Annotated in this window: 211 protein-coding genes, 2 tRNA genes and 6 pseudogenes (2 of these 219 running past the window's edge); 94 read left to right on the plus strand and 125 right to left on the minus strand. The window is 71.0% G+C overall.

The window, feature by feature from the left end:
- Positions 1–227, minus strand: partial view of a sensor histidine kinase gene (locus tag OG698_RS22385; protein WP_329571561.1) — the 5' portion only. Its footprint begins 976 nt before the window's first position; the window shows 227 of its 1,203 coding nt (coding positions 1–227); it begins with the start codon at positions 225–227; its stop codon lies beyond the left edge, outside the window.
- A gap of 219 nt (positions 228–446) precedes the next feature.
- Between OG698_RS22385 and OG698_RS22390 the strand changes: the two genes are divergently transcribed.
- On the plus strand, positions 447–1,472 hold the full coding sequence (locus tag OG698_RS22390; protein WP_406104960.1) for an SAM-dependent methyltransferase: 1,026 nt from the start codon (positions 447–449) through the stop codon (positions 1,470–1,472).
- Here OG698_RS22390 and OG698_RS22395 read toward each other — a convergent pair.
- Positions 1,437–2,588 (minus strand): NADH-quinone oxidoreductase subunit D, encoded by a 1,152-nt coding sequence (locus tag OG698_RS22395; RefSeq protein WP_399983417.1) that lies wholly within the window; start codon positions 2,586–2,588, stop codon positions 1,437–1,439. The two genes, OG698_RS22390 and OG698_RS22395, sit on opposite strands and share 36 nt — an antisense overlap.
- Before the next feature lie 31 nt (positions 2,589–2,619).
- On the opposite strand from OG698_RS22395, the gene OG698_RS22400 reads away from it, so the two are divergent.
- Both OG698_RS22400 and OG698_RS22405 read left to right on the plus strand, forming a co-directional pair.
- Positions 2,620–3,132, plus strand: a complete 513-nt coding sequence (locus tag OG698_RS22400) for a PH domain-containing protein (protein WP_406104962.1) — start codon at positions 2,620–2,622, stop codon at positions 3,130–3,132.
- Positions 3,129–4,475 (plus strand): PH domain-containing protein, encoded by a 1,347-nt coding sequence (locus tag OG698_RS22405; protein ID WP_406104963.1) that lies wholly within the window; start codon positions 3,129–3,131, stop codon positions 4,473–4,475. The genes OG698_RS22400 and OG698_RS22405 overlap by 4 nt, the downstream gene beginning before the upstream one ends.
- 126 nt (positions 4,476–4,601) lie before the next feature.
- On the opposite strand, the gene OG698_RS22410 is transcribed toward OG698_RS22405, so the two are convergent.
- The 4 genes from OG698_RS22410 to OG698_RS22425 all read right to left on the minus strand — a co-directional run bounded on the left by OG698_RS22410 (position 4,602) and on the right by OG698_RS22425 (position 8,336).
- Positions 4,602–5,651 carry a hypothetical protein gene (locus tag OG698_RS22410; protein ID WP_406104964.1) on the minus strand — a complete coding sequence of 350 codons (1,050 nt, stop codon included), beginning with the start codon at positions 5,649–5,651 and terminating at the stop codon, positions 4,602–4,604.
- Between the two features lie 130 nt (positions 5,652–5,781).
- Positions 5,782–6,759: an ABC transporter substrate-binding protein gene (locus OG698_RS22415; RefSeq protein WP_406104966.1), complete on the minus strand. Its 978-nt coding sequence runs from the start codon at positions 6,757–6,759 to the stop codon at positions 5,782–5,784.
- A 120-nt stretch (positions 6,760–6,879) separates the two neighbouring features.
- Positions 6,880–7,560: an ABC transporter permease gene (locus OG698_RS22420; RefSeq protein WP_406104968.1), complete on the minus strand. Its 681-nt coding sequence runs from the start codon at positions 7,558–7,560 to the stop codon at positions 6,880–6,882.
- Positions 7,557–8,336 carry an ABC transporter permease gene (locus tag OG698_RS22425; protein WP_406104970.1) on the minus strand — a complete coding sequence of 260 codons (780 nt, stop codon included), beginning with the start codon at positions 8,334–8,336 and terminating at the stop codon, positions 7,557–7,559. The genes OG698_RS22420 and OG698_RS22425 overlap by 4 nt, the downstream gene beginning before the upstream one ends.
- A gap of 184 nt (positions 8,337–8,520) precedes the next feature.
- On the opposite strand from OG698_RS22425, the gene OG698_RS22430 reads away from it, so the two are divergent.
- The gene (locus OG698_RS22430; protein WP_406104972.1) at positions 8,521–9,669 is read left to right on the plus strand and encodes an ABC transporter ATP-binding protein; all 1,149 of its coding nucleotides are present in this window, start codon (positions 8,521–8,523) and stop codon (positions 9,667–9,669) included.
- Between the two features lie 43 nt (positions 9,670–9,712).
- Here the strand turns inward: OG698_RS22430 and OG698_RS22435 are convergent, their stop codons facing one another.
- Positions 9,713–10,828: an alpha/beta hydrolase gene (locus OG698_RS22435; protein ID WP_406104974.1), complete on the minus strand. Its 1,116-nt coding sequence runs from the start codon at positions 10,826–10,828 to the stop codon at positions 9,713–9,715.
- Between the two features lie 186 nt (positions 10,829–11,014).
- Here OG698_RS22435 and OG698_RS22440 point away from each other — a divergent pair.
- The 6 genes and pseudogenes from OG698_RS22440 to OG698_RS22465 all read left to right on the plus strand — a co-directional run bounded on the left by OG698_RS22440 (position 11,015) and on the right by OG698_RS22465 (position 16,040).
- A pseudogene (locus OG698_RS22440) lies at positions 11,015–12,840 on the plus strand (phosphatidylglycerol lysyltransferase domain-containing protein).
- Between the two features lie 60 nt (positions 12,841–12,900).
- The gene (gene folP / locus OG698_RS22445; protein ID WP_406104976.1) at positions 12,901–13,764 is read left to right on the plus strand and encodes a dihydropteroate synthase; all 864 of its coding nucleotides are present in this window, start codon (positions 12,901–12,903) and stop codon (positions 13,762–13,764) included.
- Positions 13,761–14,312 carry a nuclear transport factor 2 family protein gene (locus tag OG698_RS22450; RefSeq protein ID WP_326774700.1) on the plus strand — a complete coding sequence of 184 codons (552 nt, stop codon included), beginning with the start codon at positions 13,761–13,763 and terminating at the stop codon, positions 14,310–14,312. Before folP ends, OG698_RS22450 begins: the two co-directional genes overlap by 4 nt.
- A gap of 213 nt (positions 14,313–14,525) precedes the next feature.
- Positions 14,526–14,885 (plus strand): dihydroneopterin aldolase, encoded by a 360-nt coding sequence (gene folB / locus OG698_RS22455; protein WP_116511517.1) that lies wholly within the window; start codon positions 14,526–14,528, stop codon positions 14,883–14,885.
- Positions 14,882–15,493: a 2-amino-4-hydroxy-6-hydroxymethyldihydropteridine diphosphokinase gene (folK, locus tag OG698_RS22460; protein WP_100597708.1), complete on the plus strand. Its 612-nt coding sequence runs from the start codon at positions 14,882–14,884 to the stop codon at positions 15,491–15,493. The genes folB and folK overlap by 4 nt, the downstream gene beginning before the upstream one ends.
- A gap of 58 nt (positions 15,494–15,551) precedes the next feature.
- A complete protein-coding gene (locus tag OG698_RS22465) occupies positions 15,552–16,040 on the plus strand; it encodes a DUF3180 domain-containing protein (RefSeq protein ID WP_100597707.1) in 489 nt (162 codons plus the stop codon).
- A 32-nt stretch (positions 16,041–16,072) separates the two neighbouring features.
- On the opposite strand, the gene folE is transcribed toward OG698_RS22465, so the two are convergent.
- The 6 genes from folE to dacB all read right to left on the minus strand — a co-directional run bounded on the left by folE (position 16,073) and on the right by dacB (position 23,532).
- On the minus strand, positions 16,073–16,678 hold the full coding sequence (gene folE, locus OG698_RS22470) for a GTP cyclohydrolase I FolE (RefSeq protein WP_406104978.1): 606 nt from the start codon (positions 16,676–16,678) through the stop codon (positions 16,073–16,075).
- 79 nt (positions 16,679–16,757) lie between these two features.
- Positions 16,758–18,767, minus strand: coding sequence for an ATP-dependent zinc metalloprotease FtsH (ftsH, locus tag OG698_RS22475; RefSeq protein WP_383095699.1), 2,010 nt, complete (start codon positions 18,765–18,767; stop codon positions 16,758–16,760).
- Positions 18,768–18,964: 197 nt separating this feature from the next.
- Positions 18,965–19,525 carry a hypoxanthine phosphoribosyltransferase gene (gene hpt, locus OG698_RS22480; RefSeq protein ID WP_100597704.1) on the minus strand — a complete coding sequence of 187 codons (561 nt, stop codon included), beginning with the start codon at positions 19,523–19,525 and terminating at the stop codon, positions 18,965–18,967.
- A 45-nt stretch (positions 19,526–19,570) separates the two neighbouring features.
- Positions 19,571–20,593 carry a tRNA lysidine(34) synthetase TilS gene (gene tilS / locus OG698_RS22485; protein ID WP_399968658.1) on the minus strand — a complete coding sequence of 341 codons (1,023 nt, stop codon included), beginning with the start codon at positions 20,591–20,593 and terminating at the stop codon, positions 19,571–19,573.
- A gap of 215 nt (positions 20,594–20,808) precedes the next feature.
- A complete protein-coding gene (locus tag OG698_RS22490; protein WP_399968660.1) occupies positions 20,809–21,951 on the minus strand; it encodes a zinc-dependent metalloprotease in 1,143 nt (380 codons plus the stop codon).
- A gap of 93 nt (positions 21,952–22,044) precedes the next feature.
- Positions 22,045–23,532 (minus strand): D-alanyl-D-alanine carboxypeptidase/D-alanyl-D-alanine-endopeptidase, encoded by a 1,488-nt coding sequence (gene dacB / locus OG698_RS22495; protein ID WP_399969410.1) that lies wholly within the window; start codon positions 23,530–23,532, stop codon positions 22,045–22,047.
- Positions 23,533–23,618: 86 nt separating this feature from the next.
- Between dacB and OG698_RS22500 the strand changes: the two genes are divergently transcribed.
- Positions 23,619–24,110: an inorganic diphosphatase gene (locus OG698_RS22500; protein ID WP_100597700.1), complete on the plus strand. Its 492-nt coding sequence runs from the start codon at positions 23,619–23,621 to the stop codon at positions 24,108–24,110.
- Between the two features lie 89 nt (positions 24,111–24,199).
- Positions 24,200–25,897, plus strand: coding sequence for a threonine/serine exporter family protein (locus tag OG698_RS22505; RefSeq protein ID WP_406104980.1), 1,698 nt, complete (start codon positions 24,200–24,202; stop codon positions 25,895–25,897).
- 59 nt (positions 25,898–25,956) lie between these two features.
- On the opposite strand, the pseudogene OG698_RS22510 reads toward OG698_RS22505, so the two are convergent.
- Positions 25,957–26,616 (minus strand): annotated as a pseudogene (locus OG698_RS22510) (DedA family protein); the annotation flags it as partial.
- A 131-nt stretch (positions 26,617–26,747) separates the two neighbouring features.
- Here OG698_RS22510 and OG698_RS22515 point away from each other — a divergent pair.
- Entirely contained in the window at positions 26,748–27,113 is a 366-nt protein-coding gene (locus tag OG698_RS22515; RefSeq protein ID WP_266672924.1) for a YbjQ family protein, read from the plus strand.
- 6 nt (positions 27,114–27,119) lie between these two features.
- On the opposite strand, the gene OG698_RS22520 is transcribed toward OG698_RS22515, so the two are convergent.
- Complete coding sequence (locus OG698_RS22520; protein ID WP_406104981.1) at positions 27,120–27,878, minus strand: MerR family transcriptional regulator; 759 nt, start codon at positions 27,876–27,878, stop codon at positions 27,120–27,122.
- A gap of 121 nt (positions 27,879–27,999) precedes the next feature.
- Between OG698_RS22520 and OG698_RS22525 the strand changes: the two genes are divergently transcribed.
- Entirely contained in the window at positions 28,000–29,277 is a 1,278-nt protein-coding gene (locus tag OG698_RS22525; protein ID WP_406104983.1) for an ion channel protein, read from the plus strand.
- 106 nt (positions 29,278–29,383) lie between these two features.
- Positions 29,384–30,796, plus strand: a complete 1,413-nt coding sequence (locus OG698_RS22530; RefSeq protein ID WP_406104985.1) for a glutamate decarboxylase — start codon at positions 29,384–29,386, stop codon at positions 30,794–30,796.
- 35 nt (positions 30,797–30,831) lie between these two features.
- Here the strand turns inward: OG698_RS22530 and OG698_RS22535 are convergent, their stop codons facing one another.
- From OG698_RS22535 to OG698_RS22550, 4 genes are all read right to left on the minus strand, one after another.
- Positions 30,832–31,602 carry an ABC transporter permease gene (locus tag OG698_RS22535; protein WP_406104987.1) on the minus strand — a complete coding sequence of 257 codons (771 nt, stop codon included), beginning with the start codon at positions 31,600–31,602 and terminating at the stop codon, positions 30,832–30,834.
- Positions 31,599–32,585: an ATP-binding cassette domain-containing protein gene (locus tag OG698_RS22540; RefSeq protein ID WP_406104989.1), complete on the minus strand. Its 987-nt coding sequence runs from the start codon at positions 32,583–32,585 to the stop codon at positions 31,599–31,601. Before OG698_RS22540 ends, OG698_RS22535 begins: the two co-directional genes overlap by 4 nt.
- A 131-nt stretch (positions 32,586–32,716) precedes the next feature.
- Positions 32,717–33,358 (minus strand): PadR family transcriptional regulator, encoded by a 642-nt coding sequence (locus OG698_RS22545; protein WP_406104991.1) that lies wholly within the window; start codon positions 33,356–33,358, stop codon positions 32,717–32,719.
- An 18-nt stretch (positions 33,359–33,376) separates the two neighbouring features.
- Positions 33,377–33,913 (minus strand): DinB family protein, encoded by a 537-nt coding sequence (locus OG698_RS22550; RefSeq protein WP_406104993.1) that lies wholly within the window; start codon positions 33,911–33,913, stop codon positions 33,377–33,379.
- Positions 33,914–34,080: 167 nt separating this feature from the next.
- Between OG698_RS22550 and OG698_RS22555 the strand changes: the two genes are divergently transcribed.
- The 4 genes from OG698_RS22555 (at position 34,081) to OG698_RS22570 (ending at position 35,659) form a co-directional block, all read left to right on the plus strand.
- Complete coding sequence (locus tag OG698_RS22555; protein WP_406104994.1) at positions 34,081–34,467, plus strand: glyoxalase superfamily protein; 387 nt, start codon at positions 34,081–34,083, stop codon at positions 34,465–34,467.
- A 5-nt stretch (positions 34,468–34,472) separates the two neighbouring features.
- Positions 34,473–34,829, plus strand: a complete 357-nt coding sequence (locus OG698_RS22560; RefSeq protein WP_406104996.1) for an ArsR/SmtB family transcription factor — start codon at positions 34,473–34,475, stop codon at positions 34,827–34,829.
- Positions 34,826–35,269 (plus strand): SRPBCC domain-containing protein, encoded by a 444-nt coding sequence (locus OG698_RS22565; RefSeq protein ID WP_406104998.1) that lies wholly within the window; start codon positions 34,826–34,828, stop codon positions 35,267–35,269. Before OG698_RS22560 ends, OG698_RS22565 begins: the two co-directional genes overlap by 4 nt.
- Positions 35,270–35,416: 147 nt before the next feature.
- Complete coding sequence (locus OG698_RS22570; protein ID WP_100597687.1) at positions 35,417–35,659, plus strand: DUF397 domain-containing protein; 243 nt, start codon at positions 35,417–35,419, stop codon at positions 35,657–35,659.
- 152 nt (positions 35,660–35,811) lie between these two features.
- Here the strand turns inward: OG698_RS22570 and OG698_RS22575 are convergent, their stop codons facing one another.
- Positions 35,812–36,294 carry an ATP-binding protein gene (locus OG698_RS22575; protein WP_399968682.1) on the minus strand — a complete coding sequence of 161 codons (483 nt, stop codon included), beginning with the start codon at positions 36,292–36,294 and terminating at the stop codon, positions 35,812–35,814.
- A 266-nt stretch (positions 36,295–36,560) separates the two neighbouring features.
- On the opposite strand from OG698_RS22575, the gene OG698_RS22580 reads away from it, so the two are divergent.
- The gene (locus tag OG698_RS22580; protein WP_406105000.1) at positions 36,561–37,427 is read left to right on the plus strand and encodes a helix-turn-helix domain-containing protein; all 867 of its coding nucleotides are present in this window, start codon (positions 36,561–36,563) and stop codon (positions 37,425–37,427) included.
- 158 nt (positions 37,428–37,585) lie between these two features.
- Positions 37,586–39,043, plus strand: a complete 1,458-nt coding sequence (locus OG698_RS22585) for an aldehyde dehydrogenase family protein (RefSeq protein WP_406105002.1) — start codon at positions 37,586–37,588, stop codon at positions 39,041–39,043.
- A gap of 13 nt (positions 39,044–39,056) precedes the next feature.
- Here OG698_RS22585 and rpsR read toward each other — a convergent pair whose 3' ends face one another.
- The 4 genes from rpsR to rpmG are packed head-to-tail and all read right to left on the minus strand — an operon-like array spanning position 39,057 to position 40,955.
- Positions 39,057–39,356, minus strand: coding sequence for a 30S ribosomal protein S18 (gene rpsR / locus OG698_RS22590; RefSeq protein WP_406105004.1), 300 nt, complete (start codon positions 39,354–39,356; stop codon positions 39,057–39,059).
- Entirely contained in the window at positions 39,357–40,535 is a 1,179-nt protein-coding gene (locus OG698_RS22595) for a CobW family GTP-binding protein (RefSeq protein ID WP_406105005.1), read from the minus strand. It lies immediately after the preceding gene.
- Positions 40,532–40,786 (minus strand): type B 50S ribosomal protein L31, encoded by a 255-nt coding sequence (locus OG698_RS22600; protein ID WP_406105006.1) that lies wholly within the window; start codon positions 40,784–40,786, stop codon positions 40,532–40,534. Before OG698_RS22600 ends, OG698_RS22595 begins: the two co-directional genes overlap by 4 nt.
- A gap of 4 nt (positions 40,787–40,790) precedes the next feature.
- Positions 40,791–40,955 (minus strand): 50S ribosomal protein L33, encoded by a 165-nt coding sequence (rpmG, locus tag OG698_RS22605; RefSeq protein ID WP_324770702.1) that lies wholly within the window; start codon positions 40,953–40,955, stop codon positions 40,791–40,793.
- A gap of 126 nt (positions 40,956–41,081) precedes the next feature.
- Between rpmG and rpmB the strand changes: the two genes are divergently transcribed.
- The 3 genes from rpmB (at position 41,082) to OG698_RS22620 (ending at position 42,190) form a co-directional block, all read left to right on the plus strand.
- A complete protein-coding gene (rpmB, locus tag OG698_RS22610; protein WP_406105009.1) occupies positions 41,082–41,318 on the plus strand; it encodes a 50S ribosomal protein L28 in 237 nt (78 codons plus the stop codon).
- Positions 41,318–41,623, plus strand: a complete 306-nt coding sequence (gene rpsN / locus OG698_RS22615; RefSeq protein ID WP_406105010.1) for a 30S ribosomal protein S14 — start codon at positions 41,318–41,320, stop codon at positions 41,621–41,623. Before rpmB ends, rpsN begins: the two co-directional genes overlap by 1 nt.
- Before the next feature lie 75 nt (positions 41,624–41,698).
- Complete coding sequence (locus OG698_RS22620) at positions 41,699–42,190, plus strand: hypothetical protein (protein ID WP_406105011.1); 492 nt, start codon at positions 41,699–41,701, stop codon at positions 42,188–42,190.
- Positions 42,191–42,242: 52 nt separating this feature from the next.
- Here OG698_RS22620 and OG698_RS22625 read toward each other — a convergent pair whose 3' ends face one another.
- Entirely contained in the window at positions 42,243–44,423 is a 2,181-nt protein-coding gene (locus tag OG698_RS22625; RefSeq protein WP_406105012.1) for an FUSC family protein, read from the minus strand.
- A 108-nt stretch (positions 44,424–44,531) separates the two neighbouring features.
- Positions 44,532–45,719 (minus strand): DUF2786 domain-containing protein, encoded by a 1,188-nt coding sequence (locus tag OG698_RS22630; RefSeq protein ID WP_406105014.1) that lies wholly within the window; start codon positions 45,717–45,719, stop codon positions 44,532–44,534.
- Between the two features lie 165 nt (positions 45,720–45,884).
- On the opposite strand from OG698_RS22630, the gene OG698_RS22635 reads away from it, so the two are divergent.
- Together OG698_RS22635 and OG698_RS22640 are read left to right on the plus strand one after the other, a co-directional pair.
- A complete protein-coding gene (locus tag OG698_RS22635; RefSeq protein ID WP_406105015.1) occupies positions 45,885–46,742 on the plus strand; it encodes an ABC transporter ATP-binding protein in 858 nt (285 codons plus the stop codon).
- The gene (locus tag OG698_RS22640; RefSeq protein WP_406105016.1) at positions 46,736–49,024 is read left to right on the plus strand and encodes an FtsX-like permease family protein; all 2,289 of its coding nucleotides are present in this window, start codon (positions 46,736–46,738) and stop codon (positions 49,022–49,024) included. Before OG698_RS22635 ends, OG698_RS22640 begins: the two co-directional genes overlap by 7 nt.
- A 68-nt stretch (positions 49,025–49,092) precedes the next feature.
- On the opposite strand, the gene OG698_RS22645 is transcribed toward OG698_RS22640, so the two are convergent.
- Positions 49,093–49,215 (minus strand): LuxR C-terminal-related transcriptional regulator, encoded by a 123-nt coding sequence (locus OG698_RS22645; protein ID WP_406105018.1) that lies wholly within the window; start codon positions 49,213–49,215, stop codon positions 49,093–49,095.
- Positions 49,212–49,502, minus strand: coding sequence for a hypothetical protein (locus tag OG698_RS22650; RefSeq protein WP_406105020.1), 291 nt, complete (start codon positions 49,500–49,502; stop codon positions 49,212–49,214). The genes OG698_RS22645 and OG698_RS22650 overlap by 4 nt, the downstream gene beginning before the upstream one ends.
- A 235-nt stretch (positions 49,503–49,737) precedes the next feature.
- On the opposite strand from OG698_RS22650, the gene OG698_RS22655 reads away from it, so the two are divergent.
- From OG698_RS22655 to OG698_RS22665, 3 genes are all read left to right on the plus strand, one after another.
- Positions 49,738–50,664, plus strand: coding sequence for an NADP-dependent oxidoreductase (locus OG698_RS22655; RefSeq protein WP_406105022.1), 927 nt, complete (start codon positions 49,738–49,740; stop codon positions 50,662–50,664).
- Between the two features lie 216 nt (positions 50,665–50,880).
- Positions 50,881–51,720 carry a nitrilase-related carbon-nitrogen hydrolase gene (locus tag OG698_RS22660; RefSeq protein ID WP_406105023.1) on the plus strand — a complete coding sequence of 280 codons (840 nt, stop codon included), beginning with the start codon at positions 50,881–50,883 and terminating at the stop codon, positions 51,718–51,720.
- A 123-nt stretch (positions 51,721–51,843) separates the two neighbouring features.
- Positions 51,844–53,535 carry a bifunctional 3'-5' exonuclease/DNA polymerase gene (locus OG698_RS22665; RefSeq protein WP_406105025.1) on the plus strand — a complete coding sequence of 564 codons (1,692 nt, stop codon included), beginning with the start codon at positions 51,844–51,846 and terminating at the stop codon, positions 53,533–53,535.
- Positions 53,536–53,710: 175 nt separating this feature from the next.
- Here OG698_RS22665 and OG698_RS22670 read toward each other — a convergent pair whose 3' ends face one another.
- The 3 genes from OG698_RS22670 to OG698_RS22680 all read right to left on the minus strand — a co-directional run bounded on the left by OG698_RS22670 (position 53,711) and on the right by OG698_RS22680 (position 56,298).
- Positions 53,711–54,946 (minus strand): hypothetical protein, encoded by a 1,236-nt coding sequence (locus OG698_RS22670; protein ID WP_406105027.1) that lies wholly within the window; start codon positions 54,944–54,946, stop codon positions 53,711–53,713.
- A gap of 79 nt (positions 54,947–55,025) precedes the next feature.
- Positions 55,026–55,532 carry a SigE family RNA polymerase sigma factor gene (locus OG698_RS22675; RefSeq protein ID WP_406105028.1) on the minus strand — a complete coding sequence of 169 codons (507 nt, stop codon included), beginning with the start codon at positions 55,530–55,532 and terminating at the stop codon, positions 55,026–55,028.
- 304 nt (positions 55,533–55,836) lie between these two features.
- The gene (locus OG698_RS22680) at positions 55,837–56,298 is read right to left on the minus strand and encodes a carboxymuconolactone decarboxylase family protein (RefSeq protein WP_406105030.1); all 462 of its coding nucleotides are present in this window, start codon (positions 56,296–56,298) and stop codon (positions 55,837–55,839) included.
- Between the two features lie 186 nt (positions 56,299–56,484).
- Here OG698_RS22680 and OG698_RS22685 point away from each other — a divergent pair, with 186 nt between their 5' ends.
- Entirely contained in the window at positions 56,485–58,092 is a 1,608-nt protein-coding gene (locus OG698_RS22685) for a hypothetical protein (protein ID WP_406105032.1), read from the plus strand.
- A 121-nt stretch (positions 58,093–58,213) separates the two neighbouring features.
- Here the strand turns inward: OG698_RS22685 and OG698_RS22690 are convergent.
- From OG698_RS22690 to bldG, 11 genes are all read right to left on the minus strand, one after another.
- Positions 58,214–58,287: transfer RNA gene (locus OG698_RS22690), tRNA-Thr, on the minus strand.
- A 129-nt stretch (positions 58,288–58,416) separates the two neighbouring features.
- Complete coding sequence (locus tag OG698_RS22695) at positions 58,417–59,991, minus strand: alpha/beta hydrolase (protein WP_406105033.1); 1,575 nt, start codon at positions 59,989–59,991, stop codon at positions 58,417–58,419.
- 87 nt (positions 59,992–60,078) lie between these two features.
- Positions 60,079–61,284, minus strand: a complete 1,206-nt coding sequence (locus tag OG698_RS22700) for a DNA polymerase III subunit delta' (RefSeq protein WP_406105035.1) — start codon at positions 61,282–61,284, stop codon at positions 60,079–60,081.
- Between the two features lie 145 nt (positions 61,285–61,429).
- On the minus strand, positions 61,430–64,681 hold the full coding sequence (gene tmk / locus OG698_RS22705; RefSeq protein ID WP_406105036.1) for a dTMP kinase: 3,252 nt from the start codon (positions 64,679–64,681) through the stop codon (positions 61,430–61,432).
- Between the two features lie 163 nt (positions 64,682–64,844).
- The gene (topA, locus tag OG698_RS22710) at positions 64,845–67,679 is read right to left on the minus strand and encodes a type I DNA topoisomerase (protein ID WP_406105038.1); all 2,835 of its coding nucleotides are present in this window, start codon (positions 67,677–67,679) and stop codon (positions 64,845–64,847) included.
- A 249-nt stretch (positions 67,680–67,928) separates the two neighbouring features.
- Positions 67,929–68,126: a hypothetical protein gene (locus tag OG698_RS22715; protein ID WP_329571660.1), complete on the minus strand. Its 198-nt coding sequence runs from the start codon at positions 68,124–68,126 to the stop codon at positions 67,929–67,931.
- Between the two features lie 232 nt (positions 68,127–68,358).
- Complete coding sequence (locus tag OG698_RS22720; RefSeq protein ID WP_406105039.1) at positions 68,359–69,882, minus strand: methyltransferase; 1,524 nt, start codon at positions 69,880–69,882, stop codon at positions 68,359–68,361.
- Between the two features lie 203 nt (positions 69,883–70,085).
- Positions 70,086–70,676: a small secreted protein gene (locus OG698_RS22725; RefSeq protein WP_406105040.1), complete on the minus strand. Its 591-nt coding sequence runs from the start codon at positions 70,674–70,676 to the stop codon at positions 70,086–70,088.
- A gap of 218 nt (positions 70,677–70,894) precedes the next feature.
- Positions 70,895–73,300 (minus strand): sodium-translocating pyrophosphatase, encoded by a 2,406-nt coding sequence (locus OG698_RS22730; RefSeq protein WP_406105042.1) that lies wholly within the window; start codon positions 73,298–73,300, stop codon positions 70,895–70,897.
- 331 nt (positions 73,301–73,631) lie between these two features.
- Complete coding sequence (locus OG698_RS22735; RefSeq protein WP_406105044.1) at positions 73,632–74,069, minus strand: ATP-binding protein; 438 nt, start codon at positions 74,067–74,069, stop codon at positions 73,632–73,634.
- Between the two features lie 97 nt (positions 74,070–74,166).
- Positions 74,167–74,508, minus strand: a complete 342-nt coding sequence (gene bldG / locus OG698_RS22740) for an anti-sigma factor antagonist BldG (protein ID WP_003975386.1) — start codon at positions 74,506–74,508, stop codon at positions 74,167–74,169.
- Between the two features lie 80 nt (positions 74,509–74,588).
- Between bldG and OG698_RS22745 the strand changes: the two genes are divergently transcribed.
- On the plus strand, positions 74,589–77,132 hold the full coding sequence (locus OG698_RS22745) for a DEAD/DEAH box helicase (RefSeq protein WP_406105046.1): 2,544 nt from the start codon (positions 74,589–74,591) through the stop codon (positions 77,130–77,132).
- An 18-nt stretch (positions 77,133–77,150) separates the two neighbouring features.
- Here the strand turns inward: OG698_RS22745 and OG698_RS22750 are convergent, their stop codons facing one another.
- The 7 genes from OG698_RS22750 to ssd all read right to left on the minus strand — a co-directional run bounded on the left by OG698_RS22750 (position 77,151) and on the right by ssd (position 82,525).
- Positions 77,151–77,564, minus strand: a complete 414-nt coding sequence (locus tag OG698_RS22750) for an Rv3654c family TadE-like protein (RefSeq protein ID WP_406105047.1) — start codon at positions 77,562–77,564, stop codon at positions 77,151–77,153.
- Positions 77,561–77,923 (minus strand): TadE family type IV pilus minor pilin, encoded by a 363-nt coding sequence (locus OG698_RS22755; RefSeq protein WP_406105048.1) that lies wholly within the window; start codon positions 77,921–77,923, stop codon positions 77,561–77,563. The genes OG698_RS22750 and OG698_RS22755 overlap by 4 nt, the downstream gene beginning before the upstream one ends.
- Before the next feature lie 70 nt (positions 77,924–77,993).
- On the minus strand, positions 77,994–78,197 hold the full coding sequence (locus OG698_RS22760) for a DUF4244 domain-containing protein (protein WP_406111220.1): 204 nt from the start codon (positions 78,195–78,197) through the stop codon (positions 77,994–77,996).
- A gap of 107 nt (positions 78,198–78,304) precedes the next feature.
- Positions 78,305–79,081, minus strand: coding sequence for a type II secretion system F family protein (locus OG698_RS22765; RefSeq protein ID WP_406105049.1), 777 nt, complete (start codon positions 79,079–79,081; stop codon positions 78,305–78,307).
- Complete coding sequence (locus OG698_RS22770) at positions 79,078–79,989, minus strand: type II secretion system F family protein (protein ID WP_406105051.1); 912 nt, start codon at positions 79,987–79,989, stop codon at positions 79,078–79,080. The genes OG698_RS22765 and OG698_RS22770 overlap by 4 nt, the downstream gene beginning before the upstream one ends.
- An 86-nt stretch (positions 79,990–80,075) precedes the next feature.
- Positions 80,076–81,221, minus strand: coding sequence for a TadA family conjugal transfer-associated ATPase (locus OG698_RS22775; RefSeq protein WP_406111222.1), 1,146 nt, complete (start codon positions 81,219–81,221; stop codon positions 80,076–80,078).
- 182 nt (positions 81,222–81,403) lie between these two features.
- Positions 81,404–82,525 (minus strand): septum site-determining protein Ssd, encoded by a 1,122-nt coding sequence (gene ssd, locus OG698_RS22780; protein ID WP_406105053.1) that lies wholly within the window; start codon positions 82,523–82,525, stop codon positions 81,404–81,406.
- A 588-nt stretch (positions 82,526–83,113) separates the two neighbouring features.
- Here ssd and OG698_RS22785 point away from each other — a divergent pair.
- A complete protein-coding gene (locus OG698_RS22785) occupies positions 83,114–83,959 on the plus strand; it encodes an HAD family hydrolase (RefSeq protein WP_406105054.1) in 846 nt (281 codons plus the stop codon).
- Positions 83,960–84,363: 404 nt separating this feature from the next.
- Here OG698_RS22785 and OG698_RS22790 read toward each other — a convergent pair whose 3' ends face one another.
- The gene (locus OG698_RS22790; RefSeq protein ID WP_406105055.1) at positions 84,364–85,188 is read right to left on the minus strand and encodes an oxidoreductase; all 825 of its coding nucleotides are present in this window, start codon (positions 85,186–85,188) and stop codon (positions 84,364–84,366) included.
- Positions 85,189–85,289: 101 nt separating this feature from the next.
- Here OG698_RS22790 and OG698_RS22795 point away from each other — a divergent pair, with 101 nt between their 5' ends.
- Positions 85,290–86,270 (plus strand): ATP-binding protein, encoded by a 981-nt coding sequence (locus OG698_RS22795; RefSeq protein ID WP_406105056.1) that lies wholly within the window; start codon positions 85,290–85,292, stop codon positions 86,268–86,270.
- Between the two features lie 29 nt (positions 86,271–86,299).
- Here OG698_RS22795 and OG698_RS22800 read toward each other — a convergent pair whose 3' ends face one another.
- A complete protein-coding gene (locus tag OG698_RS22800; RefSeq protein ID WP_406105057.1) occupies positions 86,300–87,559 on the minus strand; it encodes a hypothetical protein in 1,260 nt (419 codons plus the stop codon).
- A 346-nt stretch (positions 87,560–87,905) separates the two neighbouring features.
- Between OG698_RS22800 and OG698_RS22805 the strand changes: the two genes are divergently transcribed.
- The 6 genes from OG698_RS22805 to OG698_RS22830 all read left to right on the plus strand — a co-directional run bounded on the left by OG698_RS22805 (position 87,906) and on the right by OG698_RS22830 (position 95,848).
- Positions 87,906–90,290, plus strand: a complete 2,385-nt coding sequence (locus OG698_RS22805; protein WP_406105058.1) for a bifunctional SulP family inorganic anion transporter/carbonic anhydrase — start codon at positions 87,906–87,908, stop codon at positions 90,288–90,290.
- Between the two features lie 121 nt (positions 90,291–90,411).
- Complete coding sequence (gene acs, locus OG698_RS22810; protein WP_406105059.1) at positions 90,412–92,412, plus strand: acetate--CoA ligase; 2,001 nt, start codon at positions 90,412–90,414, stop codon at positions 92,410–92,412.
- A gap of 208 nt (positions 92,413–92,620) precedes the next feature.
- Entirely contained in the window at positions 92,621–94,021 is a 1,401-nt protein-coding gene (gene nhaA / locus OG698_RS22815) for a Na+/H+ antiporter NhaA (protein ID WP_406105060.1), read from the plus strand.
- 51 nt (positions 94,022–94,072) lie between these two features.
- The gene (locus OG698_RS22820; RefSeq protein ID WP_406105061.1) at positions 94,073–94,561 is read left to right on the plus strand and encodes a phage holin family protein; all 489 of its coding nucleotides are present in this window, start codon (positions 94,073–94,075) and stop codon (positions 94,559–94,561) included.
- On the plus strand, positions 94,558–95,508 hold the full coding sequence (locus tag OG698_RS22825) for an alpha/beta fold hydrolase (protein ID WP_100596323.1): 951 nt from the start codon (positions 94,558–94,560) through the stop codon (positions 95,506–95,508). Before OG698_RS22820 ends, OG698_RS22825 begins: the two co-directional genes overlap by 4 nt.
- A 151-nt stretch (positions 95,509–95,659) precedes the next feature.
- Positions 95,660–95,848, plus strand: a complete 189-nt coding sequence (locus OG698_RS22830; protein WP_100596324.1) for a hypothetical protein — start codon at positions 95,660–95,662, stop codon at positions 95,846–95,848.
- A 36-nt stretch (positions 95,849–95,884) separates the two neighbouring features.
- Here OG698_RS22830 and OG698_RS22835 read toward each other — a convergent pair whose 3' ends face one another.
- Genes OG698_RS22835 through nth form a run of 3 tightly spaced genes read right to left on the minus strand, consistent with a single transcriptional unit; the run spans position 95,885 to position 98,986 of the window.
- Positions 95,885–97,084: a MarP family serine protease gene (locus OG698_RS22835; protein ID WP_399968776.1), complete on the minus strand. Its 1,200-nt coding sequence runs from the start codon at positions 97,082–97,084 to the stop codon at positions 95,885–95,887.
- Between the two features lie 13 nt (positions 97,085–97,097).
- Positions 97,098–97,814 carry an NUDIX hydrolase gene (locus OG698_RS22840; protein ID WP_399968778.1) on the minus strand — a complete coding sequence of 239 codons (717 nt, stop codon included), beginning with the start codon at positions 97,812–97,814 and terminating at the stop codon, positions 97,098–97,100.
- 59 nt (positions 97,815–97,873) lie between these two features.
- The gene (nth, locus tag OG698_RS22845) at positions 97,874–98,986 is read right to left on the minus strand and encodes an endonuclease III (RefSeq protein WP_406105062.1); all 1,113 of its coding nucleotides are present in this window, start codon (positions 98,984–98,986) and stop codon (positions 97,874–97,876) included.
- Positions 98,987–99,184: 198 nt separating this feature from the next.
- Between nth and OG698_RS22850 the strand changes: the two genes are divergently transcribed.
- The 3 genes from OG698_RS22850 to OG698_RS22860 all read left to right on the plus strand — a co-directional run bounded on the left by OG698_RS22850 (position 99,185) and on the right by OG698_RS22860 (position 101,664).
- Positions 99,185–99,859, plus strand: a complete 675-nt coding sequence (locus OG698_RS22850) for a Crp/Fnr family transcriptional regulator (protein WP_100596519.1) — start codon at positions 99,185–99,187, stop codon at positions 99,857–99,859.
- 112 nt (positions 99,860–99,971) lie between these two features.
- Complete coding sequence (locus tag OG698_RS22855) at positions 99,972–100,772, plus strand: nucleotidyltransferase domain-containing protein (protein WP_406105064.1); 801 nt, start codon at positions 99,972–99,974, stop codon at positions 100,770–100,772.
- 19 nt (positions 100,773–100,791) lie between these two features.
- The gene (locus OG698_RS22860) at positions 100,792–101,664 is read left to right on the plus strand and encodes a sigma-70 family RNA polymerase sigma factor (protein WP_406105066.1); all 873 of its coding nucleotides are present in this window, start codon (positions 100,792–100,794) and stop codon (positions 101,662–101,664) included.
- A 12-nt stretch (positions 101,665–101,676) separates the two neighbouring features.
- Here OG698_RS22860 and OG698_RS22865 read toward each other — a convergent pair whose 3' ends face one another.
- From OG698_RS22865 to OG698_RS22880, 4 genes are all read right to left on the minus strand, one after another.
- Positions 101,677–102,507, minus strand: coding sequence for an MBL fold metallo-hydrolase (locus OG698_RS22865; protein WP_406105068.1), 831 nt, complete (start codon positions 102,505–102,507; stop codon positions 101,677–101,679).
- Positions 102,504–103,379, minus strand: coding sequence for an NUDIX hydrolase (locus OG698_RS22870; RefSeq protein WP_399968787.1), 876 nt, complete (start codon positions 103,377–103,379; stop codon positions 102,504–102,506). The genes OG698_RS22865 and OG698_RS22870 overlap by 4 nt, the downstream gene beginning before the upstream one ends.
- A 361-nt stretch (positions 103,380–103,740) precedes the next feature.
- Positions 103,741–104,211, minus strand: a complete 471-nt coding sequence (locus tag OG698_RS22875; RefSeq protein WP_406105069.1) for a RidA family protein — start codon at positions 104,209–104,211, stop codon at positions 103,741–103,743.
- On the minus strand, positions 104,208–104,366 hold the full coding sequence (locus OG698_RS22880) for a DUF4177 domain-containing protein (protein WP_020129281.1): 159 nt from the start codon (positions 104,364–104,366) through the stop codon (positions 104,208–104,210). Before OG698_RS22880 ends, OG698_RS22875 begins: the two co-directional genes overlap by 4 nt.
- Before the next feature lie 81 nt (positions 104,367–104,447).
- Between OG698_RS22880 and OG698_RS22885 the strand changes: the two genes are divergently transcribed.
- Positions 104,448–105,425, plus strand: a complete 978-nt coding sequence (locus OG698_RS22885) for an ArsA family ATPase (RefSeq protein ID WP_406105070.1) — start codon at positions 104,448–104,450, stop codon at positions 105,423–105,425.
- A gap of 6 nt (positions 105,426–105,431) precedes the next feature.
- Positions 105,432–106,844 (plus strand): ArsA family ATPase, encoded by a 1,413-nt coding sequence (locus OG698_RS22890; protein ID WP_406105071.1) that lies wholly within the window; start codon positions 105,432–105,434, stop codon positions 106,842–106,844.
- 79 nt (positions 106,845–106,923) lie between these two features.
- On the opposite strand, the gene OG698_RS22895 is transcribed toward OG698_RS22890, so the two are convergent.
- Positions 106,924–107,268: a WhiB family transcriptional regulator gene (locus OG698_RS22895; RefSeq protein ID WP_199841926.1), complete on the minus strand. Its 345-nt coding sequence runs from the start codon at positions 107,266–107,268 to the stop codon at positions 106,924–106,926.
- Positions 107,269–107,696: 428 nt separating this feature from the next.
- Between OG698_RS22895 and OG698_RS22900 the strand changes: the two genes are divergently transcribed.
- Positions 107,697–109,922 carry a transglycosylase domain-containing protein gene (locus OG698_RS22900; protein ID WP_406105074.1) on the plus strand — a complete coding sequence of 742 codons (2,226 nt, stop codon included), beginning with the start codon at positions 107,697–107,699 and terminating at the stop codon, positions 109,920–109,922.
- A gap of 180 nt (positions 109,923–110,102) precedes the next feature.
- On the opposite strand, the gene OG698_RS22905 is transcribed toward OG698_RS22900, so the two are convergent.
- Positions 110,103–110,567, minus strand: a complete 465-nt coding sequence (locus OG698_RS22905; protein ID WP_329571721.1) for a GatB/YqeY domain-containing protein — start codon at positions 110,565–110,567, stop codon at positions 110,103–110,105.
- A gap of 76 nt (positions 110,568–110,643) precedes the next feature.
- Here OG698_RS22905 and OG698_RS22910 point away from each other — a divergent pair, with 76 nt between their 5' ends.
- Positions 110,644–111,582 (plus strand): metallophosphoesterase, encoded by a 939-nt coding sequence (locus OG698_RS22910; protein WP_399968796.1) that lies wholly within the window; start codon positions 110,644–110,646, stop codon positions 111,580–111,582.
- A 91-nt stretch (positions 111,583–111,673) separates the two neighbouring features.
- Positions 111,674–111,747 (plus strand) — tRNA-Pro (locus OG698_RS22915).
- 320 nt (positions 111,748–112,067) lie between these two features.
- Here OG698_RS22915 and OG698_RS22920 read toward each other — a convergent pair.
- From OG698_RS22920 to OG698_RS22935, 4 genes and pseudogenes are all read right to left on the minus strand, one after another.
- Entirely contained in the window at positions 112,068–112,451 is a 384-nt protein-coding gene (locus OG698_RS22920) for a hypothetical protein (protein ID WP_406105075.1), read from the minus strand.
- A 321-nt stretch (positions 112,452–112,772) separates the two neighbouring features.
- Positions 112,773–113,060 (minus strand): hypothetical protein, encoded by a 288-nt coding sequence (locus tag OG698_RS22925; RefSeq protein WP_406105077.1) that lies wholly within the window; start codon positions 113,058–113,060, stop codon positions 112,773–112,775.
- A gap of 580 nt (positions 113,061–113,640) precedes the next feature.
- Positions 113,641–114,251: pseudogene (locus OG698_RS22930) on the minus strand (flavoprotein).
- 22 nt (positions 114,252–114,273) lie between these two features.
- Entirely contained in the window at positions 114,274–114,945 is a 672-nt protein-coding gene (locus tag OG698_RS22935; protein WP_406105078.1) for a methyltransferase domain-containing protein, read from the minus strand.
- A 23-nt stretch (positions 114,946–114,968) separates the two neighbouring features.
- On the opposite strand from OG698_RS22935, the gene OG698_RS22940 reads away from it, so the two are divergent.
- Positions 114,969–115,376 (plus strand): arsenate reductase ArsC, encoded by a 408-nt coding sequence (locus tag OG698_RS22940; protein WP_406105080.1) that lies wholly within the window; start codon positions 114,969–114,971, stop codon positions 115,374–115,376.
- A gap of 90 nt (positions 115,377–115,466) precedes the next feature.
- Here OG698_RS22940 and OG698_RS22945 read toward each other — a convergent pair whose 3' ends face one another.
- Positions 115,467–116,951 (minus strand): SulP family inorganic anion transporter, encoded by a 1,485-nt coding sequence (locus tag OG698_RS22945; RefSeq protein ID WP_406111224.1) that lies wholly within the window; start codon positions 116,949–116,951, stop codon positions 115,467–115,469.
- A 500-nt stretch (positions 116,952–117,451) separates the two neighbouring features.
- Positions 117,452–117,874, minus strand: coding sequence for a hypothetical protein (locus tag OG698_RS22950; protein WP_406105082.1), 423 nt, complete (start codon positions 117,872–117,874; stop codon positions 117,452–117,454).
- Between the two features lie 279 nt (positions 117,875–118,153).
- On the opposite strand from OG698_RS22950, the pseudogene OG698_RS22955 reads away from it, so the two are divergent.
- Positions 118,154–118,369, plus strand: a pseudogene (locus OG698_RS22955) (ATP-binding cassette domain-containing protein); the annotation flags it as partial.
- 272 nt (positions 118,370–118,641) lie between these two features.
- Positions 118,642–118,917: a hypothetical protein gene (locus OG698_RS22960; protein ID WP_383089249.1), complete on the plus strand. Its 276-nt coding sequence runs from the start codon at positions 118,642–118,644 to the stop codon at positions 118,915–118,917.
- A gap of 88 nt (positions 118,918–119,005) precedes the next feature.
- On the opposite strand, the gene OG698_RS22965 is transcribed toward OG698_RS22960, so the two are convergent.
- The 4 genes and pseudogenes from OG698_RS22965 to OG698_RS22980 all read right to left on the minus strand — a co-directional run.
- A complete protein-coding gene (locus OG698_RS22965; protein ID WP_406105083.1) occupies positions 119,006–119,413 on the minus strand; it encodes a rodlin in 408 nt (135 codons plus the stop codon).
- Between the two features lie 216 nt (positions 119,414–119,629).
- Positions 119,630–120,832, minus strand: a pseudogene (locus OG698_RS22970) (IS110 family transposase).
- 131 nt (positions 120,833–120,963) lie between these two features.
- The gene (locus OG698_RS22975; protein ID WP_406111756.1) at positions 120,964–121,443 is read right to left on the minus strand and encodes a hypothetical protein; all 480 of its coding nucleotides are present in this window, start codon (positions 121,441–121,443) and stop codon (positions 120,964–120,966) included.
- 28 nt (positions 121,444–121,471) lie between these two features.
- Positions 121,472–122,104 (minus strand): annotated as a pseudogene (locus OG698_RS22980) (LCP family protein); the annotation flags it as partial.
- Positions 122,105–122,290: 186 nt separating this feature from the next.
- Here OG698_RS22980 and OG698_RS22985 point away from each other — a divergent pair.
- Positions 122,291–122,530, plus strand: a complete 240-nt coding sequence (locus OG698_RS22985) for a hypothetical protein (RefSeq protein ID WP_406105084.1) — start codon at positions 122,291–122,293, stop codon at positions 122,528–122,530.
- Positions 122,531–122,539: 9 nt separating this feature from the next.
- Here OG698_RS22985 and OG698_RS22990 read toward each other — a convergent pair whose 3' ends face one another.
- Positions 122,540–122,950, minus strand: coding sequence for a rodlin (locus OG698_RS22990; protein WP_406105085.1), 411 nt, complete (start codon positions 122,948–122,950; stop codon positions 122,540–122,542).
- A 235-nt stretch (positions 122,951–123,185) separates the two neighbouring features.
- Here OG698_RS22990 and OG698_RS22995 point away from each other — a divergent pair, with 235 nt between their 5' ends.
- From OG698_RS22995 to OG698_RS23010, 4 genes are all read left to right on the plus strand, one after another.
- Positions 123,186–123,599, plus strand: a complete 414-nt coding sequence (locus OG698_RS22995; RefSeq protein ID WP_406105087.1) for a rodlin — start codon at positions 123,186–123,188, stop codon at positions 123,597–123,599.
- 226 nt (positions 123,600–123,825) lie between these two features.
- Complete coding sequence (locus tag OG698_RS23000) at positions 123,826–124,008, plus strand: chaplin (RefSeq protein WP_406111226.1); 183 nt, start codon at positions 123,826–123,828, stop codon at positions 124,006–124,008.
- A 94-nt stretch (positions 124,009–124,102) separates the two neighbouring features.
- Positions 124,103–124,879: a chaplin gene (locus OG698_RS23005; RefSeq protein WP_406105089.1), complete on the plus strand. Its 777-nt coding sequence runs from the start codon at positions 124,103–124,105 to the stop codon at positions 124,877–124,879.
- 790 nt (positions 124,880–125,669) lie between these two features.
- Positions 125,670–126,941, plus strand: coding sequence for a glycoside hydrolase family 26 protein (locus tag OG698_RS23010; protein ID WP_406105091.1), 1,272 nt, complete (start codon positions 125,670–125,672; stop codon positions 126,939–126,941).
- Between the two features lie 34 nt (positions 126,942–126,975).
- On the opposite strand, the gene OG698_RS23015 is transcribed toward OG698_RS23010, so the two are convergent.
- The 9 genes from OG698_RS23015 to OG698_RS23055 all read right to left on the minus strand — a co-directional run bounded on the left by OG698_RS23015 (position 126,976) and on the right by OG698_RS23055 (position 137,530).
- Positions 126,976–128,112 carry a GNAT family N-acetyltransferase gene (locus OG698_RS23015; protein WP_406105092.1) on the minus strand — a complete coding sequence of 379 codons (1,137 nt, stop codon included), beginning with the start codon at positions 128,110–128,112 and terminating at the stop codon, positions 126,976–126,978.
- Entirely contained in the window at positions 128,112–128,774 is a 663-nt protein-coding gene (locus OG698_RS23020) for a lipopolysaccharide biosynthesis protein (RefSeq protein ID WP_406105093.1), read from the minus strand. Before OG698_RS23020 ends, OG698_RS23015 begins: the two co-directional genes overlap by 1 nt.
- Before the next feature lie 7 nt (positions 128,775–128,781).
- Positions 128,782–129,924, minus strand: a complete 1,143-nt coding sequence (locus OG698_RS23025) for a glycosyltransferase (protein WP_406105094.1) — start codon at positions 129,922–129,924, stop codon at positions 128,782–128,784.
- Entirely contained in the window at positions 129,921–130,622 is a 702-nt protein-coding gene (locus OG698_RS23030; RefSeq protein ID WP_406111228.1) for a polysaccharide deacetylase family protein, read from the minus strand. The genes OG698_RS23025 and OG698_RS23030 overlap by 4 nt, the downstream gene beginning before the upstream one ends.
- Before the next feature lie 115 nt (positions 130,623–130,737).
- Positions 130,738–132,414, minus strand: a complete 1,677-nt coding sequence (gene murJ / locus OG698_RS23035) for a murein biosynthesis integral membrane protein MurJ (RefSeq protein ID WP_406105095.1) — start codon at positions 132,412–132,414, stop codon at positions 130,738–130,740.
- Entirely contained in the window at positions 132,411–133,664 is a 1,254-nt protein-coding gene (locus OG698_RS23040) for an O-antigen ligase family protein (protein ID WP_406111230.1), read from the minus strand. Before OG698_RS23040 ends, murJ begins: the two co-directional genes overlap by 4 nt.
- Before the next feature lie 130 nt (positions 133,665–133,794).
- Complete coding sequence (locus tag OG698_RS23045) at positions 133,795–135,267, minus strand: exopolysaccharide biosynthesis polyprenyl glycosylphosphotransferase (protein ID WP_406105097.1); 1,473 nt, start codon at positions 135,265–135,267, stop codon at positions 133,795–133,797.
- Positions 135,264–136,397 (minus strand): glycosyltransferase, encoded by a 1,134-nt coding sequence (locus OG698_RS23050; RefSeq protein WP_406105098.1) that lies wholly within the window; start codon positions 136,395–136,397, stop codon positions 135,264–135,266. The genes OG698_RS23045 and OG698_RS23050 overlap by 4 nt, the downstream gene beginning before the upstream one ends.
- 35 nt (positions 136,398–136,432) lie before the next feature.
- On the minus strand, positions 136,433–137,530 hold the full coding sequence (locus OG698_RS23055) for a DUF3344 domain-containing protein (protein WP_406105100.1): 1,098 nt from the start codon (positions 137,528–137,530) through the stop codon (positions 136,433–136,435).
- Between the two features lie 298 nt (positions 137,531–137,828).
- On the opposite strand from OG698_RS23055, the gene OG698_RS23060 reads away from it, so the two are divergent.
- The 9 genes from OG698_RS23060 (at position 137,829) to OG698_RS23100 (ending at position 143,253) form a co-directional block, all read left to right on the plus strand.
- Positions 137,829–138,068 (plus strand): chaplin, encoded by a 240-nt coding sequence (locus OG698_RS23060; protein WP_406105101.1) that lies wholly within the window; start codon positions 137,829–137,831, stop codon positions 138,066–138,068.
- 238 nt (positions 138,069–138,306) lie between these two features.
- Complete coding sequence (locus OG698_RS23065; RefSeq protein WP_406105103.1) at positions 138,307–138,984, plus strand: hypothetical protein; 678 nt, start codon at positions 138,307–138,309, stop codon at positions 138,982–138,984.
- A 268-nt stretch (positions 138,985–139,252) separates the two neighbouring features.
- Positions 139,253–139,537 carry a hypothetical protein gene (locus OG698_RS23070; RefSeq protein ID WP_406111232.1) on the plus strand — a complete coding sequence of 95 codons (285 nt, stop codon included), beginning with the start codon at positions 139,253–139,255 and terminating at the stop codon, positions 139,535–139,537.
- Positions 139,538–139,621: 84 nt separating this feature from the next.
- Positions 139,622–139,867, plus strand: coding sequence for a chaplin (locus OG698_RS23075; protein ID WP_326774789.1), 246 nt, complete (start codon positions 139,622–139,624; stop codon positions 139,865–139,867).
- Positions 139,868–140,060: 193 nt separating this feature from the next.
- The gene (locus OG698_RS23080; protein WP_406105105.1) at positions 140,061–140,561 is read left to right on the plus strand and encodes a DUF5949 family protein; all 501 of its coding nucleotides are present in this window, start codon (positions 140,061–140,063) and stop codon (positions 140,559–140,561) included.
- Positions 140,562–140,614: 53 nt separating this feature from the next.
- Positions 140,615–141,253 carry a vitamin K epoxide reductase family protein gene (locus OG698_RS23085; protein ID WP_406111234.1) on the plus strand — a complete coding sequence of 213 codons (639 nt, stop codon included), beginning with the start codon at positions 140,615–140,617 and terminating at the stop codon, positions 141,251–141,253.
- A gap of 116 nt (positions 141,254–141,369) precedes the next feature.
- On the plus strand, positions 141,370–141,876 hold the full coding sequence (locus OG698_RS23090) for a hypothetical protein (RefSeq protein WP_406105107.1): 507 nt from the start codon (positions 141,370–141,372) through the stop codon (positions 141,874–141,876).
- Positions 141,877–141,906: 30 nt separating this feature from the next.
- The gene (locus OG698_RS23095; RefSeq protein WP_406105108.1) at positions 141,907–142,356 is read left to right on the plus strand and encodes a tyrosinase family oxidase copper chaperone; all 450 of its coding nucleotides are present in this window, start codon (positions 141,907–141,909) and stop codon (positions 142,354–142,356) included.
- A gap of 39 nt (positions 142,357–142,395) precedes the next feature.
- Positions 142,396–143,253 (plus strand): tyrosinase family protein, encoded by an 858-nt coding sequence (locus tag OG698_RS23100; RefSeq protein ID WP_406105109.1) that lies wholly within the window; start codon positions 142,396–142,398, stop codon positions 143,251–143,253.
- A 60-nt stretch (positions 143,254–143,313) separates the two neighbouring features.
- On the opposite strand, the gene OG698_RS23105 is transcribed toward OG698_RS23100, so the two are convergent.
- From OG698_RS23105 to OG698_RS23120, 4 genes are all read right to left on the minus strand, one after another.
- Positions 143,314–143,592, minus strand: a complete 279-nt coding sequence (locus tag OG698_RS23105) for a chaplin (RefSeq protein WP_406105111.1) — start codon at positions 143,590–143,592, stop codon at positions 143,314–143,316.
- Positions 143,593–143,796: 204 nt separating this feature from the next.
- Entirely contained in the window at positions 143,797–143,973 is a 177-nt protein-coding gene (locus tag OG698_RS23110; RefSeq protein WP_406105112.1) for a hypothetical protein, read from the minus strand.
- Between the two features lie 37 nt (positions 143,974–144,010).
- Entirely contained in the window at positions 144,011–144,619 is a 609-nt protein-coding gene (locus OG698_RS23115) for a phosphatase PAP2 family protein (RefSeq protein ID WP_406105113.1), read from the minus strand.
- On the minus strand, positions 144,616–145,293 hold the full coding sequence (locus OG698_RS23120; RefSeq protein WP_406105114.1) for a DedA family protein: 678 nt from the start codon (positions 145,291–145,293) through the stop codon (positions 144,616–144,618). The genes OG698_RS23115 and OG698_RS23120 overlap by 4 nt, the downstream gene beginning before the upstream one ends.
- Positions 145,294–145,425: 132 nt before the next feature.
- Here OG698_RS23120 and OG698_RS23125 point away from each other — a divergent pair, with 132 nt between their 5' ends.
- Positions 145,426–145,857 carry a BlaI/MecI/CopY family transcriptional regulator gene (locus OG698_RS23125; RefSeq protein WP_406105115.1) on the plus strand — a complete coding sequence of 144 codons (432 nt, stop codon included), beginning with the start codon at positions 145,426–145,428 and terminating at the stop codon, positions 145,855–145,857.
- Entirely contained in the window at positions 145,854–146,792 is a 939-nt protein-coding gene (locus tag OG698_RS23130; protein ID WP_406105117.1) for a M56 family metallopeptidase, read from the plus strand. Before OG698_RS23125 ends, OG698_RS23130 begins: the two co-directional genes overlap by 4 nt.
- 27 nt (positions 146,793–146,819) lie before the next feature.
- Here OG698_RS23130 and OG698_RS23135 read toward each other — a convergent pair whose 3' ends face one another.
- Entirely contained in the window at positions 146,820–148,166 is a 1,347-nt protein-coding gene (locus OG698_RS23135; protein ID WP_406105118.1) for a M64 family metallopeptidase, read from the minus strand.
- A gap of 178 nt (positions 148,167–148,344) precedes the next feature.
- On the opposite strand from OG698_RS23135, the gene OG698_RS23140 reads away from it, so the two are divergent.
- From OG698_RS23140 to OG698_RS23150, 3 genes are all read left to right on the plus strand, one after another.
- The gene (locus tag OG698_RS23140; protein ID WP_406105120.1) at positions 148,345–149,799 is read left to right on the plus strand and encodes a helix-turn-helix domain-containing protein; all 1,455 of its coding nucleotides are present in this window, start codon (positions 148,345–148,347) and stop codon (positions 149,797–149,799) included.
- A gap of 86 nt (positions 149,800–149,885) precedes the next feature.
- Positions 149,886–151,700, plus strand: coding sequence for a prolyl oligopeptidase family serine peptidase (locus tag OG698_RS23145; protein WP_406105122.1), 1,815 nt, complete (start codon positions 149,886–149,888; stop codon positions 151,698–151,700).
- A gap of 80 nt (positions 151,701–151,780) precedes the next feature.
- Positions 151,781–152,617: an SURF1 family protein gene (locus tag OG698_RS23150; RefSeq protein ID WP_406105124.1), complete on the plus strand. Its 837-nt coding sequence runs from the start codon at positions 151,781–151,783 to the stop codon at positions 152,615–152,617.
- A 128-nt stretch (positions 152,618–152,745) separates the two neighbouring features.
- Here the strand turns inward: OG698_RS23150 and OG698_RS23155 are convergent, their stop codons facing one another.
- The 7 genes from OG698_RS23155 to OG698_RS23185 all read right to left on the minus strand — a co-directional run bounded on the left by OG698_RS23155 (position 152,746) and on the right by OG698_RS23185 (position 159,246).
- Positions 152,746–153,843, minus strand: coding sequence for a hypothetical protein (locus OG698_RS23155; RefSeq protein ID WP_406105125.1), 1,098 nt, complete (start codon positions 153,841–153,843; stop codon positions 152,746–152,748).
- Between the two features lie 65 nt (positions 153,844–153,908).
- The gene (locus OG698_RS23160) at positions 153,909–154,577 is read right to left on the minus strand and encodes a SigE family RNA polymerase sigma factor (RefSeq protein ID WP_383089181.1); all 669 of its coding nucleotides are present in this window, start codon (positions 154,575–154,577) and stop codon (positions 153,909–153,911) included.
- A 357-nt stretch (positions 154,578–154,934) separates the two neighbouring features.
- On the minus strand, positions 154,935–156,002 hold the full coding sequence (locus OG698_RS23165) for an aspartate-semialdehyde dehydrogenase (RefSeq protein WP_406105127.1): 1,068 nt from the start codon (positions 156,000–156,002) through the stop codon (positions 154,935–154,937).
- The gene (locus OG698_RS23170; RefSeq protein ID WP_399968871.1) at positions 156,002–157,282 is read right to left on the minus strand and encodes an aspartate kinase; all 1,281 of its coding nucleotides are present in this window, start codon (positions 157,280–157,282) and stop codon (positions 156,002–156,004) included. The genes OG698_RS23165 and OG698_RS23170 overlap by 1 nt, the downstream gene beginning before the upstream one ends.
- A gap of 280 nt (positions 157,283–157,562) precedes the next feature.
- Positions 157,563–158,222, minus strand: a complete 660-nt coding sequence (locus OG698_RS23175; protein WP_406105129.1) for a DUF5063 domain-containing protein — start codon at positions 158,220–158,222, stop codon at positions 157,563–157,565.
- A complete protein-coding gene (gene recR / locus OG698_RS23180; protein ID WP_116511760.1) occupies positions 158,215–158,814 on the minus strand; it encodes a recombination mediator RecR in 600 nt (199 codons plus the stop codon). Before recR ends, OG698_RS23175 begins: the two co-directional genes overlap by 8 nt.
- A 90-nt stretch (positions 158,815–158,904) precedes the next feature.
- Positions 158,905–159,246, minus strand: coding sequence for a YbaB/EbfC family nucleoid-associated protein (locus tag OG698_RS23185; protein ID WP_399968877.1), 342 nt, complete (start codon positions 159,244–159,246; stop codon positions 158,905–158,907).
- Between the two features lie 269 nt (positions 159,247–159,515).
- Here OG698_RS23185 and OG698_RS23190 point away from each other — a divergent pair, with 269 nt between their 5' ends.
- Positions 159,516–160,277, plus strand: coding sequence for an SLATT domain-containing protein (locus OG698_RS23190; protein WP_406105131.1), 762 nt, complete (start codon positions 159,516–159,518; stop codon positions 160,275–160,277).
- 15 nt (positions 160,278–160,292) lie between these two features.
- Here OG698_RS23190 and OG698_RS23195 read toward each other — a convergent pair whose 3' ends face one another.
- From OG698_RS23195 to OG698_RS23220, 6 genes are all read right to left on the minus strand, one after another.
- Entirely contained in the window at positions 160,293–160,802 is a 510-nt protein-coding gene (locus tag OG698_RS23195) for a GNAT family N-acetyltransferase (RefSeq protein WP_406105132.1), read from the minus strand.
- An 11-nt stretch (positions 160,803–160,813) separates the two neighbouring features.
- On the minus strand, positions 160,814–161,464 hold the full coding sequence (locus OG698_RS23200; protein WP_406105134.1) for a hypothetical protein: 651 nt from the start codon (positions 161,462–161,464) through the stop codon (positions 160,814–160,816).
- A gap of 68 nt (positions 161,465–161,532) precedes the next feature.
- On the minus strand, positions 161,533–164,022 hold the full coding sequence (locus OG698_RS23205) for a dolichyl-phosphate beta-glucosyltransferase (RefSeq protein ID WP_406105136.1): 2,490 nt from the start codon (positions 164,020–164,022) through the stop codon (positions 161,533–161,535).
- Positions 164,019–164,705: a GntR family transcriptional regulator gene (locus tag OG698_RS23210; protein WP_406105137.1), complete on the minus strand. Its 687-nt coding sequence runs from the start codon at positions 164,703–164,705 to the stop codon at positions 164,019–164,021. The genes OG698_RS23205 and OG698_RS23210 overlap by 4 nt, the downstream gene beginning before the upstream one ends.
- Positions 164,706–164,806: 101 nt before the next feature.
- Positions 164,807–166,162: an aspartate aminotransferase family protein gene (locus OG698_RS23215; RefSeq protein WP_406105138.1), complete on the minus strand. Its 1,356-nt coding sequence runs from the start codon at positions 166,160–166,162 to the stop codon at positions 164,807–164,809.
- 63 nt (positions 166,163–166,225) lie between these two features.
- Positions 166,226–167,068, minus strand: a complete 843-nt coding sequence (locus tag OG698_RS23220; protein ID WP_406105141.1) for a VTC domain-containing protein — start codon at positions 167,066–167,068, stop codon at positions 166,226–166,228.
- Between the two features lie 267 nt (positions 167,069–167,335).
- Between OG698_RS23220 and OG698_RS23225 the strand changes: the two genes are divergently transcribed.
- The 5 genes from OG698_RS23225 to OG698_RS23245 all read left to right on the plus strand — a co-directional run bounded on the left by OG698_RS23225 (position 167,336) and on the right by OG698_RS23245 (position 173,731).
- Complete coding sequence (locus tag OG698_RS23225; protein ID WP_406105143.1) at positions 167,336–167,953, plus strand: DJ-1/PfpI family protein; 618 nt, start codon at positions 167,336–167,338, stop codon at positions 167,951–167,953.
- On the plus strand, positions 167,950–168,447 hold the full coding sequence (locus OG698_RS23230) for a MarR family winged helix-turn-helix transcriptional regulator (protein ID WP_406105144.1): 498 nt from the start codon (positions 167,950–167,952) through the stop codon (positions 168,445–168,447). The genes OG698_RS23225 and OG698_RS23230 overlap by 4 nt, the downstream gene beginning before the upstream one ends.
- Positions 168,448–168,524: 77 nt before the next feature.
- The gene (locus tag OG698_RS23235) at positions 168,525–170,402 is read left to right on the plus strand and encodes a serine/threonine-protein kinase (protein WP_406105146.1); all 1,878 of its coding nucleotides are present in this window, start codon (positions 168,525–168,527) and stop codon (positions 170,400–170,402) included.
- 143 nt (positions 170,403–170,545) lie between these two features.
- Positions 170,546–172,099 carry a substrate-binding domain-containing protein gene (locus tag OG698_RS23240; protein ID WP_406105148.1) on the plus strand — a complete coding sequence of 518 codons (1,554 nt, stop codon included), beginning with the start codon at positions 170,546–170,548 and terminating at the stop codon, positions 172,097–172,099.
- 123 nt (positions 172,100–172,222) lie between these two features.
- Positions 172,223–173,731 carry an FG-GAP and VCBS repeat-containing protein gene (locus tag OG698_RS23245; protein ID WP_406105150.1) on the plus strand — a complete coding sequence of 503 codons (1,509 nt, stop codon included), beginning with the start codon at positions 172,223–172,225 and terminating at the stop codon, positions 173,729–173,731.
- A 68-nt stretch (positions 173,732–173,799) separates the two neighbouring features.
- On the opposite strand, the gene OG698_RS23250 is transcribed toward OG698_RS23245, so the two are convergent.
- Entirely contained in the window at positions 173,800–175,083 is a 1,284-nt protein-coding gene (locus OG698_RS23250) for an adenylosuccinate synthase (RefSeq protein WP_329571839.1), read from the minus strand.
- A 161-nt stretch (positions 175,084–175,244) separates the two neighbouring features.
- On the opposite strand from OG698_RS23250, the gene OG698_RS23255 reads away from it, so the two are divergent.
- Positions 175,245–176,066: a diacylglycerol kinase gene (locus OG698_RS23255; RefSeq protein ID WP_406105152.1), complete on the plus strand. Its 822-nt coding sequence runs from the start codon at positions 175,245–175,247 to the stop codon at positions 176,064–176,066.
- Between the two features lie 9 nt (positions 176,067–176,075).
- On the opposite strand, the gene OG698_RS23260 is transcribed toward OG698_RS23255, so the two are convergent.
- Together OG698_RS23260 and OG698_RS23265 are read right to left on the minus strand one after the other, a co-directional pair.
- On the minus strand, positions 176,076–177,719 hold the full coding sequence (locus OG698_RS23260; protein ID WP_406105153.1) for an ABC transporter permease: 1,644 nt from the start codon (positions 177,717–177,719) through the stop codon (positions 176,076–176,078).
- Positions 177,716–178,648, minus strand: coding sequence for an ATP-binding cassette domain-containing protein (locus tag OG698_RS23265; protein ID WP_406105155.1), 933 nt, complete (start codon positions 178,646–178,648; stop codon positions 177,716–177,718). Before OG698_RS23265 ends, OG698_RS23260 begins: the two co-directional genes overlap by 4 nt.
- A gap of 91 nt (positions 178,649–178,739) precedes the next feature.
- Here OG698_RS23265 and OG698_RS23270 point away from each other — a divergent pair, with 91 nt between their 5' ends.
- Entirely contained in the window at positions 178,740–179,267 is a 528-nt protein-coding gene (locus OG698_RS23270; protein WP_326774818.1) for a MarR family transcriptional regulator, read from the plus strand.
- 24 nt (positions 179,268–179,291) lie between these two features.
- On the opposite strand, the gene OG698_RS23275 is transcribed toward OG698_RS23270, so the two are convergent.
- From OG698_RS23275 to OG698_RS23285, 3 genes are all read right to left on the minus strand, one after another.
- Positions 179,292–179,960, minus strand: a complete 669-nt coding sequence (locus tag OG698_RS23275) for a response regulator transcription factor (protein WP_329571845.1) — start codon at positions 179,958–179,960, stop codon at positions 179,292–179,294.
- Entirely contained in the window at positions 179,957–181,336 is a 1,380-nt protein-coding gene (locus tag OG698_RS23280) for a sensor histidine kinase (protein ID WP_406105157.1), read from the minus strand. The genes OG698_RS23275 and OG698_RS23280 overlap by 4 nt, the downstream gene beginning before the upstream one ends.
- A gap of 104 nt (positions 181,337–181,440) precedes the next feature.
- Entirely contained in the window at positions 181,441–182,313 is an 873-nt protein-coding gene (locus tag OG698_RS23285) for an alpha/beta hydrolase (RefSeq protein WP_406105159.1), read from the minus strand.
- A gap of 122 nt (positions 182,314–182,435) precedes the next feature.
- On the opposite strand from OG698_RS23285, the gene OG698_RS23290 reads away from it, so the two are divergent.
- On the plus strand, positions 182,436–183,098 hold the full coding sequence (locus tag OG698_RS23290) for a TetR/AcrR family transcriptional regulator (protein ID WP_406105161.1): 663 nt from the start codon (positions 182,436–182,438) through the stop codon (positions 183,096–183,098).
- On the opposite strand, the gene kynU is transcribed toward OG698_RS23290, so the two are convergent.
- The 10 genes from kynU to OG698_RS23340 form a co-directional block, all read right to left on the minus strand.
- On the minus strand, positions 183,074–184,288 hold the full coding sequence (kynU, locus tag OG698_RS23295; RefSeq protein ID WP_406105162.1) for a kynureninase: 1,215 nt from the start codon (positions 184,286–184,288) through the stop codon (positions 183,074–183,076). The two genes, OG698_RS23290 and kynU, sit on opposite strands and share 25 nt — an antisense overlap.
- On the minus strand, positions 184,281–185,120 hold the full coding sequence (locus OG698_RS23300) for a tryptophan 2,3-dioxygenase family protein (RefSeq protein WP_100596403.1): 840 nt from the start codon (positions 185,118–185,120) through the stop codon (positions 184,281–184,283). The genes kynU and OG698_RS23300 overlap by 8 nt, the downstream gene beginning before the upstream one ends.
- Positions 185,121–185,278: 158 nt before the next feature.
- Complete coding sequence (locus OG698_RS23305) at positions 185,279–185,692, minus strand: DUF3151 domain-containing protein (RefSeq protein WP_100596404.1); 414 nt, start codon at positions 185,690–185,692, stop codon at positions 185,279–185,281.
- Complete coding sequence (locus tag OG698_RS23310; protein ID WP_406105165.1) at positions 185,689–186,891, minus strand: MalY/PatB family protein; 1,203 nt, start codon at positions 186,889–186,891, stop codon at positions 185,689–185,691. The genes OG698_RS23305 and OG698_RS23310 overlap by 4 nt, the downstream gene beginning before the upstream one ends.
- Positions 186,892–186,959: 68 nt before the next feature.
- Positions 186,960–187,991 carry a class II fructose-bisphosphate aldolase gene (gene fbaA, locus OG698_RS23315; RefSeq protein WP_389541405.1) on the minus strand — a complete coding sequence of 344 codons (1,032 nt, stop codon included), beginning with the start codon at positions 187,989–187,991 and terminating at the stop codon, positions 186,960–186,962.
- Between the two features lie 167 nt (positions 187,992–188,158).
- Complete coding sequence (pyrE, locus tag OG698_RS23320; protein ID WP_326774824.1) at positions 188,159–188,710, minus strand: orotate phosphoribosyltransferase; 552 nt, start codon at positions 188,708–188,710, stop codon at positions 188,159–188,161.
- A gap of 10 nt (positions 188,711–188,720) precedes the next feature.
- Positions 188,721–189,515 (minus strand): aldose 1-epimerase, encoded by a 795-nt coding sequence (locus OG698_RS23325; protein WP_406105168.1) that lies wholly within the window; start codon positions 189,513–189,515, stop codon positions 188,721–188,723.
- A gap of 20 nt (positions 189,516–189,535) precedes the next feature.
- Positions 189,536–190,387, minus strand: a complete 852-nt coding sequence (locus tag OG698_RS23330) for an SRPBCC domain-containing protein (protein WP_406105170.1) — start codon at positions 190,385–190,387, stop codon at positions 189,536–189,538.
- A gap of 53 nt (positions 190,388–190,440) precedes the next feature.
- A complete protein-coding gene (locus tag OG698_RS23335) occupies positions 190,441–192,102 on the minus strand; it encodes a polyamine aminopropyltransferase (RefSeq protein WP_406105172.1) in 1,662 nt (553 codons plus the stop codon).
- Positions 192,103–192,192: 90 nt separating this feature from the next.
- Positions 192,193–192,714, minus strand: coding sequence for a DUF2617 family protein (locus OG698_RS23340; protein ID WP_406105173.1), 522 nt, complete (start codon positions 192,712–192,714; stop codon positions 192,193–192,195).
- Positions 192,715–193,504: 790 nt separating this feature from the next.
- On the opposite strand from OG698_RS23340, the gene OG698_RS23345 reads away from it, so the two are divergent.
- The 4 genes from OG698_RS23345 to fxsT all read left to right on the plus strand — a co-directional run bounded on the left by OG698_RS23345 (position 193,505) and on the right by fxsT (position 201,883).
- A complete protein-coding gene (locus OG698_RS23345; protein ID WP_406105174.1) occupies positions 193,505–194,692 on the plus strand; it encodes a pyridoxal phosphate-dependent aminotransferase in 1,188 nt (395 codons plus the stop codon).
- Between the two features lie 228 nt (positions 194,693–194,920).
- On the plus strand, positions 194,921–196,423 hold the full coding sequence (locus tag OG698_RS23350; protein WP_406105176.1) for an effector-associated domain 2-containing protein: 1,503 nt from the start codon (positions 194,921–194,923) through the stop codon (positions 196,421–196,423).
- A 94-nt stretch (positions 196,424–196,517) separates the two neighbouring features.
- Positions 196,518–197,636: an AAA family ATPase gene (locus OG698_RS23355; protein ID WP_406105177.1), complete on the plus strand. Its 1,119-nt coding sequence runs from the start codon at positions 196,518–196,520 to the stop codon at positions 197,634–197,636.
- The gene (gene fxsT / locus OG698_RS23360; protein WP_406105179.1) at positions 197,633–201,883 is read left to right on the plus strand and encodes an FxSxx-COOH system tetratricopeptide repeat protein; all 4,251 of its coding nucleotides are present in this window, start codon (positions 197,633–197,635) and stop codon (positions 201,881–201,883) included. The genes OG698_RS23355 and fxsT overlap by 4 nt, the downstream gene beginning before the upstream one ends.
- 48 nt (positions 201,884–201,931) lie before the next feature.
- Here fxsT and OG698_RS23365 read toward each other — a convergent pair whose 3' ends face one another.
- Positions 201,932–203,833, minus strand: a complete 1,902-nt coding sequence (locus OG698_RS23365; protein ID WP_406105181.1) for an HEXXH motif domain-containing protein — start codon at positions 203,831–203,833, stop codon at positions 201,932–201,934.
- On the minus strand, positions 203,827–204,069 hold the full coding sequence (locus tag OG698_RS23370) for a hypothetical protein (RefSeq protein WP_406105182.1): 243 nt from the start codon (positions 204,067–204,069) through the stop codon (positions 203,827–203,829). Before OG698_RS23370 ends, OG698_RS23365 begins: the two co-directional genes overlap by 7 nt.
- Positions 204,070–204,542: 473 nt before the next feature.
- Here OG698_RS23370 and OG698_RS23375 point away from each other — a divergent pair, with 473 nt between their 5' ends.
- Complete coding sequence (locus OG698_RS23375) at positions 204,543–205,754, plus strand: hypothetical protein (protein WP_406105183.1); 1,212 nt, start codon at positions 204,543–204,545, stop codon at positions 205,752–205,754.
- 17 nt (positions 205,755–205,771) lie between these two features.
- On the opposite strand, the gene OG698_RS23380 is transcribed toward OG698_RS23375, so the two are convergent.
- Together OG698_RS23380 and clpB are read right to left on the minus strand one after the other, a co-directional pair.
- Positions 205,772–206,311 (minus strand): YbjN domain-containing protein, encoded by a 540-nt coding sequence (locus OG698_RS23380; protein WP_389479200.1) that lies wholly within the window; start codon positions 206,309–206,311, stop codon positions 205,772–205,774.
- A 126-nt stretch (positions 206,312–206,437) separates the two neighbouring features.
- Positions 206,438–209,038 (minus strand): ATP-dependent chaperone ClpB, encoded by a 2,601-nt coding sequence (gene clpB / locus OG698_RS23385; RefSeq protein WP_406105184.1) that lies wholly within the window; start codon positions 209,036–209,038, stop codon positions 206,438–206,440.
- Positions 209,039–209,179: 141 nt separating this feature from the next.
- On the opposite strand from clpB, the gene OG698_RS23390 reads away from it, so the two are divergent.
- The gene (locus tag OG698_RS23390; RefSeq protein WP_406105186.1) at positions 209,180–209,608 is read left to right on the plus strand and encodes a pyridoxamine 5'-phosphate oxidase family protein; all 429 of its coding nucleotides are present in this window, start codon (positions 209,180–209,182) and stop codon (positions 209,606–209,608) included.
- Between the two features lie 100 nt (positions 209,609–209,708).
- Here the strand turns inward: OG698_RS23390 and OG698_RS23395 are convergent, their stop codons facing one another.
- Positions 209,709–210,053: a hypothetical protein gene (locus OG698_RS23395; RefSeq protein WP_356276626.1), complete on the minus strand. Its 345-nt coding sequence runs from the start codon at positions 210,051–210,053 to the stop codon at positions 209,709–209,711.
- A 309-nt stretch (positions 210,054–210,362) separates the two neighbouring features.
- Between OG698_RS23395 and OG698_RS23400 the strand changes: the two genes are divergently transcribed.
- Genes OG698_RS23400 through OG698_RS23410 form a run of 3 tightly spaced genes read left to right on the plus strand, consistent with a single transcriptional unit; the run spans position 210,363 to position 212,720 of the window.
- Positions 210,363–211,346 carry a helix-turn-helix transcriptional regulator gene (locus OG698_RS23400; protein ID WP_406105188.1) on the plus strand — a complete coding sequence of 328 codons (984 nt, stop codon included), beginning with the start codon at positions 210,363–210,365 and terminating at the stop codon, positions 211,344–211,346.
- 23 nt (positions 211,347–211,369) lie between these two features.
- Entirely contained in the window at positions 211,370–212,347 is a 978-nt protein-coding gene (locus OG698_RS23405) for a helix-turn-helix transcriptional regulator (protein ID WP_406105190.1), read from the plus strand.
- Between the two features lie 58 nt (positions 212,348–212,405).
- Positions 212,406–212,720, plus strand: coding sequence for a hypothetical protein (locus tag OG698_RS23410; RefSeq protein WP_406105191.1), 315 nt, complete (start codon positions 212,406–212,408; stop codon positions 212,718–212,720).
- A 51-nt stretch (positions 212,721–212,771) separates the two neighbouring features.
- On the opposite strand, the gene OG698_RS23415 is transcribed toward OG698_RS23410, so the two are convergent.
- The 6 genes from OG698_RS23415 to OG698_RS23440 all read right to left on the minus strand — a co-directional run bounded on the left by OG698_RS23415 (position 212,772) and on the right by OG698_RS23440 (position 219,804).
- Positions 212,772–213,899, minus strand: coding sequence for a substrate-binding domain-containing protein (locus tag OG698_RS23415; RefSeq protein WP_406105192.1), 1,128 nt, complete (start codon positions 213,897–213,899; stop codon positions 212,772–212,774).
- A 475-nt stretch (positions 213,900–214,374) separates the two neighbouring features.
- Positions 214,375–214,842, minus strand: a complete 468-nt coding sequence (locus OG698_RS23420; RefSeq protein WP_383089088.1) for a heat shock protein transcriptional repressor HspR — start codon at positions 214,840–214,842, stop codon at positions 214,375–214,377.
- Between the two features lie 4 nt (positions 214,843–214,846).
- On the minus strand, positions 214,847–216,037 hold the full coding sequence (gene dnaJ, locus OG698_RS23425) for a molecular chaperone DnaJ (RefSeq protein ID WP_406105193.1): 1,191 nt from the start codon (positions 216,035–216,037) through the stop codon (positions 214,847–214,849).
- 33 nt (positions 216,038–216,070) lie between these two features.
- Complete coding sequence (gene grpE, locus OG698_RS23430) at positions 216,071–216,763, minus strand: nucleotide exchange factor GrpE (protein ID WP_329571932.1); 693 nt, start codon at positions 216,761–216,763, stop codon at positions 216,071–216,073.
- On the minus strand, positions 216,760–218,613 hold the full coding sequence (dnaK, locus tag OG698_RS23435) for a molecular chaperone DnaK (protein WP_100596430.1): 1,854 nt from the start codon (positions 218,611–218,613) through the stop codon (positions 216,760–216,762). Before dnaK ends, grpE begins: the two co-directional genes overlap by 4 nt.
- A gap of 159 nt (positions 218,614–218,772) precedes the next feature.
- Positions 218,773–219,804 (minus strand): MraY family glycosyltransferase, encoded by a 1,032-nt coding sequence (locus tag OG698_RS23440; RefSeq protein WP_406105195.1) that lies wholly within the window; start codon positions 219,802–219,804, stop codon positions 218,773–218,775.
- A 275-nt stretch (positions 219,805–220,079) separates the two neighbouring features.
- Here OG698_RS23440 and OG698_RS23445 point away from each other — a divergent pair, with 275 nt between their 5' ends.
- From OG698_RS23445 to OG698_RS23475, 7 genes are all read left to right on the plus strand, one after another.
- Positions 220,080–222,362 carry a (Fe-S)-binding protein gene (locus tag OG698_RS23445; RefSeq protein WP_399968939.1) on the plus strand — a complete coding sequence of 761 codons (2,283 nt, stop codon included), beginning with the start codon at positions 220,080–220,082 and terminating at the stop codon, positions 222,360–222,362.
- A 224-nt stretch (positions 222,363–222,586) separates the two neighbouring features.
- Entirely contained in the window at positions 222,587–223,879 is a 1,293-nt protein-coding gene (locus OG698_RS23450) for an FG-GAP repeat domain-containing protein (protein WP_406105197.1), read from the plus strand.
- A 167-nt stretch (positions 223,880–224,046) separates the two neighbouring features.
- Positions 224,047–225,423, plus strand: coding sequence for an FG-GAP repeat protein (locus OG698_RS23455; RefSeq protein ID WP_406111236.1), 1,377 nt, complete (start codon positions 224,047–224,049; stop codon positions 225,421–225,423).
- A 199-nt stretch (positions 225,424–225,622) separates the two neighbouring features.
- The gene (locus tag OG698_RS23460; protein ID WP_406105198.1) at positions 225,623–227,095 is read left to right on the plus strand and encodes an FG-GAP and VCBS repeat-containing protein; all 1,473 of its coding nucleotides are present in this window, start codon (positions 225,623–225,625) and stop codon (positions 227,093–227,095) included.
- A 75-nt stretch (positions 227,096–227,170) separates the two neighbouring features.
- Positions 227,171–228,574, plus strand: coding sequence for an FG-GAP and VCBS repeat-containing protein (locus tag OG698_RS23465; protein WP_406105200.1), 1,404 nt, complete (start codon positions 227,171–227,173; stop codon positions 228,572–228,574).
- Between the two features lie 22 nt (positions 228,575–228,596).
- Positions 228,597–230,045 carry an FG-GAP-like repeat-containing protein gene (locus tag OG698_RS23470; RefSeq protein ID WP_406105201.1) on the plus strand — a complete coding sequence of 483 codons (1,449 nt, stop codon included), beginning with the start codon at positions 228,597–228,599 and terminating at the stop codon, positions 230,043–230,045.
- A gap of 50 nt (positions 230,046–230,095) precedes the next feature.
- Positions 230,096–230,188: the 5' end (the start) of an FG-GAP-like repeat-containing protein gene (locus OG698_RS23475; protein ID WP_406105202.1), read on the plus strand. Its footprint extends 1,329 nt past the window's final position; 93 of the gene's 1,422 nt are visible here — the first part of the coding sequence; the start codon lies at positions 230,096–230,098; the stop codon falls past the right edge of the window.

A 230,188-nucleotide genomic window follows, 5' to 3' on the forward strand; every position in this document is an offset into this window, starting at 1 on the left:
ACGCCCACGACGGCGATGAGGATCAGCATCCGCTCGGGAACACGCCTGCGCAGGGCGACGGCCAGGCTCAGCGCCAGGACGACGGGGATGCCCAGGAGGCGGGCGTCGCCCTGCATGTCCTGCTGCCCCGCGACCAGACTCATGCCGGAGACCCCGAGGAGGACGACAGCCCAGAAGCTGTCGACCCACGTCGGGTGTCGGCGGAAGAAGTCGTAGAGGCGCTGCACGTAACCCAGCGTAAAGAAGGGTGCAGTGTGCAGGGGTCAACCGGAGGTTCGATCCGAGTGCCACCGGCGTACTCCCCAAGGTGGAGGCCGCCCCCTCCCCTGCGCCGAGGGCCTGTCCGGCGGACCTTGCCGGGAACACGGGGTCCGGCACGCCTGCACAGACCATTCACGGCCACCCGATTCCGGCCCGACCCGCCGGACAGGCCCTAGCCTTTCGGCGTGAGGAACGAGCAGTGGGGTGCGGGGCGTGGGTGGCGCGAGGCGACGGAGGAGGCGCTGTACGGGCCCTGCGGCTTCTATCGCAAGCCCGAGGGACCCGCGGGGCATTTCCGCACTTCGGTGCATGCGTCGCCGCTGTTCGCCGGGGCCGTCGCGCGGCTTCTGTGCCGGGTGGACGAGGCGCTCGGGGCCCCGCCGGAGCTCGCCTTCGTCGACATGGGCGCGGGCCGCGGCGAGCTGGTGACGGGCGTCCTGGGGGCGCTGCCCGCCGACGTGGCGGCCCGCACGCGCGCGTACGCGGTGGAGCGGGCGGAGCGTCCCGCCGGCCTCGACCACCGCATCGAGTGGTGCGCACACCCCCCGAAGGGGGTCACCGGACTCCTCTTCGCGAACGAGTGGCTCGACAACGTCCCCCTGGACGTCGTCGAGGCCGACGCCTCCGGAGAGCCGCGCCCCGTCCTCGTACACCAGGACGGGACCGAGGAGCTCGGGGAGCCCATGGGCGACGGTCCGGAGGCGGACTGGCTGGCCCGGTGGTGGCCGCTCGCCGGTGAACCGGGGCTCCGCGCGGAGATCGGCCTCCCCAGGGACGCCGCCTGGGCCACGGCCGCGGGGACGCTGGAGCGCGGCGTGGCGGTCGCCGTCGACTACGCGCACTCCCGGGATGCCCGGCCGCCCTTCGGGACGCTCACGGGCTTCCGTGAGGGCCGTGAGATCCCGCCGGTGCCGGACGGCTCGTGCGACATCACGGCCCATGTGGCGCTCGACGCGTGCGCGCTCCCGGGCGCCCTGCTCCTCACGCAGCGCGCGGCCCTGCACGCCCTCGGGGTGAGCGGCGGCCGTCCGCCGCTGTCGCTCGCCTCCAGCGATCCGACGGCCTACGTGCGGGCCCTCTCCGGAGCCGGCGAGGCCGCCGAACTGACCGCTGCGGGCGGGCTCGGCGACTTCGGGTGGCTGGTGCAGCCGGTGGGCGTACGGGCGCGGGACCTGCTACTTGTCGATGTCGCCGACGACGAAGAACAGTGACCCGAGGATCGCCACCATGTCCGAGACGAGCGTGCCGGGCAGCAGCTCGGTGAGCGCCTGGATGTTGTTGTAGGAGGCGGACCGCAGCTTGAGCCGGTACGGCGTCTTCTCGCCCTTGCTGACCAGGTAGTAGCCGTTGATCCCCAGCGGGTTCTCGGTCCACGCGTACGTGTGGCCCTCGGGCGCCTTGAGTACCTTCGGGAGGCGCTGGTTGACGGGGCCGGGCGGCAGCTCGGCGAGCCGGTCCAGGCAGGCGTCGGCGAGGTCCAGGGCATTGTGGGTCTGCTCCAGGAGGACCTCGAAGCGGGCCAGGCAGTCGCCCTCGTTGCGCGTGACGACCTTCAGGGTGTCCTGGAGCTCCCCGTACGCGAGGTACGGCTCGTCGCGGCGCAGGTCGAAGTCGACTCCGGAGGCCCGGGCGATCGGACCGCTCACTCCGTAGGAGTGCACCGCCTCCGGGGACAGCACACCCACGTCGCGCGTGCGGCCGCGGAAGATCTCGTTGCCGAGGACCAGGTCGTCGTACACGCCCATGCGCGAGCGGACCGAGGCGACCGCCTCACGCGCGCGGGTGGTCCAGCCGGCCGGGACGTCCTCCTTGAGGCCGCCGACGCGGTTGAACATGTAGTGCATGCGGCCGCCGGACATCTCCTCCATGACGTTCTGGAGTTCCTCGCGCTCCCGGAAGGCATAGAACACCGGAGTGATTCCGCCCAGTTCGAGCGGGTACGAACCAAGGAACATCAGGTGGTTGAGGACCCGGTTCAGCTCCGCGAGCAGGGTGCGCAGCCACACAGCGCGCTCAGGGACCTCCATGCCGAGCATCCGCTCGACGGCGAGGACGACCCCGAGTTCGCTCGAGAAGGCGGAGAGCCAGTCGTGGCGGTTGGCCAGCATCACGATCTGCCGGTAGTCGCGGGCCTCGAAGAGCTTCTCCGCGCCGCGGTGCATATAGCCGATGACCGGCTCGGCCTGCTGGATGCGCTCGCCGTCGAGGACGAGGCGCAGGCGCAGCACCCCGTGCGTGGACGGGTGCTGCGGGCCGATGTTGAGCACCATGTCGGTGGTCTCGGCGGCGCCGCCGATGCCGACCGTCGTCTCCGTCGTGGGCGTCATGGGAACAGTGTCTCGTACGTAGGGTGGGTGCATGGAAACGGGGACTGAGGGGACGGCGCCTCCGAAGGCGGGAGCCGGGGCGGAGCCGGTCTGGACCGGGCTTCCCAGGGGGCTGCTGAAGGTGCGCAGGCTGCTGCTCGTGCTGTGGCTGGTGCCGCTGACGGTGGCGGTGGGGGTGCTGCTCGGAGTGTTCGCCGGCGGCGTGTGGGCGGCGTTCGCGCTGCTGCCGCTCGCCGGGCTGCTGTGGGGATGGCCGATGCTCGGGCGCAACTGGCGTTCGTGGCGCTACGCCGAGCGCGCCGACGACCTGCTGATCAGCCGGGGCGTCCTGTGGCGTGAGGAAACGATCGTGCCGTACGGGCGCATGCAGCTCGTCGAGGTCACATCGGGTCCGCTCGAGCGGAAGTTCGGGCTCGCGAGCCTTCAGCTGCACACGGCGGCCGCGGCAACCGACGCCACGATCCCCGGCCTGACGCCCGCCGAGGCCGAGCGCCTGCGCGACCGGCTCACCGAACTCGGCGAGGCCCGATCGGCGGGACTGTGACGGCCCCGGACGTCCACGACGGCGTACGGGACCAGGACACGACCGCCGAGGCCCTGGAGCGGCGCCTGCACCCGGTCACTCCGCTGCGCCGCGCCTGGGCGCCCGTCGCGATCGTCCTCGGCTGGGCGGTCCACGACCTGAACGAGGCGCAGCGCCGGCTCGCCCAGCTCACCGCGACCACCCTTCTCATCGGCATCGCCATACTGATCCCGGCCGCCGCCCTCTACGGGTTCCTGACCTGGTGGTTCACGCACTTCTCCGTCACGGACACCGAACTGCGCATCCGTACGGGCCTGTTGTTCCGCCGCACCGCCCACATCCGGCTCGACCGGATCCAGGCCGTGGACGTCACCCAGCCGCTGCTCGCCCGCTTCGTGGGCGTCGCCAAGCTCAAACTGGACGTCGTCGGCACGGACAAGAAGGACGAACTCGCCTATCTCGGCGAGCGGGAGGCCCGCGAGCTGCGTGCCGAACTGCTCGCCCGCGCCGCCGGGTTCGCGCCCGAGACCGTGCGGGACGTCGGCGAGGCACCGGCGGAGCAGATCCTGCACGTGCCGCCCCGCATGCTCGCCGTCGCGCTCCTGCTCACCGGCGGGCCCTGGGCGATGCTGCTCGCCGCGTTCGTCGTGCCGACCCTGCTGTGGTTCGCCACCCACAACCTGTGGACGGTGCTCGCGGTGGCCATCCCGCTCGTGGGCGGCGCGGGCACGAACAGCGTGGGCCGCTTCATCAAGGAGTACGACTGGACGGTGGGCGAGTCGCCGGACGGCCTGCGCATCGACCACGGTCTCCTCGACCGCGACCACGAGACGGTGCCGCCGGGGCGGGTGCAGACCGTTCGGATCGTGGAGCCGCTGCTGTGGCGGCGGCGCGGCTGGGTGCGCGTGGAACTGGCCGTGGCCGGCTCGGCGAACTCCGTGCTCGTGCCGGTCGCGCCGCGCGAGATCGCCCAGGGCGTGGTGGAGCGGGTGCTTCCGGGGGTGACGGTGCCCGGTGCCGAGGCGTTCACCCGGCCGCCGAAGCGCTCGGCGTGGTGCATGCCCGTGTGGTGGCGGGGCAACGGGCTCTCGACCACCGACGCCGTGTTCGCGTCCCGGCACGGACTGGTGCGGCGGCGGCTCGCCCTGGTGCCGCACGCGAAGGTGCAGAGCGTGCGGCTCACACAAGGGCCCTGGGAGCGGTTCCGGGGCGTGGCCGACGTCCATGTGGACACGGGCGCCGACAAGACGGTGACGGCCCGCCTGCGGGACGCCGGGGAGGCGGCGGAACTCCTGCGCTCCCAGGCCGACCGCTCACGCACGGGACGGAAGGTGGCACGGCCGGACCGCTGGATGGCTTCGTGAGGGCGACGGCATGACGATGGGGGCGGGCCTCGGTGTGTGACACACCGAGGCCCGCCCCCATTTACGTCATTTACGTCATACGTGCTGACGTCTCCGCCGCCGGAACCACGTCCCCGCCGCCGGAACTCAGGCCCGCATCGCCGATCGCAGCTCCGCCACGTCGATCTGTTCCGTCTCGTCGTGCGCGGTCAGGTCGATGACCTGGCTGACGCCCTCACCCGTGGTCGTGGCGTCGGCCTGCTTGAACTCGGCCTCCGCGTCCGCCTTGTGGAGCGCGAGCGCCTCCTCGCCGACGACGTCCGCGAGGTCCGTGTTCTGCACGGCCTCCAGGGCCGCGGGCGCCACGCCCTTCGTACCGAAGAAGTCGAATCCGCCCTCGACCAGGGGCCGCCGCACCGCCGCGGGCGGCACGACCGCCGCCGCGGCCGGGACGGTGAAGTGACCGGGGACGCCGGACGGCAGGGCGGCCACGTGCTCGTGCTCCTGTGCGCGGGCCGCCTCGGGCTTCCCCTGCGGCTCACCGCCCTCGGGTACCTCGGCCTTCGGGCCCTCGCCCCGCGGGGGGTTCGCGGCGCGCGCCATGCGGTCGAGCGCGGCGTTGGCCCGCAGATAGAGCACCGGGGACGTCACCGGTGCGCCGGCCGACGTGGCGCGCTGCGCCGGGACCAGCTCGGCGCCGGGTGCCGGGGAGGCGGCCGCGGGCAGCGCACGCGCCGGGGCCGAGGCCTCTATCGCGAGCTGCCTGCGGCCCTCCAGGGCAGTGGCCCGCTCCGTCTCCGCGGTCGCGTAGCGCCGCAGCAGAGCCGCGTGCTCGTTGCGCAGGGCCGCCAGCTCCGTGCGCTTGCCGCGCAGCTTCGCCTCCATCTTGAAGCGCAGCTCGCGCGACTCCTCGAGGTCGGTCTCGAGTTCGGCGACCCGCTCGTCGTGGTGCCACTCGTCGCTCGCCCGCGCCCGGTTCAGCTCGGCGACGCGCTTGCCCGCGAGCCGGTCCCAGCGGCGCATGACGACCGCGCCCACCACGGCGGCGCAGGCGGCGGCACCGGCCAGACCGCGCAGCACGAGGGGCTCCGCGGTCAGCCAGGCGCCGGCCGCGCAGACGAGCGGGACGCCTGCGATCGCCGAGGGGGGAAGCAGCCTGTGCAGGGGTGGGGAATGGCGGTGACGTCCACGTGGCATGGCCAGAAACTTACCGCGCGTAGGCGAATCGTGGTGCCCCGGCAGCCAAAATCCCGTGGTCTTCTGTCCGGTCACTCCCATATCACCCCTGAACTCGGCGCCTTTGCCGATCAGCTCCTCCGCGGACCGTTCAGTTCTTCAGGAGGCCCTTCGACTGGAGATACTCCTTGGCCACATCGGCTTCCTTCTGGCGTTCCGCGTCGACCTTCCGGTTGAGCTCGACGAGATCGTCGGTCGTCAGCGTCTTGGTCAGCTTCCCGAGTGCGGCGGCTATCTCCTTGTCGCCCGCGTCCTTGGTGTTCACAACCGGAACGATGTTGTCCGCGTTCTGGAGCTTCTTGTCGTCCTCCAGGAGCACCAGGCCGAAGTTCTTCAGCGTGGCGTCCGTGGTGGTCGTCAGGACCAGCTGGTCCTCACCGTTCTTGACGGCCTGCTTGGCCTGCGTGGTGCCGACGCCCTTGGGGTCGATCCCGCTGATCTTGATGCCGTACGTCTTCTCGAGACCCGGGGCGCAGAAGGGCCGCTTCTCGCATTCGTCACCGGCCGCGATCTTGACCTTCTGGCCGGACTTGCCGAGGTCCGAAAGGGTCTTGAGGCTGTGCTGCTTCGCGTAATCCGCGCTCACCGCGAAGGCGTTCTGGTCGACGGCCTCTCCGGCGTCGAGCACGGTCAGCCCTTCGGGCCCGGCGAGTCCGCGCAGCGCGGTGACCGTCGCATCAAGATCACTTGAGGCGACGGGCTTGGCGTCCGCGCCGTTCTTCTTGAGATTGAGGAATTCCGCGAGCGTCGCCGCGTATTCGGGAACGACGTCGATCGCGCCCTTGGCGAGCTGAGGCTCGTAGATCTCGCGGTTCTCGACGGTCTTGACCGAGGCGGAGTATCCGGCGTCGGCGAGAACCTGCTTGTACAGCTCTGCCATCACCTTCGACTCGGTGAACCCGGCGGCGCCGACGACGACCGTGCCCTTCTTGCCGCCGCCGGCCGAGCCCGAGTCGGCCTTGTCGCTCTTGCCACCCTCCAGGCTGTCCCCGCCGCACGCGGTGAGCCCGGTGGTGAGCGCGCCGACGGCGACCGCCGCCACGGCGATCCGTCGCGTTCTGCTGTTCATCGTTGTCCACCCAATCGAAAGCCGGAATGATCGAAAAGCCGTAACGAGATATCAAGTTGGCGTCCCGCCTGCCGGGGCGCCCGCCGGGGTTCGGCCCCGCCGCACCGCACCCGCCGGGATTCAGCCCGCCGCGCCGGAGCGGCCCTTCATCGGATTCAGAACCCGCCCCGCACCGGCCAGGACGCCCTCCACGAGCAGTGCGAGCAACGCCACCAGGACCGCACCGGCGACCACCTGAGGGGTGTCCTGGAGGTTGAACCCGGCCGTGATGATCCGCCCGAGCCCGCCCTTGCCGGCCATCGCGGCGAGCGTCGCCGTGGCGATCACCTGCACCGCCGCCAGCCGGATCCCGGTCATGACCATCGGGTACGCCAGCGGGAGCTCGACGCGCCGGAACACCTGCCCCCCGCTCATCCCCATCCCCCGCGCCGCCTCCACGACGGCCCGGTCGACCTCGCGCATCCCGATGTAGGCGTTGGTCAGCAGCGGGGGCACCGCGAACAGCACGAGCGCGATGAACGTCGGCAGGTCCCCGTGCCGGCCCAGCGGCGTCAGCGTGAGCAGGACGAGCACCGCGAGCGTGGGCACCGCGCGGCCCGCGTTCGAGATGTTGACCGCGAGGCCGCCGCCCTTGCCGATGTGCCCGAGCCACAGCGCGAGCGGCAGGGCGATCAGGCAGGACACGGCCAGAGTGGCACCGCTGAAGTACAGATGCTCGGCCAGGCGGTGCCACACCCCCTTGTCGCCCTGCCAGTTGGACCCCGTCGTCAGCCAGTCGTAGGCCCCCGATATCGCACTCATGCCGCCTGCGCCGCCTTCTCCGTACGTCGCTCCGCATCGCCGGAGCCGCCACCCGCGCGGTCCGGACTGCCAGAGCGGTCCGTGCGTCTGCGTGTTCGGGACGTCCCTGACGCGACGCGGGTCCAGGGGGTCAGCCACCGCTGGAAGCCGAGCAGCAGCAGATCGGCGCCCACGGCGAGGAGCACGCACAGCACGGACGCCGTGAGCACCTGGGCCTTGAAGTCGCTGTCGAGACCGTCCATGATCAGCGTGCCCAGGCCGCCGTAGTCGACGATCGCGCCGACCGTCGTCAGCGCGACCGTGGAGACCGTGGCGATCCGCACGCCCGCGAGTATCGCCGGCAGCGCCAGCGGCAGTTCGACCTCCCACAGCAGCCGGACCGGCCCGTACCCCATGCCGCGGGCCGCTTCTCTCGCCTCGTCCGGCACGGCCTGGAGGCCCGCCAGGAAGTTCCGCACCAGGATCGTCAGCGTGTAGAGGACGAGTCCGGTGATCACGAGCGAGGCGGAGAGCCCGAACAGCGGGAGCAGCAGCGAGAACATGGCCAGCGACGGGATCGTGTAGAGCACCGTCGTCAGACCGAGCACCGGGCCCGCGAAGGCGCGCCGGCGCCGGGCGAGGAGGGCCAGCGGGAAGGCGATCAGCACGCCGATCACGACGGAAGCGGCCGTGATGCCGATGTGCTGGACGACCGCGTCGACCAGCTCCTGCCTGCGGGTGCGCAGATATTCCCCGCACACCCACTCATTGGCCACCATGCAATTGGGACTGCTCACCCGCCCCGCCTCCCCCGAATCCCCGTACATATGTCTTGAAACCGCTCGCGCGAGCGCCTGATTCCGACTGCCGACGACCCTAGCCCCCACCACTGACAATCGCCGAGACCCCTCGTCACGACGCAACATGGCCTTCACACGGCGGCCGCCCACAGGCGGCGGCTGCCCGGCACAATGGGGACCCATGATCCGGTTCGAGCACGTCACCAAGCGCTACGCCGACGGGACAACGGCCGTCGACGACCTGTCCTTCGAGGTGAACGAGGGGGAACTCGTCACGCTCGTCGGCCCGTCGGGCTGCGGCAAGACCACCACGATGAAGATGGTCAACCGGCTCATCGAACCGAGCGAGGGTCGGATATTCCTTGACGGCGACGACATATCCGGCATCGACCCGGTCCAACTCCGGCGCCGCATCGGCTATGTGATCCAGCAGGTCGGCCTCTTCCCGCACAAGACGGTCCTCGACAACACGGCGACCGTCCCGCACCTCCTCGGCGTCAAGCGCGCCAAGGCCCGCGAGCGCGCCGCCGAACTCCTCGACCTCGTCGGCCTCGACCCGCGCACCTTCGGTGACCGGTACCCCGACCAGCTCTCCGGCGGTCAGCGCCAACGCGTCGGTGTGGCAAGGGCGTTGGCGGCGGATCCGCCCGTACTCCTGATGGACGAGCCGTTCGGCGCGGTCGACCCCGTCGTGCGCGAACACCTGCAGAACGAGTTCCTGCGCCTGCAGCAGGCCGTGCGCAAGACGGTCCTGTTCGTCACGCACGACATCGAGGAGGCCGTCCGGCTCGGCGACCGGATCGCCGTGTACGGGCAGGGCCGGATCGAGCAGTTCGACACCCCGCCGACCGTCCTGGGCGCGCCCGCGAACGAGTACGTGGCCGACTTCGTCGGCGCGGACCGCGGACTCAAGCGCCTGTCCGTCACGCCCATCGAGGAGAGCGACCTGGAGCAGCCGCCGGTCGTGCATCTCGACGACCCGCTGCCGGCGAAGCTCGACGCCCCCTGGGCGGTGGTCCTCGACGGCGACAACAACCTGCACGGCTGGATCTCCGCGGAGCACGCGCGCGTGCAGAGCGGCACGGTCCGCGAGCACGCCCGCCGCATGGAGGCGTGGCTGCCCGTCGGCGCCTCCCTCAAGCAGGCGTTCGCCACGATGCTCCAGCACGACGCGGGCTGGATCGCCGTCATCGACGAACGCAGCGAGGGGCGCTTCCTCGGCGTCCTCACCCCGGCGCGGCTGCACGAGGCGCTGCGCCGCTCCACGGCGGCGGACGCCCGGGACATCCCGCGCGCGGAGGTCGAACTGGAGACGGTGACGGGGGCCTGAGGGCGCATGAGCCCCGAAGCGTGAGGCCCCGCCGTCGGCGCCCCTACGCCGTGATGCGCTCGCTCAGCCACACCAGCGTGGCCGGGATCTCGCGGCGCCAGGTGTTGAAGTTGTGGCCGCCGCCGTCCAGGACGATCGACGAGATCCCGGTGGGCGGCTTCACCACGCGGATGAACCTCATCGTGTTCCCGTAGTTGCTCTCGCCGTGCTTGCTCGTGGTGACCAGCAACGACGTGGCGGGCGGCTTCCCGTGTTCCAGGGTCCACATCAGGTCGGCGCGCCGCTCCAGCGCCTCGTCGCCGTGGAACAGGTCGCCCGTGGTGGGGTCGGTCGGCGACTTGTAGTACGCGGACAGGCCCGCCCCCGCGCCGTAGACACGGGGGTGGTGGACGGCGAGCTTCAGGGCGCAGTAGCCGCCCGTGGAGTCGCCGACGATGCCCCAGCCGCCCGGCCTCCTGTTGACCCTGTAGTGCGCCGAGATGACCCGGGGCAGGTCCCTGGCGAAGAACGTCTCCGTCTGCGGGCCGCCCGGCACGTCCACGCACTCCGTGTCCCTCGGGGGCGCCACGGTCGGGCGCATCATCACCAGGATCATCGGCCGCATGGCGCCCGCCCTGGCCTGCTCGTGGGCGGTGGCCGGGTAGTGCAGTCCCTTGATGAGCGCCTCGGCGGTGCCGGGGTAGCCGGTCAGGACGACCGAGGCGGGGAAAGTGCGGGTCTTGTGGCGGCCCTTGAAGTATTCGGGCGGCAGATAGACGTACGCGGAGGTGGCGATGTGCGAGCGCTTCCCGACGATGTCGACCTTCTGGATCTGGCCGCCGACTTCGGGCCGTGAGCCGCCCCGCACGTTCACGGCCCGCGTGCCGAGCACCTGCAGTGGCCCCCGGGTGCCGACCGCTCCGAGGTCGGCCACCACGCCCTGGCCCCGCTCCCGCCCGAGGAGGTCGTCCCACGAGGCGTAGGACCCGAAGGCATGGTTGACGGCCAGTCCGGCCGAGAGGAACAGCGCGAGTTGCATCGCGAACAGCAGGCCCACCCGCCCGGCGACGGATCCCCAGGTGCGGCGCGCCAGGCGCGGCCACAGCCAGACCGTCCCGGCGAAGAGGAGCACGGCCAGAAAGACCGCAAGCGCAAGGACCTTGCTGCTCGTGAGACCCATCGTGCTGTACCCGCCTGCACTTTCTGGCTTACTGAACCTTTTCCGCCGGTTTACCTGGCCGAGTGAACCCGCCTCCCACAAGTCCCGTCCTAGAGGGCGCAATGTGACCGGATGCCGGAAATGGCACCGGCTTCGAGCTCTCTCGCGGAACCACGGGATGCGATGTCTGTCAGGATAGATGCCGATATGTCAGGCGGGGTTCCGGGCAGAAGGCAGCATCTGCGCCGGATACTGCGGGGCCCCCGGCCCGAGGCCGTCCCCACCCTGATCGCCCGCGCCTGCGTCCTCGTCGGACTCCTCGACATCGCGGCGGGCGCCTTCCCGCGGTTCCGGCACAGCCGCATGCATGAGCCGGCCGAGGTCCTGCCCGGCGCCCTCGGCCCGTTCGCGACCGCGCTCGCCATCAGTACGGGTGTCCTGCTGCTCCTCCTCGCGCACGGGCTGCGCCGCCACAAGCGGCGGGCCTGGCGCGCGGCCGTGGTGCTCCTGCCGCTCGGCGCGCTCGCGCAGTTCGCGTACCGGTACTCCCTGTTCGGTGCGCTGATCCCGCTCGTGCTTCTCACTCTGCTGCTGCGCCACCGGAGTGAGTTCGCGGCGCTGCCCGACCCGCGCAGCCGCTGGCGGGCGCTCGCGAACTTCGTGCTCATGGGCGCCGGTTCCATCGTCATCGGCCTCGCCGTCGTCAGCGCCCACCCCAAGAAGCTGGTGGGCGACCCGAGCCTGTCCGACCGTCTGGAACACGTCCTGTACGGCCTGTTAGGCATGGACGGACCCGTCGACTACGCGGGCCGCACCTCCTGGACCGTGGCGTGCTCGCTCGGCGCGCTCGGCCTGCTCACCGCGCTGACGACCATCTATCTGGCGTTCCGCCCCGAACACCCGGCCGCACGCCTCACCGAGGACGACGAGGCACGGCTGCGCACCCTCCTGGACAAGCACGGCGCCCACGACTCCCTCGGCCGTCTCGCGCTCCGCCACGACAAGGGGGTCGTCTTCTCGCCCAGCGGCAAGGCGGCCGTCTGCTACCGCGTCGTGTCGGGCGTGATGCTCGCGAGCGGCGACCCCGTCGGGGACGTGGAGGCGTGGCCCGGAGCCATCGAACGGTTCATGGACGAGGCCAAGGCCCACTCATGGACCCCCGCCGTCATGGGCTGCTCCGAGACGGGCGGCGAGGTCTGGACCCGTGAGACCGGCCTCGACGCACTCGAACCGGGCGACGAGGCGGTGGTGGACACCGCGGATTTCTCCCTGGCCGGGCGTGCGGTGCGCAACGTACGCCAGATGGCCAAGAGGATCGAGCGCAATGGCTACGAGACCCGGGTGCGGCGCATCCGTGACCTCGGCGACCAGGAACTGGAGCGGATCCGCCGCGCCGCCGACGACTGGCGCGGCACCGACACCGAACGCGGCTTCTTCATGTGGCGCTCGGCCGCCTCGGCGGCACGGCGGACAGCGACTGCCTGGTCGCCACAGCCCACAAGGCCGCCGACCCGGCCGGCCCGCACTGCGACCTGAAGGCCGTACTCCGCTTCGTTCCCTGGGGCACCGACGGCGTCTCCCTCGACCAGATGCGCCGAGACCGCGCCGCCGACCCCGGCATGAACGAACTCCTCATCGTGGCCGCCCTCCGCCCCGAAGCTCGGCATCACGCGGATATCGCTGAACTTCGCGATGGTCCGCGCGGCCCTCACGCGCGGCGACGAGATCGGCGCGGGCCCGGTCCTGCGGGCCTGGCGCGGACTGCTCGTCTTCCTGTCCTACTGGTTCCAGATCGAGTCGGTTTCCCGGTCAACGCGAAGTTCCGGCCGCGCCGGGAACCCCGCTTCGTGGTCCACCGCTCCTCGCGCGACCTGCCCCGGATCGGCTTCGCCGGCATGCAGGCGGAGGGCTTCGCGAACCTGGCCGTGCCGCGCCTCCGGCGGCGGCGCAGGGCCGGGCCCCGGCCCTGCGCACACGACACCGGGCACGACAGCTGGCACGACGGAAGCCGGCGCGAGGTGCGGGCCGCCTGAGGCCCGTCCGCAGTCCGGCCGTGGCACGGCCACCGGGCCGCCGGGCCTAGGCTTGAAGGCATGAGCACGTCGCAGGGCCGTCGCGGCCACGTCACAGGCCTTCCCGAATGGGACCGCTGCGCGGTCATGGGAGTCGTCAATGTGACGCCCGATTCCTTCTCCGACGGCGGCCGCTGGTTCGACACGACGGCCGCCGTGAAACACGGCCTCGACCTGGTCGCACAGGGCGCCGACCTGATAGACGTCGGCGGTGAGTCGACCCGCCCCGGCGCCACCCGCGTCGACGAGGACGAGGAGCTCAAGCGTGTCATCCCCGTCGTGCGGGGCCTGTCCTCCGAGGGCGTCGCCGTGTCCGTGGACACGATGCGCGCCTCGGTCGCCGAGCGCTCCCTGGCGGCCGGTGCCTCTCTCGTCAACGACGTCAGCGGCGGCCTCGCCGACCCGGCGATGATCCCCGCCGTCGCGGCGGCGGGCGCCCCCTTCGTCGTCATGCACTGGCGCGGCTTCCTGGAGGGAGGCAACGTCAAGGGCACGTACGAGGACGTGGTCTCCGAAGTCGTCGCCGAGCTCCACGCGCGCGTGGAGGCCGTCATCGAGGGCGGCATCGCCCCCGAGCGCATCGTCGTCGACCCGGGCCTCGGCTTCTCCAAGGAGGCCTCCCACGACCTGAAGCTCCTGGCCCACCTGAAGGAGCTGCGCGCGCTCGGCCACCCCCTGCTGGTCGCCGCGTCCCGTAAGCGGTTCCTCGGCCATGTCCTGGCCGGCGAGCAGGGCGCCCCGCCCCCGGCGCGCGAGCGCGACGCCGCCACGGCCGCCGTCTCCGCTATCGCGGCCCACCAGGGCGCCTGGGCCGTCCGCGTCCACGAGGTCCGCGCGACGGCCGACGCGGTCCGTGTCGCCCGCGCCGTAGAAGGAGCCCAGTGACCCCACCGAGGGAGCCCGACGAGCCGCGCGGTGCGGCAGGCCGGCGCACCGACGCGGAGGCCGTGGACAGCGCCAACCGCGCCTTCTACGAGGCTCTGGAGCGAGCCGACTTCGAACTGCTGACGGCGCTCTGGCTCGCCCCCGAGGACGTCTCGTACAGCGAGGAGTCCGACGAGGCCGAGGACACGTCCATCAGCTGCGTGCACCCCGGCTGGCCCGTGCTCACCGGCCGCGGCGAGGTTCTGCGCTCGTACGCGCTGATCATGGCGAACACCGAGTACATCCAGTTCTTCCTCACGGATGTGCACATCAGCATCGTCGCCGACACCGCTCTGATCACCTGCACCGAGAACATCCTCAGCGGCGGCCCGGCCCCCGCGGAGGGCGACGAACTCGGCCCGCTCGTCGGCCAGCGCGTCGTCGCCACGAATGTGTTCCGTCGCACACGTGACGGCTGGAAACTGTGGTCGCACCACGCGTCGCCCGTACTCGCCGAGTCCGAGACCGAGGGCGACGACGGCGAAGAAAGCGACGAGACACCCTCCTGAGTGGCTCCTGACGGGGTAGGCGGGTCCACGTGGGGCCCACGGGATTGCCGGAGCGCGCTGGTGGGTAGGGGCGGCTACCAGCGGTGGGCCGCCCTGTCCATAGCCCCCGCGGGCGAGCGCTGTCGGTGCCCGCAGGTAGATTCGATCGAGGCTGGTGTGCCGACCGCACTCGGTACGAACCCGCCGCTACCGACGATTGCAGGAGTGATTCGCGTGGATCGTGTCGCGCTGCGCGGCCTCAAGGCCCGCGGGCACCATGGCGTCTTCCCCAAGGAGCGCGAGGAAGGCCAGACCTTCATCGTGGACCTGGTGCTCGGACTGGACACACGCGCGGCCGCGGCCGACGACGACCTGGCGAAGACCGTGCACTACGGCATCGTGGCGGAGGAGGTCGTGGCCGTCGTCGAAGGCGATCCGGTCGATCTCATCGAGACGCTCGCCGAGCGCATCGCCGGGACGTGCCTGAAGCACGAAGGAGTCCTGGAGGTCGAGGTCTGCGTCCACAAGCCGGACGCCCCGATCACCGTCCCCTTCGACGATGTGACCGTCACCATCACCCGGAGCCGAGTATGACTGCATCTTTCACCGAGGGCCCCAGCGACCCGACCGTACAGCCGGTGCCCGCCTCCGTGGTGGAACAGGTGGACGCGGCCGACACCACACTCTCCAACCCCAAAAACGCGGTGATCGCCCTCGGCTCGAATCTGGGGAACCGCCTCGAGACGATCCAGGGCGCCATCGACGCCCTGGAGGACACCCCCGGCGTCCGCGTCAAGGCCGTCTCGCCCGTCTACGAGACCGAGCCGTGGGGCGTCGAGCCGGGCAGCCAGCCCGCGTATTTCAACGCGGTGATCGTGCTCCGCACGACCCTGCCCCCGTCCTCCCTCCTGGAGCGGGCGCACGCCGTCGAGGAGGCCTTCCACCGCGTCCGTGACGAGCGCTGGGGTGCCCGCACGATCGACGTCGACATCGTCACGTACGCCGACGTCGTCTCCGACGACCCGGTCCTCACGCTCCCTCACCCCCGCGCGCACCAGCGGGCCTTCGTCCTCGCCCCCTGGTTCGACGTGGAGCCCGAGGCGCAACTGCCGGGCCACGGACCCGTGGCCGAGCTGCTCGCCGCGGTCACCCGCGAAGGCGTCGCGCCGCGCGCCGACCTGGAACTCCAGCTGCCCGAATAGTCGTTAGGGTCATGCGGGCACACGAAGACAGCGCGGGGACTGAGGGGCGACCACCGGAATGAAGCAACTGCGCATCAGGACGTTGGCCGGCCTCTTCCTGGTCGCCGGTGTACTGAGCTGGGCGGGCGCCCGCCTGTGGGACTCGATCGGCACACTGCCGCGGGTCCCGCTGGCGGCGCCGATCGTCCTCGCCGTGATCGCCGTCATCCTGCTGGCGACCGCGCTCTCCATCCGGGCCCGGCTGCGCGCCCAGCGCGAGCGGAGCCCCGGCGCCAAGGGAGTCGACCCGCTGATGGCGGCCCGCGCCCTCGTCTTCGGCCAGGCCAGCGCGCTGGTGGCCGCGCTGGTCGCGGGGATGTACGGCGGCACGGGCGCGTTCCTGCTCGAACACCTCGATGTCCCGGCCCGCCGCGACCAGGCCATCTACGCCGGCTTCTCGGTCCTCACCGGCATCGCCGTGATAGCGGCCGCCCTCTTCCTGGAGCGCGTCTGCAAGCTCCCGGAGGACGACGACGAGGACCACGGCGGGGCCGCGCCGGCGGCCTGACCAGCCGGGGCCGGCCGCGCGCCTGCCGGGGCTCAGCGCGCGATGATGAGGCTCATCGCCTCGTTGCGCGTCGCCGGGTCGCGCAGCTGGCCGCGCACCGCGGACGTGATGGTCTTCGCGCCCTGCTTGCGCACCCCGCGCATCGTCATGCACATGTGCTCGCACTCGACGACCACGATCACGCCGCGCGGCTCCAGGATCTGCATCAGGGAGTCGGCGATCTGCGTGGTCAGACGCTCCTGCACCTGCGGGCGCCGGGCGAAGACGTCCACGAGGCGGGCCAGCTTCGACAGGCCGGTGATCTTGCCGTCGCTCGACGGGATGTAGCCGACGTGGGCGACGCCGACGAACGGCACCAGATGGTGCTCACAGCTGCTCTGGACCTCGATGTCCTTCACCAGGACCATCTCGTCGTGACCGAGGTCGAACGTCGTCGTCAGAACGTCCTCGGGCTTCTGCCACAGCCCCCCGAATATCTCCTTGTACGCCCGCGCCACCCGCGCCGGCGTCTCCTTGAGGCCCTCGCGGTCCGGGTCCTCACCGACAGCGATGAGCAGCTCACGCACGGCGTTCTCGGCCCGCTTCTCGTCGAACTCGCCGATCGGACCCTCTCCGTCCAGCGTCACCGGGTCGGTCATCTGTGCCTCTTCCTTGAACAAAGAACCGCGTCCCCCACACCGTAAGGCGTGGGGGACGCGGTTATCCATTCCGGGGTGATCAGGCCTCGGGGCTGTCCGTAGGAGCGATGTCCAGCCCGGACTCGACGCCCGTTGCCGCGCCGTTCGAACCGTTCGTCAGTGACAGCTCCCTGGGGGAGAGCACTGGCGGGCGGGTCGACGGAGTGCGGCGGGAGGAGCCGGTCCACGCGGGGCGGGCCGGACGCTTCACGATCGGAGCGAAGATCTCGGCGATCTGCTCCTTGTTCAGCGTTTCCTTCTCCAGGAGCTGGAGTACCAGCTGGTCGAGGACGTCGCGGTTCTCGACCAGGATCTCCCAGGCCTCGTTGTGCGCGTTCTCGATGAGCTTCTTGACCTCTTCGTCGACGAGCGCGGCGACCTCTTCCGAGTAGTCGCGCGGGTGCGACATCTCCCGGCCCAGGAAGGGCTCGGTGTTGTCGCCGCCGAACTTGATCGCGCCGAGCCGCTCGGTCATGCCGTACTGCGTGACCATGGCCCGCGCGGTCGTGGTCGCCTTCTCGATGTCGTTCGCCGCGCCCGTGGTCGGGTCGTGGAAGACCAGCTCCTCGGCCGCGCGCCCGCCCAGCATGTAGGCGAGCTGGTCGAGCATCTCGTTGCGCGTGGTGGAGTACTTGTCCTCGTCGGGCAGGACCATCGTGTAACCGAGGGCCCGTCCACGGGACAGGATCGTGATCTTGTGCACCGGGTCGGAGTTGGGCGAAGCCGCCGCGACCAGGGCGTGTCCGCCCTCGTGGTACGCGGTGATCTTCTTCTCCTTGTCGGACATGATCCGGGTCCGCTTCTGCGGGCCCGCCACTACGCGGTCGATCGCCTCGTCCAGCATCGAGTTGTCGACGAGCTTGAGGTCGCTGCGCGCCGTGAGGAGCGCCGCTTCGTTCAGCACGTTCGCCAGGTCGGCGCCGGTGAAGCCCGGGGTACGCCGGGCGACGGCGGACAGATCGACATCGGGTGCGACCGGCTTGCCCTTCTGGTGAACCTTGAGGATCTCCAGACGGCCCTGCATGTCCGGGCGGTCGACCGCGATCTGCCGGTCGAAACGTCCCGGGCGCAGCAGTGCCGGGTCGAGGATGTCGGGCCGGTTCGTGGCGGCGATCAGGATGACGCCGCCCTTCACGTCGAAGCCGTCCATCTCGACGAGCAGCTGGTTGAGCGTCTGCTCGCGCTCGTCGTGACCGCCGCCGAGACCCGCACCGCGGTGCCGGCCGACGGCGTCGATCTCGTCGACGAAGACGATCGCCGGGGCGTTCGCCTTGGCCTGCTCGAACAGGTCACGGACTCGGGAGGCACCGACACCGACGAACATCTCGACGAAGTCGGAACCCGAGATCGAGTAGAAGGGGACCCCCGCCTCACCGGCGACGGCGCGCGCGAGCAGCGTCTTACCGGTTCCGGGCGGGCCGTAGAGCAGCACACCCTTGGGGATCTTGGCGCCGACGGCCTGGAACTTCGCCGGCTCCTGGAGGAACTCCTTGATCTCGTGGAGCTCCTCGACGGCCTCGTCCGAGCCCGCCACATCGGCGAACGTCGTCTTCGGGGTGTCCTTGGTGATGAGCTTCGCCTTGGACTTCCCGAACTGCATGACTCGGGAGCCGCCGCCCTGCATCTGATTCATCAGGAACAGGAAGACGACGACGATCAGGACGAAGGGGAGCAGGGAGAGCAGGATCCCCACGAAGGCGTTCTGCTTCGTCGGGGCGACGGTGTACCCGTCGGGGATCTGCTTGTCCTCGAACTTGGCCTGCAGATCCTTGGCCACATCGACGCCCTGGTCGCCGATGTAGCTCGCCTGGATCTTGCTGCTGCCCTGGACCTTCTGGCCGTTCTTGAGCTCGACCTTGATGTTGTTTTCGTCGCCGGTGGTCAGCTTGGCCGACTGCACCTTGTTGTCGTTGATGGCCTGAATGACCTGGCCGGTGTCCACCGTCTTGTAGCCACCGGACGAACCGACGACCTGCATCAACACGACCACGGCAAGGACGGCCAGCACGATCCACATGACCGGCCCACGGAAGTATCGCTTCACGTCCATCCATACGGAGCGATGACGCCCCGTCCCTCCTGCCATAGTGAGTTTGATAAAGGCTGTTTTGAAGACTGTCCTTCGGACGGTACCCCAGCATTGTCACCCGAAGCCGCAGGGGACGACTGGGAATCTCGCCCACGCATGCTCCAACGGCGGGAAACCCGCAGGGGTTCCCGACCGTCTCACATCGCTTCGGCGACGGTTCAGCCGCCGTAGACGTGCGGAGCCAGAGTGCCGACGAACGGCAGGTTCCGGTACTTCTCCGCGTAGTCCAGGCCGTACCCGACGACGAACTCGTTCGGGATCTCGAACCCGGTCCACTTCACGTCGATGGCCACCTTCGCCGCCTCCGGCTTGCGCAGCAGCGTGCAGACCTCGAGGCTCGCGGGCTCGCGGGTGCCGAGGTTGGTGAGCAGCCACGACAGCGTCAGGCCGGAGTCGATGATGTCCTCGACGATCAGGACGTGCCTGCCCTTGATGTCGGTGTCGAGGTCCTTGAGGATCCGCACGACGCCGGACGACTGGGTGCCCGCGCCGTACGAGGACACCGCCATCCAGTCCATCGTGACGGGGGTGGACAGCGCACGCGCCAGGTCCGCCATGACCATCACGGCGCCCTTGAGGACACCGACGATCAGCAGGTCCTTGCCCGCGTATTCCGCATCGATCTTCGCGGCCAGCTCAGCCAGCTTCGCGTCGATCTCTTCCTTGGTGATGAGCACCGACTGGAGGTCGGTGCCCATGTCTTTCGCGTCCACCCGCATCACTTTCGGTCGTCCCACCGGCCGCTCAAGGACTCTCGTCCCGCGTCAGCCTTGCCGGATGACCAGTCTGCCACCCTGCCGCTGAGCCACGACCTTGCCGGGGAGGTTGATCTCCCCCTGGCCGCGCCAGCCGGTGATCAGACGGTCGACCTCTTCGATGTGCCGGGCGAACAGAGCACCCGCCGGAGCGCCGGCCTCGATGGCCGCGCGGCGCAGTACACGGCGGCGTACGGCGGGCGGCAGCGCGTAGAGCTTGGCGCACTCCAGGAGCCCTGCGGGGTCCCGCACCATGGCTTCGGCCTGCGCGGCCCACGTGTCCAGGGCGTCGGCGTCGTCCCGGGACAACTGGGCCGTACGGGCGAGCGCCTCGACGACACCCTTGCCCAGCGCCTTCTCCAGGGCGGGCAGCCCCTCGTGGCGCAGCCGGGAGCGCGTGTACGCCGGATCGGTGTTGTGGGGGTCGTCCCAGACGGGCAGTGACTGGGCCATGCACGCCTTGCGGGCGGTCTGGCGGTCGAGGCGGAGGAAGGGCCTGCGGTAACGGCCGCCGACCCCCGAGGTCGCGGCCATTCCCGACAGGGAGCGGATACCGGAGCCGCGGGCGAGGCCGAGCAGGACCGTCTCTGCCTGGTCGTCGCGGGTGTGGCCGAGCAGGATCGCGGCGGCGCCGTGGTGGTCCGCGGCGGCGTCGAGCGCGGCGTATCTGGCGTCCCTCGCCGCGGCTTCGGGTCCGCCGTCGCGGCCGACGTGCACGGCCGCGGACTCGACGGGGTCGAGGCGCAGGGCGGTGAGCCGCGCGACGACTTCGGCGGCGCGGAGATCGGAGCCGGGCTGCAGACCGTGGTCGACGGTCACGCCACCGGCGCGGATGCCGAGCTTGGGGGCCTCGAAGGCGAGGGCGGAGGCGAGCGCCATGGAGTCGGCGCCGCCGGAGCAGGCGACAAGCACCAGGGGCGGGGTGCGCGGGGCTTCTGGCGCCGGGTGGGGGGCGCTGTGATCGTTGAGTACGTCGTGGAGTACGCGGCGGACCGCCAGGCGTATCGCCGCGACCGCAGGATGGGGACCCATGTCCGGTTCCCTTCATGAAGTTTCCGGTGGGGGTGTGGCTCGGACCAGTCACTCAACAGCGACTCGTCGATTTCAGTCACTCAGAGTGCGTCGATCGTGACAGAGCCGAGCCGTTCCCCGAGCATTGCACGCCTACCCACGGCCTACGGTCCCTCGGATGGGTGATTACGGGGGCGTTCTCCTGCCGTTGGCCGTATTTGTTTCACGACCCTGCCTTACGGTGCACCTTCGGACTTGCGGTGCACCCGCGCGACCCAGTCCGCCGGTTTGGCGATCTCCGCCTTGGTGGGGAGCGTGTTCGGCGATGTCCATACGCGATTGAATCCGTCCATACCCACCTCGTTCACCACGGCCCTGACGAATCGCTCGCCGTCGCGGTACTGGCGCAGCTTCGCGTCGAGGCCCAGGAGCTTGCGCAGCGCCAGGTCCAGGCGGGACGCGCCCTTCTGGCGGCGCTCCTTGAACTTCTCCCTGATCTCGCCCACCGACGGCACCACCGCGGGCCCGACCCCGTCCATCACGAAGTCCGCGTGCCCTTCGAGCAGTGACATCACGGCCGTGAGCCGGGCGAGGATCTCGCGCTGGGCCGGCGACTGCACGAGCTCGACCAGGGAACGGCCCCCGTCGTCGCCCTCGCCCTGCTCGCCCTCGGGGCGCGCGCCCGCCAGGGACTGGGCGGCCTCGCGGATGCGCTCCAGGAACGTCATGGGGTCGACATCGGTCTCGGCGAGGAATGACTGGATCTCGCCCTCGAGGTGGTCGCGCAGCCAGGGCACGGCCGTGAACTGCGTGCGGTGCGTCTCCTCGTGCAGGCACACCCAGAGCCTGAAGTCGTGCGGGTTCACATCGAGTTCGCGCTCCACGTGCACGATGTTCGGCGCGACGAGGAGCAGTCTTCCGCCGCCGTTCGGCGCGGCCGGCAGGTCTCGCGTGGCAGGGGCGAAGGTCTCGTACTGCCCGAGGACTCGGGAGGACATGAAGGACAGCAGCATCCCGAGCTCGACGCCCGTGACCTTGCCGCCCACGGCGCCGAGGACCGCTCCGCCGGGGCCGGAGCCGCGCCGCTCCTCCATCTTGTCCAGGAGGGGCTTGAGGAGTTCCCTGAACCCCGCCACGTTCGCCCGGACCCAGCCGGGGCGGTCGACGACGAGGACAGGCGTGTCGTGCACCTCGTCGGTGGCCATCCGCGTGAACCCGCGGACATGTTCCTCGGAGGCCTTGGCGTGGCGGCGCAGCTCCGCGACGATCGCCCGCGCCTCGTCCCGGCTCACCTCCGGGCCCGGCCGCACGAGTCGGGTCGCGGTCGCCACCGCGAGATTCCAGTCGACCATCCCAGAAGCGCCACCGATGCTCGTCATGCGTCAACCGTACGTGCTCGGGTCCTGGTGCACAGGGGCTTGGCCCCGGACGGCGCCCGGGTTGTGCCCCCTAGGGGGCGCGGCCGGGACGGGTCAGCGGCAGCCGCAGTTCGCGACCGTCGACGCGAGCCGGTCCAGGGCCGCCTGGGCCTGTCCTGGGTTCACCGTGCCGTCCGTCATGAAGGCGAAGACCAGGAGCCGCCCGTCCGCGTCGACGACCGTGCCGGCCAGCGTGTTCACCCCGGTCAGTGTGCCGGTCTTGGCCCGTACGAGGCCGATGCCCGCCGCGTCGGCCTCGTCGGTGTACCGCTTGCTCAGCGTGCCCGTGAAGCCGGCGACGGGGAGTCCGGTGAGGACGGGACGCAGCCCCGGGCGCTCGCGCTCGACGGCGCGCGCGAGAACCTGGGTGAGCAGGTCGGCGGAGACCTTGTCGGCGCGGTCGAGACCGCTGCCGTCCGCGAAGTGGCTTCCGGAGAGCGGGATTCGGAGCTTGTCCAGCTCCTTGCGGATCCCCTCGCCCCCGCCCTCGAAGCTCGCGGTCCCGTCCGTGGCGAGGGCCACCTGGCGGGCCAGGGCCTCCGCGATGTCGTTGTCACTGTGCGTCAGCATGCGCTCGACCAGGGCCGATACGGGCGGCGACGACACCTTGGCCAGCTTCTCGGCGTCGCCCGAGGCATGGCGGGGGCCCGGCTCGCCCTTCGTCCTGATGCCGCGGTCGTGCAGCAGATCCGCGAACGTCCGCGCGGCGGCCGCGGCGGGGTCGGACTCGCGGGGAGCCGGACCGCTCGACGAGTCGTCCGTGCGCGCCTCGTCGGCCATGAGGGCGCTGACCGGCGCGATGTTCTCGTTCGGCCCGATGGGGTGCAGGAGCGGCCCCGAGTAGAGCGAGGTGTCGTAGGAGAGGGTGATCTCGTCCGTGTCCCGGCCCTTGAGCTCCTTGGCGGTGGCGTCGGCGAGGGCGCGCAGGCTCGCGTTCGGTCCGGCGTCCTTGCGGGCGGTGAGCGTGGGGTCGCCGCCGCCGACGAGGACGACCTCGTGCGAGTCGGGCTCGATGACGGTCTTCGTGTCGATGCGGTGGTCGGACCCCGGCATCGACAGGGCGGCGACGGCCGTGGCGAGCTTCGTGGTCGAGGCGGGAGTCAGTGCGTCGCCGGAGCTCTTGCCGTACAGCCGCTGACCGGTGGCCGCGTCGACGACGGCCGCGGTGCGCCGCTTGCCGAGGGCCGGGTCGTTCAGGAGCGGGTCGAGCACGTCGGCGAGCGCGCCCTTCGTGGGGCCGGGGACCGAGCCGCCCGGCGCCGCGAGCACCGCACGGGCGCTCGGGGCCGCGTCCGGCTCCTCGGAGCGCCCGTCGCGGCCGTCGCGGCCGTGATCTGCGCCACCCCCGGCCTCCTGGGAGGCAGCCCGGCGCGCCTCCGCCGTACGCTGACCGCTGGAGTCCCACGGACCGGCCGAGGCCACCGCCACGGCCGAGAGCGCCAGGCCCAGGGTGGCAGCGCCCGCCGTGAGCTGCCAGGTCTTGACCTTCGTGAGCACCTTCACTGCCTGTGAAACTGCCTGCGAAGCCTTGAGCTCGGGCACCACGGACCAGCCCCTTTCGCGATCACACACCTGCGTGAGGGACACTTAATCACCAGTCGTATGTGTTGATCATGGAGGAGCCACCGGTGGAGTTCGACGTCACGATCGAGATTCCGAAGGGTTCGCGGAACAAGTACGAGGTGGACCACGAGACCGGTCGGATCCGCCTGGACCGTCGACTCTTCACCTCGACCAGTTACCCGGCCGACTACGGATTCGTCGAGAACACGCTCGGTGAGGACGGGGACCCGCTGGACGCGCTGGTCATCCTGGAGGAGCCGACCTTCCCCGGCTGCCTCATCAAGTGCCGCGCCATCGGCATGTTCCGTATGACGGACGAGGCCGGCGGCGACGACAAGCTGCTGTGCGTCCCCGCCTCGGACCCCCGCGTGGAGCACCTGCGGGACATCCACCACGTGTCCGAGTTCGACCGCCTGGAGATCCAGCACTTCTTCGAGGTCTACAAGGACCTGGAGCCCGGCAAGTCCGTCGAGGGCGCCGACTGGGTCGGCCGCACCGAGGCCGAGGCCGAGATCGAGCGGTCCTACAAGCGCTTCAAGGACGAGGGCGGTCACTGACCTCCCCCGCCACGCACGGGCCGTCCGACTCCTCCGGGGGTGGGGCGGCCCGTTCGCGTATCTGTGCTCATACTGAGGCGTACCGGGAGGTGCGCAAGCGTCATACGAAGGGCGAGTTGGTGACGGAGCGGGAGCCGGAGGCGGCCGAAGACCGCAAACCGCAGTCGGACGAGGCACGCAGCGCCTTCACCCCGCCGCAGGGAGTGGTGCCGCAGACCCCGGTGCCCGAGCAGGACGAGTCGCAGACGACGTCCGAGTTCGCGCTCCCGGACGGGTTCAGCACCCCGGCCGCCGCGCCCGCCGACACCAGCGGTTCGGCCTTCACTCCCCCGCAGACCTACAGCTCCCGGCACGCGCCCCCCGCGTTCACCCCCGCCCACGGCATCCCCATGGTCAAGCTGACCAAGGAGGCACCCTGGCAGGACCGGATGCGCACGATGCTGCGCATGCCGGTCGCCGAGCGTCCGGCGGCCGAGCCCGTGCAGAAGCACGACGACGAGGGGCCGGCCGTTCCGCGCGTCCTCGACCTGACCCTGCGTATCGGCGAGCTGCTCCTCGCGGGCGGTGAGGGCGCCGAGGACGTGGAGGCGGCGATGTTCGCCGTGTGCCGCTCCTACGGCCTCGACCGGTGCGAACCGACGGTGACGTTCACGCTGTTGTCGATCTCGTACCAGCCGTCCCTGATCGACGACCCGGTGACCTCCTCGCGCACCGTGCGCCGGCGCGGCACCGACTACACGCGCCTCGCGGCCGTGTTCCAGCTGGTGTACGACATCAGCGACGCGGAGGTCGACGTCTCCCTGGAGGAGGCCTACCGGCGCCTCGCCGAGATCCGCCGCAACCGCCACCCCTACCCGGGCTGGGTGCTCTCCGCGGCGACCGGGCTCCTCGCGGGCGGCGCCTCGATTCTCGTCGGCGGTGACCTGATCGTCTTCGTCGCGGCGGCGCTCGGCGCGATCCTCGGTGACCGGCTGGCCTGGCTGTGCGCCGGGCGCGGGCTGCCGGAGTTCTACCAGTTCACCGTCGCCGCGATGCCGCCCGCCGCCATAGGGATCCTGCTGACCCTCGCGCACAACCTCGTGGACGTACGCGCCTCCGCGGTGATCACCGGTGGGCTGTTCGCGCTGCTGCCGGGGCGGGCCCTCGTGGCGGGCGTGCAGGACGGCCTGACCGGCTACTACATCACCGCGGCCGCGCGCCTGCTCGAAGTCATGTACTTCTTCGTCGGCATCGTCGTCGGCGTCCTGGTCGTGCTCTACCTCGGCGTCCAGCTGCACGCGCAGCTGAACCCGGAGGCGGCCCTCCAGGTCATCGACCGCCCTTACTGGCAGATCGCCGCCTCGATGGCCCTGTCCCTCGCGTTCGCCATCCTGCTCCAGCAGGAACGCTCCACCGTGCTCGCGGTGACGCTGAACGGCGGTGTGGCGTGGGTCGTGTACGGGGCCATGCACGTCGTCGGCGGGATCTCGCCGGTCGCCTCGACGGCGGCGGCGGCCGGGCTCGTCGGCCTGTTCGGGCAGCTCTTCTCGCGTTACCGGTTCGCGTCCGCGCTGCCGTACGTGACGGCGGCGATCGGGCCGCTGCTGCCGGGTTCCGCGACGTACTTCGGGCTGCTGGCCATCGCGCAGAACGACGTGGACGCGGGCCTGGTGTCGCTCACGAAGGCGGCGGCTCTCGCCATGGCCATCGCGATCGGGGTGAACCTCGGGTCCGAGATCGCGCGGCTGTTCCTGCGCTCGCCCGGCGCGGAAGGGCGCCGGGCGGCGAAGCGGACCCGAGGCTTCTAGGACCCTGCAAAAGGGGTCGTGGCGCTCTAGCGCTTCGCGTGGCGACCGCGCTGCCCCGGCGCCGGCGTCTGGGGCTGGGGCGCCGCCGCCGCGGCCTTCTTCGACTTGCTGCGCGCCCGCAGGAACTCGATCGCGATGGGGACCACCGAGATCAGGACGATCAGGATCAGGATCGCCTCGATGTTCTTGTGGACGAACTCGATGTTGCCCAGCCAGGAGCCGAGGAGCGTGACGCCCGCGCCCCAGAGCACGCCGCCGATGATGTTGAACGTGATGAACGAGCGGTACTTCATGCCGCTGACGCCCGCGATGATCGGCGTGAACGTACGCACGATGGGCACGAAGCGCGCCAGGACCAGGGACTTCGGGCCGTACTTCTCGAAGAACTCGTGGGCCTTGACCACGTTCTCCTGCTTGAAGAGGCGGGAGTCCGGGCGGTTGAACAGCGAGGGGCCGACCTTCTTGCCGAAGAGGTAACCCGCCTGGTCACCGAGGATCGCGGCGACGCAGATCAGGCCGACGGCGCCCCACAGAGGGAAGTCCAGCGTGCCGGCGGTGATCAGCAGTCCGCACGTGAACAGCAGGGAGTCGCCCGGCAGGAAGAAGCCGATGAGCAGGCCGGACTCCGCGAACACGATCAGGAGCAGGCCCCAGATGCCGAACGTGTTGAGCAGGTGGTCCGGGTCCAGCCAGCTTGGTCCGAGAGCAAGCGTCGTCACGGTTCCGGACTCCTGAGGGGTGGTGAAGCAAGGGCAATGGCGGTGCAAAGTTATCAACGCCGGATGACGGCACCAGGTTCCAGCGACCCTCTCAGGATGCACTGTGCGTCAACTGTGGCAAACCTGTGTGTATGGGTATCGAAGACTACGGCGGCGGCCAGAATCCGCAGACGGATGTGCTCGTCGTCACCACGAACGACGTGCCCGGCTACCGGGTGGAGAAGGTGATCGGCGAGGTCTTCGGCCTCACGGTCCGCTCCAGGCACCTCGGCAGCCAGATCGGCGCCGGTCTCAAATCGATGATCGGCGGCGAGCTGAAGGGCCTCACCAAGACGCTGGTGGAGACCCGTAACCAGGCGATGGAGCGGCTCGTCGAGCAGGCCCGCTCCCGCGGCGCCAACGGGGTGCTGATGTTCCGCTTCGACGTCACGGAGGCGGCGGACGTGGGCACCGAGGTGTGCGCGTACGGCACGGCCGTGGTGATCGCACCCCTGTAGCGCCGGTCAGACGTTGCGGACGGCGTTGGCGATGATCGCGTCGCGCAGGTGCTCGGCGAGGCCGGGGCGCATGGACTCGTAGAACTCCTTGAAGCGTTCGTCGGCCACGTACATCTCGCCGAGACCGCAGTGAATCTCGAAGCTGCACTCGTAGAACCACTTGGTGATGTGCTGCCGGTGTTCCTCGGCCATGTCCATGGCCCGCTCGCCGGTCGCGGGCTCGCCGGCCGCCATCAGGGCGTCGTAGCGCTCGCCCCAGTCGGCGACCTCGGCCTGCATCCGCTTCCAGTCGTCCTTGGTGTAGCGGGCGGCGCGGCGCTGCGACTCGGCGTACGTGTCCGTGCCGCCCCAGCGCTCTTCCGCCTCCTGCGCGTACCGCTCCGGGTCCTTGTCCCCGAAGACCTCGAACTTCTCTTCGGGCGTGAGGTTGATGCCCATCTTCCGTGCCTCCATGGCGTGTTCCACGGCCTCGGCCATCTTCTGCAGCTTCTCGATCCGGGCGGTGAGCAGTTCGTGCTGGCGCCTCAAATGGGCGCGCGGGTCCGCCTTCGGATCGTCGAGAAGGGCCGCGACCTCGTCGAGGGGGAAGCCGAGCTCCCGGTAGAACAGGATCTGCTGCAGCCGGTCCAGGTCGGCGTCGCTGTAGCGCCGGTGGCCCGCGTGGCTGCGCCCGACCGGCGCGAGCAGACCGATCTCGTCGTAGTGGTGCAGCGTGCGCACGGTGACGCCGGCGAACCCGGCGACCTGCCCCACGGAGTAGCTCACGGCTGCCGCCCCCTCCTTGTCGTTGTCGGTACGGGTCCCAGCGTGCGGCCTCACGTCACGTGAGGTGCAAGCGGGAATCTCTCCGGGTGTTGTGCCGGTTTCGTCCGCTTATGGTGTGCCGGTGAGCACCGACGCACAGGCCGAGCCCCAGAAGACCACCCCGGCACGGACGTTGCTGCCGCTGGTCGCCCCCGCGCTCGTCGTGGGCGTCGTGTGCAGCCTGCTGTTCCTCGGCGTGAGCTGGCTCGCCGAGCAGCTTCAGCACGTGCTGTGGGAGGACCTGCCCGACGCGCTCGGCATCGGCGGCTACTCCTCGGCCTGGATGATCGTCATGCTGACCACGACCGGCATCGTCGTAGGCGTCGTCGTGTGGAAGGCGCCCGGTCACGCGGGGCCCGACCCGGCCACCGTCGGGCTCGAGAGCGGCCCGCTGCCGCCCTATGTGCTGCCCGGGCTGCTCGTCGCGACCGCGCTGATGCTGGCCGGCGGGCCCAGCCTCGGCCCGGAGAACCCGATCATCGCGGCCAACGTCGGCCTCGCGTTCTGGCTCGGCTCGAAAGCCCTGCCCGCCATGCCCGCCGTCCTGTGGGGCACCCTGGCCGAGGCGGCCACGCTCGGCGCGCTGTTCGGCACACCCGTCGCCGCCGCCCTCGTCATCTCCGAGGCCCTCGCGGGCAAGCCGATGAAGGGCTCGCTGTGGGACGCCCTGTTCGCGCCGCTCACCGCGGCGGCCATCGGCGCGCTGACCACGACCCTCGTCGGACACCCCAGCTTCGACCTCGGCCTGCCCGCCTTCCCCCGGCCGGACGCGGGCGACCTCCTCTCCGTCGTGGTGGTCGCCTCCGCGGCCGCCGTCCTCGGCATGGCGGCCGTCTACGCCTTCCCTTACACGCACGCCGCGTTCGGACGCCTCAAGCACCCCATGCTGATGCTGCCCGTCGGCGGGCTCGTGCTCGGTCTGCTCGGCGCGCTCGGCGGTCATCTCACGCTCTTCAAGGGCCTCAATGAGGTCGCCGAGCTGGCCAAGGACCCCGAGGGCTGGTCGGCCGGGCAGTTCGCCCTGATGACGGTGGTGAAGCTGGTGGCCCTGCTGATCGCCGCCTCCTGCGGCTTCCGCGGCGGCCGGATCTTCCCCGCGGTCTTCATCGGGACGGCCTTCGGCCTCCTCGCCCACGCGCTCGTGCCGGGCGTGCACCCCGCCGTCGGCGTCTCGGCGGGCGTCCTCGGCATCCTGCTCGCCATCACACGGCAGGGCTGGGTCAGCCTGTTCGTCGCGGCCATCCTCGTCGCGTCCCCGCCGATCCTCGTCCTGCTGTGCATCGCCTCGCTGCCGGCCTGGCTCCTGGTCACCGGACGCCCCCAGATGCAGCTCCACGACGACGGCACGGCCCTCCGCTGAGAGCGGCCGCCCCTGCCCGTCCGCCGATCCGTCGCCGGGCGGTACGCCCCACTCCTCCGTATCCTCGCGATGAGGCCACGACCGCGTATCGAGGGAGTCCGCGACAATGCCGCTGCACCACGGTCCCCACCCGCACGACGAGAGCCCGATGTCCGTCAACCCCTTCTACGGCGAGGCCAATCCGGTCGGCGGCATGACCGACGCCCCGCCCAAGCACCGGCTGCCCGACGACCCCATGCCACCCTCCACGGCGTACCAGCTGGTCCACGACGAGCTGATGCTCGACGGCAACGCACGGCTCAACCTCGCCACGTTCGTCACCACCTGGATGGAACCGCAGGCCGACGTCCTGATGGCCGAGTGCCGAGACAAGAACATGATCGACAAGGACGAGTACCCGCGCACCGCGGAGCTGGAGCGGCGCTGCGTGTCGATGCTCGCCCACCTGTGGAACGCGCCCGACCCGGACGGCGCCGTCGGCTGTTCGACCACCGGGTCGAGCGAGGCGTGCATGCTCGCCGGGATGGCCCTCAAGCGCCGCTGGATGAAGCGGAACGCCGACCGCTATCCGTCCAAGCAGGCCCGCCCGAACCTCGTCATGGGCATCAACGTGCAGGTCTGCTGGGAGAAGTTCTGCAACTTCTGGGAGGTCGAGGCGCGCCAGGTCCCCATGGAGGGCGACCGCTTCCACCTCGACCCGCAGGCCGCAGCCGAGCTGTGCGACGAGAACACCATCGGTGTCGTCGGCATCCTCGGCTCGACGTTCGACGGCTCGTACGAGCCGATCCAGGAGCTGTGCGCCGCCCTCGACACCCTCCAGGAGAAGACCGGCCTCGACATCCCCGTCCATGTCGACGGCGCCTCCGGGGGCATGATCGCGCCCTTCATCGACCCCGAACTGGTCTGGGACTTCCGCCTGCCGCGGGTGTCGTCCATCAACGCCTCGGGCCACAAGTACGGCCTCGTCTACCCGGGCGTCGGCTGGGCCCTGTGGCGTACGGCGGACGACCTGCCGGAGGAACTGATCTTCCGGGTCAACTACCTGGGCGGCGACATGCCGACCTTCGCCCTGAACTTCTCCCGGCCCGGCGCCCAGGTCGTCGCGCAGTACTACACGTTCCTGCGCCTGGGCCGCGAGGGCTACCGCGCCGTGCAGCAGTCGACGCGGGACGTCGCCCGGGGCATCGCCGAACTCATCGAGACCATCGGCGACTTTCAGCTCATCACGCACGGCGACCAACTGCCCGTCATCGCTTTCACGACAGCATCCGACGTGAAGGCGTACGACGTCTTCGACGTGTCGCGCCGCCTGCGCGAATTCGGCTGGCTCGTACCCGCGTACACCTTCCCCGCGCACCGCCAGGACCTGGCCGTGCTGCGGCTGGTGTGCCGCAACGGCTTCTCCGCCGACCTGGCGGCGCTCTTCCTCGCCGACCTCAGGCGACTGCTGCCCGAACTGCGCCAGCAGCGGCACCCGTTGACCCGCGACAGGGAAGCGGCGACCAGCTTCCACCACTGAGCGCAGCGGTGCTCACGGGCCCTGCTTGCTGATCCCTATTCACTGAGCGCCGCGAACTTCCGTACCGCCAGCGGGAAGAACACCGCGAGCAGCGCGAGCGGCCACAGCACCGCCGCCCACAGGTGCCCCGGCTCCCCGCCGGGCCCGCCGAACAGGTCCCGTACCGCAGTCGCCGTGTGCGACATCGGGTTCCACTCGACGACCGCGCCCAGCCAGCCGGGCATCGAGCCGGGCTCGGCGAGCGCGTTCGACAGGAATCCGACCGGCCAGACGAGGATCTGCACGGCCTGCACCAGCTCCGGCTTCCCCGCCACCATCGCCAGGTGGATGCCGATCCACAGCATCGCGAACCGGAAGAGGAGCAGCAGGCCGAGCGCGCCCAGGAACGTCCCGGCCGAGCCGTGCGGGCGCCAGCCGATCACGTAACCGACGCCGGTCATCACGAGAAGCGCGGCGGCCGACTGGAGCATGTCGGCGGCCGAACGGCCCACCAGCACCGCGCCGTTGGCCATCGGCATCGACCTGAACCGGTCGATCACGCCCTTGTTCAGATCCTGCGTCACCGCCAGCATCGTCGCCTCGAGCCCGAACGCCATGGTCAGCGCGAGCATGCCCGGCACCAGATAGTCGACGTACTCGCCCTCGACCCCCTTGCCGCCGCCGATCAGGAAGCCGAACATCAGCAGCAGCATCACCGGGAAGACCAGCCCGACCACGATCTGCGTGGGCTGCCGCGCCCAGTGCGCCAGCTCGCGCCGCGTCATGGTCCACGAATCGGCGACGGCCCAGCTCATCGGCGTACTCATGCCTTCACCTCCGGCCGGTCCGACACGTGTCCACGTTCCGCCGCGTCCTTCTGGACCGACTGTCCCGATCCCGTCAGATGCAGGAACACCTCGTCCAGGGTCGGTCTGCGCACCGCGATGTCCTCCGCCTCCACACCCGCGTCCTGGAGTGCCCGCACGACCTCCGTGAGCGCGGCCATCCGGTCGGCGACGGGCGCGCTGACCAGCCGGCGGTCCGCGTCGACCGTGGCACCGTCCGGCAACAGCCTTGCCGCCACGTCCAGTTGGGACCCGTCCCGCACGACGACGTCGATCCGGTCACCGCCGAGCCGGGCCTTGAGCTCGTCGGCGGTACCCCCGGCGACGACCCGGCCCCGGTCCACGACCGAGATGCGGTCGGCGAGCTGGTCGGCCTCCTCCAGATACTGCGTCGTCAGCAGCACCGTCGTACCGCCCCCGACGAGGGAGCGCACCGCGCCCCACACCTCGGCGCGCCCGCGCGGATCGAGGCCCGTCGTCGGCTCGTCCAGGAAGAGCACCTCCGGGTCCGTGATGAGCGAGGCGGCCAGGTCCAGGCGGCGCCGCATGCCGCCGCTGTACTGCCTGACGGCCTTGCGCCCGGTCCCGCCGAGCCCGAAGCGCTCAAGGAGTTCGCCGGCTCGCACCCGCGCGCGCCGGGCGCCGAGACGGTGGAGGCGTCCGAACATCTCCAGGTTCTGCCACCCGCCGAGCTCCTCGTCCACCGCCGCGTGCTGGCCGAGGAGCCCGATGCGGCGGCGCACCTCGCCCGCCTGCCGCCGCACGTCGTAACCCGCCACCTCGACCCGGCCCGCGTCGGCCCGCAGCAGCGTCGTCATGGTCCGGACGGCCGTCGTCTTGCCCGCGCCGTTCGGCCCGAGCAGCCCGTGCACGGTGCCGCGGGCGACCGCGAGGTCGAGCCCGTCCAGCGCCCATTTGTCCCCGTACCTCTTCCGTGCGCCCTCGACGATGATCGCGTCGGTCATCCGGCTCCTCCCACCGAGAATCTCGGTACTCAAATTTGACTATGACGCGAAAGGTATCCCCGCCTCCGGCCATTAGTCAAACTTGATTAATGGAAATGGATGACGCCACGCCTGGCAATGACTGGCGATGACTACCGAGGTCCCTCGGGGTGTGCCTCGCCCGTGGCGTAGGGGTTCTCCTGCCCCTCGGCGAGCACCCCGACGAAGGGCTCACCCTCGCCCGCGAACGTGTACGCGCCGCCCTCGATCCGGCCGATCAGGCCCCGCGTCCACTCCGCGCCCGCGTCGGCCGAGTGCACCCAGAAATTCATGATCTCGCCGATGTGCCCGAGCTGTTCGGGCCCGTCCTCGGGTGTGTAGTAATCGGTGACCGCGCGCCGCCACTCCTCGATGCCCTCCACGCGCCGCCGCAGCAGCTCCACCGCCTCCTGCCGCGGCAGATCGACGATGAAGCCGAGCGCCGCCGAGAGGATGTCCGGCTTCTGGTCGTACGTCACGAGCGCCTCACGCAGCAGCGTACGGAACTCCTCGGTGCCCTTGTCCGTGATCTCGTACTCGGTACGCGGCGGTCCGCCGGCCGTGGACGGCGCGATCTCGTGCGCGACGAGGAATCCCTGCTTCGCCATCTGCTTGAGCGCGTGATAGATCGACCCGGGCTTGGCGTTCGACCACTCGTGCGCGCCCCAGTACTCGAGGTCGTTGCGCACCTGGTACCCGTGCGCGCGGCCGTGCTGGCGTACGGCCCCGAGGACCAGGAGACGGATCGCTGACATGGGCCCCAGCGTAGGACGTCACCCCTGAGCCATGGCGACCAGCTCGTACGCCGTCTTCCCGTCGAGGGACTCGCGGATGATGTCCGCATGCCCCGCGTGCCGGGCCGCCTCCCGGATCAGATGGAGCAGCATCCACCGCATGGACGCCTCCCCCTCGTGCGGGGACCAGTCATGGCGGGGCAGCGGAAACGTGTCGTCGAGGCTCGGCACCGACCGGATGAACTCCTCGGTGGCCAGCGCCACCTTGTCCCAGTAGGCGAGCGCCGACTCGACGCTCTCGTCGCCCACGAGCCGGAAGCTGTCGGCCCAGTTCGCCTCGGTGCGCTGCGTGTCGGGCGCGACCTGCCGGGCCCGCGCCACCCAGCCCTGCTCGGTCTCGGCGACGTGCTTGATCAGCCCGGACAGCGACAGCGCGCTGGCGCTCGCGGCCGTCGCGGCCTGCTCGTCACTCAGCCCGAGCACGGCCCGGCGGATGGCGCCGCGCTGCCCGGCGAGGCAGATCAGGAGGGTGCCGCGTTCGTCGCCGCGGACCTCCGCGTTCCCGTGAGTCGCCACCGTGGGCCGCCTTCCGTCGGTTTCGCTGCCTGTACTGACGAAGGTAGAGGGGCTTGCGGTCAGCTCCCGTCCTCAAGGGCACTGCCCGGACCCCGGCCCCGGGAACGTATCGCGTAGGAGTTTCCCTACGTTTGACGCGTAGGGAAACTCCTACCTATAGTCGGGGCATGAGCAGCCGCACGCACATCACGCACGCCTCCTTCATCACACTCCCCGTCTCCGACCAGGACCGCGCGCTGCGGTTCTACGTCGACGTACTCGGCTTTGAAGTCACCGTCGACCGCGAGATGCCGCCGGGCCGCTGGCTCCAGGTCGCACCGGGCGGGGCGCAGACCGTCTTCACGCTGTCCGGCCCAGGCATGGGGGATTTCACGCCGGGTTCGGCGCGGGGGATCATGTTGGTGACGACCGACGTCGACGCCGACTGCGCGCGGCTCACCGCCGCCGGAGTCGAGGTCACCGGCCCCGACGACGTGCCGTGGGGACGCATGGCCGCCTTCAGCGACCCGGACGGCAACTCGCTGATGCTCATCACGGAGAAGGAAGGCTTCTGACGCCGATGGCGACGACGGGCGCGACCGACACCGCCGGCCAGGACCGGCTGTTCGCCGCGCTCGCCAACGGGACCCGGCGCGAGGTGCTCCGCCTCCTCAGGGACGAGGGCCCGCAGCCCGTCCAGGCCCTGGCCGACCACTTCGCGATGCGCCGCCCGAGCCTCTCGGAGCACCTCAAGGTGCTGCGCGAGGCCGGCCTCGTATCGGAGGAACGAGCGGGACGGCAGCGCATCTACCGGCTCGAGGCCACCCCCCTGGCCGAGGTGCAGGACTGGCTCCATCCGTACGAGCGGTTCTGGCGCGGCCGCCTGAAGGGGCTCGCCGAACTCCTCGACCGCATGCCCGACGATGACGGGTCATGAGCCTGACGAGCATCACGGTCGACCAGTTCTTCCCTCACCCGCCCGCGAAGGTCTGGCGCGCCCTCACCGAACCCGAGCTGATCACCCAGTGGCTGATGACGGGCAGTGAGGACTTCCGCCTGGAGGTGGGCCACCGGTACGTGATGACGACCGTGCCGCGCCCCAACACCGGCTTCTCCGGCACCGTCGACGTCGAGGTCCTCGCCTACGAGGAGGAGCGGATGCTCAGCGTCCGGTGGCAGGACCGGGATCCGGCCAATTCTGCGGACTGGACCATTACGTGGAACCTGGAGCCAGAAGGCTGTGGCACGCGTCTCTTCCTAGTGCACGACGGATTCGATCCGGACGATCCGGCACAGATGATGGCGCGGAAGATCATGGACGGGGGCTGGCGTTCGCATGTCATGCGGGCGCTGGGGCAGACGCTCGAAGAGCTGTAACCGTGGGAACACCCCCCGTGCACGTGCATCTGCCCATGCATCGGCATGTGAACGCAGCTATGATCCAGGACAGTTGACCACTACACCTGACTCACTGGCCATGAGCCTCATAGGCCACTAGGCCACAGCACGACCGGGGAGCGACCTGTGCACCACGTGTACAACGGCATGGCGGCCACGGAGCTTCACGGTGTGGTCTGGCAGAAGAGCAGGCACAGCAACTCGCAGGGCTCCTGCGTGGAGTTCGCGAAATTGCCGGGGGGCCGAGTGGCGATGCGCAACTCGAACTTCCCGGAGGGCCCGGCACTCGTCTACACGCCCGCCGAGATCGAGGCGATGCTGCTGGGCGTCAAGGACGGGGAGTTCGACCATCTGATAGCCGACGGGTGACCGGTGACGGCTGGCAACTGCCGACTGACAGGGGACGGGTGACAAGTGTCAACTGACGGATAACGACAAATGTCAGCCGTCAGATGACGGCGGTCAGTCCCAGTAACCAGTCGTCAGTTATCAGTGACCAGTGGCCAGTTGCCCGCCCGCCCTCACAGCCGGAACAGCGCCCACACCACTTTCCCGTTCAGCGTGCCGGCCAGCGGATGCCAGCCCCAGCTGTCGCTGAACGAGTCGACGAGGAACAGGCCACGGCCCGATTCGGCGTTGAAGTCGTCGTCCGCCTCGCGGGCGACGGGGCTCTCGTCGCTGGGGTCGCGCACCGCGCACACCAGGCGTGAGGTCCAGCGCATCAGGTGCAGCCGCACCGGCGGGTCCTGTGAGCGCGGGGTGTCCGAGGGCAGCCCGTGCCGCAGGGCATTGGTGACGAGTTCGGAGACGACGAGGCAGACGTCGTCGAATCTCTCCGCCACGTCCCAGCCGTCGAGCGTCCCGCGCGTGAACTTACGGGCGCTGCCCACCGCTTCGTACCGTGCGGGGAGTGCGCAGGAGGCGGAGCTGGAGACGCCTGAAGGGTCGAGTGGCGGAAGCCCCTGCCTTAACGGCTCGAGCATGGCCGGTCCATTCGTCCCCATGCGAGGCACTCCCGGGATTCGCGGTACATAGCGATTGGAGCGGTGGTGCGTGGGCCATCGTTCCGAATGCGTACAGCAGATGCAAGGGCAGATGCACGTGCACGCGCCCGGCCTGTCCCCCCACGTACCACTTGTTGCTCATTTCTTCCCACGACTTCTTGTGGAGACCTTTCGCAACCTTTCCGTTTCTGTAACCGAACGAGTACGGGCCGGAGCGTTTTAATGGCAGACTTCGGCTGCTGGAGCGATCGGGAGGGTGGAGCGACGTGAGTGCGGGAGAGTCGAGCGGCTCGGTGGTGCGACGCATCCTGCTGGGTTCGCAACTGAGGCGCCTGCGCGAATCGCGTGGCATCACCCGGGAAGCGGCCGGCTACTCGATCCGCGCATCCGAATCCAAGATCAGCCGCATGGAGTTGGGACGGGTGAGCTTCAAGGCCAGGGACGTCGAGGACCTGCTGACCCTGTACGGCGTCGCCGACGAGGCCGAGCGCGGCGCGCTCCTCTCCCTCGTCAAAGAGGCCAACGTCGCGGGCTGGTGGCACACGTACTCGGACGTCCTGCCCGGCTGGTTCCCCACCTATGTCGGCCTGGAGGGCGCCGCGTCGCTCATCCGCGCCTACGAGGTGCAGTTCGTGCACGGGCTCCTGCAGACCGAGGGGTACGCGCACGCGGTCGTCGCCCGGGGCATGAAGGACGCACCGAAGGCGGACATCGACCGGCGCGTGGCGCTGCGCCTCGAGCGGCAGAAGCTCCTCGTCTCCGAGCGCGCCCCCGAGTTCCACGTGGTGCTCGACGAGGCGGCGCTGCAACGCCCTTACGGCGGGCCGAAGGTGATGCAGGGTCAGCTCAGGCATCTGATCGACATCTCCGAGCGGCCCAACGTCACGCTCCAGGTCATGCCGTTCGGCTTCGGTGGCCACTCGGGTGAGACCGGCGCCTTCGCGATGCTCAGCTTCCCGGAGTCCGACCTCTCCGACATCGTCTACATGGAGCAGCTCACCAGCGCCCTCTACCTCGACAAGCGCGAGGACGTCACGCAGTACGCGCGGTCGATGAAGCAGCTCCAGTCGGAGTGCCCGACGCCGGAGGAGAGCGTGGACATCATCCGGGGCCTGCTGGCCAAGAACGGCTGACCGGGACCGGTTGACCGGGACTGGCCGAGAAGCACTGCTTCTGCCGCGTCCTACGATCGATGACGATCGGTCGGGCGTCCTAACCAGGCCACAACTCGACTGGTACAGACGTAAGATGACGAGCCATTAGGTGTCTGCCGGCAGCAGCAAGGGATCTCATGTCCTACTTCACCGAACTGGCCCAGCAATACATCGACGGTTCATGGCGTCCCGGCCGCGGGGCGTGGGACATCATCGACTTCAACCCGTACAACGGTGACAAGCTGGCCTCCATCACCGTGGCGTCGGCCGACGAGGTCGACGAGGCCTACCGCGCGGCCGAGCGGGCGCAGAAGAGCTGGGCCGACACCAACGCGTACACGCGCCGCCTCGTCTTCGAGCGGGCGCTGCGCCTGGTCGAGGAGCGCGAGGACGAGATATCCGACGCGATCGTCGACGAGCTCGGCGGTACGCGGCTCAAGGCCGGATTCGAGCTGCATCTCGCCAAGGAGTTCCTGCGCGAGTCGATCCAGCTGGCGCTGCGCCCCCAGGGGCGGGTCATCCCGTCGCCCGTCGACGGCAAGGAGAACCGGCTCTACCGCGTTCCTGTCGGGGTCGTTGGCGTCATCAGCCCCTTCAACTTCCCGTTCCTGCTGTCGCTGAAGTCGGTCGCGCCCGCGCTGGCCCTCGGCAACGGCGTGGTGCTCAAGCCGCACCAGAACACCCCGATCTGCGGTGGCTCCCTGGTCGCGAAGATCTTCGAGGACGCGGGCCTGCCGGCCGGTCTGCTCAACGTCGTCATCACCGACATCGCCGAGATAGGCGACGCGCTCCTCACTCACCCCGTGCCGAAGGTCATCTCCTTCACCGGCTCCGACGCGGTGGGCCAGCACGTCGCGACGGTGTGCGCCTCCCAGTTCAAGCACGCCGTCCTGGAGCTGGGCGGCAACAGCGCACTGACCGTGCTCGACGACGCGGACATCGACTACGCGGTCGACGCGGCGGTCTTCAGCCGGTACGTGCACCAGGGCCAGGTCTGCATGGCCGCCAACCGGATCCTGGTCGACCGCAAGGTGGAGATGGAGTTCACCGAGAAGTTCGTCGCCAAGGTCAGGTCCCTCAAGGTGGGCGACCCGCGCGACCCGTCGACCATCATCGGTCCGGTCATCAACTCCACACAGGCGGAGGCCGTTTCGGGCGTCGTCGACCAGGCGCTCGCGGAGGGCGCGACCGCACTGCTGCACGGCAAGGCCGTCGGCAATCTGGTCGAGCCGAGCGTCCTGACGGGCCTGCCGGCCGACTCCCCGGTGCTGCGGCAGGAGATCTTCGGGCCGGTCGCGCTCCTCATCCCGTTCGACGGGGACGAGGAGGCGGTGGCGGTCGCGAACGACACCCCGTACGGGCTGAGCGGGGCCGTGCACACGCGGGACGTGGAGCGGGGCGTCGCGTTCGCGCGGCGCATCGACACCGGAATGATCCACGTCAACGACGGGACGGTGCACGACGAGCCGCTCGTCGCGTTCGGCGGCGAGAAGCGGTCCGGGCTCGGCCGGCTGAACGGCGAGGCGACGGTCGAGGCGTTCACCACCCAGAAGTGGATCTCCGTGCAGCACGGCCGGAGCCAGTTCCCCTTCTGAGCCTCAGCCGGGGTCAGCGGGTTCCGTATGGCAGCAACGCCATCTCGCGCGCGCTCTCGATCGCCGCGGTGATCCGGCGCTGCTGCTGCGCCGAGACGCGGGTGACGCGACGGCTGCGGATCCTGCCGCGGTCGGAGATGAACTTCCGCAGCAGATCCGTGTCCTTGTAGTCGATGTACGTGACCCTGGCCTGTTCATTGAGGTCTCCCCTGGTCGAGCGAAGCCGAGACCTTGGGGAAGGGCCGGGGCGGGACCTGGCCGGCTTGCGGTCAGGCCTGCCGTCCGTCCTGCGGTCGGGGTTGCGCGGGGACATTCAGACCTCCAGGAGGGTGTCGAAGGCGCGGGGCAGGTCCTTCCAGGACTCGCGGCCCGCGCCGTACTCGGCGTCGGTGAGCAGGCAGGACTCGAGGATCTCGGCGAGGCCGTCGCGGTCGAGTCCGGGTGACGTGAAGACGAGGTGCTGGCAGCAGTCGCCGTGCCGCGGGTGCCAGTCCAGGGCGGCGGCCGCGCGGCGGACCGGCGGGACCATGTCCCAGGCGGCGTCCGGCAGGGACACCAGCCAGGGCCCCGCGCTCTCGACGCACAGCGCGCCGCCCGCCGCGTCCCAGTGCAGGAGCGTGTCGGGGCGGTCGGCGAGCCAGAACCGGCCGCGGCTGCGGGCCGCCGCGCAGGTCAGATCCTCCAGGGCCGCGTAGAGCCGCTCCGGGTGGAACGGCCGGTCGCGATGCCAGACGAGCGTGGAGACACCCGCCTCGTCCGCGTCCGCGGGCAGCAGCGCGCACGCCGGATGCTGGGCCGCCGCTGCCGCCTCCACGTCGAATCCGCCGAGCGCGGCGCCCGCCAAGTCGCCGTGGCCGATCGGGACTTGGCGGGCTGTCGGGTGGAGCTGGGCGAGCAGGGCCCGGTCCGCGTCGTCGGCCTCGGGAGAATCCACGAGGGCGAGCACGGGAGCGTATTCGAGCTGTCTGGCCCAGGTGTCGGCGATGGTGCGCCGGTCGGTGGCGGCCGCCGTGAGTCCGGCGTCCATGAGGTCGTCGCCGTTCCCGAGGTACGGCAGCAGGAGCGCGGGGTCCACGCCGGTGATGACGCCGGTGACGGGGAGCTCGGGTCCGCCGTGCGCGGCGACGACCTCGGCCATCGCCTTGGGCTCGACGGAGTCCCACAGTTCGACGACCGCGACGGGGGTCTCCCCGGCTCGAGCGGAGCCGAGAGCCTGGATGGGGGTGAGCCCGGCGTCCGCGAGCCGCTGCAGTTCGGGGACCAGGTCCTCGCGCAGGGCGCAGCACGCGCAGTCGTTGACGAGGGGCGCCTCGCCGGTGTCGAGGACCCCGGTGGCATCGCGCAGGGTCCGTACGACTGTGCCCTGCACGGCAGTTGAGAGGTCGTGATGGAGCGCGACGCTGCCCGGGATCGTGGCGAGCAGTTCCTCGACGGCGGCCCGGCGCGCTTCCGCGTGCAGGCCGCCGACGATCACTACGGGCAGCCGGGTCACCGGCCGCTCCTCTTCCCGAAGCGCCGCTCGAAGCGCTCCACGCGGCCGGCGGTGTCGAGGACGCGCGCGTTGCCCGTGTAGAAGGGGTGGCTCACGTTCGAGATCTCGACGTCGATGACGGGGTAGGTCCGGCCGTCCTCCCACTCGACGGTCTTGTCGCTGGTGGCGGTGGACCGGGTGAGGAAGGCGTGGTTCGCGGCGCGGTCACGGAAGACGACCGGGCCGTAGTCGGGGTGGATGTCCTTGCGCACGGGGTCAGCGCTCCTCTCGGAAGTCGACGTGACGGCCTGCGACCGGGTCGTACTTGCGCAGGGTCACGCGGTCGGGGTCGTTACGGCGGTTCTTGCGGGTCACGTAGGTGTAGCCCGTACCCGCGGTGGACCTGAGCTTGATCACTGGGCGGAGTTCGTTGCGTGCCATGTGGCTAGTATATGAAAATGAATCCCGTTTCCAAAATGATCCGGGTCACAGGGCCAGAGGGCCGCGCGGCCTTCGGGTCACAGCTCCGGGTCGCCGGGCCACAGCCAACAAGAGAGGTACGTCGCCTTGTCCGCGCACTGCATGCTGACCGGGGCCGCCCCCGGCTTCGGCAACCGCATCTCCCACTCCCACCGGCGCACGCCACGCCGCTTCGACCCGAACGTCCAGCGCAAGCGCTACTGGCTGCCGAGCGAGGGCAGACACGTACAGCTGCGGCTGAGCGCCAGGGCGATCAAGACCGTCGACGCGATCGGCGTCGAGGCCGCCGTCGCCAGGATTCGTGCCCGTGGAGTGAGGGTCTGATGGCCAAGAAGAGCAAGATCGCGAAGCACGAGAAGCGCCGGAGGGTCGTCGCCCGTTACGCCGCGCGTCGGGCCGAGCTCAACGAGATCGTGCGCCGACTGTCGTCCACCGACGCGGAACGGGTGGCTGCACAGAGGGAGTTGGCACGTCAGCCGCGGGACGCGAGCGCCACGCGCGTACGCAACCGCGACAGCGTCGACGGCCGGCCGCGCGGATATCTGCGCGCCTTCGGCCTCTCCAGGGTGAACCTGCGCGAGCAGGCGCATGCGGGCTTCCTGCCCGGGGTGCGGAAGTCTTCCTGGTGACGTGAGGGGCGGCTGGTAGCTTGCTGCGGGCCGGGCCACGTACCGGCAGTCACATCCGCAACGTAGGGGGATCTTGTGCTGAAGCGCGTACGGATCGGTGCCGCCGCGGCGGGAGTTGCCGCGGCGCTGGTGATCACCGGATGCAGCAGCGACAGCGGCGACGGTGGCGACGGCGGCAAGTCCAAGGAGACTCCGCAGGCCTCGGCCACGGCGTCCACGGGCGGCGACACCGGCGGTTCCGGTTCCGGTGGGAAGTCCGGGAGTCTTCAGGGCAGTTGGGTCACCACGTCCCAGGGCAAGAGCGTCGCCCTGCTCATCAGCGGCAAGAAGGTGGCCCTGGTCGGCGAGCACGTGTGCAGCGGGACCGCCGGCGACGAGATGGGCATGCAGATGCTCACCCTGAAGTGCGCCGACGGGAACACCGACCGGAACATGGGGCAGGTCAAGTCCGTCGACGCCACGACCCTGAAGGTGTCGTGGGAAGGCTTCGGGGACGACACGTTCCGCAAGACGGACAACGGGAAGCTGCCGTCGGGGTTCCCGACGATGGGGCTGCCGACGTCCTGACGCGGGCGGGTTCCCTCTCTCCCTCGCGGCTGCCTCTTAAGCCGCTCTCCCGTTATCGGGCCGCTCGATCCTCCGGACCGGGCGGCCCTTCGGGTTTCCGGTCCTCGGGTTTCTTATCCTCGGGTTTCCGGTCCTCGGGCGATGCGTCGGGTTTCAGGGTGATCGGGGGTACATCGGTGTCGAGTGCGTCGGAGAGTTCCTCCAGGGCCTCGAGGAGCAGGCCCGCGCCCCTGCGGACGACCCGGTCCGGTACGTCCTCGCCGTCCCAGTCCGCGAAAGCGTCCCGTACCGCCTGCCACTGCGGCACCCGGCGCTCGCGCACCGCACGCGCGCCGTCCTCCGTGGCGGTGAGCAGCGCCTTCGCGAGGCGGGCGGCCGCCGGGACCGGGGTCGCGTCACGTTCGGGGAGGTGCGCCTCCATCAGCATCTCGACCCGGCCGATGTGCCGCAGGGCGTGTTCGGCGTCGTCGGCCGCCGCGCGGGAGAGGCCGCGGTGGCGCACCGGTTCGGTCCGCGCCCTGGACGCGGCCTCCTGCCAGGCGAGTTCGGCCGTGCGGGCGGCGAGCAGGGCCTCGCGCACATCGGGCAGGCTCCCGCCGCCGGGCTCCGCGTAGCGGCCGATCACGGCGGCGCCGTACCGGCCGAGGGCGAGCAGCCAGTCCGCGAGGCGCGTGCGCAGGCGGGGCGTCTCCCAGGCCGGGTACACCGCGTACGCCAGCATCGCGAGGAGGCCGCCGACGAGCGTGAGGACGACCCGCTCGGGGACCGTCTGGTCCCACGCCTCGCCGCCCATGCCGAGCAGGAACACGACGTACGCGGCGATGCAGACCTGCGCGGCGAGCTGGCCCGTGCGCATCACGAGGTACATCAGGCCCGCGCAGATGACGGCGAGCGTCGCGGAGAGGGCGGTGTCCGGGTGGGCGACCTGGACGAGCCCGGTGGCGAGGGCGACTCCGACGAGCGTGCCGCCGAAACGGGCCACCGCGCGCGAGTACGTCTGTGAGAAGTCGGGGCGCATGACCATGACGGCGGCCATCGGCGCCCAGTAACCGTGGCCGAAGGGGAGGGCGGTGCCGATGAGGTAGCCGACCGCGGCGACGGCCGACACCCGGATGGCGTGCCGGAGAATCGGCGACCCGCGATACAGCTCCTTGCGCATCGCTCCGGCCGCGATGGGGAGCAGCCGGACGAGGGTGGGGCGGGTGAGCTGGGCGTTCTCGTTGCGGGGCTCGGGATGCTGGGTGTCCGTCCGGGCGCCGGCGGTCTCCAGTACGTCCCCCAGGAGCGAGCCGAGGCGCGCCGCCGCCCGCTTCGCCGGGCCGGAGAGGATCGCCCCCGTGTCGGGGGTCTTGAACGTGGCGACCGCCGCCGGGGGCACCTTGACCGGGGCCCCGTGGCGGATCGCCCGCGCCGCCGCGTCCAGCATCGAGCCCGCCGCGCCCAGGAGTTCCCGCACGCGCTCGCGTTCGGGCCCTTCGTCCGGGACGCCGACGGCCGGGTCCGCGAGGGAGGCGAGGACCGGGCGGATGCGTTCGGCGATGCCGCGGGCGCCGCGCAGCTGGGCCGGGCGGGTGCGAACCTGGCGCGGGGTGAGCGCGGCGGCGCTGCGCGCCAGCATCAGCGGTTCCCCGTCGAACGGGGCGACCGGGTCGTGGCGCAGCCGGCGCGCATAGTCGGCCTCCGCGGCGAGCGCGTCGGCCAGGGCGTCGCGGTGCGCGCCCCATCTGCGTACCGGGAAGAGGATCACGAGGGCGGCCTGAACGAGACCGCCGAAGACCATCATCGCGGCATGCCCGGCGGCGGCCGCGACCGAGGTCGGCAGGGTGATCGTGACCAGCATCATCGCGACGTTCGACGACGCGATGATGCCGATCGTCGGGCCCGCCGCCCAGGCGAGGCCCGCCAGGAACGTCCACAGGACGAGGAGCGCGAGGAAGAGGACGAGGTGGCCGCCGGTGAGGTAGCCGAGGAACGTCGAGACGCCGAGGCTCGCGCCGGAGGCGACGGCCAGCTCGGGGCGGGGGCGCCAGCTGCGCTGGAACGTGGCGATCGCCGCCTGGAACGCGCCGAACGCGGAGCTCGCCGCGACCGCCGGGCCGAAGAACGTGAGGCTGATCGTGATCACGATGGCCAGACCGGCGGCGCCGCGCAGCGCGATCAGGGGTTCCAGGCGTTTCCGCTCGACACTCAGGCCCGAGCGGGTGGTGTCCTTCAGCGCCCGGAACCAGCTCACTCCGTCAGGATACGGGCGAGTCAGGCATATGGGTTGGGGTGGTTCGGTTCGGGGTTCGGTTCGGGGTTCGGTTCGGGGTTCGGTTCGGGGTTCAGTTCAGGGGTTGGTTCACCGGTGTGTGCCGCCGCCGCGCACCTCGGCGCGGTCCGAGACGCGGGCGCGGTCGGCGGCGGCCATGCCCTCCGCCCAGCCGGCGCCGTCACTGACGCCCCGGACCCGGGTCGTCACGGTCTGCGGGAACATGTCGTCGGTCCGGCCGGCCACCGCGACATCGCGCGCCGCCAGGACCGGCAGCAGCCCGCCCTCCTGGCTCTGGCCGGTCACCTCCTCCGCCACGGCCGCGAGCCGGTCGCCGATGCGGTGCGCGTACGCGGCGAGGAACGCCTGCCGGAAGGTCTTGGTCCGCTTGCGTCCCCCGGCGCGCTGCTCGGCCTCGGCCCGCGTCATCGCCGCCGTGCCCTGCACCAGCAGCGACGTATGGAGCAGCTCCACCGCCTCCAGGTCGGACTCGAAGCCGACGACCGTGGAGAAGCCGAAGCCGCTGTTCCACACCGCGCGGCAGCGGTTCGCCGACGCGACCGCGTCCAGGAGGGCCGCCTTCGCCGTCTCGTACGGGGCGTCCACGCCGATCCGGCACGCGACGGGCGTGTCCTTCGCGTGCGTACGGGCCGCGAGGAGCGCCGCGTCGACGCTGTGCCTGGTCATCAGTTCCTGCGCCTTCGCCGCCAGCGCCTCGGCCTCCGGCGGGTAGCCGGTCGCCTCGGCCTTAGCGAGCAGCGCGCGGATCCGGGCGAGCTCGCGCGGCTCCCCCGCGACGGGCCGCGCCACGGACTCGCCGGGCACGGGCCCCACGGCCTCTATCGGCGGGAGGCGCAGGAGGAGTCTGTACAGCTCCAGGACGGCGGTGGCGTACGAGAACCGGTCGAGGCGGGGGCCCCGCGTTCCGGGGCCCGACGCCTGCCCCGGGCCCTGCGGGAGCTCGGCGAGCTGTGCGTCCCAGCGCGCGGGCAGGTACTCGTAACGTGCGGTCTCGGCGCGGATCAGGCGGGCCGCGATGTGTCCGTGCGGACTCTCTTCGAGGTCACGTACGACGATGCGCATGACGTCGGCGGGCTGCCAGCCGCGCTCCCAGGACCGGCGCACGAACTCCTGCCCGCGCAGCGCGAGTTGGGTGTCGGCGGACGGGTCGGCGGCGAGCAGGGACGCGCCGGTGTCGAGCCCGGCCTCCGCGCCCTCCCCGTACAGGGCGGCCGCGAAGGCGCGCTCGACCGTGGTCCGCGTCGTACGTTCCGTCATGCGGGGGCGCCGCCTCCTTGCCTGCCTGGTCCACGGGTCCGCTGTGCGGCCTGTCGTGTCTTCTCTTCCATGGTCTCAGGCGTATACGGGGGTAGGGCTGGCCATACCCCCGAGACGCCCCCCAGTGGTCGTGTTCGCGGGGCGCCGCGGCGGTTGGGTTGAGGCATGACCACACCCGCTGTGCGCCTCACCGCCGTACGCCGCGAGTACCGCGGCGTCACCGCCCTCGACGGGGTCGACCTCGACTTCCACGCCGGGACCTTCACCGCCGTGATGGGGCCCTCCGGGTCCGGGAAGTCGACGCTCCTCCAGTGCGCCGCGGGCCTGGACCGTCCGACGTCGGGCACCGTCACCGTCGCCGGGACCGACCTCACCGGACTCGGCGAACGGGCACTCACGCTCCTGCGCCGGGACCGGATCGGTTTCGTGTTCCAGTCCTTCAACCTGCTGCCGGCGCTCACCGCCGCGCAGAACGTGGCGCTCCCCCTGCGGCTCGCCGGGCGGCGGCCCTCGCGCGCGGAGGTGCGCGAGGCGCTGGGCCGCGTGGGCCTCGCCGAGCGCGCGGGGCACCGCCCTTCACAGCTCTCCGGCGGCCAGCAGCAGCGGGTGGCCCTGGCCCGCGCCCTGATCACCCGGCCGGCCGTCCTCTTCGGCGACGAGCCGACGGGCGCGCTCGACACGACAACCGGACGCCACATCCTCACTCTGCTCCGGGAGTTGGTTGACCGGGAGGGCCAGACGACGGTGATGGTGACCCACGACCCGGTGGCCGCTGCCCGCGCGGACCGGGTGGTGTTCCTGGTCGACGGGAGGGTCGTGGACGAGCTTCTGGCACCGGACGCGGAGACGGTCGCTGCACGGATGACGGGACTGGAGGGGCTGGAGGGGCTGGAAGTGCCGGAAGGGCTTGAGGGGGGTGCGGGACTTGAAGGGGGTGCGGGGGGCACGTCCACCGGCATTCGCTTCGTGTCCGCCGGTAACACCGACAACGCGTCGCTCGGCAAGGAGGTGGACGCATGCTGACCACACTCACCTCCGCCTGGGCGAATCTGCGGACGCGTCGGCATCTCTTCGCGGGGGCGTTCGTAGCCGTCGCGCTCGGGGTGGCCCTGGTCGCGAGCATGGGGCTGGGGCTCGCGGCGGCCGCCGACCCACCTCCGGGCAAGCCACAGCGATTCGCCGCGCAGCCTGTCGTGGTCATGCCACATGACACTCTGACCGTAGAGGTCGACCGGGGCCCGAACCGCGCCCGGGACACGAAGAAGATTCCCTATCCACAGCCTGTGGACAAAGAATTGCTTGGCGAGCTCGCCGATCTGGGCACCGTTCACCGTGATCATCTCGCGCCGGACGCGGTCGGCGTAGACGCCTCTGCCGCCGCCGTACGCGAGGTGGTCGGCGACCGGGCGCAGGTCCTGACCGGCGCGGCACGGCGCCTGGCGGACCCGGGCGCGGAGCGCGACGCGCAGGCGGTCGTGGCGGTGCGGGCGATGCTGGGCACGGCCGGCGGGGTCTCCGCGTTCGTCGCCGTCTTCGTCACGGCGTCGACGTTCGCGTTCGTCGTCGCCCTGCGCAGGCGGGAGTTCGGGCTGCTGCGGCTTGCGGGCGCCACGCCGGGACGCGTACGGCGGCAGCTCGTCACCGAGGCCCTCGCGGTCGGGGTCGCTGCGAGCGCCACCGGCTGCGCCCTCGGCTCCTGGGGTGCCCCACTGCTCGCCCGGGCGCTGATCGACAACGGAATCGCGCCCACGTGGTTCACCGTGAGCGGCAGCGGCGCGGCGCTCTCGACTTCCTGGACCTCTTGGTCCTACTGGGCCTCGTGGCCGTTCCAACTCGCCTTCTGGACCGGCCTGTTCGTGGCGATCGCGGGAGCTTGGGCCGCGTCGCGGCGCGCCGGACGCATCGGCCCGGTGGAAGCGCTGCGGGACGCCGACGTGGACACGGACGTCATGCCGTGGAGCCGCCGGATCGCCGGCGCCGCACTCCTGTCCCTGGGACTCGGCCTGACGGTCCACACCCTCTGGACCGACCCGTCGGCGCTCCTGAAGCGCAAGACGTACACCACCCAGCCGATGATCCTCATCACGGCGGCGGCCACGCTCGCCCCGCTCCTTGTGCGTCCGGTGCTGCGGCTGCTCCGGCTGCCCGGAGCGGTCGGGCTCCTCGTCCGCGAGAATGCCGCCGCCTCCGTCCGCCGCACCGCCGCGGTCGCCGCACCCGTCCTGATGACGGTGGCGCTCGCCGGCTCCCTGATGGGCTCGGCGGAGTCGGTGAGCGCGGCGAAGGCGCAGGAGGCGAGCGAACAGATGCACGCCCAACTCATCGCTACGGGCGATGAGTTGAGCCTTGCACGGCGGCCGGTTCCGGGCGCGGCCGCCGTGTCCCCGTCCGCCTCCACCGCGGTCTTCGTACGGGAGGAGGGCACCGCCCTCGTCCGCTCCGAGGCGCGAGCCGTGAGCGACCCCGCGGCCCTCGCCGCGACGAGCCGCCTTCCCGTCGTCGCCGGAGACATACGCCGCCTCGACGACCGCTCCATCGTCGTCAACGAGGAGTGGGAACACCACCGCGTCGGCGACCGCCTGACCGTCTGGCTCGGCGACGGCCGCCGCACCACGCTCCGCATCGCCGCCGCCCTGGCGCGCGGCACCGGCGACAACGGCGCGTACCTCACCATGGCCAACGCGGGCGCGGCCCCGGTCGACCGGATCGACGTACGCCTGACGCCGGACGCCTCACCCGCCACCGCGGCGGGCGCGCTACGAGCGGCCACGTCCGGACACGACGTGCGCGTACGCACCGCAGCCGCCTGGCTCGACGCCACCCACCCCCGGGTCAAACCCCAGACCCGGCAAGGGATGCTGCTCCTCCTGGGCATCGCCCTCACCTATACGGCAATCTCGCTGGCCGGAACGCAGTTGATGGCCGCGTCCGTACGGGACGGGGAGCTGCGGGCCCTGCGCCGGGCGGGGGCCACGCGAGCCCAGGTCAGGTGGATGCTCGCCGGCGAGGCACTGGTCGCGGTCGCGGCCGGCACGGCCCTCGGACTGGCCGTCACCGCGCTCAACCTGGGAGGACTCGCGGCTGCGCTCGGCCTGCTCGCGCCCGGGTCCGGTGCGGGGGCGGGGCTTGGGACTGGGATCGGGAGTGGGATTGGGAGTGGGATTGGGATTGGGGCTGGGAATAGGCCTGGGGTCGTTGTGCCGTGGGGTGTCGTTGGTTCGGCCGTGGGCGTGTGTGCGGTGGTCGCTGTGGGGGCGGGGGTGCTGGGCGCGGGATGGGGGCGCCGGAATGGTGTGCGCGGGTGAGAGCGCTCGGGTGACGGGGCAGCGGGTGACGGGGCAGCGGGCGCCGAGTGAGGTGGGTGCCGCCCTTGTCACGCCGCCGCGTGGAACATGGCCGCAGCCTCGCCCATGGACGCCACCTCCAGCTTCGACAGGATGTTCACCACCTGGAACTTCACCGTGGACTCGCTGATGTGCGGGTCCTGCGCGATCACCCGGTTGCGGTGGCCCCGGGCGAGGTGGGAGAGGACCTCCAGCTCACGGAGCCGAGGTCGGCCAGGGGGTGGGCGGCTGCGGCGCGGGGCGCGGTGGGGGAAACCATCGCCGTGACCGTCGTACCCCAGCCCGGCACCGCGTCCACGTCGAGCCGGCCGCCAAGCACATCGAGGCGCGCGCCGACCCGACCCGTGACTGCCGCGGAATCCATGAACGTCTCGGGTGGTTGTGCCATGGCGAGCGCGGTTGCCGAGGGTGTGCGTGCGGGACCGATGGGATGGGCCATGGCTTCGAGCGTCCGCCCCGGACGGGCGCCGGTAGGTCGGTCTTTCGGACAGGCAGGACGGTGCGAAGGGCGGGGAGGCCCGCCCCCGGCGACGATCGACTCTGGAGAACGTAACTCTGCAGAACGCAAGAGAACGTACGAGATCGCCAGGGAACACCGGAGGACACCAGAGGACACCGGCAGGACCAGCCCCGCCCGGTTCGACGAAGCAGCGAAGTGAGAGGCAGAGACCGGCATGGAAGCCATCGTTTTCGAGGAGTTCGGCGGACCCGAGGTACTGCGCTTCAAGCGCGACATCGAGGAGCCGCACGCGGGTCCCGGCCAGGTCCGGGTGAAAGTCGCGGCCGTCGGGGTCAACCCCATCGAGTACAAGATCAGGAACGGCTGGATGGAGCAGGCCTTCCCGACCTCCCTGCCGGCCGTACCCGGCAACGAGTTCGCCGGAACCGTCGACGAGCTCGGCGAGGGCGTCACCGGCCTCTCGGTCGGCGACGAAGTCCTCGGCTGGACCGAGACCGGCGCGTACGCCGCCTACGCCCTGGCCCAGGCCTCCGCCGTCACCCCGCGGCCCACCGGACTCGAACCCGCCGAGGCGGCCACCCTCCCCGTCGCCGGCGAAACGGCCCAGCGCGTACTCGACCTGCTCAGAGTACGCAGCGGCGAGACGCTGCTGATCCACGGCGCCGCGGGCGCGGTCGGCTCGACGGGCGTGCAGCTGGCCGTGACCCTCGGCGCGACGGTGATCGGCACGGCCTCCCCCGCCAATCACGAGTATCTGCGCTCCATCGGCGCCATCCCCGTCGCATACGGGGACGGGCTTGTGGAGCGGGTGCGCGCGGTGGCCCCGCAGGGCGTGGACGCGGTGTTCGACGCGGCGGGCAAGGGCGCGCTCGCGGACTCGGTCGAACTCCGCGGAGGCACGCCGGACCGGGTCGTCACCATCGCCGACCCTGACGCCGCCAAGTACGACGTGACCTTCGCGTCCGGCGGCACCGACCGTGCCAAGGCCCGCGAGGGCCTCACCCACCAGGCCGCACTCGCCGCGGACGGCAAACTCCACATCTCGATCGCCGACACGTTCCCCCTCCGCGACGCGGCCAAGGCACAGACCCTGAGCGAGACGGGCCACGTGCGGGGCAAGCTGGTGCTGCTGGTGGGGTGAGGCGACAGGTGGTCCTGGTGATCCTCGTGGGGTGAGGCGGCGCGGGCCCAGCACACGCAGGGTCAGTCCTGGTGATCCTCGTGGGGTGAGCCGGCGCGGGCCCAGCACACGCAGGGTCGCCGGTACGCGCCGCCCACACGGATCCCGCCTCCGCCAACCATGACGCCACCCGCCCCTGCGGATGCCGACTCCGCCGGACACTGCGACGCTCGGGGGATGAGAGTGGCGCTTGCGCAGACCGACTGTGTGCTCGGCGACGTGGACGCGAACCTGACCGTCGCCCGGGAGCAGACCGAGCAGGCGGCGGCCCAGGGCGCCGACCTCGTGGTCTTCCCCGAGCTGAGCCTGCACGGCTATCACCTCGGCGCCCTGCGCCAGGACGTCTCCCTCCCGGTGACGGACCCGCGTCTGGCCGCCCTCTCGACGCTCGGCGCGGATGTCGTGATCGGCCTGCACGAACACACCAGCCTGCGCGCCTACAACACCGCCGCCTACTACGCAGGTGGCCAACTCCTCCATTCCCACCGCAAGTTGTACCTGCCGAACTACCTGGCCTGGGAAGAGCGCAAGCACGTCAGCCCCGGCCAGCAACTGCGCGCGTACGACCTGCCGCACGGCCACGGCCGCGCCGCGACCCTCGTCTGCAACGACGCCTGGCAGCCGGTCCTGCCGTGGCTCGCCGTGCAGGACGGCGCCGAGGTCGTCATCGTCCCCGCGAACAGCGCGGCGACACTCGACCCGGAGGCCATGGACACGGGCCTGTACTGGGACACGCTCCTCGCCTACACCGCGAAGATGCTCCAGTGCTGGGTCGTCTTCGTGAACCGCGTCGGCAATGAACATGGCGCCTCCTTCTGGGGTGGCTCCCGCGTGGTCGACCCACGCGGGACGGTCGTGGCCCAGGCCCCCAACTGGGAACCGAGCTTGGTGACAATCGACATCGACCTCCACGAGGCCCGCCGGCAACGCAGGGTCGTCCCCCTGGTCGCGGAGGCCCGCCTCGGCCTGATCGACCGCGAGGTCCGCCGCCTGATCGACGAGGGCGGCGACAGCTGACCGGAATTCCGGCCCAGCCCCACGCCCGGGCGGGCGCCCGCCGTCACCTCTACGAGCACCACCACCGCCCCGCCGGTCCCGACGCCCCCGGCGCTGTCAGTGCCGGGTGTAAGACTCACCGACATGACCGAGAAGTGGGCCATCGCGGCCACCGAGGACGGCGGAGCCCAGCTCGCGCCGCTCGGTGCCGACGGCGCACCCGCCGCCCCAATCCGCCAGGAACCCAGCCTCGCGGAAGCGGTCCGCTCCCGCCCCGACGTCACGCGCTGGATCTGGCGATCGACAGCGGCCGTCTACCCCCGCCTGCTCGCCGCGGGCGTCCGAGTGCCACGCTGCTACGACATCGAGGACGCCGAGACTCTCCTCCTCGGCCACGCCGGCCGCTTCGGCGAACCCCGCTCCGCGGCCGCCGCCCTGGCCAGGGTCCACGGCACGGCCGTCCCCCCGGACCCCCCTCAACGAGCCGCGACCCCCGGCTCCCAGTCCTCCCTCTTCGAACCACAACCCGTCCATGTCCCCCTCGAAGACCTCATAGAGGTGTACGCCGATCAGCAGCGCCGCCACGACGCCACCGCCCACCCGGGCCGGATGCGGCTGCTCACCGCCGCCGAGTCCGCGGCCATGCTCGTGGCAGCCGAGATGAACGCGGCGGGCCTCCCCTGGAGCGCCGACGTGCACCGCTCCGTACTGCACGAGCTGCTCGGCGAGCGCTACGCGGGCGGTGGCGAACCGCGCCGTCTCGCCGAACTGGCCGACGAGGTGTCCGAGGCGTTCGGCCGTCGCGTGCGCCCCGATCTGCCCGCCGACGTGGTGAAGGCGTTCGCCCAGGCCGGCGTGAAGATCACGTCCACGCGCCGCTGGGAGATCGAGTCGATCGACCATCCGGCCGTGCGGCCCCTGATCGAGTACAAGAAGCTGTACCGGATCTACACCGCACACGGCTGGTCCTGGCTCCAGGACTGGGTCCGCGACGGCCGCTTCCGCCCCGAGTACCTGCCCGGCGGCACCGTCACGGGACGCTGGGTCACCAATGGCGGTGGCGCACTCCAGATCCCCAAGGTCATCCGCCGTGCCGTCGTCGCCGACCCGGGCTGGCGCCTCGTCGTCGCCGACGCCGACCAGATGGAACCCCGCGTCCTCGCCGCCATCTCCCGCGACCCCGGCCTGATGGAGGTCGCCGGGCGAGAGACCGACCTCTATCAATCCGTCTCCGACCGGGCCTTCTCCGGTGACCGCGCCAAGGCAAAGCTGGCGGTGCTCGGCGCGGTGTACGGACAGACGTCCGGCGACGGCCTCAAGAACCTCGCCGCCCTCCGCCGCCGCTTCCCGCAAGCCGTCGCCTATGTCGACGACGCCGCCCGGGCGGGCGAGGAGGGCCGCCTCGTGCGGACCTGGCTCGGCCGCACCTGCCCACCGGTCGCCGGCGCCGGCGACCAGGACGAGGCAGGCATCCCCCAGGACGGCCCGACGCCCGAACAGGCATCGGGAGACACCGAGTTCACCCCCGGCTACGCCTCCTCGAACTCCCGCGCCCGCGGCCGCTTCGCCCGCAACTTCGTCGTCCAGGGCAGCGCCGCCGACTGGGCCGATCTGATGCTCGCCGCCCTGCGCCAGTCCTGCACCGGGATGGCGGCGGAACTGGTCTTCTTCCAGCACGACGAGGTGATCGTGCACTGCCCGGAAGAGGAAGCGGAAGCAGTGACCGCGGCGATCCGCACGGCCGCGGAACTGGCCGGCCGCCTCACATTCGGCGACACCCCGGTCCACTTCCCTTTCACCACCGCAGTGGTGAAGTGCTACGCCGACGCGAAGTGACGTCCTTCCACAAGGCCACTCACGACACCCCGGAGCTCACAGCCCGGCGGCCACCGATCACCCATCACTGACCAGCACATACTGCTCACCGGTCGGCAGTCGCCGAGCACCAAAGACCAAAGTCCAGGGACCAAGGACCAAGGACCAAGGACCGAGAGTGTCCCTCGTCGCCGCCCTACCCCTCCCACTTCTCACTCGTGGCTATCGCCTTGAGCTGTGCCATGGTCAGCGCGGGCGTCGTCCTCGTGGCCGCGGTGTTCTGCGTGCCTGAGTTGAACGCCGATATCGCCACGCGGAACCCGTCCTTGCGGATCGTGTCCACGGTCCACATCACCACGCCCTGGCCCCCCTTTTCGCCGGGCCCCTGATGAGTGACGACCTTCGTGCCGTCGGGCAGGGTCTGCGCACCGGAGCCGAAGAGCTCGCCCTCCACATCCGACATGTTCGGCTGCACATTGACCTGGACGAGGCTCGCCCCCTTGCCGTCGTTCACCACCACGTACGCGAAGCCGTCGTCGCCCTGGCGGGTCGTCACCTTGGCACTCTTCGGCAGCAGCGAGGTGAGGTTCTCGAGGATGGTGTCGCCGCTCGCGGCCTGCGGCACCGGCTGTTGCACGGGCTCGTCCTGCGGCTTCGGCAGCGCCCGCAGTATCGGACGCCACTCCTTCGAGGTCACCAAAGACTTCAATTGTGCGGTGCTGAGCGGCGGTTCGGCCCGGGAGACGGGTTCACCCTTCTCCGCCGGCGCATTCCATTCGCTGGCATCGACGGTGAAGCCCTCCGGCGTCACCACGTACGCGTGCCACCACTTGGTGTCCGCGCGCTTGTCCGGGTACTCGTAGCCCTGCAGGAGCAGCAGCCTGGAGCCGTCGGTCAGCGTCTTGCTCGAGCAGGAGTCGTACGGCGTGTAGACCTTCTCGGGGCAGGCGAGCTGTTCCGCGACCCTCGTACTCTCAGGGTCGACCCGGCCCAGACTCAGCCCGATGGCCGCCTTGCCCTTGCCGTCGTCGAAGACGACCGAGGCGAGCGGCCCGAGCTCGTCCTCCGTACCGCGGCCCGACTCGCCGCTGAACTTGCCGTCGGGCAGCAACCCTTCGAGGGTCTTGATCAGATGGCTGGCCGAGAACTGCGGCCCTTCACCCGGCGTGCTCGTCTTCCCCTTGGTCGTGCTGCCCGGCTTGGGCTGCGCGGCCACCGGGCTGCCGTGCCCGGCCTCGGCCCCGAAGGCCCCGGCGGCGTACGACGCGCCGAATCCGACCGCGGCGAGCGCGGCGAAGCTCCCGGTGACGGTCGCGGCCCGCCTGCGCCGCAACCTGCGCCGGCCGCGTGCCACGCCACCGTCGACCAGCGGCCCACCCGCGGCGTTGAACGTCTCACCGGTTATCCGCAGGGCCTCCCCGAGGTCACCCACGAAAGCTTCCTGGTCACGGTCTTCGTCTGTTCCTGACATGCCGAACCACCACTCCTCACACAAGATCGAGTCAAGCTCATTACGCGGCGAACTCGGCTACGCTGCCGCCCAGTTGCTCCCGCAGCCGCGCCAGCGCCCGCGTGCTCCGCGTACGCACCGCCGCCGAGCTGACGTTCAGAATCTCCGCGGTCTCCATCACGGACCGGTCCTCCCAGTACCGCAGCACGATCACTGCCCGGTCCTTCGGCGGCAGCTGTCGCAGCGCTTCGAGAAGAGTGATCCGCAGCGAGGCGTCACCCGGCGTGCTGTCCGAGGTCTCCGGAAGCTCATCGCTGGGCCGCTCCTGCGCGGAACGCCGCCGCTGGTGCGCGAGGAAGGCACGTATGAGGACGGTCTGGGCGTACGCGGCCGGGTTCCCGACCCGTGACGACCGCCCCCACACCACGTACATCCGCCCCAGCGTCTCCTGCACCAGATCCTCGGCGAAGTGCGTATCGCCACTGGTCAACAGGCATGCCGAACGGAACAGGTGTCCTGTCCGGGCCTCCGCGAACTCCCGGAACCCACTCTCCTTGGACCGCCTCATCAGGCGCCCTCCCCCTCATCGCCCCACACCTTTTAGATGCGGTGAGGCGGACGGGATGTTTCAGCGACGCCGCGTTCCAACCGAGATCTTGCGGCGCGCACTCTACGATCCGCCGCACGATACGACGGGGCCCGGTCCGGCGGGCCCACCTCAAGCCGAGGTGGGCCCGCCGGACCGGGCCGCGTAATCAACTCTGAACTCACGTGCTCCGAACCCTGAACTCGCGTGATAGAGCCAGGGAATCGCCTATCCCCTATCGCCTACGGACGAAGCGCGCAGTGGTGGAGCGGCACAGCTCCCCGCCCTACCAACTCGCGCCCGCCGGCTGCCGGGTGGTCACGTTGAACCGGTTGAAGAGATTGGTGACGCCGATCACGAGTATCAGCGCCGCGAGCCCGCGCTCGTCGTAGTGACGGGCGGCCTCGTCCCAGACCGCGTCCGGCACCGGGTCCGTGGAGTCGGCAAGCCGGGTCACCGCCTCGGCAAGGGCCAGCGCGGCCCGCTCGGCGTCAGTGAAGTACGGCGCCTCACGCCAGGCGGCGACGGCGAACAGTCGGTCATCACTCTCCCCGGCCTTACGCGCACTGCGCACGCCGGCGTCGACGCAGTAGCTGCACCCATTGATCTGACTGGCCCGCAGATGCACCAGTTCGAGCGTGCTCCCGGGAACGCCGCCCTCACGGGTGGCCTTCAGAAGCGCCAGCACGGGCTGCATAGCCCCGGGAATGAGCTGGGCCGGACTCTCCATACGCGCCTGAACAGTCATGTCTTGTCCTCCGTCAGCTCTGTCTCTCTGCCTTCGATGAACTGACGGACCCCGACGCAGGAGTGTGACGACCTGAACGAAGATCTTCGCCATGCCCAGCAAAGAGGCCCACCAACACGGCGGGCCTCATCTCCACAGCCCGCCCCACGTGAGCGACACACCGCAAAGGCCAGGGAAGATGCCCCTGTGACCCCCGACCTCGTCCTGTGCGGGCTCGCCGCCAATACCGCCCTGCCCAACGACCTCATCGATCAGTTGATCGACCAGCTGACCGCCGCCGCCCGCAACACCCCCGCCGGCGGCACCCCCGGGGCCCTCGTCAGCAGCCCCGCCGGCGACTCGCTCAGCGACCTCGTCAATGAGCTCGCCGACCGCCGCGACCTCACCCACGCGCAGGCCGCGGCCCTGGACTCCCTCGACGAGTACGCCGCGGTGCGGCTGGCATACGCGGGCCTTCTGGCCGCTGACGACATCGACCCTGCGGCCCGGCCGCTCGCCGCGCTCGCTCTGCTGGACGAAGGTGCCGGTCGCGAGACATGGGTCCGAACCTTCGCAACCGATCCCGTCGTCATGCACCGGGAGAAGCTGGCGGCATGCCCCGATCTGCCGTCGGACGTGACGGAAGCTCTCGCCGGCGACCCCGACATACGCGTCGTCGCTGAACTCGCGTCATGCACAACACCCGCCATGGCCATCCTACTTGCACGGCATCCGCACGCCGACGTGCGCCGCGCCGTCGCTGCGAACGAACGGACACCCCCCGCTGTACTGGCCGCACTCATCACGGAAGGTGTGCTCCCTCCCGCGCAGGCGTGCGTCGTCTGCGACAGCAAAACGACGTCCTTCGTGCACGATCCGCAGTGCCCGATCCCGGACTGCACGCTGCCGCCAGACGCCTCGTGCGACGGCGTCACCCACGCATCCACCGTGCACGCGATGCAGTGTCTTGCCCTCCAGAACCCGGCCACGCCCGCCGAAGCCGCCGCAGCCTTCGCGAACCACCCGTCAGCCGTGCTCCGCTGGACGCTCGCCTCCCGCCCCGGGCTGCCCCCGGAAACGTACGCCCGGCTCGCCCAAGATCCCGTCCCCGGCGTCCGGGCCGACCTCGCCGCGAATCCATCGATCGGCGAACCCCTGATGCGCGAACTGGCCACCGACCCCGGCCACGACGTTCAACGCAGACTCGCGCACAACGCGGGCGTGCCGCTGGACATCCTCATCTCCCTGGCAGGCACCACGAAGACGGGATCCGTACTGCTGCCCCGTATCGCCGCCGCCTCGCTCGCGGAGGTCGAGGAACTGGCCGCGTCGCCGTATCCGGCCGTACGCATGCTGCTCGCCGCGCGACGCGATCTGCCGGACGGGATCCGGGATGCCCTGGCCGCTGATCCCGACGCGAAAGTCCTCAAGGCCGTCGCCCCTCATCCGGGCCTCTCCGAAGCGCAGCTGCGCGCCATGGTGGACCGGCACGGGGCCCGGGTCATCGCCAGGGTGGCGACCAACCCCGGCGCGACACCATCACTCCTGGCCGATCTGACACACCAGGTCGAGCACCGCTCACCCGCGCCGAAGCTGCTCCGCGAGATAGCCCGCCACCGCAACGCCACCGCCCCGGCGCTGTTGGCCTGCCTGTCGGACGTCCGGGCGAGACCCCTGGCCGCCGCCCACCCGGCTCTGCCTCCGGCGGTCATCGCCGAACTCCTTGCAGACGACGACCCACACGTCGCGGCGGCCGCAGCCACCAATCCGTCACTGCCGCCCGAGCTGATGTGGACCCTGTTCAACGGCCGCTGACCCCGGACAAGACGCACCGGCCGGCACCGGATTCGCCATCAGCAGGACAAGAACCCGAGCACGTTCCCCAGAACAAGCAAAAGCCCCAGATCACGGCGAGTGAGTTCTGGGGCTTCTACAGAGCCGCCTTCGGGATTCGAACCCGAGACCTACGCATTACGAGTGCGTTGCTCTGGCCATCTGAGCTAAGGCGGCGCGCCGTCTGCACCATGGTGCGGTCAGCAACGTCGCCAAGTCTACACAGTTTTCGGGGGTGCTCTGCACACCCCCTGTCGAGGCCCCGGGACGGGTGTCCCGGGGCGTCGGAAAGTGCCCTCGCACCCCTTATGAGCAGCGCTTTCCGTCCTTGGGTGGGGTGCCGTCCACGAGGTACGCGTTGATCGCGGAGTCGATGCAGTCGCTGCCGCGGCCGTACGCCGTGTGGCCGTCGCCCTCGTAGGTGAGGAGCGTGCCGGAGTCGAGCTGGCCGGCGAGGGACTGTGCCCAGCGGTACGGGGTGGCCGGGTCGCGGGTCGTGCCGACTACGACGATCGGGGCGGCGCCCTTCGCCTCGATGCGGTGAGCCTCGCCGGTCGCCTTCACCGGCCAGTACGTGCAGTTCAGTGCCGCCCATGCGAGACCGTCGCCGAAGACCGGGGACGCCTTCTCGAAGGACGGCAGGGCGGACTTCACGTCGTCGGGGCTCTTGAAGGACGGCGGCAGGTCGAGGCAGTTCACGGCCGCGTTGGCCGCCATCAGGTTCGCGTACGTGCCGTCGCTGTCGCGCTCGTAGTAGCTGTCGGAGAGGGCGAGCAGGCCCGCCCCGTCCTTGTTCTTGATCGCCGAGCTGAGCGCGGAGCGCAGCTGCGTCCACTGCCCCTCGTCGTACATCGCCGCGATCACGCCGGTCGTGGCGAGGGCCTCGCCGAGCTTGCGGCCCGAGGGGTCGCCGGTGGGGATGGGGTTGCGGTCCAGGTCGGCGAAGAAGGCCTTGAGGCGCTTGCCCGCGTCGGCGACACTCCCAGTACCCAGGGGGCAGTCGGAGCGCCGTACGCAGTCCTTCGCGAACGACTGGAACGCCGTTTCGAAGCCGGCCGTCTGGTCGCGGTTCATGTCCTGCGCGGACAGGGCCGGGTCCATCGCGCCGTCCAGGACGAGGCGGCCGACCCGCTCCGGATAGAGCCCCGCGTAGGTCGCCCCGAGGAATGTGCCGTACGAGGCCCCGACGTAATTCAGTTTGTCGTCGCCGAGTGCCGCGCGCAGGATGTCCATGTCGCGGGCCGCCTCGACCGTGGAGACGTGTGGCAGCACCTCCCCGGACTTCGTCTCGCAGCCGGCCGCGTACTTCGTGAAGGCCGCCGACAGTTCGTTCGTCTCCGCCTGGTCGTCGGGCGTGACGTCGGTCTGCGTGTAGGCGTCCATCTGCTTGCCGTCGAGGCACTTGACCGGTTCGCTGCGGGCGACGCCGCGCGGGTCGACCGCGACCATGTCGTAGCGGGCGCGGACCGCCGCCGGGTAGCCGAGGGCGGCGTACGACTGGAGGTAGCCGATCGCCGAGCCGCCGGGCCCGCCGGGGTTGACCAGGAGCGAGCCGAGGCGCTTGCCCGGGCCGGTGGCCTTCTTGCGGGCCACCGCCAGCTTGACGTCACCGGCCTCCGGCTTCTCGTAGTCCAGCGGCGCCTTCATCGTGGTGCATTCGAAACCGGGGACGCCGCACTCGCGCCAGGTCAGCGACTGCCCGTAGTAGGCCGACAGGTTGGCGGGGGTCGCCCTGGGCAGCGCGGCCAGCGAGATGTCCGCCGTCCGTGTGCTTCCCGAACTCCCTGGTGAGCAGGCGGACATGAGGAGTCCGGCGGCGACGAGCAGGGTTCCACAGGCCCGGAGGCCTCGGACAGGGGAATGGTGACGCCTGAAGTACATCAGCCGAGCCTAACTGTCCGCGTTCGGCCAGTCGCGGTGTGTGGCCACCGCGCCCCGTACGAGTTAATCGAATTAATAGAGGGTCTGTCAGCCCGCCCGCAGCGCCATCGTCATCGCCTCCACCGCGAGCAGCGGCGCCACGTTGCGGTCGAGCGCGTCACGGCATGCGGCGATCGCCTCGATGCGGCGGAGCGTGGCCTCGGGCGAGGCCGCGCGGGCGAGGCGCTCCAGGGTGTCCTGCGCCTCAGTGTTCGCGAGCGCCACGCGGGAGCCGAGCTGCAGGGCGAGAACATCGCGGTAGAAGCCCGTGAGGTCAGTGAGGGCCAGGTCGAGGCTGTCGCGCTGCGTACGCGTTCTGCGGCGCTTCTGGCGGTCTTCCAGCTCCTTCATGGCGCCGGCCGTGCCGCGCGGCATCCGGCCGCCGCTCTGCCCGCCGAGCGCCGCCTTCAGCTCCTCGGTCTCCTTGGTGTCGACCTCCTCGGCGAGCTGCTTGGTGTCCTCCGCCGCGGTGTCGATCAGCTCCTGCGCGGCCTTGAGGCACCCGCCGATGTCGTCGACACGCAGGGGCAGCCTCAGCACCGCCGCTCTGCGCGCCCGCGCGCGCGGGTCCGTGGCGAGGCGCCGCGCGCGGTCGATGTGGCCCTGCGTGGCGCGGGCCGCCTCGGCGGCGACGTCCGGCTCGATGCCGTCGCGTCGTACGAGCATGTCGGCCACCGCCTCGACCGCGGGCGTACGCAGTGTCAGATGGCGGCAGCGGGAGCGGATCGTGGGCAGCACGTCTTCCAGGGAGGGCGCGCAAAGCAGCCAGACGGTCCGCGGGGCGGGCTCCTCGACGGCCTTCAGAAGTACGTTCCCCGCGCCCTCCGTGAGGCGGTCCGCGTCCTCCAGGACGATGACCTGCCACCGGCCCACCGCGGGCGACAGCTGTGCTCTGCGGACAAGCTCGCGGGTCTCCTTCACGCCGATGGAGAGCAGGTCCGTACGGACGATCTCCACATCGGCATGCGTGCCCACGAGGCTGGTGTGACAGCCGTCGCAGAATCCGCAGCCGGGGGCTCCGCCCAGCGCCCGGTCCGGGCTGACGCACTGGAGCGCGGCGGCGAACGCGCGCGCCGCGGTCGCCCGCCCCGCGCCGGGCGGACCGGTGAAGAGCCAGGCGTGCGTCATCCTGGAGGCCTCGGGCGGCGGAGCGTTCGTCGCGTTGGCCGTGACGAGCGCGTCGGCGTCCCGCGCGGCGGCGTCGAGCTGCGCGGCCACGCGCTCCTGACCCACCAGGTCGTCCCATACGGGCATGGACTACCGCCTCACCGTCGAACTCCGGCACTTCGCTCTACCGGATTCATTGTGCGGGACGCCACTGACAACGCCGTCCGGCGACCGAGCCACTGGTCGATCCAGCCATCGGTCGCCGGACGGCAACAGCTTCCCCGCGGTCGGCTCAGCGCCGGCCCCGGCGCCTGCCGCCCGCGCCTTCGTCGCCCTCACCGGCGTCGTCGTGCCCGCCGAGCAACTCGTCCGCCAGCGACGGCAGGTCATCCAGCGGGGTCTCCTCCGCCCAGTCGGGCCTCGGCCGCTGTCGCGGTCGGCCCTCCTCGTCGACCTGGGGCAGTTCACGCGTACGGTCGTTCGACCCAGCACCGGCACCCGCTGACGGAGCCGACGCCTGGCGCTCATCACGGAAGTACCCCGAAGGAACCCGATCCGCCGGCTCACCGCCGGCAACACCGGCACCGCCACCCACGGAGTCATCACGCACCGGCGGCAGCACCGCCGTCTCGTCGGCCGCCCCGCCCTGCTGCTGCGCGGGACGCGGCGGCACCGGCAGCTGAGTCGTCTCGTCGTTGTCCCCACCATGCCAAGCCCCACGCCCAGCCCTGGCGGCAGCACCGGCGTCAGGACCAGACCCACCAGTCCCGGGACCCATAGCGGCATCCCCGACCGGCGGCAGCACGGCCGTCTCATCGGCCGCCCCACCCGTGGGCTTCACCACAGGCGTGGGAACGGTGGTCTCGTTGTCGGCCACCGGACGCCCGGCAGCACGCGCGGACCCAGCCCCCGCCCCAGCGGCGGACGAGGCAGAGGCGGACTCGGCCGCCGCAGAAGCAGCTGCCGCAGATGCCGCCGCGAGCCGCCGTGCCTCCTCCGCCCGCAGCAGCGCCTCCTCCGCCTTGCGCTGCTTCTCCAGGCGCCGTTCCTCGGCCTCCGCGCGCAGGCGCGCCTCTTCCTCCGCCTGACGGCGGCGGCGCTCCTCCTCGGCGGCCCGGGTCTGTTCCTCGGCGAGGAGCCTGGCGCGCTCCTCCTCGGCCCGGCGCCGCGACTCCTCGGCGCGCTGCCGGGCCTCTTCGGCCTGGCGCTCGGCCTCGCGCCGCTGCGCCTCCTCCAGCTCGCGCTGCTTGCGCTCCTCCTCCTCGGCGCGCAGCTTGGCGAGCTGTTCCAGCCGCTCGCGCTCGACGCGCTCCTCCTCGGCCTTGCGGGCGGCCTCGGCCTCGGCCTTCCTGCGGGCCTCCTCCACGGCGGCCTTACGGGCCTCTTCCTGGGCCTTCACCTCGGCGTCGGAGAGCGGCAGCACCATGTCGAGCCGGTGCCGGACCACGGTCGTGACGGCTTCCGGCTCCTGGGCCGCGTCGACGACGAGGTAGCGGCCGGGGTCGGCGGCGGCGAGCGTGAGGAAACCGGAGCGCACGCGCGCGTGGAACTCGGCCGGCTCCGATTCGAGCCGGTCGGGCGCCTCGGTGAACCGCTCGCGGGCCGCCTGAGGGTCGACGTCGAGCAGGACGGTCAGATGCGGTACGAGTCCGCCGGTCGCCCAGCGGTTGATGCGGGCGACCTCGGTCGGCGACAGGTCGCGGCCGGCGCCCTGGTAGGCGACGGACGAGTCGATGTAGCGGTCCGAGATGACGACGGCGCCGCGTTCGAGAGCGGGCCGTACGACGGTGTCCACGTGCTCCGCGCGGTCGGCGGCGTACAGGAGGGCCTCGGCGCGGTGCGAGAGGCCTGCCGACGACACGTCGAGGAGGATCGAGCGCAGCCGCTTACCGACCGGGGTCGCGCCGGGCTCGCGCGTGACGACGACTTCGTGACCCTTGCCGCGGATCCACTCGGCGATCGCCTCGGCCTGGGTCGACTTCCCGGCGCCGTCGCCGCCCTCCAGGGCGATGAAGAAGCCGGTGGTTGCGGGGGCCTGCGCCGGGTCGTTCCCACCGAGCAGCGCGTCGCGCAGGTCGTGCCGCAGGGGCACTCCGCTGCGGTCGTCGGCCTTGGCGAGTACGAGGGCGGCCACGGGCAGCAGCAGGGCACCGACGAGCATCAGCGTGAAGGCGGCGCCGCCGTGCGCGAACACGAACTTGCCGTTGACCAGCCGGTGCGGGCCGATCGCGGCCGCGAGCAGGGGCGCCGCGACGGCGGCGACCGCGATGGACACCCGTACGACCGCCTGGAGGTGCTCGGTCGTGCGGGCGCGCCGGTAGTCCTCGGACTCCTGGTCGAGGAGCGTGTGCCCTGTGTTGGCAGCGATGCCCGCGGTGACGCCGGCGAGGGTGACGATCAGCAGCACGCTCGTGACGTCGGGGACCAGGCCCGCGGCGAGCAGGGCGATGCCGGTCAGGGCGATCGCGAGCGCGAGGAGCCTGCGGCGCGACAGCGACGGCAGCACGGAGGGCGCCGAGCGGATGCCGATGACAGTGCCGCCGGTGAGCCCGAGCACGAGCAGCCCGAAGGTCACCGGGCCACCGGACAGGTCCTTGGCGTGCAGTACGGAGACGGCGACGGCCGCCGAGATCGCGGCGGCGACGGCGGCGCAGGCGAGAACGAGGAGCGGGACGGCGCCCGTGCGTCCCTTGTCGACGCCGCTGCCGGTCTTGGGGCGGCGCAGGCCCTCGAGCGGCGACCGCGCGCGCGGGGTCTGTGTGTCGGGCAGTTCGAGGAAGAAGACGACGGACAGCGAGGCGGCGAACAGACCGGCCGCCACGTAGGAGGCGAGTGCGGCCTGGTGCAGGCCGAACCAGTCGACCCCGGCCCCGATCAGGTTCCCTACGAGGGTGACGGCGACGAGCGCGGCGGCCGCGACGGGCAGCGCCACGAATCCGGTGCGCAGGGAGAGGCGCCGCAGCGCGTCCATGTGGTCGGGCAGCGGGCGTACGGCCGCGCCTTCGAGGGGCGGCGCGGGCAGCAGCGCGGGCGCCGCGCTCTCGCGCGACACGGTCCAGAAGCGCTCGGCGACGCCGACGACGAAGGCGGTGACGAGCAGGACCGCCAGGGAGTTGTCCGGGGTCCAGTCGATCCACAGGGGCGCGACGATGAGGAGCGCGGCCCGCACGCCGTCCGCGCCGACCATGGTCCAGCGCCGGTCCAGGGGACCGTCCGTGGAGGTCAGCGAGGTGAGCGGGCCGAGGAGTACGGCTCCGAAGAGCAGCGTCGACAGGACGCGCGCGCCGAACACGGCGGCGACGGCGAAGGCCACTCCCCGGTACCCGCCCCCGAACGAGCCCTCGGAGACTGCTGTCTGAAGGGCCAGCACCACGAGCACGAGAAGCCCGAGTGCGTCACCGATGCCGCCCACGAGCTGGGCGCTCCACAGTCGTTTCAGCTGCGGCACCCGCAGCAGGGCGCGGACGGCGCGCTCCCGGGAATCTGCGACCAGGGCGTCGTCGGGGGCCGGATTCTGGGCCGTTGGCTGCTCGGCTCGCGTCATTCGTCCAGCCTATCCGGACCCACTGACTCCCCGAGGGTCCACCCGAACATACGGCCGCCGGGGCACTCGCCCCGGCGGCCGTACGCCATTCACGCGCGCGTGCACACTGCCGTGTGCCCACTCCTCCGTAGAAGGACCTCAGTAGAGGACCACCGGAGGATGACTACTCCTCCGTAGAGGTCGACTTCGCAGCCGTCGCCTTCTTGGCCGTCGTCTTCTTCGCGGCGGTCGTCTTCTTGGCAGCCGTCGTCTTCGAAGCGGCGGTCTTCTTGGCAGCCGTCTTCTTGGCGGGCGCCTTCTTCGCCGGAGCCTTCTTCGCGGCCTTCTTGGCCGTCTTCTTGGCGGGGCCCTTCGCCCGCTTCTCGGCGAGCAGTTCGTAGCCGCGCTCGGGCGTGATCTCCTCGACGGAGTCGGACGACCTGAGCGTCGCGTTCGTCTCGCCGTCCGTGACGTACGCGCCGAAGCGGCCGTCCTTGACGACGACGGGCTTCCCGCTGACCGGGTCCTCGCCGAGCTCCTTCAGCGGCGGCTTGGCGGCCGCGCGCCCGCGCTGCTTGGGCTGCGCGTAGATCGCGAGGGCCTCTTCCAGCGTGATGGCGAAGAGCTGCTCCTCGGTCTCCAGGGAGCGCGAGTCGGTGCCCTTCTTCAGGTACGGCCCGTACCGCCCGTTCTGCGCGGTGATCTCGACGCCCTCGGCGTCGGCACCGACCACGCGCGGCAGGGACATCAGCTTGAGGGCGTCGTCCAGGGTGACCGTGTCGATGGACATCGACTTGAAGAGCGACGCCGTACGCGGCTTGACCGCGTTCTTGCCGGTCTTCGGGGTGCCCTCGGGGAGCACCTCGGTGACGTACGGCCCGTAGCGACCGTCCTTCGCGATGATCTGGTTCCCGGAGACGGGGTCGGCGCCGAGCTCGAAGTCGCCGCTCGGCTTGGCGAGGAGCTCCTCCGCGTACTCGACGGTGAGCTCGTCCGGAGCGAGGTCCTCCGGCACGTCCGCGCGCTGGTGATTCTCGGAGTCGCGCTCACCGCGCTCGACGTAGGGGCCGTAGCGGCCGACGCGCAGGACGATGCCTTCGCCGACGGGGAAGGACGACACCTCGCGGGCGTCGATCGCGCCCAGGTCGGTGACGAGCTCCTTGAGGCCGCCGAGGTGGTCGCCGTCGCCGTTGCCCGCTTCGGCGGCGCCTCCGGAGCCCTCGCCCTCGCCGAAGTAGAAGCGCCGCAGCCACGGCACGGCCTGGGCCTCACCGCGGGCGATGCGGTCGAGGTCGTCCTCCATCCGGGCGGTGAAGTCGTAGTCGACGAGCCGCCCGAAGTGCTTCTCCAGGAGGTTGACCACGGCGAAGGACAGGAAGGAGGGCACAAGAGCCGTCCCCTTCTTGAACACATAGCCGCGGTCGAGAATGGTCCCGATGATCGACGCGTACGTCGACGGGCGGCCGATCTCGCGCTCTTCGAGCTCCTTGACCAGGCTGGCCTCGGTGTAGCGGGCCGGCGGCTTGGTGGCGTGGCCGTCGACGGTGATCTCCTCGGCGGACAGCGCGTCGCCCTCGGAGACCTGCGGCAGCCGGCGCTCACGGTCGTCGAGCTCGGCGTTCGGGTCGTCCGCGCCCTCGACATAGGCCTTGAGGAAGCCGTGGAAGGTGATCGTCTTGCCGGAGGCGGAGAACTCGGCGTTACGGCCGTCGGCGGAGGTGCCGCCGATCTTGACCGTGACGGAGTTACCGACCGCGTCCTTCATCTGGGAGGCGACGGTCCGCTTCCAGATCAGCTCGTAGAGCCGGAACTGGTCGCCGGTCAGGCCGGTCTCGGCGGGCGTGCGGAAACGATCACCCGACGGACGGATCGCCTCGTGCGCCTCCTGCGCGTTCTTGACCTTGCCGGCGTACGTGCGCGGCTTGTCCGGCAGGTAGTCGGCGCCGTACAGCTGCGTGACCTGCGCACGGGCGGCCGAGACCGCCGTGTCGGACAGGGTCGTGGAGTCCGTACGCATATAGGTGATGAAGCCGTTCTCGTACAGCTTCTGGGCCACCTGCATCGTGGCCTTCGCACCGAAGCCGAGCTTGCGGCTCGCCTCCTGCTGGAGCGTCGTCGTACGGAACGGGGCATAAGGCGAGCGACGGTACGGCTTCGACTCGACGGACCGTACGGCGAAGCTCGTGCTCTCCAGGGCGGCGGCGAGCGCGCGGGCGTTCGTCTCGTCCAGGGCCAGCACGTTCGCCGACTTCAGCCGGCCGACCGAGTCGAAGTCGCGGCCCTGCGCGATGCGCTTGCCGTCGACCGCGCTCAGGCGGGCCACGAGGTTCGACGGATCGCTGGCGTCGCCGGAGCGGCCGGTCGCGAAGGTGCCGGTCAGGTCCCAGTACTCGGCGGAGCGGAAGGCGATGCGCTCGCGCTCCCGCTCGACGACGAGGCGGGTGGCCACCGACTGGACACGGCCCGCCGACAGCTTCGGCATGACCTTCTTCCACAGGACCGGCGAGACCTCGTAGCCGTAGAGGCGGTCGAGGATGCGGCGGGTCTCCTGGGCGTCGACCATGCGCTGGTTGAGCTCGCGCGGGTTGGCGACGGCGCTGCGGATCGCGTCCTTGGTGATCTCGTGGAAGACCATCCGGTGGACGGGGACCTTGGGCTTCAGGACCTCGAGGAGGTGCCACGCGATGGCTTCGCCCTCGCGGTCCTCATCGGTGGCGAGGAAGAGTTCGTCGGAGTCCTTCAGCAGGTCCTTGAGCTTCTTGACCTGAGCCTTTTTGTCAGCGTTGACCACATAGATCGGCTGGAAGTCGTGTTCGACGTCCACACCGAGCCGGCGCACCTCGCCGGTGTACTTCTCGGGCACCTCGGCGGCGCCGCTCGGGAGGTCGCGGATGTGCCCGACGCTCGCTTCGACGACGTATCCAGGGCCGAGGTAGCCCTTGATCGTCTTCGCCTTGGCAGGCGACTCGACGATGACGAGTCGGCGGCCGCCGTGTGCGGTCTCGCTGGTCGGGGACAACTTCGCTCTTCTCTCCGGTCGGCACTGGGGATCCCCCGCGCCCTCGGGACGTGGGGGTCGGCACTGCGGTACGTGCGGTGTCGCTGCGGAGTGTGACGGTACCTCCCGCCCCCGTGTCAAACGGGAAAAGCCCGCAACGGCCACTCGAACGGTAACCCGACTACCGACGATCCTGCCGCCCGGAGTGCCCACAGGGTGTCCGGGACGTCCACCGGGCCCTCGCCCTGGACACCCCCTGCGGGACGCCGCTCAGAACCGGCCGAAGCACCACACCCCGAGTACCAGGGAGGCCACCGAGGCCAGGGTGGCGAGCGTCGCCGATGCGACGGGGTTCACACCGTCGGCGACGGGTGCGCGGTGCATGACACGCACCCCGGTCCACAGCAGCAGTCCTGCCCCGAACAGCGTGAACACGGTCCCGGCGAAGATCGCTGGTCCGCTCTCCATGGCTTTTCCTCCCGGTGCTGGGTCCCCAGGCCGGTGAGGCTGACACGCGCGGGAGACGACAGGACGAACCCCGGGTGAACGACCGCCACGCATGCCTTTGGCAACGATGTCGCGGGGCGCCACCGGAGATCTTTTGAGGTCTCTCGGAAGATCTTCAGAGTCCTGCCTGAAGATCTTCCGAGATCTCCCGAGATCTTCGGAAAGAAAAGCGGAATCGCCTCAGCCCCGCGCGTCAGACCTGAGCCGGCTCCAGGAACCCCTGCTCGACGAGCATCCTGATCTGCGCGGGCGTGCGGTCCCGCAGCAAGACCGGGTCCTCCCCGACCAGTTGCGCGATGGCGTCGAGGATCCGGCCGGCGCTGAGCGTGCCGTCACAGACGCCCGCGAACCCGGCGCCGATCGTGTCCACCTTCGTGGCCCGGCGCATCCCGCGGTGCTGGCGCAGCACCACATGCTCCGGGTCCTCGGCCCCTGGCAGCCCGACCTGCTCCTGCACGACCTCACCCGCGAGCTTGAAGTGGGCGCCGAGCAGGGCGGCGTCGTCGTGCGTGCGCAGATAGTCGAGGCGCTCGAAGTGCGCCCGCACCGTGTCCCCGAGGGGTTGTTCGACGGAGTGCGGCCACTCCTCCAGCGTGACGGACGGCTCGGCGTCCTCCGGCGCCTTGCGCAGCGTGATCCAGCCGAATCCGACGCCACGCACCTTGCGTGCCTCGAACTCGTCGAGCCACGCGTCGTACAGCGCCGCGTACTCCGCCGGATCCGTGAGGTGATCCCCGGCGTCCCGCAGCCACAACTCGGCGTACTGCGTGATGTCCTGCACCTCGCGCTGCACGACCCATGCGTCGCACCCGCGCGGCACCCAGGACCGGAGCCGGTCGGTCCACTCCTCCCCGTCGACGTGCTGCCAGTTGGCGAGAAACTGCGCGTACCCGCCCTCGTTCAGTCGTGCCCCCGCCTCCTGAACGAGCGTGCGGCACAGATCGTCCCCGGCCATCCCGCCGTCCCGATACGTCAGCCGCGCACCCGGCGAGATGACGAAGGGCGGATTCGACACGATCAGGTCGTACGTCTCGTCGCCCACGGGCTCGAACAGCGAGCCCTCGTGCAGGTCCGCGGGGCCTGCGCCGGAGAGGGCGAGGGTCAGCGCCGTCGTGTGGAGGGCGCGCGGGTTGAGGTCGGTGGCGACGACACGCGTGGCGTGCCGGGTGGCGTGCAGGGCCTGGATCCCGGAGCCCGTACCGAGGTCGAGGGCGCTCTCCACGGGCGTACGCACGGTGATTCCGGACAGCGTCGTGGACGCGCCGCCGACGCCCAGGACGACGCCCTCGGCGCGGCTGCCGATGCCTCCGGCGCCGCCGACGGCGCACCCGAGGTCGGACACGATGAACCAGTCCTCGCCGTCGGGCCCCCCGTACGGCCGTACGTCGACGGCCGCGACGACCTCGTCATCGCCGGCGGGCGTCAGCCACCCGCTCTCCAGGCACTCCTCGACGGGCAGAACGGCCGCCACGCGCGCGTACTCCGCGGGCTGCTGCAACAGGAACAGCCGTACGAGCGTCTCCAACGGGCTGTCCCCGCGGGTCGCCCGCAGGGCGGGGACGGTCTCGCTCCGCGCGAGCGCCGCGTAGGCCGGCGCCCCGAGCAGCTCGAGCAGGCCGTCGGCGGTGAACTCGGCCCCCAGCAGGGACTCACGCAGCCGGGCGGCGACATCGTCACGGTCAATGGACGGCAACTTGGACAGACTGGAGCTACTCACGCCCCCATTGTCACCCCGGACCCCCGATGGCCACCCACATACGACGTGTCCCCGGCACCGCGTGAAGACGGCACCGGGGACACGAGGGAAAACGTCAGCGCACCGAGGCAGCCCGCGTGGAGCAGGCTTCCGGAGCGAGCTTCCGGAGCGAGCTCCCGATGCCGGCCCACCTGGGCCGGCATCCGGAATCAGCTCACCTGCCGTCAGCTCTTGGAGGGAGCCGGGGAAGCGGACGCGCTCTTGCAGCTGTCCTGCTTCGCCATCGCCTCGCCGACGTCGCCCTCCTCCAGCTTCTTGAGCGCGTCGCTCCCGCTCTGGCTCAGCTTGTCGAGCTCGCCCGCGATGCCCTTGAGGCCGTCGGCGAACTTCGCCTGGTCCTTGGTGTCGAGCTTGTCGACCTGCTTCTTCAGATCCGCGTACGAGGCCGAGATCCCGTTGAGCTCCTTGACCGCGTCCTTCTGCTTCTTGTCGCCGCCGTCGACCGGCGGGGCGCCCGCGTTGTCCACGGCCGAACCGATCGCCTTGTAGGCGTCGGACATGTCCTGGAAGGCCTGCGAGTCGGTGCTCTGGACGTCCGCGGGCTTGCTGTTGTCCGACGTCTCCTTCTGGATCGCGGCGTTGGCGTTCTCGATCTTCTTGGCCTGCGGCTGGACCGCGTCACAGACCGTCTTGGCCCAGGAGTCCAGCTTCTCGTTGCCGTCGTCGCTGCTGCATCCCGACAGCGCAAGCACCAGTACCGCACCGCTGGACAGTGCGGCTGCAAGCTTCTTGTTCACCGGATTGGTCCCTTCCATGGCTCTCGGCCCCGGAACATACACGCCAAGTGGGCGACAATCGCATGCCGAACGTCCGCTATGGGTGCTTCATCGACTTTTTGTAGCCATTTGCACCAAGAGAGATAAGCCTCACTGAAGGGCCGTCACCTGACACGGGCGGGCGGGCAGCGCGTCAATACGCGCTGCCCGCCCGCCCGTTGAGCTCGCGGCCGTACCTGACCAGGTGAAACCCGGGGTCAGGAAACCACCGCCGGGTCCGCCGGCTGCTTCGGTACGTGGTCGGAGTTGTCGTCGTCGCCGACCGCGATGCCGCGCCTCTTGGAGACGTAAACGGAACCGACGATCACGCCGATCGACAGCACGGCGACGACGATCCGTACGCCCAGGCTCGCGTCCGCCCCGTAGCTGAACTTGACGACCGCGGGCGCGATGAGGAGCGCCACCAGGTTCATCACCTTCAGCAGCGGGTTGATCGCGGGCCCGGCCGTGTCCTTGAACGGGTCGCCGACCGTGTCGCCGATGACGGTCGCGGCGTGGGCCTCGCTGCCCTTGCCGCCGAAGTGCCCGTCCTCGACGAGCTTCTTCGCGTTGTCCCACGCGCCACCGGAGTTGGCGAGGAAGACCGCCATCAACGTGCCGGTGCCGATCGCGCCGGCAAGGAACGAACCGAGGGCACCGACGCCGAGCGTGAAGCCGATCGAGATGGGCGCGAGAACGGCGAGCAGACCCGGCGTGGCCAACTCCCGCAGTGCGTCCTTCGTACAGATGTCGACGACGCGCCCGTACTCCGGCGTCTCCGTGTAGTCCATGATCCCGGGGTGTTCGCGGAACTGCCGCCGCACCTCGTAGACCACAGCACCCGCAGACCTCGACACCGCGTTGATCGCGAGCCCGGAGAAGAGGAAGACGACTGCGGCGCCGGCGATCAGACCCACCAGATTGTTGGGCTGCGAGATGTCCATCACGAGGTTCATCGGGCCGCCGTCGCCGACCTTCTCGCCGACGTCCTGGGCGGCGGAGACGATCGCGTCACGGTAGGACCCGAAGAGCGCCGCGGCCGCGAGTACGGCCGTGGCGATGGCGATTCCCTTGGTGATGGCCTTGGTCGTGTTGCCCACGGCGTCCAGGTCGGTGAGGACCTGCGCGCCCGATCCCGTCACGTCGCCGGACATCTCGGCGATGCCCTGCGCGTTGTCGGAGACGGGTCCGAAGGTGTCCATGGCGACGATGACGCCGACCGTGGTCAGCAGGCCCGTGCCCGCGAGGGCGACGGCGAACAGCGCCAGCATGATCGACGTGCCGCCGAGCAGGAACGCCCCGTACACGCCGAGACCGATCAACAGGCCGGTGTAGACGGCCGATTCGAGGCCGACGGAGATTCCGGCGAGCACGACGGTGGCGGGTCCGGTGAGCGACGACTTGCCGATGTCGCGCACCGGGCGCCGGCTGGTCTCGGTGAAGTAGCCCGTGAGCTGCTGGATCAGCGCGGCGAGCACGATGCCGATCGCCACGGCGATGAGGGCCAGGATCCGCGGATCGCCGTCCTTCACCTTGATCGCCGCGTCGGTGATGCCGTTGAGCTCGGCATACGTCCCCGGCAAATAGGTGTAGACGGCTACGGCCACAAGGGCGAGCGAGATGACCGCGGAGATGAAGAATCCGCGGTTGATGGCACTCATGCCGCTGCGGTCGGACCGGCGCGGCGCCACGGCGAAGATGCCGATCATCGCCGTCACTACGCCGATCGCGGGAACGATCAGCGGGAAGGCGAGCCCGGAGTCGCCGAAGGCCGCCTTGCCGAGGATCAGCGCGGCGACCAGCGTGACGGCGTACGACTCGAAGAGGTCGGCGGCCATACCGGCACAGTCGCCGACATTGTCGCCCACGTTGTCGGCGATGGTCGCGGCATTACGCGGATCATCCTCCGGAATGCCCTTTTCGACCTTGCCGACCAGGTCGGCGCCGACGTCGGCGGCCTTGGTGAAGATGCCGCCTCCGACACGCATGAACATCGCGATGAGCGCCGCACCGAGGCCAAATCCTTCGAGGACCTTCGGCGCGTCGGCCGCGTAGACCAGCACGACACAGGAGGCGCCGAGCAGACCCAGCCCCACCGTGAACATGCCGACTACGCCACCCGTGCGAAAAGCGATCTTCATGGCCTTGTGCGAGACAGCGGTGAGATCCTTTTCCGGCTCGCCTTCCGCCGGTGTGGCCTCCCTGGCCGCGGCTGCGACGCGCACATTGCTGCGCACCGCCAGCCACATTCCGATGTATCCGGTGGTGGCCGAGAACACCGCGCCGATCAAGAAGAAGATCGAACGCCCGGCTCGCTGATTCCAATCGTCCGCGGGCAGCAGCATGAGCAGGAAGAACACCACGACGGCGAATACCGCGAGGGTCCGCAGCTGCCGCCCGAGATAGGCATTCGCGCCTTCCTGGACCGCTGCCGCGATCTTCTTCATGCTGTCGGTGCCCTCGCCTGCCGCCAGCACCTGGCGTACGAGCACTGCGGCCACCACGAGGGCGGCGAGCGCGACGATGCCGATCACCATGACGATGAGCCGGTTGTCGTCGGTCAGGACCGCGGCTGCGAAGGTTGAGGGGTGGTCAAACGCTTGAGGGGTAGAAAGCCCCGCCATTCGTCCTCCTTGACGCTTGGGCTGAGCTCAAGATGTGGACGGATTGTAGGGAGCGGCGCCTGATCAAAACAGTGCGCGAGAAACGGAATTTGCCATCCGTTACTACCCGGCAAATGATCGTCCAACACGATGGGCGCACAAGAAGCAGTAATGCCCTGAAAGCATTGAGGCTTGATCCAATTATGATCGACGATCTAGGGAATGCAAATAGGCCCTGCTCACCGGGGTGAGGGCAGGGCCTGGAAGCAGAAACGATCACATGGGGGCAACGCCGAGCGGAGCCACGGACGGGTGGATCAGGGGGCGTTGCGTGGACGCCGGGGGGACCGCGTCAGGACGGAAGAGTCGTCGGCGTGGTCGGCCAAGTCATCCGAATGAGTCCACCGGACTCGTCCGCGGTGACCTCCACATCGTCGACGAGGCCACTGATGACGGCGAGGCCCATGTCGTCCTCGCCCTCCGCCGCCAGATCGTCCGACCCGCCGGGCGCGCCGGACGATTGATCGCCGGGAACGCTCCGCGGAGCCTCGTCCCCGACCTCGATGGAGAACTGCTTCTCCTCCTCGGTGAGAAGGACCCGAACGGGTGCAGCGATACCGCTGCTCCGGTGAAGACCGACGGCGCGGCTGCAGGCCTCGCCGACAGCGAGCCTGACCTCGTCGAGCACGGCCTCGTCCACTCCGGCCCTGCGCGCCACCGCGGCCGCCACCAGACGGGCGGTTCTGACGTGCTCGGGCTGCGCGCTGAATCGGAGTTCGACGGTGGCCATGCATCCCCCTCGGATGTACGGACGTGCTCTGAAGGGACCGGGCCATCGGCCCGGCCCCCACTTCCGCTCAGCCACCGGCCTGTGGGCCGGTGACCGATCAGTCGGTAGCCGCTACGGCTTCCTCGACCGAGGTGTGGATGGGGAACACCTTGGTCAGGCCGGTGATACGGAAGATCTTGAGAATGCGCTCCTGGTTGCAGACCAGTCGCAGCGAGCCCTCATGGGCCCGCACTCGCTTCAGACCGCCCACCAGTACGCCGAGCCCGGTGGAGTCGAGGAAATCGACTCCCTCCATGTCGACGACAAGGTGGAAGCTGCCGTCGTTCACCAGCTCGACCAGCTGCTCTCGCAGCTTGGGCGCGGTATATACATCGATTTCGCCACCGACCTCGACGACCGTACGATCGCCGACGGTACGGGTCGACAGGGACAGGTCCACGGATCCTCCAGCACCTTGCTATCGAGCGGTCGTCCCTCGGGACACCTCGGCAGAGCCCCCGGGACGGATCGCCAGCCGCGATGGCATTCAATCACTTACCGGCAGGCGTGCACGACGCCTTAGGAGCATTGTCCGTCACGCCAGTGACACACTCGGTGCCGATGGCCAAGAATCACCGCCCCGGACAACCCGCGGCGGACACCGCTTCCCGCCCCTCTCCAGGGGCGATTCTCGACCGGCTCGCCTCGGGTCCGAGCCGGGCTTCGCGCATCACTCATACGGAGCACTTGCCCCCTCGACCGGGTCGTCATGCCGTATGGCCCGACCGCATCCGATCTGAAGTCCTCGCCGCCGTCCAGTCGGCCGGAATCGAGCATCCCTGGGCCCATCAGGCACTCGCCGCCGAGCACGCGATGGACGGCGAGTCGGTCGTCGTGTCCACCGGAACCGCCTCCGGAAAGTCCCTGGCGTACCTCGTCCCGGTGCTCTCCCGGCTCCTCGACGGCTCCGAGGCCCCGAACGGGCGTGGCGCGACCGCGCTCTACCTCGCGCCGACGAAAGCGCTCGCCGCGGACCAGTGCAGATCGGTGAAGGAACTTTCACAACCGCTCGGCACGGCGATCCGCCCCGCGGTCTACGACGGCGACACCCCCGTCGAGGAACGCGAGTGGGTGCGGCAGTACGCCAACTACGTCCTGACCAACCCCGACATGCTGCACCGCGGGATATTGCCCTCGCACCCCCGCTGGTCCTCCTTCCTCAAGTCGCTCAAGTACGTCGTCATCGACGAGTGCCACACCTACCGCGGCGTCTTCGGGTCCCACGTCGCCCAGGTCCTGCGCCGTCTGCGCCGCCTGTGCGCCCGCTACGGCTCGGAACCCGTGTTCCTGCTGGCGTCCGCCACCGCCGCCGACCCGGCCGTCGCTGCTGAGCGCCTGACGGGTCTCCCGGTCGTCGAGATCGCCGACGACGCCTCGCCCCGCGGAGAGCTCGTCTTCGCCCTCTGGGAACCCCCTCTCACCGAGCTCCACGGCGAGAAGGGCGCCCCCGTCCGCCGCACCGCCACCGCCGAGACGGCGGACCTGCTGACGGACCTGACCCTGCAGGGCGTCCACTCCGTCGCCTTCGTACGCTCCCGGCGCGGCGCCGAGCTGATCTCGGTGATCGCCCAGGAACGTCTCGCCGAGATCGACCGCTCCCTCGCCCGCCGCGTCGCCGCCTACCGCGGCGGCTACCTGCCCGAGGAACGCCGCGCCCTCGAACGCGCCCTGCACTCCGGCGAACTCCTCGGCCTGGCCGCCACCACCGCCCTCGAACTCGGCATCGACGTCTCGGGGTTGGACGCCGTCGTCATCGCCGGCTATCCGGGCACCAGGGCGTCGCTGTGGCAGCAGGCGGGCCGCGCGGGACGGTCGGGTCAGGGCGCGCTCGCCGTCCTCGTCGCCCGCGACGACCCCCTGGACACGTATCTCGTCCACCACCCCGAAGCCCTCTTCGACCAGCCGGTGGAGTCCACGGTCCTGGACCCCGACAACCCGTACGTCCTCGCCCCCCACCTGTGTGCGGCAGCCGCCGAACTCCCGCTCACCGACGACGACTTGCCCCTGTTCGGCCCGACCACCGCCGAGCTGCTCCCCCAGCTGGAGGACGCGAAGCTGCTGCGCCGCCGCACCAAGGCCTGGCACTGGACCCGCCGCGAACGCGCCGCCGATCTGACGGACATCCGCGGCGACGGCGGCAGCCCCGTCCAGATCGTCGAGGCCGGTACGGGACGCCTCCTGGGCACCGTGGACGCCGGCTCGGCGCACACGACCGTCCACGACGGCGCGGTCCACCTCCACCAGGGCCGCACCTATCTGGTGAAGCACCTGGACCTGGAGGACTCGGTCGCCCTCGTCGAGGAGGCCAACCCGACCTACTCGACGACCGCCCGCGACACCACTGCCATCTCCGTACTGGAGAGGGACATCGAAGTCCCTTGGGGCGACGGCCGGTTGTGCTACGGCTCCGTCGAAGTCACCAACCAGGTCGTCTCCTTCCTGCGCCGCCGCCTCATCACCGGTGAAGTCCTGGGCGAGACCAAGCTCGACCTCCCTCCCCGCACCCTCCGCACCCGCGCCGTGTGGTGGACGGTGACGGAGGACCAACTCGACGCGGCCCGCGTGAACCCGGAGATCCTCGGCGGCGCGCTGCACGCCGCCGAACATGCCTCCATCGGCATGCTGCCGCTGTTCGCCACCTGCGACCGCTGGGACATCGGCGGTGTCTCCATCCCCCTCCACCCGGACACCCTGCTGCCCACGGTCTTCGTGTACGACGGCCATCCCGGCGGCGCGGGATTCGCAGAGCGCGCGTTCCACACGGCCCGCGAGTGGCTCACGGCCACCCTCGAAGCGATCTCCTCCTGCGAGTGCGAGGCGGGCTGCCCGTCCTGCATCCAGTCGCCCAAGTGCGGCAACGGCAACGACCCTCTCCACAAGCGCGGCGCGGTACGGCTGCTGAAGGTCCTGCTCAGGGACGCGCCAGCGGCGGGGGCCCCGACACCGGCGTCGGCATCTCTGGAGGCTGCGTCCGAGAGGCGGCCGACATCGCAGGATCAGGAACCAGGTCAGGACGCCGGCTGACTGATCCTGCGAGGCCCATCACCCAGGATCCGCGGGGCCGGCCGGATCCGTCGGACCAGCTGGGCCGGTCGGGACCCCGGGCGCCACGGGTCCTGCGGGGCCCGCCCTGGCCCTGACCTGCGCGGTCAGCGGCGCCGCGTCGGCCGCCGCGGTGACGTCGGACACTTCCCCGTACACCGCGCACCGCACGAGCCGTGTGTCCTGTGCGGCCGCCACCCGGGCCGCGTGGGCGCAGGCCTCCTTCCTGCCCTCCATCCAGTGATCGGCGGCCGCGAGAGCCGCCAGGTCGGCGGCCCCACCCGCCCGGTGGCGCACTACGACGGCCTGCCCCATGGTCAGTACGCACCCGAAGACCAGCCCGAGCGCGGCCATCGCCATCACGGCCCACACGGTCGCGGAACCCCGGTCCCCGGACGCCTTCCGCCGCCTCATGAATCACCCACCGCCTCCGCTGTCCCGGCTACGTCGGCCGTCCCCACCGTCTCCTCCGCCAACGCAACCGCGTCGGCCTGTAGGCGGACGTTCAGCACGCCAGGCCCCGGTGCCGCCGCCTCGACCGCGACCCGGACCAGGTCGCCCTCCCGGCTCACGGCGACCTTCGCGCCACGCGGCGCGACCCTCTTCGCCGACTCCACGGCCGCCCCCTGCGGGTCTTGCCGGGCAATCGCCCTGGCGCCCGCCCTCGCCGCGTCCACACACTGGATCTGCGCGGACGCGGCCATCAGCGCCCAGACCAGCGCCAGTGTGAAGGTCACGAGCACCGGCAGCACAACGGCCGCCTCTGCCGTCACGAAGCCCTGGTCACCGGCGCTTCGCGTACCGGCCTGCCGCTCACCAGCCCGTGGCCTACGCCGGCCGGCCCTACCCATGGAGCGCCTTCTCGACGATCCCCTGAAGCGCGGCCTGCACCTGTCCGCTGGTCAGCACCTTCAGCAGCAGTCCGGCGAACCCGACCGCCGCAATCAGCCCCATCGCGTACTCCGACGTGACCATCCCCGCGTCCCGCCTCGCCGCACGCATCCGACGCACCCACATCCGGGCACGCGCCCGCATCACTCCGTACATCTCAACCCCCATGGAATTCCTCTGAAGTTCGTCACCGACCGACGTCCACACGACGTCCGCCGAACTCGCGCCGGGCCACGCACCGGCCCGGCCTCCCCCGCGGCCTCTCACCGACCTCCCAACAGCCCGCCGGCCACCCCGATCACCACAGGCAGCACTCCGATGGCCACGAACGCGGGCAGGAAGCACAGGCCCACCGGCGCCGTGATCAGCACGGCCGCCCGGCGCGCCACCGCGGTGGTCGCACGCCCTCGCTCGGCCCGGGCCTCCGCGGCCAGCCGCGCGACCGGCTCCGCGGCCGGGGCGCCTGAATCACCGGCCCGCTCAAGGAGTCCGGCCAGCGCACCGGCCCCCGGCATCGACGCCAACTGCCGCCACGCAGCACGCGGTTCACCACCGAGCCGCACCTGGGCCGCACCCCGCGCCAGAACCTCGCCGACCGGGCCACCCAGCGACTCCCCCACAGCCCTCGCCGCCCGCACGGGATCGGCCCCGGCGGCGATGCACGCGGCCAACAGATCAGCGGCCAGCGGCAGCTGCCGACGTGCCTGGGCCGCCGAAGACGCCGTCCCGTCGGCCGCCGCGCGAGCCCTTCGCCTCCACCTCCACACCCCGAACGCCGCGACCAGCCCCAACAGCAACCCGGCCACCCCGCCCACCAGCACGTATCCGGCACAGACCGCCCCCGCTGACGGTCCCCACCTGCCAATGGCACCCCGCACATCCACGCCCCGCCCCGCCGGCTTCTCAGTCACCGCCTCCAGCAGGGCGTTCAACCTCCGCAGCAGCGCCCGTTCCCTGCGCCGTACCGCCACCTCATGCACGAACCACCCCAAGCCCGTCACGACACACAGCACGAGCCCCAGCCTGTGGACAACGTTCATCGCTCCTCCGCTCCCCGTACGATCCGCAGCGCCCACCACAGCCCCGCTCCCTCCAACACCCCACCCACCAGCAGGCACCCGAACCCCGCCCCGGTGTGCAGCAGCACCCTCAGCGGCCGGGCCCCGAGCACGCTCCCCAGCAACAGCCCCAGGACGGGAAGCCCCGCGAGCATCACCGCCGTCGACCGCGACCCGGCCAACTGAGCGCGCAGGTCAGCCCTTTGGTCCCGCTCGGCCCGCAGCGCGTCCGCGAGACGCTCCAGCCCGGCCGCCAGGCCCGCACCCCGGTCCACCGCCACCCGCCAGCACGCCGCGAGCCCCAACAGCCCCTCGGCCCCCGGCGCCCGCGCCGCCTCCCGCAAAGCCCCCGGCACGTCCCCTCCGAACCGGGCAGCAGCCACGACCGCCCCATCGCCGGCGCCCGAGCCGCCCGCTCTCGTCTCGCCCTCCTCACGCACCGCCACGATCAGTGCCTCCCCCGGCTGCCGCCCCGCTCGCACCTCCCCCGCCAGCACCCCGCACAGCGAGATCACCGCGTCCGCCCGGCGCTCCCGCACCCGTCGCGCCTCCCGGTCCTGCCGCACCCGCGCCGCCAGAGGCACCCCCGCGGCACCCACCACCAGCGGCACCACGGAAGCCCCGAGGGCCGCGAGCACGGCCCCTACGACCAGCACCCACCACTCCCACAGCTCCCGCCACCGCGCCCGACCCACACGCCACGCCTGCGCGCCCCACGGCACACCACCGCCGGAACCCAGCAACTCCCTCGCCCGCCGCGCCTCACGCTCGTGCCCACCACCGGCAACCCAGGCCGCCGCCCCCACACAGACCAGAGCCGCACAACCAGGCCCCACACCGCCCCCCACCGCCCCAACCACAACCACAACAACCGCCCCCTCCACGGACATCACCCCTCGCACCAGCCCACGCCCCACCCAGCGCCCCGCCGCCGCCCAACCACCCCGACCCGACCCCCACCCCAGCCCCAACCCGCCTAACCCCCCTCCACGAACTCCCCGAGCAGCTCCCGCAACCGCGCCCACCCCCGCTCCCGCACGAACTCCCCCTCGCCCCACCGCAGCGCCGGCACCGTGACCACCCAGCCGGCCGCGTCACGTTCCAGGACATGGACCTCGGCGATGCGACGCCGGCCCCTCCGGTCCCGTACGAGGTGAAGAACCACCGACAGGGCCGCCGCCAACTGGCTGTGCAGGGCACCGCGATCGAGGCCGGCCGCCGTCCCCAGAGCCTCCAGGCGGGCGGGCACGTCATGGGCGGCGTTCGCGTGGACCGTGCCGCAGCCCCCCTCGTGCCCCGTGTTCAACGCGGCGAGGAGCGCCACGACCTCCGGGCCCCGCACCTCGCCCACCACCAGGCGGTCCGGCCTCATACGCAGCGCCTGACGCACCAGGTCGTCCAGGGCCACGAGCCCAGCCCCTTCCTGATTGGCGGGCCGCGCCTCAAGCCGCACCACGTGTGGATGGTCGGGCCGCAGCTCGGCGGAGTCCTCGGCGAGCACCACGCGCTCCCCCGGCCCCACCAGGCCGAGCAACGCGCTCAGGAGCGTCGTCTTACCGGACCCCGTACCACCGCTGATCAGGAACGACAGCCGGGCATCGAGAAGGGCCCTGAGCACCCGGTCCCCGCCGGGCGGCACCGTGCCCGCCGTCACGAGCTCCTCCAGCGTGAAGGCACGCGGCCGGACCACCCGCAGCGACAGGCAGGCACAGCCGACGGCGACGGGCGGCAGGACGGCGTGGAGGCGGGTCCCGTCCGGCAGCCGGGCGTCCACCCACGGCCTCGCGTCGTCCAGGCGCCGCCCGGCCACCGCCGCGAGCCGTTGCGCGAGCCTCCGTACGGTTGAGGTGCTCTCGAACGACACGCCCGTCAGCTCCAGGCCACCGCCCCGGTCCACCCACACCCGGTCGGGCGCGGACACCAGCACGTCGGTCACCGACGGATCGGCGAGCAGGGGCTCAAGCGGTCCCGTGCCCACGAGTTCCGAGCGCAGCTGACCGGCCGCACCCAATACTTCGGCGTCCCCGAGAAGCTTCCCTTGAGCCCGAAGCGCCTCCGCGACCCGCGCGGGGGTCGCCTCCGCACCGTTCTCCGCGAGCCACTGCCGCACCCCGTCCAACATGCGCGCGCCCACGACCCCACTCACACGCCGCGCACCGTCGTCACCGACCACACCCCCGCTCACACGCCGCCCACCGCCATCACCCACCACACCGGCACTCACAGCCCACCCCCCTCGACTCGCCACACCCGCACCTCACCCGCACTCACACCCACGCCCACCCCGACATGCCGCCCCCGCTCTCACACCCCACCCCCCTCAGTCGCCACAACCGGCACCCGCTCCCAAAACGCCGCGCAGAACCGCGCGAGCGGCCCCCGCGCCGCACCACCCGGCGGCAGTCCGCCCCCATCGGCGGCCAACAGCGCGCCGTCCGCCGGAAGTTCACCGACCAGCGGAAGCCCGAGAAGCCGTGCGACCTCATCCGGATCGAGCACGCCGGCCGCACCCCCGCGCGAGGGCCCCACCACCACGCGCAGATCCCGCAGCACCATCCCCACGCCGGAGGCAACCCGTTTCGCCGCCGCGACGGCCCTCAGCTCCGGCGGCACCACAAGCAGCCCCAGATCCAGCTGGGCCAGCGCCTCGGCCGCCCCCTCGTCGACCCGGCGCGGCAGATCCACGACGACCGCGCCGCCCCGCCGTCGCGCCGCGGACAGCACCGCCCGTACGGCTTCAGGCGGGACCGCCACCGTGTCGCCCCGGTCCCAGCTCAGCACCCGCAGGGCGTGCAGCTCGGGCAGCGACTCCTCCAGCGCGCCACCCGCGACCCGCCCCCGCGACTCCGCGAACGCGGGCCACCGCATCCCTTCTGCAGCCTCCCCGCCAAGCAGCACATCGAGCCCACCGCCGAGCGGATCCGCGTCGACGAGGAGGGTGCGCCGCCCGGTCCTCGCCGAGGTCACGGCGAGCGCGCTCGCCAGGGTGGACGCCCCGGCCCCGCCTCGCCCGCCGATCACCCCGACAGTGAGCGCGGGCCTCCCCACGCCTTCGGCCACGTCGGCGATGCGGTCCATCAGCCACTGCTCGCCGTCCGGCAGCATCAGCACATGGTCGGCGCCGATCTCGACGGCCCGCCGCCACACTCCCGAATCGTCCTGGTCACGCCCCACCAGCACGACGCCACGCCGCCGCGCCACACCCCGTACCCGCTCGACCGCGTCGTCCCCGACCAGCACCAGAGGCGCCGATTCCCAGCTCCCTCTGCGCTCCGGCACCCCGTGATGGACCTCGGGCCGCGCGCCGGCCGCGGCACACAGCCGCAGCAGGTCGTCCAGCAGATCCACGTCCTCCGTCACGATCAGCGGTGTCCGCCGCCGCCCGTCGGCGACCGGCGCCCGGTCGCATGTGATGGCTCCCGCCACGATTTCCGCCCCCTCTCTCGCTGTCCCGCTCGCACCTGCGAGCCGGCCATTCCCCTCGCGCAGCACAGGCCGGCCGACAGTCCTGCGGCCCGACCGGCGAACGGAACCGGTAATGAACACCGGTCCCGACTTCGCGAGTGGAATCACCGTGCAGCGATCCCGGAAATCGTGTGGATCTTGGTCAATTACTGTGGACAAGAGAGAGCTTGTGAATATCCCCATCACCCATACCGGTGACATCACTTGTGCCATCTAGGGCGACCCCTCAACTACCCTCCAGGCCTTCCGCAGAGCAGCCTCTCGACTACACTCAGTGACGGAGATCAGGCGCGGGGAGCCGCGCGCCAGCGACTCGGCGAGGGGCGACAACAGGGTGGAGAACGCAAAAGTCCGGACCCAAAGTGGGTCCGGACATGCGACGACCCCCGCCGGGGGGGAGAGCGGGGGTCGTCCCCACGGTCCGACTCGGGGGGGGAGGAGCCAGACCGGGTTAGCACGGTCGCGAACGATCCGTGACTTCCATGGTGTACCCGAGAGCCTTCTCAGGCAAACCCACGCGCCAAAGCTTACGCCGAATGGTGGGCGCCTATGCTCAGGCTTGTGGAAAACCACTCCTTGACGCACTCGATGCCCCGCACAGCCGCGTTCTTTGACCTGGACAAGACGGTCATTGCGAAGTCGAGCACGCTCACCTTCAGCAAGTCGTTCTACCAAGGCGGGCTGATCAACCGCAGGGCGGTGCTGCGGACCGCGTACGCGCAGTTCGTGTTCCTCGCCGGCGGCGCCGACCACGACCAGATGGAGCGGATGCGCGAGTACCTCTCGGCTCTCTGCCGCGGGTGGAACGTGCAGCAGGTGAAGGAGATGGTCGCCGAGACGCTCCACGACCTGATCGACCCGATCATCTACGACGAGGCCGCGTCACTCATCGAGGAGCACCACACCGCCGGGCGCGACGTGGTGATCGTCTCCACGTCCGGCGCGGAGGTCGTCGAGCCGATCGGTGAACTCCTCGGCGCGGACCGCGTGGTGGCCACGCGCATGGTCGTCGGCGACGACGGCTGCTTCACGGGTGAGGTGGAGTACTACGCGTACGGGCCGACGAAGGCGGAGGCGATCGAGGAGCTCGCGCGGTCCGAGGGGTACGACCTCTCGCGCTGCTACGCGTACAGCGACTCGGCGACCGATGTGCCGATGCTGAAGTCCGTCGGCCACCCCTTCGCGGTCAATCCGGACCGGGCGCTGCGCCGTGAGGCCATCGCGCGAGAGTGGCCGATTCTCGACTTCAACCGGCCCGTCCGGCTCAAGCAGCGACTGCCCTCTCTGTCCGCACCGTCGCTGCCGGCCCTCGTCGCTGCCGCCGCCGTCGGCGCCGCTGCGGCGACCGCGGGCCTGGTCTGGTACGCCAGCCGCCGACGCGCCACGGTCAGCTGACCGGCCCCTTTATGCGGGCCCGCCGCAAGGCCGCGGAACAACCCCGTCACCCGTCCGCCCGTTTCGCCCCTAATTGAACCCAAAAGTAAAGAAGTGCGGCCAGGGGTTTCGCTTCCCCCACTCCTGGAGTACAAATGAGGCAACGGCCCGCGAGACCAAGGGACATCCGAGAGGATCACCTTAAAACGCAACCAAGGCCCCACGGACCGAGCATGAACACCAGGCACCCACGCGACGTCGACCCGTCGATTACGGGCCAGCCGCACCAGGCCACGGGCTAAGTTCCCGACCTGATGGGCAACTTTCGAGGACGCTTGGTAACCAGGTGAACATGCCAGCGGCGGTACGAGGACTCGTACCGCCGCAACCCTGTTCAGGGACTTTCCGGGAACCCGTTACGGCGCCTACGCCGCTCCGCGCTGGAGCGCCTCGCACACCGCCGTCGACTCTCTGACACCGAGCTCCACGGACCGCCCGCAGTGCGCGATCCACGCGGCAACCCCTTCCGGGGTGCCCGACGCATAGCCCTCGAGTGCGGCCAGATATTCGGCGCGGCCCTGCTCCGCATGCCCCACCTCGGCCGGACAGATCGACTTGGGGTCGAGACCGCTTCCCACCAGGACGATGCGCTCGGCCGCGCGCGCGACCAGCCCGTTGTGCGACCCGAAGGGCCGCAGTGCGAGCAGTTCGCCGTGCACGACGGCCGCGGTGACCAGGGCCGGAGCCGAGCCACCCGCGATGATCAGCCCCGAGAGCCCTTCGAGCCGGCCCGCCACTTCCTGCGCGTCCGGCAGCGGCAGCTCGACCAGCGGCTCGTCGACCGGCTCGCCACCCTGCCGGGGGCGCCCCACCGTGTCGCCGTTGTCGGCGGCCGCCACGAGGTGCAGACGTGCGAGCACCCGCAGTGGGGACTGCCGCCAGATCGACAGGAGCTGACCCGCCTCCGCCGTCAGCCGCAGGGCGGCGCCGACGGTGCGCGCCTCCTCGTCCCCGCCCGCGCCGCTGAAGTCGGAGCGCCTGCGCACCTCTTCGAGCGGCCAGTCGGCACCGGACAGCGCCGCGCTGCCGCGCGCGCCGCGCAGCGCGGCTTCGGAGGTGACCGCATGGCTGCGACGCCGCATGACCCGGTGGCCGTAGACCCGGTCCACGGCCTTGCGCACGGAGTCCACGGAGTCGGCCACGCCCGGAAGGGCCCCGAGGGCGGCAAGGGGGTCGGCTGTCGTACTCATGGGTACGACCCTACGCAGTCCAGAGCCCCGCCCCACGAAGGAGTGGTCTTCTTCACGCAGGGCGGACACGAACAGCAACCACCCCGCTACCCTTGGTGAACATGAAGATCGCTTTCGTGGGTAAGGGCGGCAGCGGGAAGACCACGCTGTCCTCGCTCTTCGTCCGTCACCTCGCCGCCATGGGCGCCCCGGTCATCGCGGTGGACGCCGACATCAACCAGCACCTCGGGCCCGCGCTGGGTCTCGACGACGACCAGGCGGCCGAACTGCCCGCCATGGGCGCACGCCTCCCCCTCATCAAGGAGTACCTGCGCGGCTCGAATCCACGGATCGCCTCCGCGGACACGATGATCAAGACGACTCCGCCCGGCGAGGGCTCGCGCCTTCTGCGGGTACGCGAGAACAACCCGGTGTACGACGCGTGCGCCCGGCCCCTGGAACTCGACGGCGGGGCCGTGCGTTTGATGGTCACGGGCCCCTTCACCGAAGCCGACCTCGGTGTCTCCTGCTACCACTCCAAGACCGGAGCGGTGGAGCTGTGTCTGAACCATCTCGTCGACGGCCGCGACGAGTACGTGGTCGTCGACATGACCGCCGGTTCGGACTCCTTCGCCTCCGGCATGTTCACCCGCTTCGACATGACGTTCCTCGTCGCCGAGCCGACGCGTAAGGGGGTCTCGGTCTACCGCCAGTACAAGGAGTACGCACGGGACTTCGGCATCACGCTGAAGGTCGTGGGGAACAAGGTGCAGGGCCAGGACGACCTCGACTTCCTCCGCGCACAGGTGGGAGACGACCTGCTCGTCACCGTCGGGCACTCCGACTGGGTACGCGCCATGGAGAAGGGCCGCCCTCCCCGGTTCGACCTCCTGGAAGAGCCGAACGCGGCCGCCCTGCGCACACTCCGGTCCGCCGCGGACGCGGCCTACGCGGGCCGGGACTGGGAGCGCTACACACGCCAGATGGTCCACTTCCACCTGAAGAACGCGCAGAGTTGGGGCAACGCGAAGACGGGCGCCGACCTGGCGGCCCAGGTCGACCCCGCCTTCGTCCTCCAGGAGAGCGTGACCGCCACCGCCTGACCGGCGCGGCCCCACCCGACAGGGCTCGGCTACCGCTTCACCGCCGGCGCTCCCGGTACCCCCTTGGGTGCCGGGGCGGGGCTGGTCGCCATGAAGGACGCCCAGCCCTGCTTGGGGGCCTCGCCGACGCCCAGCTTGGTGAGCCGATCCAGGGTCTTCGGGTCCTGGGCGTCCAGCCAGTCGACGAGCTGGCGGAAGGAGACGCAGCGCACCTCGGGCTTGTTGCACACGGTGTGGACGGTCTCGTCGACGGCGCGCATGTAGTTGCCGCCGTTCCAGGACTCGAAGTGGTTGCCGATGACCAGCGGCGCGCGGTTGCCCTTGTAGGCGCGGTCGAAGCCTTTGAGGAGGCTGTCGCGCATCTCGCCACCCCAGAACTCCTGCTTGTCGGCGTCGCCCTGGGTCGCGGTGCCCGACTGGCTGACCATGAAGTTGTAGTCCATGGTCAGCTGCTCGTACTTGTGTCCGGGGAAGGGCACGAGTTGCATCGACAGGTCCCACAGGCCGTCGTTCTTGTTGGGCCAGATCTGGTCGTTGATGCCGCTGGTGTCATAGCGGAAGCCGAGGTCGTGGGCCGCTCGCCGGAAGTTCTTCTGGCCCTCCAGACACGGGGTGCGGGCGCCGATGAGCTCCTTGTCGTAGTCGAAGGGGAGCGGGGCCGCGTCCTTCCTGCCCGTGTTCGTCTTCCAGGACTTCACGAAGGACTTGGCCTGGCTGATCTCGTCCTTCCAGTCGGCCACCGACCACTCGCCGACGCCGCCGCCCTTGCCGCAGAAGTGGCCGTTGAAGTGCGTGCCGATCTCGTTGCCCTCGAGCCAGGCGCCGCGGAGCTGATCCACGGTGTCCTTGATCCCCTGCTCGTCGTTGAAGCCGATCTCCGAGCTGCCAGGTGAGTGCTGCGGCGGCCGGTAGAGGTCGCGCTTCTCCTCCGGGAGCAAGTACACGCCGCTGAGGAAGTACGTCATCGTCGCGTTGTTCTCCTTGGCGACCTTGCGGAAGTGCGAGAACAGCTTCTGGCTGTCCTCCCCCGCGCCGTCCCAGGAGAACACCACGAACTGCGGCGGCTTCTGGCCGGCCTTCAGTCGCTCGGCCTTCGGCAGATGCGGCTGGCCTCCGGTGAAGGCGGTCGAGCCGTCCCCGATCAGCCGAATCGCGCTTCCCGGCGCAGGGGCGGGGGCGGCCTTCTGGGGACCGGTCACCTGGTGGTCACCGATCGCGCAACCGAACAGGACTGCTGCACACGCCGCGACGGCGGTGAAGCTCGCGGCGAGCTTCTTGGTGGCGGCCATGTCCGCCCACCTTCTTCCTTGGGTCTCTTCAGCTCGGATCTCTTCACGTCAGGGCGGACCGATGTGGCGAAATGCCGTATTTGTCGACGGCGACGCCAACGTCGCACGAGACCCAGGGAAGGATTAATACGACAAGCCGAAGAAAGCCCCTATTCACCCACTGAGGTGAATCACTGCCCCATTTGACCCGAAAATCCGTCCACAACCTTTACTCTGCATTACGATCCATTTACCGAGAGTTGATTCATCCCGCCGCTGCACGCCGTGATCCACGGCCGCGACCCTGCCCCGCCACAGACGGGGCCCCTCGTTCCGCGACCGCGCTGCCCCGGAGGAGACGGGAAACATGTCAGCCTGCGTCCCCACACGCCCTGCCGATCCGACACGGACCGACGAAACCAGCCGCACCCATCCACCCCACAGCCCGCCGCCGAAGCCGCCCCGCCGCTTCCGCGTCTCGGGCGCCGACCTGTCCGCGTCCGGGGCGGTCTTTCTGATCGCCCTGCCGCTGTCCCTCGGAATCGCCCTCGCCACCGGGGCCCCGCTCCAGGCGGGACTCGTCGCCGCCGCCGTCGGCGGACTCGTGGCCGGCCGCCTCGGCGGCTCCCCGCTCCAGGTCAGCGGCCCGGCCGCCGGCCTCACCGTCGTCACCGCCGACCTCATCCACCGCTACGGCTGGCGGACGACCTGCGCGATCACCGTCATCGCCGGAATCGCCCAACTCGGCCTCGGCTGCCTGCGCGTGGCCCGCAGCGCGCTCGCCGTGTCCCCCGCCGTCGTCCACGGCATGCTCGCCGGAATCGGCGTCACCATCGCGGTCGCCCAGGTGCACATCGTGCTCGGCGGCACCCCCCAGAGCGCCGTCCTCGACAATCTCCGCGCGCTGCCCGCCCAGTTGACCCACGTGGACCTGGCCGCACTGGGCCTGAGCCTCCTGACGCTCGCGGTCCTGTTCGCCTGGCCCCGGATCCCCGGACGCGCCGGGCGGGCTCTGCGCCGGGTGCCCGCCGCGCTCGTCGCCGTCGCCTGCGCCACCGCGACCGCCGCGTTCGCCGGGATCACCGTGACCAAGGTCGACCTGCCGTCCTGGAGCAGCCACGCCCTCGCCGGCCTGCCCGAAGGGCCCGTACTGGGCCTCGTCGCGGCCGTCCTGACCGTGACGCTCGTGTGCAGCGTGCAGTCGCTGCTCGGCGCCGTCGCCGTGGACAAGCTCGCGTCCTCGAAGCCCGCTCTGCGGCCGGAGGCCCGCCGCTCCGACCTGGACCGGGAACTGCTCGGCCAGGGGGCGGCCAACATCGTCTCCGGCACCCTCGGCGGACTCCCCGTCGCCGGGGTCGCGGTCCGCAGCGCCGCGAATGTGAACGCGGGCGGTGAGAGCAGGAACTCCGCGATGCTGCACGGCGTTTGGGTAGTAGTGGCCGCGCTCCTGATGGTCCCGGTGCTCGAGCTGATCCCCCTCGCCTCACTCGCCGCCCTGGTCATGGCCGTCGGCATCCAGATGGTGTCCCTGCACCACATCCGGACGGTCACGCGCCACCGCGAGGTCCTCGTCTACGCCGTGACGACGCTCGGCGTGGTCGTCCTCGGCGTACTCGAGGGTGTCGCCCTCGGCATCGCGGCCGCCGTCGCGGTCGCCCTGCACCGACTCGCCCGCACACGGATCACCCACACCGTGGACGGAACGGACAGAACAGACGGAGCAGGCGCGGCGGGCGCCGAAGGCCGAGGCGGGACGCATCACGTGCGAGTGCGCGGGCAGCTGACGTTCCTCGCCGTGCCCCGGCTCAGCCGCGTACTGCACCAGGTACCCCAAGGAGCCGGCTGCGTCGTGGAGTTGGACGGGTCCTTCATGGACCACGCCGCGTTCGAGTCCCTGCAGGACTGGCAGAAGTCACATGTCGCGCAGGGCGGGAAGGTCGAGGTGACCGGGCGGGCGGGGACCCGTATCGCCGAGCCGGCGTCGGCGTCGCACTCCTGCTGCCGGCCGTGGACGCCTTGGCGCAACCATCACTGCGACCGCCCGCGGACCGAGACCGCCGCTCCCCCGGCCGGCGGTGGCGGGTATCAACTGGCCAGCGGCATCAGCGCGTTCCAGCGGAACACGGCGCCGCATGTGCGGGACGAGCTCGCCCGGCTCGCCCGTGAGGGGCAGCGGCCCACCCAGCTGTTCCTGACCTGCGCCGACTCCCGGCTCGTGACGTCGATGATCACCTCAAGCGGCCCCGGCGATCTCTTCGTCGTCAGGAACGTGGGGAATCTGGTGCCGCTGCCGGGCGCCGAGAGCGGTGACGACTCGGTCGCCGCGGCCATCGAGTACGCCGTCGACGTACTGAATGTGCAGTCGATCACCGTGTGCGGGCACTCCGGCTGCGGTGCCATGCAGGCGCTGCTCAACAGTCCGCCCGAGGGCGGCGCGCAGACACCCCTGAAGCGGTGGCTGCGGCACGGCCTGCCGAGCCTGGCCCGCATGGCGGCCGCGAACCAGCCCTGGGCGCGGCTCGCGGGGCGCGCCCCCGCCGACTCGGTCGAGCAGCTCTGCCTGACCAATGTCGTCCAGCAGTTGGAGCATCTGCGGGCGCACGAGTCGGTGGCCCGCCGCCTCCAGGAGGGCTCGCTCGAACTGCACGGGATGTACTTCCACGTGGGCGAGGCGCAGGCCTATCTGCTGACCGAGCGGCCCGACGAGGTGTTCGACCAGGTGGCGCCGGAGGGTGAACTGCGCCCTGCCTGAACCCGTCCGTGACGGCGTGCGTGCCGGTGGGTGACCCCATCGGCACGCACGCACAAAGCTCAACAGGTCTAAACCATTTTACGGACCCCCCTTGTCACCGAGGGGGGCCGTCTGATGAGCTGTGGTCTGGGACACAACGGACACCCTGGGAAAGGGAGATGTCGTGAGCAACGAAAGCCTGGCCAACCTTCTTAAGGAAGAGCGAAGGTTTGCGCCGCCGGCCGACCTGGCGGCCGCCGCCAACGTCACCGCGGAGGCGTACGAACAGGCCAAGGCTGACAGGCTCGGCTTCTGGGCCGAGCAGGCCCGCCGGCTGACCTGGGCCACCGAGCCGACCGAGACCCTCGACTGGTCGAACCCGCCGTTCGCCAAGTGGTTCGCCGACGGGAAGCTGAACGTCGCATACAACTGCGTGGACCGCCACGTCGAGGCCGGGAACGGCGACCGGGTCGCCATCCACTTCGAGGGTGAGCCGGGCGACAGCCGGGCCATCACCTACGCGGAGCTCAAGGACGAGGTCAGCCGCGCGGCCAACGCGCTGACCGAGCTGGGCGTGCAGAAGGGCGACCGCGTCGCCGTCTACCTGCCGATGATCCCCGAGGCCGTCGTCGCCATGCTGGCGTGCGCGCGCATCGGTGCCGCGCACTCGGTCGTCTTCGGCGGATTCTCGGCCGACGCCATCGCGGCCCGCATCCGGGACGCCGACGCCAAGGTCGTCATCACGGCCGACGGCGGCTACCGGCGCGGCAAGCCGTCCGCGCTCAAGCCCGCCGTCGACGACGCCGTCAGCCGCGTCGACAGGGTCGAGAAGGTCCTCGTCGTCCAGCGCACCAAGCAGGACGTCGCCTGGACCGAGGGCCGCGACGTGTGGTGGCACGAGATCACGCGGAAGCAGTCGGCGGAGCACACGCCCGAGGCGTTCGACGCCGAGCATCCGCTGTTCATCCTCTACACGTCCGGCACGACAGGTAAGCCCAAGGGCATCCTGCACACGTCCGGCGGCTACCTCACGCAGGCCTCGTACACCCACCACGCGGTGTTCGACCTCAAGCCGGAGACCGACGTCTACTGGTGCACGGCCGACATCGGATGGGTCACCGGGCACTCGTACATCACATACGGCCCGCTCTCGAACGGCGCGACACAGGTCATCTACGAGGGCACCCCGGACACCCCGCACCAGGGCCGCTTCTGGGAGATCGTTCAGAAGTACGGGGTGACGATCCTGTACACGGCGCCGACGGCGATCCGCACGTTCATGAAGTGGGGGGACGACATCCCCGCCAAGTTCGACCTGAGCAGTCTGCGGGTCCTCGGTTCGGTCGGTGAGCCGATCAACCCCGAGGCCTGGATGTGGTACCGGAAGAACATCGGCGGCGACAAGTGCCCCATCGTGGACACCTGGTGGCAGACCGAGACCGGCGCGATGATGATCTCGCCGCTGCCCGGCGTCACCGAGACCAAGCCGGGCTCCGCCCAGCGTGCCCTGCCCGGCATCTCGGCGACGGTGGTGGACGACGAGGCTCACGAAGTGCCCGACGGGGGCGGCGGTTACCTGGTCCTGACCGAGCCGTGGCCGTCGATGCTGCGCACCATCTGGGGCGACGACCAGCGGTTCATCGACACGTACTGGTCCCGTTTCGAGGGCAAGTACTTCGCCGGTGACGGCGCCAAGAAGGACGAGGACGGCGACATCTGGCTGCTCGGCCGGGTGGACGACGTGATGCTGGTCTCCGGCCACAACATCTCGACCACCGAGGTCGAGTCGGCGCTCGTCTCGCACCCCTCCGTCGCCGAGGCAGCGGTCGTGGGCGCGGCCGACGACACGACGGGTCAGGCCATCGTGGCCTTCGTGATCCTGCGCGGCACGGCCTCCGCCGACGACGAGGGCCTCGTCGCCGACCTGCGCAACCACGTGGGCGCGACGCTCGGCCCGATCGCCAAGCCGAAGCGGGTCCTGCCCGTGGCCGAGCTGCCCAAGACCCGCTCCGGAAAGATCATGCGGCGCCTGCTGCGTGACGTCGCGGAGAACAGGGAGCTGGGAGACGTCACGACCCTGACGGACTCGTCCGTCATGGACCTCATCCAGACCAAGCTCCCGGCCGCGTCGAGCGAGGACTGACCGCACCGCGCATCACGAAATGGGCACCCGGCGCCGAACGCGCCGGGTGCCCATTTCATGCGTAAAGTGACGATCACCAGGTATGGCCCGCGTACACCCGGTAGGGTGAAACCTCAACTGGTGTGCCGGGAAGTCTGGTCGGCAACGCCGTCGGCGACCCCTCGTCGGCGCGTTCGCGAAAGCCGAACCCGACCGGAGGTCTTCACCCGTGGCCGCGCCCGCCCCCAGCAAGAACAGCCGTAAGGCGCTCGGCCGCCTCTCCCTTCCCGAGCGTACGTTCGTGGCGGACGCCCTGCGTGCCGAGACCGTCGGCGGAGTCCTGCTCCTCGTCGCCGCGATCGCCGCCCTCGTCTGGGCGAACACCCTCAGCGGCAGCTACGAGTCCGTAAGCCACTTCCACATCGGCCCCTCCGCGCTCGGCCTCGACCTGTCCATCGAGCACTGGGCCGCCGACGGACTGCTCGCCGTGTTCTTCTTCGTCGCCGGTATCGAGCTCAAGCGCGAACTCGTCGCCGGTGACCTGCGCGATCCCAAGGCGGCCGTACTGCCCGTCGTCGCCGCGCTCTGCGGCATGGCGGTCCCCGCCCTCGTCTACTTCCTCGTCAACATCACGGGCGGCGGCTCGCTCGACGGCTGGGCCGTGCCGACCGCCACCGACATCGCGTTCGCGCTCGCCGTACTCGCCGTCATCGGCACCTCACTGCCGTCCTCACTGCGCGCGTTCCTGCTCACGCTCGCCGTCGTCGACGACCTCTTCGCGATCCTGATCATCGCGGTCTTCTTCACCAGCGACATCAACTTCGCCGCCCTCGCGGGCGCCGTCGTCGGCCTCGGCGTCTTCTGGCTGCTCCTGCGCAAGGGCGTACGCGGCTGGTACATCTACGTGCCGCTCGCCCTCGTCATCTGGGGCCTGATGTACAACAGCGGAATCCACGCCACCATCGCCGGTGTCGCCATGGGGCTCATGCTGCGCTGCACCCGGCGGGACGGCGAGGAGCACTCGCCCGGCGAGCACATCGAGCACCTGGTGCGCCCGTTCTCGGCGGGGCTCGCCGTGCCGCTGTTCGCCCTGTTCAGCGCGGGCGTGACGGTGTCGGGCGGCGCCCTGACCGACGTATTCACCAAGCCCGAGACCCTCGGTGTGGTGCTCGGGCTCGTCGTCGGCAAGGCGGTCGGCATCTTCGGCGGGACCTGGCTCACGGCCCGCTTCACCAGAGCCTCGCTCTCCGACGAACTGGCCTGGCCCGACGTGTTCGCGGTCGCGTCCCTCGCCGGCATCGGCTTCACCGTCTCGCTCCTCATCGGCGAACTCGCCTTCACCGAGGACCCGCTGCTGACCGACGAGATCAAGGCCGCCGTCCTGATGGGCTCCCTCATCGCGGCGGTCCTGTCGAGCGTCCTGCTCAAGCTCCGGAACGCCAAGTACCGCGCGGTCTGCGCCGACGAGGAGCGCGACGACGACCTCGACGGCATCCCCGACATCTACGAGGAGGACAAGCCGGAGTACCACTTGCGGATGGCGGAGATCTACGAGAAGAAGGCCGCCGAACACCGCAGGCTTGCCGAAGTGACGGGCGGGGCAAGCGACGGGAGCAGTCGTCCGGCATGATCTGACAGCAGGTCTGCTACAGATGCCCGTACAGAGAAGAGGGAGTACGCGATGAGCGCACCCGACGGCACACCGGTCGGCGCCGAACGCAGCATCGGCCAGCTGGTCGCCACGGCCACGACCGAGATGTCCGCGCTGGTGCACGACGAGATCGCCCTGGCGAAGGCCCAGCTCAAGCAGGACGTCAAGCGCGGCGCGGTCGGCGGCGGCGCCCTGACGGCAGCCGGCGCGGTCCTGCTCTTCTCGCTGCCGATGCTGAGCTTCGCGCTCGCCTACGGGATCCGGACGTGGAGCAACTGGAACCTGGCGATCTGCTTCGTCCTGTCGTTCGCGGCGAACGTCCTGGTGGCCGGCCTGCTCGCACTGATCGGCGTCATCTTCATGAAGAAGGCCCAGAGGGGCAAGGGCCCGCAGAAGGTCGCCGCCTCGGTCAAGGAGACGGCAGGCGTACTGGGGAACGCCAAACCGCACCCCCGTCAGGTGACCCCCGCGAACCGAGTCGGCGACACGGTCGAGGCTGTGGCACGCTCGTCTTCATGACGGATCCCGCCACCCCTTCGGCCCAGCCCGCCTCGGTCGTACGCATCGGCGTCCCGGGCGGCGGCGAGCTGACCCACCGGGACGTCGCCGCCAACGGCGCGCGCTTCCACATCGCCGAGATGGGCGACGGGCCACTGGTCCTGCTCCTGCACGGCTTTCCCCAGTTCTGGTGGACGTGGCGGCACCAGATGGTGGCGCTCGCCGACGCCGGGTTCCGGGCCGTGGCCATGGACCTGCGCGGCGTCGGCGGCAGCGACCGCACCCCCCGCGGCTACGACCCGGCGAACCTCGCCCTCGACATCACGGGCGTCGTACGGTCCCTCGGCGAGCCCGACGCGGCGCTCGTGGGGCACGACCTGGGCGGCTATCTCGCGTGGACCGCGGCCGTCATGCGGCCCAAGTTGGTGCGCCGGCTCGTGGTCTCCTCGATGCCGCACCCCCGGCGCTGGCGCTCGGCGATGCTGTCCGACGTCAAGCAGACCGCCGCGGGCTCGTACGTCTGGGGCTTCCAGCGGCCGTGGGTGCCGGAGCGTCAGCTCGTCGCGGACGACGGCGCCCTGGTCGGGCGGCTGATCCGGGACTGGTCCGGGCCGCGCCTCCCCGACGACGAGGCCGTGGACGTGTACCGACGCGCCATGTGCATCCCGTCCACGGCACATTGCTCGGTCGAGCCGTACCGCTGGATGGTGCGGTCGATGGCCCGTCCGGACGGCATCCAGTTCAACCGGCGCATGAAGCGTCCGGTGCGGGTGCCGACGCTGCATCTGCACGGCTCGCTCGACCCCGTGATGCGTACGCGCAGCGCGGCGGGTTCCGGCGAGTACGTCGAAGCGCCTTACCGCTGGCGGCTGTTCGACGGTCTGGGGCACTTCCCGCACGAGGAGGACCCGGTCGCGTTCTCCAGCGAACTGGTCAGCTGGCTGAAGGACCCCGAGCCCGACCGGTGACGGCCACGCGGCCGCCCTCGCACGATCGGGTGACGCGTTCGAGCCATGTCCTGGAACAACTGTCCCTCGAACTGCCAATTGCCTGGCGCATAGGCCAATTGGGGGGCGCACGCGCGATTACCGACCTTGGGGCACGGGCACACGTCGGGGTATGGGCTGGACGCACGACTACAGTGACGCAGCACGCAACCGCCGCTCAGCCACGGTGCTGAGCCGTCACCCGGGGGGTGGCCCGCAGGAACCGGGCCATGACCAAACCCCTCCGGGGATCAACATTCCCCGCATCCTGCGCCGCCGGGCCCGCTGGGTCTCGGCCCGGCTGCGGCACACACGCGACTGACGCGTCACCGGCCCGGCCTTCACCGCCTCCCGAACCTCACAGGGCGCAGTTGTCGCTGTCCACCTGCTGGTTGGCCGTGCGGCCGCGGTCGATGTCCTGGCTGATCTCGTCCCGGGTGAGCGCGTACCCGGTCTGGGCGCTGTCGAGTGACTTCGCGAAGACCACGCCGTACACCTTGCCCTCGGGCGTGAGCAGCGGGCCGCCGGAGTTGCCCTGGCGGACGGTCGCGTAGAGCGAGTACACATCGCGTTGCACGGTGCCGCGGTGGTAGATGTCCGGGCCGTTGGCCGTGATGCGGCCGCGCACGCGCGCGGGACGGACGTCGTACGCGCCGTTCTCCGGGAAGCCGGCGACGATCGCGCCTGCGCCGCGCTCGGCGTCCGTGGAAGTGAACTGGAGCGGGGGCGCCTTCAGCGTGGGCACGTCGAGTACGGCGATGTCGCGCTTCCAGTCGAAGAGGACGACCTTCGCCGCGTACATCCGGCCTTCGCCGCCTATCTGTACGTTCGGCTCGTCCACGCCGCCGACCACGTGCGCGTTCGTCATGACGCGGCGGTCGGCGAAGACGAAGCCGGAGCCTTCGAGGACCTTGCCGCAACTGGGGGCCTGGCCGGTCACCTTGACGATGGAGCGCTTGGCCGTCTGCACGACCGGGCTGTTCGCCAGCTTCGGGTCGGGGGGCTGGACGTCGGTGATCGGCTCGTTCGAGAACGGGCTGAAGACCTGCGGGAAGCCGTTCTGCGCGAGCGCGGAGGAGAAGTCCGCGAACCACGTGTTCGCCTGCGTGGGCAGGGCTCTGGACACGCCGAGCAGGACCTTGGAGTTGCGCACTTCCTTGCCGAGCGTGGGCAGCGTCGTGCCGGCCAGGGCCGAGCCGATGAGCCAGGCGACGAGGAGCATCGCCACCACGTTCACCACGGCACCGCCCGTGGCGTCCAGGGCGCGGGCCGGGGACCAGGTGATGTACCGGCGCAGCTTGTTCCCCAGGTGCGTGGTGAACGCCTGTCCCACGGAGGCACAGACGATGACCACGATCACGGCGACGACGGCCGCGGTCGTACTCACCTTGGCCTCGTCGGTCACCGCGCTCCAGATGGCGGGCAGGACGTAGACCGCGACGAGGCCGCCACCCAGGAAGCCGATCACCGACAGGATGCCGACGACGAAGCCCTGGCGGTAGCCCACGATCGCGAACCACACGGCGGCGACGAGCAACAGGATGTCCAGCACATTCACGTGGGCCACCCTGTCATGAGCGCCAGTCGAGTGGGACCTGCTTACTGTGGTCCCAGGGGCGCTCCCATCCCGCGTAGTGCAGGATCCGGTCGATAACTCCGGCCGTAAAGCCCCAGACCAGAGCCGATTCGACGAGGAACGCCGGGCCCTTGTGGCCCCTCGGGTGAACCGCCGTCGCACGGTGGCGCGGATCCGTGAGATCCGCCACGGGGACCGTGAAGACGCGGGCCGTCTCCGCCGGGTCGACCGCCTGCACCGGCGTCGGGGTGCGCCACCAGCCGAGGACCGGCGTCACCACGAAGCTGCTCACCGGGATGTACAGCTTCGGCAGGACGCCGAAGAGCTGGACGCCGCGCGGATCGAGCCCGGTCTCCTCCTCCGCCTCGCGCAGGGCGGCGCGCAGCGGCCCGTCCGTACGCGGATCGCCGTCCTCCGGGTCGAGGGCGCCGCCCGGGAAGGACGGCTGGCCCGCGTGCGAGCGCAGCGATGTGGCGCGCTCCATGAGCAGCAGCTCGGGGCCGCGCTCGCCCTCACCGAAGAGGATCAGGACGGCCGACTGACGCCCGTCGCCGCTCTCGGGCGGCAGGAACCGGCTCAGCTGTAGCGGCTCGACCGTGTCGGCGGCCTTCACGACCGGGTCGAGCCACTCGGGCAGCCCCTCGCGGCTCAGCCGCACGGGCTCGATCTTCGTCACGCGCTCTTCGTGCGCCTCACTGTGTGCATGCGTCATAGGCACCCCCGTCCAACTGAACACAACGCCTGCGTCCCCGCCGTTCGTTCCGCGATGCGTCACTCCCCCGTGGCGGGCGGCGCGGTGGCGCCGAGCGGGGGCGCCGGGATACCGCCGGCGTCCAGGTACGACTGCGGGGGCTTCAGGCGCTGGCCGGGGAAGCCGCCCTTCTCGTACTTCAGGAGCTTCTTCGCCTTCTCCGGGTCGGTCTCGCCCTCCCCGTATGCCGGGCAGAGCGGCGCGATCGGGCAGGCGCCGCAGGCGGGCTTGCGGGCGTGGCAGATCCGGCGGCCGTGGAAGATCACGTGGTGGGAGAGCATCGTCCAGTCGCTCTTCGGGAAGAGCTCGCCGATGGCCTTCTCGACCTTGTCCGGGTCGGTCTCCTCCGTCCACTTCCAGCGCCGCACGAGCCGCCCGAAGTGCGTGTCCACGGTGATTCCCGGCCGCCCGAAGGCGTTGCCCATCACGACGAAGGCAGTCTTGCGGCCGACGCCGGGCAGCTTGACCAGGTCTTCGAGACGCCCCGGGACCTCGCCCCCGAACTCGTCCCGCAGTGCCGCCGCGAGCCCCATGATCGACTTCGTCTTGGCGCGGAAGAACCCGGTGGGCCGGATCAGCTCCTCGACGTCCTCGGGGTTCGCGGCCGCGAGGTCCTCCGGGGTCGGGTACTTGGCGAAGAGGGCGGGCGTCGTCTGATTGACCCGCAGATCGGTGGTCTGGGCGGACATCACCGTGGCGACGAGCAGCTGGAAGGGGTTCTCGAAGTCCAGCTCGGGGTGGGCGTACGGGTACACCTCGGCGAGCTCACGATTGATGCGCCGGGCACGCCGGACGAGCGCGGTGCGGGACTCGGGCTTGGCAGCGGCCTTCTTCGGGGGCTTGTCCGACTTCGCGGCGGCGGCCTTCTTCACGGGCTTGGCGGCGCCGGCCTTCTTCGCGGCAGCACGCTTCCCTCCGGAACCCGCGGCACCACCGGAACCACCGGAACCACCAGCGCCCTGCCCCGCGGAAGCCGCAGCACCCCCGGCGCCATCCCCGACACCTCTAGCCCGCTTTACCCCTTTTGCCGCTTTCTCGGGCGTGGCCGGGGCCTGTTCGCCCACAGCGGAATTACGTCCTGTGGTCACCGTCCCAGCCCCCTTGGCCTCTGCTCTCACCGGCGTTTTGGACACTCGGCCAGCCTAAAGGCAGCCGCTGACATCCGCCGTGGACCCCGCAGATCAGTCCTCGATTGGCCCCCTCCCCCACAGCTTGCGACGCCCGTGCGGCAGACTTGTGCCTGAGTGACTGATCACACTGTTTGGACCGTCCGGCAAAATGGGGAGCGGGAACCCGGTCCCCGGATGCAGGTCGACATAGGAGAGAAACTCGTGGACGACGTTCTGCGGCGCGCCCCGCTTTTCGCGGCGCTCGATGATGAGCAGGCCGCGGAGCTCCGCGCCTCCATGAGTGAGGTGACCCTCGCGCGCGGCGACGCCCTCTTCCACGAGGGCGACCCCGGAGACCGCCTGTACGTGGTCACCGAGGGCAAGGTGAAGCTCCACCGCACCTCCCCCGACGGCCGCGAGAACATGCTCGCGGTGCTCGGCCCCGGCGAGCTGATCGGCGAGCTCTCGCTGTTCGACCCGGGCCCGCGCACGGCGACCGCCTCCGCGCTCACCGAGGTCAAGCTCCTCGGCCTCGGCCACGGCGACCTCCTGCCCTGGCTGAACGCGCGCCCCGAGGTGGCCTCCGCCCTGCTGCGCGCCGTCGCCCGGCGCCTGCGCAAGACCAACGACCAGATGTCCGACCTGGTCTTCTCGGACGTGCCGGGCCGCGTGGCCCGCGCGCTCCTGGACCTCTCCCGCCGCTTCGGCGTGCAGTCGGAGGAGGGCATTCACGTCGTGCACGACCTGACGCAGGAGGAGCTGGCCCAGCTGGTCGGCGCCTCCCGCGAGACGGTGAACAAGGCGCTCGCGGACTTCGCGGGCCGCGGCTGGCTCCGCCTGGAGGCCCGCGCCGTGATCCTGCTCGACGTGGAGCGCCTCGCGAAGCGCTCGCGCTGACACCTTCGTTCCACGCGTACGGGTCCCGTCTCCCTCCGGGGAGGCGGGATCAGCCGTTCACCCCCGCGGAAAATGCCGGGACTACGCCCGCCCGACCCGGCACAGTGGACCCATGGCGACCACCACTCGCGGCCTCGACGACGGCGGATTCATCGAGCGCGAAGGCTCTCTGAGCCGGATCCAGCCGGACTTCCGCCCCGTGGTGTCCGCGGCGCGCGACGGTCTGCTCGCCGGCTTCGGGCCGCGGATGACGAGCGCGTACCTCTATGGCTCCGTGCCGCGCGGCACCGCCCGCCTCGGCCGCAGCGACCTCGACCTCCTCCTCGCACTGCGCGAGGAGCCGACGGACGACGACAGGGCGGAGGCCGACGCCCTGGCCGAAGGCCTGAACAAACAGTTCGCCCAGATCGACGGCGTGGGCCTGCTGATCCTCAGCCGAAGCCAGGTCCTCAGCGACCTCGAACGACACGACCTCGGCTGGTTCGTGGCCTGCCTCTGCACTCCGCTCCTCGGCGAGGACCTGGCCGAATATCTGCCGCGCTACCGCCCCGACTCCCTCCTGGCCCGGGAGACCAACGGCGACCTGCGCCTGCTCCTGACGCGCTGGCGCGAACGCATCGCGCGAGGCGACGACCCGCGCACCCTGGACCGCCAGATCTCCCGTCACCTCGTCCGCACCGGCTTCACGCTCGTCATGCCCCGCTGGAACGGCTGGACCAGTGATCTGACACAGATGGCCGAGGTGTTCGGCACGTACTACCCGCAGTGGGCGGACGCGATGCGACAGGCGTCCGAGGCGGCGTACGAACCGGTGGGCGCACCGCACACCCTCCGGGCGTACACCGAGGACCTGGGCCCGTGGCTGGCGGCAGAATACGAAGCCGTGCACGGAGTGAAGGCCCCCCGCCCCTGACTTGGGAAGCAGGACACCGATGAGCTCAGCGTCGACGGACAGCCTGGCCGAGCGGTTCGAGGAGTCACGGGGGCACTTGCGCGCCGTGGCCTACCGGATGCTCGGCTCGTTCAGCGAGGCGGAGGACGCCGTACAGGAGACGTGGCTGCGGCTCCAGCGGTCCGACACCTCGGCCGTCGAGAACCTGGGCGGCTGGCTCACCACCGTCACGGGCCGGATCTGCCTGGACCTGCTGCGCTCGCGCAAGGCAAGGGGCGAAGAGCCCCTGGAAACCCACGTACCCGACCCCCTGGTCACGAGCCTCGACACCCCGGACCCCGAACAACAGGCGCTCCAGGCGGACTCGGTGGGCCTGGCGCTGCTCGTGGTCCTGGACTCGCTGGCGCCGTTGGAGCGGCTGGCGTTCGTGCTGCACGACCTGTTCGCGGTGCCGTTCGACGACATCGCGCCGATCGTGGAGCGCACGCCGGCGGCGACCCGGCAGCTGGCGAGCCGCGCGCGCCGCCGCGTCCAGGGAGCACCGCCGCCGGAGACGGACCTGGTACGCCAGCGCGAGGTGGTCGAGGCGTTCCTCTCGGCGGCCCGCGAGGGCGACTTCGAGGGACTGCTGGCGGTACTGGACCCGAACGTACTGCTACGGGCGGACGCCGGGGCAACAGACCTCTCGCGCCTGGTCCGAGGCGCTCACGCGGTGGCGTCCGGGGCGATCACGTTCCAGCGCATGGCACCGCACGTGCGCGTGGTGCTGGTCAACGGCACGATCGGCCTCCTGGCACTGCCGGCGGGCCGCCCGGCATCGCTGATGTCCTTCACGATCACAGACACCGGAATCACAGAACTGAACGTCCTGGCGGACGAGGACCGTCTGCGGCGCCTGACCCTCGAGGCCTGACCCGGCGGCCCGCTAAATGAGCCCGTGCTCCGTCAGATAATCGAGCTGAGCCAGCACAGACAACTCGGCAGCGGGCCACAGAGACCGGTCCACACCCGCGTACACATGGGCAACGATCTCTGACGCCGTGACATAACCGCTCTCGACGGCGGTCTCGACCTGGGCGAGCCGGTTGGCGCGGTGGGCGAGGTAGAACTCGACGGCGCCCTGGGCGTCTTCGAGTACGGGCCCGTGCCCCGGCAGCACGGTGTCGACCCCGTCGTCGACGGTGAGGGACCGCAGCCGCCGCAGCGAGTCGAGATAGTCCCCGAGCCGCCCGTCGGGATGGGCGACGACGGTGGTCCCGCGCCCGAGCACGGTGTCACCGGTCAGCACGGCGCGATCGGCGGGCAGATGGAAACAGAGCGAATCAGCGGTGTGCCCAGGCGCGGCGACAACACGCAACTCAAGCCCACCGACGGCCACAACATCCCCACCGCCCAGCCCCTCGTCCCCAAGCCGCAGAGCAGGATCGAGCGCCCGCACCTTGGTCCGGGTCAGCTCGGCGAACCGGCCGGCGCCCGCCGCGTGATCGGGATGCCCATGAGTGAGAAGGGTCAGAGCCACCCGCTTACCGGCAGCCTCAGCGACCGCGACAACCCTCCGCAGATGCACGTCGTCGAGCGGCCCGGGATCGATCACCACGGCGAACTCGGAATCAGGCTCGGAAACGATCCACGTATTGGTCCCGTCCAGGGTCATCGCGGAGGCGTTCGGTGCCAGCACGTTGACCGCGCGCGCGGTGGCGGGCCCGGACAGCACCCCGCCGCGGGGCTGTCCGGGAAGAGCGGCGGCTTCGGTCATGCGGAGGCTCCCCCGGACGTGGTCGGAATGTGCTTGGTGAACTCATCATGACCGGGCCAGGACAGAACAATCTCCCCACCCTCCAGCCGGGCCCGAGCGAGCACAGGGGAGAGATCCTGCGCCGCGGCCCCCACCAGGGCCCCCTCGGCGCTGTCGAAGCCGGCCAGCGCCCGCAGCGTCGCGATCGTGGGCGGCATCATCATCAGCTCGCCCTTGTCGTACCCTTCGGCGGCCTGCTCGGGCCGGATCCACACGGTCCGATCGGCTTCAGTAGAGGCGTTACGGGTGCGCTGCCCCTCCGGCAGAGCGGCGACGAAGAACCAGGTGTCGTACCGCCGGGGCTCGAACTCGGGCGTGATCCACCGCGCCCAGGCCCCCAGCAGATCGGACCGCAGAACCAGCCCACGCCGCCCGAGGAACTCCCCGAACGACAACTCCCTCTGGACGAGCGCCTCCCGGTCGGCCTCCCAGGACTCACCGGTCGTATCCCCCACCACGGACGCCGCATCGGGCCCGGCGAGCAGCACGCCCGCCTCCTCGTACGTCTCCCGCACGGCGGCACACACGATCGCCTGCGCCGACTTCTCGTCCACGCCGAGCCGAGCCGCCCATGCCGCACGCGAGGGCCCGCCCCACCGCACGACCGACTCGTCGTCACGGGGATCCACACCCCCGCCCGGATACGCGTACGCGCCCCCGGCGAAAGCCATGGAGGCGCGTCGACGCAACATATGCACTTCGGGACCGGCGACCGCGTCCCGCACAAGCATGACGGTCGCGGCCCGCCGCGGCACAGCGGCCGCCAGCTCACCCGCCGCGAGCGCACGAATCCGCTCGGGCCACTCCGGGGGATACCACTGCCCATTCGCCATGGCCGGAGGCTATCCGCTACCAAGCGGATGTTCGAGAGCCACAGACGATCAAGTACGAAGGCTGCCCCGACGGACAGCCCACCGGTCCGCAGCCGCCCACGAGACAGAAGGGCCGCCGAACCCGTCACCGGCCCCCGCCCGCGTCCGAGACCGGAGGGGCCATGGCGCGATGTGCACGCGGAGCCACCAGCACCAGATACGGGGCAATCAGCCGGGCGACGAAACGCCATGGAACAGCAAGCACGTACAGCCCGGCGCGGCCCCGCCCCTACGGGACGGAGCGCACCGGAACGGCCCCGGACCGGACCGAGGACCTCAGCCCCAACTCCCGGCCCGCCCACAAACCTCAGCGGAGCGAAGCTCAACCCGAAACGAGCTCGACCTGAACCTCGACCTCAACAGGCGCGTCCAGCGGCAGAACGGCCACACCCACGGCGGACCGAGCGTGCACACCCTTCTCGCCGAGAACCTCGGCGAAGAGCTCACTGGCCCCGTTCACCACACCCGGCTGCCCGGTGAAGTCAGGCGCGGAGGCGACAAAGCCGACGACCTTCACCACACGAGCGACCCGATCGAGATCACCGGCAACGGACTTCACCGCGGCGAGCGCGTTCAGCGCACACGTACGGGCCAGCTCCTTGGCCTGCTCGGCGGTGACCTCGGCCCCCACCTTCCCGGTGAGCGGAAGCTTCCCGTCCACCATCGGCAGCTGACCGGCCGTGTACACGTACACACCGGACTGCACGGCCGGCTGGTAGGAGGCGAGCGGCGGCACGACCTCGGGCAGGGTCAGCCCGAGCTCGGCGAGGCGCGCGTCGACGACCCCGCTCATGCCTTCGCCCGCTTCAGGTAGGCCACGAGCTGCTCGGGGTTGTTCGGCCCGGGCACGACCTGGACGAGCTCCCAGCCGTCCTCGCCCCAGGTGTCCAGAATCTGCTTGGTCGCGTGCACGAGAAGAGGCACGGTCGCGTATTCCCACTTGGTCATACGGCCGACTGTAGCCGCTGGACCGGCGATGACCGACAGCCTCCTGCGTAGCCCGCGCGCGGACTGGTTAGGCTCGAAGACGTGAGCAGGCTCCAGGTCGTCAGCGGCAAGGGCGGTACCGGAAAGACCACGGTCGCCGCCGCACTGGCGCTCGCCCTCGCGACCGAGGGCAAGCGCACTCTCCTGGTGGAGGTGGAAGGACGCCAGGGCATCGCACAGCTCTTCGAGACGGAAACACTGCCGTACGAGGAACGGAAGATCGCGGTAGCCCCGGGGGGCGGCGAGGTGTTCGCACTCGCCATCGACCCGGAGCTGGCGCTGCTGGACTACCTCCAGATGTTCTACAAGCTGGGCGGCGCGGGCAGGGCGCTCAAAAAGCTGGGCGCGATCGACTTCGCGACAACGGTGGCGCCGGGCCTGAGGGACGTACTCCTGACGGGCAAGGCCTGCGAGGCGGTACGCCGAAAGACGAAACAGAACAAATACGCCTACGACCACGTGGTGATGGACGCCCCGCCGACGGGCCGCATCACGCGCTTCCTGAACGTGAACGACGAGGTCGCGGGCCTGGCCAAGATCGGCCCGATACACAACCAGGCGCAGGCGGTCATGCGGGTCCTCAAGTCGCCGGAGACAGCGGTGCACTTGGTGACGCTGCTGGAGGAGATGCCGGTCCAGGAGACGTCGGACGGCATCGCGGAGCTGCAGGCGGCGAACCTCCCCGTGGGCCGGCTCATCGTGAACATGGTGCGCCCGGCGGTCCTGGCCGACGCCGAACTGACGCTGGCGCAGGGCGGCGTACCCAGGGCGGCCATCGCCAAGTCCCTGTCCGCGGCGGGCCTGGGCGGCGCCCGCAGAGGCGGCAACGCCGAACGCCTGGTGACCCCGCTCCTCGACCAGGCGGCGGAGTACGCGGAACGGCACGATCTGGAGCGCAGCCAGCGGGCGGTGCTGGCCGATTCGGGCCTGCCGCTGCACGAACTGCCGCTGCTGACCGACGGGATGGACCTGGCGGGCCTGTACCGACTGGCCACGGAACTGCGGAAGCAAGGGATCTAGAGACACATGACGTCGTCCCTGAGCCTGAACCCGACGGACACCCACGTACTCGACGTGGACCCACTCATCGACGACCCCAGGACGCGCATCGTGGTGTGCTGCGGCTCCGGCGGCGTCGGCAAGACGACGACGGCGGCGGCACTCGGCCTGCGCGCGGCCGAGCGCGGCCGCAAGGTCGTCGTGCTGACGATCGACCCGGCACGCAGGCTCGCCCAGTCGATGGGCATCGACTCGCTGGACAACACACCGCGCCGCGTGAAGGGGATCGCCCCCATCGAAGGAGCAGAGGGCGGCGAACTGCACGCGATGATGCTCGACATGAAGCGGACGTTCGACGAGATCGTCGAGGCGCACGCGGACGGCCAGCGGGCCGAGGCGATTCTGGGCAACCCGTTCTACCAGTCGCTCTCGGCGGGCTTCGCGGGCACGCAGGAGTACATGGCGATGGAGAAGCTGGGCCAGCTGCGGGCCCAGGACGAGTGGGACCTGATCGTCGTCGACACTCCGCCGTCCCGCTCCGCGCTCGACTTCCTGGACGCGCCGAAACGTCTCGGCTCGTTCCTGGACGGCAAGCTGATCCGGGTCCTGATGGCCCCGGCGAAGGTCGGCGGCCGGGCCGGCATGAAGTTCCTGAACGTCGGGATGTCGATGATGACGGGCGCGCTCGGGAAGCTGCTGGGCGGTCAGCTTCTGCGCGACGTACAGACGTTCGTGGCGGCGATGGACACGATGTTCGGCGGGTTCCGCACGCGCGCCGACGCCACGTACAAGCTGCTCCAGGCCCCCGGTACAGCGTTCCTGGTGGTGGCGGCGCCGGAGCGGGACGCGCTGCGCGAGGCGGCGTACTTCGTGGAGCGCCTCGCCGCGGAGGACATGCCGCTGGCCGGGCTCGTACTGAACCGGGTGCACGGCAGCGGTGCCGCGCAGCTGTCGGCCGAGCGGGCGCTCGCGGCCGCAGAAAATCTTGACGAGCGCGGCATTGTGGATCAGGGGGACGGGAAGGTAGAGCTGCGTACCGCTCCCGAAGCAGGCTCCCCCGCCCCAGCAAGGGACACGGCCGACGAGCACGCCCAGACGCCGGATAAAACCCCACATAGCGCACCCGTGCACGCACACGCATCCAACTCACCTGTCACAGGCACGCCTGCCACCGCGACCACAGACCGCGCCACGACAGACCGCGCGGCCACAAACCACGCAGCGACGGACCAACTCACGGCAGGCCTGCTGCGATTGCACGCGGAACGCATGCAGCTGCTGGCACGCGAGCAGCGCACACGCGACCGCTTCGCGGCGCTCCACCCGGAGGTGGCGGTCACCGAGGTCGGCGCCCTGCCCGGCGATGTGCACGACCTGGCAGGCCTGAGGACCATCGGGGACCGGCTCGCGGCCGGTGCGGACCCGGCCGGAGCTGCGTGAGCCGTACGGACGCCTCCCGAGGCGCGGGCCACCACACGGCTCGCACCCCCTCGGACGCCCTGGAAGGAGCTCGGCTCCCTCACCCCACGGCGGCGTACCTCTCGTACGTCGCGTCGTCATCGATGTCCACGGGCAGCAGGCCCGCACCGCGCTCGTACTCCGTACGAGCCGTCTCGAGCAGCCGGCGCCACGAGGTGACGGTGGGGCGCCTGCGCAGCAGCGCACGGCGTTCCCGCTCGGTCATGCCACCCCACACGCCGAACTCGACGCGGTTGTCCAGCGCGTCGGCCAGGCACTCGGTCCGCACCGGGCATCCGGTGCACACCGCCTTCGCCCGGTTCTGCGCTGCTCCTTGAACGAACAGTTCATCTGGATCGGTAGTGCGGCAGGCCGCCTGCGCACTCCAGTCGGTTACCCAGCCCATACCGGCGCCGTCCTCTCCCGAATCGAGGCTCCCCCACGGCGGCAGCGGCATATTCACCGCCGCCAGTTGAGGACGTTACGGAAGGTGGGCACAGCGCAACACCCCCTTCGGGCCCAATCTTGAATGGCCCGAACGGACTATGCGTAAGCGGCAGATCACCCGACGGAGTGAGCCGAGGGCATGTGCGACCAACCCGGCAAACCGGGACGTTTCAGCTGAGTCACAGCGGACACCGGGTGACACTCGAGGCGGTTTCGGACACGCCCTCACCAACCACGGAACGACCGCGGAGGAGTGGTGAGATGACTACCGGAACGATTCGGGTTCGCCGGACGTCTTGATACGTGACCGCACTGCTGTGACAGTTGAGTACAGCTTAGGCCAAGGCATATACGCCTGTCCGGAGAATCAGAACGTAGGCTGCCCTCATGGGAAAGAAGCGCTCGGGCGGTGGACTGTCACCGACTCAGCAGGCCGCCAAGTTCCTTGGTGTCAGTGTCCTCGCGGGAGCCGTCCTCGCCGGAATCGCGCTGCCCGCAGCGGGCGCGCTCGGCCTCGCGGCGAAGGGCTCGGTCGAGGGATTCGACGAGATCCCGGCCAACCTCAAGCAGCCGCCACTCAGTCAGCGCACCACGATCCTGGACAACAAGGGCGGCGCGATCGCGACGGTCTACTCGCGCGACCGCACGGTGGTGCCCCTCAAGGACATCTCGCCGTACATGCAGAAGGCGCTCGTCGCGATCGAGGACTCGCGCTTCTACGAACACGGCGCCGTCGACCTGAAGGGCATCCTGCGCGCGATCAACGAGAACGCGCAGAGCGGCGGTGTCGCGCAGGGCGCGTCCACGCTCACCCAGCAGTACGTGAAGAACGTCTTCATGGAGGAGGCCGGCGACGACCCGACAAAGCTCGCCCAGGCCACCCAGCAGACGATCGGCCGCAAGATCCGCGAGCTGAAGTACGCGATCCAGCTCGAGGACAAGCTCGGCAAGAAGCGCATCCTCGCCAACTACCTGAACATCACGTACTTCGGTGAGCAGGCATATGGCGTCGAGGCCGCCTCGCAGCGGTACTTCTCCAAGTCGGCGAAGGACCTGACGATCGAGGAGTCCGCGATGCTGGCCGGCATCGTCCAGTCCCCGAGCCGCTACGACCCCGTCAACGACGAGGCGGAGGCCACCAAGCGACGGAACGTCGTGCTCCAGCGGATGGCCGAGACGCACGACATCTCCCAGGCCGAGGCGGACCGCGCCAAGAAGAAGCCGCTCGGCCTGAAGATCAGCAAGCCGCAGAACGGCTGCATCACGGCGGTCAAGGGCGCGGGCTTCTTCTGCGACTACGTACGTGAGGTGTTCCTCACCGACCCGGTCTTCGGCAAGACGAAGGAAGCGCGGGCGAAGCTCTGGAACCGGGGCGGCCTGAGGGTGCAGACCACCCTCGACCCGCAGACGCAGGAATCGGTGCAGGCGTCGATCAAGGATCACGTCTACCAGACGGACAAGGTCGCGACGGCGGCCACGTTCGTCGAGCCCGGCACCGGCAAGATCCTCGGCATGGGCCAGTCGAAGCCGTACGGCTTCGGCAAGAACGAGACACAGATCAACTACTCGGTCGACCGAAAGATGAGCGGGTCGAACTTCGGCTTCCCGACGGGGTCGACGTTCAAGCCGTTCCTCGCCGCGGCCGCCCTGGAGCAGGGCACCCCGGTGACGAAGGCGTACCCGGCGCCGTACCGGATGCCGTATCCGAAGTCGGTCCAGACGTGCAGCGGCAAGCCGTGGGTGAACAGCAGCGGCTTCACCGTGGAGAACGAGAACGAGTCCGAGGTCGGTCCGTACGAGCTGGAGGAGGCGATGGCCAAGTCCATCAACACCTACTTCGTGCAGATGATCGGCGACACCGGGATGTGCCCGGTGATGGACATGGCCGACAAGCTGGGCGTCGTCCAGGGCAACGGCGACAAGCTCCCCGAGGTCCCGGCCATCGTCCTCGGCTCCAAGGGCATCTCGCCGCTGACCATGGCGAGCGCGTACGCCGCCTTCGCCAACCGCGGCACGTACTGCACGCCGGTCGCCATCGAGTCGATCACGGCCCCCGGCGACAAGTCGCTGCCGGTGCCGAAGTCGTCGTGCTCGCGCGCGATGACCACGAAGACCGCCGACAGCATCAACACCCTGCTGAGCGGCGTGATCGACTCCGGTACGGGCAGGGAGGCCGGTCTGACCGACCGGGCCAACGCGGGCAAGACCGGTACGACCGACAGCCGTAAGAACGCCTGGTTCGTGGGGTACACGCCGAACCTGTCCGGCGCGGTCTGGGTCGGCAGCGCCCTGCAGAACGTCGAGATGGAGAACATCACCATCGGCGGCGTGTACCAGGCGAAGGTCTTCGGCGGCCAGGTCCCCGGACCGATCTGGAAGGACGCCATGGTCGGCGCCCTCGCCGACAAGCCGTCCCCCGGCTTCAACCTGATCAACATCCCCGACCCCAAGGAGGACAGGGACAGGGACAGGGACCAGGACGAGGGCCCGGACGGGAACGACGGAAAGCCGAGCCGGAACGGCGGCGGAAACGGCGACAGCCCGTGGCCGGACATCTCCCTCCCGCCGGACCTCCTCGGCGGCGGCAACGGGCACGGCGGCGGACGCCGCTGAAGCGGACGCCGCTCGGGCGAGTCCCGCTTGGACGGTGACGTACGCGAATGGGGCGCCCCCTCAATCGGGGGCGCCCCATCGGCGTATGTGTGAGGGGTGAGGCGGAAGACCGGAACGAGACCGGAACGTCTTCCCCAACCCGAAGGGCACTCTCAGCGGGCGAGCACCCCGGCGGACACCTCAGCCGGCGAGCAGCTGCTTCACGACGGCGGCGACGCGGCCGCCCTCCGCCAGGCCCGCGACCTTCGGGTTCACGATCTTCATGACCTGGCCCATGGCACGCGGCCCCTCGGCGCCGGCCGCCTTCGCCTCCCCGACCGCCTGGGCGACGATCTGGTGCAGCTCGTCGTCGGAGAGCTGCTTCGGCAGGTACTCGGCGAGCACCTCGCCCTCCGCCTTCTCCCGCTCGGCCTGCTCGGCGCGGCCGCCCTGCGCGAACGCCTCGGCGGCCTCGCGGCGCTTCTTCGCCTCGCGGGTGATCACCTTCTGCACCTCGTCGTCGGACAGCTCGCGCGCCGTCTTGCCCGCGACCTCCTCCTTCGTGATGGCGGAGAGGGTGAGCCGGAGCGTCGAGGAGCGCAGCTCGTCACGCCCCCTGATCGCGGCGGTGAGGTCTTCCTGCAGCTTCGACTTGAGCGTGGTCATGCAGCGATTGTCGCAGGTACGCATTGCCCTACGCCCCTTGATTTCCGGGACCTGCCGGGTCTGACACGATGGGCGTATGCGCGCGCAATACGGGGTTCCCCTGAAAGTGACAGCAGGCATCACGGCGGCGGGCGCCGCCGGACTGATCTACGCGGCGGGGTTCGAAGCCCGTTCGTTCCGTCTCCGACGGGTCACGGTCCCGGTGCTTCCCGCGGGGATGCGCCCGCTGCGCGTCCTCCAGGTGTCCGACATCCACATGGTCGGCGGCCAGCGCAAGAAGCAGCGCTGGCTGCGCTCCCTGGCCGGCCTGCGCCCCGACTTCGTGATCAACACGGGCGACAACCTGTCCGACCCGGAGGGCGTGCCGGAGGTCCTGGACGCGCTGGGCCCGCTGATGGACTTCCCGGGGGCGTACGTCTTCGGCTCGAACGACTACTACGGCCCCAAGCCCCGCAACCCGGTCCGCTACCTCTTCGAGAAGGCCCGCGGCGCCCACGGCCTCAACGGCAACGCCCCCGCGGTCGGTGTCGTCCACAACCCGTGGGAGGACCTGCGCGACGGGTTCGACTCGGCGGGCTGGCTGAACCTGACGAACACCCGGGGCGCCCTCAAGATCGAGGGCATGGAGATCGGCTTCACGGGCCTGGACGACCCGCACATCAAGCGCGACCGGTACGCGCACGTGGCGGGCGGCCCGGACTCTGGCGCCGACTTCTCGATGGGCATCGTGCACGCTCCGTACCTGCGGGCCCTGGACGCGTTCACGGCGGACGGCTACCCGCTGGTACTGGCGGGCCACACCCACGGCGGCCAGGTCTGCATCCCCTTCTACGGGGCGCTGGTCACCAACTGCGACCTGGACACGGACCGCGTGAAGGGCCTGTCGACCCACGAGTCCGAAGGCCACCGCTCCTACCTGCACGTCTCAGCCGGCTGCGGCGCGAACCGCTACACCCCGGTCCGCTTCGCCTGCCCCCCGGAGGCGACGCTCCTGACCCTGACCCCCGGACCCTGAGAAAACCGGATTTCGTCTACGGCCGCCGGTCCGCTAAAGTAATCGATGTCGCCACGACCTGCAGAACAGCGGGACAGTGGAGCAACGACATCGGGGTGTAGCGCAGCTTGGCAGCGCGCTTCGTTCGGGACGAAGAGGTCGTGGGTTCAAATCCCGCCACCCCGACAGCTGAAACACCAGGTCAGGCCCGGTTTCCTTCTCAGGGAACCGGGCCTGACTCGTTCTCTGGACCGGCTCGGGGAGTGAGCGGGGAGTGGATCATGAAAACCCCACTGCCCGGGAGTACTGAACCGAGTGCGAGGCACGCGCCCTCGTGGCCAAGCGCCGCAACTCAGTTCACCCGCCGCGTCCTCATTGGGGCACTCGCGGCGGACCCGTCCGTCGTGCCTGACGGCTCCAGGGCCGCTACGTACGCGGGTCGAGGTGTCGCCTCCCGCACCCGACGGAGCCCCTCGGAAGCAGCAACATGGCTGCTGACAGAAGGCTCAGCCCTGCGCGGAACTGGCGGGACACCATGCCTTCGTCTCCCAGATGTACCAACCGACATTGCGCGGCGAGTAGAGCGTCGCGTTGTGCTCAACGCCCTCGGTGCAGTTGGCGTAGTGGGACTCCGTACCGGACGTCTCGGAGGTGAACGTCGACTTGCCTGAGTGCGAGGTGTTGTTGATGTTGGCCTGTGTGGCACCCACGCCCTTGTGGCAGATCCCGTGCTTCGCGGTGGACTCCCAGGAATATCCGGCCTCACAAGGCACGGCCGGAGGAACCTCGGGGGCCTTCGGAGGAGTCTCCGTGGGGACCTGGACTTCTTCGCTGGCGCCCTCCTCGTCGAGGTCCCCCTCCTCGGGCTCCGCCGGAGGCTCCGTGTGCACGACCACAGGTTCGGGCGTCCGAGCCTCCGCGAAAGCCGGGCCTGCTGTACCCAGCACGGCTATCGCAAAGGTCGGCGCAAGCAGCAGCGACGCCGCTCTTGTAAGGCGCATCAAAGTTCCCCTCCGGGTCAGGCGAGGGGCGGACTACCTGCGGCGATCCCCCCGATCGCAGGCCTGATCTTGCAGTGCACCGCATTACAGGACAAGGCCGTTGGGTGGGTGAGGCGTAGGACGATCCCGCGCCGCCACCACCGCCGGCTCCGGCCCCGCCCGGGCTGCCGGAGCCGTTGGTACCGGAACCGCCCACGACGGTGATCCCGGTCAGCCGGGTGACCCGGGCGGGGTGAGCACGAACTCGCCGCCGCTGTCGCCCGTGACCGTGTACGTGCGGGTGACGACGTTGCCGCTGGTCCGGGCGGTGATTCCCGCGGCGAAGTCGCCGGAGGCTGTGCCGCGTTCGGTCCGTGCGTGCGCAGGCGTGGCCATCAGCAGGGGGCCGGCGAGACATGCCACCGCGACCGCGACGGTCAAAGCCAGCATCCGCAGCGAGGTGCGTCGTTCGCGACCTGAAGTCATGTGCCCGTAGCGGGCCTTGACATGTGCCGACATGTGGTGTCCGTCTCCTTGAGACTGAAAGGTGCATCCGCCCTGCACTGTCACCCTTCTCAGCCGGGTGGGCGCGCGGGGAAGTGCCGGATCGAAAAAGGCCGTTCAGGCTTCCGCGGCCCCCAGGCAGCTGAACAGATAAGCCCATGATCGGCAGGCCAACACACCGTGACTGCAGCCAAAGTCCACGCAGCGGGACTACGTCACCGGCGGCGCCAGGGACAGCACACGGCATCCGCCCTCGGGCGACACCGTGGAAATGACACGCGCCTGTGAAGGGCTCCCAGCCGTGTCAGGCGGGCGGGGCGGGCAGGGCGGTGTGTTCCGCGCCTGTATCGGGACTGGGGTTATCGGGGCAGGGTTTGGGTCACGCGCCACAGGCGGCGGGGGAGGGCGCCCTCCTTGCGAAGACCGCGTCGGCGTGGGCGTCCGCGAACGGTAGTGGTTCACGCACGTCGTGCGTGGCCGTGGCCGTGGTCGTGGTCGTGCTGCATGCCCGTCCTGGTGTCACGTCCGTGTCCGTTCCGCCCCGTGGCGGGGGCTTCGGACGGCCGATCCTGGCATGCTGCGGTCGCGGCGCTGGTCACTCCCCGGCGGACCGTCCGGGCGTGAGCAGTTCCAGCGTCTCCTCCCAGCGGAAGGAGGCGGCGGCGCCTTCGGCCTTCGGCTGGTGAGGTTCGTGCGAACCGATCAGGATGCCCATGCCGCGCAACCGGTCCAGGCTCTGGCAGTACGCGGGGTGGGCGGCCTGGGCGGCGTTGAGGTACGGAAGGACGGCGGTGGGGGTGCCGAAGCCGTACGCCTCTCACAGGATGCCCAGCGCCAGGGTGTCGGAGATGCCTGCCGCCCACTTGTTGATCGTATTGAAGGTGGCCGGCGCGATCGCGTCGGCGGGCGGCAGCGGGCGCGGGTCACCGGGGGCGCGCCAGGCAATGGGGCCTCCCCTGCTCGAACGAAGTTGAGAGCTCGGGGACGGATCGGATAGCCGGTCTGCGCCTCGACCGCCTCGGCGTCTATGAAGCCGAGGCCCTGCGGGGTGGCCACGACGCCCACATCCCGGTTCGCCTCCTGAGCGGCCGTGATCAGCTTGCCGACTTCGCCGGCAATGCCGGACGCGCATACGACGACGTACGGGAAAGGGTTCTTGGGCTGTCGGACCGGCGGGTGTAGGTGGTGGACTGGTTGGTCACTCACTTGGGGCCTCCCCGTTCGCGGCTCAGGCGGTGCCGTTCGGGCAGCGTACGGCTGTGGGCTTGGCGGCTCGGACCATCGCTGCGTGCATTTTGTCGGCTACGGCGTGGGGCGGGGTGATGTCGACGTCCGTGAACCCGGCCGACTCCAGTCCCTCCCGGTACTCGCTGAAGGACAGAGCGCCGGCGATGCAACCCACGTAGTCGCCGCGTTCGGCCCGCTGGGGAGAGGTGAGTTCGTCGTCGGCGACGACGTCTGAAATACCGATGCGGCCGCTGGGGGCCAGGACCCGGAACATCTCGGCGAAGGCCGCCTGCTTGTCGGTGGACAGGTTGATGACGCAGTTGGAGATGATCACGTCGACCGTGTTCGCGGGCAGCGGGATCGCCTCGATCGTGCCCTTGAGGAACTCGACGTTCGAGGCGCCGGCAACAACTTCGGGCTCGCCATCGCGGTCGCCATCGCGGTCGCCATCGCCACCTTCGGCGCCACCAGCGGCCAGGCCCTCGCCGGTGTCGTCGGTCCGCTCATCGAAGTGCCGGTTCTCGTCGGCCTCGTTTACGTCGCCCTGGCCGCCCGCCGCTATTTCCCCCAGCACGGCCCCGCCGGTCGCCGAACCCGACACCTCCGCCACCGAACCCGCCCACGCCCTCGCACCCGCGCCCGCACCCGCGCCCGCGCCCGCGCCCACGCCCACGCCCACCAAGGAAGGTCCCGCTCGTGCCTGACCCCAAGCCCTCCGTGCTCTTCGTCTGCGTCCACAACGCCGGGCGTTCCCAGATGGCCGCCGCCTGGCTCACCCACTTCGCCGGCGACCGCGTCGAAGTCCGCTCCGCGGGATCCGCCCCCGCCGACACCATCAACCCCGCCGTCGTGGAAGCCATGCACGAGGCCGGCATCGACATCTCCGCCGAGACGCCCAAGATCCTCACCGTCGAAGCCGTCCAGGCATCCGACGTCGTCATCACCATGGGCTGCGGCGACACCTGCCCCGTCTTCCCTGGCAAGCGCTACCTCGACTGGAAACTGGACGACCCCGCCGGTCAGGGCGTCGCCGCCGTACGGCCCATTCGCGACGAGATCGAGTCCCTGGTCCAGGATCTGATCACGGAGATCGCTCCCCAGTAGTCCCGCGGATCCCAACTCACCGCCGCCACCAGGGTCTTTCGTTTGGATCAGGCCGGATCAGGGAGCGGGGTCCGATCCAAACGAGAGGCCCTAGGCCGTGAGTTCGCCGCTGAGCTTCTCGTGGATCTGGGCGCTGGGCTGGTTCAGGCCGATGATCTCTACGGTCTTGCCGCGCTGCTCGTACTTCGTCTCGATCGCGTCGAGGGCAGCTACGGAGGAGGCGTCCCAGATGTGGGCGGCGCTCAGATCGATGACGACCTTGTCGGGGTCGGTGGCGTAGTTGAACCGGCCGACGAGGTCGTTGGAGGAGGCGAAGAACAGTTCGCCGGTGACGCGGTAGACGACGGTCGCGTCGTCGGGGTCGGTGACCGCGGTGACCTCCGCGAAGTGGGCGACTCGCTTCGCGAAGACGACCATCGCGGTGATCGTGCCGACCACGACGCCGATGGCGAGGTTGTGGGTGCTGACCACGCACACGACGGTGATCACCATGACGGCGATCTCGCCCGCGGGCATCCGCTTCAGCGTCTTGGGAGCGATGGAGTGCCAGTCGAACGTCGCGAAACACACCATGACCATCACCGCGACCAGCGCGGCCATCGGGATGTCGGACACGATCGGGCCGAAGACGATGCACAGCACCATCAGGAACGCGCCCGCCAGGAACGTGGACAGACGGGTGCGGGCGCCGGAGACCCGTACGTTGATCATCGTCTGGCCGATCATGGCGCAGCCGCCCATGCCGCCGAAGAAGCCGGTGACGATGTTGGCGATGCCCTGGCCGACGGACTCGCGGGTCTTGGAGGAGTGGGTGTCGGTGATCTCGTCGACCAGCTTGGCCGTCATCAGCGACTCCATCAGGCCGACCAGCGCCATGGCGAGTGCGTACGGAGCGACGGTGGCCAGCGTGTCCAGCGTGAAGGGCACATCCGGCACGCCCGGCACCGGCAGGGACGAGGGCAGGTCTCCCTTGTCGCCGACGGTCGGGACCGCGATCCCCGCGGCAACGGTGATGACGGTGAGGATGACGATCGACACCAGCGGCGCCGGGATCACCTCGGTGACCTTGGGGAAGAACACCATGAGCGCCAGGCCGCCCGCGATCAGCGGGTAGACCGGCCACGGCACGTCGTGCATCTCGGGGACCTGGGCCATGAAGACGAGGATGGCCAGGGAGTTCACGAAGCCGACCATCACGCTGCGCGGCACGAACCGCATCAGCTTCGCCACTCCGAGGGCGCCGAGAACGATCTGGAAGACGCCCGCCAGGATGACGGCGGCGACGAGATAGCCGAAGCCGTGCTCGCGGTTGAGCGGGGCGATGACCAGGGCCACGGCGCCGGTCGCGGCCGAGATCATCGCCCGGCGCCCGCCGACGATCGCGATGGTCACGGCCATGGTGAAGGCCGCGTACAGACCGATCGCCGGATCGACCCCGGCGATGACCGAGAACGAGATCGCCTCCGGGATCAGGGCCAGGCCGACGACCAGGCCCGCGAGAATCTCGGTCCGCCAGACCTTCGGGTCGGACAGCCAGTCGGGCTTCAGACCACGCAGCCGGGCCACCGGGGACAGTGCGGCGGTGGACGGTGCGGACGTGGACGGTGCGGACGCGGAGGACGGTGCGGGAGTGGACAACGGAGGAGGAACCTGTCGTGCTCGGGCACGCCAGGCGTCATCTGAGGCGGCGTGCGTGAGGGCGCGGGAGGACGGGCGGCTGTCCGCGGCGTCCGCGAGCAGCGGACTGAAGTCACTGGCGGCGGGCACCAGCCGTAAGAGCTGGGCGCTGCTCCAGAGGCGAACTGCCGGCGAAAGGTCACGGCGGGCAGGCGGCGGCGCCGAGCATCATGGGCATCCGCTCGCTCGCTCTCTCCTGCTGGCATCGGTCTTCGGTCTTCGCCGGGGGCGCCATCGGCCCCGACACGGCAGAAGGTGCGGGACGTAGCCCGCACCCTGGAACCAGCAATTCTACGGCGCGTTCTCAGGGCGGTTTCCGGCTCCGCACCGAGGCCGACATCGCACGCCGCCCCACCGCTCTCCCTCTCCCTCCCCCTCCCCCGGAGGGCCCTGGCCCGCTACCCCGCAGCGACCGCCCGGCCCTGCGGGCCATGTCCCGTCACAGCGCCGATCACAGCTGCAAGCGCCGAGGTCACGACCAGGCTCCCCACCATGACAAGCCCCACGCCGATCACGAAGAGGCCGCTCGCGTCGTCCGACCAGTCGTAGTACGCGGCCACGGTGAGACCGGCCGTGGGGCCGAGCACGGCGGCCACCGTGTAGCGCCGGGATGCCGCCCAGTACACCGGTGGCAGCAGGGTCAGTACGAGACCGATCACCTGCCACGCCTCGTACGGGCCGGTCGTCGAGCCGTCGGGGTGCACGTCACGTTGCTGGTCCCAGCCCAGCCAGCCGGCCCACGCCGCCAGTGCCACCGCGGCCGGCGCGATGACCGCCAACAGTTGGAACGTTCGCTTCGGCAGTCGCTCATTCGTATCCATGGGCCAAGGGTTTCGGCTCACGCCATGACCGCCCAGAGCGCTGGTACTCACCTGTGACCGAGTACCGAGTACCGAGTACATCCGGCACACGGCCGAACCTCCCCGTCAGCCCCATCAGCCCCTGACAGGTCCTGTCAGGGGCTGTCAGGGGCTGTCAGCCGCTTGTCCGCCGTCTGCCAGCGGCGCTCGGCATCGTCGTAGTCACCGAGAACGACGACAGCAAAACCGACAGCGAAACCGACAGCGTCAGGAAGAGGGAGGGAGAGGGAGGGAGAGGCGATGTCATATGCCATCCGGGCCGAAGGGCTCGTCAAGCGGTACGGGGACATGGTCGCGCTGGACGGGGTCGACCTGGAGGTGCCCGCCGGGAAGGTGATCGGCGTCCTCGGGCCGAACGGCGCCGGCAAGACCACCACCGTGCGGATCCTGTCCACGCTGATGCGGCCCGACGCCGGGCGCGCCACGGCCGGCGGGTTCGACGTGGTGAGGGACCCCGCCGCCCCCGTCCACGACGCGAACACCGGCCTGCTCACCGTGCCCGTCGCCGATCCGATGCTCGTCTCGGCGCTCGTCCGCCGGCTGGACGGCGCCGGGATCGCCGCCGACGAACCGGGCCTGCGCCTCCCCAGCCCGGACGAGGTCTTCCTCGCCCTGCCGCCCGATCGCCCGCCCCGGGACGGGCGATTCCGTACGACTTCGGTACGCCTCTCGGGTGGGCGGGCCGTCACGCCCGTTTCCCCCGGCACCCGACGGCCGTTGCTGAAGGCATGATCTCCACACGACGTGTTCTCGCCGCGGTCGCTCTGGCCGCCGGCGCCTCCGCTCTCGCCATGCCCGCGGCCGAGGCCGCTCCCGTAGGTCCCCTCGGCAACATGAAGCCGATCAGCCTCAACGACCTCACCACCAGCGGCATTCCGGCCGAGCACAGGGCCGAGATCCCCACGGTGAACGAGCAGCTCGGCGGCCTGAACCGGCTGAACGAGCTGCACCAGGTCACCGATCTGGTGGCGCCGGTGACGGGGCTTCTGCCGTCGGTGAGCTAGCGAAGCCGGTTAGCAGAAGCCGTAAGCAAAAAACGGGCACAGAAAAGTGGGGGCATCCGGAATCCGGTTGCCCCCACTTTCGTGGCTGCTAGTCGTTGGCGACGCCGTTGGCGGACAGGACCGGGACGTCGTCCAGGATGTGCGACAGCGGCTCGTCGCCCTTCGCCTGGGTGGAGTTCTCGACACACTGCTGGTTCTGCGGGGCCGACAGGACCGGGATGTCCTGGACGGCGATCGGCACGAGGCCGACCAGCGAACCGACGTTGGCCTTGGCCGGCAGACCGACGCAGGGCTTGTTGAGCGAGCCCTGGACGAGCCCGAGCTGCGGGCTCATGGCACCGTACGTCGAGGAGTTGCCGAACGACTGCACAGCGTTATTGCCGCTGTTCGACGTGGTGCCCGTGTCGTCCCCGACGGCGAGGGCCTGGGGGGCGGCGACTGCCGACATACCAGCGACGGAGGCAGCGATGGCCGCGGTTGCCCACAGTTTCTTCATGGTGAATCCCTTCAATCGGCGGGCTCCGGTCACGGAGCCGCATGGTCATCAACTGAGCCGGGCTGATGCGGTTTCGCGGTGCAACCCGATTGGCCCAGCGCACTTACGGTCAGGAACAGGCCGGCGTGTTCCCGCGCACCGCCGTTTCGACCCCGATGCGCGGGAGGTCGGAAGGCTGCACGGTGGAGTTGCGGGGGGGTGCCTCTATGTCTTTCGTCAAGCGAGGCGTGGGGTTCTTGGTTCGTAGAAGGTGCCGTCGCGGAGCATCGCGAAGAGCACGTTGATGCGTTGTCGGGCGAGGCGGAGGAGGGCTTGGGTGTGGGTCTTTCCTCTGGCTCGGCATTTGTCGTAGTAGGTGCGGGAGGCGGGGTCGTGCAGGGCGGCGAACGCGGACAGGAACATCGCGCGTTTGAGCTGACGGTTGCCGCCGCGGGGTGCGTGTTCGCCGTGGATCGAGGTCCCGGACGACTTGGTGGTCGGGGCGAGTCCGGCGTAGGAGGCGAGGTGGGCGGCGGTGGGGAAGCTGGTGCCGTCGCCGATGGTGACCAGCAGTGTGGCGGCGGTCCTGACCGCAATCCCCGGCATCGAGGTCAGGACCGCGGAAAGAGGGTGTGCCTCCAGCAGGGCGCTGATCTGGGCTTCTGCCGCGCGGCGTTGTTCGTGGACGGCGCCGAGCGAGCGGGCCAGGGACGGGATGACGATGTCGAGGGTGCCCGTGCCGGGAACGACGACGGTCTGCTCGTTGATCGCGTCGAAGACGTCGTCGATCAGGCGCGTGGCCATGCGGGGCGCCTTGGGCCGGATGACCTCAACGAGCCTGCGGCGTCCGGCCTTTCGCAGTGCGGCCGGGGATCCCTAGCGTTCGAGCAGCCAGGTGACGGCCTGGTGGTCCAGGCGCGGCCCGAGCACGCGTTCCAGGCTGGGGTGGAACTGGGTGAGCAGGCCGCGGATCCGGTTGCTGGTGCGGGTGGCTTCGGCCGCGAGGTCTTGGTCGAAGCCGACAAGGACGGTGAGCTCGGCGGTGATCTCGTCGGTGAGTTCGAGCGAGCGCAGGGTGTGGGGCATGGTGCGGGCGGCGTCCGCGATCACGGCCGCGTCGCGGGCGTCGGTCTTGGCCTCGCCGGGGTAGAGGTCGGCGATCCGCCGCATCGACAGGCCGGGCAGATAGGCAACCTTGCAGCCGGTGTCCCGGGCGACCGTCAGGGGCAGGGCGCCGATCGAGGCGGGCTGGTCCACGATGACCAGGACGGTGCCGAACTTTTCGCGGAGCTTGTCGAAGACCTGCCGCAACTTCGGTTCGGTGTTGGGAAGTTGCTTGTCGAAGACCTTCTTGCCGGCAGGGGTGAGTCCATTGCCGTGGTGGGCGCTCTTGCCGACGTCCAGGCCGAGGAAGACGCCTATCTCGTCGCTGTCGTTCACGCCGTCCTCCCGAACGGGTTGGTGCGGTGCTGGCCGGGGCGTTGGCGTCGTGCGCGCATCCACGTTATGCAGACCTGCCGCCCACCAGGTGCCGGGCATTGCGCTCGGCGGGGCGGTAGTCGGACCTCTCATCAGCGTCTCCAACGGCGCCTCTCGGGCCCGGTAGCACCACCCCCCAGGTCATGCCCTCGACAGGGGGGAACAGCCATGCCGGGCCCGGAGGCCAGCGGCCCTCTTGCAGGACCGCGGAAAACATAACGGGGGGTGAGGGTCCGGTCCTGGTCGAGCGTGGCGAACGTCTTCTCCGCCGCCGCCTCGTCCCACTCCAGGGTCGTGCCGACGCCTTCGATGACCGGGTTGAACCCGGCGACGGGCACGACGGTGAACTCGGTCTGCGCGGCGGGCAGCCGGCTGAGGTCGCTGCTGAGGGAGACGAGCTCCTGCGGCGTAAACCCCTGGTCGACCTTCGTGGCACCGAGCACCGTCCGCGCCAGGCCGATCGCCCTGCCCGGATCGGCGGGGATCCCGCCGGTGGCGAGTCTGTGCGTGACGCTGATCAGGAAACGGTGCTGGCGCTGGATCCCGCCCCAGGTCGGCGCTTGCGTCCACATGGCGCGAGCGGACGTACTGCAAGGCCTGACCGCCCCCGAGGCGGTGCCGACCGGGCCGGAGGTCGAGCTTGGTGGCCGAGTCGGACAGCCGCCTCGGGGTGCAGACGTCCACCCCCTCGACCGCGTTCACGCTGTCGATGAACCGCCTGAAGTCGATCTGCAGACAGTGATCGACCCTGAGGTTCGTCATGGCCTCCACCGTGCGGACCGAGAGCGCGGGACCGCCCTCCGCGAAGGCCGCGTCGATCTGCGCGGGGTGGGCGGGGAACTGCTCCCCGGTGCCCGGGTCCCGGTGCGCGGGGATCTGCGCCAACGACTCCCTGGGGAGGCCGACCACGCTGACCTGGTCACGCCGCTTCGAGACATGGATCAGCATCAGCGAATCGGTGCAGCCGCAGGCGACGCCACCGACGTGGAACTTCTTCTGCTCCTGGCTCGAGATGGTGTCCCGGCCGTCCGTCCCCATGAGCAGAATATTTGTGCCGGGGCCCTCGGCAGGCCGATTCACGGCGCCGCTGAACGCATCGACCCGCTGAATCCCGCCCGGCAGAGCGGAAACAGAATGACCCGCCACGGAAACCGCCGTAGCGAGAAGTACGCCCAGGACTGCCGCACCCAGGCAGACGCTTCTCCGACGGCTCATTCGTGAAGGGCGTTTCATCACCTGATTCGCTCCACAGCAGAGGGACAGAACTGACCGCACCGTATGCCAGCTGCCGAATAGCTTGAACGGTGACCGCCCCGCGCGCCGCCGGGAAGTAACCCTTTCGCCCTAAAGGGAACTGTTTCGGCTTCCGGAGAAGATGGAACAGAGAGCCAGAGATCGCCCCGAGGAAGGCGAAGTGCTGTGCCGGAGAACAAGAACCGCCGACCACCCAAGGGCTTTATTCCGCAGAGCCGGGAGTCGCCCGAATACCGAATCGACGAACCCCTTTACGGGGCGCTGTTCGACAACTGGAGGCAACGGGGCAGAACGCTTCCCGGGCAGCCCGACCGGGAGTGGGACGAGATCGTCGCCCGGGACATCTGGCCCCGCGACGGCCAGGGCCGTTGGGCCGCCGGACAGGCGGACGACCCAACGGAATGAGGCCGCGGCTCAGTCGTTGGCCGTGCCGTTGGCCGACAGGACCGGGATGTCCTCGAGGATGTGCGAGAGCGGCTCGTCACCCTTGGCCTGCGTGGAGTTCTCGACACACTGCTGGTTCTGCGGGGCCGACAGGACCGGGATGTCCTGCACGGAGATCGGCACGGCGCCGACGAGCGAACCGACGTTGGCCTTGGCCGGCAGGCCGATGCAGGGCTTGTTCAGCGAGCCCTGGATGAGCGCCATCTGCGGGCTCATGCTGCCGTACGTGGCGGAGTTGCCATAGGCCTGCTGGGCGCCGACGCCGCTCGTGGACGTGGTGCCACCGTCGTTGTCGATCGCCATGGCCTGGGGGGCTGCGACCGCCGAGATACCGGCGACCGAGGCGGCGACTGCTGCAGCCGCCATGACCTTCTTCATCATGATGAATTCCCTTCTCGTTGCCCCCGACCCGGGAGCCCCCTGCCCAACTCCGATTTACGCACATGGTTGTCCGGGTTCACTCTGACGGGTTCGCCCGGGCGTTGCCGAATAAATGACTATCAGCAGATCGCTATCTGCACGTGCAGCCCGACCGAGTGAAGTGCCGCAACCATTCCGGCCGAGGCCCTGTTGTTCGGGCAGCGTTAACTGGCGTCTGTGCGAAAAGGAACTGGAAATGCTTAAGAAGGCAATGGCAGCGGCTGCGGTCGCCGTTTCGGTCGTCGGCGTCTCGGCTGCGGCCGCCCCTCAGGCTCTGGCCCTCGGTGACGACGGCAGCACGACGTCCACGAGCGGCGTCGGCGCCCAGCAGGCGTACGGCAACTCCGCCACGCACGGTGCCCAGAGCCCGCAGCTCGGCGCGGTCCAGGGCTCGCTGAACAAGCCCTGCATCGGTCTGCCGGTCAAGGGCAACGTGGGCCCGCTGTTCGGTCTGCTGGTGCCGGTCGCCGTCCAGGACGTCTCGGTCCTGTCGGCCCCGCAGAACCAGCAGTGCGCTGAGAACTCCACGCAGGCCAAGGGCGACGAGCCGCTCTCGCACATCGTGGACGACATCCCGGTCCTGGCCGCGAACGGCGAGCGAAACGGCTGATCCACCAGCCCCGGGAACCCGGGCCGCCCGCCTTCTCCGGCGCGGCGGCCCGGTTTTCTTTGCCTTGTGAGCCCTTCTTTAACGCGGACGGCTCAGTTCCCTTCCGCCTCACGGCTCGTTTTCACACCGAGGTAATGACCTCAGTCATGAACGACGCGAGAAGGGTAAGAGAGTGAATCTCAAGAAGAGCGCGACGATCCTCGCCGGCGCTGTGCTGGCCCTGGGCATGGCCGCTCCGGCGTTCGCCGACACGGGTGCCGAGGGTGCCGCGTTCGGTTCGCCGGGGGCCGTCTCCGGCAACGTGGTGCAGGTCCCGGTCGACGTCCCGGTCAACCTGTGCGGCAACACCGTCGACGTGATCGGCGTTCTGAACCCGGCGCTCGGCGACGGCTGCGCCAACGACGACTGATCGACGCCGCGGCCGTCGGGCCGCGGCTCCGCCGGCCTTGGACACGTCTCGTACTCCAAGGCCGGCTTTCATCTGCGAGCAGGAAGACAACTTGATGCGACAGGCCCTGAACTTGGGAATGGTCGCGGCAGCGGCCGCGACGAGCATTCTGTCCCTGCCGGGCTCCAGTGCGTTCGCCGCGTCGGGCGCAGACGGGCAGGCGGCGGGCTCCCCCGGCATTCTGTCGGGCAACACGGTCCAGGCCCCCCTGGACGTCCCGGTGAACGCGTGCGGCAACACGGTCGACGTCGTCGCCGCACTCAATCCGACCTTCGGCAACTCCTGTGAGACCAGCGGGAGTTCGCGGCCGTCATCCGACCGCGGAGGCGGCTCCGACCGGGCCGTCGGCGGAGCTTCCCACGGGACCGGGGACGACGGATACCGCGGCGGTGACGGCATGTCCGGGGGCGGTGCCCACGCCGAGAGTGACGCGCAGGGGTCGCCCGGCATCCTGTCGGGCAACTCCGTACAGGCTCCGGTGCACGCTCCCGTGAACGTGTGCGGGAACTCCGGGAACGTGGTCGGTGCGGCCAACCCCGCGACGGGCAACCACTGTTCCTCCGGAGTGGCCACCCCGGAGGAGATCTCCGAGGTGCCTCCGCCGCCCGTGCGTGCCGTCGAGCCCCCGGCCCCGGTGCAGCCGCCGACGACGCAGCGTCTGACTCCCCCGGACGTGAAGGCGCCCGTGCCGCACGCCCATGTCACGGGCGGGCACACGCAGTTGGCGGAGACCGGGACGGATCAGGATCTGCTGGCCGCCGCGGCGGCGAGTGCGGGGCTGCTGATCGGCGGCGGAATCCTCTACCGGCGGGGACGCGCCGCCGCCCGGTGACGTGATCGCCCTACGCCAGGCCGGGAAGAGCCGACGTTCATGCTCTTCCCGGCCGGCGGACAGGGCCGTTCGACCGCTTGCTGCCGACCCACGGCGTAATCGCCGACGGCTGACGGGGAAGGCAGCCGGACCCGTCTCACAACCGGGCCAGTCCACCACCGGGCGGCCCCCGCTGCGGAACCGATTCACCCGTTCGCCCGCACCGTCACTCCAAAGGACGCCACGGGCGCGAACGCACCCGCGGCGGTCCCGGTCACCTGTCCGACCGTTCAGCGGTCGGCCGTCGCCGGCGGGGCGTGCGCCGACCTGCTGCCCGGCAGTGTGGGCCCCGAGGGGCGCCCGCCGCGCAGTCGCCGCCGGACCCCGTCCACGAGATGCGGCACGGTGAACGGCGCGCCGTGCACTAAGCGCATCGAGGGGCCGAAATCCGCCGCCGTCAGGCCCGCGAGGAACACCCCCGGCCTGCGCCCTACCAGGAGGCAGCAGGTGGAGTTCCTCCCGCAGCCGGCTCACCGCAATGGCTCCCCCGTCGTCCATGGGAATGAGGACGGCCGGTCCCGCGACGCTCGCCGAGACCCGGCGCAGTGTGAGGTCCTCCAGGGAGGCATCCGGGCCCGGCGGCGGACGCTCCTCGCGGGGAACGCCGGTGTCGAGCACGCGGGGGACCCCTTTCCTGGTGATAGCCCCAACGGGCGACGCGAGAGGCGTGCGGGCCGGACCCCGGTTGGCGCAATACCCATTGGTGTGACTGAGTGTCAACAATGAAGGAAGTGCGGTACGAGGAGCAGGCATGTCCCCACAACGCCGAAGGACCCTGAGCCGGCGCATCCCCTTGATGACGGCCGCAATCTTCGCGTCAGCGGTGCTCGCGGCCGGTTCCGTCTCCGCCGCACCCGCCAAGACCCCTGCACCGGCACCCGCGCCTTCGCCCACCTCCACAGGCGGCGTGACGGATGCTCCGGCGGACACCTCGACGTTCCCCGCGTTCGGCGCCTACCTCGACTACGGGCCCAGAGGCGTGCAGCGCATGGAGCGGCTCAGCAAGTGGCTCGGCGGCTCCGAACTGCGCGTCGGGCACACCTACCTGCCGGGCGACCGGTGGAGCAACATCGAGGGCGCCCCCGGGTTCCTGGAGGACTGGGCGCAGTGGCGGCGCGAGCGGGACGACCGGCTCTTCGTGCTCAACGTGCCGATGCTGGAACGCAACGAGGAGCGCGTCTCCGACACGGAGGTCCGCTCGCTCCTCTCGCAGGGCGCGGCCGGCGACTTCGACGAGCACTTCCGGCGCCTCGCCCAGCGCCTCGTCGACCTCAAGGTCCCGGACACGGTGCTCGTGCCCGGCTGGGAGATGAACGGAACGACGTACACGCACCGGTGCGGGCCCGATCCGGAGGCCTGGAAGGCGTACTGGAAGCGGATCGTCACGACGATGCGGTCGGTGCCGGGGCAGAAGTTCCGCTTCGACTTCACGCCGACCCGTGGGCTCGACGCCGTGCCCTGGACCAAGTGCTATCCGGGCGACGACGTCGTCGACGTGATCGGCATGGACTCGTACGACCAGCCGGAGGGCAAGTCGTTCTCCGAGCAGGTCTCCGAGCCGTACGGGCTTCAGGAGCACGTCGACTTCGCCAAGGCGCACGACAAGGCCATCTCGTACCCGGAGTGGGGCCTGTTCCGTAACGGGGACAACCCGGACTACATGCGGCGCATGATCGAGTGGATCGACCGGTACAAGCCTCTCTACAACACGATCACGGACTACTGCCCGCATGGTGTGTGGCAGTGCGACGACAACCCCCGGTCGTCGCTGGTCTACCGCTCAATGCTCTCCGGCCGCCTGGAGCCGTCGGTGCCGTCGGTCCCCAAGCCGACCCAGCCCACACAGCCCGAGACACCCGAGACGCCTGAGACGCCCGAGACGCCTGAGACGCCCCAGAAGCCGCAGGTCACGTCTCCGGTGGCCCCGCCCGACTGCGCGCCGCTCAGCCTCGGCGACTGGGTGGAGTACTGGCTCGGCGGGAAGCTGTGCCTGCGGTTCGACTGGTGGTCGCGGCGCTCCTGACCCGCCGGAGCCCCGGCCGGTGGCGGCGGGGTCGTCACGACGTGCCGCCGCCCCGGGCCTTCCACGCGTGCAGCGCTCTCTTGCCGAGGCGGCGCGCCGCCACGTCGCCGACGGCGAGGGCGAGCCCCGCCGACGTGCCGGGTCGGGCCAGCACGAAACGCTGGTTGACGACGCTGCGGGGACGCCAGTGGTGCTTGTACGGCTCGTCGCCGCGCAGCAGGCTCAGGGATCCGGACGCGCGCTCCTGGGCGTACTCGCTGCACGAGCGCAGCAGCATCGTGGCGAGGTCGGCCTTGCGTTCGCGCAGGCCCGGATGGGCGCCGTACAGATATCCGCCGGTCAGGGGCGGGGACAGGAAGGTCAGGTCGGCGGCGAGGACCGTCTCGTCGATACGGAACTCGGTCACGACCGCGTCGCCCGACCTGGCCATGAGGGAGACCGAGCGGGTGAGGTGCTCGGAGAAGCGCGGTCTGAGGTGTTCCGTCGTCACCTTGCGCCCTTCCCACTGAAGTTGGTGCAGTTCGACCAGGCGGCGCACCGAGTCGTCGATCTGGTCCGGCGGCACGACGCGGCGCTCGATCCCGAGGGCGTCCAGCTTGCGCACCTTGGCGCGGGCACGCTGCGCGCGGGCCCCGGGCAGCCGGCCCACGATGTCGTCCATCGGTACGGGCGGCAGCTCCAGGCAGAGCGAGTCGTCGAGGCGGCGCCTTGGCCCCGGCCACCGGTCGTAGAGACGCTCGACGGCGCTTCCCGGGCGGGCCTCACGGAAGTCGATCATGTGGGTGCGGGCGAGCCGCCACAGCGCGTCGCCCAGCGCGCGGACCCGGCCGCCCTCACCATCACCGTCATCGACATCGACATCGACATCGTCGACGAGGACGTCGCAGAAGTCGGAGATGCTCCCGCCCAGCGGCACCAGGACCGGCAGGGGCCGCCACCGCCGCATCAGCGGCGCCGCGGCGACGAGCCGGCCTCCGTCCCTGACCAGGACCACGCACAGGCCACGCCCGGACCCGTACGAGAGCCACCACGAGTGCAGCCAGGCATGGCTCTGGAACGGGGTGGCGGTGCGCGACCTGCGGTACAGCGCCTCCCACTCGGGGCCCAGCGAGCCGAACCGGACACTGTCGGTGCACACCTCGGCCGACAGGCCCCCGCCCCCGGGCCGCATCAGATGCTCCCTTGCAGGTCCGCGGCCACCGCGGGCCCGGGGACGGTCGCCGCCGTCTCCGCCGGCTCGCGCCGGGGACGGACCAGCATCACGAGCCCGCCGAGGAGGCCGCCCGCGCTGGCGCCCACGAGCGCGGTCACCCTGGGGGACAGCGACGACGGCGCGGTGGGCTTCACCGCGCGCGAGAACTGGAGGAGCTTCACCTTGGTGCCGGCCTGCGTGTGGTTGGCGTCGTCGGTCAGCGCCCGCGCCACCGCGTTGGCCATGTCGGCGGCCTTGCGCGGCTGCGCCGACGTCGCCGACACCGCGACCATCGGCGCGTCCGGCGAGGTCTCGGCCCGCACGCTGTCCTGGAGCACCTTCACGGGCACGCCCGCCCGCACCTGGGCGTCGCCGAGGACCGCGATCTGGGTGGCTACGCGGCCGTAGGCCTGGGCGAAGCCGAGCGCGGTCGACGGGTCGGACATCTCGTCCGGCACCGCGATCACATAGCTCGTGGCGGAGTACTGCGGCGTCTTCAGCACGCCGTACAGGCCGCCCGCGAGGCCGCCGAGGAGGACCCCGGCCGCGATCAGCGACCACAGGGGGAGGCGCTTCACGCGGGCGGGCGTCGGGGCGAGGGGACCGGCCGGGCTGACCCGCCGGTGAGGAGCATCGGTCATCACTTACTCACTCTCGAACTCTCGAATCCGAACCGCCCAGGGCCGTCTCGTACAGCCGCAGGTGCTGTTCGGCGCTTCGGGCGATGCTGTAGTGGCGGGCTGCCGGGGACGGGGTGCGGCCGGAGGGCCGGGCCGCCACGATCCGCAGCGCCTGCCGTGCGAACGACTCCGGGTCGCCGGGGACGCGGACGGCCGTGGACTCCAGGTGCGGCGGCAGGTCCTCGACCGCGGGGCAGCTGACGTAGAGGACGGGCAGCCCGGAGGCGAGCGCCTCCACGACGGCGAGGCCGAACGCCTCGTCGTCCGACGGGGAGCCGAGCAGGTCCATCGCGCTCAGGAGGGCCGGCAGATCGGGGTCGCCGACGCGGCCCGACGGCGAGGCGTAGGGGCGCTCCCCGGCGAACACGACGCGGCGCACGACGCCCACGTCCTGGGCGAGCCTGCGCAGCCGCTCCTCCTCGGGCCCGTTCCCGACGAGCAGAAGCCTTACGTAGTCCGGCAGTCGGGCCAGCGCCCGGACGAGGACGTCGAAGCGCTTGCCGGCGACGAGGCGGCCGACTCCGCCGATGACGAAGTCGTCCCGGTGCAGGCCGAGCAAGTGGCGGGTGGCGTCCCGTAGCGCCGGGTCGTGTGCGAAGCGGTCGACGTCGATGCCGTTGGGCACGACGTGGATACGGTGCCGGGGCACCCCCCACCGCGCGAGGCGCTCGGCCACCGAAGGGGAGACCGCCAGAGTGGCCCGCCCCACCCGCTCGCCCGCCAGATAGAGCGCGCGGACACCGGCCGACAGCGGGCGCCCCTCCATCCGGCTCTCCCCCAGCGAGTGCTCGGTGGCGACCACGGCGCGGACCCCGGCGAGGCGCGCGGCGAAGCGGCCGTAGACGCAGGCGCGGTACAGGTGGGTGTGCACGAGGTCGTAGTGGCCCTCGCGCACGAACCTGGTGAGCCGGGGCAGGGCGCCCAGGTCGCGGTTCCCGGTCATGCCGAGGTGCACGACGCGGACGCCGTCGGCGGTCAGGCCGCGGGCGACGGTGCCCGGGTTGGTCAGCGTCACCACGTCGCTGTGGACGGGCAGATGGCGCAGCAGGAGCCGCAGCTGCTGTTCGGCTCCCCCGGTCCCGAGGCCCGTGATGACGTGCAGGGTTCTCATGTACGGGCCTCCGGCGCGGTGGACGGGCGGCGGCGCAGACGGTGCAGGCGCAGCTTCAGTTCGAGGCGCCAGGCCGCGTCCTCCTGGCCGACGTGGACGCGCGGCAGGGCGAATTCGCCGGTGAGGTCGCCCGGCGAGATGGCGCATGCGTAGCGGTATCCGGCGCGGCGGACGGCGTCCGTGGCACGGCGGTCGACGGTGCCGTAGGGGTAGCAGAAGCCGGGGACCTCGCGTCCGGTGAGTTCCTCCAGGCGTCTTCGGCTGTCCTCGGTCTCCGCGCGCAGGACGCGGTCGTCGACGTGGGTGAGGTCGACGTGGGTCAGGCCGTGCGAGCCGATCTCGATGCCCGCGGACACGGCGGTCCGGATGCCGCGTTCCGACAGGAGCGGCTTGCGCGGGCCCAGCGGGTCCCACTCGTTGACGCCGTCGAGGCGGCCGGGCAGGACGAACAGGGTCGCGCCGCAGTCGTAGTGGCGAAGCAGCGGCAAGGCGTTGTCGACGAAGTCGCAGTAGCCGTCGTCGAAGGTGAGCCCCACCAGGCCGCGGTCCGTGCCGAGCGCGCGGGCCTCCAGGAGCGCCGCCACGCCCACCCCGCGCAGCCCGCGCCTGCGCAGCCAGCGGAGCTGTTCGTGGAGGCGCTCGGGGGAGACGGTGACGCGGTACGGGTCGTCGCGGCAGTCGTCCACGGAGTGGTACATCGCAACCCACATCGGCGGCTCGGGGAGCAGCCGGCGGGTGCGGTCCGGGAGCCACGGCCGGGCGCGCGGAACGGCTCTTGTCCCGGTGCGTCCTGTGTCATCGGTGCGTCCTGCGTCAACGGGCATGCCGGAGCTTTCTGGTCGCGGAGCGGACAACGGGAACGAGGGGCGCGAGGGACTCGGCCCTCAGCGCCCACAGGAGGACGACGAACACGGCCGCCACGGCGAGACACCCGGCCCCGCCCGCCGCGAGCGGCGACGTGAAGGAGGCCGCCGCCATCAGCCCCGCCACCGTCGCGCCCGCGGCGGCGAGCAGCGGCTTGCCCAGCTCGGCCAGGACCTTGGAGGCGTCGACGGGGACGCTGCGCCGGTCCATCGCGGCAAGGAGGAGTACGGCGGTGAGGGTGATCCCGAAGGCGTTGGCGCCCGCGATGCCCCGTACGCCCCACAGGTCGACCGTCCGGGCGCCCACGCCCGCGGTGGCGGCCATGCCCACGGCCATCGCGCCCACCGGGTACCAGGTGGGGCGGCCCGCCGAGAAGTAGGAGCGGACCAGGGCGCCCACCATGGAGTGGCCGAGGAGGCCGAGGGCGTAGACGCGCATGACGGAGGCCGTGGCGGCGGTGTCGGCGGCGGTGAACGCGCCGCGCTGGAACAGGACGTGGACGATCTGCGGGGCACAGGCGAAGATCGCGGCGGCGCCGACGAGGACCACGCAGGCGGCGAGGCCGAGGTCGCGCTCGATGCGGGCGCGGGCCGCCGCGATGTCGCCGCGCGCCACGGCCTGCGCCACCACCGGGAACGTGACGGTGCACAGCATCAGGGAGAACGACATCGGCAGCTGGGCCACCTTCTGGGCGTAGTTCAGGTGCGAGATGGAGCCCGCGGCGAGCGACGACGCGAGGAAGCGCTCGATGAAAACCTGCGACTGCTTGCACAGGGCGAAGGTCAGGACGGCGGCGATGAGCCCGAGGTGCACGGCCCTGACCTTGGCCGCGCTCTCGTCCCCGGGCTCCTCCCTGACCTCGTCCGCGAGCTTCTCGGTGGCTTTCGCGGTGTTCAACCGCCTGTGAAAGGCAGGCAGTTGGACAACCACCATCAGACAGCCGCCAACGGCCACCCCCATCGCGGCGGACCGCACGCCGAAGCGCGTCCCGCACACGAGCATCGTCGCGATGATGCCGATGTTGTACGCGACATAGATCGCGGCCGGTGGCAGATAGCAGCCGTGGGCCCGCAGCGCCGCGCTGCAGTATCCGGCCAGGCCGAACGTGAGGGCACACGTGGCGGTCAACCGGGTGCAGTCGACGGCCAGTCGGGGGTCGGACAGGCCGGGCGCGAGGACGTGTACGAGGAACGGCGCACCCGTGATCAGCAGCACGGTCGAGGCCAGGAACGCGAGGCCGAAGCGGGGCAGTGACGACGAGACGAGGGACCGTACGGGATCGGTGCCTCTGGCCTGCGCGCGGCGGGCGACGGCCGCGCTGAACGCGGGCACGAGCACGAACGCCAGGCCGTCCTCGATGAGGAGCGTGGAGGCGAACTCCGGGACCGTCCACGCGACCAGGAACGCGTCGGTCTCGCTGCCCGCGCCGAAGAGGTGCGCGAGGGACTGGTCACGGCCGAGACCGAGGATCGACCCGGCGGCCGACAGGACGGCCGTGAGCAGGGCGGCCCGCGCGAGGCGGCTGTTCGACGCTCCGGGGGATTCGGGGGCGGTCGGCTCGGCCCTGAGCTGGGCGGGCAGGCCCGCTGCCGTACGGGTGTCGCCGTCCGCGGTGGGGATGGTCACGGCGTCGCCGCCTCCTTCAGGAGCGCCTGCGGCGCCAGGCCCCACCAGGCGACGAGGCCGATGACGAGGGCGGTCAGTACGGTCGACGGACCACCGATGTCGGCGTACACGAAGTCCACGATCTGCCAGCCGAGCAGGCCGCACGCGACGAGGCCGCAGTCCCGGCCGGGCCGGGTGCGCGCACCGCGGCCGAGGCGGCGCAGGGCGAGCAGCAGCAGGGCGATCCAGCCGCCCGCGAGGGCGACCAGGCCGATCAGGCCCTGCTCACTGAGGACGAGCAGATACATGTTGTGCGGGGACAGCAGCGGCTGGCGCTTGAACGCGGCGCCCGCGCCCGCCGTGTCGCTGCCCGAGGAGAGCGCGAGCGAGGCACGACTGTCGCGGTGGGCGGGGAACCCCTTGAGACCGACGCCCGTCGCCGGGTGCTCGCTCCACATGTCGACCGCCGCGGCCCACATCGTGTACCGGTCCGTGACGGACTGGTCGGGGGCGTCGGCGACCTGCGTGATGCTGCTCATGCGCTCCTGGAGCAGCTGCGTCCCGACGCCGAAGCCGCCCACCAGGACGACGGCGGCCGCCGCGGTCACGGCGAACAGGCGGACGGCGCGCCGCACCCCGGCGAGCAGCACCTGCGCGCCGCAGGCCACGACGGTCGCGATCCACGCGCCCCGGCTGAAGGAGAGCGCGAGCGGCAGGAGCAGCGCGAGCGCGCACAGCAGGGCGGGGGTGCGCTGGGCAGCGGTACGGGCACCGAGGGCCAGGCCGACGGCGGCCACGAGCCCGTACGACACCACCGTCGCCATTCCCATGACGTCCGTCGGGCCGAAGGTGCCGACGGCGCGGATGTCCTCGCCCATGTACGAGGCGCCGGTCCCGGTCAGGTACTGGTGGATGCCGATGCCGCCCTGCCACAGCGCGAGCCCCACGAACGACCAGGTGAGCAGCCGGAAGTCGCGGCGGTCGCGGACCAGGACGAGGACGGCCACGGGGACGAGGACGAAGATCTGGCAGTAGCGGACCATGCCGACGAGCGCGATCGACGGCGAGTCGGCGCCCGCCGCGGCGACGGCGATCCCGACGACGGGCATCCCGAGGACGATCGCGGCGGTACGGGCCAGGGGGCGCTCGGCACGACGCAGGGTGACGGCCACGCAGACGGCGACGACCAGGCCGGAGACCGCGTCCGCGAGACTGCCGCCCCCGGTTCCCGCCGAGCCTGGCGTCAGCGGGAGGCCGAGCACGGCGACCATCAGGACGACGGGGAGCACGGGCGCGTACCGGCCGAGGACGGCGACGAGCGCGGCGGCCGGGGCGGGGCGCACACCGGTCGGACCTGGAGCGGTACGCAGCCCGGCGTCCGCGGGAGAGGCAGTCACGCGGTCAACTCCCCGTGGAGCGTGCGAGGGCGGCCGCGGTGCGCACCAGGATGCTGATGTCCTGCCACAGCGACCAGCTGTCGATGTACGCGTTGTCGAAGCGGGCGCGGTCCTCGATGGAGGTGTCGCCGCGCAGACCGTGGATCTGGGCGAGGCCGGTGATCCCGGTCGGCATGCGGTGCCGCTCGGCGTATCCGGGGTGGGCCTGGCTGAACTGCATGACGAAATAAGGGCGTTCGGGGCGCGGGCCGACGAGGCTCATGTCGCCGCGGAACACGTTCCACAGCTGGAGCAGCTCGTCCAGGGAGGTGCGCCGCAGGAACCGGCAGAACCACGCCATCTGCTTCTCGTCGGCGACGCTCCACCGGGTGGCGGACTCCATCGCGTCGATCGGGCGGTGCGTGCGGAACTTCAGCAGCGTGAAGAGCTTCCCGTCCTTCCCGACGCGCTCCTGCCGGAAGACGACGCCGGGCCCTTCGGCGAGGCGCAGCCACACGGCGCACACGAGCAGGACCGGGCTGGTCAGGACGAGGAGGGTGCCGGAGACGACGAGGTCGAGCGCGCGCTTGCCGGCGCTGCCACGGCGGCGGGCGGGCGGGCGCGGCCGGTAGCGGAACCCGGCGAGGTGCCGGGCCGCGTCGCCGGAGCGCGCCGGGCAAGGGTCGGCCGGCGGGTCGAACTCCCAGACGCCGCAGCCGTATTCGCCGAGCACCGCCAGCCAGGCCGCCCGGTCGGGCGCCGCGCCGTCGAGGAGGAGCGCCCGCCGCACCCCGTTCTGCATGATCGCGCGGCGCAGTTCGTCGGCCGAGCCGAGGACGGGCAGGTCGGGCCCGTCGTGGTCGGGCGGGCGTTCGGGCCCCTTGTCCGCCAGGATGCCGACGGGGCGTACGCCCGAGCGCGGGTGGCGCAGCAGGGCGGCGGCGACCGGCCGGGCGATGGTCTCGGGGCCGATGAGGAGGGTCGGGCAGGGGCGGCGCGCGGCGGCCTCGCGGCGCCGCCGGTAGACGAGGCCGCGGCCCGCGCCCGCGAGGAGGCAGTGCAGGGCGGCGCCCGCCGCGAGCGCGGCGGCGGGCAGCGGGTCGAGCTGCGGGAACCCCGCGAGCCCGGCCGCCATGGCGCACCAGATGACCACGATGCGGCCGCCGATCGCGGGCCAGTCGTCGAGCAGAAGGCGGGGCGCGTCGCCGCGGTAGAGGCCCGCGCGCGCGTTCGCCGCCGCGACCCCGACGGCCAGCGCGATCACGAGCAGCGGGTGGTGCTGGACCGGCGCGATCACGAGGGTGCTCAGCACGGCGGCCGTTCCGTCCGCCGCGAGGAGGGGCGTACGGGAGGGGTGCCGCTCGGCGGGGCGCCTTCCCGCAGGTGACCGGCGGCCGCCCGCCTCGGTGCGTGGCGGGATGACCGAGGCGGTGAGAGTGCTCGGCGCAGTGGCGCGTGGCTGCCCCGCGGGGGAGGCAACGGTACGTTCCGCGGTCACGTGTTGATGGGCTCCCTGCACTCTGTGGGCTCCACGCCCAGTAGTTCGCGGTACACGTCTGCGACCGCGTCGGCGGTGCGCCGCACGTCGTGGTGCGTGCGAGCGTGCTGTAGGGCGAGGCCGCCGAGCGCGCCGAGCCGGTGGGGGTCGCGCAGCAGAGCGGTCAGGGCGCGGGCGAGCGCGGCGGGGTCGTCCGGCGGGACGAGGCAGTCGGACGCGAGGCCGGCGGGCAGGCTCTCGCGGGCGCCGTCCACGTCGGTGACGACGACGGGCCGCCCGCAGGCCATGGCCTCCAGGGGCGCGAGCGCCATGCCCTCCCAGCGGGACGGCAGCACCACGAGGTCGGCCTGCCGGTACCAGGGCACGGGGTCGTCGGCGCCCACGAACCGCACGGAGGCGGTGGCCTGCCGGCGCAGCGCCGGCACGTCGGGCCCGTCCCCGACCAGCGCGAGCCGAGCTCGCGGGAACCTCTCCTGCACGAGGGGCCAGGCGCGCACCAGGACGTCCTGGCCCTTCTGCCGGCAGATGCGCCCGACGCAGACCACCAGCGGATCGGCGGTGGCCTCGCGCGGTTCGGGCGCGGGCACGAAGCGGGTGAGGTCCACGCCATTTGGGATGACGTCCCAGCGCGCGGTGATCCCGGCGCGCTCGCCCGTCGCGCGCTCCGCCTCGCTGACGCACACGACCCGGGAGGCCCAGCGCGCGCCCCGGCGCTCCCAGGCGAGGGCGATCCGGGCGGTGGCGCCGTCGACCGCCTCGAAGGACCAGGCGTGCGGCTGGAACACGGTGGGCACCCGGCCGCGGACGGCGAGGCGCGCGACGAGTCCGGCCTTGGCGCTGTGCGCGTGGACGAGGGTCGGTCGCGCCTGCGCCACGAGCCGGGCCAGGCCGCGTACTTCGCGCGCGATGCCGGGCCCGGGCGAGCGGGTCGCCTCCCAGGGCAGAACGTCGCAGCCGATGCGGCGCAGCGATCCGGCCAGGGGACCGTCGGGCGGGCAGGCCACGCTGATCCGCATGCCGGCCGTGAGCTGAGCCTCGGTCAGATCACGGACGACGCGGGCCACTCCGCCGTCGACGGGCTGGGTGACATGGAGGACACGCGGTCGAGGGGGTGTCGCTGTCAGTTGCATGCGCGTTTCCCTTCGTCATGGAGGAGGGAAACGCGCTAGGGCTTGGCGTCGACCGCTGCGAAGAGCACGCCGATCCAGGCCGTGTCCCGCCGCGATGTCATCCGGAGGTCGAGCCCCGACCTCCTCTGCCCGATGCCCCGGCCGAGCGCGAAGACGTCCGAGTCGTAGCCGAGGGTGTTGGCGTACGCGGGGACCCTTCTCGGTTGCGCGCGTCCCGGTTCACTGATGCTCGAATTGAGCACGTCGTCGGCCGGGTTGGCCGCGTTCCGGAGCGCGACGGGCCGGGCCCGGCGCCCCGAGGAGACACTCAGCGCGTCACCCTTGACGCCCCGGTCGCCGTTGTACGCGACCATGCCGACGCGTCCGGCCGTCCCGGCGCCGACGGGCGGCCCGGCCAGGTGGACCGTGCGGTCGCGGTGCCGCGCGTCGAAGGAGGCGAACCCGTCCCACAGCGCGATCCGCCGCAGCGGCTCCGACGCCTTCTCGTACGCGGCGACCAGCGTCCAGCCGCCCCAGGCCCCGGCCGCCGAGCGTCCCTTCGCCACATTGAGCTGCGCGACGGTGTACGACCCGCCGCCGGACGCGCGTACGAGCCGGGTGACATCGGCGGACGCCTGATAGGCATCGGCGCCGCCCGCGACGCGGTGCCCGATCAGGGTGTCCGCGCGCACCGCCCTGTACGTCCCGCCGGGCTCGTGCAGCAGCACACGGCCGTTGTCCCTGGCCGGCTTCTGCTCGCCCGCGCGGAGATTGCCACCCCAGTAGAGCCGCGCGTACGTGACCCTCGCGCCGACGGGCAGCCGGACCTCCGCGCTGCTGGAGTTGTACGTGTTCGGGTCGCGGTCGATGTCCGTATAGACCATGTCGAAGTCACCGTTGGCCGCCGCCCTGCCCGAACGGGCCGCGGGGCACGACACCTTGGCCCCGGCGGCCGCGGTCCGGCAGCTGATCGCCGCGTTGGCCGCCCGGACCACTCCACCGTGCTGAAGCGCCCGGTAGCGCTGGGTGAAAGCGATGCTCTCGGCCTCACGGGCCGGCGGCGCGGCCGCGGCGCCACAGGTCGCGGAAATCGCCGCAAGAGAAATGACGCCCACCGCCGTGCGGCGCAGGAACGAGCCCGTGTGATGACGCATGGCCGATTCCCTTTCAGGGACAAAGAGCTTCTGAATCACGGAAATGAGAATGCGAAAGTCACATTTGATGGGAAACAGTTCTGCGCCCCGCCTCGCCCGGCCGGGAGGTGAGCCACTGTAGCGACAGATGCGGATTTATCTGGGGAATCCGACATGTGTGTCGGAATAGTGAAGAAGTGAAGTATCCACCACACGGTCACCCGATCGGGGGCGCAACCCCGCACGGGTGGCACACGTTGATCCACGAGCCGGGCGCCTGGCCCCGGAGACGTATCAACCGACCGAGGAGCACTTCCCCATGTCGCGTACCGCGAAGGCCTTTGTCTTTTCCACCGTTGCCGCCGCCGCTCTGGCCGGCACCGCCGGCGTCGCCGCCGCCGACAGTGGCGCTCAGGGTGCCGCCGCCCACTCCGCCGGCGTGATCTCGGGCAACACCGTCCAGGTTCCCGTCCACGTCCCCGTGAACGCCTGCAGCAACACGGTCAGCGTGATCGGCCTGCTGAACCCGGCGTTCGGCACCCACTGCGCCGTCAACTGATCCGGCCCCTCCCCCGGACTCTTCCGCGGCCGCCCCTTTCGGGGCGGCCGTTCTCGCGTGCGTTGCGCCGTATGGGGGGGCGGACCCCGCAGACCCCCCGAACGGCCGCCCCACCTGGCACGACACGCCGAGAGACAAGGGTGATCACACACGGCGTGTCGCCGTTCGGTTGCGCAGTGCGATCAGCCATTCCACGGTGGTCACAAGATCGGACACACATCACCGAAAGGGAACACACATGCCCCATCAGCCCGTACGGCGCATAGCTACCACCGCTCTTTGCGCGACGATTCTCCTCGGCACCGCCGCCCCCGCGATAGCCGCCGAAAGCGACCCGGGAAGCTCCAGCAGCGTCGAGGGACTGCGCGCACCGGTTCCCGGAGCGGATGCGCTGCTGGGCCAGGTCGGCGCGCTCGGCAGCATGAGTTCCGTCATCACCCCGGTCACGGACCTGCTCACCGAGGTCCTCAAGGCCGACGGCGGAAAGCTGTCCGCCGAGGCGGCACAGAAGCACGCGGACGCGATCAAGGCGGCCATCGACGCCGCCAAGGCCACCGTCCCCGCAACCACCACCACACCGAAGTCGGCCACCCCCGACGACGCCAAGGCGACCCGGATGGACGTGAAGGGCGACGCCCTGACCGCGCTCCAGACCGCCGTCGACGCGCTGCTCAAGGCGTCCACCGCGGGTGACGTCGCGGGCGTGGCCACGGCGGCCACGAACGTCGTCACCGGCCTGGTGAACCTGCTCGCCGCCACACTGCTCGGCGGCGGGCTGCCCGCGCCCACGCTGCCGGGCCTGCCCAAGCTCCCCGCACTCCCGGGGGTCCCGCTCCCGTCCACGGCGTCCCTCCCGTCCACCTCCACGCTCCCGCAGACGCCGGCGCTCCCCAAGGCTCCCGCCCTGCACGGCTGACGGGGGCGCGCCCGCGGCGAAGCGGGCGCCCCCGCCCACCCGTCGCGCCGGTCCCGCACCGGCGCGGCGGGCTTTTCATGTTCCGGCCGTGCCTGATCGGGCGCCCTGCGCCGGCCATTCACCTCCTCCTAAATCTCATATGAGAACTCCACGGCCCTTCATTCGAGTGGGTTCGGCAAATCCCCTGACCTCAGAGTTTCCGTTGCCGGGGACGCTCGTTGGACATCCCGTCGCTGGTGACAAATCGTCACCCCAAGGAAGGAACATGATGAAGCCCCTGAAGGCCGCCGCCGTCGTCGCCGGATCCATGGTCATCGCCGGTGCAGCCGCACCCGCCTTCGCCTCCGACCTCACGCCGACGAGCCTCAACGGCGCGGTCGAGACCCTGAGCCACCAGTCGGTGCTCGACGCCCAGCCTCTGCACACCAACATGCTCGACACGGAGCGGGGCGGTTCGGTCCTCAACACGGTGCAGGACACGGCGGACAACGTGAACGACGCCGGCGCGGGCGCCCCGGCCGGACTCCTCGGCGGCCTTCCCCTCGGCAAGTAGCGATCTGCGCGGGTGTGTTCCTGCCACCCGCCGCACAACCGGGTTCATAAGCTGCAAAAAACCCCAATTGGGAAGGTTTTCGATATGAACACTGCCAAGAAGGCTGCTCTGGTCATGGCCGTCGCCGGTCTCGCTGCGGGCGCCGCTTCGGGCAGCGCCTTCGCCCACGGCGGCGCCGGCGCGGAGGGTGCCGCGGTGGGCTCCCCGGGCGTCGGTTCGGGCAACGTCGTCCAGGTGCCGATCGACGTTCCGGTCAACGCCGTCGGGAACACCGTCGACGTCATCGGCCTGCTGAACCCGGCCTTCGGCAACAGCGGCCAGATCGGCTGACGCAGCCCTTCGCGCACCTCTCGCGCGAAGCGGCACTCAGGCCGACAAGAGGCTGGTTCCCCCGCTCCGAGCGGCCCCGGACCGGCCTCTCGGCCTGTCCGGCGCGGCCCCAATTCTCGTTCGGGTGGGGGCCGTTCCCCCAAGCGGGTGAAAGGTCGCCGGGGCGCCCGGCGACCGTGGCTACGCTGCCGTGGTGACTTCAACGCCGACTGAGAACCGCGCCTTCCGCGCCATCGATCTGGGCACCCTCGCCGTCATCGCATGGAGCGGCGAACACCCGGACGAGGCAGGGGACATGCCTTTCCTGCTGGCCTACTCCCTGGGGGACGGCGCGGGCGGGCAGGAGGCATCGACCGAAGCGGTACGAGCCCTGCTGGAGAACAACGGCCTGCCGGTCGGCAAGGTCGTGGACGCCACGGGCAACCCCAGCTTTCCCGTCTCGCTGCTCGTCGAGGCCGGCCAGGCCGTCGTCAACATGCCGTACCTCAACGCCCAGTGCGTCGCGCCCCCCGAGTGGCTGGCCGCCGCGGCCGAACGCGGTTACGCGTACTTCGTGTTCACCACGCGCCCCTGGACCTCGGCGGTGCCCGGCAGCCCGGTCGCCGAGGAGGACTTCGCCTCGTTCACGGGCGACGAGGCGACGCTGATCGGAGCGGCCCACTGCCTGCTCCCCGTACGCAAGCTGCGCGTCTGACGAGAAGGAAGTGGCCCATGGGAACCACGAACACCGAGGGACGCCCGGCCCGGATGGCGCGGCAGTCCGGTCCAACTCGGCACGGCGACGGCTCAGTTGAGGCTTCGCGTTCCGCTCCGGAGTCCCGTTCCCTGGGTTTCGCGCTGCTTCTGGTGATCACCGGCGCGGCGGGGCTGCTCTCGGCGTGGGTCATCACGATCGACAAGTTCAAGCTGCTCGAGGACCCGAACTTCACGCCGGGCTGCAGTCTGAACCCGGTCGTGTCGTGCGGGAACATCATGAAGAGCGAGCAGGCGTCGGCGTTCGGGTTCCCGAATCCGATGCTGGGGCTCGCCGCCTACGCGGTCGTGATCTGTGTGGGGATGAGCCTGCTGGGGCGGGCGAGCTTCCCGCGCTGGTACTGGCTGACGTTCAACGCGGGCACGCTGTTCGGGGTCGGTTTCTGCACGTGGCTGCAGTTCCAGTCGCTGTACCGGATCAACTCGCTGTGCCTGTGGTGCTCTTTGGCGTGGGTCGCCACGATCGTCATGTTCTGGTACGTGACGTCGTTCAACGTGCGCAACGGGTTCCTGCCCGCGCCGTCGTGGCTGCGGTCGTTCTTCGGCGAGTTCACGTGGGTTCTGCCGGTGCTGCACGTCGGGATCATCGGGATGCTGATCCTGACCCGCTGGTGGGACTTCTGGACCAGCTGATACACACATCGGCCGATTGCGCCGAGCGAGGGAAATTTGTACTGGTGCCGCCCGCCGGGTCGTTACTCCTTTCGCGGTGACAAGTACCGCGAAGCCCGAAAGGATCCGTGTCCGACATGAAGTCAACTGCCAGAGGGACGCTCGCTGTACTGGCCGGCTGCCTCGCCGCCGCGGGCGCGGGCGCCGCTCCCGCCGTCGCGGGCGAGCAGGTACCCGTGGCCGTTCCGCTGACCGGTGTGGAGAACGCGCTGCACGTGAAGGCGCCCGAGCTGTCGACCGGGGTGCCGATCCCGCTGCCGGGCGGACCCGAAGCCCCGCGGTTCGTGGCCGGTCGGATGCTTCCCGAGCCGCTGCTGCCGTCGGTTCCGCTCAGCAGCGAGTTGCCCGAAACGCGGCTCGAGGCGCCGCTGTCCCAGGTGACGGGGGACCACAAGGTCGATCACCTGGGCCTGACCACCGCGGGGTCCGACGTGCGGACGGCCACCCCCGGAGCGTCGGTCAACCCGCCGCTCACCGGCCCGCTGGCCGACCGCTTCGGGCTCCCGGATGCGGCGCTTCCCGAGGCCGCGGTCGTTACGCCGCTGCTGACGGCGGCGCCGGGAGCCGCGCTCGACATCGTGTGACCCGCACGCAGTCCGGAAGAGGAGACGCCAGTGGAAGCCGGTACCCCACCTGCCGGTCTCGGTCCCGCCGGCCGGGGGCTCGTGACGCGCCGGACCGCGGTGCGGCGGCTGATCGGGGTCGCGCTCGCCGCGGCCGTGGTGCCGGCCGCCGCCCTCGTCGGCCGGGCCTTCCGCGAGCCGCACGACGATCTGCAGAACGCGCCCGGCAAGGACTTCGAGGAGACCTACCGCGGCCGCCACATCCGCGGAACACGCGGACAGGGCTCGATGATGCGCGCCCACTTCGGGCAGAAGTCGGGGCAGCGGTCCGGGCGCTGGGACGTCACGGTCGACGGCCGGCCGCTGCATCTGATGCGCCGCGCCGACGGCAGTTATCTGAGCATGGTCGACCACTACCAGTCGTATCCCACCCCCCTGGCCGCGGCGAGGGGGGCCGTGGACGAACTCGGTCACCAGATTCTGCGCCGACAGGTGCTCTGAGAGCCCCGGCACAGCCGAAGTTGAAGGAGCGGGACGGCGTTGGTCTACACGCGGCAGAACCAGAGCGCGCTCACGGCGGCGCAGAAGAAGCGGTTCGTGTCCGCGCTGCTCGCGATCAAACGCAGCGGGCGGTACGACGAATTCGTGCGCCTGCACGTGGAGTTCTACGTCGGTGACGGGGACGGCGGGCAGCGGGTCGCGCACATGGCGCCGACCTTCCTGCCCTGGCACCGGCAGTTCCTCCTGGAGTTCGAAGGAGCGCTTCAGCGCGTGGACCCCGGGGTCTCCGTCCCCTACTGGGACTGGACGGTGGACCGCTCCCCCACGTCGTCGCTGTGGGGCGAGGGGTTCCTCGGCGGGAACGGCCGCCGCTCCGACCGGCGGGTGACGACCGGTCCTTTCGCCTACGGGAGCGGGCACTGGCCCATCAAGGAGGGCGTGACGGAGGGCGAATACCTGACCCGGGACTTCGGCCGCCCCCACGATCCGATCGAGCTGCCCACCAAGGACGAACTGGCCTGGGCCATGCGGGATGCGCTGTACGACTCGGCCCCGTGGAACTCGACGTCCTCACGCGGGTTCCGCAACAAGGTCGAGGGCTGGACCTCGGGGGTGGGGAACGGCAAGTTCCGTAACCACAACCGGGTGCACCGGTGGGTAGGCGGGCACATGCTCGGCGCGGACGCCGTGAACGACCCCGTCTTCTGGCTCAACCACGCGTTCGTTGATCTGCTCTGGTCGCGCTGGCACCGGAAATACCCCGACTCGGCCCCCTATTTGCCGGCCGGAGGGACGACGGAGACGGGACGGGTCGTGACTCTTGACTCGCCGATGCCGCCCTGGAAAGTGACGCCGAGTTCGATGATCGAGCACGAGCATTTGTATCGGTACGCATAATCCGCGTCACTCATGAGAAAAGGCCCCCGCGCATCCGCGCCGGGGGCCTTTGTCGGGGTGTCAGCCGCCGTAGCCGCCGTTGTCGCCCCCTTCGTGGCCGTCAACGTTGGCGCAGGCGTTGCCGAAGGCTGGGTTCAGCAGAGCGATGACGTCGACGGTGTTGCCGCAGAGGTTGACCGGGACGTGGACCGGGACCTGGACGGCGTTGCCCGAGACGACGCCGGGCGAACCGGCGGCCTCGCCCTGGGTGCCGGCGTCGGCCATGGCCAGGCCGGCACCGCTGATCACCACGGCGCCGGTGCCGAGCGCGACAGCGGCGGCCTTCGCGATGCGAGACATCACGTTCTCCTTATTGCTGGACGGATACGGCCGCAAGATCGCGTCCGCATACCGGGTTCAACGGACTCGCCCCGCGCAGGTAACGGCCTTAACGACATCCATCCGACGGACCCCGATTTATGGGGATTCCGACTGAATAGGGCGGCCGAGTTCTGTTGCGCACGGCTGCCTGTGCCGAAAATCGTCGGTAATTCCTGGCGCGAATTATGACGGGGCGAAGGGCACGAATGGTGGCGCGGTGCCGGGCGGCTCTTCGTGGCGGTGGCGCAGGAGGAGCATCGCCGCGTCGGGCCCCTCCGCTCCGTGCACGCCGAGGCCGAGCGGCAGCGCGTACTGCGGCGGGCGCGGGAAGTGGGCCGAGCCGTCGGGGCGTACGGGCACGGGGCGCCGCCCTGTTGCCGTAACCGGCGCCACCCCGTCAGTGTGTGGACACCAGTGGCCGTAGACGCGTCGTTCTCAGGCGGTCCACCAGTGGGGCGGCCCGGGTCGCGAGTGGGGTGAGCAGGAGGGCCAGGGTGGCGCCTATGGCCAGGCCCACCGCGACATCGTGCGGGTAGTGTGCGCCGATCCACACCCGGGAGGCGCCCATGAGGACCGCCGCCGGGACCGCGATCAGGCCGATGCGGCGGTCGGCGAGCAGCAGCGTGACGGCCGCCGCGGCGGCGATCACCGCGTGGTTGCTGGGGAACGACCAGTCCCCGAGCGCCGGGCACGCCTCCACGGTGACCGTGTGGAGCGTGCGGCACGGGCGCTGTTCGTCGACGACCGACTTGAATACGGAGTTCGCCGCATAGGCGACCACGACGATGACCGGGGACGCGAGGACCCGGGCCATCCGGACGCCGCCCTCGCCTCTCGCGCGCCACCACGCCGCGATCATGAGTACGGCGAAAAGCGCGAGGCCGTAGTCCGACCAGCCGGCCACGACGGCGTTCACCGCGTGCGGAGTGCTGTGCGCCAGATCGGTCACCCACGTGTAGAGACCGCCGTCCACGGACGCGCCGCCGAAGGCGAGAGGTGCGGTCATGATGTGCCCTCCTCCGCGGCGCGGCGTTCACGTGACCTGGCGCGGGAGCGCCACACCTCCAGGGCCAGCGGGGTCAGGGAGACGATGACGACGAGGGCGACGATCGGCAGGAGATAACGGTCGACGTTCGGTACCGACGAGCCGAGTCCGTAGCCCGCGAGGACCAGGCCGACCGTCCAGACGAGGCCGCCGACGACCTGCCACACCGTGAAGACCCGCGCCGGCACCCCGAGCGCTCCGGCCAGCGGGTTGAGCACCGTACGGACGACGGGGACGAAGCGGGCCAGGACGATCGCCTTGGCGTGCCCGTACCGATCGAGCAGCTCCTCGGCGCGGGCCGCCCCCTCGTGCAGCCGCTCGGCTCTGCTGCGGGCGAGGAGCGCGCGGCCGCCGCGCCGCCCGATCCAGTACCCGGCCTGCGCCCCGGCCAGCGCGCCCACGACGGCGGCGGCCAGGACCTGCGGCAGCGAGAGATGGACGGGCCCGTGCGAGCCGCCCGCGCAGAGCAGGCCGGCCGTGAAGAGCAGCGAGTCGCCCGGCAGGAAGAACCCGACGAGCAGTCCGGTCTCCGCGAACAGGACGACGGCCACGCCGAGGGCGCCGAAGGCGGACAGGAGGGAGCCGGCGTCCAGCACGTTCACCGCTTGCGCGGCGGCGAGGGGGTCTACGGCCACGGGGCCGCTCCTCTCTCAGTCGTCTCATAATGGGCTGGACGGCGGCCCGTGGGCGGGCGCGCCGACCGAGTGACTACAGTCGTGTAGACGGTCTACTCAACTGTAGACGAAGAAGAGCGGAGGATCGTTCCCATGGCCGAGGAGCAGGAACGGCGTCCCGCGGGCGAGCTGGAGGCGAGCGTCCTCGCCGCGCTCTGGGCCGCCGAGACGCCGCTCACCCCCGGCGAGGTGCAGCGGGCGCTCGCCGACGGCTTGGCGCGCACCACCGTGACCACGATCCTGACCCGGCTCCACGCCAAGGGGACGGTCACCCGGGACCGGGCGGGCCGCGGCTACGCGTACCGGCCCGCGCAGGACGCGCACGGGCTCACGGCCCGCCGTATGCACGCCGAACTCGACAAGGACGACGACCGCGGCACGGTCCTGGCCCGTTTCGTCTCCGAGCTGAGCAGCGAGGACGAGCAGATGCTGCGCGCGCTGCTCGACGGCGGCGACGGCGACGGAGGCGACAGCGGTACCGAGGGCGGCACAGGGAGCGGCGGCCGCGGAGGTACCGGCCGATGATCTTCGCCGTCTGGATCCCGCTGCTCATGCCGCTGCTCGCCGTGCCCGCCGCGCGGCGCGCCGCCGAGTGGCTGCCGCCCCGCGCGGCGGCGTGGACACTGGCGGGCTTCTCCGTCGTCCTCGCCGGGTCCAGCACGGCCTCGCTCGGACTCCTCGCCTCCGCCGGGGCGCTGCGACTGCCTGCCGTGGCCGCCCTCGGTCGGCTGTCGCCACCCCTCCTCGGCGACGGCTCCCCGGTGCTCGTTCCCGCGTCGGTCCTCGCCGCGCTCGCGTTGGCTGCGGGCGCGTTCGCGCTGGTCCGTACGGGGCTGCGGCAGCGGCGCGAGATGCGGGCGGCCCGCGCCGGGTCCGCCGGCGCCGGCGAACTCTCCGTGCGGCCGGACGAACTCCCGTACGCCTACGCCCTTCCGGGCCGCCCCGGCCGGATCGTCGTGACGACGGGGATGCTGCGGTCCCTCGACGCGCGGGAGCGCGAGGTGCTCTTCGCACACGAGCGCGCCCACCTCGCGGGCCGCCACCACCTGTTCCTCGCGGCGGCCGAACTGGCCGTCACCCTGCACCCGATGCTGCGCGGTCTGCGCGAACCCCTTGCCTACGCGCTCGAGCGCTGGGCGGACGAGTCCGCCGCCACCGCGACGGGCGACCGGGCGCTCACCGCGCGCGCGATCGGCCGGGCCGCCCTCGCCGCGGCCCGCTTCCCGGGGGCCGGATCACGGCCCCGTACGGCGCTCGCCGTCACGGCGGGCCCGGTGCCGCGGCGCGTCACCGCCCTGCTGACCACGGGCGCCACGGCGGCCCGCCCGCGCAAGGCGCTGCGGCGCGCGCTGGCCGGCGCGCTCCTGGTGTGCGCGGCGCTCTCGGCCGGCGCGGTCGCCGACGCGGCTCACGACCTGCACGCGGGCGTGGAGGTCGCCCAGGGAGAGACCGGCCGCTGAACCGGGCCTCCTCGCGCGCGTGACCCGTCACTTGCCCGTCTTCACCGTCCAGCTGACGCTGTTGGACGCCGCCCGGATCGCCGCCGGGTCCCGCAGCGACGCGCTGCTGTCGACGGCGGTCGCGGTGACGGTGTGCGTGCCCTTGCGCGCGCCGAGCTCCTTGCCGGTGACGGTGTGCTCGGCGGCGGCGCGGCGTACCTCGACCCCGTCGACGTACCAGTGCACGCGCACGTCGGACAGGCCCTTGGCGAGCGGCGCGAGGTCCACGCGGATGTGGTCCTGGGGGCGCAGGGTGCGGGCGGTGGGGGTGCGGGCCGTGAGCACGTCGGCGTCGCGGTAGAAGCCGGCGATCATCGCCTCGCGGCCGACGAGGTTGAACTGCTCGGTGTCCAGGGCGCGCATGATCGAGTTCTGGGTGGGGCGGTAGATCCCGTACTCGTAGTAGCCGCCGCCCTCGTACGTGCCCACGGTCCCGCCCGCCGGGTCGCTCTCGCCGAGCCAGCGGTACCACTTGGCCTTGGCTCCGGACATGCCGTCCGCCGTCAGGATGCTGGTGTTGGGCTCGACGGGTTCCGCGCCGGGGTACCTGCCGTAGCCGTCGTACTGGTACTCGTCGGCCAGCAGGCCTATGGAGTGGCCCAGTTCGTGGGCGCCGATCAGGTACGAGCGGTCGTTGTCGGAGGACATCGTGGCGATGCCGGTGTGCCCGGCCGTCGACCGGACGCCGCTGTAACCGGCGCCGCCGTACTTCGTGGCGTTCGAGACGACGAAGACGATGTCGGAGTCCGGGGCCTGCTGTGCGTACGAGTCGACCTTCTTCTCGTCGATGCACAGCAGCCGCTCGACATCGTCGCAGAAGAAGTAACTACTGAGCGCGGTGTCCTTGACGACGTCCTGGGTGGGGTCCCCGGAGACACCCGATTCGTTCGAGACCGCGTTGACGAGCCAGAAGTTGAAGAGGCCCTTGTAGCTCTTGTACGGCTCGATCGCGAAGATCGACGCGAGCTTGGACTCGGCGTCCTGCTTGAAGTCCTCCTGCTGGGCCGCCGTGTAGCCGTCGCCCATGATCACGAGGTCGAGGCGGCCCTCGGAGGGGCCCGTCTTCTGCAGCGCGGTGACCTCGCCGTCCGGGGCGGCCGTCGCGGGCGCGCGCTTCTCCTTGCGGATCTCCGCCGGTACCGCGGCGGGGACCCGGACGTGCCGGCCCTCTCCGTGGGAGTCGGCGAAGTACTCGACCGTACGGGTCCCCGTGTCGGACCCGCCCGCGGCTTCGGCGTGGCCGGCGAGGCCCGCACCGCCGAGGGCGGCGGCCGCGAGTAGACCGGCGAGGAGCGCGGCAGGCAGGGGACGGCGCGGGGACTTGGGTATCGGCACGAGGACCTCGGGTACTCAAGTAGGAGACATAAGTGCTGGGTTAATCAGACTTAATCGGTCGATCAACCTAGGGGGTGGCGTCACGGCTGACAAGGGGTGAGACTCAAGTGCCCTGCGGCGAGCGACAGTTGCGGGTGCGGAACCACGGAGCGGGACAGGAAGGGCGGCGCGCCGCACAATGACGCACGACAGCACCCCGGAGGCGGGCGGCCCCGGCTCCATACCGGACGGTGAACCCGGCCTCGCACCGGACGCCGAGCCTGCCGAGCCTGCCGACGAACCCATCGGCCGCCGCGTCCTCCGTCTGCGTACGGAACGCGGGTTGACCCAGCGTCAGGTCGCCGAGCCCGTCTACACACCCGCCTACATCTCCACCCTGGAAGCGGGCCGCGTCCGCCCCTCCGAGGCCGCCCTGCGGCATGTCGCCGAGCGCCTCGGCGTGACCTACGAGGAGCTCACGACGGGGCAGCCCGCCCACCTCGCCACCCGGCTGCGCCTGCGCCTCACCGAGGCCCAGCGCGGGCTCACCACGGGCGCCGCCGAGGAGGCCGCCGTCCTCTACGAGAAGCTGCGCGCCGAGGCCGAGCGGCACGGCCTCACCGCCGAACAGGCCGCCGCCGAACTCGGCCTCGGCGAGTGCGCCCTGGAGACCGGCGAACTCCCCGACGCCCACCGGCACTTCGAGGCCGCCGAGGCGCTGCTCGTCGCAGTGGGCGCACCACTGCCCCAGCGCGCCCCCGTCGTGCGCGCGCGTGCCCTCGCGCACTACCTCTCCGGAGAGCTGCGGTACGCGTGCTACCTCCTGGAGTCCGCGCTCGACGAGCTGAACACCAGCGGCCTGCACGACCCGGACGCCCTGCTGCTGCTCTACACCGCGACCATCGCCCCGTACATGGACATGGGCGCCCACGCGCGCGCCGCGCAGGCCGCCGAGCTGGCGCTCTCGCTGGCCCCGCAGGCCGGGGACCCCGTACTCGTCGCCAAGATGCACCGTTCGGTGGCCCGTACTCTCCTTGCCGAGGGCCGCGCCGCGGAGGCCGACGCCTCCCTGAGCAAGGCCGCCGAGCTGTACCAGCGGCTCCAGATCCGCACCGAACTCGCGCACTGCCACTGGATGCGTGGCTATGTGCACGCTCAGGACGGCCGACTCGCCGACGCGGAGAGGGAGTTGAGAACCGCGCGCGACATGCTGTCGGCCAAGCGGGCGGTGCTCTACACGACGCAGGTCGAGGTGGAGCTGGCCGACGTGCTGCGCCGCAGGGGCAGCAGCGACGAGGCGGCCGCGCTGCTGCGGGCCCTGCTCGGCGACCTGAATCCGGAGCGCGGCGCCGTCCACGCGGCGGGCGCGCACCGGCTGCTCGGCATCATCGCGGAGGAGTCGGGGGCCGCGGGCGACCCGGAGGACACGGCGGCGGCCGAGGCCGCGGAGGAGCACTACGTCACCGCACTGAGCCTGCTCGAACGCGCCGGCGCGGCGGGCGACCTGGCCGACCTGTGCCGCCTGCTCGGCGACCTCTACCGCCGCACGGGCCGTATCGACGCCGCCCTCGACACGTACCGCACGGGCCTCGGACACCGCGCCGCGCCCGGCACCACCACCCTCGGCCCGGCCCCCGCCGAGCCGCCCGTGTGACCGGGAAGTCACCCACAGGCTGGAGTTGTCCACAGGCTGGGGAACCTCGTCGGCGGATTGTCGGCCGGTGGAGGCACTATGGGGCCATGACTGAGAGCAACGGGACCCCTCGGGGGGCGGGCGGCGGATCCATGCCGGACTGGGAGAAGCGCTTCCGTGCGCCGCGGGTGTCCCTGCCCGACTGGGCGGAGGACGCGCCGGACCGCTCCCTGTTCGTGTCGAACGCGACGGGGACGTACGAGCTGTACGCGTGGGACCGGGCGACGGGCGAGCAGCGCAGAGCGACGGACCGGCCGAACGGGACGACGGACGGCGTCCTGTCCCCCGACGGCGAGTGGATCTGGTGGTTCAGCGACAAGGACGGAGACGAGTTCGGGGTGTGGCTGCGCCAGCCCTTCGGCGGAGGCGACGACGTCCCCGCGGTGGACGGGCTCGAAGCCTCGTACCCGGCGGGCCTGGCCATCGGGAGGGACGGTTCGACGGCGGTCGTGGGCCGCTCCACGGACGAGGACGGCACGACGATCCATGTCGTCCGCGACGGCGGCGCGCCCCAGGAGATATACCGGCACCGCGAATCGGCCGGCGTCGGCGACCTCTCGCACGACGGCTCCCTCATCGCCATCGAGCACACGGAGCACGGGGACGCCATGCACGCGGCGCTGCGTGTGGTGCGGCCCGACGGGACGACGGTCGCCGAGCTCGACGACACCAAGGGCGGCACGCAGGAGCTGGGCCTGGAGGTCCTCGGCTTCGCTCCGGTCGACGGGGACGACCGGCTCCTCGTCGGGCATCAGCGGCGCGGACGCTGGGAGCCCTTGCTGTGGGACGTGGCGTCGGGCGAGGAGACCGATCTCGCCCTCGACCTGCCCGGTGACGTCTCCGCCGAGTGGTATCCGGACGGCTCCGCCCTCCTGGTCGCGCACAGCTTCGAGGCCCGCAGCGACCTGTGGCGGTACGAGGTCGGCTCGGGCGCCCTGACCCGCGTCGAGACGCCGCCGGGCACGGTGTCAGGGGCGACGGCGCGGCCCGACGGCAGCGTGGAGTACCTCTGGTCCTCGGCGGCCGAGCCGTCGGTCGTCCGGTCCACGTCGGGCGGCGTGGTCCTCGATCCGCCCGGGCTCAAGGCGCCGGCGTCGGTGCCGGTGGAGGACGTGTGGGTCGAGGGGCCCGGCGGCCGCATCCACGCCCTCGTACAGAAGCCGGCGGGGACGACGGGCCCGCTGCCCACCGTGTTCGAGGTGCACGGGGGGCCGACGTGGCACGACAGCGACTCGTTCGCGGCCGGACCCGCGGCCTGGGTGGACCACGGGTACGCGGTGGTCCGGGTCAACTACCGGGGCTCGACCGGATACGGGCGCGAGTGGACGGACGCGCTCAAGCACCGCGTCGGCCTCATCGAGCTGGAGGACGTCTCGGCGGTCCGCGAGTGGGCCGTGTCGTCCGGGCTCGCCGACCCGGACCGGCTCGTCCTCGCGGGCGGCTCGTGGGGCGGTTACCTCACGCTCCTCGGCGTCGGCACCCAGCCGGACGTCTGGGCGGTGGGCCTCGCGGCCGTGCCCGTCGCGGACTACGTCACGGCGTACCACGACGAGATGGAGGCCCTCAAGGCGCTGGACCGCACGCTGTTCGGCGGCACCCCGGAAGAGGTCCCCGACCGCTTCACCGCCTCGTCCCCGCTGACGTACGTGGACGAGGTGAAGGCCCCGGTCTACGTCTCGGCAGGGGTCAACGACCCGCGGTGCCCGATCCGCCAGATCGACAACTATGTGGACCGGCTCGTGGCGCGCGGCGCGACCCACGAGGTGTATCGGTACGACGCGGGGCACGGTTCGCTCGTCGTGGAGGAGCGGATCAAGCAGGTGCGGCTGGAGCTGGACTTCGCGGCGCGGCATCTGAGCTGACGAACGCGGCGGTGCTCCCGCGCGGGACCGGGCCCACCCCGCGGCCCGGGTCCTCGCGCGGGAGCCGTACCGTGGGGAGGGTGTACCGGTTCCTCCTGACCCCCCGGTGGTGGGGGATCAACGTGTTCGTCGTGCTCGCCATCCCCTTCTGCGTCTTCATGGGCTCCTGGCAGCTCGGCCGCTTCGAGGACCGGGTGCAGGGCCACAAGGACGCCTCGGCGCAGTCGACGGCGAACGAGAAGGCCGCGCCCCGGCCGCTCGGTTCCCTGCTGCCCGTGGACCAGAAGACGTCCGGCAAGCGGGCCACCGCGACCGGGCACTACGGCAAGCAGCTCCTGGTCCCCGACCGTGAACTCGACGGCAGGACCGGCTTCTACGTGGTGACGCTGCTGCGCACGGAGGGGGGCGCCGGCAAGGCGCTGCCCGTCGTACGCGGCTGGGTGCCCGGTGCGGCGAGCGCCGCGAAGGCTCCCGCCGCGCCCCGGGGCGAGGTCACCGTCACCGGTGCGCTCCAGGCCTCCGAGAGCCCGGGCTCGGGCGGGGCGCCCACCGCGGGGGGCCTGCCGGCCGGGCAGCTCGGCGCGATCAGCGCGGCGTCCCTGGTGAACCTCGTCCCGTACGACGTCTACGACGCGTGGGTCACGCTCGACAAGGCGGACTCGGGGATGACGGCGGTACCGGCGACGGCGCCGCAGGGCAGTGGCCTCGACCTGAAGGCGTTCCAGAACCTGGGCTACACCGGCGAGTGGTTCGTCTTCGCGGGCTTCGTGGTCTTCATGTGGTTCCGCCTGCTGCGCCGCGAGGCGGAGTTCGAGCGGGACGCTGCGCTGGGGCTCACGGAATCCGATTCGACCGGCACGGCCCCGGACGCGGCGGACTCCCCGGAGCCCGCGAGCCCCGGGACGGCCCGAGGCTAGTCCGGCACCGCCGGGAAGAGCCGTCGTGGCTGATCGTCGCTGCGGCTGGTCGCCGTCGGAGGGGGAGTTGCCCAGCACCTCCCCACGTCTCCTCGTGTCTCACCGCACCGGCATGAACGGGTCCGGCCCTAAGACGCCGGCAAGACCCCCGTGCGGTACACCGTTCCCGAGCACGCGTTGGGGATCGTCGTGCTGGACGAGGGCGTGCCCGGTTCCGCGGTGTGGGAGACCGCGACGCTGCCGTCGGCCGTGGGGCCCTCCGCCACCAGCTGCGTGGACAGGCCGCTCTGGTCCGGGTTCGAGCCCGTCGCGTCGCCCGTGGTGCCGCCGGACGGGGTCGGGCTGGGCGACGGGTCGCCACCGCCTCCCGTGGTCGGGCACTCCGCGGACGGGACCCACGCGAAGCGGACCTCGTACGACATGCCCGGTTCAAGGATCAGCTGGCTGGGCTCCGTCGACGGGTCGGGCAGTCCTGTCGCGGCGTCGCCCGCCGTGTGGTCGACGACGTTGACCTTGGCCGGGTCGGCCGCGCCCTGGGCGACGACGGAGACGGCACCGGGGGCGTCGACGGAGCAGTTCGCCTGGGAGACGTTCGTGACGCGGAAGGAGCCGTAGACGTTGCCGCCCGCGTCGGCCGCGCCGACGTTCGCCGAGGCGCCGCCGAGGTCGGCCGCCCCGCAGACCGGGGAGCTCGCGGCTGCCGTGCTCGCGGGATCAGGGCCGCCGGTGGCACCACCACCCGCACCCTTGCCCTTGTCGCCGGGCTTGTCCTTCTTGCCGTCCTTGTCCTTGGACTTGGACTTACCCGAGGGGCTGCCCGTGCCGCTCTCGCCGCCGTCGGGCCCCTTCCCGGAGCCCGTACCGCCGTGCGTCGCCTCGCTGTTGCCGGCGATGGACGGCCGGTCGTCCGACCCGCTCTGGCCCGTCACATGGACGAGCGCGGGGATCGCCATGCCGATGAACAGGGCCGCGGCCGCCATACCGACGACGGCCTGCCGCTTACGGGCCCGCCGGGCGGGCACTGCGCGGCGCAGATGTTCGAGCGTCCCGTTCGACGGCTCGATCTCCTCCACGGCCTCGTGCAACAGGCGCCGCAGCGCCAGCTCGTCACCGCCGAGGGAGTCCAGCGGGTCGACGGAGTCCGCGCCGCCCGCGGAGTCCGGGCGGCCGAAGGGATCCTCGGGACCGCCAAAGAGGCCGTCGTCCTGGCCGGGGCCGTGATTCACAGTTCCATCCCCGGATCCCACATGCCTGTTCTGCTCATCCCGATCATTGCGGTGCTCGTCGCTGCTCATGCGGGGGCCTCCATGGCGACGCGGAGCGCCGCTATGCCCCGGGATCCGTACGCCTTCACGGAACCGAGGGAGATGCCCAGGGCCTCCGCCACCTGCGCCTCGGTCATGTCCGCGAAGTAGCGCATGACGAGGACCTCGCGCTGGCGGCGCTGCAGCCCGCGCAGCGCCTTCTTCAGCGCGTCGCGCTCAAGGAGGTCGTACGCGCCCTCCTCCGCGCTCGCCATGTCGGGCATCGGCTTCGTCAGAAGCTTCAGGCCGAGGATGCGGCGGCGCAGGGCGGAGCGCGAGAGGTTCACGACCGTCTGCCGCAGATACGCGAGCGTCTTCTCGGGGTCGCGCACTCTCTTGCGCGCGGAGTGGACCCTGATGAACGCCTCCTGCACGACGTCCTCGCACGAGGCCGTGTCGTCCAGGAGCAGGGCCGCGAGACCGAGGAGCGACCGGTAGTGGGCGCGGTAGGTCTCGGTGAGATGGTCGACCGTGGTGCCTGCTGCCATCGTCTCCTCAGCGCCTTCGCGCTGAGCGGGTATGCGGGCAGGCCGCGCTGCTGGCATGGGGGCGATCACCGGCATGCCGCCGGACGAACCGGACATCCGGGGACGCCGGGGCGGGCGAAGGGCCGCGCCCCTCGCCTGAACCGCTGTGAAATCGAGTACCTCTGCCACGCCTGTTGGACACGCTTCCCCCCGTCAGGGTTGTACGCGACAGGCGTCCTGTTTGCGGCAGGCATCATCCATGACGCTGCGTCAAGTGCCCTCATGCGTACCCGCTCTTCCCCTATGCCCCAGATTCCCCTGGCGCCCCTAGGCCCGGCGCCCCCGAAAGGCGATCGCAAAGACGCTCCCCGTCCCGTGCTCGGTTGCACGGAACGGGGAGGGATCTTCGACGAATCTTCGGGCGCGCGGACCCCCGCGTTCAAGTGGTTAAGACCACCGAACGCCCACAGGTCCTTCACAGATCTTATAAAGCGCGCCGGATAAAAGAACACCAAGTCCGGCTTCCGGACGGTGAAGAGGCCGAACTCACGCGGCGGGCGGGAACTCCTGGGCCACCAGCTCGGCGATCTGCGCGGTGTTCAGGGCCGCGCCCTTGCGCAGATTGTCCCCGCACACGAAGAATTCGAGCCCGGCCGGGTCGTCGAGGGAGCGCCGGACGCGGCCCACCCAGGTCGGGTCGGTGCCCACCACATCGGCGGGCGTGGGGAACTCACCGGCGGCCGGGTTGTCGAAGAGCACGACACCGGGCGCGGTCGCGAGGATCTCGCGTGCCTTGTCGACCGTGACCTCGCCCTGGAAGCGGGCGTGGACGGTCAGGGAGTGCGTGGTGACGACGGGGACGCGTACGCATGTCACCGCGACCTTGAGGTCCGGCAGACCGAGGATCTTGCGGGACTCGTCCCGCACCTTCATCTCCTCGGAGGACCAGCCGTCCTCGCGCAGGGACCCGGCCCACGGCACGACGTTGAGCGCCACGGGTTCGAGGAAGGGGCCGGTGTTGTCGCCGACCGCACGGCGTACGTCGCCGGGGTGGGTCCCGAGCTCCGTACCGGCCACGAGCGACATCTGCTGGCGCAGGGTGTCGATGCCGGCGCGGCCGGCCCCGCTGACGGCCTGGTAGCTGGAGACGACCAGCTCGCGCAGCCCGAACTCGGCGTGCAGAGCGCCGACGGCGACGATCATCGACAAGGTCGTGCAGTTGGGGTTGGCGACGATGCCGCGCGGCCGCACGCGCGCGGCGTGCGGATTGACCTCGGGCACGACGAGCGGCACGTCCGGGTCCATGCGGAAGGCGGCCGAGTTGTCCACGACGACCGCCCCCTTGGAGGCGGCGACGGGCGCCCACTGCGCGGAGATCTCGTCGGGTACGTCGAACATCGCGACGTCGACCCCGTCGAAGGCCTCTTCGCACAGGGCCATGACCTCGACCTCCTCCCCGCGCACGGCCAGCTTGCGGCCGGCCGAGCGCGAGGAGGCGATCAGGCGGATCTCGCCCCAGATGTCCGCGTGCTGCGAAAGGATCTGGAGCATGACCGTGCCGACGGCCCCGGTCGCTCCCACGACCGCGAGCGTCGGCCTGTCGGTCTGAGCCATCAGCGGCCGGTGCCTCCGTAGACCACGGCCTCGTCGGAGTCCGAGTCGAGGCCGAAGGCGGTGTGCACGGCGCGCACGGCCTCTGTCACATCGTCGGCGCGCGTGACGACCGAGATGCGGATCTCGGAGGTCGAGATGAGCTCGATGTTGACGCCCGCGTCGCTGAGCGCCTCGAAGAACCCGGCCGTGACACCCGGGTTCGTCTTCATACCGGCGCCCACGAGGGAGATCTTGGCGATCTGGTCGTCGTAGCGCAGGGACTCGAAGCCGACCGCGCCCTTCGTCTTCTCCAGGGCGTCGATGGCCTTGCGGCCCTCGGTCTTCGGGAGAGTGAAGGAGATGTCCGTCAGGCCGGTCGAGGCCGCGGACACGTTCTGCACGATCATGTCGATGTTGACCTGGGAGTCCGCGATGGCCCGGAAGATGTTCGCGGCCTCCCCGGGCTTGTCCGGGACACCCACGACGGTGATCTTCGCCTCGGAGGTGTCGTGAGCGACACCGGAGATGATGGCCTGCTCCACCTTCTGGTCCCCTTGATCAAAGTGCGGTTCGTTGCTGACCCAGGTGCCCTGCAGTCCCGAGAAGGACGAGCGGACGTGGATCGGGATGTTGTAGCGGCGCGCGTACTCCACACAGCGGTGGAGGAGCACCTTGGACCCGGAGCTGGCGAGCTCCAGCATGTCCTCGAAGGAGATCCAGTCGATCTTCCGCGCCTTCTTCACGACGCGCGGGTCGGCGGTGAACACGCCGTCGACGTCCGTGTAGATCTCGCACACCTCGGCGTCGAGGGCCGCGGCGAGGGCGACGGCGGTCGTGTCGGACCCGCCACGGCCGAGCGTGGTGATGTCCTTCTTGTCCTGGCTGACGCCCTGGAACCCGGCGACGATGGCGATGTTGCCCTCGTCGAGCGCCGTCCTGATCCGTCCCGGGGTCACATCGATGATCCGGGCTTTGTTGTGGACCGAGTCGGTGATGACGCCGGCCTGACTGCCCGTGAACGACTGGGCCTCGTGGCCCAGGTTTTTGATCGCCATGGCCAGCAGGGCCATGGAGATCCGCTCTCCGGCGGTCAGCAGCATGTCGAATTCGCGCCCGGCAGGGATCGGGGATACCTGCCCGGCGAGATCGATCAACTCATCCGTCGTGTCGCCCATCGCGGACACCACGACAACCACCTGGTTGCCGTTCTTCTTGGCGTCGACGATTCGCTTGGCGACCCGCTTGATGCCTTCGGCATCGGCTACGGAGGAGCCTCCGTACTTCTGCACGACAAGGCCCACGTGCGCTCCTCGCTCAGTTTGTCTCGGTCGGCTCAGTCTAACGAGCGGCCGAAATCAGCCCCGGGAATACCACATCCTGAGATGTCCCGCTCAGAAAGTGATCACCGGGCACTGGGACCCGGTGAGGGCTTCACGCTCCGGCCGCTCGGACAAGCGCATGCCCGCGGCCCGGCCCGGCAACCGGAAAAGTGGGGTGGGTCACTTCACCGGCCGGATCATTTCACCGGCGAGTACCCACGGGCGGGGGTCATTTCACCGGCACGTATCCACAGGTGAGGGGTCATTTCACCGTACGGAGCCCCAGCGGGCCCGCGATCTCCTCCGCCATGACCTTGCCCGCCGCCTCGGCGAGGGCTTCCTCGGCGAGGTCCTCGTCGGTGTCGAGGCCGTCCAGGTCGTCCAGCGGCTGGTTCAGGCGGACGTGCGCGACCAGGGACTGCAGCGCGCGCAGGGCGCCGGAGGCCGTGGAGCCCCAGTTCGAGAAGTACGAGAACTGCCACCACCACAGGGCCTCGGTGGTGCGGCCCGCGCGGTAGTGGGCCATGCCGTGGCGCAGATCGGCCAGGACGTCGGCCAGGTCGTCCGAGATCCGGCAGGCGACCGGCGCCTTGCGCGGCTCGTACGGGTCGAAGACCTCGGAGTAGACGTCGATCGGCTCCAGGAGCGCGGCGAGCTTCTGGCGCAGGTCGTCGACGTCCGGCTCGGGGCCGACATCGGGCTCGTAGCGCTCGTCGGGGACGATGTCCTCGTGCGCGCCGAGCCGGCCGCCCGCGAGGAGCAGCTGGGAGACCTCGAGGAGCAGGAAGGGAACGGCCGAGTCCGGCTCGTCGCCCTTCGCCACCTCGGCGACCGCGACGATGAAGGACTCGATCTGGTCCGAGATCTGGACCGCGAAGTCGTCCGGATCGTCCTTGACGGCGTTCAGTGTGGCGTCAGACATCTAGGAGTCGTCTCCCCTCGAAGGCGCGGCCGAGCGTGACCTCGTCCGCGTATTCCAGGTCGCCCCCCACCGGGAGCCCGCTGGCCAGGCGGGTGACCTTGAGGCCCATCGGCTTGATCATGCGGGCGAGGTACGTCGCCGTGGCCTCGCCCTCCAGGTTCGGGTCCGTGGCCAGGATCAGCTCGGTGACCGTGCCGTCGGCGAGACGGGCGAGGAGTTCCCTTATCCGCAGGTCGTCCGGGCCGACGCCCTCGATGGGGCTGATCGCCCCGCCGAGCACGTGGTACTTGCCCCGGAACTCGCGGGTCCGCTCGATGGCGACGACGTCCTTGGGCTCCTCGACGACGCAGATGACCGTGAGGTCGCGGCGCGGGTCGCGGCAGATGTTGCACAGCTCCTCCTGCGCCACATTGCCGCAGGTCGCGCAGAAGCGGACCTTCGCCTTGACCTCCATCAGGGCCTGCGCGAGACGCCGTACGTCCGTCGGCTCCGCCTGCAGGATGTGGAAGGCGATCCGCTGCGCGCTCTTGGGACCGACGCCCGGCAGCCTGCCGAGCTCGTCGATGAGGTCCTGGACCACGCCTTCGTACACGGAGTGCCTTCCGACTTCTGCTTGGTGATGCTGTGCCGCTGAGCATGCCAGCCGCTGCGTAGTACGTACGTTAGTTGCGCTGCGGCTTCCTTAGAAGGGAAGCCCCGGGATGCCTCCGCCGCCCAGGCCCTGGGCCAGCGGGCCGAGCTTCTGCTGCTGGAGCGTCTGCGCGTTCTCGTTCGCCGCCTGGACCGCCGCGACGACCAGGTCGGCGAGGGTCTCGGTGTCGTCCGGGTCGACGGCCTTCGGGTCGATGACGAGGCCGCGCAGCTCGCCGGAACCCGTCACCGTCGCCTTGACCAGACCGCCGCCGGCCTGGCCCTCGACCTCGGTCAGCGCCAGCTCTTCCTGGGCCTTGGCGAGGTCCTGCTGCATCTTCTGGGCCTGCTGGAGCAACTGCTGCATATTGGGCTGGCCACCACCGGGAATCACGATTCAGCTCCTGTTGCGTCCTGTTTCGACCTGCGACCGGGCGCGGGGTCTCCGCCCTGGAACGAGCCTACGTGGTCGGGGTGTCGCCCGCCCCGGCACCTTTCGCTGCACTCTTTCGAGTGAGTCGAACTCCCCGCCTATACCTGATCAAGACCCACTTCCGGGCGGAAATCCCGCGAAAACGGGTCCTTGGCCACCCATTGGGCGGTAGGAAGATGCTCTGCACATGAGCCCCATCCGTGACCAGGACCAGTCGTAGGGAGTGCCGGGTGAGCCAGCCGGAGATGCAGCCCGAGGGACCGCCGCAGGAGGAGCGGGGCGCGCGGGGCGAGAGCAATGACGGCACGGGTGACACGGTGCGGCCGGGCGACCTGACCGGGCGGGCGTTCCCCGTCGGTGACTGGGGCGAGCCGGCCGAGCGGCTCGACGAGCTCTACCGGTGGGTGGAGCGCGGGGCGCTCGACACGGCCTACTGGTACCTCGCCGACCGGGTGTGGAAGCGGCGCGGGGCGCGGGCGCTGCGCGGCGGTGCGGTCGCCGGTGCGGTGTCGGGGGCGATGCTGCCGCTGCTCGATCTGACCGGGGCTCTCGGCGGGGTCGCGCCCTGGGGGTATCTGGCGCTGCTGCTCGCGGTGGCGTGCGTGGCCTGCGACCGGTACTTCGGGCTCACGTCGGGCTGGATAAGGGACGTGGCCACGGCCCAGGCGGTGCAGCGGCGGCTCCAGGCGCTCCAGTTCGACTGGGCGTCGGAGAGCGTGCGGGAGGTGCTCGGCCCGACGGAGGGCACGGCCAGCGAGGCCGCCGAGCGGTGCCTGTCGGTGCTGCGGCGCTTCACGGACGACGTGACGGAGCTGGTGCGGGCGGAGACGGCGGACTGGATGGTGGAGTTCCGCTCGGGTCCGGCGCCGCTGGTGATGCAGTCCTCCGTCACCCCGGGCACCCGCCCCGTGGAACCCCCGCCGGGCCGCTTCCCCCTCCCCCCGGGCGCCCGCCCGAACATGCCCCGCCAGCGCCCGCCCGAGCCGCGCTGACCACCCCGCACCGCGTCACGCCCGGGGCGGCGCGAGCGCGCGGACGAAGCACACCCGGTCCTCCCCCGGCCCGTCGTAGTCGCTGTGCACGGGTACGCCGTCGATCTCTCGGTCGCCCGCGACCAGCGTGAAGCCCATGGCCCGGTGGAAGGCGACGGACCCCTTGTTGCCCGGCGAGGTGATCGCGCGGACCTCCCGGCGCCCGGCGCCGGCGGCCTGCCGGAAGAAAGCCTCGTAGAGGCCCCGGGCCACGCCCCGCCCGCGCAGCTCCGGGTCGACCCCCACGAAGTGGATGTACGCCTCGGTGTCGTTGTCGGCGGAGTGGAAGCCGACGAGGAACGCCCTGATGCCCGCCCCGTCCTCGACGACCAGGCTGGTGCCGGCGAAGAACTGCAGGAACACCTTCGGCAGCAGCCGGGACAGCTCGCGGGCCCGGGCGGGACTCCGTGAGTCGCCCCACCAGTTCTGCACGTGGCGGACGAGCGCGGGGTGGTCGCGGACGTGGGCGGGGCGCGTCTCGGGCACGGGGCTCCAGGTCAGCTGAAGATGATCATGGAGCCTTGGGCCAGGCTCCGGGTCGCGGCCGCGTGCAGGCCGAGCCAGACGTGGCGTTCGCGGGCGAAGGGGCTGTCGTCCACGGGGGCCGGGGCCGCCGGTTCCTCCAGGGACGTGGGGCCCTCCGGCGGGACCGGGGGCGCCGGTGGGTTGGCCGGGTCTATGCCGATCGACCGGGCCACGTACTCCAGCTCCCGAAGCAGCGCGTGGGAGGAGCCGAGGGGGCCGCCGCCGGCGAGGAGTTCGTCGTTGGACAGCGGGCTCGGGAAGTCCACGGGGACGTACGCGCCCGCGTGGTCGTAGTGCCAGACCAGGTGCGACTGCTGGGCCGTCGTCTCGAACATCTCCAGGAGCTGCTCGTAGTCGCCGCCCAGTTCGTCGACCGGAGTGACGGCGAGGCCGCACATCTGGAGGAGGTACGCGCGGCGCAGGAAATGCAGCGCGTCGTAGTCGAAGCCGGCGACGGGGGCCACGTCACCGGAGAGTCCGGGCATGTACTCGTAGACCGGCACCGGTGGCAGTCCTGCCGCGTGCAACGCCTTGTCGTAGAGCGCGAGTTCCTCGGCGAAGGGGTTGTCGGGGCTGTGGCACAGCACATCGACGAGCGGGACCAGCCACAGGTCACAGGCCAAGGCGACTCCTCCGGTATGAAAGCCCGTAATGAACGGCGGAAAGGCAGCGTAATGCGCGGGGAGCCGGTTCAGCTCCCCCTCTGCACATTGCTCAGATCCCAGATCCATACGCCTCCGGTCCACGTTCCGGCCCTGCCGACCAGCTGGTCGACCGTCGCCCGCAGCACCCCGTCGTTCTGCTGCGGCGCGAGCACGAGGACGCCGGCGTGCCAGTACGCGAAGTCGCGGCGGGCCTGGGCGCGCCACGCGTCGGTGATCTCGGGGGCGCGGCCCGAGTAGCGGATGTCGCGCAGCAGGTTGGAGGTCCAGCGGGGCGAGGCGCCGTAGATGCCGACGTGGTCGGGTCCGTAGGGGCCGTTGAAGTAGCCGCCGGGGAGGCGGAAGCCGAGGCCCGCCTCGGTCTGCCAGTGCAGGGCCTCCGCGTTGCCCGGGTCGGGCAGCGGCACCGGTACGAGGCTCTCGCCGGGGCCGACGTACCGCTTCCAGGTGCCGTCGGCGACGAACGCCGGGACGTCGACCCGGTCGACCGCCCTGAGCGGCGCCGGGACGATCGGCACAAGCGCCGCGGCGACCGCCACGAGCCCGAGGAGCCGGTACGGCGCCCGCACCGCGGCAAGCCGGTCGAGCGCGAGGGCGAGCAGCATCCCGAGCGCGGGCGCGCACACCATCGCGACCCGCGACTCGATGACCGACTCGAACAGGGGCCGGTGGGCGAGCAGCGCCCAGGGGCCCGGCAGCACGACGTCGGTCAGCGGGATGCGGAACTTCGGGCCGAGCGAGAGCAGCGCCGCCGCGACCGCGGTGAACGCGAGCGCCTTCACGGCGGCGCTGCGCCACAGCCGTACGACGATCGCGAAGGCGAGCGCGACGAGCGGCCAGCCGTAGAAGGCGTTCTGCTCGGTCGGGTTGAGGGCGAGCGTGGCGGCGCGCTCGCGGGAGCCGGCGAGGGAGCGCTCGGCGAAGGAGAGGAGGGCGAGGGGGCTGTTGCCCGCGTTGTCGCCGTGCAGCACGCTCTTGTAGCTCTGCGGGCCGAGGAACTGCCAGTACAGGGGGAAGGCGACGAGCGGCAGGGCGACCGCGGCGGCGATCCCGAGCCCGCGCAGGAGCGGGCGCCAGGCCGCTTTCGCCACGTCCCTGCGCACGACGGCGTAGGCGAGCGCGAACAGCGCCATGCCCATGACGGCGAGCAGCAGCGGCTCCTCGCCGAGGAAGATCTGGTACGTCGCGAAGAGACCGAGGGCGACGCCGTCGCGCACCACGCGCTTGCCCTCGCACAGCCGCAGCGCCCGCTCGATGATCAGCGGGATCATGAAGAGGACGACGAAGTTCGGGTGCGCATGCGCGTGGCTGACCATCGGCGGCGCGAACGCGGCGAGGAGTGCGCCGGTCGCGGCGGCCCACGGGGTCCGCACGAGCCGTTGGAGGATCAGCCGGTACCAGGCGAACGCGGTGGCGGCGAGGCCGCCCGTCATCGCCACGTTCAGGGCGACGGCGGGGCCGAAGAGCCAGGTCACGGGGGCGAGCGGGACGGACAGGCCCAGCATCGCGGTGTTGGCCATCAGGTTCACGCCGTCCGGGAAGCCCTGGAGCGTCGTGAACAAGGGGTTGTGGAGGTGGCGGACGCTGTCCGCCGTCACCGCGAAGAACCACTCCCACTGGTTCTGGTCCTGGAGGGAGTCGGGGAGGTAGCGGTGGGCGGGTGCCGCCCACCGGCCCGAGTACAGGGCGACGGACAGGACGAGGAAGAGCGCCGCCACGAGGAGGTGGCCCTTCGGCACCGCCCGCGCCCTGAGCGTCACCAGCTCGGCGAGGACCCGTATGTAGTCGAAGGGGCGGACCTTCGAGCCCGCCTGGTGCGACCACCGCACGGGCACCTCGGCGACCGGCCAGCCGGAGCGGCGGAAGTACATCAGGATCTCTACGTCGATGCCCCAGCCGTCCAGGCGTGCGGCGCCGAACGCGGCGCGGGCCCGGTCGCCGTCGAAGAGCTTGAAGCCGCACTGGGTGTCCCTGATGCCGGGGACACTCGTCGCGCGTATCAGGAAGTTGCCGGTGCGGCCGAGGAGTTCGCGCAGCCGGTGCTGGTGGCGGGTGATCGTCGCGCCAGGCCTTGCCCGGGAGCCGATCGCCGCCGCATGCCCCTCGCCGAGCGCCTTGTCGAGGGCTTCCAGCTCCTCTATGGGCGCGGCGAGGTCGGCGTCGGTGACCAGGACGCGGCGGCCCCGGGAGGCGAGGACGCCCTGGCGCAGGGCGTGGCCCTTGCCGCGGTTGCGGGGGCTCCGGACGAGCCGGATGCGGGGGGTACGGCCGGGGCCCTCCGGGGCGGCGGCTGCCGCGCGCTCCGCGATCTCACGGGTGCGGTCGGTGGAGCCGTCGTCGACGACGACGATCTCCCAGTCCCCCCACCGGTTCCCGCCGTCCCCGGCGTCCAGGTACGCGGTGACCGCGTCCAGGGTGGGGCCGAGCCGGCGCTCCTCGTTGTACGCGGGGACGACGACGGTGAGGTCCACGACGCCCGCGCGCGCGGCGACACGACGGTCCGTCCGCTCCGTGCTCACCGCGCGGCCAGCCGCTCGACGAGGGCCAGGGAGTCCGCGTTGTACGCGGTGACGATGTCCTGCGCGGCGCGCGCGTCCCGGTTTGCGAGCGCGTCGACGAGACCGCAGTGCCCGGCCCAGAGGTGGCCCCTGAGGTCGTCCACGCGGCGCAGGTGCGGGACCGCGCACATCCACGACTGGACGCGCAGCCGGTGGAAGAAGTCGGAGAGGTACGGGTTCCCGAACAAGGCGCTGAGCTCGCGCCAGAACCGCAGGTCGTAGCCGATCAGCACATTCAGGTCGCCGGCCGTGGCCGCGCGGGCGGCCTCCTCGCCGCGGCGGCGGACCCCGGCGAGGGCGGCGGGGGTCACGTGGTGCGCGTCGGCGTTCGCGGCGAGGCCGCGGAAGATGCCGTCGGTGACGAGGCTGCGGGCCTCGATCATGCCGCGGTAGTCGGCCAGGGAGTACTCGTGGACCGCGAAGCCGCGGTGCTGGGAGGAGTCCAGGAGGCCCTGCCCGGACAGGTCGACCAGGGCCTCACGGACCGGCGTCGCGGAGACGCCGTACTGTTCGGCGATCTCCTTGACCGTGAACTCCTGGCCCGGTTCGAGCCGCCCCGCGAGGATCTCGTCGCGCAGGGCGTCGGCGATCTGCTGGCGCAGCGTGCTGCGCTGGACGGCAGCTCCGCCGTCGGTTCCGGGCACGTGGTGTCCCTCCCCCGTAGTGCGTCGTCAGCTGGTGAGGCTGTTCCTGGTCAGCTGGTCAGCCTACGCACTACGGGGAGCGACACGGAGTACCTATTTCCCTACACCGTGTATCCGTCCGCCACGGTCAGCGCCTCGTCGAGAGCGGCGAGGCCCTCCTTGGCCTCGGCCTCCGTGACGTTGCACGGCGGGACCACGTGGGTGCGGTTCATGTTGATGAAGGGCCACAGGCCGTTCTTCTTGGCGGCGGCGCCGAAGGCGGCCATCGGCGCGTTCGCCGCACCCGCCGCGTTGTACGGGGTCAGCGGCTCGCGGCTCTCCCTGTCCTTCACCAGCTCCAGGGCCCAGAACATGCCGAGGCCGCGGACCTCGCCCACCGACGGGTGACGCTCCGCGAGGTCGCGCAGCGCCGGACCGATCAGCGTCTCGCCGAGGTGGGCGGCGTTCTCGACGACGCGCTCCTCCTCCATGACGTTGATGGTGGCGACGGCGGCGGCGCAGGCCAGCGGGTGCCCGGAGTAGGTGAGGCCGCCCGGGTAGGGGCGCTTGCCGAACGTGTCGGCAATGGCGCCGGAGATGGCGACGCCGCCGAGCGGGACGTAGCCCGAGTTCACGCCCTTGGCGAAGGTCATCAGGTCGGGCACGACGTCGTAGTGGTCGGCGGCGAACCACTTGCCGGTGCGCCCGAAGCCCGCCATGACCTCGTCGAGGATGAAGACGATGCCGTGCCGGTCGCACAGCTCGCGCACGCCCTGGAGGTAGCCGGGCGGCGGCGTCATGATGCCGGCGGTGCCGGGCACGGTCTCCAGGATGATCGCGGCGATGGTGGCCGCGCCCTCGAAGACGATGGTGTCCTCGAGGTGCTGGAGCGCGCGCTCGCACTCCTGCTGCTCGGTCTCCGAGTAGAACGGGGAGCGGTAGAGGAACGGCGCCCAGAAGTGGACGACGCCCGCCGCGCCCTGGTCGCTCGGCCAGCGGCGCGGGTCGCCGGTCAGGTTGATCGCGGTGGAGGTGGCGCCGTGGTACGAGCGGTAGGCGGAGAGCACCTTGTGGCGGCCCGTGTGCAGCCGGGCCATGCGGGTGGCGTTCTCCACCGCCTCGGCGCCGCCGTTGGTGAAGAAGATCTTGTCCAGGTCGCCGGGGGTCCGCTCGGCGATGAGGCGTGCGGCCTCGGAGCGGGCCTCGACGGCGAACGCGGGCGCGAAGGTCGTGAGGGAGGCGGCCTGCTCCTGGATCGCGGCGACGACCTTCGGGTGCTGGTACCCGATGTTCGTGAAGACGAGGCCGGAGGTGAAGTCGAGGTAGCGGTTGCCGTCGTAGTCCCAGAAGTACGAGCCTTCGGCACCGGCGACGGCGAGCGGGTCGATGAGCTCCTGTGCGGACCAGGAGTGGAACACGTGCGCACGGTCCGCGGCCTTGACGGCAGCGCCGACCTGGGGATTCGGCTGAGGGGTCATGGGCCCGAGGGTAAATGTCCGCATGGTGGAAGGACCATCGGCGTCCTGTCTGTGGGACGGCCGCTAACGCGACACACTGTCGCCCTCGCCCGGAGGCACCGCTCCGGGGAACAGCGTCCGCACCGCTTCCTGCCACGGTCCGGCCGCCAGTTCGGGCCGCAGCACGGCGAGCCCGCCGCAGTACTTGCCGAACGCCACGGGCGCCACTCCGAACCGTGCGAGGAGCCGGTCCGCGTCCGTCGGCCGCCCCGGCGCACCCGCCTTGGTCTCCACGAGCACGGACCCGCCGTCCGCCCGTACCGCGCGCCCCTCACCCGCGTCGCGCACCACGAGCCCCGCGTCGCAGGTGAGCCGCTGCCCGTCGGCGACGAACGTCGCGCGCCGGTACTCGGTGACGAGGCGGGCGGCCAGCTCCTGCGGCGCCCCGATGCCGTACGTACCGCGCAGGACCCCGGTGACGAAGGCGCGCCCGGTGTCGTCGAGGGGGTCGTCGCCCTCTCCCAGGCGGGTCCGGTGCTTGACCGTCGCGCCGTCCGCGCCGCGCACCTTGAGCTCCAGCTGCCGCTTCCCGCTGTCCTGATAGAGCCGCTCCCTGATGCCGAAGCGGGGCGCGCGCTCCTGCGCGTGGTCGTGGAACGAACGCAGGGCGGGGGTGTCGTAGTGCGTCGAGCGGTATCCGAACCAGCGGCGGCCGCCCACCGACAGGGCGCGGTAGGGGCCGCCCGGCCTGCGGGGGTCGGTGAGCAGGGCGGCGAAGTCGTGGAAGAGCTCGACGGGGACGAGATAGCTGTGGCCGTGGTGGCGCAGCAGCGGGGCCGCGGCGTCGGTCTCGTCGAGTCCGACGGGGCGGGCGGCGAGCGCGGCGCGCGCGAGGGCGCGGACGGCGACTGGCGTCCTGTTCAGCACACGGTCTCCTCGGTCGGGGGAGGTCGTAGACGTGAAGGGGTACGTCGTGACGTGGTCGTCGTGGGTCGTCGTGAAGTAGTACGCACCCGATCGCAAGATTGTTCCGTTTGACGGAAATAAATTTCCATGAGGAGCGAGAAGGGTGGCGGCCGAGCGTGTGATTGACAGCATGCTGCCGTAATGACAGCATGCTGTCATAAGCAGGATGCAAGCCAGGTACATGAGCAGGAATGCAAGCAGGGAACGACCGAGGCTCTGGAGGACGTCATGACCAACGGCCGCACCGCGAAGCCCGTACACCTCGCCGTCTACGACACCCTCGCCGACTGGGAATCGGGGCACGCCACCGCCCACCTCGCCCGCGGCGGCTATGAGATCCGCACCGTCGCGCTCGACGCCGGGCGGCCCGTCACCACCATCGGAGGCGTGCGCATCGAGCCCGACCTGGCCCTCGACGAGCTGCGCCCCGAGGACAGCTCGCTGCTGATCCTCACCGGCGCCGACCTCTGGGACACTGGCGCCGACCTCGCGCCCTTCGCCCGCAAGGCCCGCGCCTTCCTCGACGCGGGCGTGCCGGTCGCCGCGATCTGCGGGGCCACCGCCGGACTCGCCCGCGAGGGCCTGCTCGACGACCGGGCGCACACCAGCGCCGTCCCCATGTACCTGGCCGCCACCGGCTACAAGGGCGGCGGGCGCTACGTCGACGCGGACGCCGTGTCGGACGGCGGGCTGATCACGGCCGGGCCGACCGAGCCCGTCGCGTTCGCCCGCGAAATCCTCGGTGGGCTCGGGGTGTTCGAGGGGGAGCTGCTCGACGCCTGGTACCGGCTGTTCCACGACTCCGACGCGACGGCGTACGAGACCCTCCAGGGAGCGCAGGGGTGAGCAGGGCGCGGCAGGACCTGCTGAGCCGGACGGCGCTCGGCGTCTTCCGGCTCAACGGCCAGTTCCTGTCCGTCTCCGAGGACCTGTCACGGCCCACGGGGCTCACCGCCGCCCGGTGGCAGGTGCTCGGCGCGGTCCTGGCCGAGCCGCTGCCCGTCGCCGGCATCGCGCGCGCCATGGGCATCACCCGCCAGAGCGTCCAGCGCGTCGCCGACCTGCTCGTCACCCAGGGCCTCGCCGCCTACGAGCCGAACCCCGCCCACCGGCGCGCCAAGCTCCTGGCCCCCACCGAGGAGGGCCGTGCGGCGGTCGCGCGGATCGGCCCCGGCCACGCGGCCCTCGCGGACCGGCTCGCGAAGGCGCTCGGCGAGGACGAACTCGCCGCGACGGTACGGATGCTCGAACGGCTGTCGGCGGCCCTGGACGAGGTGACGGACCACCCCAGGGATCACCCGACGGCCCACCCCACGGCACACCCTGTTACCGAACCGTAGACGCGGCCCCGTCCCCAGTGTCACAACCTCCCACTATTCTCAGGATGTTGGTCACACATGGGGGAGGGTGGCGCGACATGGAGAAGCTGGGGGCGGGAGATCCGCAGCGCATCGGTGCGTACCGGCTGCTGGCGCGGCTCGGGGCGGGCGGAATGGGCCAGGTCTATCTGGCACGCTCGGACCGCGGGCGCACGGTCGCGGTGAAGCTGGTGCGCCAGGAGCTCGCTGAGCAGGAGGAGTTCAGGAACCGGTTCCGGCTCGAGGTGCAGGCCGCGCGGCAGGTCGGCGGGGCATGGACGGCGCCGGTCCTCGACGCGGACACCGAGGCGGACATCCCCTGGGTGGCCACGGGTTACGTGGCGGGGCCCTCGCTCCAGACGGTCGTCTCGCACGACCACGGCGCGCTGCCCGAGCGCTCCGTGCGGATCCTCGCGGCGGGCCTCACGCACGCGCTCAAGGACATCCACACCGCGGGCCTCATCCACCGCGACCTGAAGCCGTCGAACGTCCTGGTGACGATCGACGGGCCCCGCGTCATCGACTTCGGCATCGCCCGCGCCCTGGAGACCGTGACGGACGGCGGCCTCACGAGAACGGGCGCCCTCGTGGGCTCGCCCGGCTTCATGGCCCCCGAGCAGGTGCGCGGCGACCGGATCACCACGGCCTGCGACGTGTTCTGCCTCGGCTCGGTCCTCGCCTACGCGGCGACGGGCGCGCTGCCGTTCGGCACGGCCAACAGCGGGGTGCACGCCCTGATGTTCCGTATCGCCCAGGAGGAGCCCGACCTCGAAGAGCTCCCGGAGGGCCTCCAGGAACTCGTACGGGACTGTCTGCGCAAGGACCCCTCGGCCCGCCCGACCCTGGAGCAGCTTCTGGAGCGGACCGGCGCCGAGGACACGCTCGGCGACGGCGGACGCACGCGTGACCCGTGGCTGCCGGGGGCGCTCGTGGCGCAACTGGGGCGGCACGCCGTGCAGTTGCTGGACAACGAGGACCCTGACGGCCCGACCGGGGCGACCTCCGGGAAGCCGCCCGGCCTCGACAAGGAGAAGCCCGCGCCGGCCGGAACCGGAGACGGTGGCGATGGTGGCGGTGGGGATGTGGCCACCCCTCCCCCGCCCGGCACGCCCGGCGCCGCCCCCGTCAACCACCTGCCGACGATGGTCTCCCCCTCCGGCCCGCCCGCCCCCGCGCTCCCGCCGGCGCCACCGCCCGCCTCCGCCACGTACGGGTATCCGCACCCCCACCCCCAGGCACCCGTCTACGGCTACCCGCAGCAGGGCGGCTGGGGCGGGACGCCGCCCTACGGCCCCGGCTCCACACCCCCGTACGGCCCGGCTGTCGTCCCCGTCGGCGCGCCTCAGCCGGAGCCGCGCCGCAGCGGGCGCTCCACGGCGGCGCTGATCGTGGTGGCGCTCGTCGTGGCGCTCGGCGCGGGCGGATCGGTGTACGCGCTGATGAAGGACGACGGCAAGACGGTTTCCCAGAGCGACGACCCCAAGCAGCCGACGTCCGACGCGCCCACGAGCCAGGGACCGACGACGGGCGGGCCCAGCTCTCAGGACCCCGGGACATCGCAGCCGCCCAGCTCCTCCGAACCGCCCGCCGGCGGGGACGTGCCCACCGAGTTCCTCGGCACCTGGACCGCCTCGATCGACAACGGCACGGGCCACAACACCCGCCGTCTGAGCATCCAGCAGGGGAGTCCCGGGGACACCGTCCTGTCGATGACGGCGGACGGCCCGCTCCAGGGCGGCGGCACGTACCACTGCGTGTTCCAGGGCGCGCTGGTGTCGGCGTCCGGCGGGACGCTGCGCATCGGCGCCACGGACGTCGTCTCGGGCCCCTCCGGTTCGTGCAGTCCGGGCAAGCCGAGCTCGGTCGAGGTGCTCCCGTCGGGCGAGCTGCGCCGCACGATGAACAACGGCGACGAGCTGACGTACAGCAAGGGCTGAACACCCCATCCGCTGGGCCGAGTTGAACGGAAGGGTGTCGTCCGGCGAACATCCGCCGACGCGCCCCCCCGTTCCGCCCCCGGCCCGCCGCCCGCTTCGTACGGTGACCGCACGATGAAGTCGGTCACCCGTGCGAGGGGCTCATGAGCTGGTTCGATGTCGACGTCGTCATGGGTGGCGCCGGTGTGCTCATCGGCATCGCGTCCATCGCCGCGCCCGTGTGGATCGACCGCCGCGCGCCGCGCCGCAAACGCATCGGCTACCGCAAGCAGATGGACACCGTCATAGGCGGCAGCAACCGCGCGGGCGCCAGCAACGTACGGCTCGGACTCTTCGACGAAATGCCCGAGATGTCCGACGCGACGCTCGTCCTGCTGCGCATCGAGAACGACGGCTCGGTGCCCATCGGCCGGGACGACTACACGGACTCGTCGCCGCACCACGGCCTGACCGCCGTGTTCGAGGACCGCACCGTCCGGGGCGTGGCCGTCACGCTGCCGCCCGAGGCGGAGCACCTGATGGGCCATTTCGACCAGGGTCCGGGACTGGTCAGTTCGGGCAGCGCGCTGCGCATCCCGCGGGTGCCGCTCAACCCCGGCGCGTACTACAAGCTCCTCGTCCTGCTCACCGGTGGACCGGTCGACAGCGACACCACCGTCCAGGGCGATGTCGAGGGCGGTGAGCTGCACGAGAACCACAGCGTCACGCCCGACGAGAAGCCCCCCGTGTTCGGCCTCTGGGCTCGCCGGGTGACCGGCCTCCTGAGCGCCTTCGTCATCGCGCTCGCGGCCCTCGCCCTGTGGCCCGACGCCCCGCCGCCGCCCGACTACTGCGAGAAGGGCACGCTGACGGTCACCGGCTCGACGGCGTTCGCGCCGGTCGCCGAGGAGCTGAAGCAGAAGTACGAGGAGCGCTGCCCGGACGTGACGATCACGGTCAGCGCCCACGGCAGCCAGACCGGCGTACGGGAACTCGCCCTCGGCGGCGCGCGGGGAACGGGGGCCGCCGGGCAGCCGGCCAAGGGGTCACCGGCCGTGGTCACTTTCTCCGACGGGCCGCGCCCCGCGAGCTACACCCAGCTCAGCGAGAACCACGTCGCCGTCTCCCTCTTCACCCTCGTCGTCAACGACCGGGTCCGGCTCAGGAACCTACGGGTCGCCGACGTACGCCGCCTCTACCGCGGCGAGATCCGCTCCTGGGCCCAGCTCGGCGGCCCCGACCTGCCCGTCGTCCTGGTCAGCCGCACCTCGGGCTCCGGCACCCGCCGCGCGCTCCAGGACCGGGTCCTCGCCGGGGGCGAGGAGCCCCGCACCTCGTCGGACGACTGCACCAACAGGACGGTGCGGTCGGTGCCCGTACTGCGCTGCGAACTCGACTCCACCGACCAGGTCCTGGACGCCGTGGCCCGCATCCCCGGAGCGCTCGGCTACAGCGAACTGCGCGCCGCCACCGAGCTCAAGGGCCTGCACCGCCTCTCCCTCGACGGCCACGCGCCGGACATCGACCACATCGAGTCGAGCGGCTACCCGTACCGTGAGATCGAGTTCGCCTACACCTACGGCCGCCCGCCCGCCGACTCCCTCGCCTCCAGCTTCCTGGCCTACGCGATCCGCGGCCCCGGCCAGGACGTCATCCGCACCCACGGCCATCTGCCGTGCGGGACGCCGGTGGGGCTGCGGATCTGCGGAAACGGGTGACGGTCCCGTTCCCGGTAACTCCCCACGGAAAAAAACCCGATGGCGCCTACAACCTTCGGCCTCCGACACGGGTCTCCTGATCACCAAAACCGCCATGCCGAGCCCGCCGCAGGAGAATCCGCCATGCCGAAGCACAAGCGCACCCCCGCCGTCAGACCGGGCCGTGGCCGCATAGCGGCCGCGACGGCCGCCGCAGCCGCACTCACCGGAGGCCTCGTCTCCCTGTCGGCCGGCGCCGCGTCGGCGACGCCCGGCGCCTCCGCGACCCAGCCGCACGAGGCCGACTTCAACCTCGACGGCTACCCGGACGTCGCCGTCTCCTCCCCCGAGGCATCCGTCGGCGGCCACGCGAAGGCCGGGCAGATCACGGTGTTCTACGGCTCGGCGAACGGGATCAGCGCCGCGAAGCGCGCCACCCTCACCCAGAGTTCCACGGGCGTGCCGGGCACTCCCGAGTCCGGCGACCTCTTCGGATACGTCACCTCACCGGGCGACTTCAACCGTGACGGCTTCACCGACCTCGCCGTAGGCACCCCCTACGAGGACATGCCCGGCGACACCGACGGCGGGACCGTCACCATCCTGTGGGGCTCCTCCGGAGGGCTGAAGGGCGGCACCACCATCGCGGACCCGGCGCCCACGAGCCACGACCGGTTCGGCTTCGACGTCGCGGCGGGCGACTTCGACGGCGACGGGAAGACCGACCTCGTGACGGCGGACAGCAGCAAGTCCGTCCGCGTCTTCAAGAGCGGCATCGCCAAGTCGGGCACGGTCGGCTCGGTCACCGCCGTCACCACCCCGGTGCGCGCGACCAGCCCGTACCACCTTCGCAAGCTCACGGTCGGCGACGTGAACGCCGACGGCAAGGACGACCTCGTCGTCAGCGGCAACAACGCCACCAGTGACGGCGACTACCTCGCCAACTACTACCTGCCCGGCACGGCGTCCGGCCCGTCCGCCACCGCCACCGCGCTGCCGGGCGGCGTGATCAGCGACATCGGTGACATCAACGGCGACGGCTTCGGCGACGTGGTCACCGGCCTGACCTCCGACTCGTCCAACTCCGAGGGGCAGCCCGGCACGTCCACCGGTGGCGACATCCACGTCACGTACGGCTCCGCCACCGGACCGGACGGCGGCACCACCGTGATCTCGCAGGACACCGCGGGCGTCCCCGGCACCGGTGAGGCGTCGGACCTGTTCGGCTGGGAGATCAGCGTCGGCGACATCAACGGCGACGGTCTCTCCGACATCGCCGTCGGCACCGTCGCCGAGGACGGCGCGGCCTCGGGATCGGGCGACAGCGGCGCCGTGACCGTCCTGTACGGCTCGGCCTCGGGCGTCACGGGAACCGGCGCCCAGACCTTCACCCAGGACACGGCGGGCGTCCCGGGCACCAGCGAGTACAAGGACGCGTTCGGCACCGACGTCCTGCTGTCGGACTTCAACGCCGACGGCAGGTCGGACCTGGCCATCGGTGTCAGCGGCGAGAACGAGGGCAACGGCGCGGTCACCGTCCTCAAGTCCAGCGGCGGCAGGATCACCACGACGGGCGCGGTGTCGCTCTCGCCCTCGGCGGTGGGCGTGTCCACGTCCGGCACACCGCAGTTCGGCTCGGTCTTCGGAGGCTGACCGCACACGCCTCGGCGCCCCGGCCCGCCGAAGCGGACCGGGGCGCCTGATGTTCCGGGGCGCGGGGCCTAAAGGAACGAGTTGACCTCGATGGTCTCGGTGCGGCCGGGGCCGACGCCGATCGCGGAGATCGGGGCGCCCGACATCTCCTCCAGGGCCTTCACGTACGCCTGCGCGTTCTTCGGCAGGTCGGCGAAGGTCTTGGCCTTGGTGATGTCCTCGGACCAGCCCGGCAGGTACTCGTACACCGGCTTCGCGTGGTGGAAGTCGGTCTGGGAGTACGGGAGTTCCTCGACGCGCTTGCCGTCGATCTCGTAGGCGACGCAGACCGGGATCTGCTCCCAGCCCGTGAGCACGTCCAGCTTGGTGAGGAAGAAGTCCGTCAGGCCGTTCACACGGGTCGCGTAGCGGGCGATGACCGCGTCGAACCAGCCGCAGCGGCGGTCACGGCCGGTGGTGACACCGCGCTCGCCGCCGATGCGGCGCAGCGCCTCGCCGTCCTCGTCGAACAGCTCGGTCGGGAACGGGCCCGCGCCGACACGGGTCGTGTACGCCTTGAGGATGCCGATGACGCGGCTGATCTTCGTCGGGCCGACGCCCGCACCCGTGCAGGCGCCGCCCGCGGTCGGGTTCGACGACGTCACGAAGGGATACGTGCCGTGGTCGATGTCGAGCAGCGTGCCCTGGCCGCCCTCGAAGAGGACGACCTTGTCGTCGTCGAGCGCCTTGTTCAGGATCAGGGTGGTGTCGGCGACGTAGCCCTTGATCTGCTCCGCGTAGCCGAGCAGCTCCTCGACGACCTGCTCCGCCTCGATGGCGCGCCGGTTGAAGACCTTGGTGAGGAGCTGGTTCTTGCCCTCGAGCGCCGCTTCGACCTTCTGGGTGAGGATCGACTCGTCGTAGAGGTCCTGGACGCGGATGCCGACGCGGTTGATCTTGTCCGCGTAGGTCGGGCCGATGCCGCGGCCGGTGGTGCCGATCTTGCGCTTGCCGAGGAAGCGTTCCGTCACCTTGTCGACGGTCACGTTGTACGGCGTGATGATGTGCGCGTTGCCGCTGAGCAGCAGCTTCGACGTGTCGACGCCGCGCTCGTTCAGTCCACTCAGCTCGGAGAGCAGGACCGACGGATCGACGACGACACCGTTTCCGATGACCGGCGTGCACTCCGGCGAGAGGATCCCGGAAGGGAGGAGGTGGAGCGCATACTTCTGGTCGCCTACGACGACCGTGTGACCGGCGTTGTTGCCGCCCTGGTAGCGCACCACATAGTCCACGGATCCACCGAGCAGGTCGGTGGCCTTTCCCTTGCCTTCGTCACCCCACTGAGCACCGAGCAGCACAAGTGCGGGCACAGGCGTACACCCCTTCCGGGCGGGGCAAGACCAAGGTCAGGGGCCGTAGCCGCCTGTATGGGTGTGCCTTGGTGTGCCCCGGAATAGACGAAGCCCCTGGCGCAATAGCGCAAGGGGCTCTTGCACCAAGATGCTACCCGAGGAAGCGAGGCAGGACCGAGGTGGCGGCTTTTGACCAGCTACTGGTGGTCGTCGATCCGGTCGCCCGGCGTGCGGACGGCGAGTCGGTACGCATCGCGAAGGACGTGCTCGGCGCCGGTGCGACAGTGAAGGTGTGTCTGCCGGACGGGCCGGAGGAATTCGCGAAGGCCCTGGTCAGAAGGGGTTCCCGGCGGCCGGTGGTGATCGGGGACGACCGGGCGCTGCTGCGCGCGGTGGCTCTGCTGCACCGCGAGCGCGAGCTGGCGGGTTCCGTTCTCTCGCTCGTCCCGGTCGGGGCGAGTGTCTCGCTGGCGCGCTCCCTGGGGGTGCCGACCGGGGCGGTGGCGGCCGCGCGGGCGGCCCTGGAGGGCGTCGAGCGGCGGCTCGATCTGCTCGTCGACGACTCCGACGGGGTGGTTCTCGGCAATCTGCGGATCCCGCCGGTGGCGCACCCGGCGGCGCTGGGCTCCGACCCCGCGCACCACTGGCTGCGTACCTGCCAGTCCCTCGTCCGCACGCTGGCGGCGCGCCCGCAGCGTGCGACGGCGCTCGCCCCGGGGCCGCAGCGGCTGCGGGTCGAGGCGGACGGGGTGACGCTGGTCGATCTGGACCGGCCGGTCGAGGGCGTGAGCGTGGCTCCCGACGCGGCGGGCCGGGCCAGCGTCGAGGTCAGGCCGTCCTCGGTGGGCGCGGAGGCGGGGCCTTTGCGGGTCCTCGCGCACACGGTGACGGTGTCGGGCCCGGACTTCCGCTACCGCGCGGACCAGGTGGTGGCCGGCCCCGTACGCACCCGCACGTGGACGGTACGGGCGGGTGCGTGGGGGCTGACCTTGCCCAAGTGACGCGGCCGGTCAGTTCGACAGGTCCCGCCGGCGCAGGCCCGTCAGGCCCGCCGCGACGAAGACCACCGCGATCGCCGTCAGGGTCAGGACCGGGGTCCAGGCCATCTCGCCGCCCGGCAGCTTCGGCAGATGGCCGAACGGGGAGAGGTTCATGACCGACTGCGGGAGGTCGAACGCCGGGCCGATCCAGCCGATCAGGAGCGCGATGCCCGCGACGGCCCAGGCCGCCACCGCCGCCCTCGGGAACACCCCGAACAGCAGCACCGCGAGGCCCCCGATGACCCAGATCGCGGCGAGCTGCGTGAGGCAGGCGCCCAGGACGGGGCCGAAGCTCTTCCCGTAGCCGATCCCGAGGCCGAGGCCGCCGATCACCATGATCAGCGCGGCCCCGCCGAACGCGATGACCAGATGGCCCGCCGCCCACCGCAGCCGCCCGACCGCCGCCGCGAGGACCGGCTCGGCGCGCTGCGAGGTCTCCTCGCCGCTGAGGCGGAGGACCGACGACACGATGTAGAGCGCGGCGACCATGCCGAGCATGCCGACCATCGTGGCGAGGAACGCGTCCGTGACACCGGACTGGCCGCCCATCCGCTCGATGATGTCGCGCGTCTTCTGGTTGTCGCCGACGAGATCGGTCGCGCCCTGCGTCATCCCGCCGAACGCGATGCCGGCGACGAGGAACCCGGCGCTCCACCCGAACACGGTGCCGCGCTGGAGCCGCCAGGCGAGCGCGCCCGCCGTGCCGAGCCTGCCCTGGGCGGGTCCGGGGCGGCTCGGCAGGAAGCCCATCCCGATGTCGCGCCGCCCCGCGAGCCCGTACGCGACCACACCCTGCGCGGCGACGCCCGCCACGAACAGGAGCAGCACCCACCAGCGCTCGTCCGCGAACGCCCGTGTGTTCTCCAGCCAGCCGAGCGGTGACACCCAGGTCAGTGCCGACGAACCTCCCCCAGAGCCGGAAGCCTGGGGGGACCCCGAGGTCCCCGAGTCCCCGGCCGCGCGCAGGACGAACGCCAGGCCGAGCACCGCCGACGTGAGGCCCTTGGCGAGGCGCGCGCTCTCCGTGAGCTGCGCGACGATCGCCGCCATCGTGGCGAACACCATGCCGGTCCCGGCGACCGCGAACCCCAACGCCAGTGCCCCGCCGCTCCCTTGGGAGGCGAGGCCGCCCGCGATGAGCAGGGCGGTGGCCGCGTTGGCGACAAGTGCCGCGAGCAGGGCGGCGGTCAGCGGGGCGCGCCGCCCCACCATCGCCGACGACACCAGCTCCTGCCGCCCGCTCTCCTCCTCGTCACGGGTGTGCCGTACGACGATGAGCAGGCTCATGATGGCGGCGAACAGCCCGCCGTAGACCCCGATGCGCCACGCGGTGAGTCCGCCGATCGAGTCGGCGAACACCGGACCGTACAGAGCGCGCATCGAGCTGTTCGTGACCATCGACTGCGCGAGGTCGGCGCGCTCGGCGGCGGTGCTGTACACGCTCTTCAGCGAGCCCGGCATCGACAGGACCATCATGAGGATGACGGCGACCCAGACGGGGATCATGACGCGGTCGCGGCGCAGCGCGAGCCTCAACAGGGTCCCTGTGCCTGCGAGTTGGCGCGCTCCGGCCGCGCGGGGGGCGAATCGCGTGTCGGCCACGGCGGCGGTCATCGCGACATCGCCCCTTCGGCGGCGGCGTCGGACCCGTCTGCACCGTCGTCCTGGTAATGCCGCAGGAACAGCTCCTCCAGCGTGGGCGGGGTGCTGGCGAGCGACCGTACGCCGGAGCCCGTGAGCGAGCGGAGCACCGCGTCGAGTTTGTCGCTGTCGACCTGGAGCTTGACGCGCAGGCCCTGGACGTCCAGGTCGTGCACGCCGGGGAGCTGGGCGAGTCCGTTGGGCGCGGAGGCCAGTTCGGCGGTGACGCTGGTGCGGGTCAGGTGCCGCAGCTCGCTGAGCGAGCCGGTCTCGACCGTACGGCCCTTGCGGATGATGCTGATCCGGTCGCAGAGCGACTCGACCTCGCTGAGGATGTGCGACGACAGCAGCACGGTCTGGCCCCGCTCGCGGGCGGACTCCTTGACGCACTCCTGGAAGACCTCCTCCATCAGCGGGTCGAGGCCGGAGGTCGGCTCGTCGAGGATGAGGACGTCGACGTCGGACGCGAACGCGGCGACCAGGGCGACCTTCTGCCGGTTGCCCTTGGAGTAGGTGCGGCCCTTCTTGGTCGGGTCGAGCTCGAACCGCTCGATCAGGTCCGCCCGGCGCGCCTTGTCGAGGCGTCCGCGCAGCCGCCCGTAGAGGTCGATCACCTCGCCGCCGCTGAGGTTGCGCCACAGCGTGACGTCGCCCGGCACGTACGCGACCTTTCGGTGCAGGGCGACGGCATCGGCCCAGGGGTCGCCGCCGAGCAGCTGCACCGCGCCGGAGTCGGCGCGCAGCAGGCCGAGCAGGACGCGGATGGTGGTGGACTTCCCGGCGCCGTTGGGGCCGAGGAAGCCGTGCACCTCGCCGGCCTCGACGTCCAGATCGAGGCCGTCCAGAGCGTGCGTCTTGCCGAACGACTTGTGCAGTCCGGAGACGGTCATTGCCTTCGTCATGTTTCAGAACGTACGCTACTTTCACAAACTTGTGAAGTTAAGGAAGCGTATAAACTTGAGGCTGCACGTCACCAGGGGAGATGATCGGGACATGAGCGCGACGAAGGACGGCGACGGCGCCACCGGGGCGGACCAGGACGGCGCCGAGGCGGCGGTGTCACGGTTCGTGGAGCGGTTCGCCGCGGAGATGACCGAGGCCGGGATGCAGCGGATGGCCGCCCGCGTCTTCGCCTCGCTGCTCGCCTCCGACGAGAGCGCGCTGACCTCCGCCGAGCTCTCCGAACGACTGCAGATCAGCCCGGCGGCGGTGTCCGGGGCCGTGCGCTATCTGACGCAGGCGGGCATGGTCGGCCGCGAGCGGGAGCCCGGCTCGCGCCGCGACCGCTACCGGCTGCACAACGACCTGTGGTTCGAGACGTTCACCCGCCGCGACCAGCTCCTCGCGCGCTGGGAGAGGGTCCTGCGCGACGGGGTGGAATCACTGGGCCCGGACAGCCCCGCGGGCCTGCGCATCGCCGAGACGGCGGCGTTCATGGAGTTCCTGGACGGCGAGCTGAAGGGCCTGATGAAGCGGTGGCACGCACACCGCGAGACGCTCGACCTCGGCCCCCGGAGCTGATCACCCCCTCTGTACGCCGACTGCTTACGCGGGCCTGACCAGCCGCGCCTCGTACGCGAAGACCGCCGCCTGGGTGCGGTCCCGCAGGCCCAGCTTCACGAGGACGCGGCTGACGTGGGTCTTGATGGTCGATTCGGCGACGACGAGCCGTTCGGCGATCTCCGCGTTCGACAGGCCCTGGGCGATCAGGACCAGCACCTCCGTCTCGCGCTCCGTCAGCTCGCCGAACGCCCCCGGGTTCGCCACCGCCGGCAGCTTCGGGATCTCGGAGAGCTTGGAGAACTCCGTGATCAGGCGGCGGGTGACCGAGGGGGCGAGGAGCGCCTCACCCTCGGCCACCACCCTTACGCCGTCGGCCAGTTGACGGGCCGAGGCGTCCTTGAGGAGGAAGCCGGAGGCGCCCGCGCGCAGCGCCTGGTAGACGTACTCGTCGAGGTCGAAGGTGGTCAGGACGAGCACCTTCGCGCTGCGGTCCATGGCGGCGATCTCGCGGGTGGCCTCGATGCCGTTCAGCTCCGGCATGCGGATGTCCATGAGGACGACGTCCGGGGAGAGTTCACGGACCCGGGCGACGGCCTCCCGGCCGTTGACGGCCTCGCCGACGACCTCGATGTCGGGCATCGCGTTGAGCAGCACCGAGAAGCCCTCGCGGACCATCATCTGGTCGTCGGCGATCAGTACGCGGATGGTCATGCGGGGTCTCCCGACTGGTCCGTCTCCGTCGCGGTCGCCTTCGTCGACTCCGGCTCCGGGGAGGCCACCGGCACGAACGCCGCCACCTCGTAGCCGCCGTCCGCCGTCGGGCCCGCCGTCATCTCGCCGCTCAGCATCGCGATGCGCTCCCGCATGCCGGTGATCCCGTGGCCCGCGCCCGGCGAGGGCTTGACCAGGCCGGTCGGCGGGCCGTTCACGATGCGCAGGCCGAGCCCCCCGAGGACGTACGACACCTCGACGCGTGCCTCGGCGCCGGGCGCGTGCCGCAGCGCGTTGCTCAGCGCCTCCTGCACGATGCGGTACGCCGACAGCTCGACGCCCTGCGGCAGGTCACGGACCGCGCCGGTGACCGTCTGCCCGACCCGGAGCCCGGCCTCCCCGACGTTCTCCAGGAGCCGGCCGAGGTCCGCGAGCGTGGGCTGCGGGGCGTCGGGCGCCTCGTAATCCTCGGCCCGTACGACCCCGAGGACGCGGCGCAGCTCGGTGAGCGCCGCCACCGCGTTCTCGCGGATCGTGACGAACGCCTGCTCCAGCTCCGGCGGCGGGTTCTCCACGCGGTACGGCGCGGCCTCCGCCTGGATCGCGACGACCGACATGTGGTGCGCGACCACGTCGTGCAGCTCGCGGGCGATGTTCGTGCGCTCCTCCAGGAGCGTGCGCTTGTCCCGCTCCACGGCCGTGACCTGGCGCTGCGCGGTCATCTCCACCTTCGCCTCGCGCCTGATGTGCACCGACGTGGTGACGAGGAGGGCGAGCGCGGAGACGAAGAGCATCGGCGCGGTGTCCGGGTCCATGCTGTACCAGAAGACCGACGCGAAGAAGCCGAAGGCGGCCGTGCCCGCCCACATCCAGGCCGCCGTGCGGGGCCGGGTCCTGGCCGCGACCACCGTCATCACGACGAGGTGCGCGAAGAACCCGGCGGGAGCCCAGGGAGCGCCGAATCCGTCCCCTCCCATGATCGCGACGAACGGCGTCGACACGAGGGATATCCACCACGCCCCGACCGGCCTGAGCAGCGTCATCGCCACGGCGAGTGCCGGGACGAGCCCGGACAGCGCGTGGATCACGTCGCCGCCCATCGCGTCGCCGACGGCGAATGCGATCAGCAGCGTGAACAGGGCGGCGCCCAGGACCACCGCGTGCGGCGTCCACACCGCGTAGCGGCGCACCCGCTCCGGCAGCCGCCCGACCAGCGGGCCGTCCGGCGACCACGGCGGCAGCGGACGGTAGGCGAAGGGATCCTTGAACAGGTCCTGCCGCAGGCCGCTCAGCGCGCCGGCGGCGAGACGGTACTCGGGGCTGCGGCTCTTGGCCCCCGTCGGCATCGTCTGGGTCTGGGTCTGGGTCTCGGTCACGTACAGCACCGTAAGCGGCGGCCCGCCCCGAAGGCGTCCCACGGGAGGAGGGTCCTGAGCCCTCCGTCGCAGGTACTACACGCTCCCACCAGGGCCGGGCGCCGTCACCACGCCAGCTGGGCGATCTCCTCAGCCACCACGGCGCACGCGTCCGCGGCGGGGTCGATCAGCGGGAAGTGGCCGACGTCCTCCAGGAGCGTGAGCCCCACGACCTCGCCCGCCTTCGCCGCCGCGTCCGCGTAGGCCTCCGCGACCACGTACGGCACCGTCGTGTCCGCCCGTCCCTGCACCAGCGTCGTAGCGATGCCCGTGGGAAGCAGCGCGGCCGGGTCGGCGTACGGCAGGCGCTCCTCGAACACGGCCTTGCCGCCCAGGAATTGGGCGGGTGCGCCGGAGCAGACGTCGAGATCGCGGGCCGTCACGAAGTCGGCGATCGGGGCGAGCGCGACGACGCCGCGCAGCGGTGCGGGGGCGGCGGTGCGCCAGGGCGCGTCCTCGGGCAGCAGATGCCGCGCGGCGGCCCACAGAGCGAGCTGCCCGCCGGCCGAGTGCCCCACGACGACGGTGCGCCGCGGGTCACCCTGCGGCAGCACTTCCCGTACGAGGCCGGGGAGGGCGTCGAGGGCGGCGGCGATGTCGTCGAACGTCTCCGGCCAGCGCCCCGCCACCGGAGCGGTACCGCCCTGCTGGGGCAGTGAACTGCCGCGCCGGTACTCGACGTTGGCGACCGCGAAGCCGCGCCGCGCGAGGAAGTCGGCGAACGGCGTGAGGTGCTGCCGATCGTAGGGCGCGCGCCACGCGCCGCCGTGCAGGAGCACCACCAGGGGCGCGGACTCCGCGCTGTCGCGGGGCGCGTAGAAGTCGACGACCTGGTCCGGGTGATCCCCGTACGCGGCGGTGACGTCGGGCGGGACCACGGGGTGCGAGAAGGCCGATGCCTCTTCGGCCTCGTCGCGGGCGGCGGCGTCGTCCGGCATGCTCCAACCTCTCAGCGTCACGGCAGAATTGGAAAGTATGCGGACGCTACCAGGCCGGTGACGTGGGCGGACACACACCGTAACCGGATAAACGGTTCCCTTGTGCCGTTACCCTGGGCCGCATGCCCGAACAAGCAGAGCACGGGACCGCCCCTTCGGAGCCCGGCACCGTGCAGGCGGAGCCCGGCACCGTCCGTCCCGGCGGGCGCACGGCGCGGGTGCGCGCCGCCGTCCTCGACGCCGCCGGTGACGTGCTCGCCGAACAGGGCTTCGCCCATCTCGACCTGGCGGACGTCGCGCGGCGCGCGGAGGTCGGCAAGACGACGGTGTACCGGCGCTGGGGCTCGGTCACGGGGCTCGTCGCCGATCTGCTCGCCGACATGGCCGAGCAGTCGCTGCCGCGCACCGACACCGGGACCCTGCGCGGCGACCTGCGGGCCAACGCCCACCTGGTGCGGCGCGCGCTGGCGGACCCCCGCCAGGGCGCCCTGTTCCGGGCCGTCATCGCCGCCGCGACCTGCGACGAGAAGACGTCGGCGGCGCTGCGCCGCTTCTACGAGGTACGGGTCGCCGAATGGGCTCCGTGCGTGGAACAGGCCGTGCGGCGCGGCGAGTTGAGGACCGGCACGGACGCGGCGGCCGTCGTGCGGGCCGTGTCCGCGCCCCTCTACTACCAGCTCCTGACGGCCGGATCCGCGCCGACCGAAGCCGACGCGGACCAGGCCGCCGACGCCGCCGTCGCGGCGGCGGAAGCGGGCGTCTACTCCGCCGCGGCCGCCAGCTGATCCGCGAGGACCCGCGCGGCCCGCTCCACCTCGGCGAACCCGAGGTACAGCGGGGTGAAGCCGAACCGCAGCACGTCAGGGGCGCGGTAGTCACCGACGACACCCGCCGCGATCAGCCGCTCCATGACGGCCCCGGCGTCGTCGGCGCGCAGCGCCACCTGGCTGCCGCGCTCGGCGTGCGCCGCCGGCGTCACCGACTCGACCCGCCCCGCGGGCACATACGCCTCGACGCACTCCAGGAAGAAGTCCGTCAGCGCGAGCGACTTGGCGCGCACCGCGTCGACCGGCACCCCGTCCCAGACGTCGAGCGCCGCCTCCAGGGCGAGCATGGACAGGATGTCGGGGGTGCCGACCCTGCCCCGCACCGCCCCGTCCCCGGCCTCGTACGAGGGCCGCATCCCGAACGGCTCGGCGTGCGAGTTCCACCCCGGCAGCGGTGAGTCGAAGCGGCTCTGCAGATCACTGCGCACGTACAGGTACGCGGGTGAACCCGGGCCGCCGTTCAGGTACTTGTAGGTGCAGCCGACCGCGAGGTCGACCCCGTGCCGGTCGAGCCCGACCGGCAGCGCGCCCGCGCTGTGGCACAGGTCCCAGACGGACACGGCGCCCGCCGCGCGCACCGCGGCGGTCAGCGCGGGCAGGTCGTGCAGGCGGCCCGTGCGGTAGTCGACGTGGTTGAGGAGCACCGCGGCCGTACGGTCGCCGAGCGCGCCCGGGACCTGAGCCGGGGACAGCGGACGCAGCGTGCAGCCCGTCATCCGGGCGGCGGACTCGGCGATGTACCCGTCCGTCGGGAACGTCGTCGCGTCGACGAGGATCTCGTCGCGCCCCTCACCGGCCAGGCGCACCGCGCCCACCAGCGCCTTGAACACATTGACGCTGGTGGAGTCGCCGACGACGATCTGTCCCTCGGCGGCGCCGACGAGGGGCGCGATCCGGTCGCCGATCCGCTCCGGCGCCGTCCACCAGCCCGACTCGGTCCAGGAACGGATGCGCAGCTCGCCCCACTGCCGGCGCACGACGTCCTCGACGCGCCCCGGCACATGCGCGGGGAGCGCGCCGAGCGAGTTGCCGTCGAGGTACACGGTGTCGCCGGTGTCGTCCAGGACGAACCGCTCGCGCAGCTTGCCCAGCTCGTCGGCGGTGTCCAGCTCCAGCGCCCTACCGGCAAGCGCAGTGACGTCAGACATGGGACCTCGCTGTCCACAGCTCGGGGAACACGTTCTTCTGCGCGCGCTTCTCCAGCCAGGCCACGCCCGCGGAGCCGCCCGTGCCCGTCTTGGCGCCCATCGCCCTGCGGGTCGCCACCAGATGGTCGTTGCGCCATCGCCACACCAGCTCGGCGACGTCGGTGAGGGCCTCGCCGAGGCGGGCGAGTTCGTCGCCCTCGTCACCGGCGTACAGCGCGGTCCACACGGCCTCGACCTCGGGGGACGGCTCGTACTTCTGCGCCACGTCCCGCTTGAGCACGGCCTCGGGGACGGCGTGGCCGCGGCGGGCGAGCAGCCGCAGCACCTCGTCGTACAGGCTCGGCTCCTCCAGGGCCTTCTCCAGCTCCGCGTACACGCGCGGCGCGCCCCGGTGCGGGACGAGCATGGAGGCGGACTTCTCGCCGAGCAGGAACTCCATGCGCCGGTACATCGCCGACTGGAAACCGGAGCCCTCGCCGAGGGCGGCCCGGTAGGAGTTGAACTGCGCGGGGGTCAGCTGGCCGAGCGGGCGCCACGACGCGTTCAGCGCGTCCAGCTCGCGCACGGAGCGCTTCAGGGCGGCCACCGCGGTCGGCACGTCGTCGCCGCGCAGGGCCCGCGACGCGGTCTCCCACTCGTGGACGATGACCGTGAACCACAGCTCCATCACCTGGGTCGTGACCAGGAAGACCATCTCTCCGGGGTCGTCGGAGCGGGTGTGCTGGAGGTGGGTGAGGACGTCGGCCTGGACGTAGTCCTCGTAAGGGGTGGTTCCCGCAAAGTCGAGATACGGCGTCTCTGGCTCGTTCGACTCGTGAGCCTCGTGGGACATCGCTGTCTCCTTGAACGTACTCCGGGTAGCGGTCCGCCCCTGCCGAATTCCGGCACGGGGGCCCCGGTCCCCACCGGCATCCTCCGCAATCGTCCCCCGAAACGGCAAGGCCCGCCCGGTCACATCGTCACGGGCGGGCCTGGAGAAAGCGCGGAAATCTAGCCCAGGGTCTGGGCCGCGGCGGGCGAGGAGTCCTTGAGGAACTGCGCGCAGCGCTCGTACTCCGCCTGCTCGCCGATGGACTGCGCGGCGCGCGCGAGGGCGTGCAGGGCGCGCAGGAAGCCGCGGTTCGGCTCGTGCTCCCACGGCACCGGGCCGTGGCCCTTCCAGCCCGCGCGGCGCAGGGAGTCCAGGCCACGGTGGTAGCCGGTGCGTGCGTACGCGTACGACTCGACGACGCTGCCGCGCTCGTACGCCTCGTCGGCGAGACGCGCCCAGGCGAGGGAGGAGGTCGGGTACTTCGCGGCGACATCGGCGGGCGCCGTGCCGCTCGCGAGCAGCTCGCGCGGCTCCGGGTCGTCGGGCAGCTCGGTCGGGGGCGGTCCCCCGAGAAGGTTCTCGTGAAGGCTCATGTGTTCCAGTCTGCGCCATGACCGGCGGTGCGTTCCATGCCGGTGATCGCGAGCCTGCTCAGCGCCCGCACCAGCGCGTCCGCACCCGCCTCGGCCTTGGCCCGCGGGCAGCCGACGTTCAGGCGGACGAATCCGGGCGCTCCGTAGGTGGCGCCCGGCATGATCGCCACGCGCTCCCGCTCGACGAGCTCCCGCTGGAGCGCGTCGTCGTCGACGCCGAGGGGACGCAGATCGATCCAGGCGAGATAGCCGGCCTGCGGCGGCCGCCACCCGAGCCCGGGGAACGCGGCGTCCAGCCGCTCCGCGAGCATCGCCAGGTTCCCGTGCGTGTACTCCCGTACGCCGTCCAGCCACGCCCCGCCCTCGCGGTACGCGGCGATGTGCGCGGTCAGCGACAGGACGGCCGGCGAGGCGAGGCCCTCCGCGGTGTCCATGCGCCGCACGAACTCGGCGTGGTCGTCCGGATCGCCGACGAAGCCGTAACTCCCGCTCAGTGCGGGGAAGTTGAAGGCCTTGGTGGCGGAGGTGACGAGCGCCCAGCGCAGGCCCTCGCCGTACGGCGTCCACGGGCGGTGGACGTGGCCGGCGTGCGTGAGGTCGGCGTGGATCTCGTCGCTGATGACGGCGACTCCGTGGCGCCGGGCGAGGTCCGCGATCCGGGTCAGCTCGGCGTCCGTCCACACCTTGCCCGTGGGGTTGTGCGGCGAGCACAGGATCAGGACCCGGCTGTCGGGCCGTGCCAGCTCCCGCTCCAGACCCGCCCAGTCGTCGACACCGGCGGTGCGCATCTCGCGGCCGAGCCCGGTGACGGCCTTGCGGAAGCCGTCGTACGTGGGGGTGTGCAGGACGACGCCGTCGCCGGGCCGCGTCCACATGCGCAGGAGCTGGGCCATCTGGTTGAGCACGGACGGGGCGTACACGAGCCCGTCCACGTCGACCTCGGTGCCGTACCGGGTCGCGAACCAGTCGCGTACGGCGCCGCGGAAGTCGTCGTGCCGCCAGTCCGTGTACCCGAACACGCCGTGCGCGAGCCGGGACCCGAGCGCCGCGAGGACCTCGGGCGCGCAGGCGAAGTCCATGTCGGAAATGGTGAACGGCAGCAGATCCGGCACCGCGAACCGGTCCGCGACCCCGTCCCACTGGACGCACCACGTGCCGCGCCGGTCGACCGGGGTGTCGAAGTCGTAGCGCACAGGCATCTCCCTCGGGGTACGCCGGAGGCCCGGCACCCCGAGAGGGATGCCGGGCCCCGGTGACCAGCCTCGTACTACTTGAGCTTCGTACCCGTGGAGCGCAGGTTCGCGCAGGCCTCGGAGACGCGCTTGGCCATGCCCGCCTCGGCGGACTTGCCCCAGGTGCGCGGGTCGTACTGCGACTTCACGCCGACCTCGCCGTCGACCTTCAGGACGCCGTCGTAGTGGCGGAACATGTGGTCCGCGACCGGACGCGTGAAGGCGTACTGGGTGTCGGTGTCGAGGTTCATCTTCACGACGCCGTTCTCCAGCGCCGTCGCGATCTCCTGCTCGGTGGAGCCGGAGCCGCCGTGGAAGACGAAGTCGAACGGCTGCGACCCGGCCGGCTTGCCGAACTTGGCGGCGACGCCCTCCTGGAGGTCCTTGAGGAGCTCCGGACGCAGGACGACGTTGCCCGGCTTGTACACGCCGTGCACGTTGCCGAAGGACGCGGCGAGCAGGTAGCGGCCCTTCTCGCCCAGGCCCAGGGCCTCGGCGGTGCGGATCGCGTCGTCGACGGTCGTGTACAGCTCGTCGTTGATCTCGTGGCTGACGCCGTCCTCCTCGCCACCGGTCGGGGTGATCTCGACCTCGAGGATGATCTTCGCGGCGGCGGCCTTCGCGAGCAGCTCCTGGCCGATGGCCAGGTTGTCGGCGAGGGTCTCCGCGGAGCCGTCCCACATGTGGGACTGGAACAGCGGGTTGCGGCCGGCCTTGACGCGCTCGGCGGAGATGTCGAGCAGCGGGCGCACATAGCCGTCCAGCTTGCCCTTGGGGCAGTGGTCGGTGTGCAGCGCGACGGTGACGTCGTACTTCTCGGCGATGATGTGCGCGTACTCGGCGAGGGCCACGGCGCCCGTCACCATGTCCTTGTTGTACTGGCCGCCCAGGAACTCCGCACCGCCGGTGGAGATCTGGATGATGCCGTCGCTCTCGGCCTCCGCGAAGCCGCGCAGCGCAGCGTTCAGGGTCTGCGAGGAGGTCACGTTGATGGCCGGGTAGGCGAACTTGCCGGCCTTCGCCCGGTCCAGCATCTCGGCGTAGACCTCGGGAGTTGCGATGGGCATGTGTCCGCTCCTTGGGATGTGCGGGTGTGTGCTGTCAGACCCTGACCTGGGGCCTCTCGTCTGGATCGGCCCCGGATGGCGACGTCATCGTCGCCCCCATCTTTCCAGACTTGCCGGACAGCTCCAGTACTGGTCGCGTACTGGGTCCGGCCCGTTGTCGACCGGCCTCAGTCGAGGCCCAGTTCGTCCTTGCCGTACGCGAACAGGTAGGGCACCCCGGCGCCCTCGGTGATCTTCTCGGCGGCACCGGTGGCGCGGTCCACGATCGTGGCGACGCCGACGACCTCGGCACCGGCCTCGCGCACGGCCTCGACGGCGGCGAGCGGGGAGCCGCCGGTGGTGGACGTGTCCTCGACGACGAGCACGCGGCGGCCCCTGATGTCCGGGCCCTCGACGCGGCGCTGCATGCCGTGCGCCTTGGCGGCCTTGCGGACCACGAAGGCGTCGAGGCGCTCGCCCCGGGCGGCGGCCGCGTGCAGCATGGCGCCGGCGACCGGGTCGGCGCCCATCGTCAGGCCGCCCACGGCGTCGAAGTCGAGGTCGGCGGTCAGGTCGAGGAGCACCTGGCCCACCAGCGGGGCGGCCTCGCCGTCGAGGGTGATACGGCGCAGGTCGATGTAGTAGTCCGCCTCCAGGCCGGAGGAGAGCGTCACCTTGCCGTGCACCACGGCCTTGTCCTTGATCTGCTGGAGAAGCGCGTCGCGCACGTCGTTCGTCATGGCTATGAGCTTAGAGCGCTCGCCACGTCCAGGTGGCCGACGCCTCAAGGGGGTCCACCGGGGTGACGAGGCGCGGCAGCGTGTTCAGACCGTCCGGCGGGCCGGTCTGCGGCTCCACGCACACGGCCGCCTCCTGCTCGTCGTAGACGACGACCCACTGCTCCCGGCTCGCGATCTTGACCTCGAGCTGCTGCGGCCAGGTCAGGGTCACGTCGACGCCGTCGGGCATGCCGAAGCAGTCGTCCCAGGGGCCGTCGGTGCGGTCGATCCGCTTGCCGGTGGGGAGGTGGTCGTCGCCGCGCTCCTCCTGCCAGGCGGGGGAGAACTCGACGCGCACGCCGTCGGCGGAGCCGTCGAGGGTCCGGTTGAACCAGGGGTGCCAGCCGGCCTGCGCGGGGAAGGAGTCGCCGTACGTCTCGATGCCGAGCGTCAGCGTGAGCGAGTCCTCGGCGAGGCGCACCATCTGCGTGACGCGCCCGGTCCAGGGCCAGGGCTCGGCGAGGTCGTACGTGAAGACGGCCTCGTCGGCGCTCACGCGGGCGGTCGTCCACTCGGCGTCGCGGGCGAAGCCGTGGATGGCGTGCGGCGGCGAGTTCAGGGGCATCTGGTACGTCCGCCCGCCGTCCCGGAACCTGCCGTCCCTGGTGCGGCCGCACCACGGCACCATCGGGAAGCAGCCGTACCGCTCCCCCTGCCGGAGGAGTTCGGTGCCGCCGATCCGCAGGCTGCTCACGCGGCAGCCGTTGCCCGGCTGCACGGTCACTTCCGCGTCACCCGCGGTCAGCGTCGTTTCCTGGGTAGTCACGGGCCGACCTTACGTTTCGATCAGCGCCGGCGGCGCAGTACCCGGCCGACGACGATCGCGGACGCGACCACGAGGGCGGCGGCGGGCGCGGCCCAGCGCAGGGTGGCGGTGGCCGCCGTGGACTCGGGCGCGGGCACGGGGGCGTACCGGCCGCGCGGCGGCGCGTGGTCGACCTCCTCGGCGCTGCGGCCGATCATGGTGCGGCGCGCGTGGGCGGCCTCGGCGGGCGGCGCTTCGGGGTCGAACCCGGCGTCCTCTGCGGCAGCCTCGGCTTCGGGGTCCACCTCGGCGAAGGGGGCGAGCGAGGGCGGCGGGATCTCGGTCTCGAAGACGGAGGTGTGGTCCTCGTCCTCGGCGTCCGCGTCGGTGGCGTCCGCGTCGTCTGCGGCGTCCGCCGTGTCCTCGGCGGAGTCTTCCGCAGGGGCCGCGTCCTCCGCCCCCGGGTCCGTCCCCGGTTCCGCCACCGTGCCGAGCGCCTCCGCGAAGCGGCTCAGGAGACGGCGCACCGCGGACTGCACGGCGTCCTCGGAGAGTTCGGCGACCCGGCCGTCCCCGCTGCCGGACGCGACGAACGTGACGTTCGAGCCGCCGGACACGGCGGCGACCCGCACCGTCACCACGAACTTCACGGACCCGGTGCCGCGCGCCTCGGTGCCGTCGCCCTCGACCGCGAACGCCCCGGTCTCCGTCTCGGTGACGCGCAGGGAGCCGCGGTAGGTGATGGTGTGGCCGCCGATGCGGAGCTTCAGCCTGCCGCCGTCGCCGGAGGCCTCCCGCTGAAGCCCGGGCACCGCCCTCGCCACCAACTCCGGGGCTGCCAGCGCGCCCCTCAACGACTCCGCCGGAACCGGAACGAACACCTCATGCTCCATGCCGACCGAGCCTACCCACGCCCGGCCCCACGCGTCCCGCGTTCGGCGCGTACTCAGTCGGCGTACCGCGGATGAACCAGGGTCGACGGGGCGAGTCCGGTGATCCGCGAGCGCTCCGCCGCGCGCATCCGATCGCGCGGCACGGCGCCCTCCGGCAGCGGCCCGAGGCCCGCGAGCACGAACCCCCAGTCGCTCGGCGCCCGCGTCCCGTCGAGCGTCCGGTCGGGCCCGTCGGCGATCCCGGTGAGCCGGTCCCACGCCCCGTGCCGCCGGCCGGCCGGGGCCGGGGGTCCGCCCGTACCCACCCAGTACGGCACGGTCCGCAGGCCCGCCGCGCGCAGCGTCGTGTCGACCGTCCAGAACACGCGGGGCCGCGACGACAGCGACCCGGCGTGCACGGCGAGCCGCCCGTCCGGCGCGAGGACCTGGGCCGCCAGGCCGTAGAACTCCTGCGAGTACAGCTTCGTGCTGGCCGTGATCCCGGGGTCGGGCAGATCGGAGATCACGACGTCGTACGGGGTGTGGGGCCCGCGCAGCCATTGGAAGGCGTCCCCGGTCACGGCCCGCACGCGCCGGTCCTCGTACACGTGCCCGTTGAGCGCGCTGAGCGGCGGATCGTTTCTGGCGAGGCGTACGACGCCCGGGTCGATCTCGACGATGTCCACCTGCCGCACCCCGGGGAAGCGCAGGACCTCGCGGGCGGCGAGGCCGTCACCGCCGCCGAGGATGAGCACGCGCGCGTGCGGCCCGGTCATCGCGGGCCGCACCAGGCCCTCGTGGTAGCGCTGCTCGTCCCGGCCGCTGACGCGCAGGCGCCCGTCGAGGTAGAGGTCGGGCGGCTCGTGCCTGCCGCCGGTGAGGACGACTTCCTGTACGCCGGTCTGGACGACGACACGTACGTGCCTGCCGTACATGGCCTGCCGGGCGGCCCGCTCGAAGTCGTCCACGCGAGCCGCGGCGCAGGCGAGCAGGCCGAGCACGACGACGTTCGCCACGAGCAGCGTCCAGCGGCCCCGGCGCGTCAGGTCCCTGCGGAACAGGCCGAGTACGAGGGCGCCGCCCGCGAGCGCGTTGACCGCGCCGGTCAGCAGCGCGCCCGTCAGCTGCCCGAGCATCGGCAGCAGAAGGAAGGGAAAGGCGAGCCCGCCGACGAGCGCGCCCACGTAGTCGGCGGCGAACAGGTCGGCGACGGCACCGCCGGGGTCCTGCCGCCTGATCCGCTGGATGAGCACCATCAGGAGGGGCACTTCGGCGCCGATGAGCACACCGATGGCGAGGGAGAACCCGACGAGCATGTAGCGCGAGCCGCCCGCCCAGGACCCGCCCCAGTCGCCGGTCCACGCGAACACCGCGTACAGCGCCATCGCGCTGCACCCGCCGACCAGCGCGAGCGCGGCCTCGACCGCGCCGAACCCGGCGGCGGCCCGCAGCCGCAGCCGCTTGGCCCCGAGCGAGCCGATGCCCATGGCGAAGACCATCACGGACAGCACGACGGACGCCTGGGTGACCGAGTCGCCGATCAAGTACGAGGCGAGCGCGACCAGTTCGAGTTCGTACACGAGTCCGCAGGCCGCGCAGAGGAAGACGCCCGCGAGGACGAGGAACCGCCCCGTCGCCGGTTTCACGGGGAGGGGTGCCACGGGAAGGGGCGCCCCGCCCTCCTCGCTCCGGGCGCGCGGGACGCCGGTCTGGACGGGGGTGCGCGGCTCGATCACGTTGTGAACGCTACGTCACCGTGCAACTCCGTCGAGTCACCCACACGTGTGGAAGTGGGCCTGCGCGCGCATGGGTTGCGGCCCATGGCGTCACTGCACCGCAGCCGGGGTCCGCACTCCCACCCGGGTCCGGGTGACGACGAGTTGACCCTCCTGCGGATAGGCGTGCCAGGTGCGCCAGTGCACCTGGCCCTCCTGCCGGTGGGCGAGCAGTGCGGTGAAGGCGTGCGGGCTGCCGGGGAACACCCCGGCGAGGCCGTTGGGATGGTCGGACACCAGCGCGATGAGTTCCTGGGCGCGGCCCGCGAACGAGCCCTTCGAGAGGGTCTCGACGTGTGCCGCGAATTCGTACTCCCAGTCGCCCATGCGCTTGGCGACGCCGAGCGGCAGCGGGGTGCTGCTGCCCGGGATACAGGCGACGGTCTCGGAGCAGGTACCCCGCTCCTCCTCCAGGAGTACCTGGTGCGAGGCGCCGAGAAGCCTCAACTGGAGCTGGGCACCGGCGAGTTCGAGGTCGAGCGTGGCGAGCGCGGGCAGCGGTTCGCGGCCGAGAGCCCAGGCCAGGTCGTCCGCACGTGTGTCGGTGTAGGCGGTGTTCAGGGTCGTGAGCATGGGTCGGCTCCGCTAACACGCAAAAGGAGGTGAGGCCGGCGCTGAGGGGGAAGGCCGGCACGTGCCCACGCGAACATACGAGGGCCGCTTTGACGGTTAAGAGAGAATCATGAACAGTGACGCCGCCACAGGGTTTTTACCCAACTTCGCCGGGTTTCCATCCCCTCCGGGGACCCCACAGCTCAACTGTTCAACTTCTCTCGGCAACTTGCGTACCGTTCCCGCGCAACGGACCATTCCAGGCGCATATGGCGCCCTGTCCGTCGCACGTTTCTCCGGCTGACTCACACATACGTACGGCCCACGCGGACCGGCTGCCCCGTGTCAGCCGCCTCCCTGTGGGCCGTACGTGTCCTCGTGGCGCGGTCAGCTTCCGCCGCCGCACCCGCCCCCGCCCCCGCCGCAGGAGGACCCGCCGCCGCAGGAGCTGCCGCCCCCGCACGAGGATCCGCCGCCGCAGGAGTGCCCGTGATGTCCGCCGGAGCTGCCCGACGAGCAGGAGGCCCCGCCCGCCGCACCCCCGCCGCCGGCCCACCAGCTGCCACGGGAGCGGGACGACCGGCCCTTGCTCAGTGACGTCTTCCCGCTCCGCGCCTTGCCCGAGCCGCCCGCGGACGACACGGCCACGACGATGCCCACGATCACAAGTCCAAAGATGATGGCTCCGATGATCACGGCCCTCACCTTCCTCTCATTCCCCCGAGAACGCCCCCGTCGGGCGTGACTCGGGGATTCCCGGGCCCGCGCCCCGTCAAAGCAGAGTTGAGGAACTCCAGAGGTTCGGCGCAGGATGGCGGCCATGACCTCCAGCGCGCGCCCCCTGCTCAACCGCCGTCTCGCCGAGTTCGGGACCACGATCTTCGCGGAGATGTCCGCGCTGGCCACGGCGACCGGCTCGATCAACCTCGGCCAGGGCTTCCCCGACACGGACGGCCCCGAGGAGATCCGCGAGGCGGCCGTGCGGGCGCTGCGTGACGGCCGCGGCAACCAGTACCCGCCGGGCCCCGGCGTCCCCGAGCTGCGCACCGCGATCGCGGCCCACCAGGAGCGCCGCTACGGTCTGACCTTCGATCCGGACCGCGAGGTCCTCGTGACGGCCGGCGCCACCGAGGCCATCGCCGCCTCGCTGCTCGCCCTGGTGGAACCCGGCGACGAGGTCGTCGCCCTGGAGCCGTACTACGACTCGTACGCGGCCAGCATCGCGCTGGCGGGCGGCACCCGCGTCCCCGTCACCCTGCGCCCCGACGGCGGCGCCTTCCGCCTCGACCTGGACGAGCTGCGCGCCGCGGTCACCGACCGCACCCGCCTCCTGCTGATCAACACCCCGCACAACCCGACCGGCACCGTCCTCACCCGCGAGGAACTCACCGCGATCGCGGCCCTCGCCGTCGAACGCGACCTCCTGGTGATCACGGACGAGGTGTACGAGCACCTGACGTTCGGCGACGCCGAGCACATCCCGCTCGCCACGCTCCCCGGCATGCGCGAGCGCACGGTGACCATCGGGTCGGCCGGCAAGACGTTCTCGTTCACGGGCTGGAAGGTCGGCTGGGTGACCGCGTCCCCCGAGCTGGTCACCGCGGTCCGCTCGGCGAAGCAGTTCCTCACCTACGTCGCGTCCGGCCCCTTCCAGTACGCGATCGCCGAGGCGCTCTCGCTGCCCGACTCGTACTACGACGCCTTCCGCGCCGACATGAGCGCCAAGCGCGACCTGCTCGCGGACGGTCTCGCGGCGGCGGGCTTCGAGGTGTTCCGGCCCGCGGGCACGTACTTCGTCACCACCGACATCCGCCCGCTCGGCGAGAGCGACGGCTTCGCGTTCTGCCGCGCGCTGCCCGAACGCGCGGGCGTCGTCGCCATCCCGAACGCGGTGTTCTACGACCACCGCGACGCGGGCGCCCCCTTCGTACGGTTCGCGTTCTGCAAGCGGATCCCGGTGCTCGAAGAGGCGGTCGACCGCCTCAAGAAGCTCGCCTGAGGCCGGCCGGGCCCCGCTTCCCGAGGAGGGACGCGATGCGCGCGTGATCCAAATGGGACGGTTGTGACCGTACCCACGCGCGGCTCTTCGTCATACCCTTGCTGGCTCGGGCAGCGACAGTACGACCGCTGCCGCGGGACGCGTGAGGGGGACACGTGGAAGTGGCTCGACCAACTGCGGACATCTATCCGGCGGACGCCACCCGGTGGCACGACCGCTCCGACGGCCATGCCTGAGCGCCCGTCCCCGTACCCGGCCTTTCCCGCGAGCGAAGAGCAGCTCGTGGAGGCGCTGATGCGGGTGTCCGTCATGGAGGACCGGCTCAGCCGCAGGATGTGCGTCGACCGGGCGCTCCACCGGCTCGGACAGCGCCTGTCCGTGACCGAGTTCGGCGAGAAGAAGCCGCACATCGTCGAAATGGTCCGGGTGTTCGGCGCAGTGCCCCACGGCTGGCTCCGGCTGGTGGAGGCCGTCCGGTATCTGGCGGACGACGATCTGGCCTCGCTCCAGGCGTCCGCCCTCGTGGAGTCGCCGCTGCCGCCGGCCGGCGACCCGGCGCGGCGGGCCGCGCTCGACCCGCTCCTGAGCGGCCTCGACCGCGGCTCCGTGCCGGAGCTCGCCGACCTCTTCCGCCATGTGGCCGGGGACAGCTTCGGGCCGCTGCCGAGGACGACCAGCACGGCGCGCGAGGCGTACGAGCTCCTTGAGCAGTGCAACGTTCCCCCGGACGGGATACCGAGGAGCGTGCGCTTCCTGCACGAACTCGCGTATCTGGTCGGCCCGGAGCGCGGCGACCCGCTCAGGGTCTGGCTCAGCAGCCACATCCGCTCCCTCGCCGACGCGGCAGCCGAGGGGCAGCGCCTGCTCGACGCCGTCCGCACCTCCACCGGGACCTGGCGAAGAGACCCCGGCCGTGAAGCCTTCCTGGTGATCCGGCTCCAGCCGTTGACCGAGTCACCCGACCGTGTCGCACTCACCTGCTGGACGAGCACCGGCAACGCCTGGGAGCCGCGCCAGCGGGACGACCGGGAACTGCGCCTGACGGAGGTGCCCGACTGGGTCGCCACCCTCGTCGACCGGGAGGAAGAGCGGCTGCGCAACCACCACGGCGGCATCGTCGTCGAGTTCATCCTCTCCCTGGCGATGGCGAACACACCGGTGGAGGACTGGACCCGGCCGACCCCCTTCGGGCCGCGGCAGCCCGGCCTCGGCAGATCGACCCCGTACACCCCTCCGCTTGGCATGGACTACAAGGTCGTCATACGCAGTCTGGAGCGGATGGAAGCACGCCAGGTGCACCGGGTGTGGAACGCGCGCTGGGAGGTACTGAGGAGCGGGGGCGAGGGGCGTGTACACCGGTGCGAAACCGGCGCCGGGTCCCAACAGCAGGCGCTCTACGCCAAGTTGAAGCACAATCAGGCCATTGTGCTGATGACTCTGGGGTCGTCACCGGACGAGGAACACGGGCTCAGCGAGCTGACGCTCGGCCTCCAGGCGGGCCTGCCGGTGCTGCTCTGGGCTCACCAGGGACCGCTCGACGACAGCGAACACGCGGAACTCCACAGGGTCGCCGAAACGGGTGCCTGGGACGACCTGTTGGAGACAGTCACGCGCTTGCGCTTCTCTCCCGGAACACGCGACGATGGGACAGAGGGTTCCATCGACTCTCGTATCGCTGTGCTGTGGGACGATCCGAGCCGCCTTCCCGAAGTACCGGAATCAGCGAGTTGAAGACTTCCAGTCCAACCAGGTGTTCGGGACAGGGCAGTTGGGGAGTACGGACGTGCACCGACCGGGCACGAACCAGGGTGAGGGGGAACGGTCGATGGCCGACAGGGATCCGCACGTTCCGGCACAGGCCGACGGCGCCGCGGCCGACCCCGGCGCATGGCGCATCTACCGAGGCACGGCGAGGCCCCGCGGCAAGGACCCCGTGTCCCGCGAGTTACCTCCGCCCCCGCCCTGGCGCCGCTTCACCGGCGCACCCCTGATCTCCGGTCCGCCCCCGGGCGACGAGGACGAGTTCACCCGCCGCCTCGGCCCGCCGGACGGCGCCGTCGTCCGCAAGGCCTCCGAGCAGGAACTCGATCTGGTCAATGCCGCGCTGTTCCTGCGCAGGCCGCTGATCGTCGCGGGCCCTCCCGGCATCGGGAAGTCGAGCCTCGCCCACTGCATCAGCCGCGAACTCTCCCTCGGGCGCGTCCTGCGCTGGTCGATCACCAGCCGCAGCACCCTCAAAGAGGGTCTCTACGCCTACGACGCCATCGGCAGAGTGCAGGAAGCGGCCACCCGCGGCGCCCTGCGCGGCTCGGAACCCGGCTCCGACCCCGGCGATCCGGCACCCGACCCGGACGGCCTGAACAACCTCGGTGACTACGTCCAGCTGGGCCCACTGGGCACGGCCTTGCTGCCCCACGAGATCCCCCGCGTCCTGCTCATCGACGAGTTCGACAAGTCCGACACGGACCTCGCGGGCGACCTGCTGAGCGTCTTCGAAGAGGGCGAGTTCCGCATCCCCGAGCTGGCCCGCGTGCGCTCCAGGCTCCCCGACGCCGAAGTGCACACGGACGACCCGGACGGCACGGCGGTCATCCACCACGGAGCGGTGCGCTGCGCCGCGTTCCCCGTCGTCGTGATCACGAGCAACGGCGAGCGCACGCTGCCGCCCGCCCTGCTGCGCCGCTGCCTCTACCTCGATCTCCCCGCGCCCGACGCGGGCCAGCTCGCCGCCATGCTGGCGGCGCAGCTCTCGCAGGACGACGAGGGGCGCACGGCGATGATCCGCGACTTCCTCAACCACGCGAGGACCGGCGGCTCGCTCGCCGCGGACCAGCTCCTCAACTCGGAGTTCCTGCGCACCACGCCCGCGGGCCCCGACCAGGGGTCCATGAGCACGCTGTTGCACGCGCTGTGGCGACGGCTCGACGAGGTCGGCACTGGATGAACCGGTCGCCCTCCCACGGCGGCGTGGCGGGTGACGGTATCGGGCCGGGTGCCGCATCGCTGGCCGAGGCGTCCCCGCAGCCGCACTGGTACGAGGCGGGCGAGGTCCTGTGGCTCGCCGCGCAGCGCTGGCTGCGGCTGAAGGACGCCCGGCGCGGCAGGCCACGGCCCGGCGCGCCGCCCGAGCTGCCCGAAGCGCCCGACGGGGGGCACCCGCGCCCCGAGGACGTGGACGCCCCCGTGCCGGAGCTCACGGAGCAACCCGTGGAGCAGCCGGCGCCCCCGCCCGGGCCGTCCGGACCGGCCCCGGACCCGGGTGACCATGTGGACTCGCTCCTCATGAGCCTCGGGAACGGCTTCGCCCTCGACCGGTCGCGGGAGATCGAGAAGGCGCTGAAGCCGCTGAAGCGGCGCATCGCCTCCCGGGGCCAGGTCTTCCTGAACGAGGAGGCCACCGCCGAGCTGCACGCCGAGACCGGCATGTGGCTGCCCCAGCTGGAGCCGGGCCAGGAACGCTGGCTGACCGTGACGCTCCTCGTGGACTCCGGCGACTCGATGCGGCTGTGGTCGCACACCGCGCAGCGCCTAGCCGAGACCCTGCACTGCTCCGGCGCCTTCCGCGACGTACGGACCGTGCGCTGGCAGGAGGACGGCGCGGGCTCCGAGGTCGCCGGCGACACCGACGGCCGGCATCTGGTCCTCGTCCTCACCGATCTCCACGCCGACCACTGGGGCGACGGCAGCGCACGGCGCAGGCTCGCCCGGTGGGCCCGCACGATGCCCGTCGCGATCGTCCATGTGCTGCCGGAGCACGTCTGGGCGAGGGCGGGCACGCAGACCAGCAGCCTCCTGCTGACCAGCCCGCGCCCCGCGTCCCCCAACAGCGCCTGGACCGCCGAGCCCATGGGCCTGGTCCTGCCCACCGCCGAGGCCGACGGGCCCGACGGCTTCGACGGGGTGCGGCTGCCGGTGGTGACGCTGACCCCCGAAGGGCTCGGCGGCCTCGCCCGCTTCCTCGCGCACGACGGCACGGGCGGTTACCCGGTGCGTGTCCTGGACTGGACGCCCGGCGACGAGACGGCCGTCGCGCGCAGGCCCGCAGCCGCGCTGCCCGCCGACGTCCAGGTCAAGACCGTGCGGGCCCAGCTCTCCCCCACCGCCTACCACCTGGCCCGCCTCTCCGCGGCCGTCCCGCTCAACCTCGACGTGCTGCGCCTGCTCCAGGAGGGGCTGATCCCCGGGGCGCGGAACTGGCACGTGGCGGAGCTGCTCCTGAGCGGACTGCTGCGGCGCACGGAGGCGGAGCCGGGCGAGGCCGCCGGGCCGGGCGTCGAGCTCGAATTCGACGACGGCGTGCGGCGGGAGCTGCTCTCGGACGGGACGCGCGGCGAGACGGCCCGCGCGCTGATGCTCGCCTTGGACCATTTGGCGGTCGCCGTACCGGCGTACGGGGAAGGCGTCGCCCTTCTGCGCGAGCCGGATCGCGCGCGGAGTGTCTCCATGGAAGGTTTACGGCCATGGATTTCGTCTATTCTGCCCGCATTCGCTGCCATGGCAGGACCGCACGCCACCGCCGCCCGGGAGCTTGAGGCACGCCTCGACGAACCTCCACCTCCGGTGACCACAACCTCCGGAGAACCCAGTCAGTTAGGCGGTGGGGCCGAGCCCACCGCCCCGCCGGACACCGGCAACGAGGAAAGGGTCGAAGAAGTGAGCGGCTTGCAGTCCACCCAGGCCGGGTCAAGGGGTGACGCGCTGCAGAAGCCGCCCCCCGTCTGGGGCAACGTCCCGCCCCGCAACCGTGCCTTCACCGGCCGCGTCCAGCTCCTGGAGGATCTGCACCGCAGACTGCAGGAGGGGACCACGGCGGTGCTCCCCGAGGCGCTCCAGGGCATGGGTGGCGTCGGAAAGTCCCAGCTCGCGGTCGAATACGTGTACCGGCATCTGCACGAGTACCAGATCGTGTGGTGGATCCCCGCCGAACAGCCGCAGCAGATCCGGCAGTTCCTCGTCCAGCTGGCGGGCCGGCTCGGTCTGAACGTCGGCAGTGGCGAGGCGAACACAGCGGTGCCGGCCGTCATCGAGGCCCTGCGCGTCGGCGAGCCGTTCAAGAACTGGCTCCTCATCTTCGACAATGCGGAAGACCCGGAGTCCGTAAGAGAGTTCTTCCCGACCAACGGTCCGGGCCGCATCCTCGTCACCTCACGGAACTCACAGTGGGCCTCGTCGGCGCGTCCCCTGGAGGTCGACGTGTTCACCCGCGAGGAAAGCCGTTCGCTGCTCCAGATGAGGGCACCGAACCTGGACGACGCGACCGCGGACCGGCTCGCCGAGACCCTGGGCGACCTGCCGCTGGGCATCGAGCAGGCCGCCGTATGGCTGGCCGAGACGGGCATGCCCGCGGACGAGTACCTGCGCATGTTCGAGCAGCAGGCCAACGAGCTGATGGTCAGCGAACCGCCCGTGGACTATCCGCTGTCCGTCGCCGCCGCCTGGAACGTGTCCCTGGACCGGCTGCGCAAGAACCACCCCGCGGCTCTTCAACTCCTGCAGATGTGCGCCTTCTTCGCGCCCGAGCCGATCTCCCGGCGCCTGCTCACCGGCGTCCGCGACGCCCCCGTGCCCCCGGAGCTCAGCGCGGCACTCAGTGACCCGATCCGGCTCGGCCGCGCCATCCGCGAGATCAACCGGTACGCGCTGGCGCGCATCAACCACAACACCAACACCATCCAACTGCACCGCCTGGTCCAGCGCGTCCTCATCAACCAGATGACGGAGCCGCTGAAGTCGCAGATGCGCGCCGGCGCCCACCGGCTGCTCGCCAGGGACGACGCCGGCGAACCCGCCGCGTCCCACCGGTGGCAGCAGTACGGAGACCTGCTGCCGCACGTCCTCAACAGCAGAGCCGTCGAATCGACGGACCCGTGGGTACGGCAACTCGTCCTGAACGAGATCCAGTACATGTACTACTGGGGCGACCATCAGGGCTCCCTCGACCTGGCCAGGGAGACGTACGCCACCTGGCGCGCGGCCGACGGGGACAACGCCGAGCACGTACTCGCCGCGGCCAAGTTCTTCACCGACGCACTGCGCATCCTGGGCCGCTACTCGGAGGCGTACGAACTCGACCAGCGGACGCTGGCCGGCATGACCGAGGTCCTCGGCCCCGAGCACGAGTCGACGATCGACATCACCAGCATGCTCGCCTGGGACCTGCGGCTGCGCGGCGACTTCCAGGCGGCGCTCGAACTCGACAAGCACGCCTTCGAGACCTGCGAGCGCCTCTTCGGGCCCAACGACCCCTCGACGCTCCTCAGCGCCCACCGGCACGCGCTGAACCTGCGGTTCATCGGGCACTTCCGGGCGGCGCTCGCACTCGACCGCATGACGCACAGCCGCAAGGTCGCGGAGCTCGGTGAGAATGCGGCGTCGACGCTGGGGACGATGGCGGCGGTGACGTTCGACCTCCAGGAGGGCGGCGAGTACCTGGCGGCCCGCGACCAGGCGCGGGACGTCGAAGAGCGCTTCCGCAACACCCTCGGCGACACCCACCCGAACACGATCTCCGCGGTCCGGGTCCTGTCGGTGGCCGAACGGCGCGCCGGCCAGCACGCCCTGGCCCTTGAGCTCTCGGGCCGAGCCCTCGCCATGTTCCGCACCCGATACGGCGACCTCTACCCGCAGACGGTGAACGCGCTGGCCTCACACGCCATCGACGTACGGCACAGCGGCGACCTCACCCGGGCACTCGAACTCGGGCAGGAGGGGTACGAGGGGTACGAGGCGCTGCTCGGCCCGCGGCATCCGCACTCCGTCGCGGGACGTGTCAACCACGCGATCTGTCTGCGCCTGGCCGGGCGGACCGAGGAGGCCCGCGCGAGCAACGTGGACTCGCGGGAGAAGCTGATCGAGCTGATCGGCGAGGACCACCCCAACACCCTTTCCTGCACCGCGAATCTCGCCGCCGATCTGTTCGAGCTCGGCGAGATGCAGGCGTCGGTGGAGCTCGCCACGAGGGCGCTCGGCCTGTGCCGCACCAAGCTCGGTGAGGACCACCCCGTCACCCTCGCCACGGCGCTCAACCTGTCGCTCGGGCTGCGGCAGCTGCGGCGTGACGACGAGGCGGGCGAGCTGTACGCCGACACGGCCGAGCGCTACGGGCGCACCCTCGGCGAGGACCACCCGGCGACGTCGGCGGCCGGCGACGGCAGGCCCGCGAACTGCGACATCGACCCGCTGCTGATGTGACGCCGGCTGTATCGATCTGACCCCGCCCGGGACCTGTCCGGGGCGGGGTCAGCGCTGTGGCACGTCAGTCGCGGGCCGTGTGGTGAGCCCGGGGATCCCCGCCGTCCAGCGGGCCAGTTCCAGCGGGTCGGGCGTCCGCGCGCCGCGGGCCCGCTCCTCCAGGGCGAGCGCCCGCACCAGCTCAGGGCGGTGCAGGAGGGCCGTGGCGGGGGCGCCCTCGCCGGACGCCTCCAGGGCGAGACCGAGGCCGACCCAGGCCGGGCGGGTGCCGGGGGCTCCGGTCAGGACGGCGCGGTAGCGATCCACCGCGCGCGCCGCGTTCGCCGGCCCGCCGCGCAGGAGGCACATGTCCGCTTCGAGGAGGTCCGGAGACCGTTCGATGCCGGAGAGCCGCGCACGGGTGTCCGGGGTGAACGTTCCTGCGTCGACGAGGTGCAACCGCCTCAGTTCACAACGGAGTTCGGGCAGACGCGGCGGCGCGTCCGCGCGCAGCCGGGACGGCGGGGCGGTCGCCTCTTCTCCGGGACCGCCGCCGAGCCGGCATTCGGTGAGCAGGCGGGTGGCGGCCGGGTCGGGCGCGAGGTTGTGGCTGCACCACGTGCCCCGCAGATCTGCGAGTTCGGCTTCCGCCAGGGCGAGGGCCTCGGCCGGTACGTCGTCGTCGGCCCACGGGGCGGCCTGCCGCGCCATCCCGTCGACGAATCGGCGGCCCCACGGGGTGAGCCCGTGCTGGGCGGCCAGCGTGCGCAGGGCAATGGCCACCGCCTCGCGCCACACGGCGAACTCGAAGTGCGCGAGGACGGCACGGGGGCCGGTCAGGGCGTGCCGTTCGGTACGCCAGAAGTCGGCGACGCCGGTGAACGCGTACGTGCCGTGCAGCAGGCCCCACGGCGGGCGCGGGTCGGTGCGCCAGGGCGCGTAGAGCAGCGTGTCCTGCCGCGGCCCGCGCGCCGCCCTGTCGACGAGCTGGATCTGGTGGCTCAGACCGTTGAGCACGGAGTGCCGTGACTCGTGGACGAGGGTGACCGCGAAGTCGACGGCGTCGCGCGGCAGGGAGACCAGCGCGCTGCCGAACGCCTCGGCGTACGAGGCGCTGGAGGTGCGGAAGCGGGGCATGCCCGGCAGGGGCACGAGCGAGTTCAGGACGAGCGGCACCGTGCGGGCCGCGTCCGGGTGACGGGCCCCGAGCAGGTGCGCCGCGTCGTGCAGATGCCGCTGCCAGGTGTCCGACTCTCCGTCCGTGAGCGGGGCCGGGTGCGGCCAGGGGGACCGAAAGTCGCGGTAGGGGTCGGCGTCGTCCAGGAGGACGGCTGGGCCCGGCTCGCTCGGGGTCCAGCTCAGCAGGCGCGCGGGATGCCAGCCTGGGGTGGGCAGGTGCGGCGCGGCGGGAAGTTCGACGGCGTGCGGGCCGAGGGTGACGCGGGCCGTGCCGCGCCCGTCCGTCTCCAGCGTGGCGACGTCGTGGTCGCCGGAGGCGTCGTCCAGTACGGCGTGCCCGACCGTCGGCAGGATCACCCTGCCCGCCCGGGCGGGCAGGCGGACGCGCCCGGGAAGTCCCGCCCGCAGCACGGCCGCCGCGGCGAGCGCGTGCGCGTAGCCCGCCTCACGCCACAACGGGGGTTCGTCGGGCCGGGGCTCGACGCCGCCCCGCAGCCGCCCCAGCAGGCGGACCGCCCAGACGCCGACCGGCGGGTGCCCGAGCACGCTCGCCACGGCCCGCGGATCGAGGGTCTCCGCGCGGGCCAGCAGCTCGAAGGCGTGCGCCAGCGGGGGCAGCGGCCCTTCACCCTCGTCCGTCCCGCGATCCGCCTCCGCGGCGGCCAGGGCCCGCAGCATGAGCATGCGGCGGCTGCGTTCCGCCGCCGCGACACGGGTCCCGGTGAGTTCGCTGATGCGTCCGGCGGCGATGGCCTCCAGGTCGGCGACCGGCACGTGGTGCCGTGTCAGCACGGCAGGGCAGGCCGGTCGCGCGCGTCGGATCCGTCGCATGGGGATGCCGGGCCGGACGGCACGGGCGGCCCGTGTTCGTGCCGTGGCTCCTGAGGCGCCGTGCCGCTGTGCCGTCTCACGCTGAGGTAGGGGTTGTCCTGGCCGCCGCCGTCGCCGATCTGCCCGACAGCGTCCTCGGTCAGATGCTCGAGCAGCGCGCGCTGCGCTTCCGCCACCAGCGGGTCCCTCAGTGCCATGGCCTCCTGGAAGCCCCGACGGCTGAGATCGACAAGTCCGGTCTCGATGTCAGTCGTAGAAGTCCTCACGTCAAACTTCCCCCTGTCGGCTCCCGCTCGCGGCCCCGCGGCGCAGACCCACCTCCTTCCCATAGTGGCCCGTGGTCAGCCGCGCCGAAAGGGGCCCCGGTGGCCATCAAGGCTTGAATTGTTCGATTCATGGCCCGGAGAGACGGCATCCGGTGCCGCGGCCGGCCGTTGGCCAGTTGCTCAACTGGCGTGTCCTGTGGGGAAATTGATGCGTTCCGGCGATACGCGTCCCTGCCTCGGCCACTTACACCGCTTCTGTCGCACAGAGACACATTCCTGACGGACCGACATGGACCCTCCCCGCGCCCCGTTGTCACGCAGCCACGCCGACCGTCCCCCCATCGGCACCCGTGCGGACCCTCCCGGCTCGCGCGCCCCGCGCGGTGCCCGCAGGGTGCGGAGATGTGACCCAGCAGCAACTTGCCCCGGCCCCCGCCACCGTCCCCGTCGCGGAGCCCGGCGCCGGACCACGTTCCCGATCGGCCCGGCTCAGGGCCGCCGCCCCCCTGCTCACCGCACTCGGCCTGTTCGCCGTGGTCCGGCTCACCGGTGTCGCCGCGATGAGCCTCGCCGCCTCACTGACCGGAAAGCGCTCCACCGTCCTGCTCGGCCGGTCCTGGGACTCGCTCTGGTACCTCAGGATCGCCGCGGACGGCTACGGCCGCTCCATCCCCTACAAGCCGGGCATCGTCTTCAACGACCTCGCGTTCTTCCCGCTCTACCCGGGCCTGGTCCGCGCGGTGCGGACCGTGCTCCCGCTCAGCGGCGGCGCCACCGGGATGCTCATCGCCTGGACCGCGTCCCTGGCCGCCGCGGCCGGGATCTACGCGATCGGGGTGCGCCTGCACTCCCGGCCGGTCGCCATCCTCCTCGTCCTGCTGTGGGGGCTGCTGCCGCACTCCGTGATCCTCACGATGGCGTACACCGAGCCGCTGCTCACGGCCTTCGCCGCGTGGTCCCTGTACGCGGTCCTGACCGGCCGGTGGATCTGGGCGGGCACGCTCGCCTCGCTGGCCGGGGTGTCCCGCCCCAACGGGTTCGCGGTCGCCGCCGCGGTCCTCGTCACGGCGGCGTACGAGGTGATCAACAAGCGCGGCAGAAATGTTTCCCACAGGCTGTGGACAGGCGCGGCGATCGCCCCGCTCGGCTGGACCGGGTACGTGCTGTGGGTCGGTGTCCAGAGGGGCGATCCGCTCGGCGGCTACTTCGCCGTGCAGCGGGACTGGGGTTCGCGCTTCGACTTCGGCGTCGGCGCGCTGCGCGTCGTACGGCATCTGCTGCTCAAGGGCGACCGCTTCGTCTTCCCCATGACGGTCCTGATCGTCGCCTCCGCGGTGCTGCTGTTCGCGCTGCTCATCGCCGAGCGGGCCGCCCCGCTGCCACTCATCGTCTACAGCGGCGTACTCCTGCTCGTCGCGCTCGGCGGCGCCGGCTTCTTCCCGTCCAAGCCGCGCTTCCTGCTGCCCGCGTTCCCGCTGTTGCTGCCGCTGGCCCTCGCGCTGGCGCGAACGGCGAAAGCCCGGCCACGCAGCGCCCTCCTGGTGGTGGGCGCCCTGGCCGGGCTCTCACTTGCGTACGGGACGTATCTGGTCGCGTTCGCGCACAGGCCCCTATAGGCAGTTACGGAGACTGCCTACTCGTCGTCGGACGGCTTCTCGTCGTCGGCGGCGGAGTCCACGGCCTGCTCCAGGCCGAGCTGCTCGACCAGCCAGCGGTCGAACTCGATGGCGGCGCGCACCCAGCTGACCGTCGACGACACGAAGTGCTCCAGGCTGACGCCCGTACCGATGAGCATCTGCGCCTCACCGATGAGGCGGACCGTGCCGTCGTCGTGGGTGTGGCTGTAGACCTTGGGCCACAGGGTGCGGCGGTTCCAGTCGTCGATGGTCTCGAGGAGCGCCGGCTTGGTCTCGAGGTCGTGCGGGCGGTCGTAGAACGTCCGCACCGAGAAGACCTGCTGGTCGTCCTCGCCGCGGAACATGAAGTACGTGCGGAACTCCTCCCACGGAGCCGCGAGGTCACCCTCTTCGTCGAGGACGTACTTGAGCTCCATCTGCTCCAGGAGCTGCTTGACGAGGTCCTGATCGGGGACGACGGGGCCCGCCGGTCCTGAGCCCTGCGGCTGCTCGGGCTGTCCCCCGAAGTTCGGAATCGAGGACGGGTCGATGCTCACGTGCTTGGTCCCTTCGTACGGATTCCGCCATCCTCCCCCATGCCGGGTGGGAAGTGACAACCCCCGACCGGTTGGATCGGCCGAGTTGTGGCGCCGACCCGGTCCGGCATCGGCGTTCGCCCTGCTTTACAGCGTCTTTCCGGTGGCCGGGCCCACGATCAGGCCGTCGCCGAAGGCGTCCACCCGGACCGTGTCGCCGTCGGTGACCTCGCCGGAGAGGATCTCCTTCGCGAGCCGGTCGCCGATCGCCGTCTGCACGAGGCGGCGCAGCGGCCGTGCGCCGTACGCGGGGTCGTTGCCCTCCTCTGCGAGCCAGGCCAGGGCCGCGTCGGAGACGTCCAGGGTGAGCCGCCGCTCGGCGAGCCGCTTGGCGAGCCGGCCGATCTGGAGCCTCGCGATCCGCTCCAGCTCCTCCTTGTTCAGCGCGGAGAAGACGACGAGGTCGTCGAGCCGGTTGAGGAACTCCGGCTTGAAGGACGCCCGTACGACGTCCAGGACCTGCTGCTTCTTCTGCTCCTCGCTCGTCGTCGGCTCGACGAGGAACTGCGAGCCCAGGTTCGACGTCAGGACGAGGATCGTGTTGCGGAAGTCGACCGTGCGGCCCTGGCCGTCCGTGAGGCGCCCGTCGTCGAGCACCTGGAGCAGGACGTCGAAGACCTCCGGGTGCGCCTTCTCCACCTCGTCGAGCAGGACGACGCTGTACGGGCGCCTGCGCACCGCCTCGGTGAGCTGGCCGCCCTCCTCGTACCCGACGTAGCCGGGAGGAGCGCCCACGAGACGCGCCACGGAGTGCTTCTCGCCGTACTCGCTCATGTCGATGCGGATCATGGCCCGCTCGTCGTCGAACAGGAAGTCGGCGAGCGCCTTGGCCAGCTCGGTCTTGCCGACGCCGGTCGGGCCGAGGAACAGGAAGGAACCGGTGGGCCGGTCGGGGTCGGCGATCCCGGCACGCGTACGGCGCACGGCGTCGGACACCGCGCGTACGGCCTCGCTCTGCCCGATCAGGCGCTTGCCGAGCTCGTCCTCCATCCGCAGCAGCTTCTGCGTCTCTCCCTCCAGGAGCCGCCCGGCCGGAATGCCGGTCCAGGCCGCCACCACATCCGCGATGTCGTCCGGGCCGACCTCCTCCTTGACCATCGTGTCGGCCTCGGACGCCTCGACCTCTTCCTCCGTGGCGGCCGCCAAGTCCCTTTCCAGGGTGGGGATCTCGCCGTAGAGGAGCTTGGAGGCGGTGTCGAAGTCACCGTCGCGCTGGGCGCGCTCGGCCTGGCCGCGCAGCTCGTCGAGCTTCTCCTTCAGCTCACCGACGCGGTTGAGGGACTGCTTCTCCTTCTCCCAGCGGGCGGTGAGGCCGCGCAGCTCCTCCTCCTTGTCGGCGAGGTCGCGCCGCAGCTTCTCCAGGCGCTGCTTGCTGGCCGGATCCGTCTCCTTGGAGAGGGCCAGCTCCTCCATCTTCAGCCGGTCGACGGCGCGCTGGAGCTCGTCGATCTCGACGGGCGACGAGTCGATCTCCATGCGCAGCCGGGACGCGGCCTCGTCCACGAGGTCGATGGCCTTGTCCGGCAGGAAACGGGACGTGATGTACCGGTCGGAGAGCGACGCGGCGGCGACGAGCGCGCTGTCGGCGATCTGGACCTTGTGGTGGGCCTCGTACCGGCCCTTGAGGCCGCGCAGGATCGCGATCGAGTCCTCGACCGTCGGCTCGGCGACCAGCACCTGCTGGAAACGGCGCTCCAGGGCCGGGTCCTTCTCGATCCGCTCGCGGTACTCGTCGAGCGTGGTCGCGCCGACCATGCGCAGCTCGCCGCGCGCGAGCATCGGCTTCAGCATGTTCCCCGCGTCCATGGACGAGTCGCCGCCCGCCCCGGCCCCGACGACCGTGTGCAGCTCGTCGATGAACGTGATGACCTGCCCGTCGCTCTCCTTGATCTCGGAGAGAACGGTCTTGAGGCGCTCCTCGAACTCGCCGCGGTACTTCGCGCCCGCGACCATCGCGCCCAGGTCCAGCGAGACGAGCCGCTTGTTCTTGAGCGACTCCGGCACGTCCCCCTTCACGATCCGCTGGGCGAGCCCCTCGACGACGGCGGTCTTGCCGACGCCGGGCTCACCGATCAGGACGGGGTTGTTCTTCGTACGGCGGGACAGCACCTGCACCACACGCCGGATCTCCTGATCGCGCCCGATGACGGGGTCGAGCCTGCCCTCGCGCGCGGCGGCGGTGAAATCGGTGCCGAACTTCTCCAGGGCCTTGTACTGGCCCTCGGGGTCGGGTGTGGTCACCCGGCGCCCTCCCCTGCTCTTCTCGAAGGCGGCGAGCAGCTTCTCGGCGCTCGCCCCCTGTTCCGTCAGTACGTCGGCGACAGTGCCGCCCTTCGCGGCGATGCCGATGAGCAGATGCTCGGTGGAGAGGTACTCGTCCCCGAGCTCCTTGGCGCGCTGCGCCGCGTCCGCGATGACCGCCAGCAGCTCCCGGTTGGGCCCGGGCGGCGCCACGGTCGAGCCGGTCACGCTGGGCAGCGCGCCGAGGACCCGCTCGGCCCCGGACCGCACGGCGGCCCGATCGGCCTCGACGGCCGTCAGCAGATCCGTGATGTTCTCGTTGTCCTGGCCCTCGAGAAGCGCCAGGAGCAGATGCGCGGGAGTCAGATCCGCGTGCCCTCCGGACACGGCCCGACTGGTGGCCGCGTTGATCGCGTCCCGGCTCCGGTTCGTCAGCTCGGCGTCCACGTGCGCACTCTCCTCCTTGCGTATACCTCTCCAGCACACTGACCCTGTCAGCATACACAAAGTTGAGTCGATTCCACTCAAGGGTACGGCCGGGGTACCCCCGGGCGGGATATGTCCTGGAACGGGGATATCTTCCGGAGCATGGCCAAGCGGAACGACCCCCTGAACCCCGACCCGACCTTCCTCGGCTTCTGGCGGGAACGGCACCTGTGCACGCTGACGACCCTGCGCCCCGACGGCACCCCGCACGTGGTGCCGGTGGGCGTCACGTACGACCCGGAGGCGGGCCTCGCGCGGGTGATCGCGAACAAGTCGAGCGCGAAGGTGTCGCACGTGCTCGCGAGGTCGGGAGCGGCGCAGGGCGGGGCACGGGTCGCGGTCTGCCAGGTCGACGGCCGGCGCTGGGCGACGCTGGAGGGCCTCGCGGTGGTCCGCACGGAGCCGGACCGCGTCGAGGAGGCGGTACGCCGGTACGCGGAGCGCTACGAGCGCGTGCCCGCGCCCAACCCGGACCGGGTGGCCATCGAGATCACGCTGACGCGGGCGACGGGAAACGGGTCGCCCGCGTGACGGTGGCACAAAGCTGCAGCGGCGCCACCGTGTTCAGGTCCACGGTGACGCCGCTGCGGGGGGAAGCGCCTGCGCGATCTACAACGACGGGGGAATCGCGTCAGGCACTGCGGGGGGTGGCTGAGGCAGTACGCGGAACTTCTGGTCCCGCCTCCCGATCCAGCTGGTGGTCACGCTGGTCGAGGTTGACGAAGACCATTCCGTATCGGATGGCACACCGCACAGGCTGCGGGGCACCCCGAGGGCGGCGAAGACACCGGTAGGCCCGGATCTCCTCGTCGTCGAACTCGTCCCGCACGACGACGATCGGCTCACCGAACAGGGTGACCATCAACGAATCGCCGCGATGAGGAATCGCCGTGGCGAGATCGATGAAATGCCACCCGGACCGGTAGGCGGTCGCCATCTCACGGCGAAATGTTCTGTCGTCGGGGGGCGTCGTCATACGGCCGCGTCCACGGGAGCGACACTCCAGGAAAGATCCGGAGGCGCGATGTTCTTTCCGGCGGACGCGTGAGTGGCGGGTGTGCCACTCCAGGAGAGGTCCTGGGTGCTGAGCACACCGAAAGCCAGACCGGCGGAGAAGGCAACAGCCATCACCGAGCGAAGCATTTTCTTGCACATAGTGGGCTTCGTCCTCACTTCCATGGCTTCTCTCCCCCGACTCACTAGACGATGGCTCATTCGGCCATCCAAACACCACAGGATCGATGCATCATGTTCCTGCACGTTCAGGACCCTGGGGGGTGGATCTATGACCACGAATGACTCATATCGGACACATCCTCATGCCACGACTGAACTGTGCGACGAGGGCAGGCGGCTGTACGCCAGTGCTCTGCGTTCCGGACGCATCGCCCGAAGCGAAGTGACGGCCGCTCCCTGCCTGATGGATTTCGCCCTTCTCCACCCAGACCCGGATGACGCCGACTGGCTCCGCCCGGTTCCTCCCGCCGCCGCCCTGGCACAGCGCCTCCACCCCATCGAACGGGAAATCCAGGAGCGACGAAGCCTGGCGGTCGAACTGACCGAATACTTCGAGCCATTCATGGCCATCAGTGCGCAGGATCTGCCCACGACGCACGCCGTCACCGTGCTCGAAGGAATCAACAGGATCAATTCGGCCATCGAACTCGCCATCGCCGAGTGCCGGTCGGAGATCCTCACGGTCCAGCCCGGCGGCGGCCGCAGCGAGCACTCCCTGACGGAGGCGCTCGAACGGGGCCAGGCGGTCATCGCGCGCGGCATCACGATGCGCACGCTCTACCAGCACACGGCCCGGCACAGCCAGGGAACTCTCGTGTACGCCGAGCACATGGCCAAGGGGAACGTAGAGATACGCACCCTTGAGGAACTCATAGAGCGGCTGATGGTCTTCGACCGGACCGTCGCGTTCATACCGGTCCCCGGAGACCACCCGGTCGCCCTGGAACTCCGACATCCGGGCCTCGTCGAATACCTGGCCAAGGTCTTCGAGCAACTCTGGCGCCGTGGGGTGCCCCTCCTGGAGGAGACCCCCTACGCACCCCCGACCGACGGCATCACCGGAGTCCAGCGGTCGATCGCCAAGCTGCTCATCGAAGGCCACGTGGACGAGGCGATCGCCCGCCGCCTCGGTATGAACGTCCGCACCTGCCGTGCCCACATCGCCAAGCTCGCCGCCGCGCTCGGCAGCGGAAGCCGCGCGCAACTCGGCTTTCTGATAGCGCAGTCGGGGATCCTCGACCAGGATCACTGAACGTCGAAGGAGGAGAGCCACACGTGACCGCCGAGGTCCATCCCCATGGAGTCGAGGAGCTGTGCGCGGCCGGCTCACAGTTGTACGCGCGCGCTCTGCGAGAAGGCCGTATCCACCGCGAGGACGCCGACCCCACGCCCTGTCTTCTCGAATTCGGTCTCCTGCACACCGCCGCCGACGACATCCAGTGGCTCACACCCGTCGCGCCGGCCGTGGCCCTGCCCGGTCTCCTTCGCACCATAGAGGACGAGATCGCCCAGCAGCGCCGCCGCGAAGCCCGCCTGGCAGAGGCGTTCGCGCCGCTGATGGCCCTCGACGCACAGCGCGCCGCCGTCCCCCACGCGCCCATGCTCACGGTGCTGCTCGGCTTCCAGCGCATCAACGACGCCATCGGCGAAGCCATGGCGGAGTCCGAGGCGGAGCTGCTCACCATCCAGCCCGGCGGGAACCGCCCCCCGACGCTCCTGGCCGCGGCCCTGCCGCGCGAACAGGAAATGCTGGCCCGCGGCTGCCGCATGCGCACCCTCTACCAGCACACGTCCCGTCACTCGCCCGCGGTGCTCGCCCACTACGAGCAGTTGGAGGGCGACGTCGAGGTCCGCACCCTGGACGAGGTCACCGAACGGCTCATCCTGCTCGACAGGAGCGTCGCGTTCATCCCGGCGAACCCCGACCGCACGGTCGCCCTGGAGATCCGGCACCCCGCCCTGATCGCGTACCTGGTCACGACCTTCGAACGGCTGTGGCGCCTGGCCACCCCCATGTTCCCCGACACGGCCCAGGGGACCCCGGTCACGAGCGGTGTCCCCACCCGCCAGCGGACCATAGCCGGGCTGCTGATCGAGGGTCACAACGACGCCGTCATCGCCGCACGCCTGGGCATGAACATCCGCACCGTGCGCGTCCACATCGCCAAGCTCGCCAGCACACTCGGCAGCGACAGCCGCGCCCAACTGGGCTATCTCATCGGTCAGTCCGGAATCCTGGAACAGGACCGCTGACCTCAGGTCCAAGACTCCGGGTCAAGGCCCGCGTCGGTGTGAAGAACCGCGGCCCGGCGTGGGTGGCCTCGATCTGCGCGGGCGAACCCCCGTCGCAACGATCGGCGTGCACCTCCCGGAGGGCACGACGGTCACCGGCAGGCCCGCCGGCTGCGACGAGACGGGCACCCACCTGCACACGTGCCGGACCCCGATCCTGCTCTTGGAGAAGGCCGGTTCGACGTTCGGCTTCGTCCTGCGCGTCGACCGCGTCGTGGACGGCGGCGCGAAGGGTCCGGTCGCCACGCGGAACGACGACCCGGACCTGCGCATCTCGACGTTCGACCCTCAACTGGCCCACCTCACAGCCGAGTTCACGATCTCCCACGGCTGAGCGGAAGCGGCGCCCCGCACCAGGGGGAGGGGCGCCGTACGCTCTGCCGGCCTACTTCAGCCCGATCCGCGCACAGGCCGCCGCGTACTTCGCCGCGCAGATGTCCCCGACCTTGTAGATCCCGTCCTTGACCACCGTCGACTTGATGTTGCTCTGCGTCATCGGGACGACCTGGACCAGGAGCGACGGCACATTGGGGGTGGTCGGGCTGTCGACGCGGTCCTTCGCGAGCGCGTCGAACTCGATGCCGCGCTGCTGCGCGATGAGGACGGCCATCTGCGCGGCGGTGGACGCCTCTTCGGGGTACGGCTTGTAGACCGTCATGTACTGGTCGCCCGCCACGATGCGCTGCACAGCGGCGAGTTCGGCGTCCTGGCCGGTCACCGGCGGGAGGTCGGTGACACCGGCGGCCTTGAGAGCGCTGATGATGCCGCCCGCCATGCCGTCGTTCGCGGAGTAGACACCGGCGATGTTCTGCGCGCCGACGGCCTGGATGGCGGCCGCCATGTTGGCCCGCGCGTTCTCCGGCTTCCAGTCCTTGGTGTCGTACGACTTCGAGATCGTCACCTGGTCCTTGAGCTCGGCCAGGGCGCCGTCCTTGTAGAGCGCGGCGTTCGGGTCGGTGACCGAGCCGTTCATCATGACGATCCGGCTGTTCTTGGTCGCCTTGCTGCCCAGCGCCTTGAGGAGCGCCATGCCCTGCACATGGCCGACCTGGTCGCTGTCGAACGACACATAGCCGTCGACGGGGCCCTCGGCCAGGCGGTCGTAGGCGATGACGGGGATGCCCGCGTCCTTGGCCTTCTTGACCGATCCCGCGATGGACTTGGAGTCGACCGCGTCCAGGATGAGTACGTCGACCCGGTCGGCGATCATCTGGTCGACCTGTCTCTCCTGGCGCTTCGCGTTCTGTTCCGCGTTGGCGTAGAGGACCCGGCCCTTGCCGCTGGTGAGGCCCTCGACCTCCTTCTTGATGTGCGGATAGTCGAACTTCTCGTAGCGGGCGGTCTCTTTCTCCGGCAGGAGGACGCCGATCTTCAGGTCCTGGTTCTGCCGGGCGGACGCCTTGCCCGCGGAGTCGCTCTCCGGCTCGAGCCAGCTGCTCCCGCACCCGGTGAGAGCCACTGCCATGGCGGACGCAACGCCGACAACGGCGGCGCGCTTCGTACGCGGATTCACTTTCCATACCTCCCTGAAGTGACCGCGTCGTTGCGGCCGAGGTGGCTGGAAGCCAACTCCGCCGGAAACACAGCGTCAAGAGGTGAATCCGTAACGACTCGTAATCGGGTCCATGCGTTCCGGAGATGAACCCGCCCGTACTCCAGGTAACCCCAGTAGCCGCAACCGTCACGGCCGTCCGCCCCGACCGCGCCCGGCCCCTTCGGTGAGCAAAGTCACGGTTCCCCCACGCCTCCTACGCACCTTGTTCACGCCACTGCCGGTGAATCTCCTCGACCCGTACATCGGTGACACCGTCGTCGGCGACTGTCAGGACAAGGCGGCGCCGGGCGGCGCGGTGACGCGTGGCGCGACCCGGCCAGTCCGTGGGGCACGCGGCGGGCGTCGGGGCGGCGCCGAGGGACACACGAAGGGGCCTGGAGGCCGACAACTGTCGGCCTCCAGGCCCCTTCACGCATGCGCGTATCCGTTGTGCCTACTGCTCCGGCGGCCGCTTGGGCCGCCACACCACCAGCGCGCTCGTCTGCTGGACCTCCTGGTACGGGACCAGGTCCCGCCGGTAGGAGGCGTGAACGGCCGCCTCACGCTGCTGCATCGCCGCCGCCGCTCCCTCGACCGCCGTCGAGAGTTCCGCGACCCGCTGCTGAAGCGCCGCGACCTGGTTCTCCAGTTCGATGATGCGCTTGATGCCCGCGAGGTTGATGCCCTCGTCCTGCGACAACTGCTGCACCTGGCGGAGCAGTTCGATGTCGCGGGCCGAGTAGCGCCGGCCGCGGCCCGCCGTGCGGTCCGGGGAGACCAGGCCGAGACGGTCGTACTGGCGCAGGGTCTGCGGATGCAGCCCGCTGAGCTGGGCGGCCACCGAGATGACATAGACCGGAGACTCGTCGGTCAGCTCGTAGGCCCTGCCAACAAAGGAACTCTGTCGTCGACGGCCGTCCATACGCTCATGCTCCCTTCGCGGCCTGGAACAGTTCTGCCCGCGGATCGTCCTCCGCAGTCGCCTTTCGGTACGCCTCGAGGGCGTCCTTCGCGGTGTCGGTCAGATCCGTGGGGACCGCGACCTCCACCGTGACGAGCAGATCGCCACGGGTGCCGTCCTTGCGGACGGCGCCCTTGCCGCGGGCCCGCATCGTCCGCCCGTTCGGCGTGCCCGGGGGCAGCTTGAGCGTGACCGGGGGCCCGCCGAGCGTGGGGACCTTGACCTCGCCGCCGAGCGCGGCCTCCGGGTAGCTGACCGGGACCGTGACCGTGAGGTTGTCGCCCTTGCGGCCGAAGACCGGGTGGGAGTCCACGTGCACGACCACGTACAGGTCGCCCGCGGGGCCGCCCCGCTCGCCCGGTGCGCCCTTGCCGCGCAGCCGGATGCGCTGGTTGTCCGAGACGCCGGCCGGGATGCGGACCTGCATCGTCCGGGAGGACTTCGCACGGCCCGACCCCTTGCAGACCTCGCAGGGGGTCTCCGCGATCAGGCCGCGGCCCTTGCAGTCCACGCACGGGTCGGTCAGCGAGAAACCGCCGCCGCCACCGCGCGAGACCTGGCCCGTGCCGACGCAGGTCGGGCACACGCGCGGTGTGCCGTTCTTGTCGCCGGTGCCGGAACAGGCCTTGCAGGGCGCCTGCGACGACATGCGCAGCGGCACCGTCGCCCCGTCGACCGCCTCGGTGAAGCTGAGGGTGACCTCGGACTCGATGTCCTGACCGCGGCGCGGCTGCGTGCGCGCGCCGGTGCCCGCGCCGCCCCGGTTGAACAGGCCGCCGAAGACGTCCCCGAGTCCGCCGCCGAACCCGCCGGCACCCCCCGCCGTACCGCCCTGGGCGCCGCCTCCGAAGAGGTCGCCCAGGTCGAAGTTGAAGGAGCCGCCGCCCGGCCCGCCCGGCCCCGGACGGAATCCGCCGTTGCCGAACAGGGTGCGCGCCTCGTCGTACTCCTTGCGCTTCTTGGGGTCACCGAGGACGTCGTTCGCCTCGGAGATCTCCTTGAAGCGCTCCTCCGCCTTGGCGTTGCCCTTGTTGGCATCGGGGTGGTTCTCACGGGCGAGCTTGCGGTACGCCTTCTTGATCTCGGCGTCGGTGGCGTCCTTGGGGACGCCGAGGACCTTGTAGTAGTCCTTCTCGATGAAGTCCTTCGTGCTCATCCTCGACGTCCCTCCTCTCGCTGCTTACTGACGTCAGCCCTCGTCCGGGCCACCGCTCTCCTCGTCGTCGGCCGCGCCGTTGTCCTTGGCGGACTCGCCCTTGGCCGGCTGGGCCCCGGGCTGCGGCTCGGCCACGGCCACCCGCGCGGGGCGGATGGTGCGCTCGCCGATCCGGTAACCCGGCTGCAGGATCGCGACGCAGGTCGTCTCGGTGACGTCCGGCGCGTACGAGTGCATCAGGGCCTCGTGGATCGTCGGGTCGAAGGGTTCGCCCTCCTTGCCGAACTGCTGGAGCCCCATCTTGGCGGCGACCATCTCGAGCGACTCGGCGACCGACTTGAAGCCGCCGACCAGCTCGCCGTGCTCGCGGGCACGGCCGATGTCGTCGAGTACGGGAAGGAGCTCGGTCAGAAGGCCCGCGACCGCGACCTCCTTGACCGTGACCCGGTCCCGCTCCACCCGGCGACGGTAGTTCTGGTACTCGGCCTGGAGCCGCTGGAGGTCCGCGGTGCGCTCGCCGAGCGCCATGCGTACCTGGTCCAGCTGGGCCGTCAGGCCTACGTTCTGAACCGCCGAAGCGGCTCCTGCTGCTGCGTCCCCGGCCGGGGCCGCCCCCTCGCCCTTGTCGGGCGAGGGAGCGGCCTTCGGCTCGGCGTCGTCGGGGGTGGCGCCGGAGGGGACGTCAGGCTCGTCGCTCTCGCTGAAGCCCGGGGTCTCCTCCGTCACGCGGCACCGTCCTTGCGGTCCTCGTCGACGATCTCGGCGTCGACGACGTCGTCATCAGCGGCCTTGTGCTCGTCGCCCGGGGCTCCGGCCTCGGGACCGCCCGCGGCCTGCGCGCCCTGGGCGTCGGCGTACATGGCCTGGCCCAGCTTCTGCGAGACGGCGGCGACCTTCTCGGTGGCGGTGCGGATCTCGGCGGTGTCCTCGCCCTTGAGCTTTTCCTTCAGCTCGGCGATGGACTCCTCGACCTCGGTCTTGACCTCGCCGGGGACCTTGTCCTCGTTGTCCTTGAGGAACTTCTCCGTCTGGTAGACGAGCTGCTCGCCCTGGTTACGGGTCTCGGCGGCCTCGCGGCGACGGTGGTCCTCGTCCGCGTACTGCTCGGCCTCCTGGCGCATCCGGTCGACCTCGTCCTTCGGCAGCGAGGAGCCGCCGGTGACGGTCATCTTCTGCTCCTTGCCCGTGCCCAGGTCCTTCGCGGTCACGTGCATGATGCCGTTGGCGTCGATGTCGAAGGCGACCTCGATCTGCGGGACACCACGCGGGGCCGGCGGCAGACCGGTGAGCTCGAACATCCCGAGCTTCTTGTTGTACGCCGCGATCTCGCGCTCGCCCTGGTAGACCTGGATCTGCACGGACGGCTGGTTGTCCTCGGCCGTCGTGAAGATCTCGGAACGCTTGGTCGGGATCGTGGTGTTGCGCTCGATGAGCTTCGTCATGATCCCTCCCTTGGTCTCGATGCCGAGGGACAGCGGGGTCACGTCGAGGAGCAGGACGTCCTTGACCTCACCCTTGAGGACACCGGCCTGCAGGGCGGCGCCGATGGCGACGACCTCGTCCGGGTTCACGCCCTTGTTGGCGTCCTGACCGCCGGTCAGCTCCTTGACGAGCTCCGCGACGGCGGGCATACGGGTCGAGCCACCGACGAGAACGACGTGGTCGATCTCGGAGAGCTGGATGCCCGCGTCCTTGATGACGTTGTGGAACGGCGTCTTGCAGCGCTCCAGAAGGTCGGACGTGAGCTGCTGGAACTGGGCGCGCGTGAGCTTCTCGTCCAGGTGCAGCGGGCCCTCGGCGGACGCCGTGATGTAGGGCAGGTTGATCGTGGTCTCGGTCGAGGACGAGAGCTCGATCTTGGCCTTCTCGGCGGCCTCGCGCAGGCGCTGGAGCGCCATCTTGTCCTTGGAGAGGTCCACGCCGTGGCCGTTGTTGAACTGCTTGACCAGGTAGTCGACGACGCGCTGGTCCCAGTCGTCACCACCGAGGTGGTTGTCGCCGTTCGTGGCCTTCACCTCGACGACGCCGTCGCCGATCTCGAGCAGCGAGACGTCGAAGGTGCCGCCACCGAGGTCGAAGACGAGAATGGTCTGGTCGTCCTTGTCGAGACCGTAGGCCAGGGCAGCGGCCGTCGGCTCGTTGACAATGCGCAGGACGTTCAGACCGGCGATCTCGCCGGCCTCCTTCGTCGCCTGGCGCTCGGAGTCGTTGAAGTACGCCGGGACGGTGATGACCGCGTCCGCGACCTTCTCGCCCAGGTACGCCTCGGCGTCGCGCTTCAGCTTCTGCAGGATGAAGGCGCTCATCTGCTGCGGGTTGAAGCTCTTGCCGTCGATCTCGATCTTCCAGTCAGTGCCCATGTGGCGCTTGACCGAACGGATCGTCCTGTCGACGTTGGTGACCGCCTGGCGCTTCGCGACCTCTCCGACGAGCACCTCACCGTTCTTGGCGAAGGCGACGACGGACGGCGTGGTCCTGGCGCCCTCGGCGTTGGTGATGACGGTGGGCTCGCCGCCTTCGAGAACGCTGACGACGGAGTTAGTCGTGCCCAGGTCGATGCCGACCGCACGTGCCATTTCAATTCCTCCAGCATGACTACTTGAGTGGATCTGGCTCAAGGATGCATGACGACCGCTTTTCAGTCAACAGAGCTGAGTCGAGCCGACTCAACTTTTATGTGGCCCTTATGGCAGCCAGGAGATACGCGCAGGTCAGCTACCGCGTCGGGACCTTCGTCATGAACCTGCGACGTCCACAACAGCGGTCCGTACGGGCCGGTGAGCCCGCCGCCGCACCCCGTAGACCGGCACCCGCAGCAGCCCGGCGACCGACCCGGCCGCCGCGCAGAGCGGCCACAGCGCGGCCAGCGGATCCAGTGTCCCGTCGTGCAGCAGGAGTCCGGTCACCGCACCGGCGAGCGACGCGACGCCGAGCACCACCGCCACGCCCCGCGGGGTGAGGCCGAGCAGGCGGAGCCGGTGCGCGATGTGGTCGGCGCCGCCCTGGAAGAGCGGCCGCCCCGCGCGCCGCCGCGACACCGCCACGAGGGCCGCGTCCGCCGTCACCACGACCGTCACGGCGAACAGCGAGCCCGCGCCGGGCAGCGCCTCGTGGCCCGCGTTCACCAGGACCGCGGCGGACGCCAGCAGGAAGCCCGTGAACAGGGACCCGCAGCTCCCCAGGTGCATCCGCGCGGGGTACCAGTTGTGCATGAGGAAGCCGGTGAGCGCCGCCGCGAGCACCCCGAGAGTGGCGGCGAGCGGGCCGAGCCCCTGGGTGGTGGCGCAGGCGCTCAGGCCGAGCGCGGTCACGACGGCGACGGTGCCGAGCGCCCCGTCCGAGGTGTCGAAGAGCCGGCAGGCGTTGGTGACGAAGACGATCCACAGGACGGCCAGCGCGCCGACCAGAAAGCCGAGTTGAGAGGTGTGCACGACGAAGGTCGCCGCCCCCGCCTCGACGACGACGCGGGCCCGCGCCCCCACCGGCCGCACGTCGTCGAGGAACCCGAGCACGGCGACGGCCCCGGCCGCGATCAGCAGCGTCAGCGCGCCGGAGCCGAGCGGAAGGAGTCCGGTGCAGGCTCCGACGGTGGCGACCACGGCCGTCACCGTGGCGACGGCGGCGCCGCCCAGGCGCGGCGTCCGCCGCCCCGTGCGGCCCACCCGCCGGACGGTGAATCCGGTGCGCAGGGCGACGAGACGGAGCAGGGCGGTGAGGGCGGAGGCCGCCAGCAGGGCGGTCGCGGCGGCGGCGATCCCGTAGGACACGGCGGACGTCCCGTCAGCTCGGTTTGCGGTATCGGGGTGACACCGGAGGGGCACGCCCGGCCGGAGACCTTCATAAGCTAGTCGCTTATGTCGCAATATGGGGTGAATAACACGATTTGCTTTCGCTGTCGACCGAGGGTGACCTCAGCGACGCAGATCACCGCCCTGCTGGCTACAGTGCGGCCACACAAGTGGGTAGTCTCAGCATGGACTGAAATAAGTTACCGCTTAGTAATCGCTGAATATCCACCCTCGCAGGCCCGAGGAGCCCCCGAATGCAACTCGCCGCGATCATCGTGTCGCTGGTCCTGATCGTGGTCGGCGTCGCACTGTTCGTCCGAGCCATCGCGCAGATCTACCGCTTCATGCGGCTCGGCCAGAACGTCCCCGCCGGCACCCGCACCGACGAACCCGTACAGCGCACCGTGACGGTGGCCAAGGAGTTCCTCGGCCACACCCGGATGAACCGCTGGGGCATCGTCGGCGTGGCGCACTGGTTCGTGGCGGTGGGCTTCTTCTCGCTGCTGCTGACGATCGTGAACGCCATCGGCCAGCTCTTCCAGGCCGACTGGCTGCTCCCGATCATCGGTGAATGGGCCCCGTACAACGTCTTCGTCGAGTTCCTCGGCACGATGACGGCCCTCGGGATCCTGACGCTGATCGTCATCCGGCAGCTGAACCGGCCGGACCGGCCGGGCCGCAAGTCCCGCTTCACCGGGTCCAACACCGGTCAGGCGTACTTCGTCGAGGCCGTCATCCTCATCGTCGGCATCTGCATCTTCACGCTGCACGCCCTGGAGGGCGCCCAGCACCATGTGGACAGCTACGAGGCCTCGTTCTTCGTCTCGTACCCGGTCGTCTCCTGGTTCCGCGGCATGGACGTCTCCACGCTGCAGAACCTCACGTACTTCTTCGCCGGGCTGAAGATCGCGACCTCCTTCATCTGGATGATCACGGTCGCCCTGAAGACCGACATGGGTGTCGCCTGGCACCGCTTCCTCGCGTTCCCGAACATCTGGTTCAAGCGTGAGGCGGACGGCGGTACGGCCCTCGGCGCGCTGCAGCCGATGACCAGTGGCGGCAAGGAGATCGACTTCGAGGACCCGGGCGAGGACGACGTCTTCGGTGTCAGCCAGGTCGAGCAGTTCTCCTGGAAGGGCCTGCTGGACTTCTCCACCTGCACGGAGTGCGGGCGTTGCCAGTCGCAGTGCCCCGCCTGGAACACCGGCAAGCCGCTCTCGCCGAAGCTCCTGATCATGTCGCTGCGCGACCACGCGCACGCCAAGGCCCCCTATCTGCTCGCCGGTGGCGGCAAGTCGATGGAGGGCGAGGAGAAGGCGACCGAGGACCAGCTCAAGGACGTCCCGGCCGCCGCGCTGGCCGAGGCCGAGCGCCCGCTGATCGGCACCCTCGAAGAGAACGGCGTCATCGACCCGGACGTCCTGTGGTCCTGCACCACCTGCGGCGCCTGCGTCGAGCAGTGCCCGGTCGACATCGAGCACATCGACCACATCGTCGACATGCGCCGCTACCAGGTGATGATCGAGTCCGCGTTCCCGTCCGAGGCGGGCACGATGCTCAAGAACCTGGAGAAGAAGGGCAACCCCTGGGGCCTGGCGAAGAAGCAGCGCCTTGAGTGGCTCAAGGAGCTCGACTTCGAGGTCCCGGTCGTCGGCAAGGACATCGAGGACCTCACCGAGGTCGAGTACCTCTACTGGGTCGGCTGCGCCGGCTCGCTGGAGGACCGGGCGAAGAAGACCACCAAGGCCTTCGCGGAGCTGCTGCACATGGCGGGCGTCAAGTTCGCGATCATGGGCGGCGACGAGAAGTGCACCGGTGACTCCGCGCGTCGCCTGGGCAACGAGCCGCTGTTCCAGCAGCTCGGCCAGGAGAACGTCATGGCGCTGAACATGGCGTTCGGCGAGGAGCTCGACGACGACGGCAAGGTCGTCGCCGAGTCGGCGAAGCCCAAGTCGGCGAAGAAGATCGTCGCGACCTGCCCGCACTGCCTCAACACCATCGGCAACGAGTACCCGCAGCTCGGCGGCGATTACGAAGTAATCCACCACACCCAGCTGCTCCAGCACCTCATCGACGAGGGCAAGCTCGTCCCGGTCACGCCGGTCGAGGGTCTGATCACCTACCACGACCCGTGCTACCTGGGCCGTCACAACAAGGTCTACACGCCCCCGCGTCAGATCATGGACGCCGTCCCGGGCCTGCGTCAGCAGGAGATGCACCGCCACAAGGAGCGCGGCTTCTGCTGCGGCGCCGGCGGCGCGCGGATGTGGATGGAGGAGCGGATCGGCAAGCGCATCAACAACGAACGTGTTGACGAGGCGCTGTCGCTGAACCCCGACATCGTCTCCACCGCCTGCCCGTTCTGCCTCGTCATGCTGACCGACTCCGTCAACGGCAAGAAGAACGACGGCCAGGCCAAGGAGTCCGTCACGGTCGTCGACGTGGCCCAGCTCCTGCTCGACTCCGTGAAGACGCCGATCGACCCGGCGGGTTCGGAGGAGACCGAGGACGCGCCGGAGCCGGAGCCGGTGAAGTAGCGGTTCCGTAGTTCCGTACCGACGTACGCGGAGGGGCCGACCGGGGAGACCCGGTCGGCCCCTTCGGCGTTCGCGGGGCCGTTTACAGGACACAGGAGGGGCGTTTACGGGACAGGGGCCGCGCTCCGTGACCGAACCGGCAGGCCCCGCCCCTACCCCCTCCCCCACCCCGGCGGCATCATGAACGGGTCAAGTGGCGCATGAGGCGGGCGGGGTCAGAGGCGATGGTGGGCAAACGGGGCGGCCGCAGCGCCGCGATACGCGGGGCCGCGGCGGGGTGCACCCTGCTCATGGTCGCCGCCGTCACCGGCTGCGGCGGCGACGACAAGCCCGCCGCCGCCAAGCACCGCCCCGTGGCCATGACCGGCAGGTCCGGCGCCGCGCTCCCCGTCCCGCACGGCCGCGGCAGCAAGGTGCCGGACGACTTCAACGGGGACGGCGCCCCCGACCTCGTACTGGACGATCTCGTGCACGACGGGCTCGGGGACGACGCCGGGATCGGGGTCGTGTACGGGAAGAAGGGGCACGGACTCGTGCCCGGGGCGCGGCAGTTGCTGCGTCCCGCGAAGTACGCGGCGCCGACCGAGGGCGAGACGCCCGCCGCGTTCGACTCCGAGGCGAGCTGCGACCTCGACAAGGACGGCTTCACCGATCTGGTCGTGTCGACCGATCCGCCGTTCGACGGGCAGGGGCAGCCGCCGGTGCCGCTGCAGATCCTGTTCGGCGGCCCGGACGGGCTCACCCACCAGGGCGTGAAGCTCGTCGTCCCCGCCCAGGCGCGGTTCGGCAACGACTGGCCGGACCAGCCGGTGTGCGGCGACTTCGACGGGGACGGCTCGGTCGACCTCACGGTCCACGCGAGCGGCGGGCGGCTGAGCTTCCTGCGCGGCCCCTTCACGCGCAAGGGCGCCCCGCGCGCGGCCGGCAAGCCGCTGACCGCACCCGGCAACGTACCCGTGGGTCCCGCCTTCGACGTCGACCGCGACGGGTACGACGACCTCCTCGTACGCCGTACCTCCCGCGGCTCGTCACCGTCCCGGATCGTCCTGGGCGGCCCGCAGGGACCGGCTCGCTCCGGCGCCGCGCTGCCGTCCGGCCGCGGCCTCGCGGTGGGCCGTTTCACCAAGGGCGCCGGCGCGGACACCGCGCTGCTCACGACCTCCGGCGTCACCCTCTCGCGGCCGGGCGCCGCCGCCCTCAAGGCCACCGGAACGGCCATCACCGCGGGTGACTTCGACGGGGACGGCGTGGCCGAACTCGTCGTGTCCGGCGGCGCGTCGAAGGCCCCGAAGGTCCTGCCCGCGACCGGGAGGGCGGCCGTGACCGTCACCCCCCGGGCCGCCGGCACCACCCAGGTCCTCGAGGCGACCGACTTCGACGGAGACGGCCGCGCCGACCTCGTGGTCCGCACGTACCGCGGCGAGAGCACGGACACGATCGCCGTGTACCCCGGAGTCGAGGGCGGCGCACTCCTGGCCGGAAAGCCTCAAGTCACCTTCTCCACAGCGGAGTTCTGAGAGCGGGCGGGCCGGGCCTGCGTGCGCTGCACTCCGTGCCGCCGGCGTCCGCCGCGCCCCGTATCCGCCGTTCACCGCACGGCCACCTGGACACAACCATCCCCTCACCTCACGAGTCACACCCCCGGAACCCCTTCCCCCCATTTCCGGGAGTGCTTCTCGTGCGTATGCGCAAGCTCGTCATCGCCGCAGGTGCCGCCGTCGTCACGGCGGCCGGACTCACCCTTCCGCTCGCCGGAACCGCCTCCGCTGCCACCACGCTCAAGGACGACTTCAACGGCGACGGCTACCGCGACCTGGCCGTCGGCACCCCGGGCGCGAACTCCGTCACGGTCACGTTCGGCTCCGCGAGCGGCGTGAGCCCGTCCCACGCCGTGACCGTCACCCAGAGCACGGTCGGGGTGCCCGGCGTCACCGAGCCGGAGGACGAGTTCGGCGAGAACGTCACCTCGGGCGACGTCAACGACGACGGCTACGCCGACCTGATCGTCGGCGCGCCCGGCGAGCGGGTCACCGGCAACACCACGGGCTCCGTCACCATCGTCTGGGGCGGTCCCAGGGCCTTCGACCGGGGCGCCAAGGTCCTCAACTCCCCCACCACCGGCACCGAACGCTTCGGTGAGGCCGCCTCCTTCGTCGACATCGACGGCGACGGGTCCGCCAACCTCGCCGTGATCAGCTCCGACAGCTGGTGGTACTACGCCGAGAGCGCGGACCCGACCCGCGCCATCGCCCCCGAGGTCGACTTCCTGCCCGAGGACGTCCGCCTGGAAGGCATGGAGGCGGCCACGTTCCTCTCCAAGGACGGCTACACGTACGTCCTCTACGGGGAGCGCGCCGACGGCAAGCCGTACACCGTGTACATGAAGGGCGGCGTCGGCGACATCGGCTACTACTCGGGCGTACTCGCCGAGGGCGACGACCCGCGCGCCACCCGGGAAGCGGCCGCGGCCGCCGACGTGAACGGCGACGGCTACACCGACCTCGTGACCGGCAACGCCGCCGCGAACTCGGTCACCGTGCGCTACGGCGCGCAGGGCTCCTTCGGGGCCACGAAGACGTACACGCAGGACTCCGCGGGCGTGCCCGGCGCCGACGAGCCGGAGGACCGCTTCGGCGCCGCCGTGAGCGCCGGTGACCTCGACCACGACGGGTACGCGGACGTCGCCGTGGGCGCGCCCGGCGAGAGCGTCGGCACGGTCACGGGAACGGGCAGCGTCACCGTCCTCAAGGGCGGCACCGGCGGGCTCGGCGCGGGCCGCGCCTACCACCAGGACACGGCCGGGGTGCCCGGCGTCCCGGAGGCGGGCGACCACTTCGGCTCGTCCCTGCGCTTCAAGGACATCAACAAGAACAGCCGGGCCGACCTGGCGATCGGCGCGAACGGCGAGGACATCGGCACCTCGGCCGACGCGGGCGCCGTCTGGGTCCTGCGCGGCGCGGTCCCGTACGTCACCACGTCGTACGCCACGTCCTTCAACGGCGCGGACTTCGGGACGGCGACGAGCGGAGCGGGGCGCGCCTTCGGGACCGTCCTGCGCTGAACGGGCCCCGGGAACACCGAAATCCCGGGCGGCCGGAAATAACTGTGAACCACATACAACCCTCCGGCCCCACTACGAGTCTCCTGTTCGCCAACCGCACGGCAATGCCTGGGACAACTCCCGGCAAACACCGGCGGAACGCACCCCATTGACTGCGGATGCCCGCCAGGCATCCCCGCATGCTGCAGGAGAATCCCGCATGCACAAACACATACGTATCGCCCTCGCCTCGGCCGCCGCGGTCGCGCTGACGGGCGGGCTGCTCTCCCTCTCCACGGGCTCGGCCCTCGCCGCCGACTCCGTCCACCACCACGAGGCCGACTTCAACGGCGACCACATCGGGGACGTCGCGTTCTCCGCCGGCTGGGCGACGGTCGGCGGCAAGAAGGGCGCCGGCCAGTTCGTCGCCCTGTACGGCTCCGCGAACGGCCTGAACGCCGCCACCCGCAAGACCGTCAGCCAGAACACGACGGGCGTCCCCGGCACCGCCGAGACCAACGACGGCTTCGGCTGGGTCAGCGCGTACGGCGACTTCAACGACGACGGCTACGACGACCTGGCCGTGTCCGCCCGCTACGAGGACGTGGACGGCGACACCGACGGCGGCACCGTCATGATCACGTGGGGCTCGGCGTCGGGCCTCACCGGCGGCACGACGATCGCGGACCCGGCCGTCTCCTCCCACGACCAGTGGGGCAAGACGCTCGCCGCCGGCGACTTCGACGGCGACGGCAAGGACGACCTCGCGGTCGGCTCCACGTCGAGCACGATCTACGTCTACAAGGGCGGCATCAACAGCGCAGGCACGTCCGGCGGCCGCTACACCGTCAAGCCGCCGATCATGTCGGGTGGCGGCACGGGACCGCTCAACCTCACCGCGGGCGACGTCAACAACGACGGCAGGACCGACCTCGTCGTCGACGGCTTCGAGACCACCAGCGACTACGGCTGGAACACGAACTACTACGTGCCCGGTTCCGCGGCCGGCCTCGACGGCTCGTCCGCCACGGAGCTGAAGCGCGGCGTCATCACCGGCATCGGCGATGTGAACGGCGACGGCTTCGGCGACATCGTGACCGGCCAGGAGTGGGACCCGTCCACGGACGACACCCCCTCCGTCCCCGAGTCCGTCACCGGCGGCAAGGTCAACATCACCTACGGCTCGGCCACCGGCCCCGCCACCACCACCGCCATCTCGCAGGACACCGGCAACGTGCCCGGCGGCTCCGAGCGCGGCGACGACTTCGGCGGCGAGCTCACGCTCGGCGACATCAACGGCGACGGCTACCAGGACCTCGCCGTCGGCGCTCCGGGCGAGAACCTGGGCGGCGTCGTCAACACCGGCTCCGTCACGGTCCTCTACGGCTCGGCGAACGGCATCGACACGTCCACCGGCGGCCAGTTCTTCGCCCAGTCCACGACCGGCGTCCCCGGCACGGACGAGAAGGACGACCAGTTCGGCAACGAGGTCAAGCTGACCGACGTCAACGGCGACGGCAAGTCCGACCTGACGGTCGGCGCGCTGGGCGAGAACGACTACAACGGCGCGCTCATCTACCTGCCCTCCAGCGGCACGCAGATCACCACGACGGGCGCCCGCTCCCTGTCGGCGACGTCGGTGGGAGTCTCGACGGACGGCTACCCGGAGCTCGGCGGAAACGCGGCGAACTAGCCCTTTCTGCCAGCTCGTTGGGCCCGCACCGCTTCGGTGCGGGCCCATTCCCGACTCAGTCCCCCTGGAGCACCTTTGCGCAAGCGCACCCTCCTCTTGGCAACGGCCCTCACGACGGGCCTGCTCACCCTGCCGCTGACCTCCGCGTCCGCCGCGCCCTCCGGGCTTCAGGGGGACTTCAATGGGGACGGGTACCGGGACCTCGCCGTCGCCGACCCCAGCGCAGCCGTCTCGGGCAAGGACGTCGCCGGAGCGGTGGTCGTCTTCTACGGCTCCGCGAACGGCATCAGCGCCGACCGCCGCAAGGTCATCACGCAGGCCACATCCGGGATTCCCGGCACTCCCGAAATGGGCGACGCATTCGGTGAATCGCTCGCGACGGCGGACCTGGACCGTGACGGATACGCCGACCTACTCATCGGCGACCCGAGCGAGGACGTCGGCACCGACCGTGACGGCGGCAGCCTCACCGTGGTCTGGGGTGGCGCATCCGGCCTCGGGTCCGGCACCACCATCCAGCCGGAGACCGTCCCGGACGAGGGCTGCACCTTCGCCGAAGGCCTCGCCACCGGTGACACGGACGGCAACGGCGCCCCCGACATCGTCGTCGGATCCCGTTGCTCGGCTCAGTACTTCTACGGCCCGTTCACCCGGACAGGCACCCCCGCAGGCAAGGACCACGACCACCTCCTCGGCACCGTCCACACCGCTGCCGTCGGGAACGTGGACGGCGATGCCTCCGCAGAGCGCGTCATGCTCCCAGGCCGGTACAGCAACGATCCGGGCGGCCGCGTGTATCTCGACAACTGGAACAACGACCAGTACACGCACACCGAACTGACCCACGCCGACGGCACGGTCGGAGCGATCGGTGACACCAACGGCGACGGATACGGCGACCTCGTCCTCGGCGACTACGACGATCCGGACACGGACAAGCCGGGCGGTCACCGCGGTGGTGAAATCTCCGTCTGGTATGGCGGTCCGTCCGGAATCGATCCGGGCCAGATCCCGACCCTGATCAACCAGGACACGACGGGCGTGCCCGGCACTGGCGAGTCCGGCGACGAATTCGGCTACTCGATCGCCGCCGCCGACACCAACAAGGACGGCTACAGCGACGTCGTCGTGGGCACACCCGGCGAAGAGATCAACGGCAAGGGCAACGCAGGCGCCGTGACCGTACTGCTCGGCTCGGCCCAGGGCCCCTCCGGTACGGGATCCCTCGCCATCCACGAGGACACCGCGGGAGTCTCCGGCGCGGCCGAAGGCGGGGACGCTTTCGGTTACGCGGTGGGCCTGTCCGACCACAACGCCGACGGCAAGGCGGACCTCACGGTCGGCATCGCCGGCGAGAACACCACCGGCTGCACATGGAACACCCGCGGCACGTCCATCACCGGCTCGTTCTACATCTGCGCGGACAAGCTGGGCTTCACCGGCGGCTACGAAGGCCTCGGCTCGGTCATCGCCAACTGACACCCCCTTGGAGACACACCCCATGCGCATACGCGTCGCCACGGCGGCGGCCGCCCTCCTCGCCGCCGGCCTCACCCCCTTCGCCCTGCCCACCCCCGCGACGGCGGCGTCCGCCAAGTACGCCGACGACTTCAACGGGGACGGGTACCGCGACCTCGTGGTCGCCGCGCCACAGGCCACCGTATCCGGCCACGAGGCGGCCGGCGCGGTGGTCGTGCTGTACGGCACCTCTTCAGGGCCCTCGGCCACGAAGCGCAAGCTGATCACCCAGGCGAGCACCGGGATTCCCGGTTCGCCCGAGACCGCCGACCACTTCGGCGGATCCGTGGCCTCCGCCGACCTCGACCTCGACGGCTACGCCGACCTTGTGGTCGGCACGCCGGACGAGGACACCGACGGCGCGTTCAACAAGGGCTCCGTCACCGTCGTCTGGGGCAGCGCGCAGGGGCTGGGCTCCGGCACCGTCCTGCCACTCACGTACGGCGCCGGAGACCCTTCCGGCTGCGCGTTCGGAGTCGACCTGGCCGCTGTCCCCGTATCGCCGGCACCGCGCCCGTGGATGCACATCGCCGGTGGCTGCTCGGTGTGGACACTGCAGGGCCCCATCACCCGTACCGGCAAGGCCTACAGCAGGTCCGAACGCATCCAGGGCCCCTCGACCGAGAAGATCGTGACCGGCCGGCTCTCCGACAACTATTCCGACCAGATCGAAGTCTCGGTCCCCCTGAGCGACCACCCAATGGGCGCCGTCTACATCAACCGGGTGTCCAGCTCCAACCCCCCGCCCCTGTCCACCGACGCGAGCAACGCCACCGTCGGAGACGTCAACGGTGACGGGTACGGCGATCTCGTCCTCGGCGACCCCGGTGACATGACCGTCGACGGAACGCCGCAGGAGGGCACCGGCCACGACGGCGGCCAGATCGCAATCTGGCCGGGAAGCGCGCAGGGCATCGACCCCGCGGCACAGCCGATCCTCATCAACCAGTCCACGCCCGGCGTGCCCGGCGCCTCCGAGTCCGACGACACCTTCGGAACGGACGTGAGCGTCGCCGACATCAACCACGACGGCTTCGGCGACATCGCCGTCGGTGCGCCCGGCGAGACACTCGGGTCGGTCCGGCAGGCCGGCCAGGTCGTGATCGTCCCCGGCGGTCCCGACGGACCGACCGGCGCGGGCTCCTACGCCATCACACAGAACTCGACGGGTGTCCCCGGCACGGCTGAGCACGGGGACGCCTTCGGCACGACCGTACGCTTCGCCGACCTCACCAAGGACGGCCGTGCGGACCTCGTGGTAGGCACACCCGGCGAACTCGCCCCCGGTGCCACGCGCTCCACCGGCGGCATCTGGGTGTTCAAGGGCACGTCCACCGGCGTGAGCCTCGGCAGCTCGTACAGCGTGATGGCGGGAACGGTGGGCCTGCCCACCACCAGCGACACCAACTGGTCGGCCGTGCAGGCCCCTTGATACCGGTGACACCAGAGGCTCTCTTCTCTCCTCTCCCCCCAAGGACTCCCATGCGCCTACGCACCACCACGGCCCTCGCGGCCCTCGTCGCGGCGGGCCTCACCCCGCTGACCCTGCCGTCCGCCCCCGCTTCCGCCGCGCCC

The organism is Streptomyces sp. NBC_01003 (genome assembly GCF_045162695.1).
Taxonomy (GTDB): Bacteria; Actinomycetota; Actinomycetes; order Streptomycetales; family Streptomycetaceae; genus Streptomyces.

Coding starts and splice junctions, on each gene's coding strand:
- OG698_RS22395 (WP_399983417.1), bottom strand. CDS start 2,588: ATGACGCCCACGACGGAGACGACGGTCGGCATCGGCGGCGCCGCCGAG.
- OG698_RS22400 (WP_406104962.1), top strand. CDS start 2,620: ATGGAAACGGGGACTGAGGGGACGGCGCCTCCGAAGGCGGGAGCCGGG.
- OG698_RS22410 (WP_406104964.1), bottom strand. CDS start 5,651: ATGCCACGTGGACGTCACCGCCATTCCCCACCCCTGCACAGGCTGCTT.
- OG698_RS22415 (WP_406104966.1), bottom strand. CDS start 6,759: ATGAACAGCAGAACGCGACGGATCGCCGTGGCGGCGGTCGCCGTCGGC.
- OG698_RS22420 (WP_406104968.1), bottom strand. CDS start 7,560: ATGAGTGCGATATCGGGGGCCTACGACTGGCTGACGACGGGGTCCAAC.
- OG698_RS22430 (WP_406104972.1), top strand. CDS start 8,521: ATGATCCGGTTCGAGCACGTCACCAAGCGCTACGCCGACGGGACAACG.
- OG698_RS22435 (WP_406104974.1), bottom strand. CDS start 10,828: ATGGGTCTCACGAGCAGCAAGGTCCTTGCGCTTGCGGTCTTTCTGGCC.
- folP (WP_406104976.1), top strand. CDS start 12,901: ATGAGCACGTCGCAGGGCCGTCGCGGCCACGTCACAGGCCTTCCCGAA.
- folK (WP_100597708.1), top strand. CDS start 14,882: ATGACTGCATCTTTCACCGAGGGCCCCAGCGACCCGACCGTACAGCCG.
- OG698_RS22465 (WP_100597707.1), top strand. CDS start 15,552: ATGAAGCAACTGCGCATCAGGACGTTGGCCGGCCTCTTCCTGGTCGCC.
- folE (WP_406104978.1), bottom strand. CDS start 16,678: ATGACCGACCCGGTGACGCTGGACGGAGAGGGTCCGATCGGCGAGTTC.
- ftsH (WP_383095699.1), bottom strand. CDS start 18,767: ATGGACGTGAAGCGATACTTCCGTGGGCCGGTCATGTGGATCGTGCTG.
- hpt (WP_100597704.1), bottom strand. CDS start 19,525: ATGCGGGTGGACGCGAAAGACATGGGCACCGACCTCCAGTCGGTGCTC.
- tilS (WP_399968658.1), bottom strand. CDS start 20,593: ATGGGTCCCCATCCTGCGGTCGCGGCGATACGCCTGGCGGTCCGCCGC.
- OG698_RS22490 (WP_399968660.1), bottom strand. CDS start 21,951: ATGACGAGCATCGGTGGCGCTTCTGGGATGGTCGACTGGAATCTCGCG.
- OG698_RS22515 (WP_266672924.1), top strand. CDS start 26,748: ATGGGTATCGAAGACTACGGCGGCGGCCAGAATCCGCAGACGGATGTG.
- OG698_RS22530 (WP_406104985.1), top strand. CDS start 29,384: ATGCCGCTGCACCACGGTCCCCACCCGCACGACGAGAGCCCGATGTCC.
- OG698_RS22535 (WP_406104987.1), bottom strand. CDS start 31,602: ATGAGTACGCCGATGAGCTGGGCCGTCGCCGATTCGTGGACCATGACG.
- OG698_RS22540 (WP_406104989.1), bottom strand. CDS start 32,585: ATGACCGACGCGATCATCGTCGAGGGCGCACGGAAGAGGTACGGGGAC.
- OG698_RS22545 (WP_406104991.1), bottom strand. CDS start 33,358: ATGTCAGCGATCCGTCTCCTGGTCCTCGGGGCCGTACGCCAGCACGGC.
- OG698_RS22555 (WP_406104994.1), top strand. CDS start 34,081: ATGAGCAGCCGCACGCACATCACGCACGCCTCCTTCATCACACTCCCC.
- OG698_RS22560 (WP_406104996.1), top strand. CDS start 34,473: ATGGCGACGACGGGCGCGACCGACACCGCCGGCCAGGACCGGCTGTTC.
- OG698_RS22565 (WP_406104998.1), top strand. CDS start 34,826: ATGAGCCTGACGAGCATCACGGTCGACCAGTTCTTCCCTCACCCGCCC.
- OG698_RS22575 (WP_399968682.1), bottom strand. CDS start 36,294: ATGGGGACGAATGGACCGGCCATGCTCGAGCCGTTAAGGCAGGGGCTT.
- OG698_RS22585 (WP_406105002.1), top strand. CDS start 37,586: ATGTCCTACTTCACCGAACTGGCCCAGCAATACATCGACGGTTCATGG.
- rpsR (WP_406105004.1), bottom strand. CDS start 39,356: ATGTCCCCGCGCAACCCCGACCGCAGGACGGACGGCAGGCCTGACCGC.
- rpmG (WP_324770702.1), bottom strand. CDS start 40,955: ATGGCACGCAACGAACTCCGCCCAGTGATCAAGCTCAGGTCCACCGCG.
- rpsN (WP_406105010.1), top strand. CDS start 41,318: ATGGCCAAGAAGAGCAAGATCGCGAAGCACGAGAAGCGCCGGAGGGTC.
- OG698_RS22630 (WP_406105014.1), bottom strand. CDS start 45,719: ATGACGGAACGTACGACGCGGACCACGGTCGAGCGCGCCTTCGCGGCC.
- OG698_RS22635 (WP_406105015.1), top strand. CDS start 45,885: ATGACCACACCCGCTGTGCGCCTCACCGCCGTACGCCGCGAGTACCGC.
- OG698_RS22640 (WP_406105016.1), top strand. CDS start 46,736: ATGCTGACCACACTCACCTCCGCCTGGGCGAATCTGCGGACGCGTCGG.
- OG698_RS22650 (WP_406105020.1), bottom strand. CDS start 49,502: ATGGCCCATCCCATCGGTCCCGCACGCACACCCTCGGCAACCGCGCTC.
- OG698_RS22655 (WP_406105022.1), top strand. CDS start 49,738: ATGGAAGCCATCGTTTTCGAGGAGTTCGGCGGACCCGAGGTACTGCGC.
- OG698_RS22660 (WP_406105023.1), top strand. CDS start 50,881: ATGAGAGTGGCGCTTGCGCAGACCGACTGTGTGCTCGGCGACGTGGAC.
- OG698_RS22665 (WP_406105025.1), top strand. CDS start 51,844: ATGACCGAGAAGTGGGCCATCGCGGCCACCGAGGACGGCGGAGCCCAG.
- OG698_RS22675 (WP_406105028.1), bottom strand. CDS start 55,532: ATGAGGCGGTCCAAGGAGAGTGGGTTCCGGGAGTTCGCGGAGGCCCGG.
- OG698_RS22680 (WP_406105030.1), bottom strand. CDS start 56,298: ATGACTGTTCAGGCGCGTATGGAGAGTCCGGCCCAGCTCATTCCCGGG.
- OG698_RS22695 (WP_406105033.1), bottom strand. CDS start 59,991: ATGTACTTCAGGCGTCACCATTCCCCTGTCCGAGGCCTCCGGGCCTGT.
- OG698_RS22700 (WP_406105035.1), bottom strand. CDS start 61,284: ATGCCCGTATGGGACGACCTGGTGGGTCAGGAGCGCGTGGCCGCGCAG.
- tmk (WP_406105036.1), bottom strand. CDS start 64,681: ATGACGCGAGCCGAGCAGCCAACGGCCCAGAATCCGGCCCCCGACGAC.
- OG698_RS22715 (WP_329571660.1), bottom strand. CDS start 68,126: ATGGAGAGCGGACCAGCGATCTTCGCCGGGACCGTGTTCACGCTGTTC.
- OG698_RS22725 (WP_406105040.1), bottom strand. CDS start 70,676: ATGGAAGGGACCAATCCGGTGAACAAGAAGCTTGCAGCCGCACTGTCC.
- OG698_RS22730 (WP_406105042.1), bottom strand. CDS start 73,300: ATGGCGGGGCTTTCTACCCCTCAAGCGTTTGACCACCCCTCAACCTTC.
- OG698_RS22735 (WP_406105044.1), bottom strand. CDS start 74,069: ATGGCCACCGTCGAACTCCGATTCAGCGCGCAGCCCGAGCACGTCAGA.
- OG698_RS22745 (WP_406105046.1), top strand. CDS start 74,589: ATGGCATTCAATCACTTACCGGCAGGCGTGCACGACGCCTTAGGAGCA.
- OG698_RS22750 (WP_406105047.1), bottom strand. CDS start 77,564: ATGAGGCGGCGGAAGGCGTCCGGGGACCGGGGTTCCGCGACCGTGTGG.
- OG698_RS22760 (WP_406111220.1), bottom strand. CDS start 78,197: ATGTACGGAGTGATGCGGGCGCGTGCCCGGATGTGGGTGCGTCGGATG.
- OG698_RS22765 (WP_406105049.1), bottom strand. CDS start 79,081: ATGAACGTTGTCCACAGGCTGGGGCTCGTGCTGTGTGTCGTGACGGGC.
- OG698_RS22770 (WP_406105051.1), bottom strand. CDS start 79,989: ATGTCCGTGGAGGGGGCGGTTGTTGTGGTTGTGGTTGGGGCGGTGGGG.
- OG698_RS22775 (WP_406111222.1), bottom strand. CDS start 81,221: ATGTTGGACGGGGTGCGGCAGTGGCTCGCGGAGAACGGTGCGGAGGCG.
- OG698_RS22785 (WP_406105054.1), top strand. CDS start 83,114: ATGCTCAGGCTTGTGGAAAACCACTCCTTGACGCACTCGATGCCCCGC.
- OG698_RS22790 (WP_406105055.1), bottom strand. CDS start 85,188: ATGAGTACGACAGCCGACCCCCTTGCCGCCCTCGGGGCCCTTCCGGGC.
- OG698_RS22795 (WP_406105056.1), top strand. CDS start 85,290: ATGAAGATCGCTTTCGTGGGTAAGGGCGGCAGCGGGAAGACCACGCTG.
- OG698_RS22800 (WP_406105057.1), bottom strand. CDS start 87,559: ATGGCCGCCACCAAGAAGCTCGCCGCGAGCTTCACCGCCGTCGCGGCG.
- OG698_RS22805 (WP_406105058.1), top strand. CDS start 87,906: ATGTCAGCCTGCGTCCCCACACGCCCTGCCGATCCGACACGGACCGAC.
- OG698_RS22820 (WP_406105061.1), top strand. CDS start 94,073: ATGAGCGCACCCGACGGCACACCGGTCGGCGCCGAACGCAGCATCGGC.
- OG698_RS22825 (WP_100596323.1), top strand. CDS start 94,558: ATGACGGATCCCGCCACCCCTTCGGCCCAGCCCGCCTCGGTCGTACGC.
- OG698_RS22830 (WP_100596324.1), top strand. CDS start 95,660: ATGGGCTGGACGCACGACTACAGTGACGCAGCACGCAACCGCCGCTCA.
- OG698_RS22840 (WP_399968778.1), bottom strand. CDS start 97,814: ATGACGCATGCACACAGTGAGGCGCACGAAGAGCGCGTGACGAAGATC.
- OG698_RS22855 (WP_406105064.1), top strand. CDS start 99,972: ATGGCGACCACCACTCGCGGCCTCGACGACGGCGGATTCATCGAGCGC.
- OG698_RS22860 (WP_406105066.1), top strand. CDS start 100,792: ATGAGCTCAGCGTCGACGGACAGCCTGGCCGAGCGGTTCGAGGAGTCA.
- OG698_RS22865 (WP_406105068.1), bottom strand. CDS start 102,507: ATGACCGAAGCCGCCGCTCTTCCCGGACAGCCCCGCGGCGGGGTGCTG.
- OG698_RS22870 (WP_399968787.1), bottom strand. CDS start 103,379: ATGGCGAATGGGCAGTGGTATCCCCCGGAGTGGCCCGAGCGGATTCGT.
- OG698_RS22875 (WP_406105069.1), bottom strand. CDS start 104,211: ATGAGCGGGGTCGTCGACGCGCGCCTCGCCGAGCTCGGGCTGACCCTG.
- OG698_RS22880 (WP_020129281.1), bottom strand. CDS start 104,366: ATGACCAAGTGGGAATACGCGACCGTGCCTCTTCTCGTGCACGCGACC.
- OG698_RS22890 (WP_406105071.1), top strand. CDS start 105,432: ATGACGTCGTCCCTGAGCCTGAACCCGACGGACACCCACGTACTCGAC.
- OG698_RS22895 (WP_199841926.1), bottom strand. CDS start 107,268: ATGGGCTGGGTAACCGACTGGAGTGCGCAGGCGGCCTGCCGCACTACC.
- OG698_RS22900 (WP_406105074.1), top strand. CDS start 107,697: ATGGGAAAGAAGCGCTCGGGCGGTGGACTGTCACCGACTCAGCAGGCC.
- OG698_RS22905 (WP_329571721.1), bottom strand. CDS start 110,567: ATGACCACGCTCAAGTCGAAGCTGCAGGAAGACCTCACCGCCGCGATC.
- OG698_RS22910 (WP_399968796.1), top strand. CDS start 110,644: ATGCGCGCGCAATACGGGGTTCCCCTGAAAGTGACAGCAGGCATCACG.
- OG698_RS22925 (WP_406105077.1), bottom strand. CDS start 113,060: ATGTCGGCACATGTCAAGGCCCGCTACGGGCACATGACTTCAGGTCGC.
- OG698_RS22950 (WP_406105082.1), bottom strand. CDS start 117,874: ATGGATACGAATGAGCGACTGCCGAAGCGAACGTTCCAACTGTTGGCG.
- OG698_RS22960 (WP_383089249.1), top strand. CDS start 118,642: ATGATCTCCACACGACGTGTTCTCGCCGCGGTCGCTCTGGCCGCCGGC.
- OG698_RS22965 (WP_406105083.1), bottom strand. CDS start 119,413: ATGAAGAAACTGTGGGCAACCGCGGCCATCGCTGCCTCCGTCGCTGGT.
- OG698_RS22975 (WP_406111756.1), bottom strand. CDS start 121,443: ATGTGGACGCAAGCGCCGACCTGGGGCGGGATCCAGCGCCAGCACCGT.
- OG698_RS22990 (WP_406105085.1), bottom strand. CDS start 122,950: ATGATGAAGAAGGTCATGGCGGCTGCAGCAGTCGCCGCCTCGGTCGCC.
- OG698_RS22995 (WP_406105087.1), top strand. CDS start 123,186: ATGCTTAAGAAGGCAATGGCAGCGGCTGCGGTCGCCGTTTCGGTCGTC.
- OG698_RS23000 (WP_406111226.1), top strand. CDS start 123,826: ATGGCCGCTCCGGCGTTCGCCGACACGGGTGCCGAGGGTGCCGCGTTC.
- OG698_RS23005 (WP_406105089.1), top strand. CDS start 124,103: ATGCGACAGGCCCTGAACTTGGGAATGGTCGCGGCAGCGGCCGCGACG.
- OG698_RS23010 (WP_406105091.1), top strand. CDS start 125,670: ATGTCCCCACAACGCCGAAGGACCCTGAGCCGGCGCATCCCCTTGATG.
- OG698_RS23015 (WP_406105092.1), bottom strand. CDS start 128,112: ATGCGGCCCGGGGGCGGGGGCCTGTCGGCCGAGGTGTGCACCGACAGT.
- OG698_RS23020 (WP_406105093.1), bottom strand. CDS start 128,774: ATGACCGATGCTCCTCACCGGCGGGTCAGCCCGGCCGGTCCCCTCGCC.
- OG698_RS23025 (WP_406105094.1), bottom strand. CDS start 129,924: ATGAGAACCCTGCACGTCATCACGGGCCTCGGGACCGGGGGAGCCGAA.
- OG698_RS23030 (WP_406111228.1), bottom strand. CDS start 130,622: ATGTACCACTCCGTGGACGACTGCCGCGACGACCCGTACCGCGTCACC.
- OG698_RS23040 (WP_406111230.1), bottom strand. CDS start 133,664: ATGGTCGCCGTGCTCGGCCTCCCGCTGACGCCAGGCTCGGCGGGAACC.
- OG698_RS23050 (WP_406105098.1), bottom strand. CDS start 136,397: ATGCAACTGACAGCGACACCCCCTCGACCGCGTGTCCTCCATGTCACC.
- OG698_RS23055 (WP_406105100.1), bottom strand. CDS start 137,530: ATGCGTCATCACACGGGCTCGTTCCTGCGCCGCACGGCGGTGGGCGTC.
- OG698_RS23060 (WP_406105101.1), top strand. CDS start 137,829: ATGTCGCGTACCGCGAAGGCCTTTGTCTTTTCCACCGTTGCCGCCGCC.
- OG698_RS23065 (WP_406105103.1), top strand. CDS start 138,307: ATGCCCCATCAGCCCGTACGGCGCATAGCTACCACCGCTCTTTGCGCG.
- OG698_RS23070 (WP_406111232.1), top strand. CDS start 139,253: ATGAAGCCCCTGAAGGCCGCCGCCGTCGTCGCCGGATCCATGGTCATC.
- OG698_RS23075 (WP_326774789.1), top strand. CDS start 139,622: ATGAACACTGCCAAGAAGGCTGCTCTGGTCATGGCCGTCGCCGGTCTC.
- OG698_RS23085 (WP_406111234.1), top strand. CDS start 140,615: ATGGCGCGGCAGTCCGGTCCAACTCGGCACGGCGACGGCTCAGTTGAG.
- OG698_RS23090 (WP_406105107.1), top strand. CDS start 141,370: ATGAAGTCAACTGCCAGAGGGACGCTCGCTGTACTGGCCGGCTGCCTC.
- OG698_RS23105 (WP_406105111.1), bottom strand. CDS start 143,592: ATGTCTCGCATCGCGAAGGCCGCCGCTGTCGCGCTCGGCACCGGCGCC.
- OG698_RS23115 (WP_406105113.1), bottom strand. CDS start 144,619: ATGACCGCACCTCTCGCCTTCGGCGGCGCGTCCGTGGACGGCGGTCTC.
- OG698_RS23125 (WP_406105115.1), top strand. CDS start 145,426: ATGGCCGAGGAGCAGGAACGGCGTCCCGCGGGCGAGCTGGAGGCGAGC.
- OG698_RS23130 (WP_406105117.1), top strand. CDS start 145,854: ATGATCTTCGCCGTCTGGATCCCGCTGCTCATGCCGCTGCTCGCCGTG.
- OG698_RS23140 (WP_406105120.1), top strand. CDS start 148,345: ATGACGCACGACAGCACCCCGGAGGCGGGCGGCCCCGGCTCCATACCG.
- OG698_RS23145 (WP_406105122.1), top strand. CDS start 149,886: ATGACTGAGAGCAACGGGACCCCTCGGGGGGCGGGCGGCGGATCCATG.
- OG698_RS23165 (WP_406105127.1), bottom strand. CDS start 156,002: ATGGCTCAGACCGACAGGCCGACGCTCGCGGTCGTGGGAGCGACCGGG.
- OG698_RS23175 (WP_406105129.1), bottom strand. CDS start 158,222: ATGTCTGACGCCACACTGAACGCCGTCAAGGACGATCCGGACGACTTC.
- OG698_RS23215 (WP_406105138.1), bottom strand. CDS start 166,162: ATGACCCCTCAGCCGAATCCCCAGGTCGGCGCTGCCGTCAAGGCCGCG.
- OG698_RS23225 (WP_406105143.1), top strand. CDS start 167,336: ATGACCAACGGCCGCACCGCGAAGCCCGTACACCTCGCCGTCTACGAC.
- OG698_RS23235 (WP_406105146.1), top strand. CDS start 168,525: ATGGAGAAGCTGGGGGCGGGAGATCCGCAGCGCATCGGTGCGTACCGG.
- OG698_RS23240 (WP_406105148.1), top strand. CDS start 170,546: ATGAGCTGGTTCGATGTCGACGTCGTCATGGGTGGCGCCGGTGTGCTC.
- OG698_RS23245 (WP_406105150.1), top strand. CDS start 172,223: ATGCCGAAGCACAAGCGCACCCCCGCCGTCAGACCGGGCCGTGGCCGC.
- OG698_RS23260 (WP_406105153.1), bottom strand. CDS start 177,719: ATGACCGCCGCCGTGGCCGACACGCGATTCGCCCCCCGCGCGGCCGGA.
- OG698_RS23265 (WP_406105155.1), bottom strand. CDS start 178,648: ATGACGAAGGCAATGACCGTCTCCGGACTGCACAAGTCGTTCGGCAAG.
- OG698_RS23270 (WP_326774818.1), top strand. CDS start 178,740: ATGAGCGCGACGAAGGACGGCGACGGCGCCACCGGGGCGGACCAGGAC.
- OG698_RS23275 (WP_329571845.1), bottom strand. CDS start 179,960: ATGACCATCCGCGTACTGATCGCCGACGACCAGATGATGGTCCGCGAG.
- OG698_RS23285 (WP_406105159.1), bottom strand. CDS start 182,313: ATGCCGGACGACGCCGCCGCCCGCGACGAGGCCGAAGAGGCATCGGCC.
- OG698_RS23290 (WP_406105161.1), top strand. CDS start 182,436: ATGCCCGAACAAGCAGAGCACGGGACCGCCCCTTCGGAGCCCGGCACC.
- kynU (WP_406105162.1), bottom strand. CDS start 184,288: ATGTCTGACGTCACTGCGCTTGCCGGTAGGGCGCTGGAGCTGGACACC.
- OG698_RS23300 (WP_100596403.1), bottom strand. CDS start 185,120: ATGTCCCACGAGGCTCACGAGTCGAACGAGCCAGAGACGCCGTATCTC.
- OG698_RS23305 (WP_100596404.1), bottom strand. CDS start 185,692: ATGAGCCTTCACGAGAACCTTCTCGGGGGACCGCCCCCGACCGAGCTG.
- OG698_RS23310 (WP_406105165.1), bottom strand. CDS start 186,891: ATGCCTGTGCGCTACGACTTCGACACCCCGGTCGACCGGCGCGGCACG.
- fbaA (WP_389541405.1), bottom strand. CDS start 187,991: ATGCCCATCGCAACTCCCGAGGTCTACGCCGAGATGCTGGACCGGGCG.
- pyrE (WP_326774824.1), bottom strand. CDS start 188,710: ATGACGAACGACGTGCGCGACGCGCTTCTCCAGCAGATCAAGGACAAG.
- OG698_RS23330 (WP_406105170.1), bottom strand. CDS start 190,387: ATGGAGCATGAGGTGTTCGTTCCGGTTCCGGCGGAGTCGTTGAGGGGC.
- OG698_RS23340 (WP_406105173.1), bottom strand. CDS start 192,714: ATGCTCACGACCCTGAACACCGCCTACACCGACACACGTGCGGACGAC.
- OG698_RS23345 (WP_406105174.1), top strand. CDS start 193,505: ATGGCGGCCATGACCTCCAGCGCGCGCCCCCTGCTCAACCGCCGTCTC.
- OG698_RS23350 (WP_406105176.1), top strand. CDS start 194,921: ATGCCTGAGCGCCCGTCCCCGTACCCGGCCTTTCCCGCGAGCGAAGAG.
- OG698_RS23355 (WP_406105177.1), top strand. CDS start 196,518: ATGGCCGACAGGGATCCGCACGTTCCGGCACAGGCCGACGGCGCCGCG.
- fxsT (WP_406105179.1), top strand. CDS start 197,633: ATGAACCGGTCGCCCTCCCACGGCGGCGTGGCGGGTGACGGTATCGGG.
- OG698_RS23370 (WP_406105182.1), bottom strand. CDS start 204,069: ATGGCACTGAGGGACCCGCTGGTGGCGGAAGCGCAGCGCGCGCTGCTC.
- OG698_RS23390 (WP_406105186.1), top strand. CDS start 209,180: ATGGCCAAGCGGAACGACCCCCTGAACCCCGACCCGACCTTCCTCGGC.
- OG698_RS23395 (WP_356276626.1), bottom strand. CDS start 210,053: ATGACGACGCCCCCCGACGACAGAACATTTCGCCGTGAGATGGCGACC.
- OG698_RS23400 (WP_406105188.1), top strand. CDS start 210,363: ATGACCACGAATGACTCATATCGGACACATCCTCATGCCACGACTGAA.
- OG698_RS23420 (WP_383089088.1), bottom strand. CDS start 214,842: ATGGACGGCCGTCGACGACAGAGTTCCTTTGTTGGCAGGGCCTACGAG.
- dnaJ (WP_406105193.1), bottom strand. CDS start 216,037: ATGAGCACGAAGGACTTCATCGAGAAGGACTACTACAAGGTCCTCGGC.
- dnaK (WP_100596430.1), bottom strand. CDS start 218,613: ATGGCACGTGCGGTCGGCATCGACCTGGGCACGACTAACTCCGTCGTC.
- OG698_RS23445 (WP_399968939.1), top strand. CDS start 220,080: ATGCAACTCGCCGCGATCATCGTGTCGCTGGTCCTGATCGTGGTCGGC.
- OG698_RS23450 (WP_406105197.1), top strand. CDS start 222,587: ATGGTGGGCAAACGGGGCGGCCGCAGCGCCGCGATACGCGGGGCCGCG.
- OG698_RS23455 (WP_406111236.1), top strand. CDS start 224,047: ATGCGCAAGCTCGTCATCGCCGCAGGTGCCGCCGTCGTCACGGCGGCC.
- OG698_RS23460 (WP_406105198.1), top strand. CDS start 225,623: ATGCACAAACACATACGTATCGCCCTCGCCTCGGCCGCCGCGGTCGCG.
- OG698_RS23470 (WP_406105201.1), top strand. CDS start 228,597: ATGCGCATACGCGTCGCCACGGCGGCGGCCGCCCTCCTCGCCGCCGGC.